The 197603-nt window shown below is 71.9% G+C and carries 184 protein-coding genes, 3 tRNA genes, 1 pseudogene and 1 riboswitch (1 of these 189 cut by a window edge); of the genes and pseudogenes, 103 read left to right on the plus strand and 85 right to left on the minus strand.

All coding sequences use genetic code 11. From position 1 onward, the window contains the following. From AC07FY_RS07720 to AC07FY_RS07735, 4 genes are all read left to right on the plus strand, one after another. On the plus strand, positions 1-2748 hold the 3' portion of the coding sequence (locus AC07FY_RS07720) for a UPF0182 family membrane protein (protein ID WP_479003142.1). It extends 135 nt beyond the left edge of the window; only the last 2748 of its 2883 coding nucleotides appear in the window; its start codon lies beyond the left edge, outside the window; it ends in the stop codon at positions 2746-2748. 52 nt (positions 2749-2800) lie between these two features. Then, positions 2801-2874: transfer RNA gene (locus tag AC07FY_RS07725), tRNA-Met, on the plus strand. Between the two features lie 193 nt (positions 2875-3067). Continuing rightward, entirely contained in the window at positions 3068-4924 is a 1857-nt protein-coding gene (locus AC07FY_RS07730; RefSeq protein ID WP_479002049.1) for a tetratricopeptide repeat protein, read from the plus strand. A gap of 75 nt (positions 4925-4999) precedes the next feature. Next, positions 5000-5073: transfer RNA gene (locus AC07FY_RS07735), tRNA-Met, on the plus strand. Between the two features lie 118 nt (positions 5074-5191). Here the strand turns inward: AC07FY_RS07735 and AC07FY_RS07740 are convergent. The 3 genes from AC07FY_RS07740 to hisN all read right to left on the minus strand — a co-directional run bounded on the left by AC07FY_RS07740 (position 5192) and on the right by hisN (position 7166). After that, positions 5192-5608, minus strand: a complete 417-nt coding sequence (locus AC07FY_RS07740; RefSeq protein ID WP_479002052.1) for a Fur family transcriptional regulator — start codon at positions 5606-5608, stop codon at positions 5192-5194. Positions 5609-5774: 166 nt separating this feature from the next. Then, complete coding sequence (locus AC07FY_RS07745) at positions 5775-6167, minus strand: CBS domain-containing protein (RefSeq protein ID WP_479002055.1); 393 nt, start codon at positions 6165-6167, stop codon at positions 5775-5777. 195 nt (positions 6168-6362) lie between these two features. Continuing rightward, positions 6363-7166, minus strand: coding sequence for a histidinol-phosphatase (gene hisN, locus AC07FY_RS07750; RefSeq protein WP_479002058.1), 804 nt, complete (start codon positions 7164-7166; stop codon positions 6363-6365). Between the two features lie 113 nt (positions 7167-7279). On the opposite strand from hisN, the gene AC07FY_RS07755 reads away from it, so the two are divergent. Continuing rightward, entirely contained in the window at positions 7280-7819 is a 540-nt protein-coding gene (locus tag AC07FY_RS07755; RefSeq protein ID WP_479002061.1) for a TetR/AcrR family transcriptional regulator, read from the plus strand. Here AC07FY_RS07755 and AC07FY_RS07760 read toward each other — a convergent pair. The 4 genes from AC07FY_RS07760 to AC07FY_RS07775 all read right to left on the minus strand — a co-directional run bounded on the left by AC07FY_RS07760 (position 7785) and on the right by AC07FY_RS07775 (position 11348). Then, a complete protein-coding gene (locus AC07FY_RS07760) occupies positions 7785-8108 on the minus strand; it encodes a DMT family transporter (protein WP_356789799.1) in 324 nt (107 codons plus the stop codon). The genes AC07FY_RS07755 and AC07FY_RS07760 overlap by 35 nt on opposite strands. 91 nt (positions 8109-8199) lie before the next feature. Then, positions 8200-9210 (minus strand): ribosome small subunit-dependent GTPase A, encoded by a 1011-nt coding sequence (gene rsgA, locus AC07FY_RS07765; protein ID WP_479002065.1) that lies wholly within the window; start codon positions 9208-9210, stop codon positions 8200-8202. 9 nt (positions 9211-9219) lie between these two features. After that, entirely contained in the window at positions 9220-10581 is a 1362-nt protein-coding gene (gene aroA / locus AC07FY_RS07770) for a 3-phosphoshikimate 1-carboxyvinyltransferase (protein WP_479002068.1), read from the minus strand. 53 nt (positions 10582-10634) lie between these two features. After that, complete coding sequence (locus AC07FY_RS07775; protein ID WP_479002070.1) at positions 10635-11348, minus strand: M50 family metallopeptidase; 714 nt, start codon at positions 11346-11348, stop codon at positions 10635-10637. Positions 11349-11428: 80 nt separating this feature from the next. Between AC07FY_RS07775 and AC07FY_RS07780 the strand changes: the two genes are divergently transcribed. The 8 genes from AC07FY_RS07780 (at position 11429) to def (ending at position 19068) form a co-directional block, all read left to right on the plus strand. After that, positions 11429-12247 carry an SOS response-associated peptidase gene (locus AC07FY_RS07780; protein ID WP_479002073.1) on the plus strand — a complete coding sequence of 273 codons (819 nt, stop codon included), beginning with the start codon at positions 11429-11431 and terminating at the stop codon, positions 12245-12247. A gap of 19 nt (positions 12248-12266) precedes the next feature. Beyond that, a complete protein-coding gene (locus tag AC07FY_RS07785) occupies positions 12267-12908 on the plus strand; it encodes an alpha/beta hydrolase family protein (RefSeq protein WP_479002075.1) in 642 nt (213 codons plus the stop codon). Between the two features lie 381 nt (positions 12909-13289). Then, a complete protein-coding gene (locus AC07FY_RS07790) occupies positions 13290-13934 on the plus strand; it encodes a sigma-70 family RNA polymerase sigma factor (RefSeq protein WP_030709911.1) in 645 nt (214 codons plus the stop codon). After that, positions 13931-14248, plus strand: a complete 318-nt coding sequence (gene rsrA / locus AC07FY_RS07795) for a mycothiol system anti-sigma-R factor (protein ID WP_479002079.1) — start codon at positions 13931-13933, stop codon at positions 14246-14248. The genes AC07FY_RS07790 and rsrA overlap by 4 nt, the downstream gene beginning before the upstream one ends. Before the next feature lie 287 nt (positions 14249-14535). Continuing rightward, complete coding sequence (locus AC07FY_RS07800) at positions 14536-15987, plus strand: HD-GYP domain-containing protein (protein ID WP_479002082.1); 1452 nt, start codon at positions 14536-14538, stop codon at positions 15985-15987. Beyond that, complete coding sequence (locus AC07FY_RS07805; RefSeq protein ID WP_479002085.1) at positions 15984-17252, plus strand: HD-GYP domain-containing protein; 1269 nt, start codon at positions 15984-15986, stop codon at positions 17250-17252. Before AC07FY_RS07800 ends, AC07FY_RS07805 begins: the two co-directional genes overlap by 4 nt. A gap of 106 nt (positions 17253-17358) precedes the next feature. Further along, positions 17359-18366 carry a tetratricopeptide repeat protein gene (locus AC07FY_RS07810; protein ID WP_479002088.1) on the plus strand — a complete coding sequence of 336 codons (1008 nt, stop codon included), beginning with the start codon at positions 17359-17361 and terminating at the stop codon, positions 18364-18366. 57 nt (positions 18367-18423) lie between these two features. Continuing rightward, a complete protein-coding gene (gene def, locus AC07FY_RS07815) occupies positions 18424-19068 on the plus strand; it encodes a peptide deformylase (RefSeq protein ID WP_479002090.1) in 645 nt (214 codons plus the stop codon). Positions 19069-19343: 275 nt separating this feature from the next. Here the strand turns inward: def and AC07FY_RS07820 are convergent, their stop codons facing one another. Continuing rightward, the gene (locus AC07FY_RS07820; protein WP_479002093.1) at positions 19344-20315 is read right to left on the minus strand and encodes a helix-turn-helix domain-containing protein; all 972 of its coding nucleotides are present in this window, start codon (positions 20313-20315) and stop codon (positions 19344-19346) included. Positions 20316-20396: 81 nt separating this feature from the next. On the opposite strand from AC07FY_RS07820, the gene AC07FY_RS07825 reads away from it, so the two are divergent. Beyond that, complete coding sequence (locus AC07FY_RS07825; RefSeq protein WP_479002096.1) at positions 20397-20603, plus strand: hypothetical protein; 207 nt, start codon at positions 20397-20399, stop codon at positions 20601-20603. Here AC07FY_RS07825 and AC07FY_RS07830 read toward each other — a convergent pair. From AC07FY_RS07830 to AC07FY_RS07855, 6 genes are all read right to left on the minus strand, one after another. Continuing rightward, entirely contained in the window at positions 20558-21574 is a 1017-nt protein-coding gene (locus AC07FY_RS07830) for a ribonucleotide-diphosphate reductase subunit beta (protein WP_479002099.1), read from the minus strand. The two genes, AC07FY_RS07825 and AC07FY_RS07830, sit on opposite strands and share 46 nt — an antisense overlap. Then, a complete protein-coding gene (locus AC07FY_RS07835) occupies positions 21574-23952 on the minus strand; it encodes a ribonucleoside-diphosphate reductase subunit alpha (RefSeq protein ID WP_479002102.1) in 2379 nt (792 codons plus the stop codon). The genes AC07FY_RS07830 and AC07FY_RS07835 overlap by 1 nt, the downstream gene beginning before the upstream one ends. 141 nt (positions 23953-24093) lie before the next feature. Beyond that, a riboswitch (cobalamin riboswitch) is annotated at positions 24094-24215 on the minus strand. Between the two features lie 51 nt (positions 24216-24266). Further along, complete coding sequence (locus tag AC07FY_RS07840) at positions 24267-24761, minus strand: GNAT family N-acetyltransferase (RefSeq protein WP_479002105.1); 495 nt, start codon at positions 24759-24761, stop codon at positions 24267-24269. 100 nt (positions 24762-24861) lie between these two features. Then, positions 24862-25059, minus strand: coding sequence for a CstA-like transporter-associated (seleno)protein (locus AC07FY_RS07845; RefSeq protein ID WP_479002108.1), 198 nt, complete (start codon positions 25057-25059; stop codon positions 24862-24864). Then, a complete protein-coding gene (locus tag AC07FY_RS07850) occupies positions 25056-27299 on the minus strand; it encodes a carbon starvation CstA family protein (RefSeq protein WP_479002111.1) in 2244 nt (747 codons plus the stop codon). Before AC07FY_RS07850 ends, AC07FY_RS07845 begins: the two co-directional genes overlap by 4 nt. Positions 27300-27457: 158 nt before the next feature. Continuing rightward, a complete protein-coding gene (locus tag AC07FY_RS07855; protein WP_479003145.1) occupies positions 27458-28222 on the minus strand; it encodes a GntR family transcriptional regulator in 765 nt (254 codons plus the stop codon). 289 nt (positions 28223-28511) lie between these two features. Between AC07FY_RS07855 and AC07FY_RS07860 the strand changes: the two genes are divergently transcribed. The 4 genes from AC07FY_RS07860 (at position 28512) to AC07FY_RS07875 (ending at position 33386) form a co-directional block, all read left to right on the plus strand. Further along, positions 28512-29792: an extracellular solute-binding protein gene (locus tag AC07FY_RS07860; RefSeq protein ID WP_479002114.1), complete on the plus strand. Its 1281-nt coding sequence runs from the start codon at positions 28512-28514 to the stop codon at positions 29790-29792. Positions 29793-29939: 147 nt separating this feature from the next. Then, positions 29940-30962 (plus strand): carbohydrate ABC transporter permease, encoded by a 1023-nt coding sequence (locus AC07FY_RS07865; RefSeq protein WP_479002117.1) that lies wholly within the window; start codon positions 29940-29942, stop codon positions 30960-30962. Positions 30963-31048: 86 nt separating this feature from the next. Then, positions 31049-31867, plus strand: coding sequence for a carbohydrate ABC transporter permease (locus AC07FY_RS07870; protein WP_479003148.1), 819 nt, complete (start codon positions 31049-31051; stop codon positions 31865-31867). Positions 31868-31874: 7 nt separating this feature from the next. Continuing rightward, complete coding sequence (locus AC07FY_RS07875) at positions 31875-33386, plus strand: glycoside hydrolase family 3 protein (RefSeq protein ID WP_479002120.1); 1512 nt, start codon at positions 31875-31877, stop codon at positions 33384-33386. A gap of 95 nt (positions 33387-33481) precedes the next feature. On the opposite strand, the gene nagB is transcribed toward AC07FY_RS07875, so the two are convergent. Next, the gene (gene nagB / locus AC07FY_RS07880; RefSeq protein ID WP_479002123.1) at positions 33482-34267 is read right to left on the minus strand and encodes a glucosamine-6-phosphate deaminase; all 786 of its coding nucleotides are present in this window, start codon (positions 34265-34267) and stop codon (positions 33482-33484) included. An 808-nt stretch (positions 34268-35075) separates the two neighbouring features. On the opposite strand from nagB, the gene AC07FY_RS07885 reads away from it, so the two are divergent. Next, positions 35076-36545, plus strand: a complete 1470-nt coding sequence (locus tag AC07FY_RS07885; protein ID WP_479003151.1) for a sensor histidine kinase — start codon at positions 35076-35078, stop codon at positions 36543-36545. Between the two features lie 167 nt (positions 36546-36712). Here AC07FY_RS07885 and AC07FY_RS07890 read toward each other — a convergent pair whose 3' ends face one another. Further along, complete coding sequence (locus AC07FY_RS07890) at positions 36713-36970, minus strand: WhiB family transcriptional regulator (protein ID WP_003953983.1); 258 nt, start codon at positions 36968-36970, stop codon at positions 36713-36715. 319 nt (positions 36971-37289) lie between these two features. Further along, a complete protein-coding gene (locus AC07FY_RS07895; RefSeq protein ID WP_479002126.1) occupies positions 37290-38255 on the minus strand; it encodes a diacylglycerol/lipid kinase family protein in 966 nt (321 codons plus the stop codon). Between the two features lie 95 nt (positions 38256-38350). Between AC07FY_RS07895 and AC07FY_RS07900 the strand changes: the two genes are divergently transcribed. Continuing rightward, positions 38351-38821 carry a hypothetical protein gene (locus tag AC07FY_RS07900; protein WP_479002129.1) on the plus strand — a complete coding sequence of 157 codons (471 nt, stop codon included), beginning with the start codon at positions 38351-38353 and terminating at the stop codon, positions 38819-38821. Between the two features lie 31 nt (positions 38822-38852). Here AC07FY_RS07900 and AC07FY_RS07905 read toward each other — a convergent pair whose 3' ends face one another. The 3 genes from AC07FY_RS07905 to AC07FY_RS07915 form a co-directional block, all read right to left on the minus strand. Further along, positions 38853-39944, minus strand: coding sequence for an RNA polymerase sigma factor SigF (locus AC07FY_RS07905; RefSeq protein ID WP_479002132.1), 1092 nt, complete (start codon positions 39942-39944; stop codon positions 38853-38855). Further along, the gene (locus AC07FY_RS07910) at positions 39941-40354 is read right to left on the minus strand and encodes an ATP-binding protein (protein ID WP_030153599.1); all 414 of its coding nucleotides are present in this window, start codon (positions 40352-40354) and stop codon (positions 39941-39943) included. The genes AC07FY_RS07905 and AC07FY_RS07910 overlap by 4 nt, the downstream gene beginning before the upstream one ends. 203 nt (positions 40355-40557) lie before the next feature. Beyond that, positions 40558-40818, minus strand: a complete 261-nt coding sequence (locus AC07FY_RS07915) for a UBP-type zinc finger domain-containing protein (RefSeq protein WP_479002135.1) — start codon at positions 40816-40818, stop codon at positions 40558-40560. Between the two features lie 62 nt (positions 40819-40880). Here AC07FY_RS07915 and AC07FY_RS07920 point away from each other — a divergent pair, with 62 nt between their 5' ends. Further along, positions 40881-42458: a Na+/H+ antiporter gene (locus AC07FY_RS07920; RefSeq protein WP_479002138.1), complete on the plus strand. Its 1578-nt coding sequence runs from the start codon at positions 40881-40883 to the stop codon at positions 42456-42458. Positions 42459-42569: 111 nt separating this feature from the next. On the opposite strand, the gene AC07FY_RS07925 is transcribed toward AC07FY_RS07920, so the two are convergent. Then, a complete protein-coding gene (locus AC07FY_RS07925; protein WP_479002141.1) occupies positions 42570-43481 on the minus strand; it encodes a 1-aminocyclopropane-1-carboxylate deaminase/D-cysteine desulfhydrase in 912 nt (303 codons plus the stop codon). Between the two features lie 40 nt (positions 43482-43521). After that, positions 43522-44112, minus strand: a complete 591-nt coding sequence (locus AC07FY_RS07930) for an N-acetylmuramoyl-L-alanine amidase (protein WP_479002144.1) — start codon at positions 44110-44112, stop codon at positions 43522-43524. Between the two features lie 270 nt (positions 44113-44382). Between AC07FY_RS07930 and AC07FY_RS07935 the strand changes: the two genes are divergently transcribed. From AC07FY_RS07935 to AC07FY_RS07950, 4 genes are all read left to right on the plus strand, one after another. Next, positions 44383-45789, plus strand: coding sequence for a family 2B encapsulin nanocompartment shell protein (locus AC07FY_RS07935; RefSeq protein WP_479002147.1), 1407 nt, complete (start codon positions 44383-44385; stop codon positions 45787-45789). A 38-nt stretch (positions 45790-45827) separates the two neighbouring features. Beyond that, positions 45828-46877, plus strand: a complete 1050-nt coding sequence (locus tag AC07FY_RS07940; protein ID WP_479002150.1) for a family 2 encapsulin nanocompartment cargo protein polyprenyl transferase — start codon at positions 45828-45830, stop codon at positions 46875-46877. A 173-nt stretch (positions 46878-47050) separates the two neighbouring features. After that, positions 47051-47653, plus strand: a complete 603-nt coding sequence (locus AC07FY_RS07945; RefSeq protein ID WP_479002153.1) for a GNAT family N-acetyltransferase — start codon at positions 47051-47053, stop codon at positions 47651-47653. A 111-nt stretch (positions 47654-47764) separates the two neighbouring features. After that, positions 47765-48346, plus strand: a complete 582-nt coding sequence (locus AC07FY_RS07950; protein ID WP_479002156.1) for a dihydrofolate reductase family protein — start codon at positions 47765-47767, stop codon at positions 48344-48346. Between the two features lie 412 nt (positions 48347-48758). Here the strand turns inward: AC07FY_RS07950 and snpA are convergent, their stop codons facing one another. Continuing rightward, positions 48759-49409 (minus strand): snapalysin, encoded by a 651-nt coding sequence (snpA, locus tag AC07FY_RS07955; protein ID WP_479002159.1) that lies wholly within the window; start codon positions 49407-49409, stop codon positions 48759-48761. A 210-nt stretch (positions 49410-49619) separates the two neighbouring features. Here snpA and AC07FY_RS07960 point away from each other — a divergent pair, with 210 nt between their 5' ends. The 3 genes from AC07FY_RS07960 (at position 49620) to AC07FY_RS07970 (ending at position 52638) form a co-directional block, all read left to right on the plus strand. Beyond that, positions 49620-50555 carry a LysR family transcriptional regulator gene (locus AC07FY_RS07960; protein WP_479002162.1) on the plus strand — a complete coding sequence of 312 codons (936 nt, stop codon included), beginning with the start codon at positions 49620-49622 and terminating at the stop codon, positions 50553-50555. A 249-nt stretch (positions 50556-50804) separates the two neighbouring features. Then, entirely contained in the window at positions 50805-51761 is a 957-nt protein-coding gene (locus AC07FY_RS07965) for a DUF4097 family beta strand repeat-containing protein (protein WP_479002165.1), read from the plus strand. Position 51762: 1 nt separating this feature from the next. After that, on the plus strand, positions 51763-52638 hold the full coding sequence (locus tag AC07FY_RS07970) for a PadR family transcriptional regulator (protein ID WP_479002168.1): 876 nt from the start codon (positions 51763-51765) through the stop codon (positions 52636-52638). Positions 52639-52827: 189 nt separating this feature from the next. On the opposite strand, the gene AC07FY_RS07975 is transcribed toward AC07FY_RS07970, so the two are convergent. The 4 genes from AC07FY_RS07975 to AC07FY_RS07990 form a co-directional block, all read right to left on the minus strand. Beyond that, entirely contained in the window at positions 52828-53400 is a 573-nt protein-coding gene (locus AC07FY_RS07975) for a Clp protease N-terminal domain-containing protein (RefSeq protein WP_479002170.1), read from the minus strand. Then, the gene (locus AC07FY_RS07980; RefSeq protein WP_008741547.1) at positions 53400-53609 is read right to left on the minus strand and encodes a helix-turn-helix domain-containing protein; all 210 of its coding nucleotides are present in this window, start codon (positions 53607-53609) and stop codon (positions 53400-53402) included. Before AC07FY_RS07980 ends, AC07FY_RS07975 begins: the two co-directional genes overlap by 1 nt. A gap of 50 nt (positions 53610-53659) precedes the next feature. Further along, positions 53660-54622: a zinc-binding dehydrogenase gene (locus tag AC07FY_RS07985; protein ID WP_479002174.1), complete on the minus strand. Its 963-nt coding sequence runs from the start codon at positions 54620-54622 to the stop codon at positions 53660-53662. Between the two features lie 214 nt (positions 54623-54836). Continuing rightward, on the minus strand, positions 54837-56039 hold the full coding sequence (locus AC07FY_RS07990) for an NAD(P)-dependent malic enzyme (RefSeq protein ID WP_479002177.1): 1203 nt from the start codon (positions 56037-56039) through the stop codon (positions 54837-54839). Positions 56040-56563: 524 nt separating this feature from the next. Between AC07FY_RS07990 and AC07FY_RS07995 the strand changes: the two genes are divergently transcribed. From AC07FY_RS07995 to AC07FY_RS08005, 3 genes are read left to right on the plus strand one after another with little or no spacing between them, the layout of a single operon-like run. After that, positions 56564-57508: an ABC transporter substrate-binding protein gene (locus AC07FY_RS07995; protein WP_479002179.1), complete on the plus strand. Its 945-nt coding sequence runs from the start codon at positions 56564-56566 to the stop codon at positions 57506-57508. Positions 57509-57537: 29 nt separating this feature from the next. Further along, positions 57538-58485 (plus strand): amino acid ABC transporter permease, encoded by a 948-nt coding sequence (locus AC07FY_RS08000; protein WP_479002182.1) that lies wholly within the window; start codon positions 57538-57540, stop codon positions 58483-58485. Positions 58486-58496: 11 nt separating this feature from the next. After that, positions 58497-59249 carry an amino acid ABC transporter ATP-binding protein gene (locus tag AC07FY_RS08005; RefSeq protein ID WP_479003153.1) on the plus strand — a complete coding sequence of 251 codons (753 nt, stop codon included), beginning with the start codon at positions 58497-58499 and terminating at the stop codon, positions 59247-59249. Between the two features lie 84 nt (positions 59250-59333). Here the strand turns inward: AC07FY_RS08005 and AC07FY_RS08010 are convergent, their stop codons facing one another. Next, positions 59334-60023, minus strand: coding sequence for a class I SAM-dependent methyltransferase (locus AC07FY_RS08010; RefSeq protein WP_479003155.1), 690 nt, complete (start codon positions 60021-60023; stop codon positions 59334-59336). 189 nt (positions 60024-60212) lie between these two features. Between AC07FY_RS08010 and AC07FY_RS08015 the strand changes: the two genes are divergently transcribed. Then, positions 60213-60842, plus strand: a complete 630-nt coding sequence (locus AC07FY_RS08015) for a CGNR zinc finger domain-containing protein (protein ID WP_479002185.1) — start codon at positions 60213-60215, stop codon at positions 60840-60842. Here AC07FY_RS08015 and sodX read toward each other — a convergent pair. Further along, complete coding sequence (gene sodX / locus AC07FY_RS08020; RefSeq protein WP_479002188.1) at positions 60746-61168, minus strand: nickel-type superoxide dismutase maturation protease; 423 nt, start codon at positions 61166-61168, stop codon at positions 60746-60748. The two genes, AC07FY_RS08015 and sodX, sit on opposite strands and share 97 nt — an antisense overlap. 171 nt (positions 61169-61339) lie before the next feature. Between sodX and sodN the strand changes: the two genes are divergently transcribed. Continuing rightward, entirely contained in the window at positions 61340-61735 is a 396-nt protein-coding gene (sodN, locus tag AC07FY_RS08025) for a superoxide dismutase, Ni (protein ID WP_479002191.1), read from the plus strand. 115 nt (positions 61736-61850) lie between these two features. Here the strand turns inward: sodN and AC07FY_RS08030 are convergent, their stop codons facing one another. Continuing rightward, positions 61851-62039: a DUF6104 family protein gene (locus AC07FY_RS08030; RefSeq protein ID WP_383201272.1), complete on the minus strand. Its 189-nt coding sequence runs from the start codon at positions 62037-62039 to the stop codon at positions 61851-61853. A 130-nt stretch (positions 62040-62169) separates the two neighbouring features. Here AC07FY_RS08030 and AC07FY_RS08035 point away from each other — a divergent pair, with 130 nt between their 5' ends. The 7 genes and pseudogenes from AC07FY_RS08035 to fxsT all read left to right on the plus strand — a co-directional run bounded on the left by AC07FY_RS08035 (position 62170) and on the right by fxsT (position 74700). Continuing rightward, positions 62170-64242 carry a VMAP-C domain-containing protein gene (locus AC07FY_RS08035; RefSeq protein ID WP_479002196.1) on the plus strand — a complete coding sequence of 691 codons (2073 nt, stop codon included), beginning with the start codon at positions 62170-62172 and terminating at the stop codon, positions 64240-64242. 23 nt (positions 64243-64265) lie between these two features. Next, a pseudogene (locus AC07FY_RS08040) lies at positions 64266-65275 on the plus strand (AAA family ATPase). Positions 65276-65281: 6 nt separating this feature from the next. Further along, on the plus strand, positions 65282-68605 hold the full coding sequence (locus AC07FY_RS08045) for an SAV_2336 N-terminal domain-related protein (protein ID WP_479002199.1): 3324 nt from the start codon (positions 65282-65284) through the stop codon (positions 68603-68605). Positions 68606-68704: 99 nt separating this feature from the next. Then, a complete protein-coding gene (gene fxsA / locus AC07FY_RS08050; protein ID WP_479002202.1) occupies positions 68705-68905 on the plus strand; it encodes an FxSxx-COOH cyclophane-containing RiPP peptide in 201 nt (66 codons plus the stop codon). 206 nt (positions 68906-69111) lie between these two features. Further along, positions 69112-70359 (plus strand): FxsB family cyclophane-forming radical SAM/SPASM peptide maturase, encoded by a 1248-nt coding sequence (locus AC07FY_RS08055; protein WP_479002205.1) that lies wholly within the window; start codon positions 69112-69114, stop codon positions 70357-70359. Then, on the plus strand, positions 70356-71615 hold the full coding sequence (locus tag AC07FY_RS08060) for an HEXXH motif domain-containing protein (protein ID WP_479002208.1): 1260 nt from the start codon (positions 70356-70358) through the stop codon (positions 71613-71615). Before AC07FY_RS08055 ends, AC07FY_RS08060 begins: the two co-directional genes overlap by 4 nt. A gap of 73 nt (positions 71616-71688) precedes the next feature. Then, complete coding sequence (fxsT, locus tag AC07FY_RS08065; RefSeq protein WP_479002211.1) at positions 71689-74700, plus strand: FxSxx-COOH system tetratricopeptide repeat protein; 3012 nt, start codon at positions 71689-71691, stop codon at positions 74698-74700. 534 nt (positions 74701-75234) lie between these two features. On the opposite strand, the gene AC07FY_RS08070 is transcribed toward fxsT, so the two are convergent. Further along, positions 75235-75516 carry a hypothetical protein gene (locus AC07FY_RS08070; protein ID WP_479002213.1) on the minus strand — a complete coding sequence of 94 codons (282 nt, stop codon included), beginning with the start codon at positions 75514-75516 and terminating at the stop codon, positions 75235-75237. After that, complete coding sequence (locus AC07FY_RS08075) at positions 75509-75658, minus strand: hypothetical protein (RefSeq protein ID WP_479002215.1); 150 nt, start codon at positions 75656-75658, stop codon at positions 75509-75511. Before AC07FY_RS08075 ends, AC07FY_RS08070 begins: the two co-directional genes overlap by 8 nt. Positions 75659-75858: 200 nt before the next feature. On the opposite strand from AC07FY_RS08075, the gene AC07FY_RS08080 reads away from it, so the two are divergent. After that, positions 75859-76617, plus strand: coding sequence for a GntR family transcriptional regulator (locus AC07FY_RS08080; protein WP_479003158.1), 759 nt, complete (start codon positions 75859-75861; stop codon positions 76615-76617). A 165-nt stretch (positions 76618-76782) separates the two neighbouring features. Here the strand turns inward: AC07FY_RS08080 and AC07FY_RS08085 are convergent, their stop codons facing one another. The 4 genes from AC07FY_RS08085 to AC07FY_RS08100 all read right to left on the minus strand — a co-directional run bounded on the left by AC07FY_RS08085 (position 76783) and on the right by AC07FY_RS08100 (position 83530). Next, entirely contained in the window at positions 76783-80655 is a 3873-nt protein-coding gene (locus tag AC07FY_RS08085; RefSeq protein ID WP_479002218.1) for a multifunctional oxoglutarate decarboxylase/oxoglutarate dehydrogenase thiamine pyrophosphate-binding subunit/dihydrolipoyllysine-residue succinyltransferase subunit, read from the minus strand. A 259-nt stretch (positions 80656-80914) separates the two neighbouring features. Beyond that, positions 80915-81994 (minus strand): HAMP domain-containing sensor histidine kinase, encoded by a 1080-nt coding sequence (locus AC07FY_RS08090; protein WP_479002220.1) that lies wholly within the window; start codon positions 81992-81994, stop codon positions 80915-80917. Further along, the gene (locus AC07FY_RS08095) at positions 81991-82731 is read right to left on the minus strand and encodes a response regulator transcription factor (protein ID WP_479002223.1); all 741 of its coding nucleotides are present in this window, start codon (positions 82729-82731) and stop codon (positions 81991-81993) included. Before AC07FY_RS08095 ends, AC07FY_RS08090 begins: the two co-directional genes overlap by 4 nt. A gap of 232 nt (positions 82732-82963) precedes the next feature. Next, a complete protein-coding gene (locus tag AC07FY_RS08100; RefSeq protein ID WP_479002225.1) occupies positions 82964-83530 on the minus strand; it encodes a hypothetical protein in 567 nt (188 codons plus the stop codon). Between the two features lie 103 nt (positions 83531-83633). Here AC07FY_RS08100 and AC07FY_RS08105 point away from each other — a divergent pair, with 103 nt between their 5' ends. Together AC07FY_RS08105 and AC07FY_RS08110 are read left to right on the plus strand one after the other, a co-directional pair. Beyond that, entirely contained in the window at positions 83634-84965 is a 1332-nt protein-coding gene (locus AC07FY_RS08105) for a glycosyltransferase family 39 protein (RefSeq protein ID WP_479002228.1), read from the plus strand. 139 nt (positions 84966-85104) lie between these two features. Further along, positions 85105-85971, plus strand: a complete 867-nt coding sequence (locus AC07FY_RS08110) for a sulfurtransferase (protein ID WP_479002231.1) — start codon at positions 85105-85107, stop codon at positions 85969-85971. A 268-nt stretch (positions 85972-86239) separates the two neighbouring features. Here AC07FY_RS08110 and AC07FY_RS08115 read toward each other — a convergent pair whose 3' ends face one another. The 16 genes from AC07FY_RS08115 to AC07FY_RS08190 form a co-directional block, all read right to left on the minus strand. After that, entirely contained in the window at positions 86240-86698 is a 459-nt protein-coding gene (locus AC07FY_RS08115; RefSeq protein WP_037919768.1) for an NUDIX hydrolase, read from the minus strand. A gap of 13 nt (positions 86699-86711) precedes the next feature. Then, positions 86712-87362 (minus strand): UDP-N-acetyl-tunicamine-uracil synthase TunM, encoded by a 651-nt coding sequence (gene tunM, locus AC07FY_RS08120; protein ID WP_479002234.1) that lies wholly within the window; start codon positions 87360-87362, stop codon positions 86712-86714. A gap of 7 nt (positions 87363-87369) precedes the next feature. Then, the gene (locus AC07FY_RS08125; protein ID WP_479002237.1) at positions 87370-87855 is read right to left on the minus strand and encodes a phosphatase PAP2 family protein; all 486 of its coding nucleotides are present in this window, start codon (positions 87853-87855) and stop codon (positions 87370-87372) included. Between the two features lie 203 nt (positions 87856-88058). Continuing rightward, positions 88059-88304: an acyl carrier protein gene (locus tag AC07FY_RS08130; protein ID WP_128839952.1), complete on the minus strand. Its 246-nt coding sequence runs from the start codon at positions 88302-88304 to the stop codon at positions 88059-88061. Positions 88305-88343: 39 nt separating this feature from the next. After that, positions 88344-89132 carry an ABC transporter permease gene (locus AC07FY_RS08135; protein WP_479002240.1) on the minus strand — a complete coding sequence of 263 codons (789 nt, stop codon included), beginning with the start codon at positions 89130-89132 and terminating at the stop codon, positions 88344-88346. Beyond that, entirely contained in the window at positions 89116-90036 is a 921-nt protein-coding gene (locus AC07FY_RS08140; protein WP_479002243.1) for an ABC transporter ATP-binding protein, read from the minus strand. Before AC07FY_RS08140 ends, AC07FY_RS08135 begins: the two co-directional genes overlap by 17 nt. After that, complete coding sequence (locus AC07FY_RS08145) at positions 90033-91580, minus strand: alkaline phosphatase family protein (protein ID WP_479002246.1); 1548 nt, start codon at positions 91578-91580, stop codon at positions 90033-90035. Before AC07FY_RS08145 ends, AC07FY_RS08140 begins: the two co-directional genes overlap by 4 nt. Continuing rightward, a complete protein-coding gene (locus AC07FY_RS08150; protein WP_479002249.1) occupies positions 91577-92188 on the minus strand; it encodes a histidine phosphatase family protein in 612 nt (203 codons plus the stop codon). The genes AC07FY_RS08145 and AC07FY_RS08150 overlap by 4 nt, the downstream gene beginning before the upstream one ends. A 1-nt stretch (position 92189) precedes the next feature. Then, the gene (gene galE / locus AC07FY_RS08155; protein WP_479002251.1) at positions 92190-93173 is read right to left on the minus strand and encodes a UDP-glucose 4-epimerase GalE; all 984 of its coding nucleotides are present in this window, start codon (positions 93171-93173) and stop codon (positions 92190-92192) included. Further along, positions 93173-93874 (minus strand): PIG-L deacetylase family protein, encoded by a 702-nt coding sequence (locus AC07FY_RS08160; protein ID WP_479002254.1) that lies wholly within the window; start codon positions 93872-93874, stop codon positions 93173-93175. Before AC07FY_RS08160 ends, galE begins: the two co-directional genes overlap by 1 nt. Next, positions 93871-95289, minus strand: coding sequence for a glycosyltransferase family 4 protein (locus tag AC07FY_RS08165; protein WP_479002257.1), 1419 nt, complete (start codon positions 95287-95289; stop codon positions 93871-93873). Before AC07FY_RS08165 ends, AC07FY_RS08160 begins: the two co-directional genes overlap by 4 nt. After that, on the minus strand, positions 95289-96245 hold the full coding sequence (locus AC07FY_RS08170) for a GNAT family N-acetyltransferase (RefSeq protein WP_479002260.1): 957 nt from the start codon (positions 96243-96245) through the stop codon (positions 95289-95291). The genes AC07FY_RS08165 and AC07FY_RS08170 overlap by 1 nt, the downstream gene beginning before the upstream one ends. 3 nt (positions 96246-96248) lie before the next feature. Further along, positions 96249-97265 carry a radical SAM protein gene (locus AC07FY_RS08175; RefSeq protein WP_479002263.1) on the minus strand — a complete coding sequence of 339 codons (1017 nt, stop codon included), beginning with the start codon at positions 97263-97265 and terminating at the stop codon, positions 96249-96251. Continuing rightward, positions 97265-98230, minus strand: coding sequence for a UDP-N-acetyl-alpha-D-glucosamine 5,6-dehydratase TunA (tunA, locus tag AC07FY_RS08180; RefSeq protein ID WP_479002266.1), 966 nt, complete (start codon positions 98228-98230; stop codon positions 97265-97267). Before tunA ends, AC07FY_RS08175 begins: the two co-directional genes overlap by 1 nt. A gap of 699 nt (positions 98231-98929) precedes the next feature. Then, a complete protein-coding gene (locus tag AC07FY_RS08185) occupies positions 98930-99481 on the minus strand; it encodes a hypothetical protein (protein WP_479002269.1) in 552 nt (183 codons plus the stop codon). After that, positions 99457-100101 (minus strand): TnsA-like heteromeric transposase endonuclease subunit, encoded by a 645-nt coding sequence (locus AC07FY_RS08190; protein ID WP_479002272.1) that lies wholly within the window; start codon positions 100099-100101, stop codon positions 99457-99459. The genes AC07FY_RS08185 and AC07FY_RS08190 overlap by 25 nt, the downstream gene beginning before the upstream one ends. A gap of 199 nt (positions 100102-100300) precedes the next feature. Between AC07FY_RS08190 and lon the strand changes: the two genes are divergently transcribed. Next, positions 100301-102730 (plus strand): endopeptidase La, encoded by a 2430-nt coding sequence (lon, locus tag AC07FY_RS08195; protein WP_479002275.1) that lies wholly within the window; start codon positions 100301-100303, stop codon positions 102728-102730. Positions 102731-102838: 108 nt separating this feature from the next. Continuing rightward, entirely contained in the window at positions 102839-103285 is a 447-nt protein-coding gene (locus AC07FY_RS08200; RefSeq protein ID WP_479002278.1) for a MarR family winged helix-turn-helix transcriptional regulator, read from the plus strand. 18 nt (positions 103286-103303) lie between these two features. On the opposite strand, the gene AC07FY_RS08205 is transcribed toward AC07FY_RS08200, so the two are convergent. Further along, positions 103304-104077, minus strand: coding sequence for a protein phosphatase 2C domain-containing protein (locus AC07FY_RS08205; RefSeq protein WP_479002281.1), 774 nt, complete (start codon positions 104075-104077; stop codon positions 103304-103306). Positions 104078-104465: 388 nt separating this feature from the next. On the opposite strand from AC07FY_RS08205, the gene AC07FY_RS08210 reads away from it, so the two are divergent. From AC07FY_RS08210 to AC07FY_RS08230, 5 genes are all read left to right on the plus strand, one after another. Continuing rightward, entirely contained in the window at positions 104466-107333 is a 2868-nt protein-coding gene (locus tag AC07FY_RS08210; protein ID WP_479002284.1) for a sensor histidine kinase, read from the plus strand. Next, complete coding sequence (locus AC07FY_RS08215; protein ID WP_479002287.1) at positions 107330-107806, plus strand: roadblock/LC7 domain-containing protein; 477 nt, start codon at positions 107330-107332, stop codon at positions 107804-107806. The genes AC07FY_RS08210 and AC07FY_RS08215 overlap by 4 nt, the downstream gene beginning before the upstream one ends. Beyond that, positions 107803-108186, plus strand: coding sequence for a DUF742 domain-containing protein (locus tag AC07FY_RS08220; protein WP_479002290.1), 384 nt, complete (start codon positions 107803-107805; stop codon positions 108184-108186). The genes AC07FY_RS08215 and AC07FY_RS08220 overlap by 4 nt, the downstream gene beginning before the upstream one ends. Then, entirely contained in the window at positions 108167-108799 is a 633-nt protein-coding gene (locus tag AC07FY_RS08225; RefSeq protein ID WP_479002292.1) for a GTP-binding protein, read from the plus strand. The genes AC07FY_RS08220 and AC07FY_RS08225 overlap by 20 nt, the downstream gene beginning before the upstream one ends. Positions 108800-108868: 69 nt before the next feature. Next, a complete protein-coding gene (locus tag AC07FY_RS08230) occupies positions 108869-110170 on the plus strand; it encodes a styrene monooxygenase/indole monooxygenase family protein (protein ID WP_479002295.1) in 1302 nt (433 codons plus the stop codon). On the opposite strand, the gene AC07FY_RS08235 is transcribed toward AC07FY_RS08230, so the two are convergent. From AC07FY_RS08235 to AC07FY_RS08245, 3 genes are all read right to left on the minus strand, one after another. Next, entirely contained in the window at positions 110080-111279 is a 1200-nt protein-coding gene (locus tag AC07FY_RS08235; RefSeq protein ID WP_479002297.1) for a C40 family peptidase, read from the minus strand. The two genes, AC07FY_RS08230 and AC07FY_RS08235, sit on opposite strands and share 91 nt — an antisense overlap. 164 nt (positions 111280-111443) lie before the next feature. After that, positions 111444-111914: an SHOCT domain-containing protein gene (locus tag AC07FY_RS08240; RefSeq protein ID WP_479002300.1), complete on the minus strand. Its 471-nt coding sequence runs from the start codon at positions 111912-111914 to the stop codon at positions 111444-111446. Further along, positions 111914-112321 carry a DUF6325 family protein gene (locus AC07FY_RS08245; RefSeq protein ID WP_479002303.1) on the minus strand — a complete coding sequence of 136 codons (408 nt, stop codon included), beginning with the start codon at positions 112319-112321 and terminating at the stop codon, positions 111914-111916. The genes AC07FY_RS08240 and AC07FY_RS08245 overlap by 1 nt, the downstream gene beginning before the upstream one ends. A 95-nt stretch (positions 112322-112416) precedes the next feature. Here AC07FY_RS08245 and AC07FY_RS08250 point away from each other — a divergent pair, with 95 nt between their 5' ends. From AC07FY_RS08250 to nadE, 3 genes are all read left to right on the plus strand, one after another. After that, positions 112417-113784: an FtsW/RodA/SpoVE family cell cycle protein gene (locus AC07FY_RS08250; protein WP_479002305.1), complete on the plus strand. Its 1368-nt coding sequence runs from the start codon at positions 112417-112419 to the stop codon at positions 113782-113784. Beyond that, positions 113781-115241 carry a penicillin-binding transpeptidase domain-containing protein gene (locus tag AC07FY_RS08255; RefSeq protein WP_479002308.1) on the plus strand — a complete coding sequence of 487 codons (1461 nt, stop codon included), beginning with the start codon at positions 113781-113783 and terminating at the stop codon, positions 115239-115241. Before AC07FY_RS08250 ends, AC07FY_RS08255 begins: the two co-directional genes overlap by 4 nt. A 134-nt stretch (positions 115242-115375) precedes the next feature. Beyond that, positions 115376-116203: an ammonia-dependent NAD(+) synthetase gene (gene nadE / locus AC07FY_RS08260; RefSeq protein ID WP_479002311.1), complete on the plus strand. Its 828-nt coding sequence runs from the start codon at positions 115376-115378 to the stop codon at positions 116201-116203. A gap of 25 nt (positions 116204-116228) precedes the next feature. Here nadE and AC07FY_RS08265 read toward each other — a convergent pair whose 3' ends face one another. Next, positions 116229-117335, minus strand: a complete 1107-nt coding sequence (locus tag AC07FY_RS08265) for a ferritin-like domain-containing protein (RefSeq protein WP_479002313.1) — start codon at positions 117333-117335, stop codon at positions 116229-116231. Between the two features lie 167 nt (positions 117336-117502). On the opposite strand from AC07FY_RS08265, the gene AC07FY_RS08270 reads away from it, so the two are divergent. Further along, a complete protein-coding gene (locus AC07FY_RS08270) occupies positions 117503-118432 on the plus strand; it encodes an AurF N-oxygenase family protein (protein ID WP_479002315.1) in 930 nt (309 codons plus the stop codon). A gap of 213 nt (positions 118433-118645) precedes the next feature. On the opposite strand, the gene AC07FY_RS08275 is transcribed toward AC07FY_RS08270, so the two are convergent. Further along, positions 118646-119515, minus strand: coding sequence for an AraC family transcriptional regulator (locus AC07FY_RS08275; RefSeq protein ID WP_479003161.1), 870 nt, complete (start codon positions 119513-119515; stop codon positions 118646-118648). A gap of 191 nt (positions 119516-119706) precedes the next feature. Here AC07FY_RS08275 and AC07FY_RS08280 point away from each other — a divergent pair, with 191 nt between their 5' ends. Together AC07FY_RS08280 and AC07FY_RS08285 are read left to right on the plus strand one after the other, a co-directional pair. Further along, on the plus strand, positions 119707-120420 hold the full coding sequence (locus AC07FY_RS08280; RefSeq protein WP_479002318.1) for a TetR/AcrR family transcriptional regulator: 714 nt from the start codon (positions 119707-119709) through the stop codon (positions 120418-120420). Between the two features lie 10 nt (positions 120421-120430). After that, positions 120431-120700, plus strand: a complete 270-nt coding sequence (locus AC07FY_RS08285) for a hypothetical protein (protein WP_479002320.1) — start codon at positions 120431-120433, stop codon at positions 120698-120700. A 42-nt stretch (positions 120701-120742) separates the two neighbouring features. On the opposite strand, the gene AC07FY_RS08290 is transcribed toward AC07FY_RS08285, so the two are convergent. The 4 genes from AC07FY_RS08290 to ku form a co-directional block, all read right to left on the minus strand. Continuing rightward, entirely contained in the window at positions 120743-122095 is a 1353-nt protein-coding gene (locus tag AC07FY_RS08290; RefSeq protein WP_479002323.1) for a histidine kinase dimerization/phospho-acceptor domain-containing protein, read from the minus strand. Then, the gene (locus tag AC07FY_RS08295) at positions 122092-123006 is read right to left on the minus strand and encodes a hypothetical protein (protein WP_479002325.1); all 915 of its coding nucleotides are present in this window, start codon (positions 123004-123006) and stop codon (positions 122092-122094) included. The genes AC07FY_RS08290 and AC07FY_RS08295 overlap by 4 nt, the downstream gene beginning before the upstream one ends. A gap of 117 nt (positions 123007-123123) precedes the next feature. Then, a complete protein-coding gene (locus AC07FY_RS08300) occupies positions 123124-123756 on the minus strand; it encodes a hypothetical protein (protein ID WP_479002327.1) in 633 nt (210 codons plus the stop codon). Positions 123757-125020: 1264 nt separating this feature from the next. After that, entirely contained in the window at positions 125021-126211 is a 1191-nt protein-coding gene (gene ku / locus AC07FY_RS08305) for a non-homologous end joining protein Ku (protein WP_479002330.1), read from the minus strand. A 31-nt stretch (positions 126212-126242) separates the two neighbouring features. On the opposite strand from ku, the gene ligD reads away from it, so the two are divergent. Continuing rightward, positions 126243-127148: a non-homologous end-joining DNA ligase gene (ligD, locus tag AC07FY_RS08310; RefSeq protein WP_479002333.1), complete on the plus strand. Its 906-nt coding sequence runs from the start codon at positions 126243-126245 to the stop codon at positions 127146-127148. After that, positions 127148-128107, plus strand: a complete 960-nt coding sequence (locus AC07FY_RS08315; RefSeq protein WP_479003164.1) for an ATP-dependent DNA ligase — start codon at positions 127148-127150, stop codon at positions 128105-128107. The genes ligD and AC07FY_RS08315 overlap by 1 nt, the downstream gene beginning before the upstream one ends. 47 nt (positions 128108-128154) lie before the next feature. Here AC07FY_RS08315 and AC07FY_RS08320 read toward each other — a convergent pair whose 3' ends face one another. Then, positions 128155-128550, minus strand: a complete 396-nt coding sequence (locus tag AC07FY_RS08320; RefSeq protein WP_479002336.1) for a DUF6479 family protein — start codon at positions 128548-128550, stop codon at positions 128155-128157. A gap of 132 nt (positions 128551-128682) precedes the next feature. Between AC07FY_RS08320 and AC07FY_RS08325 the strand changes: the two genes are divergently transcribed. Next, the gene (locus AC07FY_RS08325) at positions 128683-129006 is read left to right on the plus strand and encodes a plasmid stabilization protein (RefSeq protein WP_479002339.1); all 324 of its coding nucleotides are present in this window, start codon (positions 128683-128685) and stop codon (positions 129004-129006) included. Positions 129007-129255: 249 nt separating this feature from the next. Here the strand turns inward: AC07FY_RS08325 and AC07FY_RS08330 are convergent, their stop codons facing one another. Both AC07FY_RS08330 and AC07FY_RS08335 read right to left on the minus strand, forming a co-directional pair. Continuing rightward, positions 129256-130242, minus strand: coding sequence for an XdhC family protein (locus AC07FY_RS08330; RefSeq protein WP_479002342.1), 987 nt, complete (start codon positions 130240-130242; stop codon positions 129256-129258). A gap of 445 nt (positions 130243-130687) precedes the next feature. Next, positions 130688-130759: transfer RNA gene (locus AC07FY_RS08335), tRNA-Arg, on the minus strand. Positions 130760-130865: 106 nt separating this feature from the next. On the opposite strand from AC07FY_RS08335, the gene AC07FY_RS08340 reads away from it, so the two are divergent. From AC07FY_RS08340 to AC07FY_RS08465, 26 genes are all read left to right on the plus strand, one after another. Beyond that, entirely contained in the window at positions 130866-131339 is a 474-nt protein-coding gene (locus AC07FY_RS08340) for a response regulator (RefSeq protein ID WP_479002345.1), read from the plus strand. Positions 131340-131465: 126 nt separating this feature from the next. Beyond that, positions 131466-132599, plus strand: coding sequence for an ArgS-related anticodon-binding protein NrtL (nrtL, locus tag AC07FY_RS08345; protein ID WP_479002348.1), 1134 nt, complete (start codon positions 131466-131468; stop codon positions 132597-132599). 19 nt (positions 132600-132618) lie between these two features. Continuing rightward, positions 132619-134010 (plus strand): diaminopimelate decarboxylase, encoded by a 1392-nt coding sequence (gene lysA, locus AC07FY_RS08350; RefSeq protein ID WP_479002351.1) that lies wholly within the window; start codon positions 132619-132621, stop codon positions 134008-134010. A gap of 157 nt (positions 134011-134167) precedes the next feature. Beyond that, the gene (locus AC07FY_RS08355) at positions 134168-135460 is read left to right on the plus strand and encodes a homoserine dehydrogenase (protein ID WP_479002354.1); all 1293 of its coding nucleotides are present in this window, start codon (positions 134168-134170) and stop codon (positions 135458-135460) included. A gap of 6 nt (positions 135461-135466) precedes the next feature. Then, positions 135467-136537, plus strand: a complete 1071-nt coding sequence (gene thrC / locus AC07FY_RS08360) for a threonine synthase (RefSeq protein ID WP_479002357.1) — start codon at positions 135467-135469, stop codon at positions 136535-136537. A gap of 326 nt (positions 136538-136863) precedes the next feature. Then, positions 136864-137790: a homoserine kinase gene (gene thrB / locus AC07FY_RS08365; RefSeq protein ID WP_479002359.1), complete on the plus strand. Its 927-nt coding sequence runs from the start codon at positions 136864-136866 to the stop codon at positions 137788-137790. Between the two features lie 427 nt (positions 137791-138217). Beyond that, positions 138218-140389 carry a transcription termination factor Rho gene (gene rho, locus AC07FY_RS08370; RefSeq protein ID WP_479002362.1) on the plus strand — a complete coding sequence of 724 codons (2172 nt, stop codon included), beginning with the start codon at positions 138218-138220 and terminating at the stop codon, positions 140387-140389. A gap of 283 nt (positions 140390-140672) precedes the next feature. Then, a complete protein-coding gene (locus AC07FY_RS08375) occupies positions 140673-141770 on the plus strand; it encodes an LCP family protein (protein WP_479002365.1) in 1098 nt (365 codons plus the stop codon). 215 nt (positions 141771-141985) lie between these two features. Next, on the plus strand, positions 141986-142204 hold the full coding sequence (gene rpmE, locus AC07FY_RS08380) for a 50S ribosomal protein L31 (protein ID WP_479002368.1): 219 nt from the start codon (positions 141986-141988) through the stop codon (positions 142202-142204). 120 nt (positions 142205-142324) lie between these two features. After that, a complete protein-coding gene (prfA, locus tag AC07FY_RS08385) occupies positions 142325-143404 on the plus strand; it encodes a peptide chain release factor 1 (RefSeq protein WP_479002371.1) in 1080 nt (359 codons plus the stop codon). A 79-nt stretch (positions 143405-143483) separates the two neighbouring features. Beyond that, the gene (gene prmC, locus AC07FY_RS08390; RefSeq protein WP_479002374.1) at positions 143484-144329 is read left to right on the plus strand and encodes a peptide chain release factor N(5)-glutamine methyltransferase; all 846 of its coding nucleotides are present in this window, start codon (positions 143484-143486) and stop codon (positions 144327-144329) included. A 58-nt stretch (positions 144330-144387) separates the two neighbouring features. After that, positions 144388-145035, plus strand: coding sequence for an L-threonylcarbamoyladenylate synthase (locus AC07FY_RS08395; RefSeq protein ID WP_479002376.1), 648 nt, complete (start codon positions 144388-144390; stop codon positions 145033-145035). Continuing rightward, positions 145032-145664, plus strand: coding sequence for an arsenate reductase/protein-tyrosine-phosphatase family protein (locus AC07FY_RS08400; protein WP_479002378.1), 633 nt, complete (start codon positions 145032-145034; stop codon positions 145662-145664). Before AC07FY_RS08395 ends, AC07FY_RS08400 begins: the two co-directional genes overlap by 4 nt. Positions 145665-145754: 90 nt before the next feature. Further along, positions 145755-146984: a serine hydroxymethyltransferase gene (locus tag AC07FY_RS08405; RefSeq protein ID WP_479002381.1), complete on the plus strand. Its 1230-nt coding sequence runs from the start codon at positions 145755-145757 to the stop codon at positions 146982-146984. A 116-nt stretch (positions 146985-147100) separates the two neighbouring features. Next, on the plus strand, positions 147101-148435 hold the full coding sequence (locus AC07FY_RS08410; protein ID WP_479002384.1) for an MraY family glycosyltransferase: 1335 nt from the start codon (positions 147101-147103) through the stop codon (positions 148433-148435). 321 nt (positions 148436-148756) lie between these two features. After that, entirely contained in the window at positions 148757-149095 is a 339-nt protein-coding gene (locus AC07FY_RS08415; protein WP_479002387.1) for a hypothetical protein, read from the plus strand. A 378-nt stretch (positions 149096-149473) separates the two neighbouring features. Next, a complete protein-coding gene (locus tag AC07FY_RS08420; protein ID WP_479002390.1) occupies positions 149474-149911 on the plus strand; it encodes a hypothetical protein in 438 nt (145 codons plus the stop codon). 210 nt (positions 149912-150121) lie between these two features. Continuing rightward, positions 150122-150958 carry a F0F1 ATP synthase subunit A gene (gene atpB / locus AC07FY_RS08425; RefSeq protein WP_479003167.1) on the plus strand — a complete coding sequence of 279 codons (837 nt, stop codon included), beginning with the start codon at positions 150122-150124 and terminating at the stop codon, positions 150956-150958. A gap of 79 nt (positions 150959-151037) precedes the next feature. Then, positions 151038-151268 carry an ATP synthase F0 subunit C gene (gene atpE, locus AC07FY_RS08430; RefSeq protein ID WP_030768902.1) on the plus strand — a complete coding sequence of 77 codons (231 nt, stop codon included), beginning with the start codon at positions 151038-151040 and terminating at the stop codon, positions 151266-151268. A 50-nt stretch (positions 151269-151318) separates the two neighbouring features. Further along, complete coding sequence (locus tag AC07FY_RS08435; RefSeq protein ID WP_479002393.1) at positions 151319-151852, plus strand: F0F1 ATP synthase subunit B; 534 nt, start codon at positions 151319-151321, stop codon at positions 151850-151852. Continuing rightward, a complete protein-coding gene (locus AC07FY_RS08440; RefSeq protein ID WP_479002396.1) occupies positions 151849-152664 on the plus strand; it encodes a F0F1 ATP synthase subunit delta in 816 nt (271 codons plus the stop codon). Before AC07FY_RS08435 ends, AC07FY_RS08440 begins: the two co-directional genes overlap by 4 nt. A 129-nt stretch (positions 152665-152793) precedes the next feature. Beyond that, positions 152794-154389: a F0F1 ATP synthase subunit alpha gene (gene atpA / locus AC07FY_RS08445; protein ID WP_479002399.1), complete on the plus strand. Its 1596-nt coding sequence runs from the start codon at positions 152794-152796 to the stop codon at positions 154387-154389. 20 nt (positions 154390-154409) lie between these two features. Further along, positions 154410-155327: a F0F1 ATP synthase subunit gamma gene (locus AC07FY_RS08450; protein WP_479002402.1), complete on the plus strand. Its 918-nt coding sequence runs from the start codon at positions 154410-154412 to the stop codon at positions 155325-155327. Further along, entirely contained in the window at positions 155327-156769 is a 1443-nt protein-coding gene (gene atpD, locus AC07FY_RS08455; protein ID WP_479002405.1) for a F0F1 ATP synthase subunit beta, read from the plus strand. The genes AC07FY_RS08450 and atpD overlap by 1 nt, the downstream gene beginning before the upstream one ends. Positions 156770-156909: 140 nt before the next feature. Beyond that, positions 156910-157281, plus strand: a complete 372-nt coding sequence (locus AC07FY_RS08460) for a F0F1 ATP synthase subunit epsilon (RefSeq protein ID WP_030008701.1) — start codon at positions 156910-156912, stop codon at positions 157279-157281. 164 nt (positions 157282-157445) lie between these two features. Continuing rightward, positions 157446-157892, plus strand: coding sequence for a DUF2550 domain-containing protein (locus AC07FY_RS08465; RefSeq protein ID WP_479002408.1), 447 nt, complete (start codon positions 157446-157448; stop codon positions 157890-157892). A 152-nt stretch (positions 157893-158044) separates the two neighbouring features. Here AC07FY_RS08465 and AC07FY_RS08470 read toward each other — a convergent pair whose 3' ends face one another. From AC07FY_RS08470 to AC07FY_RS08480, 3 genes are all read right to left on the minus strand, one after another. Then, on the minus strand, positions 158045-159898 hold the full coding sequence (locus AC07FY_RS08470) for a glycosyl hydrolase family 18 protein (RefSeq protein WP_479002410.1): 1854 nt from the start codon (positions 159896-159898) through the stop codon (positions 158045-158047). A 184-nt stretch (positions 159899-160082) separates the two neighbouring features. Next, on the minus strand, positions 160083-160775 hold the full coding sequence (locus AC07FY_RS08475) for a response regulator (RefSeq protein ID WP_479002413.1): 693 nt from the start codon (positions 160773-160775) through the stop codon (positions 160083-160085). Next, the gene (locus tag AC07FY_RS08480) at positions 160724-161911 is read right to left on the minus strand and encodes a sensor histidine kinase (RefSeq protein WP_479002415.1); all 1188 of its coding nucleotides are present in this window, start codon (positions 161909-161911) and stop codon (positions 160724-160726) included. Before AC07FY_RS08480 ends, AC07FY_RS08475 begins: the two co-directional genes overlap by 52 nt. Before the next feature lie 169 nt (positions 161912-162080). Here AC07FY_RS08480 and AC07FY_RS08485 point away from each other — a divergent pair, with 169 nt between their 5' ends. Continuing rightward, positions 162081-162626 carry a hypothetical protein gene (locus AC07FY_RS08485; RefSeq protein ID WP_479002418.1) on the plus strand — a complete coding sequence of 182 codons (546 nt, stop codon included), beginning with the start codon at positions 162081-162083 and terminating at the stop codon, positions 162624-162626. A 91-nt stretch (positions 162627-162717) separates the two neighbouring features. Here AC07FY_RS08485 and AC07FY_RS08490 read toward each other — a convergent pair whose 3' ends face one another. Continuing rightward, entirely contained in the window at positions 162718-163290 is a 573-nt protein-coding gene (locus tag AC07FY_RS08490) for a cob(I)yrinic acid a,c-diamide adenosyltransferase (protein ID WP_479002420.1), read from the minus strand. 212 nt (positions 163291-163502) lie between these two features. Between AC07FY_RS08490 and AC07FY_RS08495 the strand changes: the two genes are divergently transcribed. The 3 genes from AC07FY_RS08495 to AC07FY_RS08505 all read left to right on the plus strand — a co-directional run bounded on the left by AC07FY_RS08495 (position 163503) and on the right by AC07FY_RS08505 (position 167992). Continuing rightward, positions 163503-164351 carry a 3-hydroxyacyl-CoA dehydrogenase family protein gene (locus AC07FY_RS08495; RefSeq protein WP_386522369.1) on the plus strand — a complete coding sequence of 283 codons (849 nt, stop codon included), beginning with the start codon at positions 163503-163505 and terminating at the stop codon, positions 164349-164351. A 186-nt stretch (positions 164352-164537) separates the two neighbouring features. Then, positions 164538-164861: an STAS domain-containing protein gene (locus AC07FY_RS08500; RefSeq protein ID WP_069921974.1), complete on the plus strand. Its 324-nt coding sequence runs from the start codon at positions 164538-164540 to the stop codon at positions 164859-164861. Between the two features lie 386 nt (positions 164862-165247). Beyond that, positions 165248-167992, plus strand: coding sequence for an ATP-binding protein (locus AC07FY_RS08505; RefSeq protein ID WP_479002424.1), 2745 nt, complete (start codon positions 165248-165250; stop codon positions 167990-167992). A 62-nt stretch (positions 167993-168054) separates the two neighbouring features. Here AC07FY_RS08505 and nucS read toward each other — a convergent pair whose 3' ends face one another. Beyond that, complete coding sequence (gene nucS, locus AC07FY_RS08510) at positions 168055-168726, minus strand: endonuclease NucS (protein ID WP_387116572.1); 672 nt, start codon at positions 168724-168726, stop codon at positions 168055-168057. Positions 168727-168946: 220 nt separating this feature from the next. Between nucS and AC07FY_RS08515 the strand changes: the two genes are divergently transcribed. Beyond that, a complete protein-coding gene (locus AC07FY_RS08515; protein WP_479002427.1) occupies positions 168947-169339 on the plus strand; it encodes an SCO5389 family protein in 393 nt (130 codons plus the stop codon). 56 nt (positions 169340-169395) lie between these two features. Here AC07FY_RS08515 and AC07FY_RS08520 read toward each other — a convergent pair whose 3' ends face one another. Then, positions 169396-170427 carry an LLM class flavin-dependent oxidoreductase gene (locus AC07FY_RS08520; protein WP_479002430.1) on the minus strand — a complete coding sequence of 344 codons (1032 nt, stop codon included), beginning with the start codon at positions 170425-170427 and terminating at the stop codon, positions 169396-169398. Between the two features lie 251 nt (positions 170428-170678). Between AC07FY_RS08520 and AC07FY_RS08525 the strand changes: the two genes are divergently transcribed. Continuing rightward, a complete protein-coding gene (locus AC07FY_RS08525; protein WP_479002433.1) occupies positions 170679-171005 on the plus strand; it encodes an ATP/GTP-binding protein in 327 nt (108 codons plus the stop codon). Between the two features lie 52 nt (positions 171006-171057). Here AC07FY_RS08525 and AC07FY_RS08530 read toward each other — a convergent pair whose 3' ends face one another. The 7 genes from AC07FY_RS08530 to mce all read right to left on the minus strand — a co-directional run bounded on the left by AC07FY_RS08530 (position 171058) and on the right by mce (position 181283). Continuing rightward, positions 171058-171927: an ABC transporter permease gene (locus tag AC07FY_RS08530; protein ID WP_479002435.1), complete on the minus strand. Its 870-nt coding sequence runs from the start codon at positions 171925-171927 to the stop codon at positions 171058-171060. Continuing rightward, on the minus strand, positions 171924-173048 hold the full coding sequence (locus AC07FY_RS08535) for an ABC transporter ATP-binding protein (protein WP_479002438.1): 1125 nt from the start codon (positions 173046-173048) through the stop codon (positions 171924-171926). The genes AC07FY_RS08530 and AC07FY_RS08535 overlap by 4 nt, the downstream gene beginning before the upstream one ends. Positions 173049-173193: 145 nt before the next feature. Then, entirely contained in the window at positions 173194-173973 is a 780-nt protein-coding gene (locus AC07FY_RS08540) for an ABC transporter permease (RefSeq protein ID WP_479003170.1), read from the minus strand. Between the two features lie 2 nt (positions 173974-173975). Next, a complete protein-coding gene (locus AC07FY_RS08545) occupies positions 173976-174989 on the minus strand; it encodes an ABC transporter ATP-binding protein (RefSeq protein ID WP_479002441.1) in 1014 nt (337 codons plus the stop codon). 114 nt (positions 174990-175103) lie between these two features. Beyond that, entirely contained in the window at positions 175104-176042 is a 939-nt protein-coding gene (locus tag AC07FY_RS08550; protein WP_479002444.1) for a cellulose-binding protein, read from the minus strand. Between the two features lie 194 nt (positions 176043-176236). After that, positions 176237-180673 carry a polarized growth protein Scy gene (gene scy, locus AC07FY_RS08555; protein ID WP_479002447.1) on the minus strand — a complete coding sequence of 1479 codons (4437 nt, stop codon included), beginning with the start codon at positions 180671-180673 and terminating at the stop codon, positions 176237-176239. A gap of 181 nt (positions 180674-180854) precedes the next feature. Next, positions 180855-181283 carry a methylmalonyl-CoA epimerase gene (gene mce / locus AC07FY_RS08560; protein WP_069921985.1) on the minus strand — a complete coding sequence of 143 codons (429 nt, stop codon included), beginning with the start codon at positions 181281-181283 and terminating at the stop codon, positions 180855-180857. A 137-nt stretch (positions 181284-181420) separates the two neighbouring features. On the opposite strand from mce, the gene AC07FY_RS08565 reads away from it, so the two are divergent. From AC07FY_RS08565 to AC07FY_RS08575, 3 genes are all read left to right on the plus strand, one after another. Beyond that, the gene (locus tag AC07FY_RS08565) at positions 181421-182623 is read left to right on the plus strand and encodes an acetyl-CoA C-acetyltransferase (protein ID WP_479002450.1); all 1203 of its coding nucleotides are present in this window, start codon (positions 181421-181423) and stop codon (positions 182621-182623) included. A 52-nt stretch (positions 182624-182675) separates the two neighbouring features. After that, positions 182676-183638 (plus strand): methylmalonyl Co-A mutase-associated GTPase MeaB, encoded by a 963-nt coding sequence (gene meaB / locus AC07FY_RS08570; protein ID WP_479002453.1) that lies wholly within the window; start codon positions 182676-182678, stop codon positions 183636-183638. Between the two features lie 69 nt (positions 183639-183707). After that, positions 183708-183782: a 50S ribosomal protein bL37 gene (locus AC07FY_RS08575; protein WP_099895366.1), complete on the plus strand. Its 75-nt coding sequence runs from the start codon at positions 183708-183710 to the stop codon at positions 183780-183782. Positions 183783-183856: 74 nt separating this feature from the next. Here AC07FY_RS08575 and AC07FY_RS08580 read toward each other — a convergent pair whose 3' ends face one another. The 5 genes from AC07FY_RS08580 to AC07FY_RS08600 all read right to left on the minus strand — a co-directional run bounded on the left by AC07FY_RS08580 (position 183857) and on the right by AC07FY_RS08600 (position 187251). Then, positions 183857-184438, minus strand: a complete 582-nt coding sequence (locus AC07FY_RS08580; protein WP_479002455.1) for a PepSY domain-containing protein — start codon at positions 184436-184438, stop codon at positions 183857-183859. 125 nt (positions 184439-184563) lie between these two features. Beyond that, positions 184564-185040 (minus strand): MarR family winged helix-turn-helix transcriptional regulator, encoded by a 477-nt coding sequence (locus AC07FY_RS08585; RefSeq protein WP_479003173.1) that lies wholly within the window; start codon positions 185038-185040, stop codon positions 184564-184566. A 107-nt stretch (positions 185041-185147) separates the two neighbouring features. Next, the gene (locus AC07FY_RS08590; RefSeq protein WP_479002458.1) at positions 185148-185966 is read right to left on the minus strand and encodes an AIM24 family protein; all 819 of its coding nucleotides are present in this window, start codon (positions 185964-185966) and stop codon (positions 185148-185150) included. Then, positions 185963-186613: an AIM24 family protein gene (locus AC07FY_RS08595; protein ID WP_479002461.1), complete on the minus strand. Its 651-nt coding sequence runs from the start codon at positions 186611-186613 to the stop codon at positions 185963-185965. The genes AC07FY_RS08590 and AC07FY_RS08595 overlap by 4 nt, the downstream gene beginning before the upstream one ends. Beyond that, the gene (locus AC07FY_RS08600) at positions 186613-187251 is read right to left on the minus strand and encodes an AIM24 family protein (RefSeq protein WP_479002464.1); all 639 of its coding nucleotides are present in this window, start codon (positions 187249-187251) and stop codon (positions 186613-186615) included. The genes AC07FY_RS08595 and AC07FY_RS08600 overlap by 1 nt, the downstream gene beginning before the upstream one ends. Before the next feature lie 218 nt (positions 187252-187469). On the opposite strand from AC07FY_RS08600, the gene AC07FY_RS08605 reads away from it, so the two are divergent. Next, positions 187470-187814 carry a DUF3817 domain-containing protein gene (locus AC07FY_RS08605; protein WP_479002467.1) on the plus strand — a complete coding sequence of 115 codons (345 nt, stop codon included), beginning with the start codon at positions 187470-187472 and terminating at the stop codon, positions 187812-187814. Further along, the gene (locus AC07FY_RS08610) at positions 187811-188107 is read left to right on the plus strand and encodes an MTH1187 family thiamine-binding protein (protein ID WP_479002470.1); all 297 of its coding nucleotides are present in this window, start codon (positions 187811-187813) and stop codon (positions 188105-188107) included. The genes AC07FY_RS08605 and AC07FY_RS08610 overlap by 4 nt, the downstream gene beginning before the upstream one ends. A 98-nt stretch (positions 188108-188205) precedes the next feature. On the opposite strand, the gene AC07FY_RS08615 is transcribed toward AC07FY_RS08610, so the two are convergent. Next, complete coding sequence (locus AC07FY_RS08615) at positions 188206-189240, minus strand: glycoside hydrolase family 6 protein (RefSeq protein WP_479002473.1); 1035 nt, start codon at positions 189238-189240, stop codon at positions 188206-188208. Positions 189241-189532: 292 nt separating this feature from the next. On the opposite strand from AC07FY_RS08615, the gene AC07FY_RS08620 reads away from it, so the two are divergent. From AC07FY_RS08620 to AC07FY_RS08630, 3 genes are all read left to right on the plus strand, one after another. Then, positions 189533-190042, plus strand: a complete 510-nt coding sequence (locus tag AC07FY_RS08620) for a MarR family winged helix-turn-helix transcriptional regulator (RefSeq protein WP_479002476.1) — start codon at positions 189533-189535, stop codon at positions 190040-190042. 44 nt (positions 190043-190086) lie between these two features. Further along, entirely contained in the window at positions 190087-190416 is a 330-nt protein-coding gene (locus AC07FY_RS08625) for a DUF3817 domain-containing protein (protein ID WP_479002478.1), read from the plus strand. A 97-nt stretch (positions 190417-190513) separates the two neighbouring features. Then, positions 190514-192214, plus strand: coding sequence for an acyl-CoA mutase large subunit family protein (locus AC07FY_RS08630; RefSeq protein ID WP_479002481.1), 1701 nt, complete (start codon positions 190514-190516; stop codon positions 192212-192214). Between the two features lie 125 nt (positions 192215-192339). Here AC07FY_RS08630 and AC07FY_RS08635 read toward each other — a convergent pair whose 3' ends face one another. Further along, entirely contained in the window at positions 192340-192969 is a 630-nt protein-coding gene (locus tag AC07FY_RS08635; protein ID WP_479002484.1) for a TetR/AcrR family transcriptional regulator, read from the minus strand. A gap of 227 nt (positions 192970-193196) precedes the next feature. On the opposite strand from AC07FY_RS08635, the gene AC07FY_RS08640 reads away from it, so the two are divergent. The 4 genes from AC07FY_RS08640 (at position 193197) to AC07FY_RS08655 (ending at position 197440) form a co-directional block, all read left to right on the plus strand. Beyond that, a complete protein-coding gene (locus AC07FY_RS08640; protein WP_479002486.1) occupies positions 193197-194198 on the plus strand; it encodes a tetratricopeptide repeat protein in 1002 nt (333 codons plus the stop codon). Positions 194199-194784: 586 nt separating this feature from the next. After that, a complete protein-coding gene (locus tag AC07FY_RS08645; protein WP_479002488.1) occupies positions 194785-195423 on the plus strand; it encodes a DUF6230 family protein in 639 nt (212 codons plus the stop codon). A gap of 108 nt (positions 195424-195531) precedes the next feature. Further along, positions 195532-196173 (plus strand): DUF6114 domain-containing protein, encoded by a 642-nt coding sequence (locus AC07FY_RS08650; protein WP_479002491.1) that lies wholly within the window; start codon positions 195532-195534, stop codon positions 196171-196173. Further along, the gene (locus tag AC07FY_RS08655; protein WP_479002494.1) at positions 196163-197440 is read left to right on the plus strand and encodes a hypothetical protein; all 1278 of its coding nucleotides are present in this window, start codon (positions 196163-196165) and stop codon (positions 197438-197440) included. Before AC07FY_RS08650 ends, AC07FY_RS08655 begins: the two co-directional genes overlap by 11 nt. Positions 197441-197603 lie beyond the last annotated feature (163 nt).

A 197603-nucleotide genomic window follows, 5' to 3' on the forward strand; every position in this document is an offset into this window, starting at 1 on the left:
TGGACGGACTGGCTCTGGTTCCGCTCCGTGCAGTACTCCACCGTCTTCACCACCACGCTGTGGACCAAGATCGGCCTGTTCGCCGTCTTCGGTCTGCTGATGGCGGGTGCCGTGGGGTTCAACATCTGGCTGGCGCACCGGCTGCGCCCGCCGCTCAGCGCGATGTCGATGGAGCAGCAGAGCCTCGACCGCTACCGGATGAGCGTCGCCCCGTACAAGAAGTGGCTGCTGCTGGGCATCGCCGTCCTCGTCGGCCTCATCGCGGGCGCCTCGGCGGCCGGCCAGTGGAAGACCTGGCTGATGTATGTGAACGGGGTGCCCTTCGGTCAGAAGGACCCCGAGTTCCACCTGGACGTGTCGTTCTACACCTTCGACCTGCCCTGGTACCGCTTCCTCCTCGGCTTCGGCTTCGCCGCGGTCGTGCTGTCGGTGATCGCCGCCGCCGTCGTGCACTACCTGTACGGCGGACTGCGGGTGACCAGCCCGGGCGCGCGCGCCACCGCGGCGGCCACCGGCCACCTTTCGGTGCTGCTCGGCCTGTTCGTCACGCTCAAGGCGATCGCGTACTGGCTCGACCGGTACGGCCTGGCCGTCAAGTCCAGTGACTTCAAGGCCGCGGACAACTGGACCGGTCTGCGCTACGTCGACGCGAACGCCTACCTCCCGGCGAAGACGATCCTCGTCGCCATCGCCGCGATCTGCGCCGTGCTGTTCTTCGCGACGCTGTGGCGCCGCACCTGGCAGCTGCCCGTCATCGGTTTCGGCCTGATGGTGCTCTCCGCGATCCTGATCGGCGGGCTCTACCCCGCGATCGTGCAGAAGTTCCAGGTCCAGCCGAACGAGCAGGCCAAGGAATCGCCGTACGTCCAGAAGAACATCAAGGCGACGCGCGACGCCTACGGGATCGCCGGCTCGGAGGTCAAGGACTACCCGGGCGTCCCGGTCGCGGGCACGGACAAGAACCAGCTGCGCAAGGCGGCCGACACCACCGCCAGCGTGCGCCTCCTCGACCCGAACATCGTCTCGCCGGCGTTCCAGCAGCTCCAGCAGGTCAAGGGCTACTACGCCTTCCCGTCCACGCTCGCGGTGGACCGGTACAGCGGGCAGGACACCGTCATCGGGCTGCGCGAGCTGAACATCGCGGGCATCCCGAAGAACAACTGGATCAACGACCACTTCAAGTACACCCACGGCTACGGCGTGGTCGCGGCCAAGGGCACCACCGTCGGTGACCAGGGCGCCCCCGACTTCACCCAGTCCGACCTGCCCTCCAAGGGCATGTTCGGCACGGACTTCGAGCAGCGCATCTACTACGGCGAGCAGACCAAGCAGTACTCGATCGTCGGCGGTCCGCAGAAGGAGCTCGACTACTCGGACGACAAGGGCGAGAAGGAGACGAGCTACACCGGCAAGTCCGGCGTCAGCCTCGACAACCCGATCAACCGGGCGGCCTACGCGCTGAGCTTCAGCGAGCCGCAGATCCTCTACTCGGGGGCCATCGGCGACGGCTCGCGGATCCTGTACAACCGCACGCCCAAGGAGCGCGTGGAGGCCGTCGCCCCGTGGCTGACCATCGACGGCGCCCCGTACCCGGCGGTCGTCGACGGCCGGATCAAGTGGATCGTGGACGCGTACACGACCACCAACGGCTACCCGTACGCCTCGCGCACCACGCTGGGCCAGAGCACCGCGGACTCGCTGACCAACAGCCAGCGCGCGGTGGTGGCGCAGGAGAACCAGGTCAACTACATCCGCAACTCGGTGAAGGCCACCGTCGACGCCTACGACGGCAAGGTCGACCTGTACCAGTGGGACACCAAGGACCCGGTCCTGAAGACGTGGATGAAGGCGTTCCCGGACACGGTGAAGCCCAAGAGCGAGATCTCCAAGCCGCTCATGGACCACCTGCGCTACCCGCAAGACCTGTTCAAGGTCCAGCGCGAGCTGCTGACCCGCTACCACGTCACCGACCCGCAGACCTTCCTCAGCGGCAGTGAGGCCTGGGCCGTCCCCGACGACCCGACGACCAAGGCCGGTACGGCGGTTCCGCCGTACTACCTGTCGATGAAGCTGCCGGACCAGACGGAGAAGGACCAGGTCTTCTCGCTCACCACGACGTTCACGCCGAACGAGCGGGACAACCTGAGCGCCTTCATGGCGGTCAACGCCGATCCGGGCACCGCGGACTACGGCAAGATCAGCATCCTCAAGCTGCCGACCAGCAAGCCGGTCGACGGCCCCAAGCAGGTCCAGAGCAAGTTCCAGTCCGAACCGAAGATCGCCGAGTCGATCCGCCTGCTGCGCGGCGGCGACTCGGAGGTCGAGTACGGAAACCTGCTCACGGTCCCGCTCGACGGCGGCATGCTCTACGTGGAGCCGGTGTACGTGCGCAGTTCGGGGCTGAAGTACCCGCTGCTGCGCAAGGTGCTGGTGACGTACGGCGGGCAGACCGCGTTCGAGGACACCCTGGAGCAGGCGCTCAACGTGGTCTTCGGAGCCCAGGCCCCGACCACGCCCGTGCCGCCGGCCCAGCCTCCGGGCGAGGGCACGGCGAACCCGCCGACCCCGACGGACCCAACGGTCAAGGCGGCGCTCGCCGAAGCCCAGCGGGCCATCGAGGACGCCGAGAAGGCCAGGCAGGCGGGCGACTGGGCGGCCTTCGGCAAGGCGCAGGACGAGATCAAGGCGGCGCTGAAGCGGGCGATCGACGCGGAGGCGAAGCTGACGGCGCCCCAGCCGGGAGGCTGACGGCCGCTCGGTGAAGGCTCCGCCCCGCGTCGTGATACTGTGGTTTCACCGACGCGGGGTGGAGCAGCTCGGTAGCTCGCTGGGCTCATAACCCAGAGGTCGCAGGTTCAAATCCTGTCCCCGCTACTGACGACGAAGGCCCGGATCCTATGGGATCCGGGCCTTCGTCATGTCCGGGGTGGACACGTGGTAGCTGAGACGGGTGAGTTGGGGCAGGAGCGTGTTTGACTTGACTCTCTATGGGCATGTCGACAAAACGCTGTAGTGACCTCACTGGCTGCGACATACCAGGTGTACGCGGGTAGCAGGTGATGCGACGATGGGATTTATGGGGGACAGGTCAACTCTGCTGGAGACAGGGCGGTTTGCGAGGACGGATGCCGAGCCGGGTACGGGAGCCGGTGACCAGGCTCCCGTTGTCAACGCGCAGACCGCACTGACCGATGCGGATTTCGCGGAGGAAATGTTCGCCGAGACCGATACGGCGAGCGACGCCGAGCTCGAGGCCCGGCACCGGGTGGCCGCCGACAAGGGCGACCCGGGGGCCATGAGCGTGCTCGGCGCCCTCCTGCTGCGCCGCGGCGACCTCGACGGTGCCGAACCCTACCTGCGCGGTGCCACGGGCGAGGGGGACCGTGCCGCCGCGAACAACCTGGGCGTCCTGCTGCACCAGCGGGGCTATCCCGAAGAGGCGGCCGGCTGGTGGCGGGTGGCCGCCGTGGCCGGATCCGCTCCCGCCGCGCACGCCCTGGGCCGCTACTTCCGTGAGCGCGGGGACGAGCCGGCCGCCGAGTACTGGCTGCGCCAGGCGGCCGAATCCGGCCACGCCCTGGGCGCCTACGGGCTGGCCGACCTGCTGGAGCACCGCGGCGACAAGGGCGTGGAGCGCTGGTTCCGGGCGGCGGCCGAGCAGGGGCACCGCGAAGCGGCCTACCGGCTGGCGCGGCACCTGCGCAAGGGGGACCCCGCCGAGGCCGAGCAGTGGTACCGCCAGGCCGCCGCGCGCGGGCACCGCCGTGCCGCGCTGCACCTGGGCGCGCTGCTGGAGGCGCGCGGCGAGCTCAAGGAGGCCGGCCGCTGGTACCTGACCTCCGCCAAGCAGGGCGAGGCCCGCGCGGCCTGCGCGCTGGGTTTCCTGCTGCGCGACGCGGGGGACGAGGACAGCGCCGCCGCGTGGTGGCACCGCGCCGCCCAGGACGGTGACGGCAACGCCGCCAACGCGCTCGGCGCGCTGCACGCCGCCCGCGGCGAGACCCAGACCGCGGAGCGCTGGTACCGGGCCGCCATGGACGCGGGCGACCAGAACGGGGCGTACAACCTTGCTTTGCTGTGCGTCGCGCAGGACCGGACGGCGCAGGCCGAGCAGTGGTACCGGCGGGCGGCCTACGCCGGCCACCGCGAGGCGGCCAACGCGCTCGCCATCCTGCTGCTCCAGGGCGGCGACGCGGAGGGCGCCGAGCCGTGGTTCTCCAAGGCGGCCGAGGCGGGCAGCGTGGACGCCGCCTTCAACCTCGGGATCCTCTTCGCCAGCCGCGACGAGGACCGCACGGCCCTGAAGTGGTACGAGCGGGCCGCCGCGGCGGGTCACACCGACGCCGCGCTCCAGGTGGGCATCGCGCTCGTGCGCGACGGCGAGGAGCGGGCCGCCGAACGGCACCTGCGGTGCGCGGCGGGCGGCGGCAGCGCGGAGGCCGCCTTCCGGCTGGCCTCGCTGCTGGAGTCCCTCGCCCCGCCGCCGGAGCCGGTGGCGCTCGGCGAGCCGGTGGGCGGCGCCCCGCGGACCGAGAGCGAGGAGTGGTACGAGCGGGCCGCCGAGCTGGGGCACCGCCGGGCCCAGGTGCGCGTCGGCATGCTCGCCGCGGCCCGGGGGGACCTGGCGGCGGCCGCGCGCTGGTACCGGGAGGCGGCCGAGGCAGGCTCCCGCAACGGCGCGTTCAACCTCGGGCTGCTGCTGGCCCGCGAGGGCAGCGAGCCGGAGGCCGCCCTGTGGTGGACCCGCGCGGCGGTCGCGGGCCACGGCCGGGCCGCGCTGCGGCTGGCCCTGCTGGCGGCGCGCCACGGGGACCTGGCCGAGGGGCAGAAGTGGTGCGTCCGCGCCATGGAGCTGGGACCGGCCGAGGTGTCGGAGCGCGCGGCGCGGCTGCGGGACGCCCTCGCCGAGGAACTCTCGGCCTGATCCGGGGCCGGAGGGTTCAGCCGGTTAACCGATTTGCATCTGCTGTGCGGCCTCACGTACAGTCGGGTTTACCGACGCGGGGTGGAGCAGCTCGGTAGCTCGCTGGGCTCATAACCCAGAGGTCGCAGGTTCAAATCCTGTCCCCGCTACTGAAAGGCTCAGGGCCCGGATCCCATGGATCCGGGCCCTGAGTCGTTTCCGCATGTGAAGCATGTGAAGCAGGAGGCCCGGATCCCTCGGGGGATTCGGGCCTCCTCGTGTCCGGGGTCAGGCGGCGGCGCAGTGGGGGCACACCCCGCGGTACGTCACCTCGACCGCCGACACCGTGAAGCCGAATCGCTCGGTGTCCGGGAGGTCGGCCAGCGGGTCGCCCGCCGGGTGGACGTCGCGGATCGCGCCGCACTGCGCGCACACCAGGTGCTGGTGGGGGCGGTGGGCGTTGGGGTCGTACCGCTTGGCGCGGCGGTCCGTGGAGACCTCCAGCACCTCGCCGAGCGTCACGAGCTCACCGAGCGTGTTGTAGACCGTTGCCCGGGAGATCTCCGGCAGTCTGGCCACGGCGCGGGCGTGCACCTCGTCGGCCGTCAGGTGCACGTGGTCACCGTCGAGCACCTCGGCCACGACGCGCCGCTGTGCGGTCATGCGCCAGCCGCGTCCGCGAAGTCGTTCCAGCAGGTCACTCATGCACACCAGCCTAACAGCGAGGGAACAGGGTGTAACTCCCGAACCGGTGCGGACTTGGACAACCGCCGGACTTGGATCAAGTCCAGACAGCGGGAGAGTGGCGGGACCGCGACCGCCGTAGCGGGTGACGGGCCGGAACCGGCCGGGGCTCCGGCCCGTCGCCGCCCTAGGCCGCCACGGTGCGCCGCGCGGGTGCCCAGCAGCGGATGACGTCGCGCACGGAGACGATGCCCACCGGACCGCCGTCCTCCAGGACGATCAGATGCCGGAAGCCGCCGTGGGCCATGGCCTCGGCGGCCTCCTGCACGGTGGCCTCCGGGGTGCAGAACACCACGTTGTTGGTGGTGTGCGCCCCCACGGTCTCGAGGTCGGGGTCATGGCCCGCGCCGATGGAGTTGAGGATGTCGCGCTCGGTCAGGATGCCGATGCCGCTGTGGTCGGGGTCGAGTACGACAGCTGCGCCGATGCGCCGGCCCGACATCAGGCAGGCCGCCTGACGCAGGGTGTGCGCGGGTCCGAGGGTGAGGATCACGGTGCTCATTGCGTGACGGACGAGCATGAAGAGAGCCACCTCCTGGGGTGAGTCCCTCCGCTTGGGTGTGGGGCGTCCGCGAGAGCCTCGAGAAAGGCTTCACAAGCGCACAAGCGGAGGATTCTCAGACTCCCACGCACACGGACCGTCAACAAGAGGGCCCGCACGGCGACATGGCGGTCGGCGTGCTGAGCCGCGGTGCGACGGGGACGGCCCGCGTGCTCAAACGCGCGGGCGCAGCAGTTCCAGCATCTCCTCGTGGAGCAGCCCGTTGGACGCGGCCGCGTTCCCGCCGTGCACCCCGTCCACCCCGTCCAGGCTGGTGAAGCGGCCGCCCGCCTCCTGGACCACCACCGCGATGGCCGCCATGTCCCACAGGTTCAGCTCGGGTTCCGCGCACAGGTCGAGCGAGCCCTCGGCGACCATCATGTACGGCCAGAAGTCCCCGTAGCCGCGGGTGCGCCAGCAGGCGCGGGTCAGGTCCAGGAAACCCGGCAGGCGGCCCTGCTCCTCCCAGCCGCTCAGCGAGGAGTAGGCGAAGGAGGCGTCGCCCAGCCCGGCCACCTTCGAGACGCCGATCGGGGTGGTCGCCCCGAGCGCGCCGCCCGCGAACGCGCCGCCGCCGCGCACCGCCCACCAGCGCCTGCCCAGCGCGGGCGCGGACACCACGCCCACCACGGGCCGGAAGACGCCGTCCGGGTCCTGCGCCATCAGGGAGATCAGGGTCGCCCACACCGGCACCCCGCGCACGTAGTTCTTGGTGCCGTCGATGGGGTCCACCACCCAGCGCCGCGGCCCGTCGCCCTTGAGGCCGTACTCCTCGCCGAGGATCGCGTCGTCGGGCCGAGCGGCTTCGATCCCGGCCCGGATGATCTCCTCGGCGACCTGGTCCGCCTCGCTCACCGGGGTCATGTCCGGCTTCGTCTCGACTTTCAGGTCGAGGGCACGGAAACGCTCCATCGTCGCGGCGTCCGCCGCGTCGGCGAGTTCCAGGGCGAGGCGCAGGTCATCGTCATACTCGGACATGGCCGAACAGTATCGCGGCCGGTGGCGCGGCCGGGACGCGCCCTTGACAGGATCTGTCGACCCGTCAACTCTGGCCGGGGAACCCAGCGGGAAGCGGCCCTTGGGAGGCGACGATGCCGGCAGCCCGGGAAACCCTGTTGGAGGCGGCCTCGGCGGCGCTCTCGGCCCGCCCTTGGCCCGCCGTGCGGATGGTCGAGGTCGCCGCGGCCGCCGGGGTGTCGCGGCAGACCCTGTACAACGAGTTCGGCGGCAAGGGGGGCCTGGGCCGCGCCTTGGTCCGGCGCGAGGGCGAGTGGTACCTGGAGGGGGTCGAGCGGGCCCTGTCCACCCCGGCCCCCACCTCCCAGCGGCTCGCCGCGGTCGCCGAGTGGACCGTGCGCGCGGCCCGCGCCCACCCCCTCGTACGGGCCCTGCTCACCGGGTTCTGGGATCCGGCCCTGCCCGCGGCCGGCCGCGCGCCCGGCCCCGGCGAGCTGGCCCGGGCGGTGCGGGACCGGGCGGCCGCCGCGCTCATGCCCGCCCAGGACGCCCAGCGGTGCGAGCTCGCCGTACGGCTCGCGCTGTCCTACGTCGTGGCCCCGGGGGAGGAGCCGGGAGCGGGCGAACTGCTGCGGCTGCTCAGTGCGCAGAACCGGACAGCTGGAGCCCGATGACCCCGAGGATCACCAGGGAGATCGAGACCAGCTTGAGGGTGGAGACCAGGTCGCCGAGGAAGACCATGCCGTAGATCGCCGTCCCGGCCGCGCCGATGCCCGTCCACACCGCGTACGCCGGGCCCACGTCCAGCTTCCTGAGGGCGAGGGTGAGCAGCCCGAAGCTGCCGAGCGCGAAGCAGGCGAACGCGACGGTCGGCCACAGCCGGGTGAAGCCGTGCGACAGCTTGAGGCAGACCGCGAAGCCGGTCTCCAGGAGTCCCGCAACCACGACGAGCAGCCACGCCATGTCGTATGCCTCCCCGCGTCACGTGAGTCCTCGCCGCCTGGTGCGATTATGCACGCGGCCGGACACGATGGTCGGCAAACCCGACGGTGCGTCAGTCTCCCTCGCGGCGCTCCCGCGTCTCCAGCAGCCGCCGCAGCGAGTACAGCCGGGCCGGGTCCGCGTGGCCCTCCTCCACCCAGGTGTCCAGGGCGCAGTCCGGCTCGTCGTGGCTGCACGCGCGCGGGCACCCCTCGGTGCCGGGCACCAGGTCGGGGAAGGCCAGGATCACCCGCGACGGGTCCACGTGGTGCAGCCCGAAGGAGCGCACGCCGGGGGTGTCGATGACCCAGCCGTCGCCGCCCGGCAGCGGCAGCGCGAGCGCCGAGGTGGTGGTGTGCCGGCCGCGGCCGGTGACCGCGTTGACGTGCCCGGTGGCGCGCCGGCGGTCCTCGGCGACCAGCGAGTTGACCAGGGTGGTCTTGCCGACGCCCGAATGGCCGACGAAGGCCGTGATCCGGCCGTGGAGCCGTTCGCGCACCCGGTCGGCCGCGTCGCCCGCCGCGAGCTCCTCGCGGTTGGTCACCACGTAGTTCACGCCGAGCGTCGAGTAGATCTCCAGGATCTTGTCGGCGGAGGTCAGATCGGACTTGGTGAGCACGAGCAGCGGTTCCAGACCGGCGTCGTACGCCGCCACCAGGCAGCGGTCGATCATCCGGGGCCGCGGCTCCGGGTCGGCCAGGGCGGTCACGATGGCCAGCTGGTCGGCGTTGGCGACGACCACCCGCTCGTACGGGTCGTCGTCGTCCGCGGTGCGCCGCAGGACGGACCGGCGTTCCTCGATCCGCACGATCCGGGCGAGGGTGTCCTTCCTGCCGGACAGGTCGCCGACGATCCAGACGCGGTCCCCGACCACCGCCGCCTTGCGGCCCAGCTCCCGGGACTTCATCGCGGTGATGGTGCGGTCCTCGACCAGGCAGGTCAGCCGACCCCGGTCGACGGTCAGGACGAAGCCCTCGGAGGCGTCCTCGTGCTTGGGCCGGATGCTCGTCCGCGGCCGGTTGCCCTTGGGGTTGGGCCGCTGGCGGATGTCGTCCTCGTCGGTGTTCTTGCCGTACCTGCGCATGACCGGGCCCTACGCTCCCGCTCCCGCGGCCGGATCCCCGGCGAGCATGTCCGCCCACATCTGCGGGAAGTCCGGCAGGGTCTTCGCGGTCGTCGCCACGTTCTCGATCATCACGCCCTCCACCGCCAGGCCGATCACCGCGCCCGCGGTGGCCATCCGGTGGTCGTCGTATGTGTGGAAGGTGCCGCCGTGCAGCGGGCGCGGCCGGATGTGCAGGCCGTCGGCCGTCTCGGTGACGTCGCCGCCGAGGGCGTTGATCTCGCTGGTCAGCGCGGCCAGCCGGTCGGTCTCGTGCAGGCGCAGGTGCTGGACACCGCGCAGGACGGACTCGGAGTCGGCCAGCGCCGCGACCGCCGCGATGCCCGGGGTGAGCTCGCCGACCTCGCCCAGGTCGACGTCGATGCCGTGGATCTTGCCGGTACCGGTGAAGACCAGGCCCTCGTCGGTCAGCTCGCAGGAGCCGCCCATCTCGGTGAAGATCCGCCGCAGCGCGTCACCGGGCTGCGTGGTGCGGCGCGGCCAGTCCGGGATGGTGACCGTGCCGCCGGTGATCAGCGCCGCGGCCAGGAACGGCTGGGCGTTGGACAGGTCGGGCTCCACCACCAGATCGCGGCCGAGCACCGCGCCGGGGGCCACCCGCCACACGTTCTTCTCGCCGCCCGACTCCGGGGTGTCCACCTGGGCGCCGGCCGCGCGCAGCATCTCCACCGTCATCCGGATGTGCGGCAGCGACGGCAGGACGCTGCCCACGTGCCGCACCTCGACGCCCTGGTTGAAACGCGGGGCGGAGAGCAGCAGCGCGGAGACGAACTGGGAGGAGTTCGAGGCGTCGATCTCCACGACGCCGCCCTCCAGGGCTCCGCCGCCCTGCACGGTCAGCGGCAGCGCGCCCCGGCCGTCGTCGTCGATGCGGGCGCCGAGGGTGCGCAGGGCGTCGACGACCTGGCCCAGCGGGCGCTCGTAGGAGCGCGGGTCGCCGTCGAAGCGGATGTCCCCCTCGGCGAGGGTGGCGACGGGCGGCAGGAAGCGCATGACCGTGCCCGCGTTGCCCACGTCGACGGTGGCGGGGCCGTAGAGGGCGGCGGGGATGATCCGCCAGGCCTCCCCGCCGAGCGCGGCGCCCGCCCCCGAGGAGCTGGAGGAGACGGTCTCCTCGATGCCCACGCCCATCGCCCGCAAGGCGTCCGCCATCAGCTGGGAGTCGCGCGAGCGCAGCGGGCGGCGCACCCAGCCCGGCTCGGCGGCGAGCGCGGCGAGCACGAGGGCGCGGTTGGTGACCGACTTGGACCCGGGCACGGTGACGGTGGCGCGGACGGCGGCGTCGGCGGTCGGGGCGGGCCAGAGGACGGGGAGCGCGGGGGTCTCGGTCATGGCCCCCACTTTAGTGGCTCCGCCCGGACCCGGATCTTGATCGCCGGCCCGTCTCAGAGGGCGAGAAGCCACCGGCCGCCGCCCACCAGGGAGCACAGCGCGACCACGTGGAAGAGGAGCAGCCACACCACCGGGTGCACGTGGGTGAGGCGCCCGAGCTGGTCGGCGTCCGAATCGGGCGCTCCGCCGTGCCGGCGCTTGGCCCCGAGCTCGAAGACCGGCCGGACCCCGCCCAGCAGCAGGAACCACACCACCGCGTACGCGAAGACCGCCTGGACCTGGGCCGGGGCCAGCCACGACACCAGGACGAAGGTCCCGCCGGTCACCACCACGGTCAGCGCCCCGTAGGCGTTGCGGATCATCACCAGCATCGCCACCAGCAGGGCGGTGGCGGCCCACAGCAGCAGCGTGATCCGGTGCGCCGACAGCAGGGCCGCCCCGCCGAGGCCCAGCAGCGGGGGAGCGGTGTACCCGGCGGCGGCGGTGAGGACCATGCCGAGCCCGGTCGGCCGGCCCCGGCTGACGGTGACCCCGCTGGTGTCGGAGTGGAGCCGTATCCCGTCCAGGCGGCGGCCGGTCAGCAGCGCCAGCAGGCCGTGGCCCCCCTCGTGCGCGATGGTCACCGCGTTGCGCGAGAGCCGCCACAGCGGGCGCGGTCCCACGGCGGTCAGGGCGGCCAGGCCCGTCGCGATCACCAGCCAGAGGTCGGGCGCGGTCTGTATACCCGTGAGCCGGTCCCACAGGCCGGCCGTCGTGCTGCTGTCCATGGAGGGGCGGACTCCTTGCGGTGCGGTTGCGGGGCCACCTCCCGGCGGGGGCCGGGGGTCGACATGGCAGTGTGGCAGGCATGTGCGGACGGTTTGCAGCGAGTCGGGGCCCCGAGGACCTGGTGGAGGCCTTCGGCATCGAGACGTGGGAGCCGGAGGAGGTCCTGGCCCCCGACTTCAACGTGGCGCCGACCAAGCCGGTCCACGTCGTCCTCGACCGCCCCCTGAAGGACGCGGCCGACCCCCGTCCGGTTCGCCAGCTGCGCACGCTGCGATGGGGACTCGTCCCCTCCTGGGCCGAGAACCCCGACGGCGCAGCCCGGATGATCAACGCCCGGTCGGAGACCCTCGCCGAGAAGCCCTCCTTCCGGCGCCCCTTCGCGCAGCGCCGCTGCATCGTCCCCGCCGACGGCTACTACGAGTGGGTCACCGCCCACGACGAGCGGCAGCTGGAGGTGGAGGGCAGGAGGAAGCGGGCCCGCAAGCAGCCCTACTTCGTGCTCCCGGCCGACGGCTCCGTCCTCGCCCTGGCCGGCATATACGAGTTCTGGCGCGACCGGAGCCTGCCCGACGGGCACCCGCTCGCCTGGTGGGCCACCTGTGCGGTGATCACCACCGAGGCCGAGACCTGCCCGCTGGGGCAGGCTCCCGCCGAGGGGCCGCGCTCGCTCAGCGACATTCACCCCCGGATGCCGCTGATGCTGACCCCCGACCGCTGGGACGCCTGGCTGGACCCCGCGAACACCGACACCGAGGGCGCGCTGCGGGAGCTGCTGGCGCCGCCTCCGGGCGGCCTGATGCGGGCGTACCCGGTCTCCACCGCCGTGAGCAACGTACGCAACAACGCCCCGGAGCTGCTGGCGGAGCTGGCCGCGCCGGAGGAGGGCACCCTCTTCTGACCCGGGCAGGATGGGGCGCATGAGAACCCGCACCCAGAGCGTCGACACCCCGGCGGGCGAGGCCCGCGTCACCTGGCACACCGCCCCCGGGGCGCGGCTCGTGCTCGCCGCGGGCCACGGGGCCGGCGGCGGGGTCGAGGCCCGGGACCTGCAGGCACTGGCCGCCGCCCTGCCCGCGCACGGCATCACCGTCGCCCTGGTCGAGCAGCCCTGGCGGGTCGCCGGGAAGAAGGTCGCCGCCGCGCCCAAGGTGCTCGACGAGGGGTGGCGCGGGCTGTGGCCGGCCCTCGCCGGGCCCGGGCTGCCCGTGGTCGCCGGCGGCCGCAGCGCCGGTGCCCGCGTCGCCTGCCGGACCGCGGCCGCCCTCGGCGCGGCCGGGGTCCTGGCGCTGGCCTTCCCGCTGCATCCGCCGGGTCGGCCGGAGAGGTCCCGGGCCGAGGAGCTGCTGGGCGCCGGACGGCCCACCCTGGTGGTGCAGGGCGGCCGCGATCCCTTCGGGCGTCCCGAGGAGTTCCCGCGGAGCGGTCCGTACACGCTGGTGGAGGTCCCGCACGGGGACCACGGCTTCGCCGTCCCCAAGCGGGCGGACGTCACCCAGGAGGAGGCGCTCGCCCTGATCACCGGGGCGGTGGCCGAATGGCTCACCGCGCTCGAACTCTGACCGGGGGCGGGTGGATACCGGGGGTGATCCGGATCACCCCCGGGATCCACCCGCCCGTGCCCGTCCCCGCCGCCCCGGCGCACTTGCGACGGCACCCCCCGGGCGGCCCCGGAACCGGCCGGAAACCGTTCCCGCGCGGGGAATGCCCGGTCCGCACCGTCTGTTGTGGGGGATGTCGGTACGCACGGGAACACGGCGGAGGAGAGCGAGCGCATGACCCAGGTCATCAGTCACAACCGTCGGCAGGCCGCTGACCTGGACTGGACGGTACTCCCCAGCCCCCAGCGCGGCACACTTCGGGCGGCGGGGGGCCGGGGTGGTCGACTATTCTCCGATTCGAGCGGCTCCGCTCTCGAAGCCGCCGCCACGCAGTCGGAGGAGGTGGGTCCTGTCGCCGGGACCGACGAAGGCCACGCGGAGGAGACGACTCCGGAGCGCAACGCGCGCTTCGAGCGGGACGCCCTCGGCTACCTCGACCAGATGTACTCGGCCGCGCTGCGCATGACGCGCAACCCGGCCGACGCCGAGGACCTGGTCCAGGAGACGTACGCGAAGGCGTACGCGTCCTTCCACCAGTTCCGCGAGGGCACCAACCTGAAGGCGTGGCTGTACCGCATCCTGACCAACACCTTCATCAACTCCTACCGCAAGAAGCAGCGCGAACCCCAGCGCAGCGCCGCGGAGGAGATCGAGGACTGGCAGCTGGCGCGCGCCGAGTCGCACATGTCGACCGGACTGCGCTCCGCCGAGTCGCAGGCGCTCGACCACCTGCCCGACTCGGACGTGAAGGAAGCGCTCCAGGCCATTCCGGAGGAGTTCCGCATCGCGGTCTACCTTGCCGACGTAGAGGGCTTTGCGTACAAGGAGATCGCCGACATCATGGGTACACCCATCGGTACGGTCATGTCGCGACTGCACCGTGGCCGCCGTCAACTCCGCGGAATGCTGGAGGACTACGCCCGTGAACGCGGGTTGGTTCCCGCGGGCGCGGGAGAGTCGAACGACCGGAAAGGCTCGGGCTCATGAGTTGCGGAGAGCCGCACGAGACGGAGTGCTCTGAGGTCCTGGACCACCTTTACGAGTTCCTCGACCGGGAGATGCCCGACAGCGACTGCACGAAGTTCGAGACGCATTTCGGCGAGTGCAGCCCCTGCCTGGAGAAGTACGGCCTGGAACAGGCCGTGAAGAAGCTGGTGAAGCGCTGCTGCGGGTCGGACGACGTGCCGAGCGACCTGCGGTCGAAGGTGATGGGACGGATCGAACTCATCCGGTCGGGGCAGGCCGTGCCCGAACACGACGTCACCGCCGACGTGGCCGCGGACAAGCCGGCCGCCGGCTGACCCGCCGCACCCGGGCCGGCCGCCGGCTGACCCGCCGCACCCGGGCCGGCCGCCGGCTGACCCGCCGCACCCGGGCCGGCCGCCGGCTGACCCGCCGAACCGCGCGGGCCGCTTGAACAACCGCCCCCGGAACCGCCTTCGTTCACCCGAAGGTGCTAATCCGGGGGCGTCCCCGTGGTGCATCGGGACGATCCGGTCCGGTTCTTCAGGGCCCCCACCTATTCTCCCTTCGGTGCTGTTCCGCTTCGGGCACCTGGATCGCCGGCAAGCACGGGGAGGAGGGCGCCATGGGAATCCTTCCGCCCGCGGCGCGCGCCAGCGTCCTGTGCGCCGTCCTCGCGGCTCTGGCGTGCATCGCGCCCTCCTTCACCGGTTCGGCCCCGCCCTGGGGCGCCGTGGCCCTGCTGGCCGCCCTCTACCTCGGCTGCGAGCTCGTGAAGGTCTGCCCGCTGCCGGGCCGCCGGGTGCCCGAGGGCATCGGCTCCTTCTTCCCGGTGGTGCTGGCCGCCGCCCTGCTGCTGCCGCCCGCGGCCGCCGCCCTCGTGGCGCTGCCCGGCGGCCTCGCCGGCAGTGTGGCGCAGCGGCCCGCCGGGGTGCGCCGGGTCTGGCACGGGGCGCAGCAGGCGATCGCCGCCTGGACCGCGGGCCAAACGTTCCGGCTGCTACGTGGGCCCGCCGCCCTGGGCCCCGCCGACGGGAGCGGGCCGCCGGGGCCGGCGGGCCCGCCGGTCTGGGTCGCCGACTTCCCCTACCTGCTGCTTCCCGCCGCGGCCGCGGCCGTGGCCTTCTGCCTGGTGCTCACCGCCCTCGACGGCGCCATCCTGGCCGCCGCCGAGCGCCGGCCCGCCGCCACCGCCTGGCGCGGACCGCTCGCGCGCTCCCTGGCCCCGTACTGCGTGCACGGCCTCGCGGGGCTGATGATGGCCGTCATGTGGCGCAGCCCGTACGGGCTCCCGGCCGCGCTCCTGGTGCTGCTGCCGATGTACATCTCCTGCTGGGTCTTCGCCCAGTACCACCGCGAACGCGCCGCCCACCAGGCCACCATCCGCGCCCTCGTCCAGGCCGTCGACATCAAGGACCGCTACACGCGGGGGCACAGCGAACGCGTCGGCCAGGCCTCCGTGCTGATCGCCCGCGAGCTCGGCATGCCCGAGGAGCGCCTCGAGGTCGTCCGCATCGCCGGAATCCTGCACGACGTGGGCAAGCTCGGCGTCCCGACCCGGCTGCTGCGCAAGGACGGGCCGCTCACGCCGCAGGAGCGCCGCGTCATCGAACTGCACCCCGAGTACGGGCACGAGATGGTGCGCGGCATCGGCTTCCTGGGGGAGGCCCGGTCCGCGATCCTGCACCACCACGAACGGGTCGACGGCTCGGGATACCCCTACGGGCTCGCCGGCGACCAGATCCCGGTGCTGGCCCGCGTGGTGGCGGTGGCCGACGCCTTCGACGCGATGACCTCGACCCGGTCCTACAGCCGGGCCCGGCCGGTGCCGGTCGCCCTGGCGGAGCTGGAGCGCTGCGCGGGGGCGCACTTCGACCCGGCCATGGTGGACGCCCTGACCGGGGCCATCGGACGGCACGGCTGGCATCCGGTGGTCACCGCCGACCCGGACCCGGAGGCGACCTGCCCGGCCGCCGGCGGCGCGGGCACTCCGGGACTGCCCGCGCCCGGAGGACCGGGCCCCCGGCCCGCCGCGGACGCCCGGCCGGCCCGCAGCGGGGCGGAGGGCGGGGGGTGAGGGGGACCGCCGTGTGGGCGGTGCGCGGCGCGGCCGGCGCGCTCACCGCCGTCGCCCTCGGCCACACCCTGTGGAACGGCCTCGCGGAGCCGGGGACCGCCCTGGCCTTCGGCATCCTGGTCACCGTCGGCGAGCTGGCCCGCCGCGACCAGCGCGGGGAACCGGGACCGGCGGACCGCCGCCCCGCGCCGCTGGGCTCCGCCGCAGCCCTCGCCTACGCCCTCCTGGGACACAACGCCGGGCAGCCCACCCACCACGGAGTCCTCCAGACCGTCGTCGTGGTCGTCGCGGCCGCCCTCGCCGGGTGCGTGCCGCACCTCGCCCGGGGCCGCGGCCCGGCGGCGGACCACGTGGCCCGGCGGGTCCTCACCGTGGCCTTCGCCGCCGTCTGCTTCCAGCCGCTGCACCATGCGGGCCGGTTGGAGGAGCGGCTCGGCCAGGGCCCCTACCTCGTCCTGTTCCTGATCGGCCTCCTCGGCCTGACCGCGCTGTGCGAGGCCGTGCTCGCCGCCGTGCTCGCCCGGGCCCGCACCGGTTGGCCGTACGGCCCCCTGCTGCGCGAGGAGCTGCGCGCCCAGCTCGGCATCGGTTCGGCGATCGGCGCCAGCGGCGTGGTGATGGCCCTCGGTGTCGCCGTGGCCGGACTGTGGGCCCTGCCCGTCTTCAGCGTGCCCCTGCTGCTGACCCAGATGTCCTTCCACCGGATCACCGCGATCCGCACCACCTACCGCCAGACGATCACCTCCCTGGCCCGGGCCACGGAGATCGCCGGCTGCACGCCGCCCGGCCACGCCCGCCGGGTCGCCGCCCTGAGCCGCGCCGTCGGCCGGGAGCTGGGGCTGTCGGAGCGGGAGCTCACCGTCCTGGAGTACGCGGCGCTGATGCACGACATCGGTCAGCTGTCCCTCGTCGACCCCGTTCCGGACGGGGCCACCGCGGTCCTGCCCGCCGCCGAGGCCCGCCGGATCGCCGAGCTCGGCGGGGAGGTGGCCCGGCAGACCGGGGTGCCCCCCGAGGTGGCCGTGGTCGTGGAGCGGCAGGCCGACCCCTACCGGGAGCAGCCCGTCGCGGCGCGCATCGTGCGCGCGGTGAACGCCTACGACGACCTGGTGGGCGGGGACCGTCACCCGAGCGGCTCACTGGCGGCCCTGGAAGAGCTCCGCCTGGGCACGGGGCACGACTACCAGCCCGAGGTGGTCGAGTGTCTGGCGAGGGTTCTGGCCAGGAGCGGGCGGGACGGAGTTGTTCCCGTCCCACCGGGGTAACCCATGGGTAATGAGCGGCTGTCCGAGTGGGCATGGTTGGATGCCAGTAAGAGTGCGAGCGACAGTGTCCGCGAAGGCTGCACCGTCGGACCGGCAGGCGGGAATCGTGAGGATCTTCGGGAAGGTACGGCATCGGCCCTCCGCCTCGTGGCGGCAGGCCACCGACCGCGCGTTCACGCTGATCGGTGACGGGCGGTACGAGGACGCGGGCGCGCTCCTGACCAGAGCCGCGGACCTGGAGCCATGGCTGTCCGAGTCCTGGTTCAACCTGGCGCTGCTGCACAAGTTCCGGCACGACTGGGAACAGGCGCGGGCCGCCGGACTGCGCGCCGTGGCCCTGCTGGACCGCGAGACGGGCGCCCCGGACTGGTGGAACGTCGGCATCGCCGCGACCGCCCTCCAGGACTGGCCGCTGGCCCGGCGGGCCTGGCAGGCGTACGGGCTGAAGGTGCCCGGGGACCCGCACGGAGGCACGGCCGGCGGCAAGGGCGGCGGCGAACCGGTGGGCATGGAGCTCGGCAGCGCCGCGGTGCGGCTCTCCCCCGAGGGTGAGGCCGAGGTGGTCTGGGGCCGCCGGCTCGACCCGGCCCGGATGGAGGTCCTCTCCATCCCGCTGCCCTCCTCGGGGCGGCGCTGGGGCGAGGTCGTGCTGCACGACGGGGTCCCGCACGGCGAGCGGATCACCGCGGCCGGGCCCTCGTACCCGGTATTCGACGAGATCGAGCTGTGGGCGCCCTCGCCCGTGCCGACCTGGGTGGTGCTGCTGGAGGCGGCCGACGAGGCGGACCGCAACGCGCTGGAGCAGCTGGCCTCGGACGCGGGCTTCGCGGCCGAGGACTGGTCCTCATCGGTACGGCTGCTGTGCCGGACCTGCTCGGAGAGCGAGATGCCGAGCGACGAGGGCGACGGCGAGCACCTGGACCCCCACGACCACAGCGAGCCGGGGCATCCCGGGCCGCTGGGCCACCGTACGGCCGGGTCGGGCGCGCTGTGGGTGCCCGAGCGGGAGTGCGGCATCGCGGCTCCGGCCGGTCTCGTGCGCGGGCTGCTGGACGGCTGGGTCGCCGACAGCCCGGACACCCGGGAGTGGCGGGATCTCGAGGAGGTCTGCTGAGCCGGGGCCGTAGGCTGTACGGGCACATCGGTGACTTACGGAAGGCGTACGGCGGACATGGCGCAGCAGGAGAACGAGGTTGTCGAGGTCGCGGGCGAGGTGAACGACGGGTACGTCGTGGACACCGAGGACTGTGCGGAGCGCGAGCTCGCCCACCGCGAGCGCGGCACCGCCCGCCCCATCACGGTGGTCGGCAACCCGGTCCTGCACCGGGAGTGCAAGGACGTCACCGAGTTCGGCGCGGAGCTGGCGCAGCTGATCGACGACATGTTCGCCAGCCAGAAGGCCGCCGAGGGCGTGGGCCTGGCCGCGAACCAGATCGGTGTGGACGCCAAGGTCTTCGTCTACGACTGCCCGGACGACGAGGGGGTGCGGCACACCGGCGTGGTCGTCAACCCCCGGCTCGTCGAGCTGCCGGCCGGCGCGCGGGTGCTGGACGACTCCAACGAGGGCTGCCTGTCGGTTCCCACGGCGTACGCCTCGCTGGCCCGCCCGGACTACGCCGAGGTCGAGGGCCAGGACGCGCAGGGCAACCCGATCAAGGTGCGCGGCACCGGCTACTTCGCGCGCTGCCTGCAGCACGAGACGGACCACCTGTACGGGTACCTGTACATCGACCGCCTCTCCAAGCGCGACCGCAAGGACGCCCTGCGGCAGATGGCGGAGGGCACGCCGCGCTACGAGACCGTCCCGAACGGCTGATCCGCTCCGCACGCGTGGCAGGGCCCCGCTCCCGCAAGGGGGCGGGGCCCTGCACGTCGGACTACTGCGGGGCGCAGCCCCAGCCGCTGTCGGCGGGCGCGGCAGCGGTGCGGGTGCGGGCGGTACGGGACATACGGGCCCTCCTGAGCTGTGATGAGCGGTGCTCCGGCCGGGCGTGGTGCGGGGGCGCCGGGGCCGGGCGTCATCACGGTACGCCACCGGCCGACTACGCAAGGGCCTGCTTCGGGCCAAAGGATGCCGGTTCTCGGCCAAGGTCAGGCGACGGCGCGCGGCCCCCGGAAGGTGCGCCGGAAAGCGTTCGGCGTGGTGCCGAGCGTCCGCAGGAAATGGTGGCGCAGTGCGGCCGCGGTCCCGAAACCGCAGCGGCCCGCTATCGCGTCGACGGTCTCGTCGGTCGTTTCCAGCAACTCCTGGGCGAGCAGCACCCGCTGGCGCAGCACCCACTGGTAGGGGGTGGTGCCGGTCTCCTGCAGGAAGCGGCGGGCGAAGGTGCGCGGTGACATGTGCGCGCGTTCGGCGAGCTGCTCCACGGTGATCTCCTCCTGCAGGTGGCGGGCCATCCAGCCGATCACCTCGCCCACCGTGTCGCAGGCCGTGCGCGGGAGCGGACGCTCGATGAACTGCGCCTGCCCGCCGTCGCGGTGGGGCGGTACGACCATCCGCCGCGCGATGGTGTTGGCCACCTCCGCGCCCTGCTCCTGGCGTACGAGGTGCAGGCAGGCGTCGATCCCGGAGGCGGTGCCGGCGGCGGTGACGACCGGCCCGTCGTCCACGTACAGCACGTCGGGGTCGACCAGGGCGCGCGGGAAGCGGCGGCGCAGGGCGGGCGCGTGCATCCAGTGCGTGGTGCAGCGCCGGCCTTCGAGCAGCCCGGCGGCGCCCAGGATGAAGGCGCCGCTGCACACGCTCAGTACCCGCGCGCCGCGCCCCACCGCCCGGTTCAGGGCGGCCAGCAGGGGCTCGGGGTAGTCCCGGGTGGTCGCCGCCCGGTCGGCGGGCAGGCACACCAGGTCCGCCTCCTCCAGCCGCTCCAGCCCGTGGTGGAGCGTGAGGCCGAACGCACCGTCGCCGCTGACCATCCTGGCGTCCTCGGCCGCGCACACGGCGAAGTCGTAGCCCGGCAGACCCGAGCCCGTGCGGTCCACTCCGAACACCTCGCAGAAGATGCCCAGTTCGAAGGGGGCGACCCCGTTGACGACGGCCACGGCCACGTTGTTCAAAGGCATGACGCCAGTGTGGCAGTAATTCGCCCTTCCAGGACAGTCCTGCCGCTGTCCCGGTTCATCCGGGCTGGCGAGAGTGGAGTCATGAACACGTTGTCGAACTACCTCGTCGTCCTGGCCGTCGCCGCGCTCCTGCTCGCCCCCTCCCTCTACGGGATCGCCCGGGAACGCAGGATCGACCGGCAGCTGCGCGAAGCAGCCGCCGGCCGGTCACCGGTGCGCGGGTCGGACAGGGCCCGGAAGGCTCAGAAGTCCTCGTCCAGGTCGACCGTGCCCTCGACGGCGACCTGATACGCCGACGGACGGCGCTCGAAGAAGTTGGTCAGCTCCTGGACGCCCTGCAACTCCATGAAGGAGAACGGGTTCTGCGAGCCGTACACGGGCGGGAAGCCGAGGCGCACCAGGCGCTGGTCCGCGACGCACTCCAGGTATGCGCGCATCGAATCGGTGTTCATGCCCGGCAGGCCCTCGCCGCACAGGTCGCGGCCGAACTGCAGCTCCGCCTCCACCGCCTCCCTCAGCATGTCGGTGACCTGCTGCCGCAGGGCGTCGTCGAAGAGCTCCGGCTCCTCCTTGCGGACGGTGTCCACGACCTCGAAGGCGAAGTTCATGTGCATGGTCTCGTCGCGGAACACCCAGTTGGTGCCGGTCGCGAGGCCGTGCAGCAGGCCGCGCGAGCGGAACCAGTACACGTACGCGAACGCGCCGTAGAAGAACAGTCCCTCGATGCACGCCGCGAAGCAGATCAGGTTCAGCAGGAAGCGCCGGCGGTCGGCCTGCGTCTCCAGCCGCTCGATCTTCTCGACCGAGTCCATCCACCGGAAGCAGAACTGCGCCTTCTCGCGGATCGAGGGGATCTCCTCGACCGCGTCGAAGGCGGCCGCGCGGTCGTCCGGGTCGGGCAGGTAGGTGTCGAGCAGCGTCAGGTAGAACTGGACGTGCACGGCCTCCTCGAAGAGCTGGCGCGACAGGTACAGCCGCGCCTCCGGGGAGTTGATGTGCTTGTAGAGCGTCAGCACCAGGTTGTTCGAGACGATCGAGTCGCCCGTCGCGAAGAACGCGACCAGGCGGCCGATCATGTGCTGCTCGGCCGGCGTCAGCTTCGCGAGGTCGGCGACGTCCGAGTGGAGGTCGACCTCCTCGACCGTCCACGTGTTCTTGATCGCGTCCCGGTAGCGCTCGTAGAAGTCCGGGTAGCGCATCGGGCGGAGCGTCAGCTCGAAGCCCGGGTCCAGCAGGTTCTTCTTCTCGGTCGGGCTCATCACTGGCAGGCCTCGCAGGACTCGGGGTTCTCAAGGGAGCAGGCGAGCGCCTCCGCGTCGGCCACGGCCTGCGGGAGCGCCGCCGGGGTGGCGGCCTGCGCGGCGCGGGCGATCTTCGTCGCCGGGCGGGAGCGCAGGTAGTAGGTGGTCTTCAGGCCCTGCTTCCAGGCATACGCGTACATCGAGCTGAGCTTGCCGATGGTGGGCGTCTCCAGGAACAGGTTCAGCGACTGCGACTGGTCCAGGAACGGGGTACGGGCCGCCGCCATGTCGATCAGGCCGCGCTGCGGGATCTCCCACGCCGTGCGGTACAGCTCGCGGACCTCGGCCGGGATCCAGCCGAAGCCCTGCACCGAGCCGGAGGAGTCGCGCAGCGCCTCGCGGGTCTGCGCGTCCCAGACGCCGAGCCGCTTCAGCTCCTCCACCAGGTAGGCGTTGACCTGGAGGAACTCACCGCTCAGCGTCTCGCGCTTGAAGAGGTTGGAGACCTGCGGCTCGATGCACTCGTACACGCCCGCGATCGAGGCGATCGTCGCCGTGGGGGCGATGGCGAGGAGGAGCGAGTTGCGCATGCCGGTCGCCGCGACCCGGGCGCGCAGCGCCTCCCAGCGCTCCGGCCAGTGCAGCTCCACGTCGTAGTGGTCGGGGTGCAGCACGCCGCGGGCGGTGCGGGTCCGCTCCCAGGCCGGCAGCGGGCCGCTGCGCTCGGCGAGGTCGCAGGAGGCCTCGTACGCGGCCAGCATGATGCGTTCGGAGAGCTTGGTGGACAGGGCCTTCGCCTCGGGGGAGTCGAAGGGCAGCTTCAGCTTGAAGAAGACGTCCTGCAGGCCCATCGCGCCCAGGCCCACCGGGCGCCAGCGGGCGTTGGAACGGGCGGCCTGCTCGGTCGGGTAGAAGTTGATGTCCACCACGCGGTCGAGGAAGGTGACGGCGGTGCGTACGGTCTCGTCGATCCGCTCCCATTCGATCGCGCCGTCCGAGACGAAGGCGCCGAGGTTCACCGAGCCGAGGTTGCAGACGGCCGTCTCGCCGTCGTCGGTGACCTCGATGATCTCGGTGCACAGGTTCGAGGAGTGCACGACGGTACCCGGCTCGGCGGTCTGGTTCGCCGTGCGGTTGGAGGCGTCCTTGAAGGTCATCCAGCCCTGTCCGGTCTGCGCGAGGGTGCGCATCATCCGGCCGTACAGGTCGCGGGCGGGCATGGTCTTGCGGGCCAGGCCCGCGGCCTCGGCCGCCCGGTAGGCGGCGTCGAACGCGTCGCCCCACAGGTCGACGAGCTCGGGGACGTCGGCCGGGGAGAACAGCGACCAGTCGGCGTCGGCGTTGACCCGGCGCATGAACTCGTCCGGCACCCAGTGGGCCAGGTTCAGGTTGTGCGTCCGGCGCTGGTCCTCACCGGTGTTGTCGCGCAGCTCCAGGAACTCCTCGATGTCCGCGTGCCAGGTCTCCAGGTAGACGGCGGCGGCGCCCTTGCGGCGGCCGCCCTGGTTCACGGCGGCGACGGAGGCGTCGAGGGTCTTCAGGAACGGCACGATGCCGTTGGAGTGGCCGTTGGTGCCGCGGATCAGCGAACCGCGGGCGCGGATGCGGGAGTACGACAGGCCGATGCCGCCGGCGTGCTTGGACAGGCGGGCGACCTGGTGGTAGCGGTCGTAGATCGAGTCCAGCTCGTCCAGCGGGGAGTCCAGCAGGTAGCAGGAGGACATCTGCGGGTGGCGGGTGCCGGAGTTGAAGAGCGTGGGGGAGGAGGGCAGGTAGTCCAGGCGGCTCATCAGCCGGTAGAGCGAGACCACTTCCTCGAGGGCCTCGGGGGACTCGTTCTCCGCCAGGCCGCAGGCCACGCGCAGCATGAAGTACTGCGGCGTCTCGATCACCTGGCGGGTGATCGGGTGGCGCAGCAGGTAGCGGCTGTGCAGGGTGCGCAGACCGAAGAAGCCGAAGCGGTCGTCGGCGCCGTCGGCGAGGGCGTGCTCGACCAGCGCGTCCAGGCGGCCCGCGTGGGCCCGTACGAACGCGGCGGTGCGGTCGGCGATCAGGCCCTCGCGGTGGCCGACCTCGACGGAGGCCGAGAAGGAGGTGGAGTCCTGGCCCGCGGCCTCGTCCCGCACGGCCAGCGTCAGCAGCCGGGCGGCGAGCTTGGAGTAGGCCGGGTCCTCGGAGATCAGGCCGGCGGCGGACTCGGTGGCCAGGCCCCGCAGTTCGGCCTCGTCGGCGGCGGCGCTGCGGCCGCGCAGCGCGGCGGCGGCGACCCGGCCGGGGTCGGTGTCGGGGAGGTCCGCCGTCAGTTCGGTGAGGGTGCGCAGCAGCGCGGCCCCCGGGCCCTCGGTGGTGTCGCCTGGAACGGACGCGGCGCGCGGTGCTGAAGGCGCGATGGTCACGGCGGGAGCTCTCCCTCGCTCGGCCCGGATCGACGGCGGGCGGGCAGGGGAGGCGCATGCGGGCGTGGCGGATGCGCGCACACCGCAGGCCGTCCACCGGCCCAACCGCGAGGCCCGGACGTATCGGCACCCGGTTCGGTCGACCCGGGTGCACCGTCGGCAGGTCCTCGGACTTCATGCCCGGGAGCCGGACACTTCATACCGTTGCGGGACAGTTCCGGATTCACACCGGATTCCCCTGCGGCGACAGCAGGCATGAGCATACATGTGGGGGGCCTGGTCTGCGTGACCCCCCACATGTAGTGCCGACGCGGCTACAACTCCAGCCGGTACGTGAGCAAGGTGAGCCCCGGAACCGGTGCCCAGTCCCGCTCCGGCGTACGGGTGAACCCCAGCCGCTCGTAGATCCGCTGGGCCCCCGTCATGCCGCGCTGGGTGGACAGCACCAGGTGTGTGACCCCGGCCAGCTCGCGCGCCCGGGCCACGCAGGCCCGCACCAGCGCCTCGCCCGCACCCCGGCCGCGCGCCGCGCCGGCGACGGCCAGCATCCGGAACTCGGCCTCGCCGGGCCCGGCTATGTCCGCCAGCGGACTGCCGGGCGGGGCGAAGGTGACCCCGCCGAGCACGGCTCCCTCGTGGACGGCGACGAGCACCTCCCCGTCGGCGGCCCGACCGGCGACATCGCGCAGAACGGAGGCGTAGAACGCCTCGCCCGACCCCAGCAGCCCGTCGCCCAGGTAGGCCTGCGCGGTGAGCTCACCCAGCTGCTCGTACTCGGCGGGCCGTGCCGCCCTGATCACGATGTCCATGGACCGAGTGTGCAGGACGGCGCCGGAGCGGGGCCCGCCCGGACCGGACGAAGGCCCCGCCGCGGGGCAGCGGCGGGGCCTTCGGGTGTGCGGCGCGGGCTCAGCAGCAGCCGAAGCCCTCGCGGGGGTCCGCCTCGCGGGCGTCGGTGCGGGCGCGCTCGAAGGCGCGGCGGGTCATGACCGGCGCGTCCGCGTCGTGGCCGCGGGCGTGGGCCACATAGCGGTCGTAGGCCGCCTCGCCGGAGAACTCCCGTACGAAGTACCGGATCGTGGCCAGCCGCTCCCGCAGGGAGGTCATGCCACCGGCTCCTTGACCCGGCCGCCGCCCGAGTCCAGCCCGGCCGCGGCGAGCTCCGCCTTCTCCTCGGCCGTCGGGAACAGCCCGGCGGGAGCGACGATCCGCGACTCGGTCCACGGCACCTCGGCCAGCCTGGCGGAACCGGGGTCGCTGATCGCCTTGAAGCACGTCCGGGCCGCGTCGGCCAGCACGACGACGATCAGCAGCGCGAACAGGGCGCACAGGACCCCGTCCACCGTGGCGTTGGTGACCACCGTGTGCATCTCGTCCATGTTCTTGGCGGGCGGCAGCACCTTGTCCGCGTCGATGCCGGCCTGGTACTTGTCGCGCTGGGCGAAGAAGCCGACCCGGACGTCCTCGGAGAAGATCTTCTGGTAGCTCGCGGTGAGCGTCACCGTGGCGTCCCAGGCCAGGGGAACCGCCGTCACCCAGGCCCACTTCAGCCGGCCCGACTTCACCAGCAGCGTCGTGCAGACCGCCAGGGCGACGGCCGCCAGCAGCTGGTTCGCGATGCCGAAGAGCGGGAACAGCTGGTTGATGCCGCCCAGCGGGTCCTTCACGCCGACCCACAGGAAGTAGCCCCAACCGCCGACCACGACGGCGCTGGCCAGCCAGACGCCCGGCTTCCAGCTGACGTCCTTGAAGGACTTGTGCACGTTGCCCAGGGTGTCCTGGAGCATGAACCGGCCGACCCTGGTCCCCGCGTCCACGGTGGTGAGGATGAACAGCGCCTCGAACATGATCGCGAAGTGGTACCAGAACGCCTTCATCGATGCGCCGCCGATCACGGAGGCGAAGATCTCGGACATGCCGAGTGCGAAGGTCGGCGCGCCACCGGTGCGGGAGAGCAGGCTCGTCTCCTCGACGTCCTTCGCCGCCTGGGCCAGCGCATCGGGCGATATGGCGAAGCCGAAGCCCGTGACCGCCTGCGAGGCCGACTCCACCGTGGTGCCGATGACGCCGCCGGGGGAGTTGATGGCGAAGTAGAGGCCGGGCTCCAGGATGCAGGCCGTGATCACGGCCATGACGGCGACGAACGACTCGGTGAGCATCGCCCCGTAGCCGATCATCCGGACCTGGGTCTCCTTCTGGATCATCTTCGGGGTCGTGCCCGAGGAGACCAGGGCGTGGAAGCCGGACAGGGCGCCACAGGCGATCGTGATGAACACGAACGGGAACATCGAACCGGCGAAGACCGGGCCGTCGCCGCGCGCGGCGAAGTCGGTGACCGCGGGCATCTTCAAGGTGGGCATCGCGATGAACACCCCGAGGGCCAGCAGGGCGATGGTGCCGACCTTCATGAAGGTGGAGAGGTAGTCGCGCGGCGCGAGCAGCATCCAGACCGGCAGCACCGAGGCCAGGAAGCCGTACACGATCATCCAGATGACCAGCGTCTCCTTCTCCAGCGTGAAGGTGCCGGCCAGCGAGGACTCCGCGACCCAGCCGCCCGCGACGATGGCGAGCAGCAGCAGGGCCACACCGATCAGCGAGACCTCGGTGACCCGGCCGGGACGCAGGACGCGCAGGTAGAAGCCCATGAAGAGGGCGATCGGGATGGTCATGCCGATGGAGAAGACGCCCCAGGGCGAGTGCGCCAGGGCGTTGACGATGACCAGCGCGAGCACGGCCAGCAGGATGATCATGATGGCGAACACGGCGATCAGGGCGGCGGCTCCGCCCACGGGGCCGATCTCGTCCCGGGCCATCTGGCCGAGCGAACGGCCGTCGCGCCGGGTGGAGAAGAACAGGGTCACCATGTCCTGCACGGCGCCGGCGAAGATCACTCCGACGACGATCCAGATGGTGCCGGGCAGGTACCCCATCTGCGCGGCGAGCACGGGCCCGACGAGCGGTCCGGCGCCGGCGACGGCGGCGAAGTGGTGGCCGAAGAGGACGCGCCGGTCGGTCGGGTGGAAGTCGACACCGTTGTCGAGGCGTTCGGCGGGCGTGGCCCGGGACTTGTCCACCTTCAGAACGCGGTGCGCGATGAACCGCGAGTAGAAGCGGTAGCCGATCGCGTAGGAACCCAGGGCGGCGGCGAGCAGCCACGCGGCGGAGACGTCCTCACCGCGCGAGAGGGCCAGGACGCCCCAGCCGAGGGCGCCGACGAGTCCGACGAGGACCCATGCGGCGATGGACTTCGGGGAAGGCGGGCCCGGCCTGCCGCCCGGACCCGCCGCGTTCCGTTGTGTCCCCGTTGCTTCCGGTTCAGGCATGACCCTCGTCCCCTCGTCGATCATCTGCGTAAGCGCAGGGAATCTACGGGGGAATGCCCGCTGAACGTAAGACCCCGTCCGTATTCCGGTATTCCGCTTTACGGTGCAGAGGGGCGGAAGTCCGGCGGAACACCGAGGTCTCCGGCCGTTCTCCGGTGAATCCTCGGCCCTCCGCGGCTCGTTCAGGCGGTGGGGCGCTTGAGGCGGGCGACGAACTTGTACCGGTCGCCCCGGTACACCGAGCGCACCCACTCCACGGGCTCGCCGTCCGCGTCGAGCGAGTGCCGGGAGAGCATCAGCATCGGCAGGCCGACGTCGGTGCCCAGCAGGCCCGCCTCGCGCGGTGTGGCCAGCGAGGTCTCGATCGTCTCCTCGGCCTCGGCGAGGTGGACGTCGTAGACCTCGGCGAGGGCGGTGTAGAGGGAGGTGTACTTGACGAGCGAACGGCGCAGCGCCGGGAAGCGCTTCGCCGACAGGTGGGTGGTCTCGATGGCCATCGGCTCGCCGCTGGCCAGCCGCAGCCGCTCGATGCGCAGCACCCGCCCACCGGTGGTGATCTTCAGGAGCCCGGCGAGGGTGTCGTCGGCCGTCACGTAGCCGATGTCCAGGAGCTGGGAGGTCGGTTCCAGCCCCTGCGCGCGCATGTCCTCGGTGTAGGAGGTGAGTTGCAGGGCCTGGGAGACCTTGGGCTTGGCGACGAAGGTGCCCTTGCCCTGGATCCTCTCCAGCCGTCCCTCGACGACGAGCTCCTGGAGGGCCTGGCGGACGGTGGTCCGCGAGGTGTCGAATTCGGCCGCGAGCGTGCGCTCCGGCGGCACCGGGGTGCCGGGCGGCAGCGTCTCGGTCATGTCGAGCAAGTGCCGCTTGAGTCGGTAGTACTTGGGTACACGTGCCGTGCGGGTGGCCGCCCCGCCCTCCGGCTCCGTGATCGCCCCTTCGGTGGCCATCGCCGCCCGCCTTCCCGACTCCAGTTTCGCTGCCGTCACCGGCTCCTCCGATATGTGCGGTCACATCGTGACACGTGTGGGGGGACAGGCCTTCTCTCTCCCCAGGTGTCGGTCCGATAACGGACCGAGCACCCGCTCATTAGACCCTTGACACCCCTAAAGGTCTAGGCCAAGCTCCAGCTACTGGTCTAAACCAATATGGATCAGATCCCAGCCCCACGGCAGTACTTCGCGTATGTCACCGCGGCGGGCAAGGGAAGTGCAGGCAGGCATCCCTGAGGAGGGTGGCGTGAAGCGCAAGCTCATCGTGGCGGTCAGTGTGGCGGGCATGTTGGCGGGTGTCGCGGCGTGCGGCAACGGCGACGACGGCAAGGCCAAGGCCGACACGGGCCCCAAGGAGATCACCGTCTGGGTCATGGACGGCTCCGCGCCGAAAGCCTGGATCGACGAGGTCAACAAGGAGTTCTCGGCCAAGCACCCCGGTGTCACGGTCAAGGTCGAGGAGCAGAAGTGGACCGGCATCCAGGAGAAGGTGACCACCGCCCTCTCCGAGGACACCCCGCCGGACGTCCTCGAGCTCGGCAACACCCAGACCGCCGGCTACGCGGTCACCGGCGGCCTCGCCGACCTGACCAACGACAAGGCCAAGCTCGGCGCCGACGCCTGGCAGAAGAGCATGCTCGCCTCGGCCGAGATCGACGGCAAGCTCTACTCCGCCCCGTGGTATGCCGCCAACCGCGTCGTCATCTATGACAAGAAGGCTTATCAGAAGGCCGGTGTCACCCCGCCGAAGACCCGGGACGAGTGGATCGCCGGCCTGGAGAAGCTCAAGGCGGCCGACCCGGCCTCCCAGCCCATCTACCTCCCCGGCCAGAGCTGGTACGTCCTCGCCGGCCTGATCTGGGACGAGGGCGGCGACCTCGCCGTCAAGGACGGCGGCAAGTGGAAGGGCGCGCTGGGCACCCCGCAGGCCGCCTCCGCGATGGAGTTCTACAAGAAGCTCCAGTCCTTCTCCACCGCCCCCAAGGACAAGGACGAGGCCAACCCCCAGCAGTCCACCGACATCGTCCCCAAGGGCGGCGTCTCCTCCTGGATCGGTCTCGGCTGGGAGGCCGGCGGCGCCGAGAAGGCCCTGAAGGAAGCGGGCAAGGAGGCCGACTTCGGCTACTTCCCCATCCCGGGCAAGACCGCCGACAAGACCAGCACCGTGTTCCTCGGCGGCTCGAACCTCGCGGTGGCCGAGCGCTCCAAGAACAAGGAGCTCGCCAAGGAGTGGCTGGCCCTCGCCGCAGGCAAGGACCAGATGACCAAGTACGCCGCCGAGACCAAGGGCGCGCTGCTCCCGAACCAGGCCGGTGCCAACTTCACCCCGGCCGCGGGCTCCTTCGCGGAGGCCATGGGCAAGGCCGGCGCCAACGGCAAGATCACCCCGGTCACCCCGGGCTGGGCGAACGTCGAGACCGAGCCGAACCCCATCAAGGAGTTCATGACCAAGGTCCTGAAGGGCGAGGACGCCGCCAAGGCGGGCGCTGACGCGGACAAGGAAATCGCGAACCGCATCAACAAGTAGTCCCGCCCCGCAGTACCGGCTGCACCCGCAGCACGCGCAGTACCCAGCAGTGTGAACGCACCGGGGGGTGCGGCAGGCGCCCGCAGCGTCCGCCGCGCCCCCGGTCGCGCATGTGACTCCACAGTCAACCGCGAGGAAACGAAGACCATGACTGTGCACTCCCAGGGGGCGGCGACCAGCGCTCCACAGGACGCACCGATGAAGTCCGCCGCGCCGCCGCCCGAGGCACCGGCCGGCGGGGACGACCGCGGCCGTACGTCTCCTCGCGGGACCGGGAGGTCGCTCCCGTCGGGCTGGCTGCCCTACCTGCTGATCGGGCCCGCGGTGCTCAGCCTCGCGGCCCTGCTGCTCTACCCGCTGATCAAGAACGTGATCCTGTCCTTCCAGGACATCAACAAGATCGAGTTCATCCAGCGGAAGTACCCCTTCGCCGGGTTCGCCAACTACACCGAACTGCTCGCCGACCCGACCTTCTGGACCGTCGTCGTCCGCAGCTTCGGCTTCACCCTGGCCAACGTCGCCCTGATCATGGTGATCGGCAGCCTCATCGGCATGCTGCTGAACAGGCTCGGCACGAAGATGCGCCTGGTCCTGTCGATGGCGCTGGTCATGGCCTGGGCCATGCCCATCGTCGCCTCCGTGCAGGTCTTCAAGTGGCTCTTCGACGAGCAGTTCGGCGTCATGAACTGGCTCATGCGCACCGCCGGCTTCGCCGGCTACGAGCAGCACAACTGGATGGAGACCGGCCTCTCCACCCTGGTCATCGTCACGGTCCTGGTGGTCTGGGGCTCCATCCCCTTCGTCGCGCTCAACATGTACGCCGGCCTCACCACCGTCAGCTCCGAGCTGTACGAGGCCGCCCGCATGGACGGCGCCAACGGCTGGCAGACCTTCTGGAAGATCGTCTTCCCGAACCTCAAGCCGTTCTTCCTCGTCACCACGTTCCTCGAGGTCATCTGGGTCTTCAAGGCCTTCACCCAGGTCTACGCGATGAACAAGGGCGGCCCCGACCGCGCCTCCGAGATCCTGCCGGTCTTCGCCTACGTCGAGGGCCAGAGCCAGGCCCACTACGGCCTCGCCGCCGCGATCTCCGTCCTGACGATCGTGATCCTCGTGGTCGTCATGTCCTTCTACTTCCGACTGATCCTGAAGCAGGAGGAGGAGAGTTGAGCACCACCACCGCCCCCGGGGCGGCCCCGTCCGGCCCCGCCGCGCCGGCCGCGCAGCCCGCGCAGAAGCTCCGTACGCGCCGGCCGCTGCGCCCCGCAGCCGTCGCCAAGAACGCGGGCGCGCTGCTGCTGGCCCTCGTCTTCGTCTTCCCCGTCTACTGGATGTTCTCCTCGGCGCTCAAGCCGTCCAGCGAGATCCTCACGAAGGACCCGGTCTTCGTCTTCACCCCGACGCTGGACAACTTCACCAAGGCCACCGGGGTCGACCGGTTCTGGACGTACGTCACCAACAGCGTCCTGGTCACCGTCGGGGCCGTGGCGCTGGCCCTGCTCGTCGCGCTCGCCGCGAGCTTCGCCATCGCCCGCATGAAGTTCAAGGGCCGCAAGGGCCTCGTCCTCGCCGTGATGATGGCGCAGATGGCTCCCTGGGAGGTCATGGTCATCGCGATGTACATGATCGCCCGCGACGGCGAGATGCTGAACAGCCTCCCGCTGCTGACCGCGATCTACTTCGTGATGGTCCTGCCCTTCACCATCTGGACCCTGCGCGGCTTCATCGCCGCCGTCCCGGTGACCCTGGAGGAGGCCGCCCAGATCGACGGCTGCACCCGCGGCCAGGCCTTCCGCAAGGTGATCTTCCCGCTGCTGGCCCCCGGCCTGATGTCCACCTCGCTCTTCGGCTTCATCACCGCCTGGAACGAGTTCGCGATGGTCCTGATCCTGAACAAGGACAAGTCCGCGCAGACCCTGCCGCTGTGGCTCACCGAGTTCCAGAGCGCCTTCGGCAACGACTGGGGCGCCACCATGGCCGCGTCCTCCCTGTTCGCCGTACCGGTCCTGCTGATCTTCATCTTCCTCCAGCGCAAGGCCGTCGGCGGCATGACCGCCGGCGCCGTGAAGGGATAACGGCACCATGACTGTCCTTGCGCACAGGGTGGACACCGTCACCCGCGACGCCCTCGCCGTCCTCCAGCCCGGCTTCGAGGGCACCACCGCCCCCGCCTGGCTGCTCCGGCAGGTCCGCGACGGCCTTACCGCCGTCGGCCTGTTCGGCCGCAACATCGCCTCGCCCGAGCAGCTCGCCGCGCTGACCGCGCAGCTGCGCGCGGAGCGCGAGGACGTCCTCGTCGCCATCGACGAGGAGGGCGGCGACGTCACCCGCCTGGAGGTCCGCGGCGGCTCGTCCTTCCCCGGGAACCTGGCGCTCGGCGCCGTCGACGACACCGCCCTGACCCGGGAGGTGGCCCGCGAGCTGGGCCGCCGGCTCGCCGAGTGCGGAGTCAACCTCAACTGGGCCCCGTCCGCGGACGTGAACTCCAACCCGGACAACCCGGTGATCGGCGTACGGTCCTTCGGCGCCGACACCCACCTCACGGCCCGGCACACCGCCGCGTACGTCGAGGGCCTGCAGGCGGCCGGGGTCGCCGCGTGCACCAAGCACTTCCCCGGCCACGGCGACACCAACGTCGACTCCCACCACGCGCTGCCCCGCATCGACGCGGACCTCGACACCCTCCAGGCCCGTGAGCTCGTGCCCTTCCGGGCCGCGATCGAGGCCGGCACCAAGGCGGTGATGAGCGCGCACATCCTGGTGCCCGCCCTGGACCCGACCCGCCCGGCCACCCTCAGCCCGCAGATCCTCACCGGCCTGCTGCGCAAGGAACTCGGCTACGAGGGGCTGATCGTCACCGACGGCATGGAGATGAACGCCATCGCCGGGACGTACGGCATCGAGCGCGGCTCGGTGCTGGCCGTCGCGGCCGGCGCGGACGCGATCTGCGTCGGCGGCGGGCTCGCCGACGAGGCGACCGTCCTGCGCCTGCGCGACGCGCTGGTGGCGGCCGTCCGGGAAGGCGCGCTGCCGGAGGAGCGGCTCGCCGAGGCCGCCGCGCGGGTCCGCGCGCTGGCCCAGTGGACCCTCTCCCGGACGCCGTCCGGGGGGACCCCCGGGGCCCGGCCGGACGCGCGACCGGAGGGGGGTCGCACGTCCGGCGTCGGCCTGGCGGCGGCCCGGCGGGCCGTCACCGTCACCGGGGCGCCCGGTCCGCTCGCGACCGCCCCGTACGTGGCCACGCTGGCCCCCGTCGCGAACGTCGCCGTGGGCGACGAGACCCCGTGGGGGGTGGCCGCGGAACTCGCCGCGCTGCTGCCGGGGACGGCGTCGGGGGTCTACCCGGAGGGTGCGTCGGCGGCGGACGTCCTGGCGGCGGCCGGTGGCCGGACCGTGGTCGCCGTCGTCCGCGACGCGCACCGGCATCCGTGGATGGCCGAGGTGCTGGACGCGCTGGTCGCGGCGCGGCCCGAAACGGTCGTGGTCGAGATGGGCCTGCCCCAGTCCGCGCCCCGGGGCCGGCTGTACGTGGCGACGCACGGGGCGTCGCGGGTCTGCGGCCGGGCCGCCGCCGAGGTCATCGCGGGCGCGTAGCCCCCTGCCGGTCCCGGCGGCGCCCGTCCCGGGCCGCGTCGGACACGGAGAAGGCCGGGCCCCCTGGGTGGGGGGCCCGGCCTTCGCGCGTACCGCTACAGGCCCTGCCAGGCCGGCTTGTTGGCGTAGGTGTGCCGGAAGTAGTCGGCCAGCTTCAGCTTCGAGGCGGCCGCCTCGTCCACGACGACGGTCGCGTGCCGGTGCAGCTGCAGCGCGGAGGCCGGCACCAGCGCGGACAGCGGCCCCTCGACCGTCTGCGCGACGGCTTCGGCCTTGCCCTCGCCGGTGGCCAGCAGCACCAGGTGGCGGGCGTCGAGGATCGTGCCGATGCCCTGGGTGATGACGTGGTGGGGCACCTGGTCTATGTCGTCGTCGAAGAACCGGGCGTTGTCCACGCGGGTCTGCTCGGTCAGCGTCTTGATCCGGGTGCGGGAGGCCAGCGAGGAGCACGGCTCGTTGAAGCCGATGTGTCCGTCCGTGCCGATGCCCAGCAGCTGGAGGTCCACGCCGCCGGCCTCGGCGAGCGCGCGGTCGTAGGCCTCGCATGCGCTCACGATGTCCTCGGCTGAGCCGTCCGGGCCCATGAAGGAGGACTCGGACAGCCCGAGCGGCCGGACGACCTCGCGCAGCACGACCGCGCGGTAGGACTCCGGGTGCCCGGCCGGCAGGCCGACGTACTCGTCGAGCTGGCAGATCCGCGCCCGGGACGCGTCGACCTCGCCGGCCCCGACCTTGGCGGCGAGGGACTCGTAGATGGGCAGCGGGGTGGAGCCGGTCGCCACGCCGAGCAGGGCGTCGGGCTTGCGGCGGACCAGTGCCGCCATGGCCTCCGCGATGAGCTCTCCGCCTGCCTTGGCGTCCGGGACGATGACAACTTCCACGCGGGGCCTGCCGATCTGAGTGGGGTCCCCCCGGCGGGGCGGGGGGAGCGGGGCATGTTGTGGTATAGACCAATCTACCAGAACCGGGTCCCGCCCCACCCGGTTGCGCACCCCCCTTCCCATGGTGGTCCGGATCCCCTCGGACGCACCCCGGCAGGCGTGGGTGGGGGAGGGCGGAGGAGGGCAGCGGGAGGGGTGCCGGCCGGGCCGGGGGGCGTGGTGGTGCTCTGCGGAGGCGCCTGCGGGGCGGTCGATGTGACGCCCGACGGCTCTGGCGCTCGCTCGCGCCCGCTGCGGTGGCGGGGCCGACCCGGATCGGCGTCTCGGATCGGGGTCTCGAGGTGGCCGGCGGCCGGCGGCGCGTCGTGTGCGCCCGTCGCGCGGTGGTGGACGCGCGGTGGTCGGCTGTCGAAGGGCCTCACGGAAGCCCGCAGGCCGTGCTGGATGCCGCGCGATCCGCTGCGGCTGTTCCTCTGGGCCACGGTGCCCGACGGGACCCTCAGCCCGTCCGGCACCGTAGCCCGGAGTACTCACGGCCGAGGGTGTGCGGTTCCCGCGGCCGTTGGAGGTGCCTGCGCGGTCAGGGCAGAGCGCGCGGCTTACCTCGATCCGTCCTCCTGTGCGGGGAGGGCGGAAGCTTAAGGCAATTGTGGACTAGACCATTCTGTTCTGTCCATCCAATGACGGGACCCGGAATGCCGTCACTTCCTCCAACAGTACGCGTTCCGGGCCCCTCCTGTGTACTGCTCGGTACTCCCGTGGGGAAAGTCATGCGGCGTACCCGGGGTACGCTCGCCCCGTGCCCTCCATGAACGACCTCGTACGCCAGCACACCGCTCTCAGTGAAGTCGAGCTGGAGTGGCTGCACCTGCTGGTCTCGGAGTGGCAGCTGCTCTCCGACCTGTCCTTCGCCGACCTCGTGCTGTGGGTGCCCACCCTGGACGGCACCCGCTACGTCTCGGTCGCGCAGATGCGCCCGAACACCGGCCCCACCTCGTACCAGGACGACATGGTCGGCCACCTGGTGCCGCGCGGCCGGCGCCCCCTGCTCGACGCGGCGCTGGACGAGGGCCGGATCGTGCGCGAGGGCGACCCGGAGTGGCGCGAGGAGGTGCCGGTGCGCGTCGAGTCGATCCCCGTGCGCCGCGAGGGCCGGGTCCTCGGTGTGATCGCCCGCAACACCAACCTGCTCACCGTGCGTACACCGAGCCGGCTGGAGCTCACCTACCTCCAGTCCGCCTCGGACCTGGCGCAGATGATCGCGGCGGGCTCCTTCCCGTTCCCCGGCCAGCAGGTCGACATGGACGCGTCCCCGCGCGTCGGCGACGGCCTGATCCGGCTCGACGCGGACGGCGTGGTCACCTACGCCTCGCCGAACGCGCTCTCCGCCTACCACCGGCTCGGCCTCGCCTCCGACCTGGTCGGCCAGCACCTCGGCGACACCACCACCGAACTCGCCCCCTCCCGGGGCCCGGTGGACGAGGCCCTGGTCAAACTGGCCAGCGGCTGGGCCCCGAGGGAGACCGAGGTGGAGGGCAACGGCGGGGTGATCCAGCTGCGCGCCATCCCGCTGAAGCCGAAGGGGACCAGGATCGGCTCCCTGGTGCTGTGCCGCGACGTCACCGAACTGCGCCGTCGCGAACGTGAACTGATCACCAAGGACGCGACGATCCGGGAGATCCACCACCGGGTGAAGAACAACCTCCAGACCGTGGCGGCGCTGTTGCGGCTGCAGTCACGGCGGATGGATTCGCCCCAGGGCCGTGAGGCGCTCAACGAGGCCGTGCGCCGGGTCGGTTCGATCGCGATCGTGCACGAGACGCTGTCCCAGAACCTGGACGAGCGGGTGGAGTTCGACGAGATCGCCGACCGGGTGATCGCGATGGTCTCGGAGATCTCGCCCGGCAAGGTGGTGTGCCGGCGCACCGGACGGTTCGGGATCCTGGACGCGGAGGTGGCCACTCCGCTGTCGATGGTGCTGACCGAGATCCTGCAGAACGCCCTGGAGCACGCCTTCACCCAAGGGGAGACGGGCACGGTGGAGGTGTCGGCGAGCCGCAGCGGAACCGGTCGCGCCGACGGGCGGCTGCTGATCACCGTGCTCGACGACGGCGGCGGCCTGCCCGAGGGATTCGATCCGCAGCGGGCCGGGAACCTCGGGCTGCAGATCGTCCGCACCCTCGTGGAGGGCGAGCTCGGCGGAAGCTTCGACATGCTCCGGGCGGTTCCGCGCGGCACCAAGGTCGTCCTCGACATCCCCTCGAGCCCGCAGAAGTAACGCAGGGAGCGTCACGCAGCGTGACGACCCCGCGCTTCCTGCCGGCCGGGGCGGGTCCGGAAAGCACTGAGCCCCGGACCGATGGTTCCCGGTCCGGGGCTCAAGAGCACGTTGCCAAGCGCTTCTTCTGGTACTACGCGCTGCGCGTCGAGGCTCGAAAGTCGTTGTCAGGCGCTGGCGTTGCGCGCCCGGTTGCGAGCGGCGCGGCGCTTCATCGCGCGGCGCTCGTCCTCGCTGAGACCGCCCCAGACGCCGGAGTCCTGACCGGACTCGAGCGCCCACTGCAGGCACTGCTCCATGACGGGGCAGCGGCGGCAGACGGCCTTGGCTTCCTCGATCTGCAGCAGCGCAGGACCGGTGTTGCCGATGGGGAAGAACAGCTCCGGGTCTTCCTCACGACAAACGGCGTTGTGACGCCAGTCCATGGCTGCTACCTCTCTTGATGTGTCTTGCCCGTTGCTTGTGAATGTGAACGCTTTCACGAATCCCCCCGTGGGGGAAGGGCCGACACCCAGTCGCCTGGTGTGGTCCGGAGATTCGTGGAGGGGTTCTGGCGGTCTGTGTGGGTGCCGGTTCTGCGGGCTGTCCCGATCGCCATGTAGAGATTCGCAAACCTCGGACGGGGATACAACCCCTTCCGGAAAGTTTTTTTTGATTCGTCGGTGTCTACTAGGTCACAGCCCTACTTCGTGGGGGTGGACCAGCGTGTAAACGTTCGAGTGAAAGGACTTTGGGCCCTTCCACTCACACAATCACACGCAGTGCCCGCCGTACGCCTGTGAACCGAACGCTGGTACGCAGACCGAGGTGGTCTCCGTCCATCTGGAACGGAAGAGGAACCTTGGAATGCAAGGTGAAGTCGGTCAGATCGTGTAGAGACACCGCGTGCTTGCCGTGCGGACCCCGCTCAGGAGTCGAGGTCAGGAGCTGTGTGGCGTAGCGCGCGACGGCCGGAGTTGACAAACGGTTGAGCGCCAGTACGTCAAGCGCAGTATCGAACGACGCCTCGGGGGAGGCGTACAGCGGTCGATTGCCCAGAAACGTCCACGGCGAGGTGTTGCAGACTATGGACAGCACCAGATCCGTCACCGGATCCGCCCCGGGACGCTCCAGCGTGACCGTGCCGTGCCGCCGGTGCGGATCGTCCCAGAACTGCCGCATCAGCTGTCGTACATACAGGGCGTGTGTCGAACGCTTGCCGCGCTCGCGCTGCTGCTCCACCCGCCCCACCACCCCCGCGTCGAAACCGAAGCCCGCGCAGAAGGTGAACCAGCGGGCCGGGACCGACTCGTCCTCCGTGCCCGGGGTGCCGGCCGCCAGGCCGAGGCCCACGGTCCGCTCGCGCTGCTCGCGCAACGCGTCCAGCAGGGCGCCGGTCGCCTCGACGGCGTCGTTGGGCAGGCCGAGCGCACGGGCGAAGACATTGGTGGAGCCGCCGGGGACCACCGCCAGCCGGGGCAGCCGCTCCGGATCGGGCCCCTCGTGCAGCAGCCCGTTGACCACCTCGTTGACGGTGCCGTCGCCGCCGAGGGCCACGACGAGATCGAGCCCCTCGTGGGCGGCCCGCCGGCCCAGGTCCCGGGCGTGGCCCCGGTACTCGGTGGTGACGGCCTCCAGCTTCATCTCGCTGGCCAGTGCGTGGGTCAGGACGTCACGCGTGCGCGCGCTGGTGGTCGTCGCTGCTGGGTTGGCCACGAGAAGTGCACGCATGTGCGTCAGAGTACCCACCCCGTCCCCGAGCGTCGAAAGGCGTCCCCGCCGCCCGTGCCCTCCGCCATCCGGGGGCACGCGGCTACCCTGCTGGAGTGAGTAAGAAGCAGCCCGCGAAAGCCGCCGCCCCCGCCGCCGCTCCCGCCGTCCCGCCTGCCGCGGCCTCCGCCGCGCTGCCCGGACGGCTGACCGCCGCCGCCGTGCTGACGGCCCTGGAGGGCCTGGCGCTGGCCGGCCTCGGCGTCTACATGCTGTTCGTGGGCATCGCCGGTGATCCCGATTCCCCGCAGCAGGCGGAGACGGGCGGCCTCACCCTGCTCGCGCTCGCCGCCCTCCCGCTGGTCGCGGCCCGCGGCCTGCGCCGGGGCCGCAGCTGGAGCCGCGGCCCGGCCCTGATCACCCAGCTGATGGCGCTGCCCGTGGCCTGGACCCTGTACAGCACCGGCGGGGCGATGATCGCCGCCGCGGTGGCGCTGGCCCTGACGGCCGTGGCGGTCGCCGCGCTGCTGGTGAATCCGACGGCGACCGAGGCACTGGGCATCGGGGCCGGCTCGCAGGCCCGATGATCTGATCCGCCCGTCCGCCCGTCCCTGATCCCTACTCCTCGACGAGCAGCTTCTCGCGCAGCTGGGCCAGGGTGCGGGCCAGCAGGCGGGAGACGTGCATCTGGGAGATGCCGACCTCCTGCGCGATCTGCGACTGGGTCATGTTCCCGAAGAACCGCAGCAGCAGGATCCGCTTCTCCCGCGGCGGCAGCCCCTCCAGCAGCGGCTTGAGGGATTCGCGGTACTCGACGCCCTCCAGCGCCTCGTCCTCCGCGCCCAGGGTGTCCGCGACGGCCGGGGACTCGTCGTCGGTGTCCGGGACGTCCAGCGAGAGCGTGCTGTAGGCATTGGCCGATTCCAGCCCCTCCAGCACCTCCTCCTCGGAGATCCCCAGCCGTTCGGCCAGTTCGTGCACCGTGGGGGAGCGGCCGTGCTGCTGGGACAGTTCCGCGGTGGCCGTCGTCAGCGAGAGCCGCAGCTCCTGCAGGCGCCGGGGTACGCGTACCGCCCAGCCCTTGTCGCGGAAGTGCCGCTTGATCTCGCCGACCACCGTGGGGGTGGCGTAGGTGGAGAACTCGACCCCGCGGTCCGGGTCGAACCGGTCCACCGACTTGATCAGTCCGATGGTCGCGACCTGCGTCAGGTCGTCCAGCGGTTCGCCGCGGTTGCGGAACCGCCGCGCCAGGTGCTCGACCAGCGGCAGGTGCATCCGTACCAGCCGGTTGCGCAGCTCGGCCTTCTCCACCGACCCGTCGGGCAGCGCCCGCAGCTCGATGAACAGGGCGCGGGCCCCGCTGCGGTCGCGCGGGTCCGGCAGTGGCGCCGTCACCTGGAAGGCGGGCGCCTCCGCCGCACCCGGCACATCGGCCGCGTCCGGCAGCTCCGCCGCACCCGGCGCCTGCGCCGCGTCCGGCAGCTCCGGGGCCGTGGCGGCGGCCGCCGGTGGCCGCGCCGGCCGTGGTTCTTCGTGCTGGTTGTCGCTCATAGGGCCCGCCCGTCGCTCCGCCGAGTCCAAAAAGGCGCCTTCCGCATCCGTGTCGGCCGGGTGCGGCCGGGCGTGCTGCTGCTCCGGGATGCCGCCGTCGACCTCGTGCCGTACCCGGGGCCGATCCCCGCCCCGCACCGGGATCTCCCCGCCGCTCACGCCGGGCCTGGCCCCGCGCCGCGTTGTTTGTAGAGACTGATGCTCACCGTCCGGTCCTCCTCGACCGTCGACTCGACCTTGCCGGCCAGGGCCGACAGTACGGTCCAGGCGAACGTGTCGCGCTCAGGCGCACGGCCGTCCGTGGTCGGCGCCGAGACGGTCACCTCCAGCGAATCGTCCACCAAGCGGAAGACGCAGCTGAGGACGGAGCCGGGCACGGCCTGCTGGAGCAGGATCGCGCAGGCCTCGTCCACCGCGATGCGGAGGTCCTCGATCTCGTCGAGGGTGAAGTCCAAACGTGCTGCGAGACCGGCCGTGGCCGTGCGCAGAACCGACAGGTAGGCACCCGCAGCGGGCAGCCGGACTTCCACGAAGTCCTGGGTCCCGGGCTCGCCTGCGATCTGGGACACCCTCACCTCCAAGGTGGTACGAGCTCTGTTCGCCGGTGACGCTACCGCGATCCGGGCGATCGTGTCGCGGCACCCCTCGTGTAGCCCGCGCAGGGAACCCTTCCTCCGGCCGGTGACCGATGGTAAGCCCATGGGTACACACAGTGGCTAGGGGTCTGCGGGGTCAAATCGGGGGAACCGGCGGAGGGTTGACCTACCCCTCCTCAGACGATCGAACCGTCGACGAAACACCAGCGCCAGATCTCGCCCGGCTCGAAGCTCCGCATCACCGGGTGGCCGGTCTTCTCGTGGTGCCCGGTGGCGTGCCGGTAGGGCGAGGAGTCGCAGCAGCCCACGTGCCCGCACTCCAGGCACATCCGCAGGCTCACGGGATGACTCCCGGCCGCCAGACATTCCGTGCAGGTCCGGTCGGAGGGGACGGGCTCGGGGCGCGGCAGTTCGGCAACGTGGGTGCACTCGCTCATGATGGCCAGCGTACGGCCAGGACGCGGGTGCGCGACGGCCAGGACGACGACGAGGGGATCCGATGGAGGTCTTGCCGCTGGTGGCACTGATCGCGGGAAGCGCCGCCGTGGCGGGCGCGGCCCGCCGGACACCGGTGCCCGCGCCGCTGCTGCTCGTCGCGGCCGGGCTGCTCGCCGGTTATCTGCCGGGCGTGCCCTCGTACGTCCTCGACCCGCACATCGTGCTGCCGCTGCTGCTCCCGCCGCTGCTCCACACGGCCGCGGTGGACAGCTCGTACCTCGACCTGCGCGCCAATGCCCGCCCCATCGCCATGCTGTCGGTGGGCTACGTGCTGTTCGCGACGCTCGCCGTCGGGTACGCGGCCTACCTGCTGGTGCCGGGGCTGTCGCTGCCGGTCGCGCTGGTGCTGGGCGCGGTCGTCGCGCCGCCGGACGCGGTCGCCGCCACCGCGATCGCCCGCAAGCTCGGACTGCCGAACCGGATCACGACGATCCTGCAGGGCGAGTCCCTGGTGAACGACGCCACGGCCATCACCGCGTACAAGGTGGCCCTCGCGGCCGTGGTCGGGACGAGCGCCGGCTGGGCGGGCGGCATCGCCGAGTTCCTGCTGGCCTCGGTGGGCGGGGTCGGCGTGGGCCTGCTGCTGATGGTGCCGATCCACCAGCTGCGCACCCGGCTGAAGGAGCCGCTGCTGCAGAACACCCTGTCGCTGCTGGTCCCCTTCGTGGCGTACGCGGTGGCCGAGCGGGTGCATGCCTCCGGCGTGCTGGCGGTGGTCGTGGTGGCGCTGTACCTGGGGCACCGCAACTGGCAGGTCGACTTCGCCACCCGGCTCCAGGAGGAGGCGGTGTGGAAGGTGGTCGCCTTCGTGCTGGAGTCGGTGGTCTTCGCGCTGATCGGGCTCCAGCTGCCGGTGGTGCTGAAGGGGCTCGGGGAGTACGAGGGCGCGGTGGCGGCCTGGTACGCGGTCGTGGTGTTCCTCGCGGTGGTGGGGAGCCGGTTCCTGTGGGTGTTCCCGGCGACCTTCGTGCCGCGCTGGATGTCGCGGCGGATCCGCACGCGCGAGCCGGACACCGACTGGAGGGCGCCGGTGATCGTGGGGTGGGCCGGAATGCGGGGTGTGGTCTCGCTGGCGATCGCCTTCTCCGTGCCGATGACGGTGCCGCACCGCAATCTGATCCTCTTCCTCACCTTCACGACCGTCATCGGCACGCTCGTCGTGCAGGGGCTCACCCTGCCGCCGCTGATCAGCATGCTGCGCCTGCCGCCGCGGAACCTCCAGGCGGAGACGCTGGCCGAGGCGCAGGCGCAGAGCGAGGCCTCGCGGGCGGCGGACGAGCGGCTGACCGAACTGCTGGAGTCGCCCGCGAACCGGCTTCCGCCCCCGCTGGCCGACCGGCTGCGCACCGTCCTGGAGCGGCGGCGCAACGCGGTGTGGGAGCGGCTGGGCGAGGTCAACCCGGTGACGGGGGAGTCGGCCGACGAGGTCTACCGGCGCCTCGCGCGGGAGATGATCGAGGCCGAGCGGGAGGTCTTCGTCTCCCTGCGGGACCAGCGCCGCATCGACGACGAGATGCTGCGGGGGCTGCTGCGCCGCCTGGACCTGGAGGAGGCGGCGGCCTACCGGGAGGAGGGCTGAGCCCGGGCCCTGCCGGCGGCGCCGGGCCGACCGCCCGGCCGCAGCCGGCCCGCCGGCACCGGCCGGCCCGCGGCGGCCGGATCGGCGTTGGCCCGGTCGGCAGCGGCCCGCTCAGGGCCGGCCCGTGACGACGGCGGCCAGGGCGGTGCCGCGGGGGAAGGCGCCGGAGGCGGCGAGTTCGGTCAGGGCCCAGAGCAGCTTGGCGACGTAGATCCGCTCGACGGGAAGCGCGTGCCGGGCCTCGAAGTCGGCGGCGAAGGCGTTCAGCGCCGCCGGGACGCGGGCGTAACCGCCGTGGTCGAACCCCTCGGCCAGGGCCCACTCCCCGGCGGGACCGCCGAAGGCGGCCAGCTGGAGGGAACGTATCTCCGCGCCCAGGAAACCGCCCGCCAGCACCGGTACGCCCAGCGCCCGCTGCCCGGGGCCGAGCCCGGCGGCCAGCCCGGCCAGGGTTCCGCCGGTCCCGCAGGCCACGGCCACCACATCGGCGGCGCCGCGCAACTCGCGGCCGAGTTCCGCGCAGCCGGTCAGCGCGAGGGCGTTGCTGCCGCCCTCGGGGACCACGTACGCCGCGGGACCCGCGCCGGCCGCGTCCAGCAGCCGGGCGAGCACCTCGGGCTCGGCCTTGCGGCGGTACTCCGACCGGGAGGCGAAGTGCAGCCGCATCCCGTCGGCGGCGCACGCCTCGAGGGACGGGTTGAGCGGCCGCCGGGCCAGCTCCTCGCCGCGCACGACGCCGACGGTCTCCAGCCCGAGCAGCCGCCCGGCCGCCGCGGTGGCCCGCAGGTGGTTCGAGTACGCCCCGCCGAAGGTCGCCACGACCCGCCGCCCACCGGCCACGGCGGCCCGCAGGTTGGGCGCGAGCTTGCGCCACTTGTTGCCCGGCAGCTCCGGATGCACCAGGTCGTCCCGCTTCAGCAGCAACCGGACCCCGCACCGCTCGAACCGCTCGTCGCGGACCTCCTGCAACGGGGACGGCGGGCGGGGCCGCAGGAGCGCGTCGAGGTCGGCGGAACGGTTCACCCGTCCATTGTGAGCCGTCCCGTGCCCCGCCCCGGCCGACCTACTTCAGGCGTTCCGCGACGCGGCCGCGCAGGGTGGCCATCGTGAAGCCCCTGGGGTCGATCTTGCCCGGCTGCCATTCCAGGTGGCCGATCACCGAGCGGGCCGTCCACGCGTGGACGCGGCACAGGGCCGCCGCCGCGCGGGTGATCGCGTCGAGCTGGACCGCCGGCCAGGGGTCCTCGCCGTCGCCGAGGTTCTCGCACTCGAAGCCGTAGAAGTGTCGGTTGCCGTCGGTGTCGGCCTGGTTGTCCGGCGGCAGCCGCTTCTCGGCGATCACCGCCGCCAGGACGTCGGAGTCCCCGGCCCCCGCGTGGTTGGCACGGCCGTAGCCGACCAGGTGGACCCGGCCGTCCTTGGTGATCACGCCGTGGCAGAGCGGGCCGGGGAGGCGGGAGTGGCCCCGGCGGCAGAGGGACACCGTGTTCGCGGTGCCGCTGGTGACCGTGTGGTGGATCATCACCCCGTGCACGGGCCCCCAGGGACCCTTGTGGTTGCGGTTGTGGGTACGCCAGGCGCCCACCTCGACGACGGTCAGACCCTCGCCCCGCAACGCGCCGACGAAACGGTCCGCGGACATGGGTGCGGCCATGGCCCCCCCTTCTCCCGTGGACACGCCTTGTGTCCACGTCATCACTCTGAGGTGTAGTGGAGGAAAGCCTTCCGCGCCAGCGGATTCGTACGGCGAGCGAGCCGATCCGGACAGCGGCCGGAAGGGGGCGGGCCGCACGCCCCGGATCGAACCCAAGAGAGTGCCCCGTACCCGGACGGAGTAGTCCCACCCTTTTGTGTAATGGTCCCATCACACTCCGTACTGAAAGGCTGGGGACCGCAGATTCATGGAGTGATCGAAAGGAAACACATGTCGGTCCAGGCGGGTTCCGAAACCGAAGCCCAGGCGCCGCAGCGCAGTCTCGGGACGTCGGCCGCGCGGAACTTGGCAACCACGACCAAGTCCGCGCCCCAGATGCAGGAGATCACCTCCCGTTGGCTGCTCAAGATGCTGCCGTGGGTCTCCGTGCAGGGCGGAACGTACCGCGTCAACCGGCGGCTGAGCTTCTCCGTCGGCGACGGACGCGTCGAGTTCATCAAGACCGGGACCCAGGTGCAGGTGATCCCGGCGGAGCTCGGCGAGCTCCCGCTGCTGCGGGAGTACGACGACCTCGACGTCCTCGGCGAACTCGCCCAGCGGTGCCAGCAGATCGACTTCGAGGCCGGCCAGGAGCTCACCTCCTTCGGCAGCGCCTCCGACCGCGTGTTCCTCCTCGCCCACGGCCGCATCGACCACGTCGGCCCCGGCCCCTACGGGGACGACGCCGTCCTGCGGACTGTCGCCGACGGCGCGTACTTCGGCGAGGACGCCCTCGTCGACGAGGAGTCGATCTGGGAGTACACCGCCCGCGCCGCCACCCCCGGCACCGCGCTCGTCCTGTCCCGGCAGGACTTCCAGCTCCTCGCCGACCGCGTCGAATCGCTGCGCGCGCACGTGGAGCGGGTGCGGACGCAGCCCGCCCAGCGCACCAACAGGTACGGCGAGGCGGCGATCGACCTGTCCGCCGGCCACGAGGGCGAGGCCGTCCTCCCCGGCACGTTCGTGGACTACGACGCACACCCGCGCGAGTACGAACTCTCCATTGCGCAAACGGTCCTGCGCGTGCACACCCGCGTTGCCGACCTGTACAACCAGCCGATGAACCAGACCGAGCAGCAGTTGCGGCTCACGGTCGAGGCGCTGCGCGAGCGCCAGGAGCACGAGATGCTCAACAACCGCGACTTCGGGCTGCTGCACAACGCCGAGTACGACCAGCGCATCCAGCCGCACGACGGCGCGCCCAGCCCCGACGACATGGACCAGCTGCTCAGCATGCGGCGCGGCTCCAAGTTCTTCCTCGCGCACCCCAAGGCCATCGCCGCCTTCGGCCGCGAGTGCAACAGGCGCGGTCTGTACCCGGAATCGGTGGACGTCGGCGGCAACCGGGTGTCGGCCTGGCGCGGTGTGCCGATCTTCCCGAGCAACAAGATCCCCATCAGCGACGCCCGCACCACCTCCATCCTGTGCATGCGTACCGGCGAGGAGGAGCAGGGCGTGATCGGCCTGCACCAGCCGGGCATCCCGGACGAGATCGAGCCGAGCCTGTCGGTCCGCTTCATGGGGATCAGCGAGCAGGCGATCATCTCGTACCTGGTCACCGCCTACTTCTCCGCCGCGGTGCTGGTGCCGGACGCGCTCGGCGTGCTGGAGAACGTCGAGATCGGCCGCTGGCGCTGAGGCGGCCGGTCCGGGAACGACGGAGACGCGGACACGCCATGGCGACCACCGAGGCGATCACGACCGGCGAGGGCCGGGAGGCCGAGGCCCTGCTGGAGCGGACGAGACAGACGGTCAACCCGGAGCTGCGCCGGACGGTCGGGAGCCTGCCCGGTCCGATGCGTCGCGTCGCGATGTACCACTTCGGCTGGGAGCACGCGGACGGCACTGCGGCCGAGGGCAGCGCGGGGAAGGCCATCCGGCCCGCCCTGGTGCTGGCCGCGGCCCAGGCCCTGCACGGTCCGGACGGCAGGGTGGAGGACGCCGTCCGGGCGGCCGTGGCCGTGGAGCTGGCGCACAACTTCACCCTGCTGCACGACGACGTCATCGACAAGGACGTCCGGCGCCGGGGCCGGGCCACGGCCTGGACCGTCTTCGGGACGCCGGACGCGGTCATCACCGGCGACGCCATGATGGCGCTCGCGCTGCGGGTGCTCGCGGAGGACCCCCACCCGGCCTCGGCGGCCGCCTCGGCACGACTGGCGGCCTGCGTGATCGAGCTGTGCGCGGGCCAGCAGGCGGACTGCGCCTTCGAGCGGCGCAGCCACGTCCCGCTCGACGAGTGCCTGACCATGGCGACGGCCAAGACCGGCGCCCTCCTGGGCTGCGCCTGCGCCCTCGGCGCGCTGTACGCGGGCGCCGGGCCGGACGAGGTCGAGGCCATGGACGGATTCGGCCGGGAGGCCGGGCTGGCCTTCCAGCTGATCGACGACCTGATCGGCATCTGGGGGGATCCGGGGCACACCGGCAAGCCCGCCGGGGCCGATCTGCTCGCCCGCAAGAAGTCCCTCCCGGTCGTCGCCGCCCTCACCTCGGGCACGGCGGCGGGGGAGGAGCTGGCGGCCCTGTACGCGGGTCCCATGACCGGGGACGACGTGGTCAGGGCGGCCGATGCGGTGGACCGGGCCGGCGGGCGCGACTGGGCGCAGGCCCATGCCGCGGACCGGATGGGCCGGGCCGTGCAGCAGCTGTCCCGGGCCGTACCGGACCTCGGGGCGGCGGGCGGACTGCTGGCGCTCGCGGAGTTCGTGACGCGGCGTACGTGGTGAGCGGTGCGCGGTGGGCGGTGCGTCGCGCGTGGTGTGAGGCGGTGAGCGCGCGGCTGTGAACATGCTGAGGTCCGGTTCCGGAGCCGAGCGGTGCCGGAACCGGACTGTCCGCGCGCCGGGGCCAACTCTAGGATCGCTCAAGGTCGTTGATCATTGAGCGAAGGATGTGGCCCATGGGGCTTGAGATACGTCAGGCGGACCAGTCGGACCGGGACGCGGTGGCGCGGCTGCTCGACGAGGCCTTCCGTACCGATCCGGTGAGCAGCTGGGTCTTCCCGGACCCGGAGCACCGGGCCGCGGTGCACGGCAAGTTCCTCGGCGTCTTCGTGGACGTGGCCCTGGCCGAGGGCCGGATCGACTACGCGGTCGACGGTTCCGCGGCGGCCCTGTGGCTGCGGATCCCGGCCGCCGACCCGGCGGCGGAACCGGTCGAGGACGAGATCCCGGCGAAGATGCGCGCCGTGGCCGACCCGGAGAACGAGCGGTGCGAGCTGGTCGGCCGCCTCACGGGTGCGGTGCACCCGACGGCGGAGGAGCACGAGTACCTGCTGATGATCGCTGTCGATCCGGGCCGGCAGGGGGAGGGGCTCGGCACCGAGCTGATGCGTCCCGTGCTGGAACGCTGCGACCGGGAGGGCGTCCCGGCGTACCTGGAGGCGAGCAGCGAGCGCAGCAAGGGGCTGTACGAGCGGCTCGGCTGGCAGTCCACGGGCGAGGCGGTGCGTCTTCCGGAGGGGCCGCTGATGTGGCCCATGTGGCGCAAGCCGCAGGGGTAGCCGGCGGGCGCCGCGCCGGGCGACCGCGGAGGCGGTTGTGTAACCACTTCAACTGAAGTACTTTGGTTGACGTGCCCCGGTGCGGTGCACTGTCGAACGGAAGAGAACCACTTGCGCAAGCTCACGTACTTCATCGCCACGTCGGTCGACGGCTTCATCGCCGACCCGGACGGAGACGGTGACTACTTGAACCGCTGGCTGGACCCCGAGTTCCGCGAAGCCCTGTTCGGGGAGTTCCCCGAGACGGTGCCCACGCACGTGCGGGCGGCCTTCGGCGTCGAGGACGCGGTGGGAAAGCACTTCGACGCGGTCGTGATGGGGCGCGGCACCTATGAACCGGGCCTGCGGGCCGGCGTCACCAGCCCCTACGCCCACCTGGACCAGTACGTCGTCTCCCGCTCCCTGGGCCCCTCGCCCGACCCGGCCGTCGAGATCGTCGCGGGCGACGTCGCGGAACGGGTGCGCCGCCTCAAGGAGCGGCCGGGCCTCGGGATCTGGCTCTGCGGCGGCGCCGACCTGGCCGGACAGCTGGCCGAGGAGATCGACGAGCTGATCGTGAAGACCTACCCCGTCTTCGCCGGGGCCGGCATTCCGATGGCGCGCGCCGGCTTCGCCCTCCGCGAGCTGGAGCTGACCGGCGTCCAGACTTACGGCGGTGGCCAGATCGTGAGCCGGTACGCGCGCAGGCGCTGATCCGCCGGACGCCGGAAACCGGCCTACCGTAGAGGTATGGCCGGTGAGAAGCAGCAGCAGCCGCACGAGAGGGCCGCTCCGCAAGCCGGACACGCGCAGCACGCGTGCCCCGCCTGCGGGAGCCCTGTCGAGACGGTGGTCCGACGGCGCAAGTCCCTCGGGGTCTTCGTCCCGGAGTGGGTGGCGGGCCCCTGCCGGAGACCGGAGTGCGTGCAGTACCGCGCTCCGGGAGAGGACCCGCCCGGCCCGGCCTAGGCCCTGCCGTCGAAGTTGCGCCTGGCCCGCGCCCGGCGCCGCACCTCGCCGCGTTGTCGGGGCGCCCGCGTACGTCCGTTACGCGGGCGCCCCTGCGCCGTGCGATGCACGGCACCGGACGCCGCGGGTCTGACCGGCGCCACTTCGAGGACAGGACCTAGCCCTTCGACCCCATGCCGGAGGCGAGGCCGTTGGCCCAGAGTTGGTTGACGCGCGCCCGCTCGGTGCTGTTCGGGGTGGCGTTCTGGCACGAGGTGCCCGGACCGCCGCCCGACATCAGCTCGCTGCACGGGCCCGAGTAGTGGTCCGGCAGGCCCAGCACGTGGCCGGTCTCGTGCGAGGTCACCCGGGTGGAGTTGTACTGCTGGTTCTGCCGGTAGTCGAGGAAGATGTAACCCCGGCCGTGGCCGTCGGTGCTCGCGTACGAACCGCGCGAGTCGTTGCCCTCGCGGTAGGAGAAGTTCCCGCCGGTGGAGACCTCCTGCAGTCTGACGTTGGTGACCGAGCTGTTCCAGATCTGCGTGGAGCGGGCTATCTGGGTGCGGAAGCTCGGGGCGTTGCGGGTGTTGTAGGTGACGGTCACGGCCAGGGCGCCCGGGTTCGCGGCGCGCTGCTCGGCGACCGAACGCTGTACGGCGTCGAAGAAGGCCTGGGTGGCGGCCCGGTTCTCCTGCGAACGCTCGTACGCGGCGTAACTCGCCGCGCTGCCGGCGGGGGCGGCGCTGGCGGTGGGGACGACGCCGCCGAGGGCGGCGGCCAGGCCGAGGCCGACCGTGGTGGCCAGCATGGCCTTACGGGAGTGGCGCATGTGGGGGAGCTCCTACTCGTCCGGTGCGGTGGGGGGTGGGTCGTTCGCACCGGAGTCTGAGGGAGCGCGAGCGCGCTGCGGATGATGTCACTGCCCGATAGCACCGCCCTATCGGGAAGATTTCGTCAGAGCAACTGGTGGGAGAATGGCGGGATTCGGGGGGCTATCGGCGGCTGGTGCGGTCCGCCGGGCGCGGCCTACCCTCGGGTCATGGAGCTTGAGGTCAGGCACCTGCGCGCACTGTGCGCCATCGCCGATGCCGGGAGCCTGCACAAGGCGGCCCGGCAGCTCGGTGTGAGCCAGCCCTCCCTCACGACCCAGTTGCGCCGGATCGAACGCGCCCTGGACGGCGAGCTGTTCCTGCGTGACCGGACGGGCTGCCGGCCCACGCCGTTCGGGCGCTCCGTACTGGGCAGGGCCCGTCCGCTGCTCGCCGAGATGGCCGCGCTGGTGGAGGAGGCCCGGGCGCTCGCCCACGGGCCCCGGCTGCGGATCGGCTCCACGGCCAGCCGGGCGCTGCCGGGCTGGCTCCGGCGGATCCACCGGCGGCTGCCGGACACCGAGACCTCGCTGGTGGTGGACGTCTCCGCCAACGCGCTGCTGCGGATGGCGGCTTCGGGGCAGCTCGACGTGGCCTTCGTGCACGAGGTGGAGGGCAGTCCGCTGCGGGTGCCCGCCGGGCTCCAGTTGCGGGTGCTGATGGAGCGCGAGCCGCAGTTCGTGTCGATGTCCCGGGACCATCCGGCGGCGCGGCACGCGGTGGTGTCCTTACGGGACCTGGCCGGGGACCGGTGGATGGTGGATCCGTCGGTGGACGGCGAATGGGACGGTCTGCGGCGGGTGTTCGCCGGGGCCGGGCTGGACCCGCCGGTGCTGCACGCGGACTACCACACGGCGAGCTCGCTGATCGTCTCCGGCGAGGCGGTGGCGCCGTGCCAGCCGACGTCCGGGCCGCGGGAGGACATGGCGATCCGGCCGCTGTCCGGGGATCCGCTGGCCGTGCGCCTGCTGCTGGCGACGCGGCCGGGTGCGCATCCGGAGCTCTTCGAGGACCTGCGGGCCGCCTACCGGGAGGTGGCCCTGCTGACACCTCCCTACCGCGCCTGGCTCCATCACCACGCGAGCCCCCTCCTGGCCTCGGCGTAACGGCCGCGCCGGCCCCGGCGTGCTCCCGGGCCTCCCCGGGCCGCCGGGTGCCGCCGCCGTGATCACGAAGGAGGGCCGCTCCACGCGAGCGGCCCTCACGAGCCCGAGGAGCGTCGCCGCGGGCCCGATGTGCCCTCGCCGCGGGGACTCCCTTGACTTCGAGTAGCCGCGATATATCGTGTTGGGAGAAGACGCGATATGTTGCGTGCGTCGAGACCCGTTCGTGAACGCACGAGGAGGATCAGCCCCATGGCCGAGCAGCCGACGCAGTCGACCTGGCACATCGCCGCACCGCAGAAGCTCACCTTCGAAGCGCCGGTGGGCGAGCTCCGCGTCCGGCTCGTCGGCGGCACGGTGAACGTCGTCGCCGCCGAGGAGGGGCCGGCCCGGCTCGAGGTGACCGAGGTCGACGGGCCGCCCCTGTACGTGGTGCACGACGGCGGCACGCTCACCGTCTCCTACGAGGACCTGCCCTGGAACGGCGCCCAGGGCGTCAAGCAGTGGTGGGAGGCCAAGCCCTGGAAGGCGTGGTCCGCCTCCGCCTCCGGCCGCAAGGCGTGGGAGCGCAGCGCGGCGGTCACCCTCACCGTCCCCGCCGCCACGCGGGTGGAGGTGGGCGTGGTCGACGCGAACGCCTTCGTCTCCGGGATCTCCGGCGGCACCTCGGTCGCCACGGTCTCCGGCGACGCCACGCTCTCCGGCCTGTCCGGCCGGGTCAAGGCGCACACCGTCTCCGGCGGTGTCGAGGCCCAGTCCGTCACCGGCGACCTCGGCTTCCACTCGGTCTCCGGCGGACTGACGGTGGTCGACGGCGCGGGTGTGAGCGTACGGGGCGACTCGGTCAGCGGCGACATGCTCATCGACCTGGACCTCGACCCCTCCGCCCCGCGCCCGGTGGACATCACTGTCAACTCCGTCTCGGGCCAGGTCGCCGTCCGGCTGCCGCACCCCGCCGACGCCCGCGTGGAGGCCAACACCGCCACCGGCGGCGTCTCCAACGCCTTCGAGGACCTGCGGGTCTCCGGCCACCTGGGCGCCAAGAGGATCACCGGAACCCTCGGCTCGGGCACCGGCACCCTGCGCGCCACCACGGTCTCGGGAGCCATCGCCCTGCTGCGCCGCCCGCCCGCCGATGCCGGCCCCGACGCCCCCGGCGCCTCCGAAGCCCCCGCCGCCCCCCTCGCGTTCGACAAGAAGGTGCTCTGACATGCCGCCCGTCTTCGCCCACGGCCGCCTCCGCCTCTACCTCCTCAAGCTGCTGGACGAGGCCCCGCGCCACGGGTACGAGGTGATCCGCCTGCTGGAGGAGCGCTTCCAGGGCCTGTACGCCCCCTCCGCGGGCACGGTGTACCCGCGCCTGGCCAAGCTGGAGGCCGAGGGCCTGGTCACGCACGCCACCGAGGGCGGCCGCAAGGTGTACTCGATCACCGAGGCGGGCCGGGCCGAACTGGCCGACCGGGGCGGCGAACTGGCCGACCTGGAGCTGGAGATCCGCGACTCGGTCACCGAACTGGCCGCCGAGATCCGCGACGACGTCCGGGGCGCGGCCGGTGACCTGCGGCGTGAGATGCGGGCGGCGGCCTCCGCGTCGGCGACGCGGGTCGAGGACGACTCCTGGAAGGCGGCCAAGGAGGAGCTCAGCCGGGCGCGGCAGGAGTGGAAGGAGCAGGCCCGCAGGGCCAGGGACGAGAGCCGCCGGGCCCGCGAGGAGGCCCAGCAGGCCCGCCGGCAGGCCAAGGAGGCCCAGGAGCGCGCCCGCGAGGAGGTCCAGCGCATCGCCGGGCAGCTCCAGGAGCAGTTCGCCGCTTCGGGCGGGGTCCTGGGCAGTCTGGCCGGGGCGTGGCTCGGCGGGTCCGGCGCGACGGCGGCCCCGCCCGCGGGACCCGCGGCACCGGCCTGGGCCGGGGACCTGGTCCCCACCGCGGACCCGGCGCGCGACCTGGACCGCCTGCTGGACCGTTTCCGCGACGAGGTGCGGGACGCCGCGCGCGACCACGGCGTGACCCCGGCCCGGCTGGCCGAGGCCCGCGCCCACCTCGCGGCCGCCGCCGAACGGCTGGGGGCGACGCTCCGGGCCGGCTAGGCCCTGTCGTCAACGTCCCGCCGGGCCCGCGGCGCCCGGCACCGCACCTCGCCGCGTTGTCGGGGCGCCCGAGTACGTCCAGTACACGGGCGCCCCTGCGCCGTGCGATGCACGGCACCGGACGCCGCGGGCCTGACCGGCGCCACTTCGACGACAGGACCCAGGGCGGGTCAGGCCGCCGAACGGCGGTCAGGCCGCCAGACCGGCCTCCGCCGTGCGGTGGGTGATGCCGTGGTCCATCAGGACCTCGGCGACCACCCCCGGCCGGGAGAGCAGGGCCAGCAGCAGGTGGAGTGTGCCGATGTGGTGGTCCTTGCGGCCCAGCGCGATCCGCAGGGACTGCTCCAGGATCTTCTTCGCGTCCCCGCTGAAGGGGACGTGTCGGGTCCCGGTGCGGTCGTCGGGTTCCGCGCGCCCCAGGGCCGAGCGGAGCGCGGCGCCCAGGGTCCGCCGGCGCGGCGCCGGGCCGGCCAGTACGCCCTCGCCGTGGGCCTCCTCGACCCGCGAGACGATCTGCGTGAGGTCGATGCCGAGCCCGGCCAGCGCCTCCTCGTCCGCCCGGGACATCCCGCCCCGGCGGCGGGCCGCCGCGAGGTCCGCGGCGACGGCCGTACGGTCCACGCCCAGCGGGTCCAAGGCCCCCATGGCCAGCAGCGAGAGCAGCAGGTGCTCCTGGCCGACGGCGGGGGCCCCGGCTCGCCGGGCCTCGGCCACGGCGCCCGTCACGGCCGATCGGGCACCTCGGGTGAAGCGTTCGAACATCAGACCCTCCCGTGCTTCTTGTGCACGGCCTGCCGGCTGACGCCCAGCTCGGCCGCGATCTCCTGCCAGGACCATCCCTGTGCGCGGGCACTGCGTACCTGTACGGCCTCCAGCTGCTCCAGCAGTCTGCGGAGGGCGGCCACGGCACGCAGGCCCACACGCGGGTCGCGGTCACCGGCCCGTTCGGCGAGATCGGTAGCTTCCGTCATGGGTGTCAATGTAGGTTGACGCGGGAGGGTCTGTCAACCCGCATTGACACTCAGGGAGTGAGGACGATCTTGCCGAAGAGGTCCCCCGCCGCGAGCTTCTCGAAGCCCTCGCGCGCCCGGTCCAGCGGCAGCACCTCGTCGATGACCGGCCGCAGCCCCGTGGCCTCGCAGAACGACAGCAGGTCCTCCAGCTCGTCCTTCGTGCCCATCGTCGAGCCGACCACCTTCAGCTCCAGGAAGAAGATCCGGGTGAGCTCGGCGTGCGCGGGCCGGTCGCCGCTCGTCGCCCCGGAGATCACCAGGGTGCCGCCGGGGCGCAGGGACTTCACCGAGTGCGACCACGTGGCCGCGCCCACCGTCTCGATCACGGCGTCCACCCGCCGGGGCAGCCGCGCGCCCGGCTCGTACGCCTCCAGGGCGCCCAGCTCCACGGCCCGCTTGCGCTTCGCCTCGTCGCGGCTGGTGGCGAAGACGCGCAGGCCCGCCGCCTTGCCGAGGGCGATGGCGGCGGTCGCGACCCCGCCGCCGGCGCCCTGGACCAGGACCGAGTCCCCGGGCCGCACGCCGGCGTTGGTGAACAGCATCCGGTAGGCCGTCAGCCAGGCCGTCGGCAGGCACGCGGCCTCCTCGAAGGAGAGCCCCGCGGGCTTGGGCAGCACGTTCCACGCGGGCACGGTGACCTGTTCGGCGAAGGTCCCCTGGTAGCGCTCGGTCAGGATCGAGCGGGGCTCGTCCGGGCCGACCCCGTGGCCGCTCTGGCCGATCACGGAATGCAGGACGACCTCGTTGCCGTCCTGGTCGGTCCCGGCGGCGTCGCAGCCGAGGATCATCGGGAGTCGGTCCTGGCCGAGGCCGACCCCGCGCAGCGACCACAGGTCGTGGTGGTTGAGGGAGGCGGCCCTGACGTTCACGGTCACCCACCCGGGACGGGCCGCGGGAGCCGGGCGCTCGCCCAGCTCCAGGCCGTTCAGCGGGTGGTCACGGTCGATTCGGGCGGCATAGGCAGCGAACATGCCGCGACGCTACCGCTGGGTAGCCGCGGGTTCCAGCCCCTCCGGCGCCGGGACGGTGAGGTCTTCCTCGCACTCGGCACGTGCGCGGTGCGTGCCCCGTACGCGCCCGGTCCGTGCTCGGGACCGCGTCAGGGCCGCGCACGGCCGGACCGCACGACGACGGGGCCCGGCCGGATCGCTCCGGCCGGGCCCCGCCCGTACAGCCGTACCCGCGTCAGACCAGGCGGGCCACGCCGTCGGCCTTGGCGGCGGCGGCGACGGCAGCGGAGACCGCCGCGGCCACGCGCTCGTCGAAGGGAGACGGGATCACGTACTCGGCGGAGAGCTCGTCACCGACGACACCGGCGATGGCGTCGGCGGCGGCGATCTTCATGCCCTCGGTGATCCGGGTGGCGCGCACCTTGAGGGCGCCCGCGAAGATCCCCGGGAAGGCCAGCACGTTGTTGATCTGGTTCGGGAAGTCCGAACGGCCCGTGGCCACGACCGCCGCGTACTTGTGCGCGACGTCCGGGTGCACCTCCGGGTTCGGGTTGGCCATGGCGAAGACGAACGCGTCCTTCGCCATCGAGGCCACCGCCGCCTCCGGCACCGTGCCGCCGGAGACGCCGATGAAGACGTCCGCGCCCGCGAGCGCCTTCTCCAGCGAGCCCGTCTGGCCCGTCTTGTTGGTCAGGCCCGCGATCTCCGCCTTGACGTCCGTCAGGTCGGTGCGGTCCGCCGAGACGACGCCCTTGCGGTCGGTGACGCACACGTCGCCGATGCCCGCGTCCACCAGGATCTTGGCGATGGCGATGCCCGCCGCGCCCGCGCCCGAGATCACGGCGCGCAGGTCGCCGAGCGTGCGCCCGGTGAGCTTGGCGGCGTTGCGCAGCGCGGCCAGCGTGACGATGGCCGTGCCGTGCTGGTCGTCGTGGAAGATCGGGATGTCGAGGGCCTCCTGGAGGCGGCGCTCGATCTCGAAGCAGCGGGGGGCGGAGATGTCCTCCAGGTTCACCCCGCCGAAGGACGGCGCGAGGCGGATGACCGTCTCGACGATCTCGTCCGTGTCCTTGGTGGCGAGCGCGATCGGAACCGCGTCGACGCCGCCGAACTGCTTGAAGAGGATGGCCTTGCCCTCCATCACGGGGAGGGATGCCTCGGGACCGATGTCACCGAGCCCGAGCACGGCCGTGCCGTCGGTGACGACGGCGACCACGTTGGACTTCCAGGTGTACTCGTTCACCAGGTCCGGCTGCTCGGCGATGGCGCTGCACACCTTCGCCACGCCGGGGGTGTACGCGAGGGACAGGTCGTCCTTGTCGGTGACCGGCACGGTGGCCTGGATGGCCATCTTGCCGCCCCGGTGCAGGGCGAACACCGCGTCCGGGTTGTTGTCGGTCGCGCTGTCGGTGTGAGGGTTGACGATCTCCGCTGCCACTTTGTGTGACCCCTTAAGTCCTTTGAATCGTTGAGGGTGGCCACTCCTGGTTAAGGGGTGGGCGGGCACCGCGTTCGTACTCCGCATCGGCGGTTGGACCGCCTCCGCGGAGGGGAGGTTCGTACGCGCGGGCGCGCCGCACGCGCGCCCTGAGCCCCGGATGAGGGGTGTAAGGATCTGTTCTACCGGATGAACGCTCACCCAGACGAGTCGAATCCGGCTCGACCATAGGCTGCTTGTCACGGTTTTGGCTAAAAGTCCAAAGCCGTGTGTCCAATGGGCGAGACGCGCCGCAAAAAGTGAGGACAAACCGCCTGGTCGCGGGGGTTTGTGCGGCTCCGGGCCGCCTTGCCCGCAGTCCTGTTGGGTAGCCGGGCGTGTCCGTTATCTGATTTTGACCTCTCGGGCAGCCTGAATGCGCCAGTCCGAATGGCAAGATGCCGTAATCACACAAGGTCGCGACACTCGATGGTGCGTGCCCGACCCCTTTTCGGTGCTTTTCCACCAGCCGGAGGAACCAGCTCATGACCGCAAGCATCACCCGTCGTTCGACCGCCGCCCGGTCCCGGATCGCCGCGGTCGGCGCGATCGCGGTCGCCGGCGCCCTGATCCTCACCGGCTGCGGCGACCAGACCGACAGCGGCTCCGCGTCCAAGGAGAAGACCAGCGACGCTCCGCTGTTCTCCAAGCTGCCCAAGAAGATCCAGGACGCCGGTGTCATCAAGGTGGGCACGGACGCGGCCTACGCCCCGATGGAGTTCACCGAGGGCGGCAAGATCGTCGGTGTCGACCCCGACATCGCCGAGGCCATGGGCAAGCAGCTGGGCGTGAAGTTCCAGTTCACCTCCGGCACCTTCGACGGCCTGATCACCTCGCTGGACACCGGCCGCCAGGACGTCGCCATGTCGTCGATCACCGACAACAAGAAGCGCCAGGAGGGCCTGGACGACAAGGGCGAGAAGATCGGCAAGGGCGTCGACTTCGTCGACTACTTCTCCTCCGGTGTCTCGCTGCTGGTCAAGAAGGGCAACCCGGAGAACATCAAGTCGCTCGACGACCTCTGCGGCAAGACCGTCGCCGTGCAGCGCGGCACCACGTACGAGGACACCTTCAAGGCGCAGGCCGAGAAGTGCGGGGACAACAAGCTCACCATCGAGGCGTTCGACACCGACGCCGAGGCGCAGACCCGCGTGAAGGCCGGCGGCGCCGTGGCCGACCTGAACGACTTCCCCGTCACCGCCTACACCGCGAAGACCTCCGGCGGCGGCAACGACTTCGAGGTCGCCGGCCAGCAGGCCGACGTCGGCCTCTTCGGCATCGCGGTCTCGAAGGAGAACACCCAGCTGCGCGACGCCCTGAAGGAAGCCCTCGACGCCATCATCAAGGACGGCTCCTACGCCAAGGTCCTGGAGAAGTGGAACGTGAAGGACAGCGCCGTGCCGTCCGCCACGATCAACGCAGGCAAGTGATCCGAGCGCTCCACTGAAGGGCAGTCATTGTGACTGACAAGATCGACAAGGGTCCGGCCCCCACCCCGGCCGGCCCCGGCGCCCCGGGCAACCCCTACGAGGCGATCAAGGCAATCCCGGTGCGGCACTACGGGCGGTGGATCAGCGCCGCCGTGGTCGCCGTGCTGCTGGCCTGGCTGGTGTACGCGTTCTCCGAGGGCAACGTCATCTGGGGCACGGTCGGGAACAAGCTGTTCGACCCCTCGGTCATCAGCGGCCTCGGCAACACCATCATCATCAGCGTCTCGTCGATGGCGCTGGGCCTCGTGCTCGGCATCCTCTTCGCCGTGATGCGGCTCTCGCACAACCCGGTCACGAGCTTCGTGTCCTGGCTCTACATCTGGTTCTTCCGCGGCACCCCGGTCTACGTGCAGCTGCTGGTGTGGTTCAACCTGTCGCTGATCTTCCAGTACATCGACCTGGGACCGATCTACAAGAACGAGACCGTCGACGTCATGACGCCGTTCATGGTCGCCCTGCTGGGCCTCGGCCTGAACGAGGGCGCCTACATGGCGGAGATCGTCCGCTCGGGCATCCAGTCCGTCGACGAGGGTCAGAGCGAGGCCGCGCACGCGCTCGGCATGACCCGGACGCAGACCATGCGCCGCGTGGTGCTCCCGCAGGCGATGCGGGTGATCATCCCGCCGACCGGCAACGAGTTCATCAACATGCTGAAGACCTCGTCCCTGGTCTCGGCGGTGCAGTACACCGAGCTCCTGCGCGCCAGCTCCAACATCGGCAGCACGGCCGGCGCCATCATGGAGATGCTCTTCGTGGCCTCCATCTGGTACCTGACGCTGACCAGCATCTTCAGCGTCGGCCAGTACTACCTGGAGCGCCGCTTCGCCCGAGGTTCGCTGCGGAGCCTGCCGCCCACGCCGTTCCAGCGGCTGAAGGCCAACCTGAACATGTTCCGCCGTACGGAGGTGGCGAAGTGACCGCCCAGCCGATGGTCAAGGCAGAAGGCGTCCACAAGTCGTACGGCGCCGCGCACATCCTGCGCGGCATCGACCTGGAGGTGGCCCCCCGGGAGGTCTTCTGCCTGGTCGGCCCGTCCGGCTCCGGCAAGTCGACGTTCCTGCGGTGCATCAACCACCTGGAGCGCATCAACGCCGGCCGGCTCTCGGTCGACGGGCAGCTGGTGGGGTACAGGCAGAAGGGCGACAAGCTCTACGAGCTGAAGGACTCCGAGGTCGCGGCCCAGCGCCGGGACATCGGCATGGTCTTCCAGCGCTTCAACCTCTTCCCGCACATGACGGCCGTCGAGAACGTCATGGAGGCCCCGGTCATGGTCAAGGGGGAGTCGAAGGCGGTGGCGCGCGAGCGCGCCGTCAAGCTCCTGGACCGGGTGGGGCTGGGCGACAAGGGCGGGAACTACCCCACGCAGCTCTCCGGCGGCCAGCAGCAGCGCGTCGCCATCGCCCGGGCGCTGGCGATGGAGCCCAAGCTGATGCTCTTCGACGAGCCCACCTCGGCGCTCGACCCGGAGCTGGTGGGTGACGTCCTCGACGTCATGCGGGACCTGGCCGACTCGGGCATGACCATGATCGTGGTCACGCACGAGATGGGCTTCGCCCGCGAGGTCGGCGACAACCTCGTCTTCATGGACGGCGGCGTGGTCGTCGAATCGGGCCACCCGCGCGAGGTCCTGGGCAACCCCCAGCACGACCGGACCAAGGCGTTCCTGTCCAAGGTGCTCTGACACCGGGCGGGCGCGCGAAGGAGGGGCGGTACGGGATCCCCGTACCGCCCCTCCGCCGTCTCCGCGCCCGGGTTCCCCGGCGCCCTACTTCAGGCCCAGGACCAGGGCGTCCGAGGGCGAGCGCCAGACCGTGCGGGCCTCCGCGAACCCGGCGTCCAGCAGGGCGCGGGCGTGCCAGGTCTCGGAGGGGGTGTCGCCGTCGGCGTGCTCCCCGAAGATCTCGAAGCGCCGGCGCACGGCGTCGGCCAGGACCGGGTCCGCGGCGGCCGTGTCCCACCACGCGCGCCAGTCGGGCACCCCGGTGGCCTTGTCGCGGTCCATCCTGGCGTGCCGGTGGGCGCGCTCGGCCGCGTCGATGCGCGGGGTGGCCGGGTCGGGCATGTGGTCGGCGTTCATGAACGCGCCGCCCGGCCGCACCAGGGGCGCCAACTGCCCGTACAGCACGGTGAGGTCCTCGCTGTGCAGCCAGTGCAGGGCCGTGGCCGTCAGGACCGCGTCGTACGTCGCGTGCGGGAGGGCCGCCCGCCACTCGGGGTCCTTGAGGTCGGCGGTGACGAAGGCGACCCGGTCGTCGCCCGCGAAGTGGCCGCGGGCGATGGCCAGCAGCGCCGGGTCGAGGTCGACGCCCGTGCTGGTGGCCTCCGGGAACCGCCGCAGCACGCGGTCCGTGATACTTCCCGTACCGCACGCGAGGTCCAAGATCCGGGGGGCCGGGCCGACCAGGGCCTCGACCATGTCCAGCATCACCCGGAACCGCTCCTCGCGGTCGGGCATGTACCACTCCTGCTGGCGGTCCCAGCTGTCCTGCCACGCCTGCCAGGAGGCGCGGGTACCGGTCGCGCCCGCCGTGTCCGCTGTCGTATCCGCTGTCGTATCCACCCTCACGAACCCTCCGTACGTAATACCCTCGAATGCGTCTCGGCCGTTACCGAAGACCCTAATCCGCCGCCGTAAGGACTACAAGTGGAACTGGCCCATTACTCGGACTTCGCCGTGCGCCTGGTCAACACCGAGGAGCCGGCCCGCAACAAGGACGCGCTGACCTCGGTCGACGCCGTGCGCGCCCTGTTCGGCGCCAGCGTGCAGATGGCCCGCCGGGTCACCGACACCGACGTCACCCGTTTCCGCAACGTCCGCGGCCGGCTGCGCGCCGTCTTCGAGGCGGCCGACGGCGGCGACCACGTGCTCGCCGTCGATCTGCTGAACTCCCTGCTCATGGAGTTCCCCGTCAGCCCGCAGGTCTCCGGCCACGAGACCCTCGGTGAGGACGGCGCCCCTGACTGGCACATCCACCTCGCCGAGCACCCCTCGAACGCCTCCGCGGGCTACGCCGCCATGGCCTCCTTCGGGCTGGCCTTCCACCTCACCGCGCACGGCCCCGACCGGCTCGGGCTGTGCCGGGCCGCGCCCTGCCGCAACGCCTACCTCGACACCTCCACCAACCGCTCCCGGCGCTACTGCTCCGACCGCTGCGCCACCCGCGCCAACGTGGCGGCCTACCGCGCCCGCAAGCGCCTGGAGGCCGAGGCGTCCGCCCGCAGCGGGCGCAGCGCCGACGCCGCCCACGACAGCCGGGCCCTCAGCGACCGCTGAGCGTCCTCGCGCGGCCGGAACCGCAGGACGGCCGTCGCCAGCACCAGGTCGCCCGGCACCGGCCCGAAGACGGTGCTGTCCCCGGTCGCGTTGTACGGGTTGTCGCCCAGCACCCACCAGGACCCGCCCGGCCGCCGCTCCACGGCCCGCTTGACCACCAGCAGGTCCTGCTGGAAGGGGTGGCGCAGCACCACCACGTCACCGGGGCGGACGGCCGCCCCGTACCGGACCAGCAGCCGGTCCCCGTGCAGCAGCGTCGGCACCATCGACGGCCCCGCCACCTCCAGCACCTCGAACCGCTTGCGCCGGCGCCCGCTCTCCGCCATGCCCGACCTCCTCGTCACCCCCGCATGCTGCCGTACGGCTCCGTAGATTCGCTCACCGGTCCGCACACGAGGCTGGACTTTTGTCCCAAGGCCACGGGGCCGACCGCGAAAAGGCGATTCCGAGCGAGTAACCTCGCCCTTGAGAAGACGATCACGAGGAGGACACACTCCATGCTTTCCCGCCTCTTCGCCCCCAAGGCGAAGGTCTCCGCCCACTGCGACCTGCCGTGCGGCGTGTACGACCCTGCCCAGGCCCGCATCGAGGCCCAGTCGGTCAAGGCCGTCCAGGAGAAGTACCAGGCCAACGACGACGCCGACTTCCGCGCGCGCGCCATCACCATCAAGGAGCAGCGCGCCGAGCTGGCCAAGCACCACGTCTCGGTGCTGTGGAGCGACTACTTCAAGCCCCCGCACTTCGAGAAGTACCCACAGCTGCACACCCTGGTCAACGACACCCTGAAGGCCCTGTCGGCCGCCAAGGCGTCGAACGACCCGGCGACCGGCCAGAAGGCCCTGGACCTCATCGCCGAGATCGACCGCATCTTCTGGGAGACCAAGGCCGCCTGATCCGGCGCCCGGTCCCCGCGCCCGCGCCGCACCGGCAGGGCGACGAGACACGAGAACGGCCCGACCGCCCACCGGCAGTCGGGCCGTTCCCGTCCGTTCTCGCAGGCCCGGCGGCTCAGGCGTCCGCGTCGTCGTCCTCGTCGTCCAGGCGGGCCAGCCAGGTGGCGAGGCGTTCCACCGGAACCTCGAAGTCCGGGTTCAGGTCGACGAAGGTGCGCAGCTGCTCGGCGAGCCACTCGAAGGTGACCTCCTCCTCGCCGCGCCGCTTCTCCAGCTCCTCGATGCCGCGATCGGTGAAGTACAAGTCGGGCTCCGTGCCGTGATGAGGATGTGCGGGGGGTGTTTCCCGCCAGGATAATCCGCCCTTTCGCAAGACCTCCCGCCCGCCCGGGCTCCGGCGCTAGCCTGGATGCCTCACGAGCTGGGGGGCGTGCATGACGCAAGGGCGCACGGCCGGCTCCGCGCGCGCCTTCGAGCTTCTGGAACCCCTCGTCCAGGCCGCGACCGTACGCGTCCACGCACCGCCGGACGGGTATGCAACCGCTGGGACCGGACCCACCTGGGGGAGCGGCTTCTTCATCGCCCCCGGCTGGGTCCTGACGTGCGCGCACGTGGTGGGGGAAGGGGGTGCTGCGGTGCGTCTGACGGGGCGCGAGGTCGGCATCACGTTCTCCTCGGGGGTCGACGCCACCGGCAACGGCGCCACCGGCACGGTCACCGGGCGCGTGGAGTGCGTCCTGCCCGAGCGGCTGGAGGAGCGGCGCCCCGCCCGCCGGGCCCTGTGGGACCTGCCGGACCTGGCCCTCATCCGCGTCCTGGCCCCCGTCTCGCACGCCTGCGCATGGCTGACCGACCGCTCCAGGCCCCGCTTCGAGGAGGTCGCGTACTTCGGCTGCACCGAGGACCTCGGGACGCCGGAGATCACCGGCCGCGCCGCCCGGCTGCGCGGCACCGCGGGCCACGGCGCGGCCATCCGGCTCGGCGACGACGACGAGATCGAGCCCGGCATGTCCGGCGGGCCCGTGGTGGACCTGGCCCGCGGGGAGGTCGTCGGCGTGGTCAAGGCCCGGCGGCACACCGGGGGCGGCGGGCTCGCCGTATCCGTGGCGCAGCTGCGCACCCTCCCGATGCCCGCGCGCGGCCGGACCGGGCTCTACCGCCGGGTCATGCAGGCCCACGACCTCTACCACTACGACCAGCACCTCAGCGACCTCGACAGCCGCCGGACCTGGACCGACGTGCACGGCGAACTCGCCGACGCCGCAGACGACCCGTACGGCGGGCGCGGCCGGCTCACCCCCGGCGAACTCACCACCCTGTGCGGACTGTTCGCCGAACTGCCGCCGCCCGGCTCCTCCGAGGTCGTACGGGCCCTGGTGGAGGCGGCCCGCGGCGAGGAGCCCGAACCGCACCCGCTCGCCCCGCTCAGCTGGCGGGACGGCCTCGGCCTGCTGCACGACCCGCCGGGCGGAGCGGGCGAGGCGGCCGCCATGCTCCGGTACGCGACGGACGTCAGCGTCGCCGACCACCGCGAGCCGCCGACGCCCGGCGCCGACGAGGACCTGTGGGACTGGGTGCGGGCCACCGCCGAACGGTTGTGGCGTCCGCTGCGCCGCGAGCTCGGCGAACGGCACGAACGGGGCCTCGCCGAGCGGGAGCGGCGCCGGCGGGCCTCGGCCGGGCGGGCGGTGCGCGGACCGGCCCGGCCGTCCGGCGGGCTGCCGCCCGGGGCGTCGGTGCTGCTGGAGGTGTGGGCGCACGGCTGGGAGGACGTCTACGACTGGCGGGTCTCGGTGCTGGCGGGGCCGGAGCGCCCCGGGCGCGTGACGCCGGTGGACTCCGGGGTACGGGCCACCGGGGCGGGCCTGCCGGAGGCGTTGCGGGCCGCGCTCGCCGAGGCGTTCCGGCGCTGCGACAGCCACGAGGCGCAGGCCCCGCTCGAGGTGGCGGTCGCACCCGAGCTGTTCGGCCTCGCCGTGGACGAGTGGGCGCTGGTGGGCAGGGTGCCGGTCGGGGTGCAGCGGCCGGTGGTCTTCCGGTATCCGGCCGGGAACCCGGCCCCCGCGGCGGCCGCGCGGTGGGCGCGGGTGCAGGCCGGGCCGCTGCTGGACGAGCGGGCCGACTGCGTACGGGGAAGGCCGCGCGGCCCGTCCGCGGTCTGGCTGGCCGGCCTCCCGGACAACACCGTGCCGGTGCACTGCCGGGCGGCGGGGCAGGAGCCCACGCTGGGCTCGCTGCACGCGGTGGGGGACGCCGGGTACGGGGTGGTGGTGTGCCGGCGGCCGCCGCCGGACCCCCGGGTGTCGTGCGCCCCCTTCCACCGCGGCCTGCGGGAGGAACTGGCCGACGCCGGACGGGCGGAGGTGCTGCCGCTGCGGCTCCAGGCCCTGCGGGGGCGGGCCTTCGGAGCCGACCCGGACGCCTACTGGTCGGCGGGGGCCGCGCTCGTGTGGAACGACCCCGCGCGCGCCCTGCCCGAGGACGAACCGCTCCAGGGCGACCTGTGAAACGCCAGGAGGGAGCAGCACCGATGAACGACGAATGGCTCATCTACCGCGGTGTCGGCGAGCCCCACGACGGGATCGAGGCCCTGCCCGATCGCCGCCGTGGCGGGACTTCGACGGCGGGCCCGTGGGGGAGGCGGACGGCCCGGCCGCCGTGACCGACGGGAACGTGGCCCGGCGGCTGGGGGCCAACCGGCAGGCCGCCGAACTGCACCGGCCCGAGCCGGAGGAGCTGGAGGCCGTCAACGCCGCCCTGTACCTGCGCCGGCCGCTGCTGGTGACGGGCTATCCGGGCACCGGGAAGTCCACCCTCGCGCACGCCGTCGCCCACGAACTGAAACTGGGCCGGGTGCTGCGCTGGCCGGTGGTCTCGCGGACGGTGCTCCAGGACGGCCTCTACCGCTACGACGCCCTGGCCCGGCTCCAGGACGTGCAGCTCGCGGCCGGCGGCGGGGCGCCGGGCGGCACGCCGGGCATCGGCAAGTACATCCGTCTCGGTCCGCTGGGCACCGCCCTGCTGCCGACCGCGCGCCCCCGGGTCCTGCTGATCGACGAGCTCGACAAGAGCGACATCGACCTGCCGAACGACCTGCTGAACGTGCTGGAGGAGGGGGAGTTCGCCCTCCCGGAGCTGGAGCGGGTGGCCGACACCGAGCCCGAGGTGCAGGTCCTCACCGACGACGGGGCGAAGGTGACCGTCCGGGGCGGCCGGGTGCGCTGCCGGGCCTTCCCCTTCATCGTCCTGACGAGCAACGGGGAGCGGGACTTCCCCGCCGCGCTGCTGCGGCGCTGCATCCAGCTCAAGCTCGGGCAGCCCGGCGAGAAGCGCCTCACCACCATGGTCCGGGCCCATCTCGGGGAGGACGCCGCCCGGTTGGGGGCCGACCTGATCCGCGAGTTCCTCAGCCGCTCGCAGTCCGAGCTCGTCGCCGCCGACCAACTGCTCAACGCCGTCTATCTGACGCACTACGCGGCCCCGCCCACCCGGGAGGACCTCGCGGACCTGCTCATCCAGCGCCTCGACCGCCCGAGGTGACGGGCCGTGCCGCCCGCCGGACCGCCCGGCATCCGTGAACTGGCCGTGCTGCTGCGCGCCGCCGGGCTCGATCCGACCGCCGAGGAGCTCGCCGACGCGCTGTGGCTGGCCGGGCGGATGGGGCGGCCCGGCCGGCCGGCGCCGGGTGCGGCCCCCGCGCCCGTACCGGAACCGGAAGCCGAGGATCCGGTCGGTGGGCCCGAGGGTCCCGCACGGGACGCGGCGCAGGCCGAGGCCGCCGTCGCGCTCCACGCACCCGCGCCGCGCCGCGCGGACGGGGCGGGGGCGCAGCGCGCAGGGGAGCCGCCCGACGGGCGCGGGGTGCCCGTACGGGTGCCCGCGGCGGCCGCGCTGCCCCGCATCCTCGCGATCCAGCGGGCGCTGCGCGCCCTCCAGCGCCACCGCCCGCCCGGCCCGCCCACCCGGTCGGTGCTCGACGAACCGGCCACCGCCGAGGCGAGCGCCCGGGCCCTCGGCCTGGTCGTCCCGGTGCTCAGGCCGGAGAGCCGGCGCGAGGCCACCGTACGGCTGGTGATGGACGCGTCGCCGTCGATGGCGGTGTGGCAGGACATGTTCGAGGAACTCCGCGCGGTGTGCGAGCGGCTGGGTGCCTTCCGCGATGTCCAGGTGCACTACCTGCACCGGCTCCCTGACGGCACGGCCGGCCTCGGACGCGGGCCCGTGCCCGGCACCGGGACGCGCTCGGGCGACCAGCTGCGCGACCCCACCGGCCGCGCCCTGACCATGGTGGTCTCCGACTGCGCCGGACCGCTGTGGCGCGAGGGCTCGGCGCAGCGGCTGCTGCACCGCTGGGCCGAGTGCACCCCCTGCGCGGTCGTCCAGCCGCTGCCCCAGCGGCTGTGGGGCCGCAGCTGGCTGCCGACCGAGCGCGGCACGCTCTGCCGGACCGAGGACAGCGGCGGCCGGCTGAGGTTCCGCCCGGACCGGCCGCCCCTGCCCGGGCGCCCCACGGGAGGGTTGACCGTGCCCGTGCTGCCGCCCAGCGCCATCGCCCTCGGCGCGTGGGCCCGGCTCGTCGCCGGGCTCGGCAGCGGCCCGGTACCGGCCGAGGTGGGGCGGGTGCTGGCCGCCCATCCCGCCGCACCACCGCCGCCGCCCCGTGCCGTGCGGCCGCCGCGCGAGCTCGTGGCCCGGTTCCGGTCCTCGGCCGCGCCCCGGGCCGTGCAGCTGGCCGTCTACCTGGCGGCGGCCCCGCTGACGCTGCCGGTCATGCGGCTGGTGCAGCGCACGATGCTGCCCGACTCCGAACCCTCGGACCTGGCGGAGGTCCTGCTGAGCGGCCTGCTGCGGCGCAGCCCCGACACCCCCGGGCAGTGGTACGAGTTCGTCCCCGGGGTGCGGGACGTACTGCTCGGGCCGCTGGGGCGCGACGAGGCGGCCCTGGTGCTGAAGCACTGCTCGGAGTACGTGCTGGCGCACTTCGGGCGCGGCGTGCGCAATTTCCCCGCGCTCGCCGTCCTCCAGCTCACCGGGGCGCCGCCGCCCGGCCCGGCCGACGGCGGCCCGGAGCCGGAGCGGGAGCCGGGGCCCGGTCCGGGGCCCGGTGCGGGAGCGGGGACGGGGACGGATACGGGCCCGGGCACGGGAGCGGATACGGGCCCGGGGGCGGACTCCGGGTCCCGGCATGCGCCGGCGGACGCCGGGCGGATTCCCGCAGGGCGGCTGCCGCAGGCCTTCGCCCAGGTCTCGGCCAAGGTCGTACGGCGCTACCTCCCCGGCGTGCCGGAGCAGGGCCCGCCGGCGCGCGAGCCCGCCACGCCCCCGGCGCCTTCGCGAGCCGCCGCCGTGCGCACCGCGCGGGAGCGGCTGGCCGACGCGGACCGGGACCGGACCGGTGACGCCGGCGGCGACGCCCGCGCGCTCTACGAGGCCGTGGCCGTCCTGCGCCGGGCGGTCGCCACCCCGGCGGGGCCGGACGACCCGCCCGAGGAGGCCGAGACGGAACTCGCCGGAGCGCTGCTGCGGCTGTGGGCGGCCCAGCGGGATCCGGAGCTGCTCGCCGAGGCGGAGCGGGCCGTGACCGGGCTGGCGACGGCCCCGGCCCGGGCCGTGCACGGCCGGGTGCTGCACGAGCGGGCGCTGGCCGGCGCACCGCGGCCGGACCTGCTGGCCGCCGCCGACCGGGCCTTCGCCGCGGCGGCCGCCGCCTCCGCCGACCCCGTGCTCCGGCGGGACTGCACGGTGCGCCGCGCCGAGACCCTGATCCGGTTGAGCGCCCTGCGCGAGGGCCCGGGCGCCCTGCGCGAGGCGCGGGCCGCCCTGGAGCCCCTCGCCGGCGCCGCCGGCGACGCGGCGGCCCACCCCGAGCTGCACCGGGCCCTCGGCCGCGTCCTGCTGGCCCTGCTGCCCCACACCCCCGACCCGGCCGAAGTCGCGGCCCTCGCCGGACAGGCCGCGGCCCGACTCGCCGTCGGCGGCGGGCAGGCCGCGGGCGGCGCCGCCGGACGGGAGACGCGCGCCCGGACCCGGGTCGAACTGGCCGGCGCGCTGCGCTACCTGCCCGAGCGGCTGGAGGAGGCGGCCGCGGAGCTGGGGGAGGCCGTCGAGGAGGCGGCCGGCGACGCCGAACTGCGGGTGGCCGCCCTGGTGGGCCTGGCGCGCGTGCACCGGGCCCGGTACGAGCGCGACGGCGACCCGGCGGCCCTGGAGGACGCGGCCCGCGCCTACGGCCGGGCCCGGCGGCTGATCCCCCGGGACGCCGAGGCCTTCGGGGAACTGCTGCCCGAGTGGGGCGACGTCCTGCTGGAGCGGGCCGCAGCCGCCGACGGCCGGGGATTCACCGGGGCCGCCGTACGCGTGCTGCGCGAAAGCCGGGCCGCGGTGCCGCAGTCCGACCCGGGCGCGGCGCACCGGCTGCGGCGGCTGGCCACCGGGCTGCGGCTGCGGCACGGCTACGAAGGGGACCCGGTGGACCTCAGGGAGGCGGAGCACCTGCTGGAGCTCGCCGTCCGGCACAGCCGCAGTCCGCTGGACCAGGCCGTCGCCTGGCGGGACCACGCGGACGTGCAGCTGGAGATCCACGGCCACACCCGGGCGGCGGACCGCCTGGACCGGGCGGCGGACTCCTACCGGCGGGCCTGGCGGGCCGCCCTCGAGGCCGACCGCGAGGAGCGCCGGGACCTGGCCGTGCAGCTGGCGGCCCGCGTGCAGGAACTGCGCGGGGAGGTGCTGGAACGGCTGGCCCGGCCCCGGGCGGCCCTGGACGCCTACCGGTCGGCGCTGGATCTGTGGACGCGGCTGGACACCGGTGCGCAGACGCGGTCCGCGGCGCTCGCCGAGCGGATCAGAGCTCTGGAAGCTGCCCTCTGAGCAGCTCTGCGCCCCCGGCGCGGCCGTTTCCGGGCGCCGGGGGAGGGGAAAGGGCAGTGGACCATCGAACATGCGACACAACAGGGAGGCGGGCGGCCCATGGTGACGACAAATCAGGACACCGCCGTGGCGGCACCGTCCCACAAGTGCCCCGCACGGCTGCCGGACCTCTCCGGACTGGATCTGGCCGCGTTGCGAGGGATCGACCATCCCGTGCTGGCCCAGGTGATCGAGGGGATGGTCGAGCGGGTGACGCACCCGGCCGAGATCCTGAACGCCTTCGACTCCGGCGTCGACTGACCGGGCGGCGCGCGGCCCGAACCCGCCGCGCCCCCGGGGCTCCCGCGCCGCCCCGAGTGCCGCGCACGCGCCGCCCGAAGTGCCGCGCACGCGCCCCCACGTGACCACTTTCCGCCGTTAGCCGAGGCCGTCCGGAGGGCAGGGATGCAGCGTCCACAGGGGGCGCCTCCCCGTGGCGGCCGGGGGCGGGGGCGGGAGGTACAGCGATGAGGCACACCCACACCGGCGCGGCCCAGCCGCCCGCACACCGCGCCCACGCGCCCTGGCCCTACACCCGCCTCGACGTGCCCGCCCTGCGCGCCGCCGGACACCGGCCCCACCCCGTACGGCAGTTCGTGCTCAAGACGCGCAGCCGCTGCAACCTCGCCTGCACCTACTGCTACGTCTACGAGATGGCCGACCAGGGCTGGCGCGACCAGCCCGTCACCATGGACCCCGCCACCGCCGCCCGCGCCGCCGAGCGGATCGCCGAGCACGCCGCCGCCCACGACCTGCCCCGGGTCGACCTGGTCCTGCACGGCGGGGAGCCGCTGCTCACCGCGCCCGCCCGGCTGGCCGGGCCCGTCGACGCCGTACGGGCCGCCGTGGCGGCGGCCGCCCCGCGCACCCGCGTCACCGCCACCGTCCAGACCAACGGCACCCTCCTCACCCGCGGCCGCATCGCCGCACTCGCCGCCGCCGGGATACGGGTCGGCGTCAGCCTCGACGGCGGGCTCCCCGCGCACAACACCCGGCGGGTCGACCACGCCGGACGCCCCGGATTCGGCGCCGCGGCCCGCGGCCTGCGCCTGCTGGCACGGCACCCGGGCACCTACGCGGGGGTGCTCTGCGTCATCGACCTCGCCCACGACCCGGTCGAGACGTACGAGTCCCTGCTCGCCTTCGCCCCGCCCAGCGTCGGGCTGCTGCTTCCGCTCGCCAACTGGAGCTGTCCGCCGCCCGGCCACGACCCCGGCGGCACCCCGTACGCCGACTGGCTCCTCGCCGTCTTCGAGCGCTGGTGGCACGACGGGCTGCGGCGCACCCGCATCCGCGTCTTCGAGGAGATCATCGCCCTGCTGCTCGGTCTGCCCGCCGCCACCGAGACCCTCGGGCTCGCGCCCGCCGCCACCGCCGTCATCGAGACCGACGGCTCCATCGAACAGGCCGACTCGCTGAAGTCCGCCTACGAGGGCGCCGCCACCACCGGCATGACCCTGCGCACCCACAGCTTCGACCAGCTGCTGGACCACCCCGGATTCGCCGCCCGCCAGCTGGGGCGCGACGCGCTCGCCGACGGCTGCCGCGCCTGCGAACTCGTCGAGGTGTGCGGGGGCGGGCACTACCCGCACCGGTACCGGGCCGGCGAGGGCTTCCGCCAGCCCTCCGTCTACTGCGCGGACCTCCAGGTCCTGATCCGGCACATCGCCGCCGCCGTCGCCGGCGCGGCCCGCCCCCCGGCGGTCGCCTCGTGACCGTCGCCCTCGCCCCCTTCACCGTCTCCTCGCGCACCCTGCGCGCCCTCGCCTCCACCGAACCGTGCGCCGAGGGCACCCGCCTGGTCCGCGACGTGCGCCGCTCCAAGCGGCTGGTCCTGCTGCGCGCCGTCCTCGACGCCGCCCCGGGCGGCCCGGCCGGGGAGGCCGCCGACCACTGGGCCCTGCTGGAAGCGGCCGAACACCACGACCCCGACGCCGTCCGCGACGTGCTGCACTACCCGGCCACCGGAGTGTGGGCCGAAGAGACGCTGCGCCGCCTGCACGACCCGTACGGGCCCCCGCCGGACCTCGGCCACCTCGGGGCCCTCGCGGTGGCCGCCGCCCTGCGCGCCCGGATCGCCTTCACCCACACCCTGCGGCCCCGGCACGGCCGGCTCGTCCTGCCCACCCTCGGACTCCTGCGCCCCGAGCGCCCCGGCCAGAGCGTCGCCCTCACCGAACGCTCCTGGGACCCGCAGGACCCGGCCGCGCTGCCCCTGCACACCCTGCCCGGGGGCCGCGCCGCCCTCGACGACCTCGACCCCTACCGGGCGCCCGGCCCCGCCCGCCCGGCCCCCGTCCGCCCCGCCCGCCGGCTCACCCCCAAGGGGCACAAGCGCTGGGACACCCAGTGGGCCGGCGCGCTCACCCTGCTCCGGCGCTACGACACCGCCCGCGCCGAGGAGACCGTCCACCTGCTGCGCTCGGTCGTACCGCTCGCCGGCGGCTGCCGCTCCAGCGGCGCCACCCTGCCCGCCGCGGCCGGCTGCGTCCTGGCCCGCGCACAGGCCCCGCCCGCCCTCGCCGCGACCCTCGTCCACGAGGTCCAGCACGGCAAGCTCACCGCCCTCGCCGACGTCCTGACCCTGCACACGGCCGACCTCACCCCCCGGTTCTGGGCCCCCTGGCGGGCCGACCCCCGCCCCCTGGAGGGACTCCTGCACGGCGCCTACGCCCACCTGGCCCTGGCCGGGTACTGGCAGCGCGCCGCGCTCTACGGGGCCCGCGGTGCCTGGGCCCGGCACGCCCGCGTCCGCGCCCAGGTCGCCGCCGTCCTGCCCGTCCTGCGCGTCCACGGGCAACTCACCTCCGCCGGGAAGGAGTTCACCGATGCCATGGCGGCCGCCGAGCGGGCCATGGACGAACTGCCGCCGCCCGGGGACCAGCACACCACCGCCCGCCGGGCGGTCGACCGCGAGCGCCGCGCCTGGTGCGAGGCCCATCCCGAACTCGCCCCGTTCGTGCGGGCTTGAGGGGCTTCGCCGGGGCCTGTGCTGCGGTACCTTTCAAGCCCGTCCACCGCCCGGATTTCAGGGAGACGGCCGCATGACCACCGGTAGTCGGCAGGAACAGGGCACCACCGCTGGACCGCAGCGCTTCGTCATCAGCTTCGCCGGGTTCAACCGGCCCTGGGCCGTGTGGATCGCCCACCGCCTGGAGGAACACGGCCACCGGGTCACCCTCCAGCGCTGGGACCCGCAGAACAGCCCCGGTCTCGCCGAGGCCCTCGACGACCTCGCCCGCTCGGGCAGCCGGGTCCTGCTGGTCCTCAGCGAACGCTACTTCTCCGCCGGACCGCATGCCGACACCCAGGACGCGGCCTGGAACACCGCCCTGCGCACGGTCACCGACCGCCACCCCGGCCGGTTCGCCGCGGTCTGCCTCACCGACGCCCCGCTGCCCAGCGCCGTGGCCGTCCTGGAGAAGACCGACCTGTGGGGCCTGGACGCGTACGAGGCCGAATACCGCGTGCTGCGCCGCCTGGATCTGCCCACCGACCGCATCGGCACCGAGACCGGCCGCCGCGGACCGCGCTTCCCCAACGACCCGCCCGAGATCTGGGGCCGCGTCCCGCGCCGCAACCCGCGCTTCACCGGCCGCAACGACGTCATCGGCCAGCTGCGGGCGGCGCTCACCGAAGCCCCGGCCGGCGCCTCCACCGTCACCCTGCTCGGGCTCTCCGGCGTCGGCAAGACCCAGGTCGCCACCGAGTATGCCTACCGCTTCGCCTCCGAATACGACATCGTCTGGTGGGTCCCCGCCGAGGACCGGCCCACCCTGCGCGAACGCCTCGCCGACCTGGCCCCCGCCCTCGGCCTGCCGCGCGGCGCCGGCAGCTACGGCGAGCAGATCCGGGCCGTCCTGGAAGCGCTGCGGCGCGGCTCCCCCTACGGCCGCTGGCTGATGGTCTTCGACGGCTGCGACAACCCCGACGACCTCACCGACCTGCTGCCCTCCGGCGCGGGCGACGTCATCATCACCTCCCGCAACCGCGAATGGGCCTCCCGGCACACCAGCCTCCTCGAAGTGCCGCTCTACGCCCGGCCCGAGTCCATCACCTTCATCCGCCGCCGGGCCCTGCGGCTCACCGCCGCCGAGGCCGACCAGCTCGCGGAGGCCCTGGAGGACTACCCGCTCGCCCTGGACCAGACGGCCGGCTGGCTCGCCGACTCACCGCTGACCGTCGGCGACTACCTGGCGCTGCTCCAACGGCGGATGGACTCCCGCGAGGCCGTCACCGTCTCCGACGACTACCCGCTGCCCTTCCCCACGGCCCTGGCCATACTCCTCAACAACGTCCGGGAGAACTTCCCCGACGCCCTCGCCCTGCTGCGGCTGTTCGTCTTCTTCGCCCCCGGGCCGGTACCGCTGCGCCTGCTGAGCGAGTTCCCCGCCGACGACGTACCCGAACAGCTCGCCGGACTGATCAACGACCAGATCCGGTGGAACGCCGCCCTGAACAAGCTCGTCCAGTTCTCCGTCGTCCGCCTGGAGTACTCCGACCTGCCGGTGGAGGAGGGCGGCGGCGGGCTGGAGACCGTACAGCTGCACCGGATGGTGCACGGCATCGTCCGCGACAACCTTTCCGAGGAGGAGGCCGAACCGCTCGCGCGCGCCGTCCGCCAGGTCCTCGCCGCCGCCGACCCCGGCCGCCCCTCCGACTCCAGGCTCTGGCCCCGCTACGCCGAGCTCATCCCGCACCTGACCACCTCCGGGGTGCTGACCAGCAGCAACCCGCGCATCCAGAACTTCCTGCTCCAGTGCCTGCGCTACCTGGTCCTCGCCGGTGAGTACCGCACCTGCCTGCGGCTGTCCGAGGAGACCGACCGGGCTTGGCGGGCCATGCTGGGCGAGGACCACCCCAAGGTCCGCGAGCTCAGCTACCAGTACGGCGGAGCCCTGCGCAACCTCGGCCTGTTCCGGCGGGCCGAGACCCTCACCAAGGCCGTCGCCGACCGGGTCGCCGCGGAGCGCGGCGAACGCGACCTGGAGGCCCTGCGCGCCGGCAGCGCGTACGGAGGGGTGCTCCTGTGCATCGCCAAGTTCGAGCCCGCCCGCGAGATCTTCGAGTACTGCCTGGCCACCTACCGCGAGCTGCTCGGCGAGGACGACGCCACCACCCTCGGCGCGCAGAACAACCTCGCCGCCACCTACCGGCTGCTGGGCCGCTACCAGGACGCCTACGACCTCGACCTGGACACCCTGCGCCGCCGCGAGCGGGTGCTGCGCCCCCAGCACATCTCCACCCTCTCCTCCGGCATCGCCTGTGCCATGGGGCTGCGGCTGATGGGCCGCTACCGGGAGGCGCAGACCCGCCAGGAGCAGGGGGTCAAGCTCAACGCCCAGGTGCTGGGGCCGGGCCACCCGCAGACCCTGCGCGCCGAGCACAACCTGGGCCTGTGCCTGCGCCGTTCGGGCGACATCCCCGGCGCGGGGCTGCGGCTGCGGACCGTGTGGGAGCGGGCCACCCGCGTCTTCGGCGTCGACTACCCGTGGACGCTGATGGTCGCCTCCGACTACGCCACCTACCTGCGGGAGTACGGGGACATCGGCGAGGCCCGCCGGATCTCGGAGGACGTGGTCCGCGGCTACCAGTCGCAGCTGGGCCTGGCCCACCCGTACAGCATCGGCACGGTCGGCAACCTGGGGCTGGTGCTGCGCGCGCAGGGCGAGCGCGTGGAGGCGCTCTCGCTCGCCGAGCAGGCGCTGGTCGGCATGCGCGGCGCGCTCGGCGACCGGCACCCCTGGACCCTGGGCTGCGCCCTGAACGCCACCGGGCACCGCAACATCACCGGGCACCTCCAGGACGCGCTCACCCTGAGCCGGGAGACGCTGCGCACCGCCGAGCAGGTCCTGGGCCCGGACCACCCGATGACGCTGAGCGCCCAGATCGCGCTCGCGGCCGACCTCCGGTCGGTCCGGGAGGACGCGGAGGCGGGCAAGCACGAGGACGCGGGCATCAAGGGCCTCACCCGCACCCTGGGCCCCCAACACGTCCACACGGTCGCCGCGAAGCAGCAGTCGAGACCGTACTGGGACTTCGAACCGCAGCCGTAGGGGGGGCGGGGGGCGGGGGTGGGGCCGTACGGGGCTTTCGCGAGCCCGGTTTCCGCCCCCGAGCCCCTCACCCCCGGTCAGCGGCTGCCCACCCGCCCCCCTCGGCGGTGTGGCGCGGGCGGTGGGCGCGGGGCTTCGGGGGCGCTGTTCCGGCCGGGCCCCATCAGGGAGGCTCGGGGGTTTCCCGTCAGTCCCAGTGTCCTTCCGGGGCGGGGCGGTCCCTCAAGAGCGCTCCTCCGTCGCGTCGCTGCGCGATGTCGCTGCGCTCCAGTCTTGACCGACCACCCCGCCCCGGAAAGACAAGGACTGCCGGGAAGCCCCCGAAGGAACGGGCCGGGGGACCGAGCCCCACACAAGGGCCATCAGCGCTGCCGCTCCCTGCTCCCCGGCCTGCACCACCCGGGCCCGGCCCCCACCGGCAGTCCGCGCCGTAGAGCCGGCAGCGGCCACGCGACAGATCGCTGCGCTCCTCACCGCAGAGCGTCCGGCGGCCGTCTGGGGTGATTCCGGCACCACATGACGGCCACAAGCACATCAGGGCCCGGCAGGCGCGCGAGACCGCCAGGCGCTCCGGTCGTCTCGGCGAGCGACGACCGTCCGTGGCGGGCCGTCAGCGGGCTCGACGTTGCCGACTGCGGTGGTGAACTCACGACCGGACGCCCCCCGGATGTAGGCCAGATGTACCCAGTGCTCGACGTGGCTGTCCGAAACGTTCTCGTTGACCACGGCCATCAGCTCGCCTTCGACGCCGGACGCGATGTCGCGGACAAGGCGGTGCAGCAAGCGATGCGGCACGTACTCGTAGCGTTCAGTCACCGGGTGTCCCGTCGAGCGAGCGCAGGAAGCGCTCCCAGCCGGCCAGCGCGCGGTCCAGCAGATCCGCGCTGGGCTCATGTACGGCTATCACCCTCGCCGGGACGCACGATTTCTCGGTGGAGTAGAGGACATCACGGTGCATCAGGTCACTCCTCACTCGCGAAGCCGCTGACTGGGCGGCATCTCTAGAGATCTGCCACACTACAGCTAATGGCCAGCCCTGAGTCAAGAGATCTCTAGAGATCTAAGCCATTGGGGGTCCGGGGCTAGGAGTAGGTGGTGCGTGCGGGGGCCAACCTCTGGCCCTAGGGTGTCTAGAGAGGAGAGGGAGTGAACGGTTTCGTGACGAGCCAGGGCAGCAGCCGCCGACCGAAGTACCAGCGGATCGCTGATGCGCTGAGGACGGCGATCCAGGAAGGCGAGTACGGTCCGGGCGACCGTCTGCCCGGAGAGAACGACCTCATGGCCGCGTACGAGGTCGCCCGGATGACGGCGCGCCAGGCTCTCGGCGTACTGCAGAACGAGGGCCTCGCAGAGGCGCGGAAGGGTGCTGGGGTCTTCGTCCGGGCGTTCCGCCCTCTGCGGCGGCGCGGTATCCAGCGCCTGGCGCGCGAGGCATGGGGGTCCGGCCGGTCCGTTTGGTCCGTCGATGCCGACGACCGGGAGCTGCTCGTCGATCAGATCCACGTTCGTGAAGAAGAGGCGCCCAGCCGCATCGCCGACGCCCTCGCCCTTCCCGCGGGGAGCCGCGTGTGGGTGCGTGCGCGCCGCTTTGTGCTCGACGGCAAACCTGTGCTCTCCGCGACGTCGTACCTTCCGGCGGAGTTCGTCGCGGACTCGGCCATTACGCAGACCGACACGGGCCCCGGCGGCACGTACGCACGACTGGCCGAGCTGGGGCACGCGCCCGTCCACTTCAGTGAGGAGATCCGTTCCCGGATGCCTTCCGCCGAAGAGGCCGAGCTGCTTTCGCTCTCCATGGGCACCCCTGTCATCCAGATCGTCCGTACCGCCTTTGCCGACGGCGGGCAGGCCGTCGAGGTCAACGAGATGACCCTGGACTCCGCCTCCTACGTGCTGGAATACGATTTCGACGCCTGAGGGAGGTCCGTCCGGGCCCACTTCGACGGCCTTCGGCTGCTCAGTAGGGCGGCCTCCCCCGCCATCCGTCCGCCTGGCGCGGACCAAGCGCATGCGCCGTATGCCGAAGGCCCGAACCCCCTCAGGGGTTCGGGCCTTCCGTGGTGCATCAGCTCCGCGCAGCGGTTACGCGCCGAAGACCTCGTCCAGGAGGAGCTGCTGCTCCGCCTGGTGGCGCTTGGCCGAGCCGACCGCCGGGGACGAGCCGTGCGGGCGGGAGATGCGCCGCAGGCGCTCGCCCGCCGGGACGTCCGCGCCGACCGCCAGGTCGAGGTGGTCGATCAGGTTGAGGGCGATGAAGGGCCACGCGCCCTGGTTCGCCGGCTCCTCCTGAGCCCAGATGTACTTCGCCGCGTTCGGGAACTTGGCGATCTCCGCCTGCAGTTCCGCCCCCGCCAGGGGGTAGAGGCGCTCGATGCGGATGATCGCGGTGTCCGTGATGCCGCGCTTCTCCCGCTCGGCCTCCAGGTCGTAGTAGACCTTGCCCGCGCAGAAGACGACCTTGCGGACCGCGTTCGGGTCCACGGTGCTGTCGCCGATGACCGGGCGGAAGGAGCCGTTCGTGAACTCCTCCGCCTTCGACGCCGCCGCCTTCAGACGCAGCATCGACTTCGGGGTGAAGACGATGAGCGGCTTGTGGTGCGGGTTGTGGACCTGCCAGCGCAGCAGGTGGAAGTAGTTGGACGGGAGGGTGGGCATGGCCACCGTCATGTTGTCCTGCGCGCACATCTGGAGGAAGCGCTCCGGGCGGGCGGACGAGTGGTCCGGGCCCTGGCCCTCGTAGCCGTGCGGGAGGAGGAGGGTGACGCCGCTGGTCTGGCCCCACTTCTGCTCCGCCGAGGAGATGAACTCGTCGACGACCGTCTGCGCGCCGTTGACGAAGTCACCGAACTGGGCCTCCCACAGCACCAGCGCGTCCGGACGGGCCAGCGAGTAGCCGTACTCGAAGCCCATGGCCGCGTACTCGGAGAGCAGCGAGTCGTAGACGTTGTAGCGGGCCTGGTCGTCCGCCAGGTACTGCAGCGGGGTGTAGTCCTCGCCGGTCTGGCGGTCGATGAGGACCGCGTGGCGCTGGCCGAAGGTGCCGCGGCGGGAGTCCTGGCCGGACAGCCGCACCGGGGTGCCCTCCATCAGCAGCGAGCCGAAGGCCAGGGTCTCGCCCATGCCCCAGTCGATGGTGCCCTCGTCGATCATCGCCGCGCGGCGCTGCAGCTGCGGCAGCAGACGCGGGTGCACGGTGACGTGCTCGGGGATGTTGACCTGGGACTCGGCGATCCGCTTCAGGACCTCCTGGGAGATCGCGGTGTCCACCGGGACGGGGAACTCCTGCGCGGTCTGCGCGGGCGTCACCGGGCCGCCGGCCGAGGGCTGCGTGGCGGCCTCGCGGACCTCCGCGAAGACCTTCTCCAGCTGGCCCTGGAAGTCCTGGAGCGCCTGCTCGGCCTCTTCCAGCGTGATGTCGCCGCGACCGATGAGGGACTCGGTGTAGAGCTTGCGCACCGAGCGCTTCTTGTCGATCAGGTCGTACATCAGCGGCTGCGTGAAGGCCGGGTTGTCGGACTCGTTGTGGCCGCGGCGGCGGTAGCAGATGAGGTCGATGACCACGTCCTTGTTGAACGCCTGGCGGAACTCGAAGGCGAGCCGCGCGACGCGGACCACGGCCTCCGGGTCGTCGCCGTTCACGTGGAAGATCGGCGCCTCGATCATGCGGGCCACGTCGGTCGCGTACATCGAGGAACGCGAGGACTCCGGGGCGGCGGTGAAGCCGACCTGGTTGTTGATCACGACGTGGACGGTGCCGCCGGTGCGGTAGCCGCGCAGCTGCGACATGTTGAGCGTCTCGGCGACCACACCCTGGCCCGCGAAGGCCGCGTCGCCGTGCAGGGCGACCGGCAGGACCGTGAAGTCCGTACCGCCCTTGTTGATGATGTCCTGCTTGGCGCGGGCGACACCCTCCAGGACCGGGTCGACCGCCTCCAGGTGCGAGGGGTTCGCGACGAGCGAGACCTTGATCTGCTCGCCGTCCAGGCCGGTGAAGGTGCCCTCGGCGCCCAGGTGGTACTTGACGTCACCGGAGCCGTGCATGGACTTCGGGTCGAGGTTGCCCTCGAACTCGCGGAAGATCTGCGCGTACGACTTGCCGACGATGTTGGCGAGCACGTTCAGGCGGCCGCGGTGGGCCATGCCGATGACGACCTCTTCGAGGCGGGCCTCGGCGGCCGAGTCGATGACGGCGTCGAGCAGCGGGATGACGGACTCGCCGCCCTCCAGCGAGAAGCGCTTCTGGCCGACGTACTTCGTCTGCAGGAAGGTCTCGAAGGCCTCCGCCGCGTTCAGCCGGCGCAGGATGCGCAGCTGCTCCTCGCGCTCCGGCTTGGTGTGCGGGCGCTCGATGCGGTCCTGGATCCAGCGGCGCTGCTTCGGGTCCTGGATGTGCATGAACTCGACGCCGGTGGTGCGGCAGTACGAGTCGCGCAGCACGCCGAGGATGTCGCGCAGCTTCATCATCGACTTGCCGGAGAAGCCGCCGACCGCGAACTCGCGCTCCAGATCCCACAGGGTGAGGCCGTGCTCGGTGATGTCGAGGTCGGGGTGCTTGCGCTGCTTGTACTCCAGCGGGTCGGTGTCGGCCATGACGTGGCCGCGGACCCGGTAGGAGTGGATCAGCTCGAAGACACGGGCGGCCTTCGTGACGTCGTCGTCGTGGCTGGCGTCGATGTCGCGGTTCCAGCGGACCGGCTCGTACGGGATGCGCAGCGACTCGAAGACGGCGTCGTAGAAACCGTCCTCGCCGAGCAGGAGGTTGGCGACGATCCGCAGGAACTCGCCGGAGGCCGCGCCCTGGATGACCCGGTGGTCGTAGGTCGAGGTCAGGGTCATGACCTTGGAGATGCCCAGCTTGTTCAGGGTGTCCTGCGAGGTGCCCTGGAACTCGGCGGGGTAGTCCATCGAGCCCACGCCCATGATGACGGACTGTCCGGGCATCAGGCGGGGCACGGAGTGCACGGTGCCCAGGCCGCCGGGGTTGGTCAGCGAGACGGTGACGCCGGTGAAGTCGTCCATCGTCAGCTTGCCGACGCGGGCCCGGCGGACGATGTCCTCGTACGCCTGCCAGAACTCGAAGAAGTTGAGGGTCTCGGCCTTCTTGATGCCGGCGACGACGAGCTGGCGGTCACCGTTGGGCTTCACCAGGTCGATCGCCAGACCGAAGTTGATGTGCTCCGGCTTGACCAGGGTCGGCTTGCCGTCCTTCTCCGCGAAGGAGTAGTTCATGGCCGGCATGGCCTTGATCGCCTGCACCATCGCGTAGCCGATGAGGTGGGTGAAGGAGATCTTCCCGCCCCGGGCGCGCTTGAGGTGGTTGTTGATCACGATGCGGTTGTCGAACAGCAGCTTCACCGGGACGGCCCGGACGGACGTGGCCGTCGGGACGTCGAGGGAGGCGTTCATGTTCTTGGCCACCGCGGCAGCCGGGCCGCGGAGCGTCACCAGTTCCGGGCCGGCGGGGGCCTCGGTGGCGGGCGCGGCCTGCTTGGCTACGGGAGCGGGAGTGGCGGGCGCGGCCGGTGCGGCGGCCGGGGCCTGGGAGGTGACAGTCACAGCAGAGGCACCAGAGGGGGTGGCAGGAGCAGGGGCGGGAGCTGACGCGGGCGTGGGCGCGGGGGCGGCAGGGGCTGCGGCGCGCGCCGCCCCCGTGGCGGCGGCGTCGACTGCCTGCGGGGCTGCGGCGACGGCGGGGGCGGCCTGTGCGGAGGCGCCGTCCGTCGTCGGGGACTTCTTCGGCTCTTCGGCCTTCACGGGAGCGGCAGCGCCCCCCGGCTTGTAGTCGGCGAAGAAGTCCCACCAGGCCCGGTCAACCGAGTTCGGGTCCTGGAGGTACTGCTGATAGATCTCGTCGACGAGCCACTCGTTGGCTCCGAAGCTGCCTGAGGCAGGGGTCTTCCCGCCCTCTGCTGCTTCGGTCGTGGTGCTCGGGTTACTGGGGGACTGTGGCGACACGGCGGCAACCGCCCTCTTCCGCTTCACAAGGTATGGACAGCGGGAATAAAGGCTACGCCTCCTCGACCGCTTGATGCAGACCGGGCGGGACTTCCGTCGCGCAGGTCACATCGAACGGCGGGTTTCACCGCCAGGAATGGCGGGAAACAAGTGTGGTTCGGGTAGGGGGCACCGTGGTTGCGGCCCCCTTGGCTTCGCACCCCTGACGGACCCCGGGCACGTGTGGCCGAGATCATGTCCTTCCCACTCGAACCCTACGTCAACGCGGCGCCTGCGAGCTGCCCGGAAGTGTGACGAGGATGCGGCAGCCGCGCGAGGATTCGGCCACGCCGATGTGCCCTCCGTGCAGTTCCACCGCCCAGCGGGCGATGGCCAGGCCCAACCCGGTGCCGCCGTCGCCGGCCCGCGCGCTGCCCCGGTTGAACCGTTCGAAGACCCGGTGCCGCTCCGCCTCGGGAATGCCGGGGCCTTCGTCCCGCACCTCCAGCGCGAGGGCGTCGGGCGCCTCCCCCGCCCGGGCGTGGACGGTGACCCGGCCGTGCGGGGGGCTGTGCTTGACCGCGTTGTCGATCAGGTTTGCGACCACCTGGTGCAGCCGCTCGGCGTCCGCGTACGCCGTCAGCTCGGGCGGGAAGACGTCCAGGTGCAGGTGCACGTCGTTGCGGGTGTGCCCGCCCGAACCGGAGAGCAGGCCCGGCCGTCCGGCGGCGGCCAGCCCCGACTCCTTCAGCACGCCCGACAGATACGGCCACACCTCGAAGCGGCGGGCCTTCAGCGGAACCACCCCGTTGTCGACGCGGGACAGGTCCAGCAGGGTCTCCACGAGGCGGCCGAGGCGCTCGGTCTGCTTGAGCATCGTGCGCATGGTCTCCGGATCGGCGGCCGAGACCCCGTCCACCACGTTCTCCAGCACCGCCCGCAGGGCGGAGATCGGTGTGCGCAGCTCGTGCGAGACGTTGGCGACGAGCTCCTTGCGGTGCCGGTCCACCGCCTCCAGGTCGTCCGCCATCAGGTTGATCGTCGAGGCCAGGTCGCCCAGCTCGTCGCGGCGCCCCGCCTCGCGGACCCGGCGGGTGTAGTCACCGCGCGATATCGCCCGGGCCACCCGCGTCATGTCGTCCAGCGGCGCTGTGAGGCCGTGCGCCACGAACTGGGTGATCAGCATCGAGGCGATCACCGAGAAGACCGTGATGAACCGCAGCTCGGTGTCCGTGCGCAGGGCCACCAGCAGCAGCCCCGTCGTGATGAAGACCGAGACCACCACGAGGGTGCCCAGCTTGGTCTTGATCGAGAACGGTGAGAAGGGCCGCAGCCCCGGCCCGGGGTGCCGGCCGCTCACGGCTGCGCCGGGGTCTCCAGGGCGTACCCGACGCCGTGGACCGTACGGATCCGCTCCGCCCCGATCTTCCGGCGCAGCGCCTTGATGTGGCTGTCGACGGTACGGGTCCCGGACGCGTCGGCCCAGTCCCAGACCTCGGCCAGCAGCTGCTCCCGGGAGAGCACCGCCCGCGGGGTCCCGGCCAGGCACACCAGCAGGTCGAACTCGGTCGGCGTCAGGTGGACGTCCTCCGCCTGCACGCGCACCCGCCGCTGCGCGTGGTCGATCTCCAGGTCGCCCAGCCGCAGGGTGGCCCCGCGCGGGGTGTGGGCGGCCTGGGTGGCCCGCTCCACCCGCCGCAGCAGGACGTGCACCCGCGCGGCCAGCTCACGGATGGAGAACGGCTTGGTCATGTAGTCGTCCGCGCCCACCCCCAGGCCGACCAGCAGGTCGGTCTCGTCGTCGCGGGCGGTGAGCATCAGCACCGGGACCGGCCGCTGCGCCTGGACCCGGCGGCAGACCTCCAGCCCGTCGAAGCCCGGCAGCATCACGTCCAGGACCAGCAGCTCGGGCAGCCAGCTCTCGGCCGCGGCGACGGCGGCGGGGCCGTCCGCCGCGGTCTGCACCTGGAAGCCCTCGGCCCGCAGGCGGGCGGCGATGGCCTCGGCGATGGTGTGGTCGTCCTCGACGACCAGTACGCGCCGCTGGGCGCCGGGGGTCGCCGAGGCGCCGTTGTGGGTGGTGTGCGTCTGTTCCATGTCCCGGTCCGCCCCTGAAGATCTGCGTGGTGGGGTGCAGCGTAGAGGAGCCACCGGCCTGCGGCTATGCGGGGTTCGGACAGGGCATTTGTGCTGATGGTCCGGGTTGGGGGAGGGATGTACCGGCCTACGGGGACAGCCCGTGGCCGGGTGCGGACACCCGGTCCACGAACGACTTCCGTCCGCTCGCTTCGCGGAGAGCGGAATAATCCACTCCGGGCCTGCCGGCCGCCTACGCCGTGAACGGCGGCAGCGCGTCCAGCACCTTCCGCAGGGCCGGGGCCAGGGCCTCCTGGTCGGCGGCCACCTCGAATCCGCCGTGCACGAAGACGTAGGTGAACCCGTCGTACACCGTCGTGCCGCCCGTGGCCGTCCTCGGCAGACGCGCGAAGTCCGCCTCGCGCAGGGCGGTGCGCAGGGCGGCGAGCTCCGCCCCGGAGAGCATTCCGGTGCCCTGCGGCCCCGCCTTGGCGTCCAGCCGGGTCCACGCGCCGTCGCCCTTGACCAGCAGGGTGTGGCTCCCACCGGCGTAGCCGCCGCTGCGGGTGGCCCGCACCAGGGTCTCCGCCGGAGCCGGGCTCGCCGCCGTGGGCGCGGGCGGGCTCCCGCCCGGGGCGGTGCCCGCGGGGGCCGGCGTGGCAGCCCCGTCGGCCGGGGTCCGGGACTCGGTCGCCGCGGGACGCCCGTCGGCGCCGTCGGAATCGGACGGTCCGCAGCCACCGGCCAGCAGCGCGGCCGCGGCGGCCAGCGCCACCGCCGCCGACACGGCCCTGACGGCCTCCACCCGGAACGCTCGCACACCCACCTCCGCAGGGACTCCGACCGAACCCCGAGTATGGAGTCCCCGCACCCGCTTACGACAGCACCCGGAGGCAGCCATCCGCCGCATCGCCCCCTGGCGCGTGCTCCCGCCGCTGCTCGCCGTCCTCCTCGGCCTGTGGGGCCTGGAGCGCGGCGGCAGCATGTGGCGCGACGAGTCCGTCACCTGGCAGGTCGCCCACCGGCCGCTCGGCGCCCTCGGGGAGCTGCTCGGCCAGGTCGACGCCGTGCACGGCCTGTACTACCTGCTGCTGCACGGGGTGTTCGCCGCCTGGGACGGCGGGCTGTGGGCCCTGCGGCTGCCCTCCGTCGCCGCCACCGCCCTCGCGGCCGCCGGGGTCGCCGCGATCGGGCACCGGCTCGCGGGGGAGCGGGCGGCGCTCCTCGGCGGGCTCGCGTACGCCGTCCTGCCGCCGGTGCAGATGTACGCGCAGGAGGGCCGCTCCTACGCCCTCGTCGCCGCGGCCGTCGTGTGGGCGACGTACCTGATGCTGCGCGAGCGGTGGACCGCGTACGCCGCCGTCCTGCTGCTCGGCTGCTGGCTGCACGAGTTCGCCGCGCTGGCCCTGCTCGCGCACGCCGTCACCGCCCGGCGCTCGCACGGCTGGCGCCTCGCCGCCGGCTCCGTCGCCGTCCTGCTGCTGCCCCTCGCCCTGGTCAGCGCCCGGCAGGCGGAGCAGCAGCTCGGCTGGCTGGGGAGGCCGTCCTGGCAGGACTGGGCGGCCTACGCGGTCCTCGCCGGCGCCGCGCTGCTGCTCGCGCGGGGCGCCGGGCCGCGCGGGCAGCGGGACCTGGTCCGCGTGGCCCTGCCCCTGGCGCTGCTGCCCCCCGGGCTGCTGATGGCCCTCTCGCTGGTCCACCCCTGGTACGTCGACCGGTACGTGCTCTACGCGCTGGCCGGACTCGCCCTGCTGGTGGGGGCGAGGGCGGCCGCGGCGCGCGGCTGGTGGCCGTGGCTGCTGACCGCGGCCCTGCTGGTGCCGCTCGGCTGCTGGTCGGCATGGCTGCGCACGCCCGAGAGCCGCAAGGACGACGTGACGGCGGTGGCCGCCGCGGTCCGGGAGCGGGCCCGGCCGGGGGACGCCGTGCTCTTCCTTCCCGCGCGGCGCCGCGAGTGGCTGCTGTCCTCGCCCGGCGTCTACGGCGGCCTGCGGGACGTGGCCCTGGAGCGCTCCCCGCGGGCTTCGCGGACCCTCCAGGGCACCGAACTCCCCTCGGAGCGGATCCGCGAAGCGCTCATCGCGTCCCCGCGGGTCATCGCCCTGCTCGATCCGCCCGACCAGCCGCTGGACCCCTACCCGCGCGAGGCGGTCAAGCGGCAGACGCTGGCCGCCTGGTTCGACCTGTGCTCGGTCACACCGGTGCGGGGCGCCCGCGTCGCCCTCTACGCCCGCCCGGGCGACTGCCCGGGCTGACGCTCCCGGGCCGCGGGCTGCTGCCCCCGCCTCATGCTCCTGCGCTGCGGGGCGGCTGTGCCCTGAGGGCCGCTGCCCGGCCCGACGCTCCCGGGCTGCGGCAGGATGTGGCCCCCGACCTGCCCCGAGGAGCCGCCGTATGACCTCCCACCCGCTCGCACCCGCCGGCCCGCTGGTCGGCGCCGACTGGCTGGCCGCCCGGCTCGCGGAGCCCGGCCTCGTCGTCTTCGACGCCTCGGTGGGCGCCCACCGCGCCGCCGGCCGGCGGATCCCCGGAGCCCGGCCCTTCGACCTCGACGGCGGCCTCTCGGACCACGCGGCCCCGGCCCCGCACACCATGCCCACGGCCGGCCGGTTCACCGAGGCCGTGCGGGACCTCGGCCTGCACGACACCGACTTCGTGGTCGTGTACGACGGCGCCGGCCTCTACTCCAGCGCGCGCGCCTGGTGGATGCTGCGCGCCATGGGCTTCGACCGGGCCGCCGTGCTCGACGGGGGACTGCCCGCCTGGACCGCCGCCGGCCTGCCCGTGGAGGACAGCGGTCCCGCCTACCGCGGTCCGCGCGGCTCCTTCACCGCCCGGCCGCGCCCCGGGCTGCTGGTGGGCGCCGGGGCCGTCACCGCCGCCCTGGCGGACCCGGCCGCCGCCGTCCTCGACGCCCGCACCCGCGAGCGCTTCACCGGCGCCGCACCGGAACCCCGCCCGGGCCTGCGCGGCGGCCACATGCCGGGCGCGCTCAACCTGCCCTTCGGGGACCTGGTGCGCCAGGACGGCCTGATGCGCCCCGCGGAGGAACTGCGCGCGGCCTTCACCGCCCTCGCGGGGGACCGGAAGCGGCTCCTCTTCAGCTGCGGCTCCGGGGTGACGGCGTGCGTCCTGGCCCTCGGCGCCGACCTCGCCGGCTATCGGGAGACGGCCGTGTACGACGGCTCCTGGAGCGAGTGGGGCCTGCCGTCGGACGAACGCCCGGTGGCCGTCGGCCCGGCCGCCGGACCAGCCTTCTGACCAGCACTCACTGTCCCGTCCCGATTGTTGCTGCATCGGGACCCGGCTCTGAGCTGCGGGATGAAGAAACGTGTTGGTCCGTGCGGCCCGGATCTGCGCAGGTTGACTTTGCCTTTTCGGGTTGGTTGTCATTCCAGTCTGATGTGGACTCCATCGATGGCCAGAGAGCGTTGCGTCGAACGGCTGGCGGCCGACCCCTGGCCTCGCGAGGTCCGCCGAGGAGACGGAGGTGATTCTCGATATCGCAGCCCGGCGGCGCGCGGTTCCTTCAGACGTGCGTGGCCTCGAAGAGTGAGAGGACCTCCGTTCCTTCATGGACGCGGAGCGTCACGGAAGCCCTGGCTGTGAGGGCGTCTTCAAGGCGCGGTCGATAGAGGGGGTGCAGTCGCGTGAGAGCATCCTCCACGTCCGCCCACTCGGCGGCGCTGGATTCCGCTGTTGGGCGAGGTTCCCCCGACACGGCTGTCGCGATGAAGATGCCTGCGAGGATGCCCCGGCTCGGATGCTGGTAGACACCCACCAGGCCGTGGACTTTGACGTGGACCCCGGTCTCCTCGTAGGTCTCGCGAGTGGCGGCATCATGGAATGCCTCGCCCGGGTCCACCAAGCCACCGGGCAGCTCCCAGCGTTCCGGGGAGCGGCGGCGCGCAATAAGGACACGTCCCACGTCGTTGAACGTAACGCAGGTGGCCCCCAGGGCATATCTTCTCGGTGGCTGAGAGATCATGTGTGTCCGGCTGCTAATCACTTCCCAGCCCTGCCTTCATGTTGTGAAAGACCAGAAGATATCTCCAGAAGAGGAGGCGCCGAATCCGCCTGCCTGGAAGATATGCAGCACTGTCTTCTCGGATCTCCGCAAACGACATCGAAGGAGGCGCCACAGATGCTGAAGGAGACTGCGTGCCCCGATCGGGACGGCTTCCTGACCAGCTCTCTCGGAAGAACACCGCAGCACGCCAAATAGCGTTCACAGGGACGGCTAGAAGGCTTATGGCGTGGTCCCATAGCGTTGCTTCTCGGTAGCATCCGAGGATCACCAAGACGCCGTTCGTGGTGAGCGATGCGCGCAGCTTCTGCACTGTCTCAAAGGGGACGTGGTGGATGCTGGCCAAGCATGCGATGTAGTCGTACGTGTCCGGTGTCAACGTTAGGTGTGTGATATCTGCCCGCTCGAAGCGGATCTGCCTGGGGAGATCGAGAGTAGAATTCTTCTCTCGTGCGACGGTGATGACGTGATTATCTACATCAATGGCATCTACTTCGATTCCTCGAAGCGCTAGTTTCTGTGCAAACCTCCCTGTGCCGCAGCCCACCTCGAGGGCCCTTCGGCATGATTCGGGGAGTTCACGAAGTAACAGGTCATGGTAATGATCGTTGTGGTTGAACGGCACGGCGTCATCATGACACGGGCTCGTCCAGGGAGTTCGACCCCGCTTGACGGGCCTCGCGTTGCAAGCGGCGGACTGACTGGCGGTGCAGCACGAGCGCGGCGACGGCCAGCCAGCCGGCGCCCAAGAGTTGCCCAGCGAGCACATCGACGCTGAAGTGCGCACCGAGAAGGACCCTGCTCCACGCGACGAGTTCGGCGCTCAGCCCAGCAAGGAACAGCATCAGTGCGGAGACGGCCCGTGGCATCTGGTAACTGAAGTAGAGCGCGGCCAGCAGGAATCCGGTCGTCACACCGACCGCGTGTCCGCTGGGGAAACTGAAGCCGTCGGCTTGAATCGAGGCACAATCCAAGGCCGGACGCTGTCGTTCAGCCCATCCCTTGATCAGGTTGCAGCTCACTGTGGCGGCGTACGGAATGACCAGGAGGACTGCAGCAGCTGTGACGTTCCGCCGGATCAGCGCGAAGCACGCGGATCCGGCGGCAATGATGGTCACAGGCCACGGGTTGCCCCACGAGGTCAGTGTCTCGAGAAGCCGGGCACTGGAGGGGCTGCTGCTCGTCCAGGCGCAGAGCGTCTCGCTCAGCCGTTCGTCCCACCGGAAGGTGACGAGGATGAGTAGCAGACCGGCGTGGACCGCTGCCCACCACGCGAACCACCATGCCAGTGACCGAGGCCGGTCGCCGGAGTGGTTTCGGATCACGCGGGGCTGGTGGACTTCGAAATGTGGTCCAGCAGTCCGCGGGGCGTACGGATCGTCCGCAGGGTGCTGTCCTCTATCTGGCAGTCGAACTCGTCCTCGATACGGCTGATGATCTCAATCTGGTTGAGGGAGTCGATGTCCAGATCGCCGAAGGTGACGTCCAGTTGTTCCTGGGAGAAGGCGTTCCCGGTGATTTCCTCGATCAGGGGTGCGAGGACTGCGAGGAACTGTTGCTCGGTCATGGATGCGTTTCCCTTCGTGATGAGTGATCGATGGTTGCGTCACGAGACGCGGCGCCCGTAGCGGGCGCGCCAGTGCATACGTGTGCTGGTCAGGCCCCACACCGCGCCGCCGAAGATGGCAAGGACCGCCATGTCGGCAAAGGCCCGGGAGGTGTCGGGTGTCGTCAGGGAGTGACGCAGGCTGTCGGCCGCGTAGACCGCAGGGTTGAGGTTGCCGATCCAGATCAGTGCGTCGGGCAGCAGTTCTGGTGGGACTGCCACCGGGCCTGCGGCCATCATGAGGAGCGTGGTGGCCAGACTGAGAGAGGACGCCTGCTCGATGGTTCCGGATCTGCTGCCGATGAAGGCCCCCAGCCCGGCCGAAGGAAGCAGGGCGAGCAGAAGGCACAACGGGGCGAGTGGCGAGAACGTGAGTGGAACGGCGAGTAGGGCCGAGCCGAGCAACAGAGTGACCGCGATGGCAGGCAGCGACAGGATGGAGAAGGCTGCGAGCGTGGCCAGGATGAGAGCCTCGCGACGGACAGGCAGGGCAGCGTAATACTCGAAGGCGCCATTTCCGCGCATGAACGCGAAATTGCTGGCGATTTTGTTTTGAGTCTCGAACAGGATCGCCATGGTCACACTGCCGGTCAGGACATACTCGGTCGCGGCGTGGCCGGAGTTCCGAGCGAACAGCCCCAAGGCGGCGATGCTGACCAACGGAGCAAGTACGCCAGTGAGCACCATCTGCGGCCAGGACCAGCGCCAGTTGGTGAGCTGAATCCTGAACAGGTCCCAGACCTGTCCAAGGAAGCTCAGCCCGAGCTTCTTGTCATGCGTAGCTGACATACACGTCTTCCAGTGTCGCTGTGTGCATGGTGAACTCGGGGAACTGGGTGAGATCCACGTCCTTGGTCAGGTGCGGCAGGTCGGCGGAGTCGACCAGGGCGACGACCTTGCCGCGGTGCTCGGACAGCACTCGGACATAGTCAGGCAGCCCGTGCATTTGTGCGTCACCCAGCGTGATCGACAGGCGTACCTGGGAGTGGAGCGAGGACTTCAGCTCGGCCGGAGCGCCCAGCGCGACGAGCCGACCTTCCTTGAGGATTCCGACCCGCTCGATCACCTGTTCCGCTTCGATGGCGTTGTGGGTGATGAGGATGATGGTGTGACCGTCGCGTTGGTTCAGTTCCCTGAAAAGCTGCCATACCTGGCGGCGCCGCGACGGGTCCAACTCGTTGGTGGGCTCGTCCAGGATCAGCACCGGCGGTGATCCGACCAAGGTCACCGCGATCTGCAGTAGCCGGCGTTCTCCGCCGGAGAGCTGTCGGGCGACCTTGCCGGCCAGGTGGGTCAGGCCGAGCAACTCTAACAGGGCGTCACGCTCCCGGCGGGCCGCCTTGGCGGCGACACCGCGGAGGTGCGCACTGAAGTAGACCGCCTCTTTGACGGTCAGGCTGTTGAGGGCGAAGGCGGTCTGGGGCATGTAGCCCACCGTGGCCGCCGTGAAGCGAGGATGGGTAAAGACATCGCGCCCCAGCAGCCGCACCGCCCCCCCATCCGGTCGCACCAGTCCGATCATCTGCTTGATCAGGGTTGTCTTTCCCGCACCGTTGCTGCCCAGAAGCCCGAAGAATTCGCCCTGCTTGATGTGAAAGGAGATCTCGCCATTGGCCGGCCTAGGGGATCCGTCAAACTGCTTGTGCAGACCCTCGACCTCATATGCGTAAGGAAGGTTTTCCGGCACGATCACATCTCCCGCGCCGCTTGCCGCCAGATGCTGCGGACCACGGCTGAGGCCCCCGTGATGTCGCTGGGGGGAGCCAGCCGCGCTGCTACCCGGCCGAAGCAGCGGAAGAAGCCACTCATGGCCGAGTCGCTGGGCAGGTAACCGTGTGATGCGGACGCCACGCTCTCTCTCGGTGTCGCGTTGCTGTACTGAAATTCGGTGTGCGGGCCGCAGGTCACCGTGAGATGACCCAGCCGCGGGCTGCCTACCGGCAACTTCAACTGGTCCTGTTCGGCTGGAGTAAGCACGCCGATGGAAGGATCGAGTGCGCGCAGTGCCCGGTCGAGGCGCTTCTTCTCCGTCGGCGGCAGAGGTGCGTCGGCATACAGGTAGGCGCAGTTGCTGTCACCTTGGAAGACCATGCGGTCGGCGAGGCCGAGGTCCTCCAGCACGTGGTTCGGGCGCAGGTGGGTCTCGACGTAGTCGATGCCGTGGTCGGAGAAGAAGAGGAACTCCGTGTGCTCACCGACGGCCTGGGCGAGCCGCATCACGCAGGCGTCGATGCGGTTGTAGACGTCAAGGATCTGCTGTAATGCGCGACTTCGTTCGCTGGAGGTGCCTCGGACCGTATGCCAGTAAAGGAACTCCTGGGCATGGTCGGCCTGGTTGAAGCGCACGAACAGGACATCGGGGTCATGCTGCTTCAGGACGTCGAGGGCGGTCTGTTCCACCCACTCGGCACGAGGTGACTCGTGGAACATGTGACCTGGATTGGCGGTGTATTCGACGTACAGGGATGCGGGCCCGTCACCGGCACGGTCCTGCATGTCGAGCCCGCCGAACTTCAGGGTGATCACGGCGGTTCCCAGACGCACCTCGATTCGACCTTCGTCGAGCCTGCGGCAGGAGACCGCGACGGAGACAGAACCCGAGGGCACGGGGATGTCCAGTCGCGTGGGCCGGAGGCCGTCGGCCACGACAGCGGTCTCTCGGCGGGTTCCGAGCGTGATCACGTTCGTCTGTTGGTCGACCCGGAGGTACAAGACCACCTCGTGTCCCAGGTACGAGAGCTGCACCACCCCCTCGGCCGCCCCGTCAACGGTCGGTCCGAGCTCGACGACCAGGTCCAGGGCGGGGGCGTACAAGCAGTAGCAGCTGGGAATCACGAGCTGGGCGTTGCGGGAGAAGGTCTGCGGGAAATGGACGGCGGCGGCCGACGCCCCTTGCCGGGCGAACCAGTCGAGCAGGCTCGGTGCGGTGAGCGAGCTTTCCTCGTAGGGGTGAAACGATGAAAGCGGATCGTCCGAGCGCCGGCGGATCTCCTCAACACTCTCCCGCTCCCAGAAGCGGTTCCCCACGATCCCGTGCCCGCTCGGGTACGTCCCGGTAAGAAAGGACCCGTGGGAGGGCGCTGTTGACGAGGGGTAGATGCTGCGCAACTCGTGCACGGCGGTGCCGGGAAGTGTCGGCAGGGCCCGGCTCAGATTGAAGAAGTCGTGCTCGCGGATGATCCCGGGAAGCCCGCCGTCGACACAGATAATGACCATACGCCTGCGCCGCCCGCTCATGCGCTCAACTCCGCTGTGCTCAGGGATCCGTGATCCATCAGGGTCTGTGGGGCGAAGGTGACATTGTGTTGGTGGAGCAGCCAGGCACCACCCGGGTCTCCGGGACGGTACTGCCAGTGTGTGATCCCAGCGTGCGCAACCAGCAGCTCCACCCTGCCGGTCCCGCCACTCAGCAGTTCATTGACAGCGTCGAAGAAGCCACTGTGGGTGACCAACACAATCCGCTGGTCCTCCGACGCCTGATGACACAGCTCGCTCATGCATGTGGCGACCCTCGTCATGAACACATTCCATGATTCCGCCCCCGGCGGCGGCGGATGGAGCCGGTCCTCCCGCGGGTTCGGCAGGAACTCACCCGCGACCGGAGACCAGACGATCTCATTGAGGCGCGGATCCTCCCGTGCGGCAAGGCCGGTGTGCGCCGCGACAATGCCGGCGGTCTGTTGGGCGCGGGGAAGCACACTGGTGCGAAGCTCTGTGGGACGCCGCTCAGCCAGCCAATGAGCCGCTGCCTGCGCCTGTCGGCGTCCTCGCTCGGTCAGGCGATCCTGGTGCGGGTCGAACTTTCCGGAACGGTCCTCGGCATGGCGCAGTAGGTAGAGGTGCATGTCACTCCAGCGACGCGGGGGTACTGGTGTGCCAGTTCCACGCCGTACGAACGATGTGGTCAAGGTCGCGTTCTGCTCGCCAGCCGAATCGGCTCAGCGCCAGACTCGGATCGGCCCAGGACAGACCCGGGTCCCCCGGACGGCGGGGCGCCATGGCAACCGGGGTCTCCTTCCCGGAGACGTCGTGCAAGACATCGATCAGCTCGCGCACGCTGACGGGCCGGCCGCGGCCCAGGTTCACCGGACCGCACTGACCGTCCTCTTGCAAGCCCTCCAGGACCCGCACGTGGGCCTGGGCGAGATCCTCGACGTGGATGTAGTCGCGCAGAGCCGTCCCGTCGGTCGTCGGGTAGTCGTTGCCGAAGATCCGCAGGGTGGGCGCCAGGCCCAGGGTTGCGCGTATGGCCACCGGGAGGAGTTGGGTTGCTGCCGGGCCCGCGTACTCTCCCAGGGAAGCGTCATCGGCCGCACCTGCCGCGTTGAAGTACCGCAGGTTGGCGTAGCGCATCCCCGTGGCCTGCGCGTAGGAGGCGATCACACGCTCACACAGGTACTTCGTCTCTCCGTACGGACTTTCGGGCCGTACGGGCGCGGTCTCATCCACCGGGCAGATTTGCGGGGTGCCGTACACGGCGCACGAGGAGGAGAAGACGAAGCGCTCCACTTCAGTGCGCGCGCACAGGGCGAGCACGTTCTGCGTCCCGGTCAGGTTGACGGAGAAGTACGTGTTGATGTCACGCAGCGACTCTTCAGAGGATTTCAGGGCCGCGAAGTGGATCACGGCCTCAGGGTGGAACTCCTCGAAGACCGGGCCCATGCCGGGGATATCGAGGATGTCCACCACGTGCAGGCGGCAGCCACGGACTGCTTCTCGGCGGCCCGTGCTGAGATTGTCGACAACCACGACCTCGTGGCCAGCCGCAAGGAGGCGCCGTACGGTGAAGGAGCCCACATACCCGGCACCCCCAGTCACGAGCACTCTCATCACATATCAACTCCATTGGGAACCGCTGCCATGGGGCCGCGCAGTTCTCGTCCGATCACGAATGCCTCAGCCGCTTCCACCCCCACCTGCGTCCCCCGGTATGAGGCCAGCGTCCGAACGGCCGCCAGGGAGCGCGGGTGGGGCGGGTCGTACAGCTCGTACGGGTAGGCGGCAAGTGCCCGGCACTTGGCTTCGACGTGCCCGGTGACGTCGTAGAACAGGTTGGGGGTGAACGGCGCTACCAGGCCCGTTTGCTGTTCCGTCGAAGACAGGACCTCGAAGTGCAGCACCTGCCGAACGGAGCCGGAGCCGAGGATGCGGGTGCCGTACCCCACTGCATGGGCGACGCTGCGGTGGTCCGCGTGGATGTCGCCCGGGTGGTGAGTGAAGACCACTTCGGGCTCTGCCTCACGAAGGGTGTGGCTAACCGCATCGACGACCTGTCGCTGAGGGAGGTCGGCCAGGAGGCGTCCGTCGGCCGCCAGACCGCCGAACGATACTTCGGCCGCACCGAGCTCCTTAGCCGCCACCCGGCAGCGTTCCCGCGCCTCCTCGATCTCCACGCCCGAATGCCGCAGCGAGATCCCCTCGGCGAGGATGTGGATCTGGACCACCGCGCCCTGCTGGCTCAATGCCGACACCGTGGCCCCGGCACCGAGAACCTCGTCATCCGGGTGTGCGGCGATGACAAGGACCTTCACGCGGACTCCGAAACCGGGCGTTCGCCGTCCGCGGTGCGGGCCGCAGGCGTCGCCTGACCACCCTGCCGGACCAGCGCGCCCATGGCGTAGAGCCGGTATGCAAGCACACCGAGCGTCTCCTCGGGGAGCTTGATCAACTGGAGTGGGTCACCGGCTTCGACCGCAGTGCGCACGACAGCGTACGTAGCGCTGTCCAGTTCCATGATGTGCGATGTACGCGGCACGAAGACGAAGCCGCCTTGTATCTCTTCACGCAGCCGTACGTCGTCCCACACCACCTCGTGAAGGACCGTCTCCGGGGCGAGCTGTTCCAGGGCCAGGAGATCGAGACGGTGGACGAGGTACTCCACGCGTCGTACTGCACGATGTCCGCCGCGAATCGACTCGGATCCGGCGGCTCCCATGGCCTCGGCGGCTTCACGGTCGCTCAGGACGTGCTGCATCGCCTGTCGCAGGTCCTCGTCGTCGATGACCAGCAGACCGTGTCGCTCGTCCTCGATGAACTCAGGGATGCCGCCCTGAACAGAGGCGATAACGGGGCGGCCAGCGGCCATGGCCTCCTTGAGCGCGAGCGGGCCGGTCTCAGGAACCGTGCTGGTGAGGACTACGGCGTCACTGGCCTTGATCACCGGGGCGACGTGGTCCTGGTGGCCGAGGAACCGGACCCGCTCGGCGACGCCCCGTTCGATGGTCTGCCCACGGAGTTCGGCCTCCAGCGGTCCCTCACCCGCGACCACTAGCAGCGGAGGCTCGGCGTCCGGCGGCAGCTCCAGGTCAGCGAAGGCGTCGATCACCTGGTCGATGCCCTTCTCCCAGGACAGGCGGGCCAGCACGAGGAAGACGAATTGGTCTGCCTCAGCGCCCAGTTCCTGTCGAGCGGCGCCACGGTCGGCGGCGCCCAGAGCCGCGAGCAGAGGCTCCCCGATACCACTGGTGAGTATCTCGACCTGTTCGTCTTTCAAGACACCGGCGTTGATCAGTGGCTCGAACTGGCGTTGCCGCTGTTCCCGTGACGTGGTGAAGACCAGGTTCACGCCGGCGAACAGGTCGCGCACCTCGTCAGTGGTTCCCAGAGGGAACGCTGAGTGCCGGAAGAGGCACACGGCGGCATCAGTCGCGCCCTGCGACTGGGCGTGGTGGACTGCGGCCGCGTCCGCGCGGCCGGAGACGCACACGATATGAGGACGGCAATGCCGCAGCGCCTTGCGAACCGCCTCGGCCGCCCCGTCGCCGGCGAACGCTGGCACACCCACGGTCGCCACCCCATCAGCACGGCATTGCTGAAGCATGGCTCCCCCCTCCTCCGCGAGGACGGTGACCGTGTGACCTGCCTGCGACAGCCCGACCGCCATGTCGTACATGTAGCGGTGCTTGCCGCCCCAGACCTGATCGGAGACTGTAAAGACGATCTCCATTAGTTCCGAACACCCCTCCCGAAGATTCCCGGGCACGAGCCCGGGATGGTCCATAAAGCGCTGAATGCGCGAAGAGCCGCCAAGCGGGCGTTGCCCACGCCTCCCAGCACGGCATAGGTCATTCCACTGGCTCGCGCTTCGCGCAGGCACTCCTCGATGAGCGCCGTCGCCAAGGACAGATCGCGACCGCGTGCCTCGGGCACGAGCGCAATCGCAGACAGCATTCCGAGCCGCGCAGTGTCGTAGGCAAGGAAGCCAAGCAAGCGGTCCTTGGGCGGCAGTTCCTTGTTCCGGTCGACCACGATCACAGACGAGATCGGATCCCGTGAGAACGACCGGTGGATCTCGCTCGCCCAGCCTCCGCCGAAGGTCTCTCTGAGCCAGTCGACAATCAGCAGCTCCTCACTCGCTTCGGGACGACGCACCCACAGGTCTCGGCCGTTGACCGTAAGAGACGTGGGAGTGGAACTCGGCGTCCAGGTTCGGAAGTCGATGAAGAGATCCGCCCATTCCAGGCTCTTGTCATCCCGTGCAACCGCGCTCTTGCGCTGCGTGGAATCGGGAATCCACCACGCCGCCTGTCGCAGTGCCGGCGGGAAGTGGTCTGCGAATTCCCCCACTTCCATCATCGCGTAGGCGTATCCCAGCCACTGAAGCCGTTCGAGTGCGATATAGACGAGAAGCCAGTGCACGCCCGCCCGCTCCGCCGGGGCGACCCCGGCGGCCACCTCGCAGGCACCGACTGTGCCCGGGCCCTGGACGTTGATGCCGCACCGGCCCAGAACCGTCCCTCCCCGGTGCAGTTCGACGAAGGACTCGGCTCGCGGCCCAGCGGCGCCTTTGAAACGGGGAACGGCGGGAGCGACATCCCGCGATGCGACGGCAGAGCTCAGAGCGTCTAGCAGAGGCTGGGACGACGTGAGGTCGTACAGGCGTATCAGAGCCTCCCTGGACAAGGCCTACCTCACCTCCGCGCCTTCGAAGATCTGTCGGTCCAGCAGTGAGGTGAGCGGGGGCCCGTCCGGTCCGTCACCGGTCGCGAAGTCCCAGAAGATCTCGCGCAAGCGCTCCTCGGTGAACTCCTCCTGCTCCTGGACGAGCTGCTGTTGCCCCTGCGTCCAGATTTCCTGAACGGGAGCATCCTTGGTGTTCCCCAAGGGCGCGGCACTGTAGAGGCGGCTCATAGTCACGTCGCCTGTGGCTGAGATCGCGATGCTGCTGTCGCGCACCAGGTAGGGGAACATGACGACGTCCTGGAAGGGACGCAGCTTCTCGCCCGGGACCAGGTAGGGCGCGTTGAGGTTCAGGTCGAAGTCCGTGGCTGGCACGTCCCGCTTGAACTCGGTCACCTGGCGGTGGACCGCCATCGTCTCCTCCTCCGTCAGGAGCAGCCGGTTGCGGCCACCGCGGCCGTGCGCCCGGACCAGGATGAGGTCTTGGCGCCGGAAGCCGTGGGCTCGCAGGTAGTGCGCGAGGTCGAACACGTTGTTCTGGTTGGTCTTCATGACCGTGGTCAGCACCTTGAAGCTGCGCACACGGTCGCGGAGATAGATCGAGTTCTCCACGACGGTGTCGAACACGTCCATGAGCCGTACGGCGGCGAACGTCTCCCGCGTGCCGTCCATGCTGACCCGGATGGACGAAATGCCGCTGTCCACGATGCGGTCGAGCTGCTCCCGCGTGTGCGCTGCCGCGTTCGTGATGAGGGTGACGGTCGAATGGCGCAGCTTCGGAACGACGTCCAGGAGCTGCCAGAAGCCCTTGCGGATCGTCGGCTCCCCACCGGTGAGGGTGATCTCGAAAGTCCCCATCCGGTCCAGCTGGAGCATGATGTCCTGCAACTGCTCGATGGACAGCATCTTGCGGCGGATGTGGACGGGGATCTCCCCGGTGTTCGTGCGGCAGTGGATGCAGCGCAGGTCGCATGCGTAAGTGACATCCAGACTGGCGCGTACAGGTGCGGTGTAGCCGGCCATCAGTCGGCCACCTCCTCTTGGAAAATGCGCTGGCGTATGTCGTCCAGGTCTCGCGACTGCCACCATTCGAGAGTGAGGCGAATGCCTTCCTCGATCCCGACCCCGCCTGCCCTGTCTCCGATCTGCCGTGTCTGCAAGGCGGTGTCCGCCCGGAACTCGGTGATTTCGTTCGGCCGGGGCTGCTTCCGGACGACTTCGGCAGTCGGAGAGGTCGCCTGCAGGATCCGGATGACGTCGTTCACGGAGAGGGACCGGCCGGAACCGAAGTTGACGACTGAGGGCAGCGGTCGGTTCGCCAACGAGATGAGCTTGTCCACGACATCCGCGATGTAGGTGAAGTCGCGACGCTGCTCACCGTCGCCCTCGACAGGCAGTTCGTTCCTGGTCAGGAGGTTGGCGCAGAGCCGTGGTACGAGGGCGTCGGGCCGCTCGCCGGGGCCGTAGACGTTGAAGAAGCGAACGATGCCCACCTCGGGAGCGACTGAGGCGCGCTGATGGGCCCTGGCCACCATCTCCAGCCCGACCTTGCTCCCGGCATAGGGCGAGAGCGGGGACAGAGGGCTGCTTTCGGGTGTCGGCAGTGTGTCGGACTGGCCGTAGACCTCGCACGTACTCCCGACGACTACCTTGGGCACGCCAACACTCGTGCAGAGAGCCAACAGGTGGCGGCCGGAGTCCACGTTGTCGAGATAGTCGAGTGGCTGCTTGAAGGAGCGAGGAACGCTCTTGTGTGACGCCAGGTGGTAGACGAGGCGTACGTCAGAGAGGTCCCTCTCCTCTAACTGCAAGACGGGTTTTTCTAAGAACTTCCCAGTACCTTCCGGCGGGATCATCGGCGGCACACGCAGGTCGTCCAGGACTGTCACTTCTTCCCCGGATGCCACCAGCGCGCGGGCAAGGTGGCCACCGATGAATCCGGCGCCCCCGGTGATGAGAATCCGATCTTTCGAAATGTTTCTTTGCACGCCAATACCTCGGCATCCCCGTTAGTGGGTCTACTCGCAGACGGGCCCATCAGTTGGAGCATCACACGCCCACATTGAGATGGGAGGCGAGCCCCTTGGCCCGTGATCGACATTGCCACCCTAAGCCGCGCAGGTGACCCCGTCATGTGTGACTCGATTCACGTTTTGGGGGCTCGGCGGACCCATTTGGCCGGGGAAATCCCAGGTGGAACCGAGATTGGGATCGCTTCGTTCCGGATACGTAGGTGCCGCGATGTCTGATCGTTCTGTCTCGAACCTGCTGTCGAATGGCTTGCTGCCTTCGGCGGGGCGGCATCCTTCGTATGGCATACCGGCGAGTAATTTTGAAGCGTGTACGGGTTGTTTGACCGGGCTGGTTGCTCTGGTCGGTTCATCCGGTCCTGCTGCGGCGCGGCACTCAGGCGCGCCGCGGAGTTTTGGTACTCGTCGGCGGGGTTCGAAGCCCGCGCGTCCACACCGGTTGTCAGCCGCGTACGCCTGCTGCGTCGGCTCGTGCTTTGGCTTGCGCAGCGCGGATCTCGAGGAGGACTTCGCCCAGGGCGGCTCTTTCACGGGCTGTTTCGGCCTGGGCCACTCGCGCGTGATGACAGGCCTGATGTGGTTGTGACGGAGCAGGGTGGAGCCGACCCTGCGCTTGTTGATGCTGAACCAGGCGGCGCTCTTCTCGTGCCGACGAAACTAAGCCTGGTGAAGCGATGGGGGAGAGCCTGTCGCTCTCGGGGGTGAGTAGGTCCGTATCGGTTGGGAGGGCGGGCGCCAGGAGTCGGCGTTGCTCCAGTGCGCTACGGAGTCGCCGAACACGGAGGCGTCGTCGTAGGGGTAGATGACGCGGAGGCTGATCTCCCGGAAGAAGCGCTCACGCTTCCGTGGTGTTCTCGCGTCTGCGACGCGCCGCCAGTAGGGCGACGCGATGATGGCGGCCAGGCTGACGGCCTCGGGATAGACGGCGGCGAACAGCTTGGATGTGTTGTACGAGTCGTAAACGGAGGCACAGCGGTCATCCGGTATCAGCATCCGCGCACGGGCGTCCCAGGTGTGCCAGATGTGGGCGGGGCCGCGCTGCTTGGGGTGGTCGTCAGCGGAGTTCCAGATGTGTCCGCAGAAGCTGAAGGCGGTCAGCACGGCGTCGAACGTCAGGGGCACGGCATGGCGGTGCAGGAGGCGAAGGTGCCGGCGCTGGGCGTGGACGATGTCAGGAAGGTCACTCAGGTCGGCCGCGGGCCAGTCCACGTCCGGAGGGCCGATCCAGGTGCGGTGGCGCAGACAGACGTAGCGGTGGTGGGGTAGAAGCCGGAGCACCACGCCGCCGGGGTGCCGGACATATTGCGCACCGTGATCGCATCCGGCGCCCCCACCAGCCGGAACTCCCACCTCACCTGACCGCAGCCCGCCCAGGTGGCCTCGAACTTCGCCCAGTCCCGGGGCTTACGACGCTCCGCCGGACGGCAGTCGATCACGACAGCCGTGCCGTCGTTGCGGCGCGCGAAGAAGTCCGGCGCTTGAGAGACACCCCTGCCCGTCTCCGACCGCCAGAACAGCCAGAACGGCTGCGAGGAGATCCCCACCACCGATGGATCGAAGTCCAGCAGCATCACATGATCGCGCTCCAGCCAGGACTCGTACCCGACGTGCCCGCCCACCGTAGACGACCACCACAACCCCGGGAAGTTCCGCTGACCCTTGTATGAAGCGAACGTGCGCACCGGCGCCACATCCTCGAACCGCACCGCCCACACCGCCGCCAGCGGACGCCGGAACTCCGACCCGCCTGGAGCGACGTACGCGACCTCGAACCCCTCCAGTGGCGGCCCCGCCACCCCACCCGGTAGCTGCCCCAGCGCACGCGCCACGACAAGCACTCCCACTCACCGATGCAAGATCCCGCTGACCTGTGCAAGATCACGTGCAATGCAGAGCTGACTTATGCAAGATCCGAAACTACGGGACACTCACCCTCCGTTCGCCGGAGGCGAACACAGGGTGGGGAACAAGGGGCGGCGCAGATGCATTGAGTCGGCATAGCTCAACTTCACTGCCGGAGGGTTGATCATGGCTTCGACGTCCGTAACGCTCACTCTGCCCGTGCTCCCGCTCGACGACGAGGTCGTGCTGCCCGGAATGGTCGTTCCGCTGGACCTGTCCGATGCCGACGCGCGCGGGGCCGTGGAGGCGGCCCAGGCGGCGGCGGGCACCGGAAAGCCGCGGGTGCTGCTCGTGCCGCGCATCGACGGGAAGTACGCCGCAACGGGGGTGCTCGGGACGGTCGAACAGGTGGGCCGGCTCTCCGACGGCGACCCCGGCGCGCTCATCCGCGGCCTCGGGCGCGTGCGCATCGGCGCCGGGACCACCGGTCCGGGCGCCGCCCTCTGGGTCGAGGGCGAGACCGTCGAGGAGCACGTGCCGGACCCGCTGCCGGGCGCGGTCGCCGAGCTCGTCAAGGAGTACAAGGCGCTCGCCACCAGCTGGCTCAAGAAGCGCGGCGCCTGGCAGGTCGTCGACCGGGTCCAGCAGATCGAAGGGGTGTCGGCCCTCGCCGACAACTCCGGCTACTCCCCGTTCCTGACGGTCGAGCAGAAGGTCGAGCTGCTGGAGACCGCCGACCCCGTCGCCCGCCTCAGGCTGGCCGTCAAGGCGCTCAGCGACCACCTCGCCGAGCAGGACGTCGCCGAGTCCATCGCCAAGGACGTGCAGGACGGCGTCGACAAGCAGCAGCGCGAGTTCCTGCTCCGCCGCCAGCTCGAGGCCGTCCGCAAGGAACTGCGCGAACTGAACGGCGAGAAGGAGGGCGAGGAATCCGACGACTACCGCAGCCGCGTCGAGGCCGCCGACCTCCCCGAGAAGGTCCGCGAGGCCGCCCTCAAGGAGGTCGACAAGCTCGAGCGGGCCAGCGACCAGAGCCCCGAGGGCTCCTGGATCCGCACCTGGCTGGACACCGTGCTCGAACTGCCCTGGAACGAGCGCACCGAGGACCGGTACGACATCCAGGGCGCACGGGCCGTCCTCGACGCCGAGCACGCGGGGCTCGGGGACGTCAAGGACCGCATCACCGAGTACCTCGCGGTCAGGAAGCGGCGTACCGAGCGCGGCCTCGGCGTCATCGGCGGCCGCCGCGGCGGGGCCGTGCTGGCGCTCGTCGGACCGCCCGGCGTCGGCAAGACCTCGCTCGGCGAGTCCGTGGCCCACGCCATGGGCCGCACGTTCGTCCGCGTCGCCCTCGGCGGCGTACGCGACGAGGCCGAGGTGCGCGGACACCGCAGGACCTACGTCGGCGCCCTGCCGGGCCGGATCGTCCGCGCCATCAAGGAGGCCGGTTCGATGAACCCGGTCGTGCTCCTCGACGAGATCGACAAGGTCGGCTCCGACTTCCGCGGCGACCCCGCCGCGGCGCTGCTGGAGGTCTTGGACCCGGCGCAGAACCACACCTTCCGCGACCACTACCTGGAAGTGGAACTCGACCTCAGCGACGTGGTGTTCCTGGCCACGGCCAACGTCCTGGAGGCCATCCCGGAGGCGCTCGCCGACCGCATGGAGGTGGTCCGCCTCGACGGCTACACCGAGGACGAGAAGGTCGTCATCGCCCGCGACCACCTGCTGCCGCGCCAGCTGGAGCGCGCGGGCCTGGGCGCCGACGAGGTGATCCTGGAGGAGGCCGCGCTGCGCAGCCTGGCCGGCGAGTACACCCGCGAGGCGGGCGTGCGCACCCTGGAGCGGTCCCTCGCCCGCCTCCTGCGCAAGGTGGCCGCGCAGCACGAACTGGGCGAACGGGAGCTGCCCTTCAGCGTCGGCGCCGACGACCTGCGCGGGTTGATCGGACGGCCCCACCACGTCCCGGAGTCCGCCCAGGACCCGGCGGAGCGGCGGACCGCCGTCCCCGGCGTGGCCACCGGACTCGCGGTGACCGGCGCCGGCGGCGACGTCCTGTTCGTGGAGGCTTCGCTGGCCGATCCGGAGACGGGCGCGGCCGGCCTGACCCTCACCGGCCAGCTCGGCGACGTCATGAAGGAGTCGGCGCAGATCGCGCTCAGCTTCCTGCGCTCCCACGGCGCCGAACTGGAACTCCCGGTCGCCGACCTCAAGGACCGCGGTGTGCACATCCACTTCCCGGCCGGCGCGGTGCCCAAGGACGGTCCGAGCGCGGGCATCACCATGACCACGGCCCTGGCCTCGCTGCTCTCCGGCCGCCAGGTGCGCACGGACGTGGCCATGACCGGCGAGGTCTCGCTGACCGGGCGCGTCCTGCCGATCGGCGGCGTCAAGCAGAAGCTGCTCGCCGCCCACCGCGCGGGCCTGTCCACCGTCATCATCCCCAAGCGCAACGAGGCCGACCTGGACGACGTCCCGGCCGAGGTGCTGGAGGGGCTGGAGGTGCACCCGGTGACCGACGTGCGCCAGGTGCTGGAGCTCGCCCTGTCACCGGGCCGGGCCGGGGAGGAGGAGGCGCGGCCGGAGCAGGAGGCCGCGGTCACCGCCGCCGCCTGACCGGGTGCCCGTACGGCGGCCCGGGACCCCGCGACGGCGGGGCCCCGGGCCGCCCGCGCACCCGCTGCGAAATACTGGCGGCCTCATCCACCACCGAAGGAGCGGTACGTGCACGGGAGCGAAGACCAGGAGTTCCTTGCCCTGGAGCGGGAGCTGTCCGTCTTCCTCCGGCGCGCCCGCGCCTCCTCGGGCGAGATGGCGCGCGCCCTCCACCCCGAGCTGGAGCCCGCCGCGTACGGGCTCCTGGTCCGGCTGGAGGCGGCGGGCCGGCAGCGGGCCACCGAGCTCGCCGCCTACTTCGGCGTCGGCAAGGCCACCATGAGCCGCCAGCTGCGGGCCCTGGAGGTGCTGGGCCTGATCGCCCGCGAGCCGGACCCGGCCGACGGCCGGGCCTTCCTCGTCGGTCTCACCGAGGAGGGGCGCGAGCGCTTCCTGCGGGTACGGGGCGCCCGGCGCGAGCAGTACATGCGCAAACTGGCCGGCTGGGACCGCGGTGAAGTGGCGGAACTGGCCCGGCTGCTCAACCAGCTGAACGCGGGCGAGGACGCCCCGTAGGACCGGCCGGCGGCCCCTTCACAGTTCCGCGTAGACCGCCGACGCGTCGTCGTGCCGCTTGAAACGGCCCGGCGGGCGCGCCGGGTCGGCCTCGACGGCGCGGACCCGGCCGATCAGCCCCTCCGCGCCCTCCTTGCGCAGCACCGCCAGGCACTGCGCCCAGTCGCCCTCCCCGAAGGTGTCCGTCCACCGGCTCGCCCCGTCGGTGAGCGCGGCCACCGCCCGCACCCGGTCGCGCGGGAGGCGCCCGGTCACCGCCCGGCCCGCCACCTGCGGGTCCGCGGCCGCGGTGAAGAAGCCGCCCTCCGCGTTCCGCAGGGCGTCCGTGGCCGCCACCGACCCCCGAACCTCGCGGGGGACCAGGTCCAGCCGGTCGTCGAGCACCGCCGTCACCCCGCCCTCGGGCTCCTGGAGGAGCAGCACGGAGTCCGACAGCACCAGGTACTCCACGTACGCCTCGTCCCAGCGGACCACGACCACCGTCGCCTGCGGAGTGCGGACGTGAGAAAGGTCACAGGTGTGCCGGTGCGCATCGGCCGTGGAGCGGATCGCCTCCGCCAGGATCGCGTCCAACGGCATGTCCCGCCGGGAACCGGACAGTTCGGTCAATCGGCCGCCGAGCCGGCTCGCGAACCACGGCACCCCGTGCACGCAGCCGTCCTCGCCGCGCGGCGGGGTGACCCCGTCCAGGGCGACCAGGACGCCACCGCCCGAAGCCGGGACCGCGGCCGACACCCAGTCCTCATTGGGGCGTTCCCGGCTGCCGGCGGCTGAGGCGAGGTCGATGCGCATGCGGTCATTCTGCCGGGCGCCGGCGCGCGGACCGGAGCAGGTCCGGACCAATCGCGGGGCGGCCGGACAGGGACGCACGCGCGGGTCGCGGGAGGGCTGCGGCGGGCCGGCCGCAATGTTGGGCGGGCATACTGCCAAAGCCCGCGTGGATCTTTCAACCGCCTGTCCACGGACGCGCCCTGACGCCGGATGTCCGAGTTGGTCGCCACCTCATCCGTGATGTTCACTCCTTCGAGTGGCCGGGTGGGGTATGTGCGGCTCTCTTCTCCTCGCACTGCAAAGGTCTGAGGCGGTACGAGGGGGCAGGGGGCGTTTACTTGTTGACCGGCCGTTACCTCGGCCACACGAGTAGACGAGCAAGAGCACACGTACAGGATTGCGAGCACCGGTGCAGAAGAAGCGGTCTCGGAAGAACGGCACCGCCACCGACGGCCCGGCCCCCGCAGGACGCCGCGTCCGCGTGCGCCGCAGGCTGGTCGTGGGCGTGGCCGTCGCAGCCCTCACCGTCCTCGCGGCGGGCGCACCCGCCGTCGTCTCCGCCACGAGGGAACTCGGCGACTCACAGCGCCTGGTCACCCTGGCGGAGCAGACCCGGCACACCCTCACCCTCGCCCACCTCCTCGGCGACGAGCGCGACGCCGTCGTCGAGTACGCGGCCAAGGGCCGCCCCGGCTCGGCCAAGGGGCCCGTCCAGGAACGCGCCGCCCGCACCGACCGGCAGCTCGCCGAGGTCCAGGCCGACGCCGACGAGGCCACCGCCCGCACCCTCGCCCGCATCCAGGCCGTCCGCACCGAAGCCGTCGACGGCAAGGGCAGTGCCCTCGCCGCCCACCAGGCCTACGCCGGAGTCCTCGCCGAACTCCTCGCCCCCGGCGAACGGCTCGCCGATCTGACGCCGCCGCGCGCCACGGCCGCCCTCGCCACCACCCGCCCCATGGCCCCGCTGGGCCACGCCGTGGAACAGGCGTCGGCCACCCGCGGACTGCTGCTCGCCGCGCTGGCCGTCCCCCGCGGCGAGCAGCTCCCCAACTCGGCCGTCGTCGACGAACTCACCACCGCCGCCCAGCGCGCCCGCGTCCGGGAACAGGCCGCCCTGGACGACTTCGCCCGGGCCGCCCGGCCCGACGTGCGCCAGACCCTGGCCGCGACCGTCACCGGGCCCGAGGTCAAGGCGGCCGACGAGCACCTCAAGCGGCTCACCGACCGGCCCACCCTCACCCCCGCCGACCGCAGGACCGACGCGGCCGCGGTGGGCTCCGCGCTCACCGCCCGCATCGACCGCATGCGGTCCGTCGAGTCCACCCTCGCCGGCCAGCGCGCCTCCGCGCTCGCCGCGCAGCGCGACGACGACGTGACCCGGCTGGAGATGGTCATCGCCCTGCTCGGCGTGCTGTTCCTGGTCACCGTCGGCGTCTCCACCGCCGTGGCCCGCTCGCTCACCCGGCCGCTGTCGGTGCTGCGCCGCGGCGCCGAGCGGCTGGCCACGCCGGAGGGCTCGGTGGAACCGGTCCGGTTCACCGGTCGCAACGACGAGTTCGCCGAGGTCGTGCGCCACCTGAACGCGGTGCGCGACCAGACGGTGTCCCTGCACACCCGGATCGCCGGCCTCGACGCCGACCGGCGCCGCATCATCGGCCGCAACGAGGCGCTGGCCGCCGGCCGCGAGGCGCTCGAAGAGGAACTGACGACGCTGCGGGCCGGTCTGGAAGAGCACCGCCGCATCATGTCCACCACCTCCGTCTCGCTGTCGCTGCGGACCCTCGGCCTGGTGGAGCGCCAGCTCGCCGTGATCGAGGAGCTGGAGTCCAAGGAGCAGGACCCGGACCGGCTGGCGACCCTGTTCAAGCTGGACCACCTGGCGACCGTGATGCGCCGCCACAACGAGAACCTGCTCGTCCTGGCCGGCCAGGAGCACGGCCACGGCCAAGGACTGCCGGTACCGCTGGTCGACGTCATGCGGGCGGCGGTGAGCGAGATCGAGCGCTACGAGCGCGTCGACCTCGCGGCGCTGCCCGCCTCCACCCAGATCGCCGGGCACGCGGCGGACGACATCTCGCACGTACTGGCCGAACTGCTGGAGAACGCCACGACGTTCTCGCCGCCGGAGGCCAAGGTCAAGGTGTCCGGATGGCTGCTGGACTCCGGCGACGCGGTGCTGTCCGTCCTCGATCAGGGCATCGGGATCACCGAGGACCGGCTGGAGGCCCTCAACGCCCGGCTGTCCACACCCGAGGCCTACGACGAGGAGCCCGAGGAGGAGCACGGCCTCGGCCTCGGTCTGTACGTGGCCGGGCGCCTCGCGGCGCGGCACGGGGTCACCGCGGAGCTGCGGGCCGGGCGGCACGGGGGCACCGAGGCGCTGGTGGTCGTACCGGCCGCACTGCTCCCCGCGACCCCGCCGGCCTCCCCGGTCCACGCCCTGGCCACACCGGGTGGGCCCGCGCTGCGCCTTCCGGGCGTGATCGCGGAGGCCAACGAGAACACCCTCCCGAGCCGCCCGCGGGGCGGCGCCGCGGATCCGGGCCCCGCGGTGGAGCCGGTGATGGATTCCGCTCCGGTCGCGGTCGCGGACACGGCGGTGGCGGACGCGGCCGTGGAGGACGCGGCCGTCGAGAACACGGCGGTAGACGACACGGCGGTGGACTCCGACGGTGACTTCCCCGTGGCGGCCCCCGCCGTGGAAGCCCCGGGCGGAGCCGGTCCCGAGGAGCAGCTGCTCGCGCGGGTCGTCCCCGACGCGGAAGGGTCGGGCTTCGCGGCGGCGGACGCCGGGTCGGGGGCTCCGGCCGGGGCGCCCGACGCCGCACCGGGTGCCGGCGTAACGGAAGAGGCGCCCGAGCCGGATGCGCACCGGCATGCCGCCGCCGAGGGCAACTGGGTGCCCCGCCAGGGCAGCCACCCGACCGAGGCCGTCACCGGGTCCGAGCCCGAGCCCGAGGGCGAGACCGTCACCGACAAGGGCCTGCCCAAGCGCACGCCGCGCTCCGTGGCCGCCGCAGGGCGCCCGGCCGCCGGTGACGGCCCGGCCGAGCCGCCGCGCAAGGTCGACGCCGACGAACTGCGGCGCCGCCTCGGCGGGTTCTACCAGGGCGCCCAGGACGGCCGGCGCGTCGCCGCCGCCGAGCTCCGGCACGACCGGGACCAGGACCGGGACGAGGGCCGGGACCAGGACCGGGACCAGGACCGGGACCAGGGCGGGGACCGGCATCAGGGGCAGACCGACCGGGGGGACACCGCACAGGAGGCACGCACATGACCGCGCCCAGTACGTACGGACTGAGCACCCAGGCCCGCAACCTGCAGTGGCTGCTGACCGACCTGGTCGAGGAGGTGCCCGGCGTCAGCTCCGTCGCCGTCGTCTCCTCGGACGGGCTCCTGCTTCTGTCCTCCGACCCGGGAGCGGAATCCCCCCGGGGGCCCCGCACCAAGGGCCCGCGGGGCGCCTCCGCGGACCTCGCCACCATCGTCTCCGGCCTCGGCAGCCTCACCACCGGTGCGGCCGCGCTCATGGACGGCGGCACCGTCAAGCAGACCATGGTGGCGATGGAGCACGGTTCCGTCTTCGTCATGGCGATCAGCGACGGGTCCCTGCTGGGCGTGCACGCCGCCCCCGACTGCGACATGGGCGTCGTCGCCTACCACATGGCCCTGTTCGTCGGCCGCGCCGGCCACGTCCTGACCCCCGAAGTCCGCAGTGAGCTGCGCCAGTCGATGGAGAAGAACCCGTGAGGAGTCCGGCCTCCGACCGGCTGCCGATACGCGGCGCCGACCGCCGTCCCGCCCGCGTCCGCCCGTATTCGCTCACGGGCGGCAGGACCCGCTTCACGCAGGTCCTGCTGGTGGAGACCTTCGTCGCCACCCTGGACAGCGGTCCCGCCAAGGCGCCCGACCGCATGCCCGAGATGCCCGCCATCGTCGAGGTGTGCCGCCGCATGCGCACGATCGCCGAGATCGCCGCGCTGCTGAAGCTGCCGCTCGGTGTCGTCCGCGTCCTGGTCAGCGACCTCGCCGAGCAGGGCAGGATCCGCGTCTACGGCACGGGCCACGGCTCCGGCCGCCCCGAACGCGCGCTGCTGGAAAGGGTTCTCAGTGGTCTTCGCCGTCTCTGACCAGCCGGTGTCCGGGCCGGACGCGGACGACGAGCCCGTCCAGCCGTGGCAGTACGACCGCTCCCGCGCTCCCGTCGCCGTCAAGGTGCTGGTCGCGGGGGGCTTCGGTGTCGGCAAGACCACGTTCGTGTCGTCCGTCTCCGAGATCGCGCCGCTGCGCACCGAGGCGGTCATGACCCAGGCCAGCGTCCCGACGGACGACCTGACGGGGACCCCGGACAAGCACACCACCACCGTCGCCATGGACTTCGGGCGCGTCACCCTCGACGACGACCTCGTGCTGTACGTGTACGGGACGCCGGGCCAGGAGCGCTTCTGGTTCATGTGGGACGACCTGGTGCGCGGCGCCGTGGGCGGTATCGTCCTGGCCGACACCAGGCGGTTGCGCGACTGCTTCCCGGCCCTCGACTACTTCGAGAGCTGCGGGCTTCCGTACGCCGTCGCGGTCAACCACTTCGACGGTTCGGAGTCCTACGAGCCGGAGGACGTGAGGGAGGCGCTGACCGTTCCGCCGGAGGTGCCCGTCGTGATCATGGACGCGCGGCGCCGCTCGACGGTCGTGGAATCCCTGCTGACCCTGGTCGGGCACGCCCTGGACAGCACTCCCGCATAGGAACGGCCTCCCGGACGGGGACAGCCCCTTCGGACCGTGCAGCACAGCCTCGAACGGAGAACCTGACAGATGCGCAGGATACTTGTCGTGGGAGCCGGCCAGTCCGGTCTCCAGCTCGCCCTCGGACTCCAGTCCAAGGGGTACGAGGTCACCCTCATGTCCAACCGGACGGCGGACGAGATCCGCACCGGGCGGGTCATGTCCACGCAGTGCATGTTCGACACCGCCCTGCGGCACGAACGCGACCTCCAGCTGGACTTCTGGGACCGCCAGGCCCCCAGGATCGAGGGCCTCGGCGTCTCGGTGGCGGCCCCCGACGGCGGCCGCGCCATCGACTGGCTCGGACGCCTCAAGGGTTACGCGCAGTCCGTCGACCAGCGCGTGAAGATGGCCGGCTGGCTCGACACGTTCGCGCAGCGCGGTGGGCAGCTGGTCATCCATGGCGCCTCGGTCGCCGACCTCGACTACTTCTCCCGTACGTACGACCTGGTGCTGGTGGCCGCGGGCAAGGGCGAGCTGGTGTCCCTGTTCGAGCGGGACGCGGCACGCTCCCCGTACGACGTCCCGCAGCGCGCGCTGGCCGTCTCCTACGTGCACGGGCTCGGCCCGCGCCCGGAGCACCCGCAGACCGAGGCCGTGCGCTGCAACCTGGTCCCCGGGGTCGGCGAGCTGTTCGTGATGCCGACGCTCACCACCTCCGGCCGCGCGGACATCCTGTTCTGGGAGGGCCTGCCGGGCGGGCCGCTGGACGTCTTCCAGGGCGTGAAGGACCCGGCGGAGCACCTCGCGCTGACGCTGTCGCTGATGGAGAAGTTCACGCCGTGGGAGCACGCGCGGGCCGGGGAGGTGGAGCTGACGGACGCGGGCGGCACGCTCGCCGGCCGGTACGCGCCGGTCGTCCGCAAGCCCGTCGGGCGGCTGCCCGGCGGCGGGCTGGTGCTGGGGGTCGCGGACGTGGTCGTCGCCAACGACCCGATCACGGGGCAGGGCTCGAACTCCGCCGCCAAGTGCGCCGCCTCGTACCTCTCGTCGATCCTGATGCACGGTGACAAGCCGTTCGACGAGGCGTGGATGAAGGCGACCTTCGACAAGTTCTGGTTCACCACGGGCAAGCCGGTGACCCAGTGGACGAACGCGATGCTGGGCGTCCCGCCGGAGCACGTGCTGAACCTGATCGGTGCGGCCGGGCAGTTGCAGCCGGTGGCGGACCGGTTCGCCAACGGCTTCGACAACCCGGCCGACTTCGACGCGTACTTCTACGATCCCGAGGACGCGGCGGACTACCTGGCGTCGGTGGCGGCGTCGGAATCGGCCTCGGAATCGGAACCGGAGTCGGAGGCTTCGGCTTCGGGGGCCGCCTCGGAGGAGTAACCGGTGTCGTCGCCCTCCGCCGCGGCCTCGGGCAGCGGCGGAGGGGAGAACCGCGCGAGCGGGACGCCGTCCGGATCCGGGCGCACGGCGCCGAGGAGCGGGTTCGCGGCGATCGGCGAGACCTTGACCTTCGCCCCCGGGCGCGGCGCCTGGATCACCTTGCCGGCCCCGATGTAGAGGCCCACGTGGGTGGCCTTGGGGAAGTAGACGACCAGATCCCCGGGCCGCAGCCGGTCCAGCGGGACTTTCGGCAGGGTGGCCCACTGCTCCTGGCTGGTGCGCGGGATGGCCCGGCCGGCGTGCGCCCACGCCTGGGAGGTCAGCCCCGAGCAGTCGAACGAGCCGGGGCCCTCGGCGCCCCACCGGTACGGCTTGCCGATCTGGGCCGCGGCGTACCGCAGGGCCGTGCCGCCGGCGGCCGTGGGCGTACCGGTGCGGGCGGGGAGCCGGCCGGAGTCCACCAGCTCGCGCTGGGCGCCGGCGGTGTTCGCGGCCTCGCGCGCGCCGAGCTGGGCGAGCTGCTCGGGGGTGAGCGCGGCGAGCATCCGCTCGACCTCCTTGAGCTGCGTCGCGACCTCGTCCTTGTGCTTCTTCTGGCGCGCGGCCAGCGTCTGCTGGGATTCCAGCGCCCGGCGGGCCCGGGTGGCGAGGGCGCCGGCCTCCCGCTCGCCGCGCCGGAGCCGGGCCAGTACGGCGGCCTGCCGGGCACCCTCGCGGGCGGCGACGCGCCGCTGGTCGAGGGCGGCCTGGGGGGTGCCGGCGAGCAGCATCCGGGCGTAGGGAGGGATGCCGCGGGCGCCCTGGTACTGCTCGCGGGCCAACCGCCCGAGCAGGGCCCGCTCGGAACCGAGGGCGGTACGGGCCCTGCCGAGCTCGGCGGCGAGCCGCCGCTCCTCCTTCTGCCGGGAGGTGAGGGCGACCTCGGTGGCGTTGTAGGCCTCGGCGGCCTCCTCGGCCTTCTGGTACAGCCCCTGCAACCGGACGAGCAGCACCCCGACGGACTCACCGCCCGCGCCGGGCGCACCGGGCTCGGCATCGGCGACGGGGGCGGGGGCGACGGCGACGAGCACCGCGGCGACACAGGCGGCACGAAGCAGCCGATGGGACATGGGAACCACCTCCGAGCCGCCGATGCTGCCACGCCCGGTATGACAAATCGCCCAACGGGGTCGATGGGGCGGGGCAAGGTCACCCGGGTGGGGGTGGGGGTGGGGGAGGGGGACGGGTTCGGGTCTGGATCCGAGTGGGGGCCGGTCGCCCGGCAGGCGGGCCGTCAGCCGCGCAGCAGCCGGGCCTTGGCCGCGGTGAACTCCTCGGGGGTGAGCAGGCCCTCGCGGACGAGGGCCGCGAGCCGCGTCAGGTCGCAGACGAGGCCCTCCGGGTGAGCGGGGGCGCTCCGCGGGGGTTCCTCCGGGGAGGCCGGGTCAGGCGGCCACAGTTCCGCTTCGCCTTCCCGGTCGGGATCCGGTTCCGCTTCGCTTTCCCCGTCGGGCCACGGTCCGGGTTCCGGTTCCGGTTCCGGTTCCCACTCGACCCGCCCCGTGCCCTGCGCCGCCCTGACCGCCCGCCCGAGCAGCCCCTGCGGCTGCGCGTCCGCGGTGGCTGCGGCGTCCGCCGCGCCCGCCCCCGTGCCCGCCGCGCCGGCCTCCGCGCCCGCCGCGCGTACCAGCAGGCCCCGCAGCAGGGGGCGGCCCGCCGGGCGGGTCGCCGCGTGGACCGTCGTGCCCACCGGCCGGATGAACATCAGGCCGCCCCCGTCCGGGTGTCCGCCGGGATCCGCTCCGGCGGGATGCGGACCGAGCCGACGATGCGGCCGCCCGCCGCGCGTACGGCGATCGCCGCGTCCTCGGCCCACACGTGCTCGACCAGGAGCAGCAGCGCGCAGCTCCCGCGCTCCAGCAGCCGGGCCGCCTCCTGCACGTCCTCCGGACCGATCAGCCGCGCCACGTCCCGGCCCGTCAGAAGGCCCTGCAGCTCCACGAACTCGTCGAACTCCGACGCGAGCACCTCACCCCCGGCCGTCCGCGTCGCCACGAGACCGTCGATCAGCCGGACCACCCCGGTCTTGCGCAGTCCCGTCACCGCCTCCACGGCCGGCACCCGCAGTTGCTCCTCCGGGAAGGCGAGGACGATGAACTCCACAGGCCCCATAGGGTTCGGCTCCTGATTCCGACCGTTTATGACGACTCTTCGGCACACTATGACATAAGCGGACATAGCATCCGTTCGCTTGCTACGTTTCGCCTATGACCGCTCTGACGGCACAGGTGGCGGAGCCCGCCCCGCCCCCTCCGCCCGACGCCGGCGCCCCCGGGCGCCGGGGTGTCGGGCTCACGCTGCTCATCGGCGCCGTCCTGATCTCCGTACTCGGCCACCTCCACGTCGGCCTCGCCACCACCGGCCGGATCCCCCCGGCCGCCGCCCACTACGCCGGCGGGCTCGCAATCGCCGCGCTGCTCGCGCACCTCGCCGTCCGGATCCGGGCCCCGTACGCCGACCCCCTCGTGCTGCCCATCGCCGTCCTTCTCAACGGCCTCGGGCTCGTCCTCATCCAGCGCCTCGACACGACCACGCCCGGCCACCCCGCCGCCGGGGACCAGCTGCGCTGGTCCGCGCTCGGGGTGGCGCTCTTCGTCGTCGTCGTCCTGGTGCTGCGCGACCACCGGGTGCTCCAGCGGTACGCCTACCTGTCCGTCGCCGTCGCCCTCGTGCTGATGCTCGTCCCCGTCTTCTTCCCGGCGGTCAACGGCGCCCACATCTGGATCCGGTTCGCCGGACTCTCCTTCCAGCCGGGTGAGTTCGCCAAGATCCTGCTCGCCGTCTTCTTCGCCACCTACCTCGCCGCGAACCGCACCGCCCTGGCCCTCACCGGCCGCCGGCTCTTCTGGAAGCTGCGGCTCCTGCCGGGCCGGGTCCTCGGCCCGATCCTCGCGATCTGGGCGCTGAGCGTCGGCGTACTGGTCCTGGAGCGGGACCTCGGGACCTCGCTGCTGTTCTTCGGACTGTTCGTGATCATGCTGTTCACGGCCACCGGACGGATCGGCTGGATCGCCATCGGCCTCCTCCTGGCCGGGCTCGGCGCCTACGCCGTCGGAACGTTCGAACCGCACGTGAACAGCCGCGTCGACGACTGGCTGAATCCTTTCGCCTCCATCGAGCGCGGCGAAGGCCCCGGCCAGCTCGCCCAGTCCCTCTTCGCGTTCGGCTCCGGCGGGCTGCTCGGCGCCGGACTCGGCCACGGCCAGTCCTTCCTCATCGGCTTCGCCGCCAAGTCCGACTTCATCCTCGCCACGGCCGGTGAGGAGCTCGGCCTCGCCGGCCTCACCGCGATCCTGCTCCTGTACGGGCTCCTCGTCGCCCGCGGTTTCGGGGCCGCCCTGGCCCTGCGCGACCCCTTCGGCCGCCTGCTCGCCACCGGCCTCGCGTCGATCGTCGCCCTGCAGGTGTTCGTCATCGCGGGCGGCGTCACCGGCCTGATCCCGCTGACCGGCATGGCCATGCCCTTCCTGGCCCAGGGCGGCTCCTCGGTCGTCACCAACTGGATCATCGTCGCCCTGCTGGTCCGGCTCGGCGACAGCGCCCGCAGACCCGCACCGCAGGAGCCCCCCGAGTGATCCGCCACATCCGCTGGTGCGCGTACGCCTGCGCCCTGCTGCTCGTCGCCCTGCTGGTCAACATCGCCCGCGTGCAGGTCTGGGAGTCCGCCGCCTACGGCGCGAACCCGGCCAACAAGCGCCCCGCCATCGAGCGCTACGCCCAGCCCCGCGGGGACATCCTGGTCGACGGCCGCCCCGTCACCGGCTCCCGCGACAGCGGCCAGCTGCTGCGCTACGAGCGGACCTACGCCAACGGCCCGCTGTACGCGCCGGTCACCGGCTTCTCCTCCCAGACGTACGGGACCAGCTTCATCGAGCGCGCCGAGGACGGAGTCCTCGCGGGCACGGACCCGGGGCTCTCCGCCTTCCCGCTCTGGTATGACCTCGCGCGCGGCCGCCCGGCCGGCGGGGACGCGGTCACCACCGTCCGGGCCGGCGCACAGCTGGCCGCGTACGCCGGGCTGGCGGGCAAACGCGGCGCGGTGGCCGCCGTGGAGCCGGCCACGGGGAAGATCCTCGCGCTGGTCAGCAGCCCCTCCTACGATCCGGCCGCGCTCTCCGGTACCGGGAGCCGGGTCGCGGCGCAGTGGGCCCGGCTGAACGCGGACCCGGCCCGGCCCATGCTCAACCGGGCGCTGCGCGAGACCTACCCGCCCGGCTCCACCTTCAAGATCGTGACCGCGGCGGCCGCCCTCGACGCGGGCGTCGTCACCGACGTCGACGCACCCACCGAGACCCCCGACCCCTACCCGCTGCCCGGCACCCGCACCCTGCTGCCGAACGCGGGAACGGGCTGCCGGGACGCCTCGATGGCGGAGGCGGTGCAGTGGTCCTGCAACACGGTGATGGCGAAGATCGGGGTGCGGGTCGGGCTGCGCGGGATGGTGGAGGCGGCGGAGCGGTTCGGGTTCAACCGCGAGGGGCTGCGGGTGCCCTCCTGGGTGTCGCGGTCGAACTTCGACACCGACATGAGCCAGGACCAGCTCGCCCTGTCCGCGATCGGGCAGTTCAACACCCGCGCCACGCCGCTGCAGATGGCGATGGTGGCGGCCGCCGTCGCCAACGGCGGTGAGCTGACCTCGCCCTACCTCGTGGAGCGCACCACCCAGGACGACGGATCCCCCGTGCGGCGGGGCAACCGGAGCAGCCTCGGCCGCGCCATGGACCCGGCCACCGCACTGCGGATGCAGGAGCTGATGGTGAAGGTGGTCCAGGACGGGACGGGGAAGAACGCGGCGATCCCGGGCGCGGTGGTCGGCGGCAAGACCGGCACCGCGCAGCACGGCGTCGGCAACGCGGGAACCCCGTACGCCTGGTTCATCTCCTGGGCCAGGGCCGAGGGGGCGCCGCTGCCGGCCGTCGCCGTGGCGGTGGTGGTGGAGGACGCGGCGGCGAACCGCGGCGACATCAGCGGCAACCTGGCCGCCGCGCCGATCGCCCGCGCGGTGATGGAGGCGGCGCTGTCCGCGTCCTGAAGGGGGAGGAGGGGGCGGTGCGCGGGCCGTCGAGAAGGGGGAGGAGGGGCGCTGCGCGGGCCGTCGATTAGGGTCGGGGGGAAACGATGCCGCAAACGATCCCGCGTATCCACGCACGACCCCGAGGAGCAGCCGTGAGCGAGGCGTCCACCGCACTGCAGCAGCAGATCGCCCGGGAACTCCTGGTGAGCGATACCTTCGACGCGGAGCACGAGATCGAGCGCCGGGTGGCCTTCCTCACCGAGCGGCTCACCTCGACCGGTCTGCGCTCCCTGGTCCTCGGCATCAGCGGCGGCGTGGACTCCACGACCGCCGGGCGGCTGTGCCAGCTGGCCGTCGAGCGGGCCCGTGCCGCCGGGCACGAGGCCGTGTTCCAGGCGATGCGGCTGCCCTACGGGGTCCAGGCCGACGAGAAGGACGCCCAGCTCGCCCTGTCCTTCATCCGCCCCGACCAGGTCCTGACCGTCGACGTGAAGCCGGCGAGCGACGCGGCCCTCGCCGCCGCGATCACCGCCGGAGTGGCCTTCCGCGACGCGGCGCACCAGGACTTCGTCCAGGGCAACATCAAGGCGCGCCAGCGCATGATCGCGCAGTACGCGGTCGCGGGCGCGCACGACGGCCTGGTGGTCGGCACCGACCACGCCGCCGAGGCGGTCTCCGGCTTCTTCACCAAGTTCGGCGACGGCGCAGCCGACCTCGTCCCGCTGACCGGTCTGACCAAGCGGCGGGTGCGTGCCGTCGCGGAGGCCCTGGGCGCCCCCTCCGGGCTCGTGTGGAAGGTCCCGACGGCCGACCTGGAGACCCTCGACCCGGGCAAGGCCGACGAGGACGCGCTCGGTGTCTCGTACGACGAGATCGACGACTTCCTGGAGGGCAAGCCGGTGGACGAGCGCGCCTTCGACCTCATCGTCCGCCGCTACCGGCTCACCGAACACAAGCGCCGGCTGCCGATCGCGCCGTAGCGCCCGCCCGGACCCCGGGGCGGCGTCAGGTGTCCGCGCCGTCGGAGATCGCGGCGCGGACCTCCGCCACCCGCTCGGCTTCCTCGGCCGCGAACCGCTCGCGGTCGAGGGCCTCGGCGATCTCCTCGTCCTGCCGCATCAGCAGGTCCAGGTTGGAGTCGCCCATCTCGAAGACGCCCATCTCCAGGTAGGCCTTCTGCAGCCGTTCGCCCCACAGCCCGATGTCCTTCACGCACGGCACGATCCGGCTGAACAGCAGTCTGCGGAACAGGGCCAGGAACTCCGACTGCTCACTGAACCGCTCGGCCTCCTTGCGCGGGATGCCGAAGTTCTCCAGCACCTCCACCCCGCGCAGCCGGTCCCGCATCAGGTAGCAGCCCTCGATCACGAACTCCTCGCGCTCGCGCAGCTCGGCGTCCGTCAACTGCTGGTAGTAGTCCCGCAGCGCCATCCGCCCGAACGCCACGTGCCGGGCCTCGTCCTGCATCACGTACGCGAGGATCTGCTGGGGCAGCGGCTTGTCCGTGGTGTCGCGGATCATGCCGAAGGCGGCCAGCGCCAGCCCCTCGATCAGCACCTGCATGCCGAGGTAGGGCATGTCCCAGCGGGAGTCGCGCAGCGTGTCGCCCAGCAGCTCCCGGAGGCTGTCGTTGATCGGGTAGAGCATCCCGACCTTCTCGTGCAGAAAGCGCCCGAAGACCTCGGCGTGCCGGGCCTCGTCCATGGTCTGGGTGGCGGAGTAGAACTTCGCGTCCAGGTCAGGCACGGACTCCACGATCCGCGCCGCGCACACCATCGCCCCCTGCTCGCCGTGCAGGAACTGGCTGAACTGCCAGGAGGAGTAGTGCCGGCGCAGCTCGCCCTTGTCCCGCTCCGTGAGCTTGGCCCAGTGCCGCGTCCCGTACAGGGTCAGCACCTCGTCCGGCGTGCCCAGCGGGTCGTACGGGTCCACCTCGGTGTCCCAGGCGATGCGCTTGGCGCCGTCCCACTGCTTGTCCTTGCCCTTCTGGTAGAGCGCGAGGAGGCGTTCGCGGCCTTCGTCGTACTCCCAGCTGAAGCGGGCCGAACCGGAGGAGGGGACCTGCCAGACACCCTCGCCCGGATCCGTGGTGTAGAGCTCGTGCGTCGACACTGACGCCCCCTTTGTCACCTACTGCCGTACAGGACCCGTCAGTTGGCAGCGTCACACGTCGGTAGACGCGTGGTCAACAAGTCGCGCCCGAGGGATTGACGGCCTTGCTGACAAGCAGTCTCATAACTGGTGACCGCCGTTCACTCGACGACGAGGTGTCCGAAGCCATGACGACCGTGACCGATCGAGCCGCGCTGAGGGACGCCCTCGGCCTGCTCAAGGACCGCGAGCAGATCGCCGAACGACTGCTGGAGTCCTCCGCGAAGCACTCCTTCGACCCCGACCAGGAACTCGACTGGGACGCCCCGCTGATCGAGGGCAAGTACTACTGGCCGCCGGAGCTCCTCTCGCTCTACGACACCCCGATCTGGAAGAAGATGGGGGAGGAGCAGCGGATCGACCTCTCGCGCCACGAGGCGGCGGCGCTCGCCTCGCTCGGCATCTGGTTCGAGATCATCCTCATGCAGCTGCTGGTCCGGCACATCTACGACAAGTCCCTGACCAGCAACCACGTGCGCTATGCCCTCACCGAGATCGCCGACGAGTGCCGCCACTCGATGATGTTCGCCCGCATGATCCAGCGGGCCGGCGCCCCCGCCTACCCCGTCTCGCGGGTCAACCACAACCTCGCCCGCATCCTCAAGACGGTCTCCACCACCCCCGGTTCCTTCGCCTGCACCCTCCTCGGCGAGGAGATCCTCGACTGGATGCAGCGCCTGACCTTCCCGGACGAGCGCATCCAGCCGCTGGTCCGCGGGGTCACCCGGATCCACGTCGTCGAGGAGGCCCGGCACGTCCGGTACGCCCGGGAGGAACTGCGCCGCCAGATGCTGACGGCCCCGCGCTGGGAGCAGGAGCTCACCCGCGTCAGCTGCGGCGAGGCCGCCCGCGTCTTCTCCCTCGCCTTCGTCAACCCGGCCGTCTACGAGAGCCTCGGCCTCGACCGGCGCGAAGCCGTGGCCCAGGTCAAGGCCAGCGGCCACCGCCGCGAGGTCATGCAGTCCGGCGCGAAGCGGCTGACCGACTTCCTGGACGACATCGGCGTGCTGCGCGGGGTGGGGCGCAGGCTGTGGAAGAGCTCGGGCCTCTTGGCGTGAGAGGGCGGGGGCGGTGCGGGGCCGGTGTGCGGGATCCGTACCGGGGCGGGGAGGGGCGGCGGGGAAGCCGCGTGCCGATCCGATCCAGGACCGCCCTGCCGCCCCCTCACCCGCATCGCTCCCTCACCCGCATCGCCCCCGCACCCGCCCCCGTCGTCCCGTTCGGGCCGCCGTCCCGCTCGGGCCGGTGTCCCGTTCAGCCGGCCGTCCCGGTCAGACCGCCGCCGTCCGCTCCACCGGGATCCACAGCTCCGCGTCCGCCTGCCGGGCATCCCGTGACAGGCGGGTCCGCAGGATCTCGGGCCCCGGCCGGCTCCGGTAGGGATTGGACGGGAACCACTGCGTGAACACGTCCCGCCACAGGTACTGCAGCGCCTGCGGGAACGCCCCGGAGCTCTCGAAGACGGCCCACGTCCCGGCCGGCACGGTGAGCGCGTCCATGTCCTGCGGTACGGCGGCCCGGGTCACCACCCCGTGGAAGTAGTCGAGTTCGGTACCCTCCGCCCGGCTCGGGTCCAGGTTCCCGCTCGCCCCCACGACCCCCTGCGGCTCCTGGTCGGACAGCGCCTCCATGCGCCGCAGTGCCTCCTGCCCGATGCTCCGGATGAAGTCGGCGATGGCGGGGTTCATCCCCTCGTGCACGAGCGGGACGCGCGCCCTCCTGCCGACCAGCCGGAACTCGTCCTTCTCCACGATCCGGTACCGCATGCTGCTGCTCCCTTCGACGGTGAGACGGAAGGACAGCCGTGACTGGGACCGCAGGGCCGCACCCGACCGCCTGGCCTCGCCGGGGCCCACGCCGTGCAGGGCGCGGAACGCCCGCGCGAACGCCTCCCCCGAGGAGTAGCCGTACCGGACCGCCACCTCCAGCAGCGTCCTGTCCCCGGCCAGCACCTCCGCGCCGGCGACCGTGAGCCGCCTGCGCCGGACGTACTCCGACAGCGGCATCCCCGCCAGCGCGGAGAACAGCCGACGGAAGTGGTACTCCGAAGTCGCCACGATGCGCGCCAGGTCGGCCACCTCGATCCGCTGGTCGAGGTGGCACTCGATGTGGTCCATGGCCTGGTTCAGCCGCTCCAGCACCCCGGCCTCCTTCCCTTCGGTCACTCACGCTAGGAGGCGGCCACCCCGCCCGACCCGACATCCCGTGCCCGATCCGGTCGGGTGGCGGGGCCGAGGCGCCGCGGCGAGGGTCGTGACCCGGTGCAGCGTTCCCGTCACGGAGCTACGGCTTCCGTCACGGTGCCGCAGGCGCCGTCGTCTAGTCTGCGGGCATGACCGTACGCGCCTACCGCAGGCTGAGCGTCGAGGAGCGGCGAGCCCAACTCCTCGACGCGGCCCTGTCGCTGTTCGCGCACCGGGCGCCGGAGGAGGTCTCGCTCGACGACGTGGCCGAGGCCGCCGGGGTCTCGCGTCCGCTCGTCTACCGCTACTTCCCGGGCGGCAAGCAGCAGCTCTACGAGGCGGCCCTGCGCTCGGCGGCCGACCTCCTCGAGCAGTGCTTCGCGCAGCCGCAGCAGGGCCCGCTGACCCAGCGCCTCGGCCGGGCCCTGGACCGGTACCTGGCCTTCGTCGACGAACACGACACCGGCTTCGCGGCCCTCCTCCAAGGCGGCAGCGTCGTGGAGACCTCCCGCACGACGGCGACGGTCGACGGCATCCGCCGGGCCGCCGCCGAGCAGATCCTCTTCCACCTCGGCGTCCCCGCCCCCGGCCCGCGGCTGCGGATGATGGTCCGCACGTGGATCACGGCCGTCGAGGGGGCCTCCCTCATCTGGATCGACGAGGGGAAGCAGCCGGAGGTCGTCTCGCTGCGCGACTGGCTGGTGGACCAGTTCATCGCGCTGCTCACGGCCACGGCCGCCACGGACCCCGAGACGGAGGCCGCCGCCCGCGCCGCCCTCGCCCTGGAATCGGCGGACGGCCCGGTCGGGGTCCTGGCCCGGCGCGTGATCCCGGTGGTCTCGGAGGCCGCCCACCTCCTGTGACACTGGTGGGGTGAGAAGCGAACCGACCCCCTTCGAGGGCGGCCCGATGGACGGCCGGGTCCTCCCCGTCCTCGTCGGCCCGACCGGCCACCCCCCGAAGTGGTACGAGATCCCGGTCCCGGCGCCGGACGGGGGCGCCCCGACGGTGCTCCTCTACGAACGCGTCCCGGCGGGCTACTCCAAACGCCTGGGCCTGCAGAAGGGCTGGAAGTACACCCACCACCCCTCAGGCCGCAGACCGAAGCCCCGCTGGCCCTGGACCAAACCCGCCCGCCCCTGAGACCGGCTCCGCGGGGCTGTGCCAGCCGGTTTTAGTCCGGCATCACGACTCCACCGGCGGAACCGGCTCGGGTCCCGGCCCCGGCTGCGCTCCCGGCACGGGCACGGGCGTGGGCGCGGGCGCAGGCACGGGCGCAGGCATGGGCACGGCCGCCGGAAGCGTCAGTACCGCCTCGGCCCCGCCCCCCTCACCGTCCTCGCCCTCCGCCGCGGCCCGGAACTCCAGCCGCGCCCCGATCACCGCCGCCTGCCCCGCCGCGATCGTCAGACCCAGCCCGTGTCCCTTGCCCCCGCTGCGGAACCGCTGGGGGCCGTGCGCCCGCAGGTAGTCGGGGAACCCGTCGCCGTGGTCCCGCACCGTCACCACCGGTCCGTCCACCGTCAGCACCACCGGCGCCCGCCCGTGCTTGTGCGCGTTGGCCACCAGATTGCCCAGCACCCGCTCCAGCCGTCGCCGGTCCGTTTCCACGTGAGCGTCCCGGACCACGACGACCGCCGTGTCCGTCCCCGACGCCCGCACCACCCGCCCGGCCAGCCGCCCCAGCTGGTGCAGGTCGGTCTCCACGACCTCGCTGCCCGAGTCCAGCCGCGAGATCTCCAGCAGGTCCTCCGTCAGCTGCCGCATCGTGCTCACCCGCTCCCGCACCAGCTCCGTCGGGCGTCCCTCCGGCAGCAGCTCCGACGCCGCGTGCAGTCCGGTCAACGGGGTGCGCAGCTCGTGCGCCACGTCCGCCGTGAACCGCCGCTCGCTCTCCAGCTTCGCCTGCAGGCTGGCCGCCATCGTGTCCAGCGCCCCGGCCACCGTCGCCACCTCGTCCTGGTGCCGCGAGGGATCCTCCGTGCGGGGATCGCCCACGCGCGCGTCGAGGTCCCCTTGGGTGATCCGGCGGGCCACCGTCGCCGTCTGGTGCAGCCGCCGCGTCACGCGGGTCACGGCGAAGGCGCCGATCAGCAAGGTCCCGCCGATCGCCAGTACCGACGACCCGATGATCGCGTTGTCCAGCCCGCTGATCGTGCGCGCGCTCTGCTCGTAGTCCACGGCGGTGGCCAGCGCCCGCCCGTCCGCCGGAGCCGCCGCCCACATCGTCGGGCGGCCCCGGTAGTCGCCCACGACCGTGCCGCGCTGCCCGCTGACGGCCAACGCCCGCAGCCGCGGCGGCAGTCCGACCGGGTCCAGGGCCGAATCGGGCGGCAGGGCCTCGCCCGCCTCGTACGCGTGGGTCGCGTCGTGCAGCTTGCCGAGCGCCTTCTCGCGCGCCGTGGCCACGGTCTGCCGGGTCACCGCCACGTGCACGAGCGCGCCCAGCGCCGCCGCCAGTGCGCAGCACATGACCACGATGAAGCACGCGGACTTCCAGGTCAGCGTGGCGGTCCAGGCGGGCAGCCGGGGTCTCACGGCGCTCCTGGGGTGCCGCCGGGCGTACGCGGCGCCTTCGACCGGGGGCCGGTGCCGGGCCCGGTGCCGTTGCCCGCGCCGGGACCGTTCCCGTCACCCGCGCCGGGGCCGCTTCCGCCACCCGGGCCCGTTCCGCGGCCCGCCCCGTGGCCGGGGTGCGCCGGCCCCTGCGCGTTGCCCGGCACCCGCACGATCTGCTCGCGCGTCGGCAGCATCGTCAACTGCCGCTCGTCCCAGGACCAGGCGGTGATCAGCTCGTAGCCGTTGTTGCCGCTGGGCATCCGCAGCACCACGTCCCGGCCGGCCAGGTCCACGCTGATCACGGTCTGGGTCGTCGCCATGATCCGGTTGAGGCGGCCGTCGTCGTCCGCCGTGTACACCCGTACCGACATCATCTTGTCCGGGTACTCGATGCCGACGATCAGTTCGTCCTTGCCGTCGCCCGTCAGGTCCCGGTAGTACGGCGTCAGCACCGGGCACTGCGAGGTTTGCGCCCCCTCCGCGCCGCCCGCACCCTCGGCGGCCTCCGTACCCTCCTTGCCGCAGTTCCCGATCGCGGTGGCGGTCTCGGCGGGCATCCCGTCCGGGCCGACGTCGGTCTTCGGATGGGCCCGCAGCTCCGCCTGCACCAGGGCCACCGGGTCCACGGCGTGCACGTCCTGGTTCGGGACGGGAGCGATTCCCCTGACGTACTCGGGCGGAGCGCCGCTCGGGTCGGCGGGCGGTACGACGGCGCCCTGGCGGTCCGGCCACAGGTGTACGGGCCCGCTCGCGGTCGGCGTCGAGCCCGCGGCGACCAGCCCGCCGGCGTCGCCGCATCCCGTCAGCAGGGGCAGCACGGCGAGCAGACCGGCCGCTGCGAGAGCCCGCGGACCGGGCACGGCGGCCGAGCGGAAGGGAAGCGTTTTCACAGGCCCCAGCGTCCTCCATGTCCGCAGCGGTACGACCTTCGGGTCCCGTCAACCCTATGCGGAGGTTTGCCCGTGTCCCTCGGGGTTTCGGCGGAGGGTCGCGCGGTACCGCGGGCGTCAGCCCTCGGTCCGACCCCGCCGCAGCATCGCGAAGCCGAGTCCGGCGGCGCCGACGGCGGCGATGCCGGCGCCCGCGGCGAGCAGGAACACCCCTTCGCCCGGCCCGTCGGCCGGCGTGTCCAGGCGCAGCGGCTGAGCCCGGCCGACGGCGAGGGACCGGCTGTCGCCGCCCGCCTGTCCCGGCGCCGCAGCGGGGACGACCTGTCCGGTGCGGGTGGCGGTCTTGTGACCGTCGAGGGCGGTGCCCTCGTCCCGGCCCTCGGCGGGAGCGTCGGCGCCCACCCAGGAGGTCAGCCGCCCGTCGGACTCCAGCGCGGCGTGCAGATCCCCGGCGGCGCCGAAACCGGTGATGCCCGCGCGGCTCGTCAGCGTGGTGGCCTTGTGCCCCCCGGCGGTCAGGATGTCCGCCCGGTACGCGCCTTGGGCGGTGCGGTAGACCTCGGCGGTGGAGGCACCGTCCGCCAGCGCGAGGCGCTTGACCAGCACGGCCTGCTCCGCGGCCGCGTGCGCGGACGAGGCCGCGGGCACCCCCTCGGCGAGAGCGGCGGCGGCGGGCAGCGCCAGCAGGCTTCCGGCGCATGCGGTCACGGCGGCGGCGCGAAGAAGAGTGCGGCGGCGGACGGTGCTCACGGAAAACCCCTGCGTTGCTGTCGGTCACTGGTCGGCGCAGCTCATCGCTGTCGCCACCAACCTAGGCGTCGGCCGTTGCGGAGGAGCCCCGTTCGTGTAACAGCGACGTCGCAGGGCCACGGCGGAGTCGTCACACGGCGGGGAGACCGCTGCGGCAGCTCCCGTGAGGGGCCCGCGGTGGGGGGCCCGCGCCCCGTGCAGGAACCAAGAGCGATGCCGGACGACCGGGCAGGCCGGGGCGGTGTGCCTCACCGACACCGGCGTTTGAACGTCCACCGGCGTCCCCGGCCGCACCGCATCCTCCAGCCCCGCCGGGGTTTCAGACGCGGCGTCTCCCGGCCGCGCCCTCCTCGATGGGTGACGCCCCCGATCCCGTCCGCGTTCGAGGCGTAACACCGCCCAGCCGCGGGGGCGTTTGCGGCGTGCCGGCCCCCGGTTGCGCTGGTGTTCGGCGTGGGCATCCTCCAGCCTGGGGCGTTTGCGGCGTGCCGTCCCCCTCCGGGTCGCGCTGGTGTTGTGGCGTGGGCATCCTTCAGCCTTGGGTGCGTTTGCGGCGTGCCGTCCCCCTCCGGGTCGCGCTGGTGTTGTGGCGTGGGCATCCTTCAGCCTTGGGGGCGTTTGCGGCGTGCCGTCCCCCTCCGGGTCGCGCTGGTGTTGTGGCGTGGGCATCCTTCAGCCTTGGGGGCGTTTGAGGCGCGGGGTCTGGGGCGGAGCCCCGGTTCGGGAAGGGGCGGGTAGGGGAAAGCGCCGCAGGCCACCGTCGCGCGCCGAAGCCCCCGCTCCACGGTGCACACCAACCCGCGCCCAGGCCCCCGGATCTCCCCGCGCTCGGGCTGAGCTCCCCGATCGATCCCGGCCATGCCCCGATCAAGCCCCAACACCCAGCCAAACTCCACACGGCGCCAGGCCGGGACCCCCGTCAAGGCCAAGCCGCGTAACCAGGCCTCGGCTTCGCGTCGCGTCCAGGCCGCAGCACAGCCCGCGTCCAGCCCAGCCCGGCCGCAGGCCAAGCCCCGGCTACGGCGAAGCGCCTCCCGAGGCCCAGCCCAAGGTCACGTCCAAGTCCAGCCGCCTGGCCTGCCCGGCCAAGCTCGATTGACCAAGCCCCCACTTCGCGTCGCGTCCAAGCGCCGGCACCGCCCGCGCCCGGCCCAGCCAGTCCGCAGGCCAGGCCCCGGCTACGGCGAAGCGCCACCCGACGCCCAGCCAGCCCAAGTCCAGGTCCAGCCCGGCCGACCCGGCCAAGCCCCTCCCCCCTGCCCCCTCAGGCAGACCGCTTCCGACCCGCCGCCGCCGTCTTCTTCGCTGCACTAGCCGTCTTCTTCGCCGCCCCCGCCGTCGACTTGTCCGCCGCCGCGGTCGACTTGGTGGCCGACGCCGACTTGGCCCGCGCCCCCGTCGCCTTCGCGGTCTTCGCGGTCTTCGCCGTCGACTTGGTCGCTGACGCCGCCGTCTTCTTCACCGCCCCCACCCCGCTCTTCTTCGCCGAGCCCGCCCCAGACCCCGCCGCCGACGCCGCCGTCGACTTCTTCCCGCCCACCGCCTTCGGCGCGGCCGCCGCAGCAGCCTCGCCCCGGCCACCACCCTCGCCCGCCTTCCGCCGCCCCCGAATCGGCGTGACCTCGGCCTCGGCCTCGGCCCCCACCGCCCCCGCGGCCCCGGCCCCGGCCCCCTCCCCCCGAGACGCCTTCGCCGCCTGCACACTCCTCTCCAGCGCCGCCATCAGGTCGATCACCTGCCCCCCGGCCGGCTGCGCGACGGTCTCCGCCGGCTCGAACCCGCCGCCCGCCTTCGCCGCGATCATCGCCTCCACGGCATCCCGGTACTCGTCGTGCAGCGAGGACAGCTCGACCTCCCCCAGCGTCGCCATCAGCGCGTCCGCCAAGTCGAGTTCGGCCTCCCGTACGCTCACGTCCGCCTCCGGAGCCACCCCCTCCGGCACCCGGATCTCGTCCGGCCACAACAGCCCGTGCATCGCGATCACGTCGTCCACGACGCGCAGCATGCCCAGCCGCTCCCGCCCCCGCAGCGCGTACTTGGCGATCGCGACCTTCCGGCTCCGCTTCAGCGCCTCCCGCAGCAGTGTGTAGGGCTTCGCCGCCGTCGCCCCGTTCGCCGCGAGGTAGTACGCCGCGTCCATCTGCAGCGGGTCGATCTCGTCCGCCGGGACGAACGACATGATCTCGATCGTCCGCGCGGTCGAGATCGGCAGCTTCGCCAGATCCTCGTCCGTGATCGGGATGATCGATCCGTCCGCCTCCTCGTACCCCTTGCCGATCTCGGCGCTCGGCACCTCCTCGCCGTCCAGCTCGCACACCTTGCGGTAGCGGATCCGCCCGCCGTCGCCGAGGTGGATCTGGCGGAAGGAGATCGAGTGGTTCTCGGTGGCGTTGACGAGCTTGATCGGGATGCTGACCAACCCGAAGGAGATCGCCCCGTTCCAAATGGATCGCACGGTTCCTCCTGATTCGTGGCAATCTCATCGTATGACGCCGATCACACAGGTGGAGGGCCGTCGCATCGCGCTGAGCAACCTCGACAAGGTGCTCTACCCCGAGACCGGCTTCACCAAGGGCGAGGTCCTGCACTACTACGCCACCGTCGCGGGCTCCCTGCTGCCCCACATCCACGACCGCCCCGTGTCCTTCCTGCGCTATCCCGACGGCCCGGAGGGCCAGCTCTTCTTCACCAAGAACCCGCCGCCCGGCACGCCCGACTGGGTGAAGACCACCCCCGTGCCCCGCTCCGAGGACCTCTCCGCCCACCAGGTGGTCGTCGCCGACATGGCCACCCTCATGTGGTCCGCCAACCTCGTCGTCGAGTTCCACACCCCGCAGTGGACCGCCGGCAGGCCGGCCCTCGCCGACCGCATGGTCCTCGACCTCGACCCCGGCGCGCCCGCCTCCGTCCTCGAGTGCTGCGCCGCCGCGCTGTGGCTGCGCGACCGGCTCACCGCCGACGGCCTGCACGCGTACGCCAAGACCTCCGGCTCCAAGGGCCTGCACCTCGCCGTGCCCCTCGAGCCGACCCCCTCCGAGCAGGTGTCGGCGTACGCGAAGCTGCTCGCCCAGGAAGCCGAACGCGAACTCCCCGACCTGATCGTCCACCGCATGGCCAAGGCGCTGCGCCCCGGCAAGGTCTTCGTCGACCACAGCCAGAACGCCGCCGCCAAGACCACCGCCGCGCCCTACACCCTGCGCGCGCGGGCCCGGCCGACCGTGTCCGCGCCGGTGTCCTGGGAAGAGGTCGAAGCCTGTCGCCGCCCTTCCGACCTGGTCTTCCTCGCCGACGACGTCCCACCGAGGATCGAACGCGACGGGGACCTCTTCGGCCCCCTGACCGACCCCGACCAGGCCGGCCGCCTGCCGAGGACGCGAGGAGCCCGCCGGTGATCCGCGTTGCCCTGGCCACACCCGTACGCACCCTCCCGCACGGGACGGGCCTGGCGTACGAGCCGAAGTTCGACGGCCACCGGCTGGTCGTCGTGCGCTCCGCGACCGACGTCCTGCTCCAGGCGCGCTCCGGCCGGATCGTCACCAGTGCCTTCCCGGATCTGGAGGTGGCGGCGCGGCAGTTGCCCGCCGGTACCGTCCTGGACGGCGAGGTGGTCGTCTGGCACGAAGGCCGGACCGACTTCGCGCTCGTGCAGCGCCGGGCGGCGGCCACGGCCGCGCGGGCCGCCGTACTGGCCCAGACGCTGCCCGCCTCGTACGCCGCCTTCGACGTGCTGGAACTGGCCGGGCTGGACGTGCGCGGGCGGGCGTACGAGCGCCGCCGGGCCCTCCTGGTGGACCTGCTGCTGCCACTCGGCCCGCCGCTCCAGCCCGTCCCCATGACCACCGACCCGGAACTCGCGGCCACCTGGTACGAGACCCTGCCCGCCAGCGGCATCGAGGGCCTGGTCGTCAAACGGCTGGACCAGGCATACCCGGCGGGCCGGCGCGGTTGGCAGAAGCTGCGGCACACGGACGTGCGCGACGCGGCGGTGGTCGGCTACACGGGAACCCCGCGGCGCCCGCTGGCCCTGGTTCTCGTCCTGCCGGTCGGGGACGAGACCCCGCTGGTGTCGAGCCCGCTGACGGCGGCCCTGCGCGCGGAGGTGGCGGAGGCGCTGGCGGCGAGGGCCGCGGCCGCCACCGGGCCCGGGAGCGGCGGGGGCGCGGGAATCGGCGGGAGCGGGGGGATCGGCGGGAGCGCGGGGACGCCCGCGGCGGCGCCGGCGACCGTCACCGCGGTCGGGCTCGGTGAGGTGCCCTTCCGGCCGCTCGACCCGCCCCTGTCCGCCGAGGTCCGGCACACCTCCGCCCGGCACCCGCCCCCGGAGGTACTGCGGCTGCGGACAGACCTCTGACCCCGCACCGGGACCGGGGCGGGGTCAGAGGAAGGGGAGGTGACGCGTCACTCGTGCGCGCCGCGCCCCGAGCCGGGGGGAGCGCCGGGCTGCGGATGCGGTCCGGGCCCCTCCGACTGCCTGTGCGCGGACTCGCGGGCCTTGCGCACCTCCTCCGGGTGGCTGGAGGTGGTGGAGCCGAAGTTCCCGTAGCCCTGCATCTCGTGCGGGCGCAGCCCGCCCTCGGGGAAGTCCACGTGGTCGCGCTCCTCGCGGAGCTCGTAGACCGGTCCGCCGTCGGGCAGGTGGGGCTGGCTCTCGGAGGTGGGCGGCGGCGGCTCCTTGGCCCGGACCCGCTGCCCCAGTTTGAAGCCGGCGAGCAGGAAGCCCGCGACGATAATCCCGACCACCAGGAACCACGCGATGTCGGTCAGGGTCGAGTCCACGCTCAGGATCGTGTCCATGGTCCCCAGTTTCCCGCACCTCTGGGCGATATGCGCTGTTCTGGCCCGGATACCTTGCGCCATGCGGGGTACGCGGCCAAAGGACAGCCGAATCCGGTCCGCTGCGACTGGGACCCGACAAGGAGGCCGGACATGCCCCGCGGATCTTCCCCGAAGCGCGAGCGTCAGTACGAGCACATCAAGGAGGGCCTGGAGCAGCGCGGCGAGTCGAAGGAGAAGGCGGAGGAGATCGCCGCCCGCACGGTCAACAAGGAACGCGCCCGGGCCGGCGAGTCCAAGACGGCCAGCAAGGAGTCCCTGGACGACATGTCCTCGTCCCGGCGCGGCGGCCTGCACTCCCACTCCGGCGCCCAGGGCCCGACGTACGACCAGCTCTACGCGGAGGCCCGCCGCCGCAACATCCACGGCCGCTCGGACATGAACAAGGAACAGCTCAAGCGGGCGCTGGACAGCTGATCAGCAGAGCCTCCCAGGGCCGGCCCGCACGGCCGTCACGCCACCGGGAGGTTCCTCGTGGGGGCTATGACGAGGAGGCGGGAGCGGCGGGCGGCCCGGCAAAGACCGAGACGGAGCGCTGCCGGGGGCGGACAGGCCCGGCCTGTTTCCCGCCACCGGGATAGCCGACGGGACGGAACCGCACACCGCACACCGCATGCCGCACCCCGAAGCCCGAACCCGGGCCACCCCCGCACCACTCACTCCTCCTCAGGAGTTGATGGGTCCGTCCGTATCCCGCAGGGTTTCGAACTGGCGGCCGCCCAACACCGCCAGGATCTCGGCGCAGATGGCCAGCGCGGTCTCCGCCGGGGTCCGCGCGCCGAGGTCCAGGCCGATCGGCCCGTGCACCCGGGCCAGTTCGGCCTTGCCGACCCCGGCGGCGAGCAGCCCCTCCCGCCGACGCGCGGTCGTCCGGCGCGAGCCCAGCGCCCCGACGTAGGGCACCTCCAACGCCAGCGCCAGGCGCATCGTCGGCACGTCGAACGCCTCGTCGTGACTGAGCATGACCAGGCACGCGGCGTCCCTCCGCGCCTCGATCACCTTCGCGGCCTCCTCCGCACCGTCGACCCGTACGGCCTCCCAGCCCAGCAGCAGCGCCTGCCGCTCGATGATCTCGGCCAGCTCCCCGCCGCCGCCGATCACCACGTACGGAGCCGACGGGTACGCCTCCACCAGCGCCAGCCCGGTCACCCCGTACAAGGCGTCACGCCCGGCCCGCCGTGTGCCGAGCAACTCGCCGGCCCGCCGCCCCGCATCGTCGAAGGCGCCATCGGTGGCCCGTACGACCTCGCTCACGGCCCGGTCGGCGGGCTCGTTGAGCCGCGTCACCAACGCCACCCCGAGCCCCTCGCCGAGCAGCTCCCACCACTCGGCCGGAATGGCCGACAGCGGCTGGATCAGGACCTCGGCCTGCCCGCCACAGGTCAGCTTGGCCTCCACGGCCTCGGCCCCCCGCACGGACACCTCGCACACCCGCGCGGTGTCCCCGGCCCCCATGGCCCCGGCCTCGGAGACGAGCTCGGCATCGAAGACGCCCCGGTACAGCGCCCCGACACACTCCCCGCGCGACGGATCCACGAGCACGGCCCCGGCCGGATCCCGAGGCCCGAACCCCTGCTCGGTGACGGGCCGCGCGAGATACCCGTCGCGCCCCTCGGCCACCCACTGCCGCGCCGTCTCCACCAACTCACGCATCGGTGCCGCTCCATCCCTGTACGCGCCACTTCCCGCAAAGCACCAGGTCAACGGCACGATGCGGCCTCACCACCCACCCTACGCACGCTCCCCGCCCCCACCCACCCCCCAAACCCACAGACCGCCCCCCACCCCCTCGTAGGGACCACCGGAACAGAAACCGGACCCAGCAACCCCACGCGAGACCACCCCACTTGGTTTGACCCCTGCCCGCAGGCCCCCAGGCCGACCCGCGCGTCACCCACCGCACATGAGGGGACGGCGTCGGCCACCCGACACCCACACCACGCCCGCCGATGCGAGACCTGAACTCAACCCGCTGCCAGGAAGACCCGGCTCCAGGCCGGAGCCCGGACCTGCGACGGCGTCACTCGACCCCACAAACGCAAAGACCCCGTCTCAGCGAACTCGCTGATGGCGGGGTCTTCGGGCACTTCGTGCGAAGTGCCCCCGGCAGGATTCGAACCTGCGCACACGGCTCCGGAGGCCGTTGCTCTATCCCCTGAGCTACGGGGGCGTGTCGTTCGCTGTGCGGCGACGGGTTGAACACTACCAGCTTCACCGGGGTGATCAGGAACCCGTTTGCGGGGGAGGGGGACGTGCGTCGCCCGGAGGGGGCGGAAGTGGCGAAAAGCCGGACGCGGGAGCCTCGGTCGACCTACTCTCGAGTTGTGCCAGGCGTCTCGGGCCGGGTGCTTGTTGTCGACGACAACAAGGTCATCCGGCAGCTGATCAAGGTCAATCTCGAGCTGGAGGGCTTCGAGGTCGTGACCGCGAACGATGGTGCCGAGTGCCTGGACGTCGTCCACCGCGTGAGCCCTGACGTCATCACCCTTGATGTGGTCATGCCCCGGCTGGACGGGTTCGGGACCGCCGCGCAGTTGCGGGCCGATCCGCGGACCAGCGGGGTTCCCGTCGCGATCGTGAGCGCCTGTACGCAGTACGAGGTGGAGACGGGGATCGCGGCCGGAGTGGACGCCTTCGTCGCCAAGCCGTTCGAGCCCGCCGAGCTGGTACGGGTCGTACGGCGGCTCGTCGAGGGCGAGGATCGGCGCGACGGGCGGAGAGGGGCTCCCGCCGGGAGGGGCCGGGGTTAGGGCGCTACCGGATCGGGCCCTCGGGTGGTCGGGCCGGGTGCCGTGGCCGGGGTGGTGTGAGCCAGGTCGTTCCACATGGCGAAACTCTTCGCGGGGGGAGCGGTCGTCTCCCCTAGGCTGGGTCTTGTGAACCCCGCCGACCTTCCCGATGCCGTCGTGCGCGCCGTGCGCTGCGCCGTCGAGGCCGGGGAGCTGGCTGCGGGTGTGGCCGTGCCCGAGCGGGTCGTCGTGGAGCGGACGCGGCCCGGGGGAGTGGGGGACTACGCCACCCCCGTCGCTTTCCAGCTCGCGAAGGGCGACCGGGACGGTCGAAGCCCCCGGGACGTGGCCGGACTGATCGCGCGACGGCTTCGGAGTGAGGACGGGGTCGAGCGGGTCGAGGTCACCGGAGGCGGGTTCCTCTGTTTCGGGCTGGCTCCGCTGTCCGCACCCCGCGTGATCCGGGAATTGCGTGTTCGGGAATCGGGTGCTCGGGAACTGGGCGCCCGTGACCTGGGCATCCCCTATATGGGCGTCCGGGGGCCGGGGGGTCGGGATCCGAAGAGTCCCGCCCCGGCCGCCCCCTCCGCCGATCAAACCGAGGCCGAAGCCAAGGCCGCCACCGAAGCCGAAGCCGGAGCCGAAGCCGAAGCCAAAGCCGAAGCCCCACCCGCCGCCGAACCCCCCGCCCCCCTCCGCGCCCGCGTCCTGCACGAAGTCCTCGCCCGGCTCGCACCCGCCCGGCCCGGCCCGGTCGCGGCCGCCCCCGTCGCCACCGTCGGCCCCGTCGCCCCCGTCGCCCAGCGCGACGGTGACGTGTTCGCGCGGTTCGGGGAGGGTGCCGCCCGCTGGGCGATGCTCTGCGTGCCCGCCCGGGAGACGCCCGTGTTCTCCGACCGGCTGCTCGTGCAGGGTGAGGAGAACGAGTTCTTCCGGGTGCGGTACGCCCACGCGCGCAGCCGGGCCCTGCTCCGGAACGCCGCCGACCTCGGCTTCGCGCCGGAGCCCGGCGAGGTGGAGGCCCCCGCGCTGCTGCGCGCGCTGGCCGAGCACCGCCTCGTGCTGGAGGCCGCCGGGCACCACCGGGCGCCCGAGCGGCTCACCCGGCACCTCGTCGAGCTGGCGGACGCGCTGCTCGACTTCCAGTACCGCGTGCTGCCCCGCGGGGACGAGAAACCCTCGGCCGCCCACCGTGCCCGGCTGGCTGTTGCCGAAGCCGCCGGGGCGGTGCTGGCCGGTGGCCTGGCCCTGCTCGGCATTGACGCACCGACACGCCTGTGACCTGTGAAGAGAGATACCGATGAGCCGTTCCGCGCACCCCGCCGGACCCCGTCACGCCGATGTCCTGCCCGAGGGGCACTACTCCCCGCCCCCGGCTGATCTCAACGCCCTCGACGAGAAGGTCTGGGCCCGGACCGTCACGCGCACGGCGGACGGGGTCGTCACCGTCGGAGGCATCGAAGTGACCCGGCTCGCCGAGGAGTTCGGCACCCCCGCCTACTTCCTCGATGAGGAGGACTTCCGGGCGCGCTGCCGGGCCTGGGCACTCGCCTTCGGCAGGGACGCCGACGTCTTCTACGCCGGCAAGGCATTCCTCTCCAAGGCCGTCGTGAAGTGGCTCCAGGAGGAGGGGCTGAACCTCGACGTGTGCTCGGGCGGCGAGCTCGCCACCGCGCTCGCCGCCGGGATGCCCGCCTCCCGCATCGCCTTCCACGGCAACAACAAGTCCGAGGCCGAGATCGTCAGGGCCGTCGAGGCCGGCGTGGGGCGGATCGTGCTCGACTCCTTCCAGGAGATCGCGCGCGTCGCGCACGTCGCCCGCGAGCGGGGGGTGCGCCAGCCCGTCCAGATCCGGGTGACGGTCGGGGTCGAGGCGCACACCCACGAGTTCATCGCCACCGCGCACGAGGACCAGAAGTTCGGGATCGCCGTCGCGGACGGCTCCGCCGCCGAAGCCGTGCGGCGCGTGCTCGGGCACGACTCGCTCGAGCTGCTCGGCGTGCACTCCCACATCGGCTCGCAGATCTTCGACATGGCCGGTTTCGAGGTGTCGGCGAAGCGGGTCGTGCGCCTGCTGGCCGCCGTACGGGACGAGCACGGCGTCCAGCTCCCCGAGATCGACCTCGGCGGCGGGCTCGGGATCGCCTACACCTCCGACGACGACCCGCGCGAGCCGTACGAGATCGCCAAGGCCCTCACCGAGATCGTCGCGCGGGAATGCGAGAGCGCGGGCTTGAGGGCGCCTCGGATCTCGGTCGAGCCCGGCCGCGCCATCGTCGGCCCCACCGCCTTCACCCTCTACGAGGTCGGCACCATCAAGCCGCTCGAAGGGCTGCGGACGTACGTCAGCGTCGACGGCGGAATGTCCGACAACATCCGCACCGCGCTCTACGACGCCGAGTACTCCGTCACGCTCGTCTCCCGCGTCTCCGACGCCGAGCCGATGCTCGCCCGCGTCGTCGGCAAGCACTGCGAGAGCGGCGACATCGTCGTGAAGGACGCCTTCCTGCCCGCCGACCTCGCTCCCGGCGACCTGCTCGCCGTGCCGGCCACGGGGGCGTACTGCCGCTCCATGGCCAGCAACTACAACCACGCGCTCCGGCCGCCGGTCGTCGCCGTGCGCGACGGGCAGGCCCGGGTGATCGTCCGGCGGGAGACGGAGGAAGATCTCCTGCGTCTCGACCTGGGGTGATCCGGTTATTTCGGGGAGAAGCCCCCAGACCCCCACAATAGGTGTCTCACTCAATGGACCGAGGGTGGAAACTGATGTCCATTGAGTGAGACTGGTTCCCACCCCGCGTGCAAGCCGCGCACGGGGTACTGATGGAAGATCGAAAGGCGTAGGTCGAATGATGCGTACGCGTCCGCTGAAGGTGGCGCTGCTGGGCTGTGGAGTGGTCGGCTCGGAAGTCGCGCGCATCATGACGACGCACGCCGCCGATCTGACGGCCAGGATCGGCGCGCCCGTCGAGCTCGCCGGTGTCGCGGTGCGCCGGCCGTCGAAGGTCCGTGAGGGCATCGACCCCGCGCTGATCACCACCGATGCGACCGCCCTGCTCAAACGCGGTGACATCGACGTGGTCGTCGAGGTCATCGGCGGGATCGAGCCGGCCCGGACGCTGATCACCACCGCGTTCGAGAACGGCGCGTCCGTCGTCTCCGCCAACAAGGCGCTGCTCGCGCAGGACGGCGCCGCCCTGCACGCCGCGGCCGAGCAGCACGGGCTGGACCTCTACTACGAGGCCGCCGTCGCCGGCGCCATCCCGCTGGTCCGCCCGATGCGCGAGTCCCTCGCGGGCGACAAGATCAACCGGGTGATGGGCATCGTCAACGGGACGACAAACTTCATCCTCGACAAGATGGACTCGACCGGCGCCGGCTACCAGGAGGCGCTCGACGAGGCCACCGCCCTCGGGTATGCCGAGGCCGACCCGACCGCCGACGTCGAGGGCTACGACGCCGCCGCCAAGGCCGCGATCCTGGCCGGCATCGCGTTCCACACCCGCGTCCGCCTGGACGACGTCTACCGCGAGGGCATGACCGAGGTCAGCGCCTCGGACTTCGCTTCCGCCAAGCGGATGGGCTGCACCATCAAGCTCCTGGCGATCCTCGAGCGCGCCGCCGACGGCGCGTCCGTCACCGCCCGCGTGCACCCGGCCATGATCCCGCTCAGCCACCCGCTGGCCTCCGTCCGCGAGGCCTACAACGCGGTCTTCGTCGAGGCGGAGGCCGCCGGGCGGCTCATGTTCTACGGGCCCGGCGCGGGCGGTTCGCCGACCGCGTCCGCGGTCCTCGGCGACCTCGTCGCCGTCTGCCGCAACAAGCTCGCCCAGGCAACGGGGCCCGGCGAGTCGGCGTACACCCAGCTGCCCGTGAGCCCCATGGGCGACGTCGTGACCCGGTACCACATCAGCCTCGATGTGGCCGACAAGCCGGGCGTGCTGGCCCAGGTCGCGACGACCTTCGCCGAGCACGGTGTCTCCATCGACACCGTGCGGCAGCAGGGCAAGGACGGCGAGGCCTCCCTCGTCGTCGTCACTCACCGCGCGCCCGACGCCGCCCTCTCCGGGACCGTCGAGGCGCTGCGGAAGCTGGACACCGTGCGCGGTGTCGCCAGCATCATGCGTGTTGAAGGGGAGTAAGGACCCATGAGCAGCAATCGCACCCACCAGTGGCGCGGCATCATCGAGGAGTACCGGGACCGCCTGCCGGTGACGGACACGACTCCCGTGGTCACCCTCCGTGAAGGCGGTACGCCGCTCGTCCCCGCGCAGGTGCTCTCCGAGCGCACCGGCTGCGAGGTGCACCTCAAGGTCGAGGGGGCGAACCCCACCGGCTCCTTCAAGGACCGCGGCATGACCATGGCGATCACCCGGGCCAAGGAGGAGGGCGCCAAGGCGGTCATCTGCGCCTCGACCGGCAACACCTCCGCCTCCGCGGCCGCCTATGCGGTGCGCGCGGGCATGGTGTCCGCCGTCCTCGTGCCGCGCGGCAAGATCGCGCTCGGCAAGATGGGCCAGGCGCTCGTGCACGGCGCCAAGATCCTCCAGGTGGACGGCAACTTCGACGACTGTCTCAATCTCGCCCGCGCGCTGTCCGACAACTACCCGGTCGCGCTGGTCAATTCGGTCAACCCGGTCCGGATCGAGGGCCAGAAGACGGCCGCCTTCGAGATCGTCGACGCGCTCGGCGACGCCCCCGACATCCATGTGCTGCCCGTCGGGAACGCCGGCAACATCACGGCCTACTGGAAGGGCTTCAAGGAGTACAAGGCCGACGGCCTGGCCTCCCGTACGCCCCGCGTGTGGGGTTTCCAGGCTTCGGGCTCCGCGCCGATCGTGCGCGGCGAGGTCGTCAAGGAGCCGCACACCATCGCCACCGCCATCCGGATCGGCAACCCGGCCTCCTGGGACTACGCGCTCGCCGCGCGCGAGGAGTCGGGCGGCTTCATCGACGAGGTGACGGACCGCCAGATCCTGGCCGCCTACCGGCTGTTGGCCTCGCAGGAGGGCGTCTTCGTCGAGCCCGCCTCGGCCGCGTCGGTGGCCGGGCTGCTCAAGGCCGCCGAGCTGGGCCTGGTGGACCCGGGCCAGACGATCGTGTGCACCGTCACCGGCAACGGCCTGAAGGACCCCGACTGGGCGATCGCCGGCGCTCCCCAGCCGGTCACCGTTCCGGTCGACGCGGAAGCCGCGGCCGTCCGCCTCGGCCTCGTCTGACCGACCGGCCGGAAAAGCGGTCCGCGAACCGGGGTTCCGGAGGGTGTCAAGCCCTCCGGAACCCGGCAACTCGCCCCGTACGACACCAAAACGCGGCGTAAGGCCGGCCGGGTCGGCCGAAGGGTGCGACACGCATCGTGCGCCTCCTGTGCGCCCTATGTCGGATGAGAACCTTCCTTCGATACGCTGTACTTACATCCGCCACCGCGCATATGACCGTGGTGCTGCCCACCGGGCCTTCGGGTGTCGTACGTTCTCCAGTACATTTCGCAGCGAGCCAGCGAAGAGCGAAGATCTCGCACAGTCACAAGGAGTGTCATCGGACGATGGCCGGTCCAGCGTTCCGCGCCGCCGCCGTACGGGTGCGCGTCCCCGCCAGCAGTGCCAACCTAGGCCCGGGCTTCGACGCCCTCGGCCTGGCCCTGGGGCTCTACGACGACGTGGTCGTCCGGGTGGCCGACTCCGGCCTGAACATCGACATCGCGGGTGAGGGCGCCGACACCCTCCCGCGGGACGAGAGCCACCTGCTCGTACGCTCGATGCGCACCGCCTTCGACCTGCTGGGCGGCCAGCCGCGCGGCCTCGAGGTCGTCTGCGCCAACCGCATCCCGCACGGCCGCGGCCTCGGCTCCTCCTCCGCCGCCATCTGCGCCGGCATCGTGGCCGCCCGCGCGGTGACCATAGGCGGCGAGGCCAGGCTCGACGACGCGGCGCTGCTGGAGCTCGCCACCGAGATCGAGGGCCACCCCGACAACGTCGCCGCCTGCCTGCTCGGCGGCTTCACCCTGGCCTGGATGGACGGCGGCAGCGCCAAGGCGATCCGGATGGAGCCCGCCGGTTCCATCGTTCCGGTGGTCTTCGTCCCCTCCAGGCCCGTCCTCACCGAGACCGCGCGCGGCCTGCTGCCGCGCACCGTCCCGCACGTGGACGCGGCCGTGAACGCGGGACGCGCGGGACTGCTCGTGGAGGCCCTGACCAGGCGTCCCGAGTTCCTCCTGCCGGCCACCGAGGACCGGCTCCACCAGGAGTACCGGGCTCCGGCGATGCCCGAGAGCGTCGCCCTCGTGAACCGACTGCGGGCGGACGGCATCCCCGCGGTCATCTCCGGCGCGGGCCCCACGGTCCTCGCGCTGGTCGACAACGACGCGGCCGACAAGGTCGCGCAGCTCGCGGGCGAGGGGTGGGCGGCGAACCGGCTCCCCTTCGACGCCCCGGGTGCGAGCGTGCTTCCGCTGGGAACCCAGGGCGGCTGAGCCGGGCCGGTCAGGGGCGGGCGGCCAGGGCAGGCCGTCCGCGCGGAAGGGCGTGATTGCCGGTGACTGAGAGGGGGAATGTCTGTTGGATCCGGTAGTGTTAGTCTCAAGTGCGCAACCGAAGCCGCCATGGCTCGGTGCTCAGTGTCCCCATTCGGGACCACCTTTCTTCCGGGAGCCTCCCCGACTGCTTTGATCAATTCCAGCAGTTTCGAGCACGCTCCGGAATCGGCGTGACATTCCCACGCTTCCAGCTCGGGGGCTTCTCGCCGGAACCAGCCACGCACGTTTCTCTCCGCCGTACCTCTACCGGCGGACCACCGCCCCGGCTGCAGTCCACGACTCATCAGGTCACCGACTGCCGTCGGACAGCACAACCGGTCGCCGAGCCAGACAGGCCGACGTCCGCTCCAGGGAAGGACCCTTCGTGAGCGACACCACCGATCTGATGGGCGCTGCCGACACCTCTGTCGACGCCAGTGCCCCCGCCGCAGGCGCAGCCCCGAAGCGGCGCCGCACCGGCACCGGCCTCGACGGCATGGTCCTGGCCGAGCTGCAGCAGGTCGCGTCGGGCCTCGGGATCAGGGGCACCGCGCGCATGCGCAAGAGCCAGCTGATCGAGGTCATCAAGGAGACGCAGGCGGGCGGCGCCGGCGCGCCCAAGGCCGCCGCCTCCGCCGCGGACACCGCCGAGGCCAAGCCGAAGCGCCGCGCCACCAGCAAGGCCCGCACGGGCGAGGACGCCGCCGCGGCGCCCGCCGAGAAGCCCGTCGCGACGCAGGCCCAGATCGAGATCCCCGGCCAGCCGGCCGGAGGCCCCTCCCGCGCGAGCGACGTCGAGCGCGGGGCGGACGACGCCCCGGCCGGCGAGCGCCGCCGTCGCCGGGCCACCGCCCCGTCCGGCAGCCCGGAGGGCTCGGCACCCGCCGCCGTGCAGGTCGAGCAGAAGCCCGAGACCGTCAAGGCCGAGGCCGCGACGGCGACCGCCACCGCGCCGCCGGACGTGCGGGCCGAGGCCGCCACCGCCGTCTCCGCCCCGGCGCAGGAGGGCGAGGGCCGCGGCCGTCGCGACCGCCGTGACCGCGGCGCCGAGCGCGGCGAGCGCCAGCGTGACCGTCGCGACCGCGGCGCCAAGGCCGACGAGCAGGGCCAGGGCGGCCAGGGCCAGGGTCAGGCCGGCGGCCAGGGTCAGGGCCAGGGCGCCCAGGGCCAGGGCACGCAGGGCGGCCAGGGCGGCGGCCGTCAGGACCGCGCCGAGCGCGGCGACCGCCAGCAGCAGGGTGGCCGCGGCCAGGGCCAGCAGGGTCGTCAGGACCGGCAGGACCGGCAGGACAACGGGCCGCAGGACGACTTCGACGACGAGGGCGGCCGCCGCGGCCGCCGCGGCCGCTACCGCGACCGCCGGGGCCGCCGCGGCCGCGACGAGTTCGCGCCGAACGAGCCGCAGGTCGCCGACGACGACGTGCTGATCCCCGTCGCGGGCATCCTCGACATCCTCGACAACTACGCGTTCATCCGGACCTCGGGCTACCTGCCCGGCCCCAACGACGTGTACGTCTCCCTCGCCCAGGTCCGCAAGGCGGGTCTGCGCAAGGGCGACCACACCACCGGCGCCGTGCGCCAGCCCAAGGACGGCGAGCGCCGCGAGAAGTTCAACGCCCTCGTGCGGCTGGACTCCGTGAACGGCATGGCGCCCGAATCGGGCCGCGGACGCCCCGAGTTCCAGAAGCTGACGCCCCTGTACCCGCAGGACCGGCTCCGTCTGGAGACCGACCCGGGCGTGCTGACCACCCGCATCATCGACCTCGTGTCGCCGATCGGAAAGGGCCAGCGAGGCCTGATCGTGGCCCCGCCGAAGACCGGCAAGACCATGATCATGCAGGCGATCGCCAACGCGATCACCACCAACAACCCCGAGTGCCACCTGATGGTCGTCCTGGTCGACGAGCGTCCGGAAGAGGTCACCGACATGCAGCGGTCGGTCAAGGGCGAGGTCATCTCCTCGACCTTCGACCGCCCGGCCGAGGACCACACCACGGTCGCCGAGCTGGCCATCGAGCGCGCCAAGCGCCTCGTCGAGCTCGGCCACGACGTGGTCGTCCTGCTGGACTCCATCACCCGCCTGGGCCGCGCGTACAACCTCGCGGCGCCCGCCTCCGGCCGCATCCTGTCCGGTGGTGTCGACTCGACCGCGCTGTACCCGCCGAAGCGCTTCTTCGGTGCCGCGCGCAACATCGAGGACGGCGGCTCGCTGACCATCCTGGCCACCGCGCTGGTCGACACCGGCTCGCGCATGGACGAGGTGATCTTCGAGGAGTTCAAGGGCACCGGCAACATGGAGCTCAAGCTCGACCGGAAGCTCGCCGACAAGCGCATCTTCCCGGCCGTCGACGTCGACCCGTCGGGCACCCGCAAGGAGGAGATCCTCCTCAACGCGGAGGAGCTCGCCATCGTCTGGAAGCTGCGCCGGGTGCTCCACGCGCTCGACTCCCAGCAGGCGATCGAGCTGCTGCTCGACAAGATGAAGCAGACGAAGTCGAACGCCGAGTTCCTGATGCAGATCGCGAAGACGACTCCGTCGGGCAAGAACGACGACTGATCGCCGCCGCCGCGCACACACGGCCGCCCCCGTCGCCCTCGGCGACGGGGGCGGCCGCATGTCGCCGGTGCGACCTTCGCCACACGCCGCCGGCTGCTGAACCCCGCGCGGCCGTCCCGCGGCACTGTGGAAAACCGCAGGTGGCGACCGTGCGACGGAGCGGTCGTGCCGGAGGGCGTCCGGCGCCGCTTTGGCTCGGGCGCCCGCTCGGCCGTGGAACCCTGGGCGGCGCCAGCCCGTCTGTGTCAAGGGACAGGGGACCGCGTTCAGGACTGAGGAGAGCATGAGCCAGGAGAGCAACGGCGGCCGTCGCGCCGCGGGCCGGCGCCGACGCAAACCGCCCAAGCGCCGCAGAGCGCTCGTGATCGCCGCGTGGAGCGCCGCGGGCGTGGTCGTGCTCGGCGGTGCGGGCCTGGGCTACTTCTACGTCAAGCTGAACGGCAACCTGAAGACCGTCGACATCGACCAGGCGCTCGGCACCGACCGCCCTCAGGACATCGACAACGGTTCCATGGACATCCTCGTCCTCGGCTCCGACTCCCGGGGCGGCGAGAACTCCGGCTACGGCGCGGACGACGGCGGCTCCGCCCGCTCGGACACGGCGATGATCGTCCACCTGAACGAGGGCCACACCAAGGCCGCCATCGTGTCCATACCCCGCGACACCATGACCGTCCGGCCCCCGTGCACCACGGGCAAGGGCAAGACCGACCCGGGCGGGCAGCGCCGGCAGTTCAACGAGGCGTACACCGTCGGCGGGGCGGCCTGCGCCGTCAAGACCGTCGAGAAGATGTCGGGGATCCGCATGGACCACTACCTCGAGGTCGACTTCACGGGCTTCAAGAAGATCATCGACACCCTCGGCGGGGTCCAGGTCACCACTGCGAAGCCCATCAAGGACGAGTACAGCCACCTGGACCTGCCGGCCGGCCCGAACCAGCTGAACGGCGAGCAGGCCCTCGGGCTGGTCCGCACCCGCCACGCGGTCGGGGACGGCGGCGACCTCGGCCGAATACAGCTCCAGCAGGCCTTCATCAAGGCCCTGATCAAGCAGGTCAAGAGCATCGGCCTGTTCGACAACCCCAAGCAGCTGCTCGGCCTCGCCGACACCGGCACCAAGTCGATCACGACTGACAGGGCGCTGGGCGACGTGAAGTCGCTCATGGGCTTCGCCCAGAGCCTCCAGGGCATCGACGCCCAGGACATGCACATGATCACGCTGCCGGTGACCGCGGACGCACTCGACGCCAACCGCGTCGCGCCGCTGAAGAAGGAGTCACAGCTGGTCTGGGACGCACTGCTGGCCGACCGGCCGATCCCGGCCGAGGCCACGGCGAACTCCAGCGGTGACAAGGGCACGGCCGGTTCGATCGTCCAGTAGGACGGGGCGGCGGACGGCCCCCCGGGCGGCGGCCGACGGGCTGCGGGCCGGGCGGGAAACGCGCCGGAATAGATGCCCGCCCCCTGCCGTTGAGGGAGGCGTCCTCAGAATTTTGACAGGCAGCCCGGTCCTGGCAGACTGGTCTGTCGGCCCCGGTTCACGCAGTGCGCAATTCGGCTCCTGCGACCCGGCGCCCTCCCGATCTAGGAGACACCTTGAAGAGCGAGATCCACCCCCAGTACGTCGAGACCCAGGTCAGCTGCACCTGTGGCGCGTCGTTCACCACCCGTAGCACCCTCGCCGAGGGCAACATCCGTGCCGAGGTCTGCTCCGAGTGCCACCCGTTCTACACGGGCAAGCAGAAGATCCTCGACACCGGTGGCCGCGTGGCCCGCTTCGAGGCTCGCTTCGGCAAGGGTGCGGCCAAGAAGTAGCGCGACCCGGGCGCCGGTCTCCGGCCGCCCCCTGTCCATACGGGGGTGGCCGGACCGGCGCCTTTGTCGTCGTCCAGCACCCCCTGCAGTCCTTCGCACTTTTACCCCAGGAGTACCCCGATGTTCGAGGCGGTCGAGGAACTGGTCGGCGAGCATGCCGACCTCGAGAAGAAGCTCGCCGACCCTTCGGTCCACTCCGATCAGGCCAACGCGCGCAAGCTCAACAAGCGCTACGCGGAGCTGACACCGATCATCGCGACCTTCCGGGCCTGGAAGCAGACGGCGGAGGACATCGAGACGGCCAAGGAGTTCGCGGCCGACGACCCCGACTTCATCGCCGAGGTCAAGGAGCTCACGGCGGCGCGCGACGAGCTCACCGAGAAGCTCCGCCTGCTTCTCGTGCCGCGCGACCCCAGCGACGACAAGGACGTGCTCCTCGAGGTCAAGGCGGGCGCGGGCGGCGACGAGTCGGCGCTGTTCGCCGGCGACCTGCTGCGCATGTACCTGCGCTACGCCGAGCGCGTGGGCTGGAAGACCGAGATCATCGACGCCACCGAGTCCGAGCTCGGCGGCTACAAGGACGTCCAGGTCTCCGTGCGCACCAAGGGCGGCAACGGCGCGACCGAGCCCGGCCAGGGCGTGTGGGCCCGCCTGAAGTACGAGGGCGGCGTGCACCGCGTCCAGCGGGTCCCGGCCACCGAGTCCCAGGGCCGCATCCACACCTCCGCCGCCGGCGTGCTCGTCACCCCGGAGGCCGAGGAGGTCGAGGTCGAGATCAACATGAACGACCTGCGCATCGACGTCTACCGCTCCTCCGGCCCCGGCGGCCAGTCCGTCAACACCACCGACTCCGCCGTGCGCATCACGCACCTCCCGACCGGTGTGGTCGCCTCCTGCCAGAACGAGAAGAGCCAGCTCCAGAACAAGGAGCAGGCCATGCGCATCCTGCGCTCGCGGCTGCTGGCCGCCGCCCAGGAGGCCGCCGAGCAGGAAGCGTCCGACGTGCGCCGCAGCCAGGTCCGCTCGGTGGACCGCTCCGAGAAGATCCGTACGTACAACTACCCGGAAAACCGCATCTCGGACCACCGCACCGGTTTCAAGGCGTACAACTTGGACCAGGTGCTCGACGGCGACCTCGACTCGGTCATCCAGGCCTGCGTCGACGCCGACTCCGCCGCCAAGCTCGCGGCCGCCCAGTAGGGCGCGACGGCAGCAGCGCACCAGGGCACCGTGCCCGACCCGTACCACCCCCCGTACGACAGCAGCCCGGAGGACCAGCGTGAACTTGCTGCTTGCCGAGGTGGCCCAGGCCACCCAGCGGCTGGCCGCCGCCGGCGTGCCCTCACCGCGCTTCGACGCGGAGGAGCTCGCGGCCTTCGTGCACGGCGTCAAGCGGGGGGAACTGCACCACGTCAAGGACACGGACTTCGACGCCCGCTACTGGGAGGCCGTCGCCCGCAGGGAAGCGCGCGAGCCGCTCCAGCACATCACCGGCCGTGCCTTCTTCCGCTACCTGGAGCTCCAGGTCGGGCCCGGCGTCTTCGTCCCGCGGCCCGAGACCGAGTCGGTCGTGGACTGGGCCATACACGCCGTCCGGGCGATGGACGTGGTGGAGCCGCTGATCGTCGACCTGTGCACCGGCTCGGGCGCGATCGCGCTGGCCATGGCGCAGGAGGTGCCGCGCTCGCGCGTGCACGCGGTAGAGCTGTCTGAGGAGGCCCTGCGCTGGACCCGCAAGAACGCCGAGGGCTCCCGGGTCGCCGTCCACCAGGGTGACGCGCTGAGCGCCCTGCCGGAGCTCGACGGACAGGTCGACCTGGTCATCTCCAATCCGCCGTACATCCCGCTCACCGAGTGGGAGTACGTCGCCCCCGAGGCCCGGGACCACGATCCGGAGATGGCCCTCTTCTCCGGTGAGGACGGCCTCGACACCATCCGCGGCCTGGAGCGCACCGCCCACCGGCTGCTGCGGCCCGGCGGCATCGTCGTCGTCGAGCACGCCGACACCCAGGGCGGCCAGGTCCCGTGGATCTTCGCCGAGGAGCGGGGCTGGGCCGACGCGGCCGACCACCCGGACCTCAACAACCGCCCGCGCTTCGCGACCGCCCGCAAGGCACTGCCGTGATCCGCGCCCGCTTCCCCAGTGACACCGTCACCCCCCTGATGCACGAGGAGTCCCGCTGATGGCCCGGCGATACGACTGCAACGACGCGACGGACCGCAAGACGGGCCTGCGTGAAGCCGCATCCGCCGTGCGCCGCGGCGAACTCGTCGTGCTGCCCACCGACACCCTCTACGGGATCGGCGCGGACGCCTTCAGCCCGGAGGCCGTACACGACCTGCTCGCCGCCAAGGGCCGCGGCCGCAGCATGCCCACCCCGGTGCTCATCGGCTCCCCGAACACCCTGCACGGTCTGGTCACCGACTTCTCCGAGCAGGCGTGGGAGCTCGTCGACGCCTTCTGGCCGGGCGCGCTGACGCTCGTCGCCAAGCACCAGCCCTCCCTGGCCTGGGACCTCGGCGACACCGGCGGCACCGTGGCCGTGCGCATGCCCCTGCACCCCGTCGCGATCGAGCTGCTGACCGAGGTCGGCCCGATGGCGGTCTCCTCGGCCAACCTGTCGGGGCACCCGGCGCCCGAGGACTGCGACGCGGCGCGCGAGATGCTCGGCGACTCCGTGTCCGTCTACCTGGACGGCGGACCGACCCCCGGCATCCAGCCGTCGTCGATCGTCGACGTCACCGGGAAGGTTCCCGTCCTGCTGCGCGCGGGTGCGCTGACCGCGGAGCAGCTGCGGGAGGTCGTACCCGACCTCGAGGTCGCCCCGTGAGCCCTGACGGGCGTGGCATAGCCGGGGGCGGCTCTTTCCGCATCCTCCACGTCAGCACCGGCAACGTGTGCCGCTCGCCCATCACCGAGCGGCTGACGCGGCACGCCCTCGCCCACCGGTTGGGGGGCCCGGTGACCGCGGACCTCATCGTGGAGAGCGCCGGCACCTGGGGCCACGAGGGGGCGCCGATGGAGGCCAACGCGGCGGCCGTGCTGGCCGACTTCGGCGCGGACGCCTCCGGTTTCACCGGCCGCGAGCTGCTCGACGAGCACGTCATCCGGGCCGACCTGGTGCTGACCGCCACCCGCGACCACCGGGCGCAGGTCATCTCCATGGGGCACTCGGCGGGACTGCGCACCTTCACGCTCAAGGAGTTCACCCGGCTGGTCCGGGCGATAGATCCGGCCACGCTGCCGCCCCTGGACAACGGCATGGCCGAGCGCGCACGTGCCCTGGTGCGGGCCGCGGCGGCGCTGCGCGGCTGGCTGCTGGCCCCCTCGCCGGACGCGGACGAGGTGTACGACCCGTACGGAGCGCCGATCACGTTCTTCCGCTCCATCGGCGACGAGATCAACCAGGCGCTGGACCCGGTGGTCACGGCGCTGACGGGCGTCACGGCCAACCGCTGACACCGTCGGCCCCCCGGCGGGCCCGTCGCACGGCGCGAAGGGCGGCCGCCGCCTACAGTGGCTGGTACCCGGTACCGATGGAGTCGCGCCATGAGCGTCATCACCCAGCCCACGGACGTCCTGCGACGGCAGGACCCGCAGATGGCCGACGTCCTCGAGGGGGAGCGGCAGCGGCAGGCGAGCAGCCTGCAGCTGATCGCCGCCGAGAACTTCAGCTCGCCGGCCGTGCTCGCCGCGCTCGGCTCCGCGCTCTCCAACAAGTACGCCGAGGGCTATCCGGGCGACCGCTACCACGGCGGCTGCGAATACGTGGACACCGGTGAGCGGATCGCGGTGGAACGGGCCAAGGCGCTGTTCGGCGCCGAGCACGCCAACGTGCAGCCGCACTCCGGTTCCTCCGCCGTGCTGGCCGCGTACGCGGCGCTCCTGCGGCCCGGGGACACGGTGCTGGCCATGGGCCTGCCCTACGGCGGCCACCTCACGCACGGGTCGCCCGCGAACTTCTCCGGGCGGTGGTTCGACTTCGTCGGCTACGGCGTGGACGCCGAGACCGGGCTCATCGACTACGAGCAGGTGCAGCAGCTCGCGCACGCGCACCGGCCGAAAGCGATCGTCTGTGGCTCCATCTCCTACCCCCGCCACCCGGAGTACTCGGCCTTCCGGGAGATCGCCGACGAGGTCGGCGCCCATCTGATCGCCGACGCCGCCCACCCCATCGGCCTGGTGGCCGGCGGGGCCGCGCCCAGCCCGGTGCCGTACGCCGACGTCGTCTGCGCGACCACGCACAAGGTGCTGCGCGGTCCGCGCGGCGGCATGCTGCTGTGCGGCGCCGAGTTCGCCGAGCGGGTCGACCGGGCGGTGTTCCCCTTCACCCAGGGCGGCGCCCAGATGCACACCATCGCCGCCAAGGCGGTGGCCTTCGGCGAGGCCGCCGCCCCCGCCTTCACCACCTACGCCCACCGGGTCGTCGCCAACGCCCGTGCCCTGGCGGGGGCATTGGAGGAGCGCGGGTTCGCCGTGACCACCGGCGGCACCGACACCCACCTGATCACCGCCGATCCCGCGCCGCTGGGTGTGGACGGCCCGGCCGCCCGCGGCCGGCTGGCCGCCGCCGGGATCGTGCTCGACACCTGCGCCCTGCCGTACGGGGACCAGCGCGGGGTGCGGCTGGGCACGGCGGCCGTGACCACGCAGGGGATGGGGCAGGCGGAGATGGTCCGGATCGCGGAGCTGTTCGTGAGCGCGCTCGGCGGGGACGCCGCGCGGACGCGTGCGGAGGTCAAGGAACTGACGAGGGGATTTCCCCCTTACGGGGAGTAACCGGGACAAGAGGGGCGTAGGGGAACCGCGATACCGGCCCCTGGCGTCCTCGGTGGAGGGGACATCACAGCTAATGTGTGGGGCTGAGATGGCCGGCGATACATCTGGGGCAGCCCGTGCGTGAATATCTGCTGACGCTTTGCGTCACGGTCGCGGTGACCTACCTGCTGACCGGGCCCGTGCGGAAGTTCGCGATCGCGGCCGGGGCCATGCCGGAGATCCGCGCCCGCGACGTGCACCGGGAGCCCACGCCCCGGCTGGGCGGGATCGCCATGTTCGGCGGCCTGTGCGCGGGCCTGCTGGTCGCGGACCACCTGCACAACCTCAACGGCGTCTTCGAGCTCTCGAACGAACCGCGCGCGCTGCTCTCCGGCGCCGCCCTGATCTGGCTGGTGGGCGTCCTCGACGACAAGTTCGAGATCGACGCCCTGATCAAGCTCGGCGCGCAGATGATCTCCGCCGGCGTCATGGTGATGCAGGGTCTGACCATCCTGTGGATCCCGGTCCCGTGGATCGGGACGGTCTCGCTCACCCAGTGGCAGGGCAACCTGCTCACCGTCGCCCTCGTGGTGATCACCATCAACGCGGTGAACTTCGTGGACGGCCTGGACGGCCTGGCCGCCGGCATGGTGTGCATCGCCGCCACCGCGTTCTTCCTGTACGCCTACCGGATCTGGTTCGGCTACGGGATCGAGGCGGCCGCCCCGGCGACGCTCTTCGCCGCGATCCTGATGGGCATGTGCCTGGGCTTCCTGCCGCACAACATGCATCCCGCCCGGATCTTCATGGGGGACTCCGGTTCGATGCTCATCGGCCTGGTGCTGGCCGCCGCCGCGATCTCGATCAGCGGCCAGGTGGATCCCGACGCCCTGGCCCTGTTCGCGGGCGGTGAGCGCAACGCGACGCACGCGATGTTCCCGGTCTTCATCCCGCTGATCCTGCCGCTGACGATCATCGCGATCCCGATGGCGGACCTGGTCCTCGCCATCGCCCGGCGCACCTGGAAGGGCCAGTCGCCCTTCGCCGCCGACCGCGGGCACCTGCACCACCGGCTGCTGGAACTCGGGCATTCGCACAGCCGCGCGGTGCTGATCATGTACTTCTGGTCGGGGCTGATCGCCTTCGGCACGGTGGCGTACTCGGTGAACTCGGCCTCGATGTGGATCGTGCTCGCCATCGCCGCGCTCAGCGCGGTGGGCCTGATCCTGCTGCTCCTGCCCCGCTTCACCCCGCGCGCGCCCCGTTGGGCGGAGAGCCTGGTGCCGCCGCGCTACCGGCACGCCGCCCGGGCCGCCGAGGCGGCGGCGGAGGCGGCCGCCAGGGACGCCACCGGCACCGAGCCGGAGCCGGCGAGGCCGATCGCGGCGGGGGTCTCGGGCGTCAACGGAGCGACCGCCATCGGCGCCCGTTCGCGCTTCCCCGACCGGCGAAAGGCTGAATCCACCCGCTGAGGAAGCGGACATAAGTCCCCTACCGCGTCATTGGTTCACCAGCGTCAGGCCTGATTGCCGGTGTGGCTCATGTCACTCGGGCGCTGTGGTGCGTCCGTCGTTGCGTAGGGACGACAACGGTGCAGGTCGGTTACGGGAGGCGAAGGTTCCGTCCTTCATGCGCCCCCATGGGTAAGCAGTCGTTCAGCCAAACGGGGTTCGGGGCCAGAGGTGTCCGAAGGATCTGTGGGCCCCAGGGGGCGCGCGAAGTAGCGTCTGCAGCACAAGGGTTGCCGCCGACCGTCGGTAGCCCATCCGCTCTGATTTCAGGGGGAGTCACCTATGCGCAAGTCCATGACATCCGGCTTAGCCGCCGCCGCGGCGCTCGGATCGCTGAGTCTGTTCAGCCCGGCCGCGAGGGCCGCGGCCGAGACTGGCGAGGTCGCGTCCGCTCCGAGTCCTGCGGTTGCCTCGTGCGTCCAGGTCGTGCGCTGGTACACCGACTGGCCGAGCAAGTACGTCGAGGTGAAGAACAACTGCGGGTACACGGCGTGCTTCAGTGTCACCGTGGCGGCCAACAGCGACCCGGAGTTCTCCATCGGTGCAAACCGTCAGCAGTCCTTCCGCTACGGCGGAGCGCTCTGGACGTCTGGGACGGGCATCAAGAACATCGGCTGCTGACCTGATCGACAATTCGTGTGGCGTGGGCCCCGGCATGTGAGCCGGGGCCCAGGTCCTGTCTGCGGTCAAGTCCGCGAGGTCATCGGCCCCGATTGGGCTCGCTCTCCTCGGTGGCGATCTACCCCCCAAGGCCCCATTAGCAGACATACCGGCTGCCTGTCGTGCACACACGCGCAGGGTCCCTCTCATGTGTGACAGTCGGCACACCCGGCAGGTAAAGCTCTCATCAAATAGTTTGTGATACCGTTCACTAAACCCGGCGACAGAGCCGAAGGACCGTAGTGCGACGGTCCATTGGCCCGAGGATCACACTCGGACCGGGCTTACGCTCGTCCCGTACGAGTCCCGTGCCCCCACCACCACGCGGAGCAACCCGCCATGCGGTCTGATGACGTCCGACTCCTCCTGCAAGCCGCCGTACCCACCGCTGCCGCCGGCGCTCTCGCCGCCGTGATCAGCGCTCTGGTCGTCGGCGGCAAGGGCGCGGTCGGAGCCGTCGTAGCGACGCTGCTGGTGATTCTCTTCATGGGTATCGGATTCATCGTTCTGCAGCGCACGGCGAAATCACTCCCGCATCTCTTCCAGGCCATGGGGCTCATGCTCTACGCGGCCCAGATCCTGCTGCTCTTCGTCTTTCTCGCCGCGTTCAAGAACACCACCCTGTTCCACCCCAAGGCCTTCGCGATCACGCTCGTCGCCACCACCCTCGTGTGGATCGGCGCGCAGACGCGTGCTCACATGAAGGCCAAGATCCTTTATGTCGAACCGGACTCGATGAAGGGCGACAAGCCCGACAATCAGGGGCCGAAGCCGTGAAGGGTAGGGCCGGGATAAGTGGTCGTTCGGGATCCTGCTATCGTCCGGTGCCAACTGCGGCACTGCGGGCGCGGGCATCTGAGCTGACGCCTGTTCCATCGCGAGGCTCGATGCCTGATCGCCGCCCCACCATCCGTTACACCAGTCCAGTGCCGAACCGCGGCTGCTCGCCGCGCCGACACAACGAGGTTGCCGTACCTATGCGCCACGCTGAAGGAGCCCGCGGTGAGTGCTGACCCGACGACGGTGCTCGCCTTCGAGACCGACTGCCACATCTTCGACGGTTGTGGCTTCCCGGCTCCCGGTCTGCACTCGTTCCTGTTCGAGCCGATCTTCGGCAACGCGGACAGCAACATCTACTTCAACAAGACGATGCTGCTGGCCCTGCTCGGCACGGTCGTCATCGTCGGCTTCTTCTGGCTGGCCTTCCGCAAGCCGAAGGTCGTCCCGGGCAAGCTCCAGATGGTCGCCGAGGCCGGTTACGACTTCGTACGCCGCGGCATCGTGTACGAGACGCTGGGCAAGAAGGAGGGCGAGAAGTACGTCCCCTTCATGGTCTCGCTGTTCTTCTTCGTCTGGATCCTGAACCTCTGGTCGATCATCCCGATCGCTCAGTTCCCGGTGACGGCGATCATCGCGTACCCCGCAGGTCTCGCGGCGATCGTGTACGTGATCTGGATGAGCGTGACGTTCAAGCGTCACGGCTTCGTCGGGGGCTTCAAGAACCTGACCGGCTACGACAAGTCCCTCGGCCCGGTATTGCCGATGGTCATGGTCATCGAATTCTTCTCGAACGTCCTGGTCCGCCCCTTCACCCACGCGGTCCGACTGTTCGCGAACATGTTCGCCGGTCACACCCTGCTGCTGCTCTTCACGATCGCCAGCTGGTACCTGCTGAACGGCATCGGGATCGCCTATGCGGGCGTCTCGTTCGTCATGGTCATCGTGATGACGGCTTTCGAGCTCTTCATCCAGGCTGTTCAGGCCTACGTCTTCGTCCTCCTGGCCTGCAGCTTCATCCAGGGCGCGCTCGCCGAGCACCACTGAGTCAAGCCCGCTCAAGCAATCCCCCCAGTCGTCCGGTGGCCAACCCCCACCGGTCCGTGAAAGAGAAGGAAGAACTGGCATGTCCCAGACCCTTGCTGCCGTCACCGGCTCCCTCGGCTCCATCGGTTACGGCCTCGCCGCCATCGGCCCCGGCGTCGGCGTCGGCATCATCTTCGGTAACGGCACCCAGGCTCTTGCTCGTCAGCCCGAGGCGGCCGGTCTGATCCGCGCCAACCAGATCCTCGGCTTCGCCTTCTGTGAGGCGCTCGCGCTCATCGGTCTGGTCATGCCGTTCGTCTACGGCCCGTGATCTTCGGATTCACGACCACCCACTAGACGAAAGGCACTGATGTGAACCTCATGGTTCTCGCGGCCGAGGAAATTCAGAGTCCTCTCATCCCGCCGATCCCCGAGCTCGTCATCGGTCTGATCGCCTTCGTCATCGTCTTCGGCTTCCTCGCGAAGAAGCTCCTCCCGAACATCAACAAGGTTCTGGAAGAGCGCCACGCGGCGATCGAAGGCGGTATCGAAAAGGCAGAAGCCGCTCAGACCGAGGCCCAGAGCGTCCTGGAGCAGTACAAGGCCCAGCTCGCCGAAGCCCGGCACGAGGCCGCGCGCCTGCGCCAGGAAGCGCTGGAGCAGGGCACTGCGCTCAAGGAAGAACTGCGCGCAGAGGGCCAGCGGCAGCGTGAGGAGATCATCGCTGCCGGCCACGCCCAGATCGCGGCCGACCGCAAGGCCGCCTCTCAGGCGCTGCGCCAGGACGTGGGCAAGCTCGCCACCGACCTGGCCGGAAAGCTCGTCGGCGAGTCCCTCGAGGACCACGCCCGGCAGAGCCGCACGATCGACCGCTTCCTCAGCGAGCTCGAGGAGAAGGCCGAGGCCGCCCGATGAACGGAGCGAGCCGCGAGGCGCTGGCCTCCGCGCGTGAGCGTATCGACGCACTGACGGACAACACGTCCGTCGACGCGGCGAAGCTCGCCGGTGAGCTGGCTGCCGTCACCGCGCTGCTCGACCGTGAGGTCTCGCTGCGTCGGGTCCTCACCGACCCGGCGCAGCCCGGCGAGGCCAAGGCCGAGCTGGCCGGTCGACTGCTGGGCGGCCAGGTGGGCGGGGAGACCCTCGACCTGGTGTCCGGCATGGTCCGGTCCCGCTGGTCGCAGTCCCGTGACCTGGTGGACGCGCTGGAGGAGCTGGCCAACACCACCGACCTCACCGCGGCCCAGCAGACGGGCGCGCTCGACGACGTCGAGGACGAGATCTTCCGCTTCGGCCGGATCGTCTCCTCGAACACGGCGCTGCGTGCCGCGCTGACCGACCGTGCGGCGACCACCTCCGCCAAGAGCCAGCTGCTGCGCAGCCTGCTCGGCGGCAAGGCGAACGCCGTCACCGAGCGCCTGGTGATCCGTATCGTCACGCTGCCGCGTGGACGTAGCCTGGAAGCGGGACTCGAGTCCCTTTCCACGCTCGCCGCCGAGCGCCGCAACCGCATGGTCGCCACCGTGACCAGCGCGGTGCCGCTCAGCGACGTGCAGCGGCAGCGTCTCGGCGCGGTGCTGGCGAAGCTGTACGGCCGCCAGATGCACCTGAACCTCGACGTGGACCCCGAGGTCCTCGGCGGGATCTCGGTGCGCGTCGGCGACGAGGTCATCGACGGCACCATCGCGGACCGCCTCGCAGAGGCGTCCCGCCGCATGGCCGGCTGACCAGCCACCAATAGAACAACGCATTCCTAGCGGCCCGGTTGGGCCGTGCAGAACTTGCAGAAGATTCCTGGGGGTCGCCCCCAGACCCCTAAGAAGCTTCAGGCCCAACAAGGAGAGCAGGGAACCCAGATGGCGGAGCTCACGATCCGGCCGGAGGAGATCCGGGACGCACTGGAGAACTTTGTCCAGTCGTACCAGCCGGACGCGGCCTCGCGCGAGGAGGTCGGAACGGTCAGCGTTGCCGGCGACGGCATCGCGAAGGTGGAGGGCCTGCCCTCCGCCATGGCGAACGAGCTGCTGAAGTTCGAGGACGGCACCCTCGGTCTCGCCCTCAACCTCGAGGAGCGCGAGATCGGTGCGGTCGTCCTCGGCGAGTTCAGCGGTATCGAGGAGGGCCAGCCGGTGCAGCGCACCGGTGAGGTGCTCTCCGTAGGCGTCGGCGAGGGCTACCTCGGCCGCGTTGTCGACCCGCTCGGCAACCCGATCGACGGTCTCGGCGAGATCGCGACCGAGGGCCGCCGCGCCCTCGAGCTGCAGGCCCCCGGCGTCATGGTCCGCAAGTCGGTCCACGAGCCGATGCAGACCGGCTACAAGGCCATCGACGCGATGGTGCCGATCGGCCGCGGCCAGCGTCAGCTGATCATCGGCGACCGTCAGACCGGCAAGACCGCCCTGGCCGTCGACACGATCATCAACCAGCGCGACAACTGGCGCTCCGGCGACGTGAACAAGCAGGTCCGCTGCATCTACGTCGCCATCGGCCAGAAGGGCTCGACCATCGCGTCCGTTCGTGGCGCCCTGGAAGACGCCGGCGCGCTCGAGTACACGACGATCGTCGCCGCCCCGGCGTCCGACCCGGCCGGCTTCAAGTACCTGGCGCCGTACACCGGTTCCGCCATCGGCCAGCACTGGATGTACGCCGGCAAGCACGTCCTGATCATCTTCGACGACCTGTCGAAGCAGGCCGACGCCTACCGCGCCGTGTCGCTGCTGCTGCGCCGCCCGCCGGGCCGTGAGGCCTACCCGGGTGACGTCTTCTACCTGCACTCCCGTCTGCTGGAGCGCTGCGCGAAGCTGTCCGACGACATGGGTGCCGGTTCGATGACCGGTCTGCCGATCGTCGAGACCAAGGCGAACGACGTGTCGGCGTTCATCCCGACCAACGTCATCTCCATCACCGACGGCCAGTGCTTCCTGGAGTCCGACCTGTTCAACGCGGGCCAGCGCCCGGCGCTGAACGTCGGCATCTCGGTCTCCCGCGTCGGTGGCTCCGCCCAGCACAAGGCCATGAAGCAGGTGTCCGGCCGTCTGCGCCTGGACCTCGCCCAGTACCGCGAGCTGGAGGCGTTCGCCGCCTTCGGTTCCGACCTGGACGCCGCGTCGAAGGCTTCGCTGGAGCGCGGCAAGCGCCTGGTCGAGCTGCTGAAGCAGGGCCAGTACCAGCCGATGCCCGTCGAGGAGCAGGTCGTCTCCGTCTGGGCCGGTACCACCGGCAAGATGGACGACGTCCCGGTCAACGACATCCGTCGCTTCGAGTCGGAGCTGCTGGAGCACCTGCGCCGCGAGCGCAAGGACCTCCTCACCTCCATTGCCGACGGCGGCAAGATGTCGGACGACACCCTGACGTCGATCGCCGACGCCATCGCCACCTTCAAGCGCCAGTTCGAGACCTCGGACGGCAAGCTTCTGGGCGAGGACGCGCCGGCCGTCAACGTCTCCAAGTGACGACGGAAGGGACCTGACTCATGGGAGCGCAGCTCCGGGTCTACAAGCGTCGCATCCGTGCCGTCACGGCGACCAAGAAGATCACCAAGGCGATGGAAATGATCGCCGCCTCGCGCATCGTCAAGGCGCAGCGCAAGGTGGCGGCGTCGATGCCGTACGCGACCGAGCTCACCCGTGCGGTGACCGCGGTGGCGACCGGTTCGAACACCAAGCACGCCCTGACGACCGAGGTCGAGACGCCGACCCGCGCCGCGGTCCTGCTCATCACGAGCGACCGCGGTCTGGCCGGCGGCTACTCCTCCAACGCCATCAAGCAGGCGGAGCGGCTCACCGAGCGGCTGCGCGGCGAGGGCAAGGAGGTCGACACCTACATCGTCGGCCGTAAGGGTCTGGCCTACTACGGCTTCCGCGAGCGCAAGGTCGCGGAGTCGTGGACCGGCTTCACCGACAGCCCGGCCTACGCCGACGCCAAGCGCGTCGCGGGGCCGCTGATCGAGGCCATCCAGCTGGAAACGGCCGAGGGTGGCGTCGACGAGCTGCACATCGTCTACACGGAATTCGTGTCGATGATGACGCAGAACGCGGTGGACGGCCGGATGCTGCCGCTCAGCCTCGAGAAGGCTGCGGAGGAGTCCGGTACCAAGGGCGAGATCCTTCCGCTGTTCGACTTCGAGCCGTCGGCGGAGGACGTCCTCGACGCCCTGCTGCCGCGCTACGTCGAGAGCCGTATCTACAACGCACTGCTGCAGTCGGCCGCTTCCGAGCACGCCGCCCGCCGCCGCGCGATGAAGTCGGCGACCGACAACGCCGGGGATCTCATCAAGAGCCTCTCCCGGCTTGCCAACGCGGCCCGCCAGGCCGAAATCACCCAGGAAATCAGCGAGATCGTCGGTGGCGCGAGCGCCATGGCTGACGCGACCGCGGGGAGTGACAAGTAATGACGACCACTGTTGAGACGGCCGCCGCCACGGGCCGCGTCGCCCGGGTCATCGGCCCGGTCGTCGACGTGGAGTTCCCCGTCGACGCCATGCCCGAGATCTACAACGCGCTGAAGGTCCAGGTCGCAGACCCGGCCGAGGACGGCGCGCTCAAGACCCTGACCCTCGAGGTCGCGCAGCACCTGGGTGACGGCCTCGTCCGTACCATCTCGATGCAGCCGACCGACGGCCTGGTCCGCCAGGCCACGGTGACCGACACGGGCGAGGGCATCACCGTCCCCGTCGGTGACTTCACCAAGGGCAAGGTGTTCAACACCCTCGGTGAGGTGCTGAACTACCCGGAGGAGAACGCCAACGTCACCGAGCGCTGGCCGATCCACCGCAAGGCGCCCCGCTTCGACGAGCTCGAGTCGAAGACCGAGATGTTCGAGACCGGCGTCAAGGTCATCGACCTCCTCACCCCGTACGTCAAGGGTGGAAAGATCGGTCTGTTCGGTGGTGCCGGTGTCGGCAAGACCGTTCTGATCCAGGAAATGATCTACCGCGTCGCCAACAACCACGACGGTGTGTCGGTCTTCGCGGGCGTCGGTGAGCGTACCCGTGAGGGCAACGACCTCATCGAGGAGATGGCCGAGTCGGGCGTCATCGACAAGACGGCCCTCGTCTTCGGCCAGATGGACGAGCCCCCGGGCACCCGTCTGCGCGTCGCGCTCGCCGGTCTGACCATGGCGGAGTACTTCCGCGATGTGCAGAAGCAGGACGTGCTGTTCTTCATCGACAACATCTTCCGGTACACCCAGGCGGGTTCCGAGGTGTCGACCCTGCTCGGCCGTATGCCCTCTGCGGTGGGCTACCAGCCGAACCTGGCCGACGAGATGGGTCTCCTCCAGGAGCGCATCACCTCGACCCGTGGTCACTCGATCACCTCGATGCAGGCGATCTACGTCCCCGCGGACGACCTGACCGACCCGGCGCCGGCGACCACCTTCGCCCACCTCGACGCGACGACGGTTCTCTCCCGTCCGATCTCCGAGAAGGGCATCTACCCGGCCGTGGACCCGCTGGACTCGACGTCCCGCATCCTCGACCCGCGGTACATCGCGGCGGACCACTACGCCACGGCGATGCGCGTCAAGGGGATCCTGCAGAAGTACAAGGACCTCCAGGACATCATCGCGATCCTCGGTATCGACGAGCTGGGCGAGGAGGACAAGCTCGTCGTCCACCGCGCCCGTCGCGTCGAGCGCTTCCTGTCGCAGAACACCCACGTGGCGAAGCAGTTCACCGGTGTGGACGGTTCGGACGTTCCGCTCGACGAGTCGATCACCGCGTTCAACGCGATCTGCGACGGTGACTACGACCACTTCCCCGAGCAGGCGTTCTTCCTGTGCGGTGGCATCGAGGACCTGAAGGCCAACGCCAAGGAGCTGGGCGTCTCCTGATCCGGCGCGCTCCCCAGGGGCGCATCCGGTTCGCTGAGATTCACGGAGAGGGGCGGGTGTGTCCCGTCCCTCTCCTCACGCCCATTAGTATTTGACCCAACACCCGGCTGACCCGCCGGGTGGTGACCCGAGGAGCCACCTTGGCTGCTGAGCTGCACGTCGAGCTGGTCGCGGCGGACCGCAATGTCTGGTCCGGCGAGGCCACCCTTGTTGTCGCCCGCACCACGTCCGGCGACATCGGCGTCATGCCCGGTCACCAGCCGCTTCTCGGTGTGCTGGAATCGGGCCCGGTGACCATCCGTACCAGTGACGGCAACACTGTCGTCGCAGCGGTGCACGGCGGATTCATCTCGTTCGCGGACAACAAGCTGTCCTTGCTGGCCGAGATCGCCGAGCTCGCGGACGAGATCGACGTCCAGCGTGCGGAGCGGGCACTGGAGCGCGCGAAGGCGGAGGCCGATGCGGCCGCCGAGCGTCGCGCGGATGTCCGGCTGCGCGCCGTAACGGGCTGAACACCCGTCGGAGTTTGAACCGCTGAGTGCCGGAGGGCGACCTCCGGGGCTCGGCACACCTCAGCCGCGGTCCGTTCTGGAACTTTCCAGACCGGGTCGCGGCTGAGGCGATGCAGGTCGTTTTTTGGGCATGCGGTATTCGATGAGCGAGGAGGTCGGTGAAGATGCTCCTCGCTCTGCTTGTGAGCGGCCTGGTCGTAGCCCTGGTGGTGATCGGGCTGTTCGTCTTCGGCCTGCGGCGCAGACTCATCCAGCGCTCCGGCGGCACCTTCGACTGCAGCATGCGCTGGGGCGTCCCGGAGGAGACCGACACCTCGGGCAAGGGCTGGGTGTACGGGGTCGCGCGGTACAGCGGCGACCGCATCGAGTGGTTCCGCGTGTTCTCGTACTCCCCGCGCCCGCGCCGGCTGCTGGAGCGCTCCTCGATCGAGGTCGTCGCCCGCCGCGCCCCCGAGGGCGAGGAGGAGCTGGCCCTGCTCTCCGACGCCGTCGTGCTCGGCTGCGCCCATCGGGGTACGCGCCTGGAGCTGGCGATGAGCGAGGACGCGCTGACGGGTTTCCTGGCGTGGCTGGAGGCGGCGCCGCCCGGCCAGCGGGTGAACGTGGCCTGACGCTGTCGGCTGCCGCCGTCGCCTGGCGCTGCCGGAAGCCGCTGCCACCGGCGCCTGGCGCTGCCGGAAGCCGCCTGGCGCTGCCGTAGGCCGCCGGACAACGAAGAAGCCGGGGAGACGGGGGCGGACCCGTCTCCCCGGCTTCGGTCCTGCTACTGGAGCCCGGTGTGGATCGCGTTCGCGAGCTCACCGTTGCCGGTGTCGCCGCTGAACTCCCAGAAGAAGGCTCCCCTCAGGCCCTGCTGCTTGGCCCAGGTCATCTTCCCGGCGATGGTGGCCGGGGTGTCGTAGCTCCACCAGTTGCTGCCGCACTTGGCGTAGGCCGTGCCGGCGACGGTGCCGGTGGCCGGGCAGCTGGTCTTGAGCACCTTGTAGTCCTCGATGCCCTGCTCGTAGGTGCCGGGGGCCGGTCCGGTGGCCGTGCCGCCGGGGGCCGCCTGGGTGACGCCGGTCCAGCCGCGGCCGTAGAAGCCGATGCCGAGGTTCAGCTTCGAGCCGGCGACGCCCTTGGCCTTGAGCTTGGCGATGGCGTCGGCGGAGTTGAAGCCGGCCTGCGGGATGCCCGGGTAGGAGGTCAGCGGGGAGTGCGGGGCCGTCGGGCCCTGCGCCGCCCAGGCGCCGAAGAAGTCGTAGGTCATGACGTTGTAGAAGTCGACGTACTGCGCCGCGCCGCCGTAGTCGGCCGCGTCGATCTTGCCGCCGCTGGAGGCGTCGGCGGTGATGGCCGCGGTGACCAGGTTGTTCGCGCCGAACTTCGCCCGGGTCGCCTGCATCAGGTTCTTGAACGCGGCCGGGCCGCTGGTGTCGCAGGACAGGCCGCAGGCGTTCGGGTACTCCCAGTCAAGGTCGATCCCGTCGAAGACGTCGGCCCAGCGCGGGTCCTCGACCAGGTTGTAGCAGGACTGGGCGAAGGCGGCCGGGTTGGCCGCGGCCTGCGGGAACCCGCCGGACCAGGTCCAGCCGCCGAAGGACCACAGCACCTTGATGTGCGGGTAGGCCTTCTTCAGCTTGCGCAGCTGGTTGAAGTTGCCGCGCAGCGGCTGGTCCCAGGTGTCGGCCACGCCGTCGACGCTCTGGTCGGCGGTGTAGGCCTTGTCGTAGTCGGCGAAGGCGTCACCGATGGTGCACTGGCCGTTCTGCACGTTGCCGAAGGCGTAGTTGATGTGCGTGATCTTGCTCGCCGAACCGGAGGTGACCAGGTTCTTCACGTGGTAGTTGCGGCCGTAGACGCCCCAGTTGGTGAAGTAGCCGAGCTTGACCTTGCCGGCGGGGTCCGGCGGCGGGATGGTGCCGCCGGCGGTGGTCACCGACAGGGTGCCGGAGGCGGGGCCGGTCTGGTCGGCGGTGTCGCGGGCGGTGACGGTGTAGGTGTACGCGGTGCCCTTGGTCAGGCCCGAATCGGCGTAACTGGTGCCCGTGACGGTCGCGATCTTGGCGCCGCCGCGGTGGACGTCGTAGTTCTTGACGCCCTTGTCGTCGGTGGCCGGGGACCAGCTCAGGGAGAGCGAGGTCTCGGTGACGTTGGAGGCGGTGGGGGTGCCGGGCGCGGTGGGGGGAGTGTCGCCCGGCTGGCTGCCGTCACAGGAGACGCCGTTGATCTTGCAGCCGGCAGGGGAGCCGCCGCCGGTGCCGTTGAATCCGAAGCTGGCGGTGCCCCCGGGGGCGAGGGTGCCGTTCCAGCCGACGTTCTTGCCCGTCCAGTGGGTGCCCGAGCTGGTCACCGTCGCGTCCCAGGCCGAGGTGACGGCGGTGCCGGCCGGGTAGTCCCACTCGACGGTCCACGAGCTGATGGTGGTGGTGCCGGTGTTCTTCACCGTCCACTTGCCCTCGAAGCCGGTGCCCCAGTCGGACACCTTGGTGTACGTCGCGGTCGCGGACGTGGCGGCCTGTGCGGGGCCGGCCAGCACGACGAGCCCGGTGACGGGCAGGGCGAGCGCGGCCACGACCGCCGCGACGCGCGTGAAGAACCGGGTACGCCTGGTGCGGGGTGGGGATGCTGTGCTCAAGGGTGATCCTCCGTAGGTCCGTCGTGTCGTGGGGCCGACGTCGACATGGGGGTGGGACCTGCGCCGCCCGTGAGCACGCTTGTCATGGCACGCTCACCACAGTTGTGTGCGGTGAGCGTAGAAAGGTCTGGACCAACCGTCAAGAGGTCCAGACCTCATGGGAACGATTGCGTCCGTGTGTGCCCTACAGCCCCAACTCCTGGGCCAGTACGGCCGCTTGGACGCGACTGCGCAGCTCCAGCTTGTTGAGCAGACGGCTGACGTGCGTCTTCGCCGTCGCCTCCGCCATGTCCAGGCGCACGGCGATCTCCGCGTTCGACAGCCCGGCGCCCAGGCAGGACAGGACCTCGCGTTCGCGGGGCGTCAGGGTCGCCAGGGCCGGGGGAGCGGGGGGCCTGGCCGGGCGCGCCGGAGCCGCGAACTCGGCGATCAGCCGCCGGGTCACCGCGGGGGCGATCAGGCCCTCCCCGCGCGCGACCGTCCGCACCGCCCCGACCAGCTCGGCGGCCTCCGCGTCCTTCAGCAGGAAGCCCGCCGCGCCCGCCCGCAAGGCCCCGAAAACGTACTCGTCCAGGTCGAAGGTGGTCAGCACCAGCACGTCGGCCAGCCCTTCCGCGACCACCTGGCGGGTCGCGGACACCCCATCGAGCCTCGGCATCTGCACGTCCATCAGGACCAGGTCGGGCCGCAGCTCCCGGGCCAGGCGCACCGCCTCCTCCCCGTCGGCGGCCTCGCCCACCACCTCGATGCCGCCCGCACTGCGCAGGATGAGCACCAGCCCGGCCCGTACCGCGCTCTGGTCCTCTGCCACGAGCACCCTGATGGTCACGCCTCCACCGCCTTCTCCTCGGCGGGCAGGGACGCCCGCACGCACCATGTCCCGCCGGAGCGCCCGGCCGAGAACTCCCCGCCCAGCAGCTCCGCGCGCTCCCGCATGCCGATCAGCCCGGCGCCCGAGCCCGGGGCCCGCGGGCCCGCGCGGTGCCCGTACGGCGACTCCACCGCCACCGTCAGCAGGCCGTCCGCCCGGCCCACGCGGACCGTGACCGTGCCCGCGACGGCGTGCTTGACGGCATTGGTCAGCGACTCCTGGACGATCCGGTACGCGGCCAGGCCCACCGGGGCCGGCAGCGGCCCTCCTCCCGGAGGCCGTTCGTCGTGCAGGACGAAGTCCAGCCCGCTCGCCGAGCCGTTCGTCCGGGCCTGCCCCAGCAGGGCGTCCAGGCCGTCCAGCGTCGGCAGGGCGGCCGCCTCCCGCCCGGCTCCCGCATCCCGCAGCAGCCCGATCAACCGGCGCATTTCGGCCAGGCCCTGGACGCTGTTCTCCCGGATCACCCCGAGCGCCTCGCGGCTGGTGTCGGCCCGGTCGATGGAGAGCGCCGCGGTGGAGTGGATGGCGATCGCCGAGAGGTGGTTGGCCACCATGTCGTGCAGCTCCCGGGCCATCCGGGCGCGCTCGGCGGCGACCGCCTGGCTGCGGTCCATCTCCGCCAGCAGCGCGGTCTGCTCGGCGCGCAGCCGGGCGGCGACGGCCGCCTCGCGGTGGTTGCGCAGGGTGGCGCCGGTCAGCGCCGGGGCGAAGCTCACCAGGCCCGTCACCACGCCGATCAGCAGGGCCTCGGGCGTGCGCAGCCAGGCCAGGAAGCCGATGGTGACGGCCACGGTGACCAGGCCGGTGCTGATCGGGAGCCGCCGGGCCGTGGCCGGGGAGCCGTACACGACGGCGGCGTACATCAGGTCGGTGTAGATCAGGACGGCGGCGAGGCTGCCGACGGTGAACTCGTTCGCGACCACGCCGAGGGTGCCGACCGCCAGGGCCACCGACGGCCTGGAGCGGCGCAGCAGCTCCATCGCGGCGAGCACCCCGAGGGGGATCAGGGCGGCCCAGGCCGGCAGGAGGTGGCGGACGCTGCTGCTGTAGATGCCCAGCGACCACATGACCAGGCCCGCGAGCAGGCCGACGACGGCCAGGAGGACGTCGTGGCGGTGCGGGCGCAGGCTCTTCGTGGTCACGGTCCCATCCAACAGGCTGCCACGGGCGCGGTCCTCGGCGCAGAGGCCGAGTCGTCCGTACATCGAAGGATGCAGCCGCCTTTCCTCACAGGCGACGACGCAACGGCCCGGACCGGACGGGAGGCTGGAGGCGAAGCGCCGACCAGTCCCGAGCGGAACGGAGAGTCCCGTGATCGTCGCCCTGATCATCGCCTGCGAGGTGGGCTTCTGGGTGCTGCTGGCCGCCGGCCTGGCCCTGCGCTACCTCGCCGGGAAGCCGCGCCTGGGCGCGGCGGTCCTGCTGTGCGAGCCGGTGATGGAGCTGGCCTTGCTGGTGGTCACCACGCTCGACCTGAAGAACGGCGCACCGCCGGACTGGAAGCACGGTCTCGCCGCGCTGTACATCGGCTACACCGTCGCCTACGGCCACTACACGATCACCTGGCTGGACGGGCACGCCGCGTACCGCCTCGCGGGCGGACCCAAGCCGGCCGGGGCCGGGTACGGGAAGGCGAGGGCCGCCCACGAGTGGCGGCTGTGGATCCGCACCGTCGTCGCCGCGGCCGTCGCCCTCAGCCTCCTGCAGGTCGCCGTCTGGTACGTGGGGGACGCGAGTGACGTCAGCTCGCTGCGGGCGTGGCAGTACGGAGCCCTGCGCGCGGTCGGCATCCACGCCCTGGTCGCCGTCGCCTACACGGTGTGGCCGAAAAAGGCCCCCGCGGGGCAGGTCTCCTAGGGCCTGTCGTCAAAGTGGCGCGGGCCAGGCGGGACTTTGACGACAGGGCCTAGGGCCTGTCGTCTCAGGGGCGCCCGGCAGGCGGTCGAGGTCAGCGCTCGCCGCCCGGCACCCACAGCACGTCCCCGACCTCCTTGTTGGCCGTGCGGGCCAGGATGAACAGCAGGTCGGACAGCCGGTTCAGGTAGGTCGCGGTCAGCGGGTTCATCACCTCGCCGTGCACCTCCAGCGCCGCCCAGGTGGAGCGTTCGGCGCGGCGGACCACCGTGCACGCCTGGTGCAGGAGGGCGGCTCCCGGGGTCCCACCGGGGAGGATGAAGCTGCGGAGCTTCTCCAGCCGCTCGTTGAAGACGTCGCAGTCCGCCTCCAGCTTGTCGATGTAGAACTGCTCGACGCGCAGCGGCGGGTACTCCGGATCCTCGACCACCGGGGTGCACAGGTCCGCGCCGACGTCGAACAGGTCGTTCTGCACCCTGACCAGGACCTTCACGACCTCCTCCGGCAGGCTGCCGAGGGCGATGGCGGTACCGATCGCCGCATTCGCCTCGTTCGCGTCGGCGTACGCGGAGATCCGCACGTCGGTCTTGGCCGTGCGGCTCATGTCGCCGAGCGCGGTCGTGCCCTTGTCACCGGTACGGGTGTAGATGCGCGTGAGGTTCACCATGCCGCAAGGGTAGTCCGGGCCAACTGCGGGGATCCGGCGCGCTGCTGGGCCGTACCGGTGTGATGTCCGTCATCTGAGACGTGACGCGTGTTACTTCACGGTCACACCGCACCGGCCGGGCGCTAGTCTCCGCCGGAGTGGCTACGGGACCGGGCCCTTCCAAGGCCGGGCCTTTTTGAGACTGTGCCTATTTCACGAACATGGGGTGTGCAGTGGCTGGGAAGCTTGCCGTCATCGGTGCCGGCTTGATGGGGTCCGGGATCGCTCAGGTCTCCGCTCAGGCGGGCTGGGACGTCGTCCTGCGCGATGTCACCGACGCCGCGCTGACCCGGGGCACGGACGGGATCAAGGCCTCGTACGACAAGTTCGTCTCCAAGGGCAAGCTGTCGGCCGAGGACGCCGAGGCGGCCCTCGCACGCATCACCACCACGACCGACCTCGACGCCGCCGCCGACGTCGACATCGTGGTCGAGGCCGCCTTCGAGAAGATCGAGATCAAGCACGAGATCTTCCGGGCGCTCGACAAGATCGTCCGTGAGGACGCGATCCTCGCCTCCAACACCTCCGCCATCCCGATCACCAAGATCGCGGCCGTCACGGAGCGCCCGGAGCGGGTCGTCGGCGCGCACTTCTTCTCGCCGGTTCCGATGATGCAGCTCTGCGAGCTCGTCCGCGGCTACAAGACGAGCGACGAGACCCTCGCCACCACCCGCGCGTTCGCCGAATCCGTCGGCAAGACCTGCATCGTCGTCAACCGCGACGTGGCCGGCTTCGTGACGACCCGTCTCATCTCCGCGCTGGTCGTCGAGGCCGCGAAGCTGTACGAATCCGGCGTGGCCTCCGCCGAGGACATCGACATCGCGTGCAAGCTGGGCTTCGGCCACGCGATGGGCCCGCTGGCCACCGCCGACCTCACCGGCGTCGACATCCTGCTGCACGCCACCAGCAACATCTACACCGAGTCCCAGGACGAGAAGTTCGCACCGCCGGAGCTCATGCGCCGGATGGTGGACGCCGGGGACATCGGGCGCAAGAGCGGCCAGGGCTTCTACAAGCACTGAGAACCCCAGGTCGCCGGAGCGCGCCACCGAGCACCACTGTTCGAACACCTTCACCCCTCGGGGTGAATTAGGTATCGGTTCGCTCACGGTCGGCAACTTCCCTGCCCGAGCGGCAGTCAGTTGCAGTGAGAGTTGCCGACCACGGACCAGTCGGACCACACGTACGCAGTACCGCCGGGAGTACACATGCACATCAGGGGCGACCACGCCGAACTCGTCGTCGGGGGTCGCCTCGACGTGCGCAGCGCGGCGGACGCCCGTACGGTCCTGCACTCGGCCCTCGACGACGGCCACGGCGACCTCGTGCTCGACCTCACCGGGCTCGACTCCTGGGACGCGACCGGCCTCGGGGTGATCATGGGCGCGCACCGCAGGGCCGGCCGGACCGGACGGCGCCTGGTGCTGCGCGGAGTGCCGCCGCAGATGCAGCGGCTGCTCGTGGCGACCCGGCTGCACCGGATCCTGTCGATCGAGGGCGGGCTGGAAGCGGAGTCCCTCCCCCGGGTGTGAACGAACCGTTCCGTTTTCCTGCTGAAACGTAACGGTCCGGTGGTGATGGCACCCCCGCGGTTCCACCCACGACCGGCCACGGTCTAGGGTTCGGGCGGAAACCGGACCAGTAGCGACAGCGGCGTGTGCGAAGGCCGGGCGGTACGACGGCGAGGCGCACGGCGCGATCGGGGGACATGGTCATGGACCACATACAGCGGCAGGCGACCGGGGGCGAGGGGCCCGCGAAAGCCGCCGGACCGCCCGCGACATCCGGGACATCTGCGATATCCGGCACGTCCGCGACGCCGGCGGCATCGGGAACACCGGCGGCACCGGCCGTATCCGCCTCGCCCCGGTCCGCGGTCCCTCCCGCGACGCCTCCGTCCGCCGCCCTGCCCGCGCCCATGGCGCCCGCCCGGGTCGTGACGCTCACCGCCGGTGACTTCTCGCTCACCGTCAACCCCGTCGACGGCAGCGAGATCGAGCCGTTGCGCCCCGGCACCCGCCCCGGCCGCCCCGCCAAGCGCGACGCCGCCGCCCGCGCCGCCCGGGACGCCGCCGCCCGGCCGCCCGTCCTGCCCGGCGCCGACGCCCCCGCCCGGCCGCCGCTGGGGCGCGACGAGGAGTGCGAGCGGCTCGTACGCCTGCTGGGGCGCGGCCGGTCGGTACGGCTGACCGGGCCCCCGGGATCCGGCCGCACCACCCTGCTGGACGCGGTCGCCGCCCGGTGCGCGGGCCTCGCCCCCGACGGCGTCGTACGGCTCTCCGGCGACGGCCAGCAGCAGCCCGGCGAGCTGCTCCACGCGCTGTACGCCGCCGTGTACGAAGCCCCCGGCCGGCGGCCCGACCGGATCGAACTCCTCGCCCGGGTACGGGACATCGGCGCCATCGTCCTCCTCGACGACCTGGACATGGGCGGCCCCGCCCTCGAGGAGCTGCTGCACGCCACTCCCGAGTGCGCCTATCTGCTGGCCGCGACCCCCGACACCCGGTCGCCCTCCGACGACTCGCACATCGAGGAGGTCTTCCTCGCCGGACTGGGCAAGGCCGACTGCCTCGAACTGCTGGAGACGCGCCTGGGCCGGCCGCTGACGGACGCGGAGACCGCCTGGGCGACGGATCTGCGGTTCGCCTCCGAAGGGCTCCCCCTGCGCTTCGTCCAGGCCGCCGCGATGCTGCGGCAGCGCGACGAGCTCAACCGCACCGACGAGGACGACGACGAGGAAGAGCCCGGCGTCTTCGACGAGCGGCCCCGCGAGGCCGTGGAGGTGCCGCTCCCGACGCTCGCCGAGGGCGCGGCCCCGGCGGAGCTGCTGGCCTCGCGCGTCAGCGAGTCGGCGCGCGCCGCCCTGCGGATCGCCTGCGCGCTGGGCGGTGAGCTGCCGCACCCCGCGCACCTGCCGGCGCTGGTGGGGGACACCCACGCCGACACCGCGGTGGCGGAACTGCTGGACTGCGGGCTGCTCACCCCGGTCGGCACGCGCTACCGCCTCGCCGCGGGCGTCTCCCGGCAGCTGGAAGAGGTCGGGTACGGGGACACCGCGGCCGAGGAGGCCCGCACGGCCGCCCGGCACTACGCCTGGTGGACCGGACACTCCTCGGTGACGCCGGAGCGGATCGCCGCCGAGGCGGACGCGGTGCTCAGCGCGCTGTCCGGCGCGGACGTGGTGGCGGCCGTGCTGCTGGCCCGGACGGCGGCCCCGGCGTTCGCGGCCTCGCTGCACTGGGAGGCGTGGGAGCGGGTGCTGCGCTCGGGCGCCGAAGCCGCGCGCAAGGCGGGGGAGGTGGCCGAGCAGGCGTACTTCCACCACGAACTGGGCGTGCTCGCCCTGTGCGAGGGGCGCCTGGACCGGGCGCGGGCCGAGCTGGAGACCTCGATCGGGCTGCGCGGGGCGCTGGCCGACAAGCGGGGCACCGTGGCGGGCCGCAGGGCGCTGGCCCTGGTCGTGGACCAGGAGGCCGCCGGGGTGGCGGTCTCGCCGCCGCTGCGGCTGGAGCCGCCGGCCGTGGCCGCGGGCGGCGCGCCCGCGGCCCTCCCGCCCGGCTCCGCCGGAGGGTCCACGGCGGCGGCCGCGGCCGGCCCCTCGGCCGGTACCGCGTCGCCTTCGGGGACCGTGCCTTCCTCCGGGACGGGGCCTTCCTCCGGAACGGGGTCCTCCTCCGGGACGGGGCCTTCCTCCGGGACGGGGTCCTCTTCCGGGAGGACCGGCCCGGCTGCCGGTGCCGGTGCCGGTGCCGTTGCAGGTGCCGGTGCAGGAAACGGTGTGGGCGCTGCGGCCGGCCTCGGTGCCGGTGCGGGCTCGGGTGCGCGCAGCGGCACGGGCGCCGGCCCGGGGACCGGAAGCGGCATGCGGGCCGGGTCCGGGGCCGGTGGTGGCCTCGGTGCCGGCCTCGGCGCCGGTGCCGGCCTCGGCGCCGCCGGCGGCCCGGGTGCGGCGAGCGGCCTCGCCGCGGGCGGGGGCCGGGGCGGCGGGTCCGCGACCGGCGGGCCCGACTCCGACGCCGTGACCCGGGTGTCCCCCGTGGTGCCCGTGATCCGGCGTCAGGAGGTGCCGTCCACCTTGTCGGAGGTGTTCGAGGACGCCTTCCCGATCGCGCCGAAGCCCGAGCCCGCCGCGGCCCCCCGGCCCGCCCCCGGACCGGCCCCCGCCGACGCGGCGGCCCGTCGGCGCCGGATCCTGCTCGCCGGGGCCGGCGCGCTCGCCGTGGTCGCCGTGGGAGCGGTGGTGGGCCTCACGCTGGGATCCGCCGACAGCCCCGCCCCGCCCGCGACCAAGACCCCGGCCTCGTCGGTCACCCCGACGCGGCCCGCGGCCCCGCCGGTGGAGACGGGGGCGGGCGGGAACAACCCCGCACCGGCGCCCTCCGACCCGGCCGCTCCTGCGCCGCTGCCCGCCTCCCCCGGGGAGACCTCCGGCGCGACCCCGGGCCGTACGCCGTCCCGTACGCCCTCGCGGCGCCCGCAGTCCACCCCGCCGCAGCCCCCGGTCTCCCCGCCGGTCTCGCCGCCGCCGAGCTCCCTGGAGCCGTCTCCCTCGCCGACCCCGGAGGAGACCGCCCCGCCGACCCCGACGGCCACCGCGGGCACCGGCACGGCGACGGCCACCTCGGGCACCGGCACCGCGTCGGCCACCGCCGTCGCCGTCTGACACGCCGAAGGCTCCGTCCCCCCGGGGGGACGGAGCCTTCGGCGCAGTGGGCGGGCGGCGGGTCAGAACAGCCGCAGCTTGTCGTCCTCGATGCCGCGCAGCGCGTTGTAGTCCAGGACCACGCAGTCCATCCCGCGGTCCGTCGCCAGGACCTTGGCCTGCGGTTTGATCTCCTGGGCGGCGAAGACGCCGCGCACGGGGGCCAGGTGCGGGTCGCGGTTCAGCAGCTCCAGGTAGCGGGTCAGCTGCTCGACGCCGTCGATCTCGCCGCGGCGCTTGATCTCCACGGCCACCGTCGCGCCGGAGGCGTCCCGGCACAGGATGTCCACCGGTCCGATCGCCGTCATGTACTCGCGCCGGATCAGCGTGTAGCCCTCGCCCAGCGTGTCGATGCGGTCCGCGAGGAGCTCCTGGAGGTGTGCTTCCACGCCGTCCTTGATGAGCCCCGGGTCGGTGCCGAGTTCGTGGGAGGAGTCGTGCAGGACTTCCTCCATGGTGATGATGAGCTTCTCACCGGCCTTGTTGACGACCGTCCACACGCCGGCGTCGTCACCGCTCCCCTCTTTGAGGGTGCACGGGGGCGACATCCAGTTGAGCGGTTTGTACGCCCGGTCGTCCGCATGGATCGAGACACTGCCGTCGGCCTTCACGAGGATCAGACGGGGTGCCGAGGGCAGATGGGCGGTGAGCCGGCCCGCGTAGTCGACGGAGCAGCGGGCGATGACGAGACGCATGGTCGGCAACGCTACTCGACGGACGGCGCTCCACGCGATTCGCCCCTGAAAGCCCCCTTCGCCGATGGCGCGTTGTATGCGCATTCTCCTGGTGCGTCACCCATGGGGCGCCTACCGTGGTGAGCGGGAGGTTGCGGAGCGTGCACGCTGCGTCGCGGCCTCCTTCCCTGCCCGTACGACTCCGGCAACCCGAATGCCCGGGGTCACGAGAGGAGAACCCATGTCGCTCGACGTCTCACCGGCCCTACTCGAACAGGCCGAGCGAGGCGAGGTCGACGAAGCCGCTTTCGTCGACTGCGTCCGGACCTCCCTGCCCTACGCATGGGAGATGATCAGCTCGTTGGTGGCCCAGTTGAAGGTGGACGGCGGGCAGTTCGCCGACAACCAGACGCCGCCGCCGAACGAGCAGGCGCGCGGGCAGCTGCTGCGCGCTCTCGCGAGCGACGCGATACGCGGTGCTCTGCAGCGGCACTTCGGAGTGCGCCTGGCGTTCCAGAACTGCCACCGGGTGGCGGTGTTCCCGCTGGACCCCTCGGTGGACGACCGGCTGGCCAAGTTCACTTCGATCCGCGGTCAGCTGCTCAACCAGTCGCCCGGGCTGCGGGACTGCTGACCGTGCCGTCCGGTCGATCGGACCGGACGGCACCCGGCAGCGCCGGCCGGTAGGTCTCAGCCGAGGCGGGGCAGGACTTCGGCGCCGAGGCGCCGCACGTTCTCCTCCGTCGCGGCGAGATCGCCCGAGCCCTCCGTCAGGAGGGCGAAGCGCGTGATGCCCGTCCGCTCCGAGGTGGCCGCGAGCCGGTCCAGTGCCCGCTGCGGCGAGCCCACCGGGTGGAGGTCGCACAGGAGTTCCGTGTACGCGACCGGGTCCCGCATCGCGCGCGCCCGGCCGTCCACGGTCACGTGGGCGTCGAGGCCCTGCTTGAGCCAGCCCGGCAGTGCCTTCAGCAGCGTCTCGCGCGCGTCCGCCGTACGGTCCGCCAGCTGGCAGACCCCGGCGGAGACGTGGCCCGCGGCGGCGACGTGCTCGGGGGAGTGGCCCGCCGCCAGCGCCGTGGACCGCCACAGCGCGACCATGCCGGCCTTGTCCTCGTCCCCGCAGTGCATGCCGAGCAGCATGGGCAGCCCGCGCCGCGCGGCCATCCGCACCGACGACGGCGAGGTGCAGGCCACGATGACCTCCGGGCCGGACGCGTCCCCGTCCAGGGCCTCCGCGGGGCGCGGTACGACGGCCACCTCGCGGAAGGCGAAGCGCTCGCCGGCGCTTCCCACCCGGGCGTCGGACAGCCAGCGCCGCAGCAGGTCCAGGGCCTCCGGGAAGCCCTTCTCGTAAGCCTCCAGGCCGCCCCCGAACACCTCCAGGTCCACCCACGGCCCGCCCCGCCCCACGCCGAGGCTGAACCGGCCGCCGGAGGTCAGGTGCAGCAGCGCCGCCTGCTCCCCGAGGGCCACCGGATGCGTGCTGGGCAGCACGCTGACCGCCGTGCCCACCCGCAGCCGCCGCGTCCGCCCCAGCAGCAGCGCCGCCAGCGTCACCGCCGAGGGGCAGACCCCGTACGGCACGAAATGGTGCTCGGCCACCCAGACCGAGTCGAGCCCCGCCTGCTCGGCCACCTCGGCGGTCCGCACCGCCCGGTGCAGTGCCTCTCCCTGCCCCTGGCCCGGGAACTGGGCCGCCAGTACAAACGCTCCTACGCGCATCGCCTTCACCCTCCTCGCGGCTGACGCGGCCTCCCCAGGTGGACCGGTTCTTCCTCTGGCAACAACGTCCGACACGTGCCGAAGGCACGGGCTGACAGGAAAGTTATTGGGATTGTCGGGCCAGTCCCCTTCGGGTGCCCTCCCGGCTCCACGCCCTGGACCGCCCCTCCCCGGACACCCTGCGGGTACCCGGCCTCGCTGCGCGTAGTCTGGAGGAAAGTCACTGCCGACCGCCCTTCCGTGAGGTATACGTGTCACCGCGCCACAACCGCCCCAGGGGCGGCGAGACTCCGGACGAACGCCCCGGCATGAATGTCGACCGCTACGGGCTGGAGCGCACCGAGGAGTACCGGGGCGAGGAGTGGAAGGTCCGGCACGTCGCGGGCGCGAGCGCGGCGGGCAAGCGCTACCGCTGCCCGGGCTGCGACCAGGAGATCCCCTCCGGCACCCCGCACCTGGTCGCCTGGCCGGAGTACGGCGGCGTGGACGACCGGCGCCACTGGCACAAGGCCTGCTGGAACGCGAAGGACCGCCGCACCTCGAAGGTGCAGCGGTCCCGCAACGCGCCGAAGTACTAGGCTCCGCAGGCCGGTTCGGGGCCGGCGCGCGCCTGCCCTCCACCGGAAGGCTTCAGACGTCCCGTCGGGCGACCGTCATGTAGGACGCGGCCACCGCGGCGCCGGTGACCAGCAGGATGATCACCATGTGCGAGAGGGTCCCGGGCTGTGCCTCCCCCGTGGCGCCCTCCTTCATCCCGAACAACTGGATCAGCGCCGCCGGCACGGTGTGCTCGATGAGCGTCTGCCCGAGGGGAGCGGACGCTTCCCAGTAGCTCAGCATCGCGCCTATCACCGGCGGCAGGGTCACGACGCCCAGCATCACCGCGATCGCCCCGGCGGAGTGCCGGACGAGCGCGCCGACGGCCAGGGCGAGCACCCCGAGCAGGGTGACGTAGAAGCAGCCCACCAGGGAGCCGAACCATTCGCCGATCCGGTGCACCCCGGCGGCGGGGCCGGCGTGCACCAGCGCCGCGGCGATCCCGACCAGGAACACCGACCCGACGGTGGTGACGAAGGCCGTGACGCCGAAGACCAGGTACTTCGCGGTCAGCACCCGGTGCCGCTCCGGGGCGGCGGTGAAGGTCGTCCGCACCAGCCCGCTGGCATGTTCCGAGGTGATCGTCAGCACGCCGAGGACCATCATCGCGACCTGCCCCACCAGCAGACCGAACAGGGCCGGTGTGGTGAAGGAGATGTGCGCGTAGTCCGAGGCGGCGGTCTGCGTGACGAACAGCAGTCCGATGCCGAGCGTGGTCAGGACGAACGCGCCGAGCGTCCACAGGGTGGAGCGGACCGAGACCATCTTGGTCCACTCCGAGGCCACGGCGTGGCCCAGGTGCGGCCGCGGCGTCGGCAGCGGCGAGCTGTAGTCCCGCGGCTGCTCCCGCGGATCCGTCGGCGCGCCGAGGGCGGCGGCGCCGGTGGGCGTGGGGGCGGTCATCGGGAGTCCTCTTGGCTGTCTGCGGGGGTGTTCCGGGCGGCCGAGAGCGCGCCGGGGTCGCCCGGCATCAGGAAGGGCCGGCCGCCCGCCCCGGGCGGCGGCGGCGCATAGAAGGCTTCCCCGGGGACCTCCGGGGCGGCCGTCTCGTCCTCCCAGGCGGGCAGGGCCAGCGGCTCCGGCTCCCACAGCTCGGCCCGCGGGTCGTCGGTGGAGGTGTACTCCAGGGAGGACTGGGTCATCCGCATGTACGCCTCCTCCAGCGAGGCCCGGTGGGGCGACAGCTCCCACAGCCGTACGCCGGCCCCGTGGGCGAGGTCGGCGATCCGCGGCAGCTCCAGGCCCGTCACGCGCAGTGCTCCGTCGGGCTCCTGCAGGACCCGTCCGCCCGCCTCGGTGAGGGTGGCGGCCAGCGTGTCCCGGCCACGGGGAGCGGTGTCGGCCGCCCGCACCCGAGCGAATCCGGCCGAGTTGTGGGTGATGAACTCTTGGGTGCCCATATCGGCCAGCAGCCGCCCCCGGCCGATCACGATCAGGTGGTCGGCGGTCAGCGCCATCTCGCTCATCAGATGCGAGGAGACGAGGACGGTGCGGCCCTCCGAGGCAAGCCGGCGCATCAGGTTGCGGACCCAGAGGATCCCCTCGGGGTCCAGCCCGTTGACCGGCTCGTCGAAGAGCAGCACCCGCGGGTCCCCGAGCAGGGCGGTGGCGATGCCGAGCCGCTGGCCCATGCCGAGCGAGAAGCCCTTGGTGCGCTGCCGGGCGACGTCCTGCAGGCCGACCACGGCCAGCACCTCGTCCACCCGCTTCTCCGGGATCCCGGAGAGCTGGGCGATGGACAGCAGGTGGGTGCGGGCCCGGCGGCCGCCGTGCAGGGCCTTCGCGTCGAGCAGGGCCCCGACGTGCCGCTGGGCGTTCGGCAGCTCCCGGAAGGGCCGGCCGTTGATCGTGACGTGGCCGGCCGTGGGCCGGTCCAGGCCGACGATCATCCGCATGGTGGTGGATTTGCCCGAGCCGTTCGGCCCCAGGAAACCGGTCACGTGACCGGGCTTGACCTGGAACGACAGCTGGTCGACGGCGGTCTTGGCGCCGAAGCGCTTGGTCAGGCCGACTGCCTCGATCATGGTGCTGCCCCTTACCAGGCCGGGACGACTCTCGCCCGCGTAAGGGTTAAGAGGATATCGACTCCCCGGCGGTTCCGTCCCGGGCCGATCCCTGAGCCGCCCCTGAGACCGACCCGGGGATCACCCGTAGTACGCGGGCGGGAGGTCAGGCGTCCCTCTTGCGGAGGACGAGGTAGCCCCCGAGCACCGCCGCCAGCGTCCACAGCGCCATGATCCCGAAGCCGCCCCACGGGCCGTACGGCGGCGGTTCGCTGCCCATCGCCCCCGGGACCACCTGCATGATCCGGGAACCGGCCTGGTCCGGGAAGTACTGGGCGACCTTCCGGGTCGCCTCGACCACGCCCATGATGTTCGAGACCAGGAAGAAGAACGGCATCAGGATGCCGAGCGAGAGCATCGAGCTGCGCAGCATGGCGGCCACGCCCATGGAGAACAGGGCGATCATCGCCATGTAGAGGCCGGCGCCGATCACCGCGCGCAGGACGTTCGGCGCGTCGATGGCGATGCTGCGGTCACCCAGGATGGCCTGTCCGAGGAAGAAGGACAGGAAGCTCGTCACCAGGCCCACGGCGAGCGCGAGAGCGGTCGCCACGAACAGCTTGCCGGCGAGGAAGCTGCCGCGCCGGGGCACGGCGGCCAGCGAGGCGCGGATCATGCCCGTGCTGTACTCGCTGCCGACGACCAGCACACCGAAGACGATCATGGCGAGCTGGCCGAGGGTCATCCCGGCGAAGCTCGTCAGGGTCGGGTCGAAGGTGGCCCTCTCCTCGGCGGGCATGTCCTGGAAGGTGCTGTTCACGAGCGCGCACAGGGCCGCGCTGATGCCGACCGTCACGAGCAGGGCCGCGGCCAGCGTCCAGGTCGTGGAAGCGACCGTACGGATCTTGGTCCACTCGGACTTGAGGACTGCGGGGAAGGAGGACATGGTCACTCGCCGCCCTTGCGCTGCGCCTCGAAGCCGGCACCCCAGGCGGGGACGTCGGCCGGCCGGGCCGGGTTGTCGGGGGCCATGCCCGCGAGGGCGGGCGCCCCCGGCGCGTGGGCGTGGTACTCGACGGAGTCCGCCGTCATGCGCATGAACGCTTCCTCCAATGACGCCCGTTGCGGGCTGAGTTCGTGCAGCACGATCCGGTGCCGGGCGGCCAGTTCGCCGAGCTCCTCGGAGCTCACGCCGTCGATCTCCAGCGCTCCGGTGGCCGGAACGCCGACGGCATCGATCCCCGCCTCGTGCAGGACGTCCTTGAGTTGCTCCTGCTGGGGCGAGCGCAGCCGGACGTAGCTGCGCGAGTTCTGGTGGATGAAATCAGCCATCGACAGGTCTGCCAGCAGCTTTCCCTGGCCGATCACCACCAAATGGTCTGCGGTCAGCGCCATTTCGCTCATCAGGTGGGAGGAGACGAAGATCGTCCGCCCCTCCGCCGCCAGCGCTTTCATCAGATTCCTGATCCAGAGAATTCCCTCCGGGTCCAGACCATTGACGGGTTCGTCGAACATCAGGATTTCCGGATCACCGAGCAGCGCGGAGGCGATTCCCAGCCGCTGGCCCATGCCCAGGGAAAATCCTTTGGACTTCTTCTTCGCCACGGGCGTCAGCCCGACCAGGTCCAGGACCTCGCCGACCCGGCTCTTCGGGATCCGGTTCGACTCGGCCAGGCACAGCAGGTTGTTGTAGGCGCTGCGTCCACCGTGCATGGACTTGGCGTCGAGCAGCGCTCCGATGTGCTTCAGCGGCTCCGGCAGGTCCCGGTAGCGCTTCCCGTCGATCCGAACCGTGCCGCTGGTCGGATTGTCGAGGTCGAGCATCATGCGCATGGTCGTCGACTTGCCCGCCCCGTTGGGGCCGAGGAAGCCGGTCACCACCCCCGGTCTGACCTGGAAGCTGAGGTGGTCCACGGCGGTCTTCGCGCCGAATCGTTTGGTGAGGCCCTCGAGCTCGATCATGCGGGCCACGCTAGAACGCCGAAGGGCCGCGCGCCACCTTCGAAAGGTGACGCGCGGCCCTGCTTTCGTCGTGAAACGGGCGAACCGTACCGCCCGGTAGCCGCGAGGCGGAGCTCAGCGGCTCTGCTGGGCCGGGACGCCGCGGGTGACCGGCTCGTCGTCGACGATCGGGTTGGCGGCCGCGACCGCCGCACCGGTCAGCGTCGCCAGCATCTCGCGGACGTTGGTCAGCTGCGCGTTGATGGAGTCGCGGCGGTTGGTGAGCGCCGCCAGCTCGCGCTCCGACTCGCTGCGGATGCGGTCCGCCTTGGCGTTGGCGTCGGCCACGATGTCCTCGGCCTGGCGCTGCGCGGTCTCCACCGTCTGGCGGGCCCGGCGCTCCGCGTCCGTACGCAGCTTCTCGGCCTCCAGGCGCAGCTGCTCCGCGCGGTGCTCGATCTCCGCCAGGCGCTTCTCGGCCTTGGCCTGACGGGAGGCCAGGTCGCGCTCGGACTGCTCGCGGCGCTTGGCCAGGTTCGTCTCGAAGTCCGCGGCGGCCTGGGCGGCCTTGGCGCGGGTCTCCTCGAACAGGGCGTCGGCCTCCTCGCGCTTGGAGGCCGCGTCCTTCTGGGCCTCGGCGCGCAGGGTGGAGGCGTCGCCCTTGGCCTTCTCGACGATGCGGACGCCCTCGTCCTCCGCCTTCGACTTGAGGTCGGCGGCGAACGACTCGGCGTCGTTGCGCACCTGCTGGGCGGCCGACTCGGCCAGCTCGCGGTGCTGTTCGGCCGCGCGACGGGCCTCCTCGCGCAGGTCCTTCGCCTCCTCCTCGGCCAGCCGGAGGATCTTCTCGACCCGGGCGCCGAGACCGGCGTACGACGGCTCGGCGTCGTTCACCTGGGCCTGGGCGTTCTGCGTCTCGAGGTGCAGCTCCTCGATCCGCTTTTCCAGAGAGTTGATGCGTCCAAGGGCGCTGTCGCGGTCGGAGACCAGCTTGGTAATGCGGTCGTCCACCTGACCGCGGTCGTAACCACGCCGCACGAGCTCGAAGCCGAAGGGGGAGGAAGTGTCGCTCATGGGGTTCCTGTCGAATGAGACCGATGAGGTGCTACGTGAGGTGTTAAGGGGAATCCTAGGCGCCCGAGCGGCGTGTCATCGAGTCAATCCACGTTTGATCCGGACAATGACACCCCTTTTGAGTGGCAAGGCGACGGATTGCTTGTCACCCGTTCGCCTGAACCTCCCTCAGAAGCACACATCCCGCGGACCGACTAGCCCTCTGACGCCTTGCCACCCGATCGGGTGGACCCCGCTGCCGCGCCGGCCTTCACGCCCCCCGCGCCCTGGCCGCCCACTTGGGGCTTCGTGCCGCCCGAGGGCGCCTCGAATGATTCCAACGCCTCAAGAACGTCCTGGACACGGGAGATCTCCGCCTGAATGTCCTCGCGCCGCCGCACCAGGACCTCCAGTTCCCGGCGGCCCTCCTCGACGAGCCGTTCGGCCTCCGCCTTCGCCTCGGCCAGCGCCTTCTCGGCCGCCCGCGCCAGCTCGGCCTTCTTCTGCTCGGCCTCCTTCAGCAGCGCCTCGGCCTTGCGCACCGCCGCGATGCGCACCTTGCTCGCCTCGCTGCTCGCGTCGGACACCAGCTCCTTGGCCTTCGCCTCGGCCTCGACGCTCTGCTCGGTCGCCGCGCGCACCAACTTGTCCACGCGCTCGCCGGCCGACTTCATCTGCTCGGCCGACTCCCGGCGGGCCCGCTCGTGCAGTTCCTCGACCTCGCCCTCGACCCGGGCGCGCAGCTCCTCCGCCCGCTCCCTTATGGCGGCCGCGTCCGTACGCGCGCCGACCAGCAGCTCGTCCGCGTCCGTACGGGCCTTCTCCACCAGGGAGTTGCCCTCGACGGTCGCCTCCGAGGTGATCCGCGCGGCCTCCTTGCGGGCCGCGTCCACCATCGCGTCGGCCTGCTCCTCGGCCGCCGTCGTCGAAGCCAGCGCCTGCTTCTGCGCCTCCGCGGTGAGCTTCTCGGCTTCCGCCGCGGCCTCCGTGATGAGCCGGTCCACCTGCTCGGCGGCCTCGGAGCGGCGCTTGTTGGCCTCCTCGCGCGCCTCGTCCAGCAGCCGCTCGGACTCCGCACGGGCCTCCGCGCGCAGGCGCTCCGCCTCGCCCGCGGCCTCCGCCTTGACCCGCTCGGCCTCCGACCGGGTCCGGGTCGCGTGCTCCTGCGCGGACGACAGCGCCTCGGACGCCTCCGCGCGCAGCCGCTCGGCCTCGTTCGCCGCCTCGCCGACCGTGCGCTCGTTGTCCTTGCGCGTCTGGGCCGTGAGCCGCTCCGCCTCCGCGGCGGTCTCGCTGGTGAGCCGCTCGGCCTCCGCCGCGGCCTCCGTGATGAGCCGGTCGACCTGCTCGGCGGCCTCGCTGCGGCGCTTGTTGGCCTCCTCGCGCGCCTCGTCGAGGATCCTCGCGGACTCCTGCTCGGCGCTCGCCAGGGTCTCGTTCGCCGCGGCCGTGACACGGTCCGCCTCCGCGGTGGCCTCGCCGATGATCCGGCCGCCCTCCGCACGGGCGTCGTCCAGGACCTGCGCGGCGTCGGCACGCAGTCGCTCCGCCTCGGCCGCGGCCTCGCCGACCGTGGCCTCGTTGGCCGCGCGGGTCTCCTCGACCAGCCGGTCGCCCTCGGTACGGGCGTCGACCAGGATGCGCGCGGCGTCCCGCTCGGCCGACACCAGCGTCTCGGCCGCCTGGGCCGTGAGCCGCTCCGCCTTCGCGCGCAGCACCGCCGCGGCCGCCTCGGCCTCGGCGACGGTCGCGGCGTTCGCGGCCGCGGTCTCCTCGGTGAGCCGCTCGGCCTCGCCCGTGGCCTCGGCGATGAGCCGGTCCGCCTGCTCGGCGGCCTCGGCGCGCAGCCGGTTGCCCTCGGAGCGGGCCTCGTCCAGCGTGCCGGCCGCCTCCGCGCGGGTGGCGTCCGCCGCGGCCGCCGCCTCGCCGCGGATCCGGTTGGCGTCCTCGCGGGCGTCCGCCCGGGTCCGGGCCGCGTCCCGCTCCGAAGCCGCCAGCGCGTCCGTGGCCTCGGTACGCACCCGCTGCGCGTACTCCGCGGTGTCGGTGCGCAGCTGCTCGGCCTCGGCGATCGCGTCGCCGACCGTGCGCTCGGCCAGCGCCTTCGCCGCGTCGGTCTCGGCGCGCGCCTCGGTGCGGATCCGGTTCGCGTCCTCGCCGGCGCGCTCCCGCTCCTCGTAGGCGTCGGCGCGGACCCGCTCGGCCTCCTCCTCGGCCTCGGTCCGGGTGCGCTGCGCCGCGTGCTCGGCCGCGCTGCGCAGTCCGGCGACCTCCTCCTCGGCCTGCTCGTGCAGACCGGCCACGGAGTCCCGTACCTGCTGGGCGGTGGCCTCGGCCGCCGCCACCAACTCCGAGGCGCGCCGCTCGGCCTCCTCGGTCAGCCGGGCCGCCTCGGCCTGCGCCTCCTCGGAGCGCTTGCGGGCCGCGGCCAGCAGCTCCTCGCTCTGCTCGCGGGCCTGCGCCCGCTCCGTCCCGGCGTCCGTCCGCGCCGAGGCGAGGGTCTCCTCGGCCTCCCGGCGCCGCCGGGCGGCCTCCTCCTGCGCGGCGGCCAGCGCCTCCGCGGCCTCCCCGGCGACCCGCTCGGCCGCCGCCTTCGCCTCGGCGCGCAGCCGGTCCGCGGTCTCCTGGGCCTCGGAACGCACCCGCTCGGCCTCGGCCTCGGCCTCGCCGCGCAGCCGCACCGCGGCCTGCTCGGCCTCCGCGCGCACCCGCCCGGCGTCCTGGGCCGCCTCGGTGCGCAGCTGGTCGGCCTCCGCCGCCGCCTGCGCCTGCAGGGTGCGGACCCGCTCCGCCGCCTCGGCGCGCAGCCGGTCGTTCTCCTCACCGGTCTCCCGGCGGACGGCCTCCGCCGCCGACCGGGCGTCGCGCAGCGTCTGCTCGGCCGTGGTCAGGCGGCTCTCGGCGTCCGCGTGCAGCCGCTGGAGTTCCTCGTCGGCCTCCGCGCGCTTGGCCGCCAGCGCCTGCTCGGTCTCCTCGCGCCGGGCGAGCGCCGCCGCCTCGGCCTCGGCCCGGACGGCCTCCGCCCGCTCCTCGGCCTCGGCCCGCAGCCGCTCCGCCTCGGCGCGGGTCCGCTCCAGGGTCTCCTCGGCCTGCCGGCGCAAGGTGGTGGCCCGCTCGACGGCCTCGGCGCGGACGCGCTCGCTCTCGGCGGTGGCCCCGCCGCGCAGCTCGTCCGCGTCGGACTTGGCCTTGCCGAGGAGTTCCTCGGCGGTCCTGGCCGCCTCCTCGATCTGCTGGACCGCCTCGCGGCGGGCCTCGCCGCGGATCCGCTCGCCCTCGGCGACGGCCTCGGCGCGCAGGTGCTCGGCCTCGCCGCGCAGCCGCCGGGCCTCCTCCTGGAGTTCGACCGTGCGGGCCCGGTACTCCTCGGTGTCGTCCTTCGCCGCGCCCTTGAGCTCGTCGGCCGTGGCCGCCGCCTGGGCGCGCAGCCGCTCGGCCTCCGCCTCGGCCTCGCGGCGGATCCGCTCGGCCTCCTCGGACGCGGCCCTGGTGGTGGCCCGGGCGTCCTCCGATGCCTTGTTCAGTACGTCCTCGGCGGTGCGGGCCGCCTTCGCCAGCTGCGCCGCGGTGTCCTCGGCGGCGGCCGTACGGGCCTGCTCGCCGGCCTCCGTGCGCAGCCGCTCCGCCTCGGCGCGGGCGTCGGCCAGCGCCTGCTCGGCCTCCGCCTTGAGGGCCTCGGCCTCCTTGGTGGCCTCGCCGACCAGCCGCGCCACCTGCTCCTTGGCGGTACGGGTGCGCTGCTCGTTGACGGACTCCGCCGAGGCGAGCTGCCGGGCGGCGCTCTCCTTGGCCTCCGCGAGAACCTTCTCGGCCGCCGCCCGCGCCTCGCGCAGGGCTCCGTCGGCCTCCTGGGCGCGCTGCTCGGCGACCCGTCCGAGGTCGAGGGTCTGCTGCCGGGTCTGCTCCGCCTCGGCGGAGGTGGCGGAGCGCAGCCGCTCCGCGTGCTCGGTGGCCTCCTGGGCCTGCGCGGAGGCGGCGGTCAGCAGCCGCTCGGCCTCCTTGCGGGCGCGCAGCAGGGTGGCCTCGGCCTCCGCGCGGGACGCCTCGGCGTCGGCGGCGATGCGGCGCCGGGTCTCCTCGGCGACCCGGGCCGCCTCGGCGCGGGCCGCGTTCAGGGACTGCTCGGCCTCGGCGCGGGACTCCTCCAGCAGCCGGCGCGCCTGGGACTCGGTACGGGCGCGCAGTTGCTCGGCCCAGGCCACGTTCTCGTTGACGTGCGCCTCGACGGTCTGACGGCGCTCCGCCAGCTCCTGGTCCAGGCGCTGGCGCCGGTTGACGGCCTCGGCGTGCAGCTCCGCCTGCAGGCGGGCCTGGTGCTCGGCGTGCTCCTGGAGGATGCGCTGGGTCTGCGCCCGGGCGTCGCGCAGCTCGCGCTCGGCGTCCGAGCGCATCTGGTCGGCCTGGATCTGGGCGTTGCGGAGCAGCTGCTCCGCCTGGTAGCCCATGTCCGCGCCGTCGTAGGCGGGGCGGGACGCCAGAGCACGGCGCACCTCGTGGAGCTTGGCGCGCAGCACCTCGACCTGGTATCCCAGGTCCTCAGCGTGCTGGACGGCCTTCCCGCGCTCCTTCTTCAGCCGCTCCATCTCGGCCTCGAAGCGCGAGAGATGGTCGGCCTCGGCCTGATGGCTCTCCTGGCTTTCGTAGCCCCGCACAGCGCGGTCCCATCCGTCCCCTGGTCGCAAGCTCAATCCCAATGAGCATCGCTCGCCCGCTGAACGACGCCCCCGGGGGAATGGTGTCAGATACCGGGGCAGGGGTCACAGGCCCCGACCCCGTCTCCGCACCGAACCCCGGCCGAGCCATGGCCACTCTACCGGCCGGGGATACGGGGCATCAGTGGTCGGGGTTCGAGGTGACGAGCTCGGTCAGGACTCCGTGGCAGTCCTTGGGGTGGAGGAAGGTGATCCGGGAGCCCATCGAGCCGATGCGGGGCTGGTCGTACAGGACGCGGACGCCCTTGCCGCGGATGGCCTCCGCGTCGCCGTCGACGTCCTCGGTGCCGAAGGCGATGTGGTGGACACCCTCCCCGTTCTTCGCCAGCCACTTGCCCACGGCCGAGTCCTCACGGGTCGGCTCGAGCAGCTGGAGGTAGGAGGCGCCGCCGTCGGACGTCTCGTTGATCTTGAGCATGGCCTCGCGGACGCCCTGCTCCTCGTTGACCTCGGTGTGGAAGACCTCGAACCCGTACGTGGCACGGTAGAACTCGACGGTCTTGTCGAGGTCGAAGCAGGCGATTCCGATGTGGTCGATCCTTGTCAGCATGGGACCAGTGCACCGCCGGGAGGGGGTGTCTCGCAACGTGCCAGCGATCACACCGGCAGCCCGGTGACGCCGCCGGTACCGCTCAGTACATTCAGGTAAACCCTCGTTCACTCCTCATCCTCAAGGGGCTGTGCCTCATGTCCGGATCGAACAACACCACCTCAGTGATCGTCGCCGGGGCCCGCACGCCCATGGGCCGGCTGCTCGGATCGCTGAAGTCCTTCTCGGGTGCCGACCTCGGCGGGTTCGCCATCAAGTCCGCGCTGGACCGCGCCGGGATCGCCGGCGACCAGGTGCAGTACGTGATCATGGGGCAGGTCCTCCAGGCGGGCGCGGGCCAGATTCCAGCGCGCCAGGCCGCCGTCAAGGCCGGAATTCCGATGAACGTCCCCGCGCTCACCATCAACAAGGTGTGCCTCTCGGGCCTGGACGCCATCGCCCTGGCGGACCAGCTGATCCGCGCCGGTGAGTTCGACATCGTGGTCGCCGGCGGCCAGGAGTCCATGACCAACGCCCCGCACCTGCTGCCCAAGTCCCGCGAGGGCTACAAGTACGGTGCCATCGAGATGCTCGACGCGATGGCCTACGACGGCCTCACCGACGCGTTCGAGAACATCGCGATGGGCGAGTCGACCGAGAAGCACAACACCCGCCTGGGCATCGAGCGCGCCCCGCAGGACGAGTTCGCCGCCGCCTCCCACCAGCGGGCCGCCGCCGCGCAGAAGAACGGCGTCTTCGAGGCCGAGATCACCCCGGTGGAGATCCCGCAGCGCAAGGGCGAGCCGGTCCTGTTCTCCCAGGACGAGGGCATCCGCCCGGAGACCACCGCCGAGTCCCTCGGCCGGCTGCGCCCCGCCTTCGCCAAGGACGGCACGATCACCGCCGGCACCTCCTCGCAGATCAGCGACGGCGCGGCCGCCGTGGTCGTGATGAGCAAGGCCAAGGCCGAGGAGCTGGGCCTGGCGTGGATCGCGGAGATCGGCGCCCACGGCAACGTGGCCGGTCCCGACAACTCCCTGCAGTCGCAGCCCTCTAACGCGATCCTGCACGCCCTGAAGAAGGAGGGCCTGGAGGTCGCCGACCTGGACCTCATCGAGATCAACGAGGCCTTCGCGGCGGTCGCCGTGCAGTCAATGAAGGACCTCGGGGTCACCCCGGAAAAGGTGAACGTCAACGGCGGCGCCATCGCCCTGGGGCACCCCATCGGCATGTCCGGTGCCCGGGTCGTGCTGCACCTGGCCCTGGAGCTGAAGCGGCGCGGCGGCGGCGTCGGCGCGGCCGCGCTGTGCGGCGGCGGCGGCCAGGGCGACGCCCTGGTCCTCCGCGTGCCCCAGGCGTGACCGGGTACCCCGCCCGCACGCAGCCGGAACAGAACCGAGGAGCGCAGCACGTATGACGGCGGTGGACGTCCCCCAGCTGGTGGCCCAGGCACGGGAGGGCAGGCCGAGAGCGGTGGCCCGGCTGATCTCGCTGGTGGAGGGGGCGTCCCCGCAGCTGCGCGAGGTGATGGCGGCACTGGCCCCGCTCACGGGCAACGCGTACGTGGTGGGGCTGACCGGGTCGCCGGGTGTCGGCAAGTCGACCTCGACCTCGGCGCTGGTGTCCGCCTACCGCAAGGCCGGCAAGCGGGTCGGCGTGCTCGCCGTCGACCCCTCCTCGCCCTTCTCCGGCGGCGCGCTGCTCGGCGACCGGGTGCGCATGTCCGACCACGCCTCCGATCCGGGGGTCTACATCCGGTCCATGGCGACCCGCGGCCACCTGGGCGGGCTCGCCTGGGCCGCCCCGCAGGCGATCCGGGTGCTGGACGCGGCCGGCTGCGAGGTGGTCCTGGTCGAGACGGTCGGCGTCGGCCAGTCGGAGGTGGAGATCGCGGCCCAGGCGGACACCTCGGTGGTGCTGCTGGCGCCGGGGATGGGTGACGGGATCCAGGCCGCGAAGGCGGGGATCCTGGAGATCGGCGACGTGTACGTGGTGAACAAGGCCGACCGGGACGGCGCGGACGCGACGGCCCGGGAGCTGAACCACATGCTGGGCCTCGGGGAGTCCCGGGGGGCTGGTGACTGGCGCCCGCCCATCATCAAGACCGTCGCCGCGCGGGCGCAGGGCATCGACGAACTCGTCGAGGCGCTGGAGAAGCACCGGGCGTGGATGGACGAGCACGGGGTCCTGGCGGAGCGGCGCACGGCGCGGGCGGCGCGCGAGGTGGAGACCATCGCGGTGACCTCGCTGCGCACCCGGATGGCCGATCTGCGCGGCAACGCGCGGCTGGAGGCGCTGGCGGCCCGGGTGGCCGGGGGCGAGCTCGATCCGTACGCGGCGGCCGACGTCCTGCTGGAGAGCTTGACCGAAGCCTGATGCGGGAGCGGCGCGCCGCCCCTAGACTGGCGACGCCCGGATTACCCCGATTCATTCAGGGAGTGGCTCATGGCCAAGCGCGGCAACAAGAAGCGAGCACGCAAGAAGAAGAAGGCGAACCACGGCAAGCGTCCCAACGCCTGACCGGCCGCCCGAACAGTACGGCAGGAGCCGCGCCCCCGGCACGGGGCGCGGCTCCTGTCGCATGTGTACGCCGGTCAGCCGTTGCCGCTGTCCGTGCCACCGCCCGTGTCGTCGTCCACGTCGGGCCGCGTGGTGGCCTTGCCGGTCGCGCCGTCCACCGACGCGTCCCACGTCTTGCCGTCGGAACCCCGCACTTCGACGTGCCAGGACGCGGCCCGGCCGTCGTCCGCGGAATCCCACTCGACCGTCCGGATCTGTCCGGGATGGGCGGCGAGCGCGGCCTTGGCGGCCTGCGCGGCGGTGACCTTGGCGGCGAGCAGGTCCTTGTGCTCGGCGGGGTCCTCGTCGGTGTCCACGTCCTGCCGGGTGACCGCGCCGCTCGTGGCGTCGACCTCCAGCTCGGCGTGGCCCTTGCCGTCCTTGGTGATCACGTCCACGTGCCAGACGCCGCCGTCGCGGTCGAGGGACTCGACGACTCCGGGGTAGTCCTTCAGGGCCGCGGCGAGCACGGCCTCCGCCGTGACGTCGACCGTCGGGGCCGCCGCCGCGGGGGCGGTTCTCGCCGCGTCGGCGGGTGCCGTCGCGGCGGCCGCCACCGGGCCTCCCGCCATCAGGACCACGGACGCGGCCACACAGACGTACGCGTTGCGCTTCATGGGCTGACCTCCTCAGGCCGGCCGTACCACCTGCGGCTGCCCGCAGGACGGCGGCCGGCAGCGAGCGTTCCCCGCCATTGTCGGGCCGACCGCCGTCCGGCGCGCCCCGGGGCGCTCGAGGCCGGTCAGGCCTTGCCGCGGTTGTCGCGCAGGTGCTCCGCCACCGGGTTCAGCGACTCGCGCAGTGCCGCCAGGGCCTGCGGCGGCAGCAGGTCGATGAAGTGCCGGCGGACGGACGCCACGTGGTGCGGGGCGACCTTGCGCATCGTCTCCATGCCCTCGTCCGTGAGCACCGCGAACAGGCCGCGGCGGTCGGACTCGCAGTTGACGCGGCGGACCAGGCCCGCCGCCTCCATTCGGGTGATCTGGTGGGACAGCCGGCTCTTCGACTGCAGGGTGGCGGTCGCGAGGTCGCTCATCCGCATCCGCCGCTCCGGCGACTCCGAGAGGTTCACGAGGATCTCGTAGTCGTTGTTGGTGAGTCCGAAGGGCTGGAGGTCCTTTTCCAGCTGGTGCATCAGCAGTCTGCTGACGTCCAGGTGGGTGCGCCAGGCGCACTGCTCGGCGTCGGTCAGCCACCGGGTTGCCGTCTCGGTCTCCATGGTCTCCATGAATGAACTCTACCTAAAAAGTTGAATTGCGTACAAAAACGGGCGGGACCCGGAGTCCGGGCCGGGCGTCGCGGGCGGCCCGGAAACCGGGCCGGGCGTCACAGTCCGAAGCGGCGCTGGAGATCACCCAGCTGCCCCGGCATCCGCGGGACGCCCGGCTGGCCCATCGGCCCCTGGCCGGCCCCCGGCACGCCCTGGGCGTTGCCCGTGGCAGCACCGGCGCCGACCGTGCCGACCGCCTGCTCCGCCATCAGCATCTCCGACGACTGGAGCAGCACCGTGCCCGCCCCGACGAACTCGAATTGGTGCTCCTCGCCCGAGGTGCCGCCGATGCCCGTGAGCGAGCGCAGGCCGCCCATCACGCCCGCCATGTAGCCGTGGTCGTAGTGGTGGCACGGAGAGGGGCAGTCCGCCCAGCCCACCAGCGCCTGCGGGTCCACGCGCAGCGGCGGCTCCATGAACACCACCGGCCCGTTGGAGGCCGCCACGAACTTGCCCGTGCCGATCAGCGTCAGGAAGCCCGGGACGATCGACTGCTTGAGGGCGAGGGAGGGCTGGTAGGCCAGCAGGTTGCCCGACCGGATGGTCAGGTTCCCGTTGTCCAGGTCGTAGGAGTTCACGTCGAACGCCCGGTCGGCGAGGAGCATCTTGCCCTGCCCCTCGGCCACCACCCAGTCGCTCGCGTGCAGCGGCGAGTGGAAGCTGGTGCGCAGCAGCCGGTCGAAGCGGCCGTGCCCGATGCCGCTGAACTCGATGCTCCCGTAGTACGAGATCATCTTGCCCTTCTGCAGGAACCACTGGCTCCCCTTGAGCTCCACGCAGAAGGTGTACGCGTTCACGTTGTCGTCGGAGGGCAGGGTGTACGGGTCGAAGACCGTCGGGCCGCCGGGTCCGCCGATCACGGGACCAAAGTTCACAGCTTCTCCTCCGAGGCCTGTACGTACACCGCGCCCTGGCCGGACAGCTCCAGCTGGAACGCCTCACCCGAGCCGCGCCCCACCATGTCCCGCCAGCCGAGCGCGGTGGAGAGCTTGTTGCGCACCTCGCCGTGGTGGGCGACGTACGCCTGGGGGTCCACGTGGACCGGCCGGTTCGGGTGGATGGGCAGTTCGATCACTCCGCCGTGGGCCATCACCGCGACCTCGCCGTGGCCCTTGAGGGTCGTGGTGAACAGGCCCTGGCCGGTCACCTGGCCGCGGACCATGCCCATGACCCCGCCCTGCGAACCCATGAACATCGTGCCCTGCTGGAGCGTCCCGTCGAACGCCAGCAGCCGGTCGGCCTCCACGTACAGCGTCTCGCCGGTCAGATTGATCACCTGGATGTGGTGGCCGCCGTGGCCGAACATCACGGTGCCGCTGCCCTCGACCGTCATCAGCGGGGTCTGCTCGTTGGCCACCCGGCGCCCGATCATGCCCATGACCCCGCCCTGACCGCCTGTCACGCTCGGCGTGAAGGAGACCTCGCCGCGGTAGGCGAGCATCGCGCCGCGCTGGCTGTACATCCTCTGCCCCGGGATCACCTGGGCCTCGACCATCTTCGAGTTGATCTCGCGGAACGGCATCAGACGTCGCCCCCGACGGTGTTGCGCTCGCTGGGCTGCACGTACACCAGGCCCTCGCCCTCGAAGCGGATCTGGAAGGACTCACCGGAGCCCTCGCCGATCAGCGTGCGGAAGTTCACCCCGGACTGGAAGGACTGGCGGAGGTCGCCGGTGTGCGCGATGTAGGCCCCCGGGTCGACGGACAGCGGGTACTGGGCGCTGACGCGCAGCACCACCGCCGGGCCGTCGGACATGATCGCCGCCTGGCCCGAACCCTCCACGGTCGTGGTGAACAGGCCGTTGCCCGTCGTCGCACCCCGCAGGCCGGTGAACGTCGTGCCGGTGCGCAGCCCGCCGTCGGTGCACAGCAGGTTGCTGGACTCGACGTAGAGCTTCTCGCCGCGCAGGGCGACCAGGTTGATCTCGCTCGCGCGGTCGGCGAAGAAGCAGGTGCCGTGCCCCTGTACCTCCATCACGGTCATCTGCTCGCCGGTGAGGCGGCGGGTCACCATCCCGCGGATGCCTTCGCCGCCGCCGGACATCTTCTTGAAGGCCATCTGCCCGTCGTACGCGACCATGGAGCCGTTCTTCGCTTTCACGGCGTCCCCGGTCAGGTCGACGGCGAGCACCTTGCTGCCTTGGAGTCGGAACTGAGCCACGGGATGACGTTATCCGCAGCGGGCGGAGGGGAACAGGGCCCCGTGGCCGATATACGCCACACCCGGGCCGTTTCAGGAGCGATTAGGGACGACTCGGGGCATCAGCGCACGCGCCGGACGGGCCGCGGCACCCGGCGGAGAGGGGGCCCGGGTCAAGATCCCGCAAAGCGGCTGAGACACTGGGACCGCCCCAGGCCGCTCACCTTCGAAGGTTCCCCGTGGACATCAAGACCGCCTCCGCCCTGCACCGGCTGCGCCTCATCTCCGTCCCGGAGGCGCTGTCGTTCCCGGCTCTGCTGATCTTCGGCTCGCTGCTGAGCCGGATCTCGGACGTCGACTACCTGATGATGCCGCTCGGCGTCCTGCACGGGTTCCTCTTCGTCCTCTACGCGCTCTTCCTGCTGGATGTCTGGAACAAGGCGAAGTGGCCCGTGAAGAAGGTCGCGCTGTTCTTCGTCCTGGCGCTGCTGCCCTTCGGCGGACTGTACGGCGACCGCCTGCTCAAGCGGGACGAGGCCGACAGCGTGATCGCGGCCCGCGCCCGGCTGGCGGCCGAAGCGTGATCGTCGCGTTCTCCGTCACCCCGCTGGGGGTCGGCGAAGAGGTCGGGGAGTACGTCGCCGACGCGGTCCGGGTGGTCCGCGCCTCGGGGCTGCCGCACCGCACCGACGCCATGTTCACCACCATCGAAGGCGAGTGGGACGAGGTCATGGACGTGGTCCGGCGCGCGGTGGCGGCCGTGGAGGAGCGGGCGCCGCGCGTCTCCTTCATCCTGAAGGCCGACATCCGCCCCGGAGTGTCCGACGGCATGACATCGAAGGTCGAGACGGTGGAACGCCATCTCGCCGGGGGCTGACCCTCCCGCTCCCTCTGCCCCTCCTCCTGCCGCTGCTCCACGCGCGCCCCCGGCCCCGACGGCCGGGGGCGCGCGTCGTGCGCGGGGCGACCGCAGGGTCAGTCCCTCGCCCGGCGGGCCAGGCCCAGTGCGTAGTCCGGCCACCAGGTGCCCGCCCGCGGGCCGCCGCGGCAGGGGCCGTCGGACTCGCCGGGACGCTTGATCCACAGGTACGCGTCGACGAGCCGGTCGCCGGTCCGGTCCGTCGGGGGTGTGCCCAGCGCCCGGCCGGGCGGGTTGCAGCCGGCGTCGCCCTGGCCGCCGGGCAGCGGGCCCGCCCCGTTGCGGCTGGTGTCGACGACGAAGTGCGCGCCGCCGGCGGCCCGGGAGACCTTGGCGCCGTACGCCCGCACCGCGGCGTCGGGCAGGAAGCCGGCGACGTTGAGCGCGAAGCCGTCGGCGCGGGCGAGGCCCGCCTCGCGCAGCGGCCCGGCCAGGTCCGCCGGGTCCTTGATCCGCCCCGGGCCGGCGTCCAGGTAGACCTTGGTGCGGGGGTTGCGCTTGAGCCGGCCGACGGCCTCGGCGAGCAGGCGGTAGCGCTCGGCCCGGTGCTCGGGCCGGGTGCAGCCCTCGATGATGCGCGTGAGCGCCTCCGGCTCGAGCACGACGAGGGCCCCGGTGCTCCCGACGGCCTCGGCGAAGGCGCCGATCCAGCCGCGGTAGGCGGCGGGGCTCGGGGCGCCGCCGGCCTTCTGCCGGCCGCAGTCGGGGGACGGCAGGCGGTGCGCGGCGAGCACCAGCGTCCGCCCGGCGGCCCGGGCGCCGGCCGCGGCGCGGCGGATCTCCGGGCGGGGGTCGGCGCCCCGCGGCCACAGGGCCGCCGGCCGTTCCGCGATCCTGCGCAGCACCTGGGCGTCGCTGTGGCGGCCCGCCGCCTCCCAGGCGGCCACCTGCCGGGCGGCCTGGCCTGCCGGGTCCACCCAGTACGGAGATGCGGCGGTCCCGTCGGCGGCGGGGCCGGCGGGGGCGCCCGGGGTTCCCCGTTCGGGCGCGGGGTCCCCGGAGCACGCGGCGGTCGCGGCGAGGCACAGCAGGAGGCCGAGGGTGGTGGCGGCGCGTCTGGGAACGGCGCGTCGGGAAAGGGCGGGGCGCATCCGGCTCCTCGGGACGAAGGATCGGGCGGCGGGGTCCGGGCGCGGACGATCGGACGGATCGACATATCGTGACATGGCGGACAGGTGTCACCGCCTTGCGACACCGCGGGCTCACCGCCGCCGGCGCGACGGCGGGCGTGCGGTGCGTTCGCAGGGCCGGCCGTCTCCCCCCCCGATCCACCCTCTCGGCCTCGACCGCCGGGCCGAACTCTGCGCCACCGCACGGAAAGTCGGGCAACCGAGGAGTGAGACGGGGCCCGCCGCCAAATGACCGACGGGTAGGGTCTGCTACGTGTCCAAGCCGCTCAGCCTTCCCTTCGACCCCATCGCCCGCGCCGACGAGCTCTGGCAGCGTCGCTGGGGGCCGGTGCCCGCCATGGCGGCGATCACCTCGATCATGCGCGCGCACCAGATCCTGCTCGGCGAGGTCGACGCCGTGGTCAAGCCGTACGGCCTGACCTTCGCGCGGTACGAGGCGCTGGTGCTGCTCACCTTCTCCAAGGCCGGCGAGCTGCCCATGTCGAAGATCGGCGAGCGGCTGATGGTCCACCCGACGTCGGTGACGAACACCGTGGACCGGCTGGTCAGGTCCGGGCTCGTCGACAAGCGGCCCAACCCCAACGACGGCCGCGGCACCCTCGCCTCCATCACGGACAAGGGCCGCGAGGTCGTCGAGGCCGCGACCAAGGACCTGATGGAGGTCGACTTCGGCCTCGGGGTGTACGACGCGGAGGAGTGCGCGGAGATCTTCGCGCTGCTGCGGCCGCTGCGGGTGGCCGCGGCGGACTTCGAGGAGAAGTAGGCCCCCGTCAAGATCGAGCAAAACGGACGGTTAGGCTCGGACGCATGAAGAAGAGCGTGCTGACCCGCTACCGGGTGATGGCCTTCGCCACCGCCGTGATGCTGCTGGTGCTGTGCACCTGCATGATTTTCAAGTACGGCTTCGACATGGGGGCCGACCTGACGTTCGTGGTGTCCCAGGCCCACGGCGTGCTCTTCATGGTCTACCTCGTCTTCGCCTTCGACCTGAGCTCCAAGGCCAGGTGGTCCTTCGGCAAGATGCTGTGGGTGATGCTCAGCGGCACGATTCCGCTGGCCGCCTTCTTCGTCGAGCGCAAGGTCCGCGCCGAGGTCGAGCCGCTGGTCAGCGACCCCCTCGCGACCGCCAAGGCCTGAACCACCCCTCGATCCGCGCACGCCCCGGGGACACGCCGCGACATCTCCCCGGGGTTTGCCATCGACATTTACTAGGACGTCCTAGTAAATTCGAGGTATGGACGCAGACGCCATCGAGGAAGGCCGCCGTCGCTGGCAGGCCCGTTACGACAAGGCCCGCAAGCGCGAGGCAGATTTCACCACGCTCTCCGGCGATGATGTCGATCCGGTCTACGGGCCCCGGCCCGGTGACGCGTACGAGGGATTCGAGCGCATCGGCTGGCCGGGGGAGTACCCGTACACCCGCGGCCTGCACGCGACCGGATACCGGGGCCGCACCTGGACCATCCGGCAGTTCGCCGGGTTCGGGAACGCCGAGCAGACCAACGAGCGCTACAAGATGATCCTGGCGGCCGGCGGCGGCGGGCTCTCCGTCGCCTTCGACATGCCGACCCTCATGGGCCGCGACTCCGACGACCCCCGCTCCCTGGGCGAGGTGGGCCACTGCGGGGTGGCCATCGACTCCGCCGCCGACATGGAGGTCCTCTTCCAGGACATCCCGCTGGGCGACGTCACCACCTCCATGACCATCTCGGGCCCCGCCGTGCCCGCCTTCTGCATGTACCTGGTCGCCGCGGAGCGGCAGGGTGTGGACCCGGCCCTGCTCAACGGCACGCTCCAGACCGACATCTTCAAGGAGTACATCGCCCAGAAGGAGTGGCTCTTCGAACCCGAGCCGCACCTGCGCCTCATCGGCGACCTCATGGAGTACTGCGCGAAGGGCATCCCGGCCTACAAGCCGCTGTCCGTCTCCGGCTACCACATCCGCGAGGCCGGGGCGACGGCCGCGCAGGAGCTCGCCTACACCCTGGCGGACGGCTTCGGCTACGTGGAGCTCGGGCTCTCGCGCGGCCTGGACGTGGACCACTTCGCCTCCGGGCTCTCCTTCTTCTTCGACGCGCACCTCGACTTCTTCGAGGAGATCGCCAAGTTCCGCGCGGCCCGCCGGATCTGGGCGCGCTGGATGAAGGAGGTCTACGGGGCGCAGAGCGAGAAGTCGATGTGGCTGCGCTTCCACACGCAGACCGCCGGCGTCTCGCTGACCGCCCAGCAGCCGTACAACAACGTCGTGCGCACCGCCGTCGAAGCCCTCGCGGCCGTCCTCGGCGGCACCAACTCGCTGCACACCAACGCCCTCGACGAGACGCTCGCCCTGCCCAGCGAGCAGGCCGCCGAGATCGCCCTGCGCACCCAGCAGGTGCTGATGGAGGAGACCGGCGTCGCCAACGTGGCCGACCCGCTGGGCGGCTCCTGGTACGTGGAGCAGCTCACCGACCGCATCGAGGCGGACGCCGAGAAGATCTTCGACCAGATCAAGGAGCGCGGGCTGCGCGCCCACCCGGACGGGCAGCACCCGATCGGGCCGATCACCTCCGGCATCCTGCGCGGCATCGAGGACGGCTGGTTCACCGGAGAGATCGCCGAGTCGGCCTTCCAGTACCAGCGGTCGCTGGAGAAGGGCGACAAGCGGGTCGTCGGCGTCAACGTCCACCACGGCTCGGTCACCGGGGACCTGGAGATCCTGCGCGTCAGCCACGAAGTGGAGCGCGAGCAGGTCCGGGCCCTCGCCGACCGCAAGGCCCGTCGCGACGACGCCAAGGTCAGCGCGTCCCTGAAGACCATGCTGGACGCCGCCCGGGACGGGTCGAACATGATTCCGGCCATGCTGGACGCGGTGCGGGCCGAGGCCACGCTGGGCGAGATCTGCAATGCCCTGCGCGACGAGTGGGGCACCTACACCGAGCCGCCGGGTTTCTGAGGCCACCGCGAACGGAAGACGGCCGGTCAGGGCGCCGAAGGGCGGCGCGCTGACCGGCCGTCGTGCTGCCGGCGGGCGGCGCGGCGGGCCGCCTGGTCGTGCCGCCGCCCCCGGGCGGGGCCCGTTCAGGTCCCGGCCGGGCCCCGCAGGCCGTGCATCAGCAGGGCCGTGAAGGCGGCCACCCAGAGTTCGTCCACCGGCTCGCAGCTCACCAGCGCACGGTGCACCACGGTGCCCGCGATCACGTCGAAGATCAGGTCGGTGGTGTGGCCGGCGAGGGCCTCGTCCTCCTCGTCGGGGAGTTCCCCGCGGGCCTGGGCCCGGGCCCGGCCCAGTACGACGAGACGTTTCTGCCGGTCCACGATGGCCGAGCGGATACGGTCGCGCAGGGCCTCGTCCCGGGTGGACTCGGCCACCACCGCCATCAGGGCGGTGCGGGCCTCCGGTCGCCGCAGCAGCTCCGCGAACCGCAGGACCACGTACTCGATGTCCGCTTCCAGGGAGCCGCGGTCCGGCAGCTCCAGGGAGTCGAACAGTTCCGCCACGGCGTCCACGACCAGCTCGTTCTTGCCCGCCCAGCGCCGGTAGAGCGTGGTCTTGGCGACCCCGGCGCGGGCCGAGACGTCGCCCATCGTCAGCTTCGACCAGCCCAGCTCCACCAGCGCGTCCCGGGTCGCCGCGAGGATCGCGGCGTCCGCGGCGGCGCTGCGAGGGCGGCCGGGGCGGCCGGTGCGGCCGGGACTCGGGTTGCGCATGGCCGAGACCATACCCGCCGGTAGGCCAGCGGGCCGCTGTGGTTCAGATCACGGGCGCGGCGGGGCCGGGAGGAGTTACGCTACGACTCGTAGCGTAAGAGCGACAACCACGCGAAGAGCTACTGGCGCCAGGTGGGGACCCGGCGCCGACCAGCACCACGGTCGCGGATCAGGTCAATTCCCGCGATCTTTTTCGTCGGCGCGCGCACTCGGGGGAGGATGTACGCATGCAGCCCAGAAACATGTCCATGAGCGGCGTCGTCGACCTCGCCGCGGTGAAGGCGGCCGGCGAAGCCAAGGCCAAGGCCGAGCAGGCCCGTGCCGAATCCGCCCGGCAGGCGGCCCAGGGCGGCGGCGCGGGCCCGGCCGCCGGCGCGGTGCCGCCCTCCGCCCTCGTCATCGATGTCGACGAGGCCGCGTTCGAACGCGATGTGCTCCAGCTCTCCGCCGAGGTCCCGGTCGTCCTGGACTTCTGGGCCGAGTGGTGTGAGCCGTGCAAGCAGCTCAGCCCGCTCCTGGAGCGCCTGACCGTCGAGGCGAACGGCCGTCTCGTCCTGGCCAAGGTCGACGTCGACGCCAACCAGCTGCTCATGCAGCAGTTCCAGATCCAGGGCATCCCGGCCGTCTTCGCCGTGGTGGCCGGTCAGGTGCTGCCGCTGTTCCAGGGCGCGGTTCCCGAGCAGCAGATCCGCGAGACCCTCGCCCAGCTGGTGCAGGTGGCCGAGGAGCGGTTCGGGATCATCGGCATCGAGGTGGACCCCGCCGCGCAGGGCGCGCCCCGGGCCGCCGTCGAGGCCGAGCTCCCGCCCGGTCCGTACGACGCCCTGCTGGAGGCGGCCGTCGCCGCGCTCGACGCGGGCGACCTGGGCGGCGCGGTGCAGGCGTACAAGAACGTGCTGTCCGACGACCCGGGCAACAGCGAGGCCAAGCTGGGCCTGGCCCAGGCGGAACTCCTCGTCCGCGTCCAGGACATGGACCCGCAGGCGGTGCGCACCGCGGCCGCCGAGAAGCCGAACGATCCGGCGGCGCAGATCGCCGCGGCCGACCTCGACCTGGTCGGCGGACACGTGGAGGACGCCTTCGGGCGCCTGGTCGACACCGTGCGGGTGACGTTCGGTGCGGACCGCGACGCCGTACGGCTGCGCCTGCTGGAGCTGTTCGAGGTCATCGGCGCGGACGACCCGCGGGTCTCGGCGGCCCGTACGGCGCTGGCCCGGGTGCTGTTCTGAACCGTCGGCCGAACGCGCGGCGTCCCCGTGCGTTTTGTTGACACGTAGATAAACAGCGGCCGCACTTTGCCAAAACTTGGCAATCGCGGCCGCTGTTACTCGTAGTAAGTCGAACGCCGTGAACTGTCCGGTGTGTTCGCCCTTCTCCCGATCTGTCGTGGCCCTCGGTGACACCCTGTGTTGCTGCCCGACGGCAGCGGGCCTTTCCCCGGTTATCTGGCCGTTACCCGCCAGTAACGAACCCCCTTGTGCCCCGGCCGGGAATGGACCACGATCGGCGACGCTCGGTCCTTCCCGCAGCGCCGCTTCGATCGGAGCCGCGGCGGAGGATCCCCACCGAGCCGGCCGGTGCCCCTGGCGCCGGACGCGGGACAGGGGGGTCTCCGCCGCACCGGCGGGGCCTGTCCCTCCAGGTTGCGCGAACGCGTGGCCCAGTGGTTGTCGCTCGGGGGTGATCGCCGGTGTATCGGACGTGGCACGGCCGCGGCCCGGGCGCCTGCGCTCCTTCCCGAGGACGTAGCACTTCTCCCATCCCAGGACGGGCACGGCCCGGACCGGAGATGTACGTCCGAGAAGGAGGAACGAAATGAGTTCTCAGGTTCGTGGCGGGACCAGATGGAAGCGCTTCGCGCTCGTCATGGTGCCGAGCATCGCGGCCACGGCCGCGGTCGGTGTGGGTCTGGCGCAGGGAGCCCTCGCGGCGTCCTTCAGCGTCTCCGGCCAGGACTTCAAGGTCTCGGCCGACAAGCTCGACGGTACCAACCTCATCCAGTACGGCGGCATCGCCGAGGGTCACGACCTCAAGGGCAATGCGAAGCACCACCCGGTCACCATCTCCGGGTTCAGCCACGCCGAGATCACCAACATGTGCCAGTCGCTGGTGACCCCGACGCCGATGGGCAACATCACGCTGCAGCTGCGCACCGGCCACAAGGGCAAGCCGGCCGTCGCCGACAACATCTACCTGGATGTTGCCGAGCTCGACACCGACGCCGAGTTCAAGAACCTGGACATCGGTGTCGCGGTCGGCGACGCGAGCCACAAGACCAAGCCGCAGGCCGGCACGGTCACCAGCCCGTACGCGTTCTCGCAGCGCGCCGACAAGGCGATCCTGACGAACGTGCGCCAGAAGGCGTGGGCGACGACGGCGGGCACCTTCAAGCTGCCCGACCTCAAGCTGCGCCTGGTCGGTGGCGACCAGCCGTGCTACCAGGACGAGAAGTAGTCCGTCCCGGCGAGTGACCGGAGGGGTGGTCGGCGGCGCGAGCCGCCGCCCGCCCGTCCGGGGCTCCACAGAGTTTTCCGTACCACCGTTTCCAGGGAGCTGTTGTCCATGAACCCCCAGGCCCCGGTTTATGTTCGCCGCGAAGACGACGCCTGGCTCACCGCGGTGTACTACCACTTCCACGCCTGGAGCGGTCGCCGTCCTTTCTGGGCCGGGCTGTTCACGCTCCTCGGTGGCTTCCCGATCGCCTACTTCCCGTACGCGGACCTGCGGCTGGGCAACGTCAGTCTGGCGATGGCCACCACGGGCGGCGCCGGCGCGCTGATCATCGGCGTCCTGCTGATCACGCTCGGCCTGGCCCTGTGGTTCCAGCAGGCCATCCGGGTCTTCGCGGGAGTGGCCGCGATCCTGCTGGCCCTCGTCTCGCTCCCGGTGTCCAACCTCGGCGGCTTCTTCCTCGGCTTCTCCTTCTCCATGATCGGTGGCGCCCTCGCCCTGGCCTGGGTCCCCGGGCAGCCGGTGGAGGAGTCCGGGCGGGAGCGGGAGCCGGCCGCGGTGGACATGACCAAGGCGCCGGCGACGGACCCGCACGGGCTGCACGGCCCCCAGGGCTACGGAGCCCCGGGCTCCCATGAAGCCCAGGACCTCCGCGGGCCGCAGGGCATCCCGGGACAGCGCGACACGGAAACGCCGGCACACGCGAGCGACACGACTGCCCATGCCGATGGCGGGAGGAACAGTGCGGGGTGACGAGACGCAGCGGGGCGCGGCCCCAGGCGCAGAGTCCCGCGAGATCAAGGGGCCGCGGCACGCGGCGCCCAGGAAATCGCTGCTGAACAAGCTCCAGATACCCGTCGGCAAGACGATGGCGCTGGCGGCCATGCCGACCGCGGTCTTCGTCGGCATGGGCATGGCGCCCAAGCTCGCGGTGGCCGACGACAAGGACATCCCCTTCGCGCCCGGGCCCTGCGTGACGCGCTCCGACGAGCCGAAGGAGAAGGAGTCGCCCTCGGCGTCCCCGACGCCCTCGAAGTCGCCGTCGCCGGGTGCCTCGCCCGGTGCGTCCCCCTCGCCGTCCGCGTCGTCGTCCCCGGCCGCCAAGCCGAAGCCGAGCGGCTCCGCCTCCCCGTCCGCGACGGCGGCCAAGCCGGCCGAAGCCGCCCCGGCCGCGGCCACGCCGTCGTCCTCGCCGACGCCGACCGCGAGCACGAACCCGCTCGACCCGCTGGGCGTCGGCGACGCCCTCAAGAAGCTCCTGAACCCCGTCAAGGACACGCAGCCCCCGGCGACCCCGACGCCCGCGCCGTCCACGACGACCGCCCCGAAGCCCGAGGCCCCCAAGCCCGAGGCCCCGGCGCCCGACCCGGCGGCCGACGCCATCCGCGAGGCGGCGAAGAAGGCCGGGGCCGAGGTCGAGGAGCTGTCCGACGAGGTCAAGGACACCGCGAAGAGCCCGAAGGACGAGACGGGCGGCTCCGCGGAGGACGAAGCGGCGCCGGAGGCGACGAAGGACGCGGACGGGAAGGAACCCTTCCCCTGCCCGACCCACGACGCCCAGGCCCTGGCCGACGCCGAGCTGGAGCCGGGCATCCCGCTCCTGCCGGACGAGCCGTGGTACCTCGACAGCTCGCTGCTGACCCTCTACGGCCTGGACTACGCGGGCATCGTCGAGGTGAAGACGGCCGGCGGCAAGACCAAGAAGGTCCTGAAGTTCACCGCGGACTCGCTGGACATCAAGGACCTCTACCAGACCGTCGGCAAGGGCGGGAACGTCGCCCACCTGAAGTCCCGCCCGGGCTCCACCTCCAAGATCCGCGGCGGCACGGTGACGATGTACACGGAGAGCCTCAAGGGCAACCTCTTCGGCATCATCCCCATCGAGTTCACCCCGAACAGCCCGCCGCCGCTGAACGTCCCCTTCGCGTTCTTCACGGACGTCAAGGTCGTCCAGGCCGGCCAGTTCGGCGGCACGCTCACCGTCCCGGGCCTGAAGAACTACATCGGCCCGCCGGAGTAGACGCCCGGCCGTCTCCGACGCGCGACCGTCCGGCGTCCGACCCGGTCCCGGCCGAGCAGCCGTGACATGCCGAGGGCGGGGGGGGGGGGGGGGGGGGGGGGGGGGGGGGGGTCCTGGGGGGGGGGGGTGGGAGAGGGGGTGGGGTGTTGAGGGGGTAGAAGGA

Source organism: Streptomyces sp. NPDC045967, assembly GCF_056430495.1.

Bases quoted from the DNA above. Each gene is read 5' to 3' on its own strand.
- AC07FY_RS07940 (WP_479002150.1), top strand. From the start codon at position 45,828: ATGGCGACCACCGAGGCGATCACGACCGGCGAGGGCCGGGAGGCCGAG.
- meaB (WP_479002453.1), top strand. From the start codon at position 182,676: ATGACGGCGGTGGACGTCCCCCAGCTGGTGGCCCAGGCACGGGAGGGC.
- AC07FY_RS07780 (WP_479002073.1), top strand. From the start codon at position 11,429: ATGTGCGGACGGTTTGCAGCGAGTCGGGGCCCCGAGGACCTGGTGGAG.
- AC07FY_RS08465 (WP_479002408.1), top strand. From the start codon at position 157,446: ATGCTCCTCGCTCTGCTTGTGAGCGGCCTGGTCGTAGCCCTGGTGGTG.
- AC07FY_RS08540 (WP_479003170.1), bottom strand. From the start codon at position 173,973: ATGTCCTCCTTCCCCGCAGTCCTCAAGTCCGAGTGGACCAAGATCCGT.
- AC07FY_RS07800 (WP_479002082.1), top strand. From the start codon at position 14,536: ATGGGAATCCTTCCGCCCGCGGCGCGCGCCAGCGTCCTGTGCGCCGTC.
- AC07FY_RS08165 (WP_479002257.1), bottom strand. From the start codon at position 95,289: ATGGAGATCGTCTTTACAGTCTCCGATCAGGTCTGGGGCGGCAAGCAC.
- AC07FY_RS08580 (WP_479002455.1), bottom strand. From the start codon at position 184,438: ATGAAGCGCAACGCGTACGTCTGTGTGGCCGCGTCCGTGGTCCTGATG.
- AC07FY_RS08475 (WP_479002413.1), bottom strand. From the start codon at position 160,775: ATGGTGCGTGCGGGCGTCCCTGCCCGCCGAGGAGAAGGCGGTGGAGGC.
- AC07FY_RS08595 (WP_479002461.1), bottom strand. From the start codon at position 186,613: ATGCCGTTCCGCGAGATCAACTCGAAGATGGTCGAGGCCCAGGTGATC.
- AC07FY_RS07920 (WP_479002138.1), top strand. From the start codon at position 40,881: ATGGAGGTCTTGCCGCTGGTGGCACTGATCGCGGGAAGCGCCGCCGTG.
- AC07FY_RS08635 (WP_479002484.1), bottom strand. From the start codon at position 192,969: ATGCGCAACCCGAGTCCCGGCCGCACCGGCCGCCCCGGCCGCCCTCGC.
- AC07FY_RS08320 (WP_479002336.1), bottom strand. From the start codon at position 128,550: ATGGACACGATCCTGAGCGTGGACTCGACCCTGACCGACATCGCGTGG.
- AC07FY_RS07885 (WP_479003151.1), top strand. From the start codon at position 35,076: ATGAACGACCTCGTACGCCAGCACACCGCTCTCAGTGAAGTCGAGCTG.
- AC07FY_RS07975 (WP_479002170.1), bottom strand. From the start codon at position 53,400: ATGTTCGAACGCTTCACCCGAGGTGCCCGATCGGCCGTGACGGGCGCC.
- AC07FY_RS08115 (WP_037919768.1), bottom strand. From the start codon at position 86,698: ATGATCTCTCAGCCACCGAGAAGATATGCCCTGGGGGCCACCTGCGTT.
- AC07FY_RS08550 (WP_479002444.1), bottom strand. From the start codon at position 176,042: ATGAGCGACACTTCCTCCCCCTTCGGCTTCGAGCTCGTGCGGCGTGGT.
- AC07FY_RS08055 (WP_479002205.1), top strand. From the start codon at position 69,112: ATGAGGCACACCCACACCGGCGCGGCCCAGCCGCCCGCACACCGCGCC.
- lysA (WP_479002351.1), top strand. From the start codon at position 132,619: ATGAGCCGTTCCGCGCACCCCGCCGGACCCCGTCACGCCGATGTCCTG.
- AC07FY_RS07825 (WP_479002096.1), top strand. From the start codon at position 20,397: ATGAACACGTTGTCGAACTACCTCGTCGTCCTGGCCGTCGCCGCGCTC.
- AC07FY_RS07865 (WP_479002117.1), top strand. From the start codon at position 29,940: ATGACTGTGCACTCCCAGGGGGCGGCGACCAGCGCTCCACAGGACGCA.
- aroA (WP_479002068.1), bottom strand. From the start codon at position 10,581: ATGACCGAGACCCCCGCGCTCCCCGTCCTCTGGCCCGCCCCGACCGCC.
- AC07FY_RS08585 (WP_479003173.1), bottom strand. From the start codon at position 185,040: ATGGAGACCGAGACGGCAACCCGGTGGCTGACCGACGCCGAGCAGTGC.
- AC07FY_RS08330 (WP_479002342.1), bottom strand. From the start codon at position 130,242: ATGCGTGAGTTGGTGGAGACGGCGCGGCAGTGGGTGGCCGAGGGGCGC.
- AC07FY_RS08645 (WP_479002488.1), top strand. From the start codon at position 194,785: ATGAGTTCTCAGGTTCGTGGCGGGACCAGATGGAAGCGCTTCGCGCTC.
- AC07FY_RS08520 (WP_479002430.1), bottom strand. From the start codon at position 170,427: ATGCGCGTAGGAGCGTTTGTACTGGCGGCCCAGTTCCCGGGCCAGGGG.
- AC07FY_RS07970 (WP_479002168.1), top strand. From the start codon at position 51,763: ATGCCGCCCGTCTTCGCCCACGGCCGCCTCCGCCTCTACCTCCTCAAG.
- AC07FY_RS08250 (WP_479002305.1), top strand. From the start codon at position 112,417: ATGACCGCTCTGACGGCACAGGTGGCGGAGCCCGCCCCGCCCCCTCCG.
- AC07FY_RS08530 (WP_479002435.1), bottom strand. From the start codon at position 171,927: ATGACCGCCCCCACGCCCACCGGCGCCGCCGCCCTCGGCGCGCCGACG.
- AC07FY_RS07745 (WP_479002055.1), bottom strand. From the start codon at position 6,167: ATGCTCGTCCGTCACGCAATGAGCACCGTGATCCTCACCCTCGGACCC.
- AC07FY_RS07845 (WP_479002108.1), bottom strand. From the start codon at position 25,059: ATGACCTCCCTGCGGGAGCGGCTGGCCACGATCCGGTACTTCGTACGG.
- AC07FY_RS07840 (WP_479002105.1), bottom strand. From the start codon at position 24,761: ATGGACATCGTGATCAGGGCGGCACGGCCCGCCGAGTACGAGCAGCTG.
- AC07FY_RS08535 (WP_479002438.1), bottom strand. From the start codon at position 173,048: ATGATCGAGGCAGTCGGCCTGACCAAGCGCTTCGGCGCCAAGACCGCC.
- AC07FY_RS07760 (WP_356789799.1), bottom strand. From the start codon at position 8,108: ATGGCGTGGCTGCTCGTCGTGGTTGCGGGACTCCTGGAGACCGGCTTC.
- AC07FY_RS07930 (WP_479002144.1), bottom strand. From the start codon at position 44,112: ATGGCCGCACCCATGTCCGCGGACCGTTTCGTCGGCGCGTTGCGGGGC.
- AC07FY_RS07890 (WP_003953983.1), bottom strand. From the start codon at position 36,970: ATGGACTGGCGTCACAACGCCGTTTGTCGTGAGGAAGACCCGGAGCTG.
- AC07FY_RS07855 (WP_479003145.1), bottom strand. From the start codon at position 28,222: ATGGCCACCGAAGGGGCGATCACGGAGCCGGAGGGCGGGGCGGCCACC.
- AC07FY_RS08075 (WP_479002215.1), bottom strand. From the start codon at position 75,658: ATGCACCGTGATGTCCTCTACTCCACCGAGAAATCGTGCGTCCCGGCG.
- AC07FY_RS08490 (WP_479002420.1), bottom strand. From the start codon at position 163,290: ATGGTGAACCTCACGCGCATCTACACCCGTACCGGTGACAAGGGCACG.
- rsgA (WP_479002065.1), bottom strand. From the start codon at position 9,210: ATGCGCAGGTACGGCAAGAACACCGACGAGGACGACATCCGCCAGCGG.
- AC07FY_RS08270 (WP_479002315.1), top strand. From the start codon at position 117,503: ATGACGACCGTGACCGATCGAGCCGCGCTGAGGGACGCCCTCGGCCTG.
- AC07FY_RS07995 (WP_479002179.1), top strand. From the start codon at position 56,564: ATGACCGCAAGCATCACCCGTCGTTCGACCGCCGCCCGGTCCCGGATC.
- AC07FY_RS08500 (WP_069921974.1), top strand. From the start codon at position 164,538: ATGCACATCAGGGGCGACCACGCCGAACTCGTCGTCGGGGGTCGCCTC.
- atpD (WP_479002405.1), top strand. From the start codon at position 155,327: ATGACGACCACTGTTGAGACGGCCGCCGCCACGGGCCGCGTCGCCCGG.
- AC07FY_RS08505 (WP_479002424.1), top strand. From the start codon at position 165,248: ATGGCGCCCGCCCGGGTCGTGACGCTCACCGCCGGTGACTTCTCGCTC.
- AC07FY_RS08375 (WP_479002365.1), top strand. From the start codon at position 140,673: ATGAGCCAGGAGAGCAACGGCGGCCGTCGCGCCGCGGGCCGGCGCCGA.
- AC07FY_RS08615 (WP_479002473.1), bottom strand. From the start codon at position 189,240: ATGCGCCCCGCCCTTTCCCGACGCGCCGTTCCCAGACGCGCCGCCACC.
- AC07FY_RS08110 (WP_479002231.1), top strand. From the start codon at position 85,105: ATGACCTCCCACCCGCTCGCACCCGCCGGCCCGCTGGTCGGCGCCGAC.
- rsrA (WP_479002079.1), top strand. From the start codon at position 13,931: ATGAGTTGCGGAGAGCCGCACGAGACGGAGTGCTCTGAGGTCCTGGAC.
- AC07FY_RS08435 (WP_479002393.1), top strand. From the start codon at position 151,319: ATGGTTCTCGCGGCCGAGGAAATTCAGAGTCCTCTCATCCCGCCGATC.
- AC07FY_RS08565 (WP_479002450.1), top strand. From the start codon at position 181,421: ATGTCCGGATCGAACAACACCACCTCAGTGATCGTCGCCGGGGCCCGC.
- AC07FY_RS07830 (WP_479002099.1), bottom strand. From the start codon at position 21,574: ATGAGCCCGACCGAGAAGAAGAACCTGCTGGACCCGGGCTTCGAGCTG.
- AC07FY_RS08625 (WP_479002478.1), top strand. From the start codon at position 190,087: ATGAAGAAGAGCGTGCTGACCCGCTACCGGGTGATGGCCTTCGCCACC.
- AC07FY_RS08240 (WP_479002300.1), bottom strand. From the start codon at position 111,914: ATGTTCATCCGGCCGGTGGGCACGACGGTCCACGCGGCGACCCGCCCG.
- AC07FY_RS08010 (WP_479003155.1), bottom strand. From the start codon at position 60,023: ATGCCCGACCGCGAGGAGCGGTTCCGGGTGATGCTGGACATGGTCGAG.
- ligD (WP_479002333.1), top strand. From the start codon at position 126,243: ATGACGCCGATCACACAGGTGGAGGGCCGTCGCATCGCGCTGAGCAAC.
- AC07FY_RS07740 (WP_479002052.1), bottom strand. From the start codon at position 5,608: ATGAGTGACCTGCTGGAACGACTTCGCGGACGCGGCTGGCGCATGACC.
- AC07FY_RS08415 (WP_479002387.1), top strand. From the start codon at position 148,757: ATGCGCAAGTCCATGACATCCGGCTTAGCCGCCGCCGCGGCGCTCGGA.
- thrC (WP_479002357.1), top strand. From the start codon at position 135,467: ATGAGCAGCAATCGCACCCACCAGTGGCGCGGCATCATCGAGGAGTAC.
- AC07FY_RS08230 (WP_479002295.1), top strand. From the start codon at position 108,869: ATGCGCAGGATACTTGTCGTGGGAGCCGGCCAGTCCGGTCTCCAGCTC.
- AC07FY_RS07895 (WP_479002126.1), bottom strand. From the start codon at position 38,255: ATGCGTGCACTTCTCGTGGCCAACCCAGCAGCGACGACCACCAGCGCG.
- AC07FY_RS08135 (WP_479002240.1), bottom strand. From the start codon at position 89,132: ATGTCAGCTACGCATGACAAGAAGCTCGGGCTGAGCTTCCTTGGACAG.
- prfA (WP_479002371.1), top strand. From the start codon at position 142,325: ATGTTCGAGGCGGTCGAGGAACTGGTCGGCGAGCATGCCGACCTCGAG.
- AC07FY_RS08205 (WP_479002281.1), bottom strand. From the start codon at position 104,077: ATGCGCATCGACCTCGCCTCAGCCGCCGGCAGCCGGGAACGCCCCAAT.
- nucS (WP_387116572.1), bottom strand. From the start codon at position 168,726: ATGCGTCTCGTCATCGCCCGCTGCTCCGTCGACTACGCGGGCCGGCTC.
- AC07FY_RS08355 (WP_479002354.1), top strand. From the start codon at position 134,168: ATGATGCGTACGCGTCCGCTGAAGGTGGCGCTGCTGGGCTGTGGAGTG.
- AC07FY_RS08215 (WP_479002287.1), top strand. From the start codon at position 107,330: ATGACCGCGCCCAGTACGTACGGACTGAGCACCCAGGCCCGCAACCTG.
- AC07FY_RS07945 (WP_479002153.1), top strand. From the start codon at position 47,051: ATGGGGCTTGAGATACGTCAGGCGGACCAGTCGGACCGGGACGCGGTG.
- AC07FY_RS07820 (WP_479002093.1), bottom strand. From the start codon at position 20,315: ATGCCTTTGAACAACGTGGCCGTGGCCGTCGTCAACGGGGTCGCCCCC.
- AC07FY_RS08150 (WP_479002249.1), bottom strand. From the start codon at position 92,188: ATGCACCTCTACCTACTGCGCCATGCCGAGGACCGTTCCGGAAAGTTC.
- AC07FY_RS07785 (WP_479002075.1), top strand. From the start codon at position 12,267: ATGAGAACCCGCACCCAGAGCGTCGACACCCCGGCGGGCGAGGCCCGC.
- AC07FY_RS08280 (WP_479002318.1), top strand. From the start codon at position 119,707: ATGACCGTACGCGCCTACCGCAGGCTGAGCGTCGAGGAGCGGCGAGCC.
- AC07FY_RS08095 (WP_479002223.1), bottom strand. From the start codon at position 82,731: ATGGAACAGACGCACACCACCCACAACGGCGCCTCGGCGACCCCCGGC.
- AC07FY_RS07755 (WP_479002061.1), top strand. From the start codon at position 7,280: ATGCCGGCAGCCCGGGAAACCCTGTTGGAGGCGGCCTCGGCGGCGCTC.
- fxsT (WP_479002211.1), top strand. From the start codon at position 71,689: ATGACCACCGGTAGTCGGCAGGAACAGGGCACCACCGCTGGACCGCAG.
- mce (WP_069921985.1), bottom strand. From the start codon at position 181,283: ATGCTGACAAGGATCGACCACATCGGAATCGCCTGCTTCGACCTCGAC.
- def (WP_479002090.1), top strand. From the start codon at position 18,424: ATGGCGCAGCAGGAGAACGAGGTTGTCGAGGTCGCGGGCGAGGTGAAC.
- AC07FY_RS08175 (WP_479002263.1), bottom strand. From the start codon at position 97,265: ATGGCCGGCTACACCGCACCTGTACGCGCCAGTCTGGATGTCACTTAC.
- hisN (WP_479002058.1), bottom strand. From the start codon at position 7,166: ATGTCCGAGTATGACGATGACCTGCGCCTCGCCCTGGAACTCGCCGAC.
- sodX (WP_479002188.1), bottom strand. From the start codon at position 61,168: ATGGCGGAGAGCGGGCGCCGGCGCAAGCGGTTCGAGGTGCTGGAGGTG.
- AC07FY_RS07960 (WP_479002162.1), top strand. From the start codon at position 49,620: ATGGAGCTTGAGGTCAGGCACCTGCGCGCACTGTGCGCCATCGCCGAT.
- AC07FY_RS08005 (WP_479003153.1), top strand. From the start codon at position 58,497: ATGGTCAAGGCAGAAGGCGTCCACAAGTCGTACGGCGCCGCGCACATC.
- snpA (WP_479002159.1), bottom strand. From the start codon at position 49,409: ATGCGCCACTCCCGTAAGGCCATGCTGGCCACCACGGTCGGCCTCGGC.
- galE (WP_479002251.1), bottom strand. From the start codon at position 93,173: ATGAGAGTGCTCGTGACTGGGGGTGCCGGGTATGTGGGCTCCTTCACC.
- lon (WP_479002275.1), top strand. From the start codon at position 100,301: ATGGCTTCGACGTCCGTAACGCTCACTCTGCCCGTGCTCCCGCTCGAC.
- thrB (WP_479002359.1), top strand. From the start codon at position 136,864: ATGGCCGGTCCAGCGTTCCGCGCCGCCGCCGTACGGGTGCGCGTCCCC.
- AC07FY_RS07915 (WP_479002135.1), bottom strand. From the start codon at position 40,818: ATGAGCGAGTGCACCCACGTTGCCGAACTGCCGCGCCCCGAGCCCGTC.
- AC07FY_RS08630 (WP_479002481.1), top strand. From the start codon at position 190,514: ATGGACGCAGACGCCATCGAGGAAGGCCGCCGTCGCTGGCAGGCCCGT.
- AC07FY_RS07875 (WP_479002120.1), top strand. From the start codon at position 31,875: ATGACTGTCCTTGCGCACAGGGTGGACACCGTCACCCGCGACGCCCTC.
- AC07FY_RS07935 (WP_479002147.1), top strand. From the start codon at position 44,383: ATGTCGGTCCAGGCGGGTTCCGAAACCGAAGCCCAGGCGCCGCAGCGC.
- AC07FY_RS08145 (WP_479002246.1), bottom strand. From the start codon at position 91,580: ATGAGCGGGCGGCGCAGGCGTATGGTCATTATCTGTGTCGACGGCGGG.
- sodN (WP_479002191.1), top strand. From the start codon at position 61,340: ATGCTTTCCCGCCTCTTCGCCCCCAAGGCGAAGGTCTCCGCCCACTGC.
- AC07FY_RS08450 (WP_479002402.1), top strand. From the start codon at position 154,410: ATGGGAGCGCAGCTCCGGGTCTACAAGCGTCGCATCCGTGCCGTCACG.
- AC07FY_RS08245 (WP_479002303.1), bottom strand. From the start codon at position 112,321: ATGGGGCCTGTGGAGTTCATCGTCCTCGCCTTCCCGGAGGAGCAACTG.
- AC07FY_RS08395 (WP_479002376.1), top strand. From the start codon at position 144,388: ATGGCCCGGCGATACGACTGCAACGACGCGACGGACCGCAAGACGGGC.
- AC07FY_RS08130 (WP_128839952.1), bottom strand. From the start codon at position 88,304: ATGACCGAGCAACAGTTCCTCGCAGTCCTCGCACCCCTGATCGAGGAA.
- AC07FY_RS07850 (WP_479002111.1), bottom strand. From the start codon at position 27,299: ATGATCGACGAGGGGACGAGGGTCATGCCTGAACCGGAAGCAACGGGG.
- fxsA (WP_479002202.1), top strand. From the start codon at position 68,705: ATGGTGACGACAAATCAGGACACCGCCGTGGCGGCACCGTCCCACAAG.
- AC07FY_RS08545 (WP_479002441.1), bottom strand. From the start codon at position 174,989: ATGATCGAGCTCGAGGGCCTCACCAAACGATTCGGCGCGAAGACCGCC.
- AC07FY_RS08640 (WP_479002486.1), top strand. From the start codon at position 193,197: ATGCAGCCCAGAAACATGTCCATGAGCGGCGTCGTCGACCTCGCCGCG.
- AC07FY_RS08515 (WP_479002427.1), top strand. From the start codon at position 168,947: ATGTCGCTCGACGTCTCACCGGCCCTACTCGAACAGGCCGAGCGAGGC.
- AC07FY_RS08035 (WP_479002196.1), top strand. From the start codon at position 62,170: ATGACGCAAGGGCGCACGGCCGGCTCCGCGCGCGCCTTCGAGCTTCTG.
- AC07FY_RS08235 (WP_479002297.1), bottom strand. From the start codon at position 111,279: ATGTCCCATCGGCTGCTTCGTGCCGCCTGTGTCGCCGCGGTGCTCGTC.
- AC07FY_RS07980 (WP_008741547.1), bottom strand. From the start codon at position 53,609: ATGACGGAAGCTACCGATCTCGCCGAACGGGCCGGTGACCGCGACCCG.
- AC07FY_RS07730 (WP_479002049.1), top strand. From the start codon at position 3,068: ATGGGATTTATGGGGGACAGGTCAACTCTGCTGGAGACAGGGCGGTTT.
- AC07FY_RS08325 (WP_479002339.1), top strand. From the start codon at position 128,683: ATGCCCCGCGGATCTTCCCCGAAGCGCGAGCGTCAGTACGAGCACATC.
- AC07FY_RS08405 (WP_479002381.1), top strand. From the start codon at position 145,755: ATGAGCGTCATCACCCAGCCCACGGACGTCCTGCGACGGCAGGACCCG.
- atpA (WP_479002399.1), top strand. From the start codon at position 152,794: ATGGCGGAGCTCACGATCCGGCCGGAGGAGATCCGGGACGCACTGGAG.
- AC07FY_RS07985 (WP_479002174.1), bottom strand. From the start codon at position 54,622: ATGTTCGCTGCCTATGCCGCCCGAATCGACCGTGACCACCCGCTGAAC.
- AC07FY_RS08420 (WP_479002390.1), top strand. From the start codon at position 149,474: ATGCGGTCTGATGACGTCCGACTCCTCCTGCAAGCCGCCGTACCCACC.
- AC07FY_RS08650 (WP_479002491.1), top strand. From the start codon at position 195,532: ATGAACCCCCAGGCCCCGGTTTATGTTCGCCGCGAAGACGACGCCTGG.
- AC07FY_RS07775 (WP_479002070.1), bottom strand. From the start codon at position 11,348: ATGGACAGCAGCACGACGGCCGGCCTGTGGGACCGGCTCACGGGTATA.
- AC07FY_RS08440 (WP_479002396.1), top strand. From the start codon at position 151,849: ATGAACGGAGCGAGCCGCGAGGCGCTGGCCTCCGCGCGTGAGCGTATC.
- atpE (WP_030768902.1), top strand. From the start codon at position 151,038: ATGTCCCAGACCCTTGCTGCCGTCACCGGCTCCCTCGGCTCCATCGGT.
- AC07FY_RS07965 (WP_479002165.1), top strand. From the start codon at position 50,805: ATGGCCGAGCAGCCGACGCAGTCGACCTGGCACATCGCCGCACCGCAG.